Annotated in this window: 178 protein-coding genes, 1 pseudogene and 1 riboswitch (2 of these 180 running past the window's edge); of the genes and pseudogenes, 69 read left to right on the forward strand and 110 right to left on the reverse strand. The window is 71.1% G+C overall.

Translation table 11 applies throughout. From position 1 onward, the window contains the following. On the forward strand, positions 1-1,056 hold the 3' portion of the coding sequence (locus AB0H21_RS11100) for a methylmalonyl-CoA mutase family protein (RefSeq protein WP_358514542.1). 633 nt of this gene lie to the left of the window's left edge; only the last 1,056 of its 1,689 coding nucleotides appear in the window; the start codon falls outside the window, past its left edge; the stop codon is at positions 1,054-1,056. 662 nt (positions 1,057-1,718) lie between these two features. On the opposite strand, the gene AB0H21_RS11105 is transcribed toward AB0H21_RS11100, so the two are convergent. From AB0H21_RS11105 to AB0H21_RS11145, 9 genes are all read right to left on the reverse strand, one after another. Further along, positions 1,719-2,708 (reverse strand): GntR family transcriptional regulator, encoded by a 990-nt coding sequence (locus tag AB0H21_RS11105; RefSeq protein ID WP_358514544.1) that lies wholly within the window; start codon positions 2,706-2,708, stop codon positions 1,719-1,721. 313 nt (positions 2,709-3,021) lie between these two features. Continuing rightward, a complete protein-coding gene (locus AB0H21_RS11110; RefSeq protein ID WP_358514546.1) occupies positions 3,022-4,140 on the reverse strand; it encodes a serine hydrolase domain-containing protein in 1,119 nt (372 codons plus the stop codon). Between the two features lie 42 nt (positions 4,141-4,182). Beyond that, positions 4,183-6,069 carry a prolyl oligopeptidase family serine peptidase gene (locus AB0H21_RS11115; protein ID WP_358514548.1) on the reverse strand — a complete coding sequence of 629 codons (1,887 nt, stop codon included), beginning with the start codon at positions 6,067-6,069 and terminating at the stop codon, positions 4,183-4,185. After that, positions 6,066-7,976, reverse strand: a complete 1,911-nt coding sequence (locus AB0H21_RS11120; RefSeq protein WP_358514550.1) for a S9 family peptidase — start codon at positions 7,974-7,976, stop codon at positions 6,066-6,068. The genes AB0H21_RS11115 and AB0H21_RS11120 overlap by 4 nt, the downstream gene beginning before the upstream one ends. Before the next feature lie 12 nt (positions 7,977-7,988). Beyond that, on the reverse strand, positions 7,989-9,821 hold the full coding sequence (locus AB0H21_RS11125; protein WP_358514552.1) for a prolyl oligopeptidase family serine peptidase: 1,833 nt from the start codon (positions 9,819-9,821) through the stop codon (positions 7,989-7,991). Positions 9,822-9,971: 150 nt separating this feature from the next. After that, positions 9,972-11,960 carry a S9 family peptidase gene (locus tag AB0H21_RS11130; protein WP_358514554.1) on the reverse strand — a complete coding sequence of 663 codons (1,989 nt, stop codon included), beginning with the start codon at positions 11,958-11,960 and terminating at the stop codon, positions 9,972-9,974. Next, a complete protein-coding gene (locus AB0H21_RS11135) occupies positions 11,957-12,529 on the reverse strand; it encodes a cob(I)yrinic acid a,c-diamide adenosyltransferase (protein ID WP_358514556.1) in 573 nt (190 codons plus the stop codon). The genes AB0H21_RS11130 and AB0H21_RS11135 overlap by 4 nt, the downstream gene beginning before the upstream one ends. A gap of 55 nt (positions 12,530-12,584) precedes the next feature. Further along, positions 12,585-13,712 (reverse strand): P1 family peptidase, encoded by a 1,128-nt coding sequence (locus AB0H21_RS11140; protein ID WP_358514558.1) that lies wholly within the window; start codon positions 13,710-13,712, stop codon positions 12,585-12,587. Positions 13,713-13,776: 64 nt separating this feature from the next. Beyond that, positions 13,777-14,637, reverse strand: coding sequence for a 3-hydroxybutyryl-CoA dehydrogenase (locus tag AB0H21_RS11145; RefSeq protein ID WP_358514560.1), 861 nt, complete (start codon positions 14,635-14,637; stop codon positions 13,777-13,779). Positions 14,638-15,090: 453 nt separating this feature from the next. Between AB0H21_RS11145 and AB0H21_RS11150 the strand changes: the two genes are divergently transcribed. Beyond that, positions 15,091-16,389, forward strand: coding sequence for a hypothetical protein (locus AB0H21_RS11150; RefSeq protein WP_358514562.1), 1,299 nt, complete (start codon positions 15,091-15,093; stop codon positions 16,387-16,389). 75 nt (positions 16,390-16,464) lie between these two features. On the opposite strand, the gene AB0H21_RS11155 is transcribed toward AB0H21_RS11150, so the two are convergent. After that, a complete protein-coding gene (locus AB0H21_RS11155; RefSeq protein WP_358514564.1) occupies positions 16,465-17,388 on the reverse strand; it encodes an alpha/beta hydrolase in 924 nt (307 codons plus the stop codon). A gap of 30 nt (positions 17,389-17,418) precedes the next feature. Further along, positions 17,419-18,444: a membrane dipeptidase gene (locus AB0H21_RS11160; protein ID WP_358514566.1), complete on the reverse strand. Its 1,026-nt coding sequence runs from the start codon at positions 18,442-18,444 to the stop codon at positions 17,419-17,421. Positions 18,445-19,021: 577 nt separating this feature from the next. Between AB0H21_RS11160 and AB0H21_RS11165 the strand changes: the two genes are divergently transcribed. The 4 genes from AB0H21_RS11165 to AB0H21_RS11180 all read left to right on the forward strand — a co-directional run bounded on the left by AB0H21_RS11165 (position 19,022) and on the right by AB0H21_RS11180 (position 24,491). Continuing rightward, a complete protein-coding gene (locus AB0H21_RS11165; RefSeq protein ID WP_358514568.1) occupies positions 19,022-20,686 on the forward strand; it encodes an ABC transporter substrate-binding protein in 1,665 nt (554 codons plus the stop codon). Between the two features lie 117 nt (positions 20,687-20,803). Then, complete coding sequence (locus AB0H21_RS11170; RefSeq protein WP_358514570.1) at positions 20,804-21,769, forward strand: ABC transporter permease; 966 nt, start codon at positions 20,804-20,806, stop codon at positions 21,767-21,769. After that, complete coding sequence (locus AB0H21_RS11175; protein ID WP_358514571.1) at positions 21,766-22,656, forward strand: ABC transporter permease; 891 nt, start codon at positions 21,766-21,768, stop codon at positions 22,654-22,656. The genes AB0H21_RS11170 and AB0H21_RS11175 overlap by 4 nt, the downstream gene beginning before the upstream one ends. Beyond that, positions 22,653-24,491 carry an ABC transporter ATP-binding protein gene (locus AB0H21_RS11180; protein ID WP_358514573.1) on the forward strand — a complete coding sequence of 613 codons (1,839 nt, stop codon included), beginning with the start codon at positions 22,653-22,655 and terminating at the stop codon, positions 24,489-24,491. The genes AB0H21_RS11175 and AB0H21_RS11180 overlap by 4 nt, the downstream gene beginning before the upstream one ends. Positions 24,492-24,503: 12 nt before the next feature. On the opposite strand, the gene AB0H21_RS11185 is transcribed toward AB0H21_RS11180, so the two are convergent. Beyond that, complete coding sequence (locus tag AB0H21_RS11185) at positions 24,504-25,586, reverse strand: amidohydrolase family protein (RefSeq protein ID WP_358514575.1); 1,083 nt, start codon at positions 25,584-25,586, stop codon at positions 24,504-24,506. Between the two features lie 127 nt (positions 25,587-25,713). Here AB0H21_RS11185 and AB0H21_RS11190 point away from each other — a divergent pair, with 127 nt between their 5' ends. From AB0H21_RS11190 to AB0H21_RS11210, 5 genes are all read left to right on the forward strand, one after another. Continuing rightward, positions 25,714-26,145, forward strand: coding sequence for a hotdog fold domain-containing protein (locus AB0H21_RS11190; RefSeq protein WP_358514577.1), 432 nt, complete (start codon positions 25,714-25,716; stop codon positions 26,143-26,145). Positions 26,146-26,147: 2 nt separating this feature from the next. Further along, the gene (locus AB0H21_RS11195; RefSeq protein ID WP_358514579.1) at positions 26,148-27,629 is read left to right on the forward strand and encodes a class I adenylate-forming enzyme family protein; all 1,482 of its coding nucleotides are present in this window, start codon (positions 26,148-26,150) and stop codon (positions 27,627-27,629) included. Beyond that, positions 27,616-28,530 carry a GTP-binding protein gene (locus tag AB0H21_RS11200; protein WP_358514581.1) on the forward strand — a complete coding sequence of 305 codons (915 nt, stop codon included), beginning with the start codon at positions 27,616-27,618 and terminating at the stop codon, positions 28,528-28,530. Before AB0H21_RS11195 ends, AB0H21_RS11200 begins: the two co-directional genes overlap by 14 nt. Beyond that, positions 28,527-29,084, forward strand: a complete 558-nt coding sequence (locus AB0H21_RS11205) for a cobalamin B12-binding domain-containing protein (protein ID WP_358514583.1) — start codon at positions 28,527-28,529, stop codon at positions 29,082-29,084. The genes AB0H21_RS11200 and AB0H21_RS11205 overlap by 4 nt, the downstream gene beginning before the upstream one ends. Before the next feature lie 658 nt (positions 29,085-29,742). Continuing rightward, the gene (locus AB0H21_RS11210) at positions 29,743-30,141 is read left to right on the forward strand and encodes a thioredoxin domain-containing protein (protein ID WP_358514585.1); all 399 of its coding nucleotides are present in this window, start codon (positions 29,743-29,745) and stop codon (positions 30,139-30,141) included. A gap of 120 nt (positions 30,142-30,261) precedes the next feature. On the opposite strand, the gene AB0H21_RS11215 is transcribed toward AB0H21_RS11210, so the two are convergent. The 12 genes from AB0H21_RS11215 to AB0H21_RS11270 all read right to left on the reverse strand — a co-directional run bounded on the left by AB0H21_RS11215 (position 30,262) and on the right by AB0H21_RS11270 (position 45,045). Further along, complete coding sequence (locus AB0H21_RS11215; protein WP_358514587.1) at positions 30,262-31,602, reverse strand: class II 3-deoxy-7-phosphoheptulonate synthase; 1,341 nt, start codon at positions 31,600-31,602, stop codon at positions 30,262-30,264. 63 nt (positions 31,603-31,665) lie between these two features. Continuing rightward, positions 31,666-32,913 carry an FAD-dependent oxidoreductase gene (locus AB0H21_RS11220; RefSeq protein WP_358514589.1) on the reverse strand — a complete coding sequence of 416 codons (1,248 nt, stop codon included), beginning with the start codon at positions 32,911-32,913 and terminating at the stop codon, positions 31,666-31,668. Between the two features lie 230 nt (positions 32,914-33,143). Then, the gene (locus AB0H21_RS11225) at positions 33,144-34,142 is read right to left on the reverse strand and encodes a phosphotransferase (RefSeq protein WP_358514591.1); all 999 of its coding nucleotides are present in this window, start codon (positions 34,140-34,142) and stop codon (positions 33,144-33,146) included. Positions 34,143-34,298: 156 nt separating this feature from the next. Then, positions 34,299-35,195, reverse strand: coding sequence for an aldose 1-epimerase family protein (locus AB0H21_RS11230; protein WP_358514593.1), 897 nt, complete (start codon positions 35,193-35,195; stop codon positions 34,299-34,301). Positions 35,196-35,667: 472 nt separating this feature from the next. Beyond that, positions 35,668-36,864: a cytochrome P450 gene (locus AB0H21_RS11235; RefSeq protein WP_358514595.1), complete on the reverse strand. Its 1,197-nt coding sequence runs from the start codon at positions 36,862-36,864 to the stop codon at positions 35,668-35,670. A 168-nt stretch (positions 36,865-37,032) separates the two neighbouring features. Next, a complete protein-coding gene (locus AB0H21_RS11240; protein WP_358514597.1) occupies positions 37,033-38,829 on the reverse strand; it encodes a condensation domain-containing protein in 1,797 nt (598 codons plus the stop codon). Further along, positions 38,826-40,142 (reverse strand): 2-oxo acid dehydrogenase subunit E2, encoded by a 1,317-nt coding sequence (locus AB0H21_RS11245; RefSeq protein WP_358514599.1) that lies wholly within the window; start codon positions 40,140-40,142, stop codon positions 38,826-38,828. The genes AB0H21_RS11240 and AB0H21_RS11245 overlap by 4 nt, the downstream gene beginning before the upstream one ends. Further along, the gene (locus AB0H21_RS11250) at positions 40,139-41,152 is read right to left on the reverse strand and encodes a transketolase C-terminal domain-containing protein (RefSeq protein ID WP_358514601.1); all 1,014 of its coding nucleotides are present in this window, start codon (positions 41,150-41,152) and stop codon (positions 40,139-40,141) included. The genes AB0H21_RS11245 and AB0H21_RS11250 overlap by 4 nt, the downstream gene beginning before the upstream one ends. Then, on the reverse strand, positions 41,149-42,075 hold the full coding sequence (locus AB0H21_RS11255) for a thiamine pyrophosphate-dependent dehydrogenase E1 component subunit alpha (RefSeq protein ID WP_358514603.1): 927 nt from the start codon (positions 42,073-42,075) through the stop codon (positions 41,149-41,151). Before AB0H21_RS11255 ends, AB0H21_RS11250 begins: the two co-directional genes overlap by 4 nt. Next, a complete protein-coding gene (locus AB0H21_RS11260) occupies positions 42,072-43,412 on the reverse strand; it encodes a glycosyltransferase family 4 protein (protein ID WP_358514605.1) in 1,341 nt (446 codons plus the stop codon). The genes AB0H21_RS11255 and AB0H21_RS11260 overlap by 4 nt, the downstream gene beginning before the upstream one ends. Continuing rightward, positions 43,412-44,713 (reverse strand): glycosyltransferase, encoded by a 1,302-nt coding sequence (locus tag AB0H21_RS11265; RefSeq protein WP_358514607.1) that lies wholly within the window; start codon positions 44,711-44,713, stop codon positions 43,412-43,414. Before AB0H21_RS11265 ends, AB0H21_RS11260 begins: the two co-directional genes overlap by 1 nt. 8 nt (positions 44,714-44,721) lie before the next feature. After that, a complete protein-coding gene (locus AB0H21_RS11270; protein ID WP_358514609.1) occupies positions 44,722-45,045 on the reverse strand; it encodes a phosphopantetheine-binding protein in 324 nt (107 codons plus the stop codon). A gap of 388 nt (positions 45,046-45,433) precedes the next feature. Between AB0H21_RS11270 and AB0H21_RS11275 the strand changes: the two genes are divergently transcribed. After that, complete coding sequence (locus AB0H21_RS11275) at positions 45,434-51,817, forward strand: amino acid adenylation domain-containing protein (RefSeq protein WP_358514611.1); 6,384 nt, start codon at positions 45,434-45,436, stop codon at positions 51,815-51,817. Further along, a complete protein-coding gene (locus AB0H21_RS11280; RefSeq protein WP_358514613.1) occupies positions 51,814-57,528 on the forward strand; it encodes an amino acid adenylation domain-containing protein in 5,715 nt (1,904 codons plus the stop codon). The genes AB0H21_RS11275 and AB0H21_RS11280 overlap by 4 nt, the downstream gene beginning before the upstream one ends. 49 nt (positions 57,529-57,577) lie before the next feature. Here AB0H21_RS11280 and AB0H21_RS11285 read toward each other — a convergent pair whose 3' ends face one another. The 6 genes from AB0H21_RS11285 to AB0H21_RS11310 all read right to left on the reverse strand — a co-directional run bounded on the left by AB0H21_RS11285 (position 57,578) and on the right by AB0H21_RS11310 (position 64,612). Further along, complete coding sequence (locus tag AB0H21_RS11285; protein WP_358514615.1) at positions 57,578-58,597, reverse strand: LacI family DNA-binding transcriptional regulator; 1,020 nt, start codon at positions 58,595-58,597, stop codon at positions 57,578-57,580. Positions 58,598-58,625: 28 nt separating this feature from the next. Continuing rightward, complete coding sequence (locus AB0H21_RS11290) at positions 58,626-60,059, reverse strand: GH1 family beta-glucosidase (RefSeq protein WP_358514617.1); 1,434 nt, start codon at positions 60,057-60,059, stop codon at positions 58,626-58,628. After that, entirely contained in the window at positions 60,056-60,940 is an 885-nt protein-coding gene (locus tag AB0H21_RS11295) for a carbohydrate ABC transporter permease (protein WP_358514619.1), read from the reverse strand. Before AB0H21_RS11295 ends, AB0H21_RS11290 begins: the two co-directional genes overlap by 4 nt. Further along, positions 60,937-61,917 carry a sugar ABC transporter permease gene (locus AB0H21_RS11300; protein ID WP_358514621.1) on the reverse strand — a complete coding sequence of 327 codons (981 nt, stop codon included), beginning with the start codon at positions 61,915-61,917 and terminating at the stop codon, positions 60,937-60,939. Before AB0H21_RS11300 ends, AB0H21_RS11295 begins: the two co-directional genes overlap by 4 nt. Before the next feature lie 142 nt (positions 61,918-62,059). Beyond that, entirely contained in the window at positions 62,060-63,409 is a 1,350-nt protein-coding gene (locus tag AB0H21_RS11305) for an ABC transporter substrate-binding protein (RefSeq protein WP_358514623.1), read from the reverse strand. 510 nt (positions 63,410-63,919) lie between these two features. Further along, positions 63,920-64,612 carry a CHAP domain-containing protein gene (locus AB0H21_RS11310; RefSeq protein WP_358515404.1) on the reverse strand — a complete coding sequence of 231 codons (693 nt, stop codon included), beginning with the start codon at positions 64,610-64,612 and terminating at the stop codon, positions 63,920-63,922. Positions 64,613-64,626: 14 nt separating this feature from the next. After that, positions 64,627-64,779: riboswitch (cyclic di-AMP (ydaO/yuaA leader) on the reverse strand. A gap of 738 nt (positions 64,780-65,517) precedes the next feature. On the opposite strand from AB0H21_RS11310, the gene AB0H21_RS11315 reads away from it, so the two are divergent. Then, a complete protein-coding gene (locus tag AB0H21_RS11315) occupies positions 65,518-66,507 on the forward strand; it encodes a hypothetical protein (protein ID WP_358514625.1) in 990 nt (329 codons plus the stop codon). Positions 66,508-66,521: 14 nt separating this feature from the next. Continuing rightward, complete coding sequence (locus AB0H21_RS11320) at positions 66,522-67,757, forward strand: DUF6716 putative glycosyltransferase (protein WP_358514627.1); 1,236 nt, start codon at positions 66,522-66,524, stop codon at positions 67,755-67,757. Positions 67,758-67,830: 73 nt separating this feature from the next. Here AB0H21_RS11320 and AB0H21_RS11325 read toward each other — a convergent pair whose 3' ends face one another. From AB0H21_RS11325 to AB0H21_RS11340, 4 genes are all read right to left on the reverse strand, one after another. Then, positions 67,831-69,108 carry a polysialyltransferase family glycosyltransferase gene (locus tag AB0H21_RS11325; protein WP_358514629.1) on the reverse strand — a complete coding sequence of 426 codons (1,278 nt, stop codon included), beginning with the start codon at positions 69,106-69,108 and terminating at the stop codon, positions 67,831-67,833. Between the two features lie 17 nt (positions 69,109-69,125). Further along, complete coding sequence (locus tag AB0H21_RS11330) at positions 69,126-70,064, reverse strand: glycosyltransferase family 2 protein (protein WP_358514631.1); 939 nt, start codon at positions 70,062-70,064, stop codon at positions 69,126-69,128. 77 nt (positions 70,065-70,141) lie between these two features. Then, the gene (locus AB0H21_RS11335) at positions 70,142-72,274 is read right to left on the reverse strand and encodes an N-acetylneuraminate synthase family protein (protein WP_358514633.1); all 2,133 of its coding nucleotides are present in this window, start codon (positions 72,272-72,274) and stop codon (positions 70,142-70,144) included. A gap of 60 nt (positions 72,275-72,334) precedes the next feature. Then, the gene (locus AB0H21_RS11340) at positions 72,335-73,720 is read right to left on the reverse strand and encodes an ATP-binding protein (RefSeq protein ID WP_358514635.1); all 1,386 of its coding nucleotides are present in this window, start codon (positions 73,718-73,720) and stop codon (positions 72,335-72,337) included. Between the two features lie 156 nt (positions 73,721-73,876). Here AB0H21_RS11340 and AB0H21_RS11345 point away from each other — a divergent pair, with 156 nt between their 5' ends. Then, positions 73,877-75,172, forward strand: coding sequence for a right-handed parallel beta-helix repeat-containing protein (locus tag AB0H21_RS11345; protein ID WP_358514637.1), 1,296 nt, complete (start codon positions 73,877-73,879; stop codon positions 75,170-75,172). A gap of 151 nt (positions 75,173-75,323) precedes the next feature. Beyond that, positions 75,324-75,953 (forward strand): amino acid-binding protein, encoded by a 630-nt coding sequence (locus AB0H21_RS11350; RefSeq protein WP_358514639.1) that lies wholly within the window; start codon positions 75,324-75,326, stop codon positions 75,951-75,953. A gap of 8 nt (positions 75,954-75,961) precedes the next feature. Here AB0H21_RS11350 and AB0H21_RS11355 read toward each other — a convergent pair whose 3' ends face one another. Next, positions 75,962-77,251: an ATP-binding cassette domain-containing protein gene (locus tag AB0H21_RS11355; protein WP_358514641.1), complete on the reverse strand. Its 1,290-nt coding sequence runs from the start codon at positions 77,249-77,251 to the stop codon at positions 75,962-75,964. Positions 77,252-77,669: 418 nt separating this feature from the next. Between AB0H21_RS11355 and AB0H21_RS11360 the strand changes: the two genes are divergently transcribed. From AB0H21_RS11360 to AB0H21_RS11400, 9 genes are all read left to right on the forward strand, one after another. Further along, positions 77,670-78,965 carry an extracellular solute-binding protein gene (locus AB0H21_RS11360; protein ID WP_358514643.1) on the forward strand — a complete coding sequence of 432 codons (1,296 nt, stop codon included), beginning with the start codon at positions 77,670-77,672 and terminating at the stop codon, positions 78,963-78,965. 3 nt (positions 78,966-78,968) lie between these two features. Further along, on the forward strand, positions 78,969-79,964 hold the full coding sequence (locus AB0H21_RS11365) for a sugar ABC transporter permease (protein WP_358514645.1): 996 nt from the start codon (positions 78,969-78,971) through the stop codon (positions 79,962-79,964). Further along, entirely contained in the window at positions 79,961-80,839 is an 879-nt protein-coding gene (locus AB0H21_RS11370; protein ID WP_358514647.1) for a carbohydrate ABC transporter permease, read from the forward strand. The genes AB0H21_RS11365 and AB0H21_RS11370 overlap by 4 nt, the downstream gene beginning before the upstream one ends. Positions 80,840-80,887: 48 nt before the next feature. Further along, a complete protein-coding gene (locus tag AB0H21_RS11375) occupies positions 80,888-82,504 on the forward strand; it encodes a glycoside hydrolase family 13 protein (RefSeq protein ID WP_358514649.1) in 1,617 nt (538 codons plus the stop codon). A 10-nt stretch (positions 82,505-82,514) separates the two neighbouring features. Beyond that, positions 82,515-83,540: a LacI family DNA-binding transcriptional regulator gene (locus tag AB0H21_RS11380; RefSeq protein WP_358514651.1), complete on the forward strand. Its 1,026-nt coding sequence runs from the start codon at positions 82,515-82,517 to the stop codon at positions 83,538-83,540. Positions 83,541-83,672: 132 nt separating this feature from the next. Continuing rightward, complete coding sequence (locus AB0H21_RS11385; protein WP_358514653.1) at positions 83,673-85,772, forward strand: hypothetical protein; 2,100 nt, start codon at positions 83,673-83,675, stop codon at positions 85,770-85,772. Positions 85,773-85,941: 169 nt separating this feature from the next. After that, positions 85,942-86,880 (forward strand): PfkB family carbohydrate kinase, encoded by a 939-nt coding sequence (locus AB0H21_RS11390; protein ID WP_358514655.1) that lies wholly within the window; start codon positions 85,942-85,944, stop codon positions 86,878-86,880. A gap of 38 nt (positions 86,881-86,918) precedes the next feature. Further along, positions 86,919-87,263: a Fe-Mn family superoxide dismutase gene (locus AB0H21_RS11395; RefSeq protein ID WP_358515406.1), complete on the forward strand. Its 345-nt coding sequence runs from the start codon at positions 86,919-86,921 to the stop codon at positions 87,261-87,263. After that, positions 87,260-87,538 carry a hypothetical protein gene (locus AB0H21_RS11400; RefSeq protein WP_358514657.1) on the forward strand — a complete coding sequence of 93 codons (279 nt, stop codon included), beginning with the start codon at positions 87,260-87,262 and terminating at the stop codon, positions 87,536-87,538. Before AB0H21_RS11395 ends, AB0H21_RS11400 begins: the two co-directional genes overlap by 4 nt. 88 nt (positions 87,539-87,626) lie before the next feature. On the opposite strand, the gene AB0H21_RS11405 is transcribed toward AB0H21_RS11400, so the two are convergent. Beyond that, positions 87,627-88,217 (reverse strand): choice-of-anchor C family protein, encoded by a 591-nt coding sequence (locus AB0H21_RS11405; RefSeq protein ID WP_358514659.1) that lies wholly within the window; start codon positions 88,215-88,217, stop codon positions 87,627-87,629. 365 nt (positions 88,218-88,582) lie between these two features. On the opposite strand from AB0H21_RS11405, the gene AB0H21_RS11410 reads away from it, so the two are divergent. From AB0H21_RS11410 to AB0H21_RS11420, 3 genes are all read left to right on the forward strand, one after another. After that, positions 88,583-89,536, forward strand: a complete 954-nt coding sequence (locus AB0H21_RS11410; RefSeq protein WP_358514661.1) for a hypothetical protein — start codon at positions 88,583-88,585, stop codon at positions 89,534-89,536. A gap of 72 nt (positions 89,537-89,608) precedes the next feature. Continuing rightward, positions 89,609-95,299 carry a DNRLRE domain-containing protein gene (locus AB0H21_RS11415; protein WP_358514663.1) on the forward strand — a complete coding sequence of 1,897 codons (5,691 nt, stop codon included), beginning with the start codon at positions 89,609-89,611 and terminating at the stop codon, positions 95,297-95,299. A 155-nt stretch (positions 95,300-95,454) separates the two neighbouring features. Continuing rightward, on the forward strand, positions 95,455-96,897 hold the full coding sequence (locus AB0H21_RS11420) for an MFS transporter (protein ID WP_358514665.1): 1,443 nt from the start codon (positions 95,455-95,457) through the stop codon (positions 96,895-96,897). On the opposite strand, the gene AB0H21_RS11425 is transcribed toward AB0H21_RS11420, so the two are convergent. The 6 genes from AB0H21_RS11425 to zwf form a co-directional block, all read right to left on the reverse strand. Beyond that, the gene (locus tag AB0H21_RS11425) at positions 96,894-97,514 is read right to left on the reverse strand and encodes a TetR/AcrR family transcriptional regulator (RefSeq protein WP_358514667.1); all 621 of its coding nucleotides are present in this window, start codon (positions 97,512-97,514) and stop codon (positions 96,894-96,896) included. The two genes, AB0H21_RS11420 and AB0H21_RS11425, sit on opposite strands and share 4 nt — an antisense overlap. After that, entirely contained in the window at positions 97,511-98,392 is an 882-nt protein-coding gene (locus AB0H21_RS11430; RefSeq protein ID WP_358514669.1) for an SDR family NAD(P)-dependent oxidoreductase, read from the reverse strand. Before AB0H21_RS11430 ends, AB0H21_RS11425 begins: the two co-directional genes overlap by 4 nt. Positions 98,393-98,811: 419 nt before the next feature. Continuing rightward, positions 98,812-99,426, reverse strand: coding sequence for a bifunctional 4-hydroxy-2-oxoglutarate aldolase/2-dehydro-3-deoxy-phosphogluconate aldolase (gene eda, locus AB0H21_RS11435; protein ID WP_358514671.1), 615 nt, complete (start codon positions 99,424-99,426; stop codon positions 98,812-98,814). After that, positions 99,423-100,475, reverse strand: coding sequence for a glucokinase (locus AB0H21_RS11440; RefSeq protein WP_358514673.1), 1,053 nt, complete (start codon positions 100,473-100,475; stop codon positions 99,423-99,425). Before AB0H21_RS11440 ends, eda begins: the two co-directional genes overlap by 4 nt. Next, on the reverse strand, positions 100,472-102,388 hold the full coding sequence (edd, locus tag AB0H21_RS11445; protein WP_358514675.1) for a phosphogluconate dehydratase: 1,917 nt from the start codon (positions 102,386-102,388) through the stop codon (positions 100,472-100,474). Before edd ends, AB0H21_RS11440 begins: the two co-directional genes overlap by 4 nt. After that, on the reverse strand, positions 102,385-103,833 hold the full coding sequence (zwf, locus tag AB0H21_RS11450) for a glucose-6-phosphate dehydrogenase (RefSeq protein WP_358515409.1): 1,449 nt from the start codon (positions 103,831-103,833) through the stop codon (positions 102,385-102,387). Before zwf ends, edd begins: the two co-directional genes overlap by 4 nt. 237 nt (positions 103,834-104,070) lie before the next feature. On the opposite strand from zwf, the gene AB0H21_RS11455 reads away from it, so the two are divergent. Continuing rightward, positions 104,071-105,327, forward strand: coding sequence for an ROK family transcriptional regulator (locus AB0H21_RS11455; protein ID WP_358514677.1), 1,257 nt, complete (start codon positions 104,071-104,073; stop codon positions 105,325-105,327). Here AB0H21_RS11455 and AB0H21_RS11460 read toward each other — a convergent pair. After that, positions 105,242-105,967 carry a DUF2470 domain-containing protein gene (locus tag AB0H21_RS11460; RefSeq protein WP_358514679.1) on the reverse strand — a complete coding sequence of 242 codons (726 nt, stop codon included), beginning with the start codon at positions 105,965-105,967 and terminating at the stop codon, positions 105,242-105,244. The genes AB0H21_RS11455 and AB0H21_RS11460 overlap by 86 nt on opposite strands. Before the next feature lie 94 nt (positions 105,968-106,061). Here AB0H21_RS11460 and rpsD point away from each other — a divergent pair, with 94 nt between their 5' ends. Further along, on the forward strand, positions 106,062-106,676 hold the full coding sequence (rpsD, locus tag AB0H21_RS11465) for a 30S ribosomal protein S4 (protein ID WP_358514681.1): 615 nt from the start codon (positions 106,062-106,064) through the stop codon (positions 106,674-106,676). A gap of 41 nt (positions 106,677-106,717) precedes the next feature. Here the strand turns inward: rpsD and AB0H21_RS11470 are convergent, their stop codons facing one another. The 15 genes from AB0H21_RS11470 to AB0H21_RS11540 form a co-directional block, all read right to left on the reverse strand. After that, positions 106,718-107,143, reverse strand: coding sequence for a GtrA family protein (locus AB0H21_RS11470; RefSeq protein WP_358514683.1), 426 nt, complete (start codon positions 107,141-107,143; stop codon positions 106,718-106,720). Then, on the reverse strand, positions 107,140-108,459 hold the full coding sequence (locus AB0H21_RS11475) for a glycosyltransferase 87 family protein (protein ID WP_358514685.1): 1,320 nt from the start codon (positions 108,457-108,459) through the stop codon (positions 107,140-107,142). Before AB0H21_RS11475 ends, AB0H21_RS11470 begins: the two co-directional genes overlap by 4 nt. A 2-nt stretch (positions 108,460-108,461) precedes the next feature. Continuing rightward, a complete protein-coding gene (locus tag AB0H21_RS11480) occupies positions 108,462-109,442 on the reverse strand; it encodes a glycosyltransferase family 4 protein (protein ID WP_358514687.1) in 981 nt (326 codons plus the stop codon). An 8-nt stretch (positions 109,443-109,450) separates the two neighbouring features. Next, entirely contained in the window at positions 109,451-110,233 is a 783-nt protein-coding gene (locus AB0H21_RS11485) for a glycosyltransferase (RefSeq protein WP_358514689.1), read from the reverse strand. After that, positions 110,230-110,997: a transglutaminase-like domain-containing protein gene (locus AB0H21_RS11490; protein WP_358514691.1), complete on the reverse strand. Its 768-nt coding sequence runs from the start codon at positions 110,995-110,997 to the stop codon at positions 110,230-110,232. The genes AB0H21_RS11485 and AB0H21_RS11490 overlap by 4 nt, the downstream gene beginning before the upstream one ends. A 26-nt stretch (positions 110,998-111,023) precedes the next feature. Continuing rightward, on the reverse strand, positions 111,024-112,160 hold the full coding sequence (locus AB0H21_RS11495) for an acyl-CoA dehydrogenase family protein (RefSeq protein ID WP_358514693.1): 1,137 nt from the start codon (positions 112,158-112,160) through the stop codon (positions 111,024-111,026). Between the two features lie 40 nt (positions 112,161-112,200). Further along, positions 112,201-113,712 (reverse strand): AMP-binding protein, encoded by a 1,512-nt coding sequence (locus AB0H21_RS11500; protein WP_358514695.1) that lies wholly within the window; start codon positions 113,710-113,712, stop codon positions 112,201-112,203. A 110-nt stretch (positions 113,713-113,822) separates the two neighbouring features. Then, on the reverse strand, positions 113,823-114,653 hold the full coding sequence (locus AB0H21_RS11505; RefSeq protein ID WP_358514697.1) for a hypothetical protein: 831 nt from the start codon (positions 114,651-114,653) through the stop codon (positions 113,823-113,825). Beyond that, complete coding sequence (locus tag AB0H21_RS11510; RefSeq protein ID WP_358514699.1) at positions 114,650-116,074, reverse strand: MFS transporter; 1,425 nt, start codon at positions 116,072-116,074, stop codon at positions 114,650-114,652. Before AB0H21_RS11510 ends, AB0H21_RS11505 begins: the two co-directional genes overlap by 4 nt. Before the next feature lie 45 nt (positions 116,075-116,119). Next, a complete protein-coding gene (locus AB0H21_RS11515) occupies positions 116,120-116,863 on the reverse strand; it encodes an HAD family hydrolase (RefSeq protein WP_358514701.1) in 744 nt (247 codons plus the stop codon). Then, on the reverse strand, positions 116,860-117,810 hold the full coding sequence (locus tag AB0H21_RS11520; protein ID WP_358514703.1) for a pseudouridine-5'-phosphate glycosidase: 951 nt from the start codon (positions 117,808-117,810) through the stop codon (positions 116,860-116,862). Before AB0H21_RS11520 ends, AB0H21_RS11515 begins: the two co-directional genes overlap by 4 nt. 112 nt (positions 117,811-117,922) lie before the next feature. Further along, complete coding sequence (locus tag AB0H21_RS11525; RefSeq protein WP_358514705.1) at positions 117,923-118,297, reverse strand: ectoine synthase; 375 nt, start codon at positions 118,295-118,297, stop codon at positions 117,923-117,925. A gap of 46 nt (positions 118,298-118,343) precedes the next feature. Then, a complete protein-coding gene (locus AB0H21_RS11530; protein WP_358514707.1) occupies positions 118,344-118,595 on the reverse strand; it encodes an acyl carrier protein in 252 nt (83 codons plus the stop codon). 462 nt (positions 118,596-119,057) lie between these two features. After that, the gene (locus AB0H21_RS11535) at positions 119,058-119,240 is read right to left on the reverse strand and encodes a MerR family transcriptional regulator (RefSeq protein ID WP_358514708.1); all 183 of its coding nucleotides are present in this window, start codon (positions 119,238-119,240) and stop codon (positions 119,058-119,060) included. Beyond that, the gene (locus AB0H21_RS11540; RefSeq protein ID WP_358514710.1) at positions 119,237-119,911 is read right to left on the reverse strand and encodes a hypothetical protein; all 675 of its coding nucleotides are present in this window, start codon (positions 119,909-119,911) and stop codon (positions 119,237-119,239) included. Before AB0H21_RS11540 ends, AB0H21_RS11535 begins: the two co-directional genes overlap by 4 nt. Positions 119,912-120,413: 502 nt before the next feature. Between AB0H21_RS11540 and AB0H21_RS11545 the strand changes: the two genes are divergently transcribed. From AB0H21_RS11545 to AB0H21_RS11560, 4 genes are read left to right on the forward strand one after another with little or no spacing between them, the layout of a single operon-like run. Continuing rightward, positions 120,414-121,328, forward strand: a complete 915-nt coding sequence (locus AB0H21_RS11545; protein ID WP_358514712.1) for an ABC transporter ATP-binding protein — start codon at positions 120,414-120,416, stop codon at positions 121,326-121,328. Continuing rightward, on the forward strand, positions 121,325-122,128 hold the full coding sequence (locus AB0H21_RS11550) for an ABC transporter permease subunit (RefSeq protein WP_358514714.1): 804 nt from the start codon (positions 121,325-121,327) through the stop codon (positions 122,126-122,128). Before AB0H21_RS11545 ends, AB0H21_RS11550 begins: the two co-directional genes overlap by 4 nt. A 53-nt stretch (positions 122,129-122,181) precedes the next feature. After that, positions 122,182-122,889 (forward strand): response regulator transcription factor, encoded by a 708-nt coding sequence (locus tag AB0H21_RS11555; protein WP_358514716.1) that lies wholly within the window; start codon positions 122,182-122,184, stop codon positions 122,887-122,889. Between the two features lie 32 nt (positions 122,890-122,921). Then, a complete protein-coding gene (locus AB0H21_RS11560; protein WP_358514718.1) occupies positions 122,922-124,445 on the forward strand; it encodes a HAMP domain-containing sensor histidine kinase in 1,524 nt (507 codons plus the stop codon). 55 nt (positions 124,446-124,500) lie between these two features. Here AB0H21_RS11560 and AB0H21_RS11565 read toward each other — a convergent pair whose 3' ends face one another. Further along, positions 124,501-124,734 carry a hypothetical protein gene (locus tag AB0H21_RS11565; protein WP_358514719.1) on the reverse strand — a complete coding sequence of 78 codons (234 nt, stop codon included), beginning with the start codon at positions 124,732-124,734 and terminating at the stop codon, positions 124,501-124,503. Between the two features lie 86 nt (positions 124,735-124,820). Next, complete coding sequence (locus tag AB0H21_RS11570) at positions 124,821-126,188, reverse strand: S8 family serine peptidase (protein ID WP_358514721.1); 1,368 nt, start codon at positions 126,186-126,188, stop codon at positions 124,821-124,823. Between the two features lie 212 nt (positions 126,189-126,400). On the opposite strand from AB0H21_RS11570, the gene AB0H21_RS11575 reads away from it, so the two are divergent. Continuing rightward, positions 126,401-128,452: a spermidine synthase gene (locus tag AB0H21_RS11575; protein WP_358514723.1), complete on the forward strand. Its 2,052-nt coding sequence runs from the start codon at positions 126,401-126,403 to the stop codon at positions 128,450-128,452. A 428-nt stretch (positions 128,453-128,880) separates the two neighbouring features. Further along, positions 128,881-129,348, forward strand: a complete 468-nt coding sequence (locus tag AB0H21_RS11580; protein WP_358514725.1) for a hypothetical protein — start codon at positions 128,881-128,883, stop codon at positions 129,346-129,348. A gap of 417 nt (positions 129,349-129,765) precedes the next feature. On the opposite strand, the gene AB0H21_RS11585 is transcribed toward AB0H21_RS11580, so the two are convergent. Together AB0H21_RS11585 and AB0H21_RS11590 are read right to left on the reverse strand one after the other, a co-directional pair. After that, positions 129,766-131,370, reverse strand: coding sequence for an LCP family protein (locus tag AB0H21_RS11585; RefSeq protein ID WP_358514727.1), 1,605 nt, complete (start codon positions 131,368-131,370; stop codon positions 129,766-129,768). Between the two features lie 207 nt (positions 131,371-131,577). Further along, positions 131,578-133,029, reverse strand: a complete 1,452-nt coding sequence (locus tag AB0H21_RS11590) for a neutral zinc metallopeptidase (protein WP_358514729.1) — start codon at positions 133,027-133,029, stop codon at positions 131,578-131,580. Between the two features lie 339 nt (positions 133,030-133,368). Between AB0H21_RS11590 and AB0H21_RS11595 the strand changes: the two genes are divergently transcribed. Next, complete coding sequence (locus AB0H21_RS11595; protein WP_358514731.1) at positions 133,369-134,238, forward strand: LysR family transcriptional regulator; 870 nt, start codon at positions 133,369-133,371, stop codon at positions 134,236-134,238. A 206-nt stretch (positions 134,239-134,444) separates the two neighbouring features. After that, positions 134,445-135,284, forward strand: coding sequence for a dihydropteroate synthase (gene folP / locus AB0H21_RS11600; RefSeq protein WP_358514733.1), 840 nt, complete (start codon positions 134,445-134,447; stop codon positions 135,282-135,284). 41 nt (positions 135,285-135,325) lie between these two features. Here folP and AB0H21_RS11605 read toward each other — a convergent pair whose 3' ends face one another. The 3 genes from AB0H21_RS11605 to AB0H21_RS11615 form a co-directional block, all read right to left on the reverse strand. After that, complete coding sequence (locus tag AB0H21_RS11605; protein ID WP_358514735.1) at positions 135,326-136,789, reverse strand: aspartate aminotransferase family protein; 1,464 nt, start codon at positions 136,787-136,789, stop codon at positions 135,326-135,328. Between the two features lie 224 nt (positions 136,790-137,013). After that, positions 137,014-138,459 carry a HAMP domain-containing sensor histidine kinase gene (locus AB0H21_RS11610; protein WP_358514737.1) on the reverse strand — a complete coding sequence of 482 codons (1,446 nt, stop codon included), beginning with the start codon at positions 138,457-138,459 and terminating at the stop codon, positions 137,014-137,016. Then, complete coding sequence (locus tag AB0H21_RS11615) at positions 138,449-139,123, reverse strand: response regulator transcription factor (RefSeq protein ID WP_358514739.1); 675 nt, start codon at positions 139,121-139,123, stop codon at positions 138,449-138,451. The genes AB0H21_RS11610 and AB0H21_RS11615 overlap by 11 nt, the downstream gene beginning before the upstream one ends. Before the next feature lie 213 nt (positions 139,124-139,336). On the opposite strand from AB0H21_RS11615, the gene AB0H21_RS11620 reads away from it, so the two are divergent. Genes AB0H21_RS11620 through AB0H21_RS11630 form a run of 3 tightly spaced genes read left to right on the forward strand, consistent with a single transcriptional unit; the run spans position 139,337 to position 142,516 of the window. Beyond that, the gene (locus AB0H21_RS11620; RefSeq protein ID WP_358514741.1) at positions 139,337-140,533 is read left to right on the forward strand and encodes a DUF2092 domain-containing protein; all 1,197 of its coding nucleotides are present in this window, start codon (positions 139,337-139,339) and stop codon (positions 140,531-140,533) included. 44 nt (positions 140,534-140,577) lie between these two features. Further along, entirely contained in the window at positions 140,578-141,534 is a 957-nt protein-coding gene (locus AB0H21_RS11625) for an ABC transporter ATP-binding protein (RefSeq protein WP_358514742.1), read from the forward strand. Then, positions 141,521-142,516 carry an ABC transporter permease gene (locus AB0H21_RS11630; RefSeq protein WP_358514744.1) on the forward strand — a complete coding sequence of 332 codons (996 nt, stop codon included), beginning with the start codon at positions 141,521-141,523 and terminating at the stop codon, positions 142,514-142,516. Before AB0H21_RS11625 ends, AB0H21_RS11630 begins: the two co-directional genes overlap by 14 nt. Before the next feature lie 139 nt (positions 142,517-142,655). Here AB0H21_RS11630 and AB0H21_RS11635 read toward each other — a convergent pair whose 3' ends face one another. Next, positions 142,656-143,435 (reverse strand): YcnI family protein, encoded by a 780-nt coding sequence (locus AB0H21_RS11635; RefSeq protein ID WP_358514746.1) that lies wholly within the window; start codon positions 143,433-143,435, stop codon positions 142,656-142,658. Between the two features lie 294 nt (positions 143,436-143,729). Further along, the gene (locus AB0H21_RS11640; protein WP_358514748.1) at positions 143,730-144,302 is read right to left on the reverse strand and encodes an MFS transporter; all 573 of its coding nucleotides are present in this window, start codon (positions 144,300-144,302) and stop codon (positions 143,730-143,732) included. Positions 144,303-144,492: 190 nt separating this feature from the next. Between AB0H21_RS11640 and AB0H21_RS11645 the strand changes: the two genes are divergently transcribed. Further along, positions 144,493-144,993, forward strand: coding sequence for a hypothetical protein (locus AB0H21_RS11645; RefSeq protein WP_358514751.1), 501 nt, complete (start codon positions 144,493-144,495; stop codon positions 144,991-144,993). Here AB0H21_RS11645 and AB0H21_RS11650 read toward each other — a convergent pair. From AB0H21_RS11650 to AB0H21_RS11660, 3 genes are read right to left on the reverse strand one after another with little or no spacing between them, the layout of a single operon-like run. Then, positions 144,987-145,814: an ATP-binding cassette domain-containing protein gene (locus tag AB0H21_RS11650; protein ID WP_358514753.1), complete on the reverse strand. Its 828-nt coding sequence runs from the start codon at positions 145,812-145,814 to the stop codon at positions 144,987-144,989. The two genes, AB0H21_RS11645 and AB0H21_RS11650, sit on opposite strands and share 7 nt — an antisense overlap. Positions 145,815-145,819: 5 nt before the next feature. Next, a complete protein-coding gene (locus AB0H21_RS11655; protein ID WP_358514755.1) occupies positions 145,820-146,626 on the reverse strand; it encodes an ABC-2 family transporter protein in 807 nt (268 codons plus the stop codon). Beyond that, a complete protein-coding gene (locus AB0H21_RS11660) occupies positions 146,619-147,380 on the reverse strand; it encodes an ABC-2 family transporter protein (protein WP_358514757.1) in 762 nt (253 codons plus the stop codon). The genes AB0H21_RS11655 and AB0H21_RS11660 overlap by 8 nt, the downstream gene beginning before the upstream one ends. A gap of 504 nt (positions 147,381-147,884) precedes the next feature. On the opposite strand from AB0H21_RS11660, the gene AB0H21_RS11665 reads away from it, so the two are divergent. The 3 genes from AB0H21_RS11665 (at position 147,885) to AB0H21_RS11675 (ending at position 151,799) form a co-directional block, all read left to right on the forward strand. After that, positions 147,885-148,934: an alpha/beta hydrolase gene (locus AB0H21_RS11665; RefSeq protein ID WP_358514759.1), complete on the forward strand. Its 1,050-nt coding sequence runs from the start codon at positions 147,885-147,887 to the stop codon at positions 148,932-148,934. Between the two features lie 329 nt (positions 148,935-149,263). Continuing rightward, positions 149,264-150,841: a serine/threonine-protein kinase gene (locus tag AB0H21_RS11670; protein WP_358514761.1), complete on the forward strand. Its 1,578-nt coding sequence runs from the start codon at positions 149,264-149,266 to the stop codon at positions 150,839-150,841. A gap of 112 nt (positions 150,842-150,953) precedes the next feature. Next, positions 150,954-151,799, forward strand: a complete 846-nt coding sequence (locus AB0H21_RS11675; RefSeq protein ID WP_358514764.1) for an ATP-binding cassette domain-containing protein — start codon at positions 150,954-150,956, stop codon at positions 151,797-151,799. Positions 151,800-152,029: 230 nt separating this feature from the next. On the opposite strand, the gene AB0H21_RS11680 is transcribed toward AB0H21_RS11675, so the two are convergent. The 3 genes from AB0H21_RS11680 to dnaE form a co-directional block, all read right to left on the reverse strand. Next, the gene (locus AB0H21_RS11680) at positions 152,030-153,265 is read right to left on the reverse strand and encodes a glutamate--cysteine ligase (protein WP_358514767.1); all 1,236 of its coding nucleotides are present in this window, start codon (positions 153,263-153,265) and stop codon (positions 152,030-152,032) included. Positions 153,266-153,436: 171 nt separating this feature from the next. Continuing rightward, on the reverse strand, positions 153,437-153,799 hold the full coding sequence (locus AB0H21_RS11685) for a DUF6300 family protein (protein ID WP_358514770.1): 363 nt from the start codon (positions 153,797-153,799) through the stop codon (positions 153,437-153,439). Beyond that, positions 153,796-157,383: a DNA polymerase III subunit alpha gene (gene dnaE, locus AB0H21_RS11690; protein ID WP_358514773.1), complete on the reverse strand. Its 3,588-nt coding sequence runs from the start codon at positions 157,381-157,383 to the stop codon at positions 153,796-153,798. Before dnaE ends, AB0H21_RS11685 begins: the two co-directional genes overlap by 4 nt. Positions 157,384-157,797: 414 nt before the next feature. Here dnaE and AB0H21_RS11695 point away from each other — a divergent pair, with 414 nt between their 5' ends. The 3 genes from AB0H21_RS11695 to AB0H21_RS11705 all read left to right on the forward strand — a co-directional run bounded on the left by AB0H21_RS11695 (position 157,798) and on the right by AB0H21_RS11705 (position 160,014). Beyond that, entirely contained in the window at positions 157,798-158,433 is a 636-nt protein-coding gene (locus AB0H21_RS11695) for a TetR/AcrR family transcriptional regulator (protein WP_358514775.1), read from the forward strand. Next, entirely contained in the window at positions 158,426-159,220 is a 795-nt protein-coding gene (locus tag AB0H21_RS11700; protein ID WP_358514778.1) for a maleylpyruvate isomerase family mycothiol-dependent enzyme, read from the forward strand. Before AB0H21_RS11695 ends, AB0H21_RS11700 begins: the two co-directional genes overlap by 8 nt. 107 nt (positions 159,221-159,327) lie before the next feature. Then, positions 159,328-160,014 carry a hemerythrin domain-containing protein gene (locus tag AB0H21_RS11705; RefSeq protein WP_358514781.1) on the forward strand — a complete coding sequence of 229 codons (687 nt, stop codon included), beginning with the start codon at positions 159,328-159,330 and terminating at the stop codon, positions 160,012-160,014. 76 nt (positions 160,015-160,090) lie between these two features. On the opposite strand, the gene AB0H21_RS11710 is transcribed toward AB0H21_RS11705, so the two are convergent. Beyond that, positions 160,091-160,528 carry an ATP-binding protein gene (locus AB0H21_RS11710; RefSeq protein ID WP_358514784.1) on the reverse strand — a complete coding sequence of 146 codons (438 nt, stop codon included), beginning with the start codon at positions 160,526-160,528 and terminating at the stop codon, positions 160,091-160,093. A 682-nt stretch (positions 160,529-161,210) separates the two neighbouring features. Between AB0H21_RS11710 and AB0H21_RS11715 the strand changes: the two genes are divergently transcribed. Then, complete coding sequence (locus AB0H21_RS11715; protein ID WP_358514787.1) at positions 161,211-162,062, forward strand: helix-turn-helix transcriptional regulator; 852 nt, start codon at positions 161,211-161,213, stop codon at positions 162,060-162,062. Positions 162,063-162,082: 20 nt separating this feature from the next. Further along, positions 162,083-162,301 (forward strand): DUF397 domain-containing protein, encoded by a 219-nt coding sequence (locus AB0H21_RS11720; protein ID WP_358514790.1) that lies wholly within the window; start codon positions 162,083-162,085, stop codon positions 162,299-162,301. Between the two features lie 51 nt (positions 162,302-162,352). Here AB0H21_RS11720 and AB0H21_RS11725 read toward each other — a convergent pair whose 3' ends face one another. Then, complete coding sequence (locus AB0H21_RS11725; protein WP_358514793.1) at positions 162,353-163,678, reverse strand: alpha/beta hydrolase-fold protein; 1,326 nt, start codon at positions 163,676-163,678, stop codon at positions 162,353-162,355. Positions 163,679-163,827: 149 nt separating this feature from the next. Next, complete coding sequence (locus AB0H21_RS11730) at positions 163,828-165,501, reverse strand: DUF885 domain-containing protein (protein WP_358514796.1); 1,674 nt, start codon at positions 165,499-165,501, stop codon at positions 163,828-163,830. Between the two features lie 141 nt (positions 165,502-165,642). Between AB0H21_RS11730 and AB0H21_RS11735 the strand changes: the two genes are divergently transcribed. After that, the gene (locus tag AB0H21_RS11735) at positions 165,643-166,158 is read left to right on the forward strand and encodes a MarR family transcriptional regulator (protein ID WP_358514799.1); all 516 of its coding nucleotides are present in this window, start codon (positions 165,643-165,645) and stop codon (positions 166,156-166,158) included. 160 nt (positions 166,159-166,318) lie between these two features. Here the strand turns inward: AB0H21_RS11735 and AB0H21_RS11740 are convergent, their stop codons facing one another. From AB0H21_RS11740 to AB0H21_RS11770, 7 genes are read right to left on the reverse strand one after another with little or no spacing between them, the layout of a single operon-like run. Next, positions 166,319-168,103 carry a GAF domain-containing protein gene (locus AB0H21_RS11740; RefSeq protein WP_358514802.1) on the reverse strand — a complete coding sequence of 595 codons (1,785 nt, stop codon included), beginning with the start codon at positions 168,101-168,103 and terminating at the stop codon, positions 166,319-166,321. Beyond that, complete coding sequence (locus AB0H21_RS11745) at positions 168,100-169,272, reverse strand: NAD(P)/FAD-dependent oxidoreductase (RefSeq protein WP_358514805.1); 1,173 nt, start codon at positions 169,270-169,272, stop codon at positions 168,100-168,102. The genes AB0H21_RS11740 and AB0H21_RS11745 overlap by 4 nt, the downstream gene beginning before the upstream one ends. Beyond that, complete coding sequence (locus AB0H21_RS11750) at positions 169,269-169,475, reverse strand: ferredoxin (RefSeq protein ID WP_358514808.1); 207 nt, start codon at positions 169,473-169,475, stop codon at positions 169,269-169,271. The genes AB0H21_RS11745 and AB0H21_RS11750 overlap by 4 nt, the downstream gene beginning before the upstream one ends. A gap of 1 nt (position 169,476) precedes the next feature. After that, the gene (locus AB0H21_RS11755) at positions 169,477-170,646 is read right to left on the reverse strand and encodes a cytochrome P450 (protein WP_358514811.1); all 1,170 of its coding nucleotides are present in this window, start codon (positions 170,644-170,646) and stop codon (positions 169,477-169,479) included. 7 nt (positions 170,647-170,653) lie between these two features. Further along, a complete protein-coding gene (locus tag AB0H21_RS11760) occupies positions 170,654-171,406 on the reverse strand; it encodes a gamma-glutamyl-gamma-aminobutyrate hydrolase family protein (RefSeq protein WP_358514814.1) in 753 nt (250 codons plus the stop codon). Between the two features lie 10 nt (positions 171,407-171,416). Further along, complete coding sequence (locus AB0H21_RS11765) at positions 171,417-172,196, reverse strand: SDR family NAD(P)-dependent oxidoreductase (RefSeq protein WP_358514817.1); 780 nt, start codon at positions 172,194-172,196, stop codon at positions 171,417-171,419. Positions 172,197-172,235: 39 nt separating this feature from the next. Beyond that, the gene (locus tag AB0H21_RS11770; RefSeq protein WP_358514819.1) at positions 172,236-173,606 is read right to left on the reverse strand and encodes a glutamine synthetase family protein; all 1,371 of its coding nucleotides are present in this window, start codon (positions 173,604-173,606) and stop codon (positions 172,236-172,238) included. 187 nt (positions 173,607-173,793) lie between these two features. On the opposite strand from AB0H21_RS11770, the gene AB0H21_RS11775 reads away from it, so the two are divergent. The 3 genes and pseudogenes from AB0H21_RS11775 to AB0H21_RS11785 all read left to right on the forward strand — a co-directional run. After that, positions 173,794-174,009, forward strand: coding sequence for an aldehyde dehydrogenase family protein (locus tag AB0H21_RS11775; RefSeq protein WP_358514822.1), 216 nt, complete (start codon positions 173,794-173,796; stop codon positions 174,007-174,009). Between the two features lie 189 nt (positions 174,010-174,198). Then, a complete protein-coding gene (locus tag AB0H21_RS11780; RefSeq protein ID WP_358514825.1) occupies positions 174,199-175,713 on the forward strand; it encodes an APC family permease in 1,515 nt (504 codons plus the stop codon). Continuing rightward, positions 175,634-175,891: pseudogene (locus tag AB0H21_RS11785) on the forward strand (hypothetical protein); the annotation flags it as partial. The gene AB0H21_RS11780 and the pseudogene AB0H21_RS11785, both read left to right, overlap by 80 nt. A 51-nt stretch (positions 175,892-175,942) precedes the next feature. On the opposite strand, the gene AB0H21_RS11790 reads toward AB0H21_RS11785, so the two are convergent. After that, positions 175,943-177,547 carry an FAD-dependent oxidoreductase gene (locus AB0H21_RS11790; protein WP_358514828.1) on the reverse strand — a complete coding sequence of 535 codons (1,605 nt, stop codon included), beginning with the start codon at positions 177,545-177,547 and terminating at the stop codon, positions 175,943-175,945. A 223-nt stretch (positions 177,548-177,770) separates the two neighbouring features. Between AB0H21_RS11790 and AB0H21_RS11795 the strand changes: the two genes are divergently transcribed. From AB0H21_RS11795 to AB0H21_RS11810, 4 genes are read left to right on the forward strand one after another with little or no spacing between them, the layout of a single operon-like run. Beyond that, positions 177,771-178,886: a Zn-dependent alcohol dehydrogenase gene (locus tag AB0H21_RS11795; protein ID WP_358514831.1), complete on the forward strand. Its 1,116-nt coding sequence runs from the start codon at positions 177,771-177,773 to the stop codon at positions 178,884-178,886. Continuing rightward, the gene (locus tag AB0H21_RS11800) at positions 178,883-179,320 is read left to right on the forward strand and encodes a hotdog domain-containing protein (protein WP_358514834.1); all 438 of its coding nucleotides are present in this window, start codon (positions 178,883-178,885) and stop codon (positions 179,318-179,320) included. Before AB0H21_RS11795 ends, AB0H21_RS11800 begins: the two co-directional genes overlap by 4 nt. Before the next feature lie 7 nt (positions 179,321-179,327). Further along, complete coding sequence (locus tag AB0H21_RS11805; protein ID WP_358514837.1) at positions 179,328-180,962, forward strand: AMP-binding protein; 1,635 nt, start codon at positions 179,328-179,330, stop codon at positions 180,960-180,962. Then, the gene (locus AB0H21_RS11810; protein WP_358514840.1) at positions 180,959-182,449 is read left to right on the forward strand and encodes an aldehyde dehydrogenase; all 1,491 of its coding nucleotides are present in this window, start codon (positions 180,959-180,961) and stop codon (positions 182,447-182,449) included. Before AB0H21_RS11805 ends, AB0H21_RS11810 begins: the two co-directional genes overlap by 4 nt. A gap of 156 nt (positions 182,450-182,605) precedes the next feature. Here AB0H21_RS11810 and aceA read toward each other — a convergent pair whose 3' ends face one another. After that, the gene (gene aceA, locus AB0H21_RS11815; RefSeq protein ID WP_358514842.1) at positions 182,606-183,898 is read right to left on the reverse strand and encodes an isocitrate lyase; all 1,293 of its coding nucleotides are present in this window, start codon (positions 183,896-183,898) and stop codon (positions 182,606-182,608) included. Between the two features lie 368 nt (positions 183,899-184,266). Between aceA and AB0H21_RS11820 the strand changes: the two genes are divergently transcribed. After that, positions 184,267-185,736: a helix-turn-helix domain-containing protein gene (locus tag AB0H21_RS11820; RefSeq protein WP_358514845.1), complete on the forward strand. Its 1,470-nt coding sequence runs from the start codon at positions 184,267-184,269 to the stop codon at positions 185,734-185,736. Here AB0H21_RS11820 and AB0H21_RS11825 read toward each other — a convergent pair. Then, positions 185,721-186,473, reverse strand: coding sequence for a HAMP domain-containing sensor histidine kinase (locus AB0H21_RS11825; RefSeq protein ID WP_358514848.1), 753 nt, complete (start codon positions 186,471-186,473; stop codon positions 185,721-185,723). The genes AB0H21_RS11820 and AB0H21_RS11825 overlap by 16 nt on opposite strands. 249 nt (positions 186,474-186,722) lie before the next feature. Between AB0H21_RS11825 and AB0H21_RS11830 the strand changes: the two genes are divergently transcribed. Continuing rightward, entirely contained in the window at positions 186,723-187,133 is a 411-nt protein-coding gene (locus AB0H21_RS11830) for a response regulator (RefSeq protein WP_358514851.1), read from the forward strand. Here the strand turns inward: AB0H21_RS11830 and AB0H21_RS11835 are convergent. Then, positions 187,111-187,770 (reverse strand): response regulator transcription factor, encoded by a 660-nt coding sequence (locus tag AB0H21_RS11835; protein WP_358514854.1) that lies wholly within the window; start codon positions 187,768-187,770, stop codon positions 187,111-187,113. The genes AB0H21_RS11830 and AB0H21_RS11835 overlap by 23 nt on opposite strands. Before the next feature lie 173 nt (positions 187,771-187,943). On the opposite strand from AB0H21_RS11835, the gene AB0H21_RS11840 reads away from it, so the two are divergent. Then, on the forward strand, positions 187,944-189,785 hold the full coding sequence (locus tag AB0H21_RS11840) for a GAF domain-containing protein (protein WP_358514857.1): 1,842 nt from the start codon (positions 187,944-187,946) through the stop codon (positions 189,783-189,785). A gap of 21 nt (positions 189,786-189,806) precedes the next feature. Here the strand turns inward: AB0H21_RS11840 and AB0H21_RS11845 are convergent, their stop codons facing one another. Further along, positions 189,807-189,920: a VOC family protein gene (locus AB0H21_RS11845; RefSeq protein WP_358514860.1), complete on the reverse strand. Its 114-nt coding sequence runs from the start codon at positions 189,918-189,920 to the stop codon at positions 189,807-189,809. A 182-nt stretch (positions 189,921-190,102) separates the two neighbouring features. Here AB0H21_RS11845 and AB0H21_RS11850 point away from each other — a divergent pair, with 182 nt between their 5' ends. Next, positions 190,103-191,110, forward strand: coding sequence for a glucosyl-3-phosphoglycerate synthase (locus AB0H21_RS11850; protein WP_358514863.1), 1,008 nt, complete (start codon positions 190,103-190,105; stop codon positions 191,108-191,110). 97 nt (positions 191,111-191,207) lie between these two features. On the opposite strand, the gene AB0H21_RS11855 is transcribed toward AB0H21_RS11850, so the two are convergent. Then, positions 191,208-191,534: a hypothetical protein gene (locus AB0H21_RS11855; protein WP_358514866.1), complete on the reverse strand. Its 327-nt coding sequence runs from the start codon at positions 191,532-191,534 to the stop codon at positions 191,208-191,210. A gap of 436 nt (positions 191,535-191,970) precedes the next feature. On the opposite strand from AB0H21_RS11855, the gene AB0H21_RS11860 reads away from it, so the two are divergent. After that, a complete protein-coding gene (locus AB0H21_RS11860) occupies positions 191,971-193,020 on the forward strand; it encodes a DMT family transporter (RefSeq protein ID WP_358514869.1) in 1,050 nt (349 codons plus the stop codon). 192 nt (positions 193,021-193,212) lie between these two features. Further along, the gene (locus tag AB0H21_RS11865; RefSeq protein ID WP_358514872.1) at positions 193,213-193,488 is read left to right on the forward strand and encodes an isoamylase early set domain-containing protein; all 276 of its coding nucleotides are present in this window, start codon (positions 193,213-193,215) and stop codon (positions 193,486-193,488) included. Positions 193,489-193,563: 75 nt separating this feature from the next. Here AB0H21_RS11865 and AB0H21_RS11870 read toward each other — a convergent pair whose 3' ends face one another. From AB0H21_RS11870 to AB0H21_RS11885, 4 genes are read right to left on the reverse strand one after another with little or no spacing between them, the layout of a single operon-like run. Then, entirely contained in the window at positions 193,564-194,460 is an 897-nt protein-coding gene (locus tag AB0H21_RS11870) for a class I SAM-dependent methyltransferase (protein ID WP_358514875.1), read from the reverse strand. Next, positions 194,415-195,065: a cysteine hydrolase gene (locus AB0H21_RS11875; RefSeq protein WP_358514878.1), complete on the reverse strand. Its 651-nt coding sequence runs from the start codon at positions 195,063-195,065 to the stop codon at positions 194,415-194,417. Before AB0H21_RS11875 ends, AB0H21_RS11870 begins: the two co-directional genes overlap by 46 nt. Beyond that, positions 195,062-196,132: an isocitrate/isopropylmalate family dehydrogenase gene (locus AB0H21_RS11880; RefSeq protein ID WP_358514881.1), complete on the reverse strand. Its 1,071-nt coding sequence runs from the start codon at positions 196,130-196,132 to the stop codon at positions 195,062-195,064. The genes AB0H21_RS11875 and AB0H21_RS11880 overlap by 4 nt, the downstream gene beginning before the upstream one ends. A gap of 49 nt (positions 196,133-196,181) precedes the next feature. Continuing rightward, a complete protein-coding gene (locus AB0H21_RS11885) occupies positions 196,182-196,712 on the reverse strand; it encodes an EF-hand domain-containing protein (RefSeq protein ID WP_358514883.1) in 531 nt (176 codons plus the stop codon). Between the two features lie 359 nt (positions 196,713-197,071). On the opposite strand from AB0H21_RS11885, the gene AB0H21_RS11890 reads away from it, so the two are divergent. Then, complete coding sequence (locus tag AB0H21_RS11890; RefSeq protein ID WP_358514886.1) at positions 197,072-197,917, forward strand: sulfite exporter TauE/SafE family protein; 846 nt, start codon at positions 197,072-197,074, stop codon at positions 197,915-197,917. Positions 197,918-198,118: 201 nt separating this feature from the next. Here AB0H21_RS11890 and AB0H21_RS11895 read toward each other — a convergent pair whose 3' ends face one another. Together AB0H21_RS11895 and AB0H21_RS11900 are read right to left on the reverse strand one after the other, a co-directional pair. Continuing rightward, on the reverse strand, positions 198,119-199,165 hold the full coding sequence (locus AB0H21_RS11895) for a nitronate monooxygenase (RefSeq protein ID WP_358514888.1): 1,047 nt from the start codon (positions 199,163-199,165) through the stop codon (positions 198,119-198,121). A gap of 326 nt (positions 199,166-199,491) precedes the next feature. Then, a complete protein-coding gene (locus AB0H21_RS11900) occupies positions 199,492-200,124 on the reverse strand; it encodes a DUF305 domain-containing protein (RefSeq protein ID WP_358514891.1) in 633 nt (210 codons plus the stop codon). Positions 200,125-200,389: 265 nt separating this feature from the next. Between AB0H21_RS11900 and AB0H21_RS11905 the strand changes: the two genes are divergently transcribed. Next, the gene (locus AB0H21_RS11905; protein WP_358515412.1) at positions 200,390-201,724 is read left to right on the forward strand and encodes a hypothetical protein; all 1,335 of its coding nucleotides are present in this window, start codon (positions 200,390-200,392) and stop codon (positions 201,722-201,724) included. A gap of 183 nt (positions 201,725-201,907) precedes the next feature. On the opposite strand, the gene AB0H21_RS11910 is transcribed toward AB0H21_RS11905, so the two are convergent. Together AB0H21_RS11910 and AB0H21_RS11915 are read right to left on the reverse strand one after the other, a co-directional pair. Continuing rightward, positions 201,908-203,839 carry an ABC transporter ATP-binding protein gene (locus tag AB0H21_RS11910; RefSeq protein ID WP_358514893.1) on the reverse strand — a complete coding sequence of 644 codons (1,932 nt, stop codon included), beginning with the start codon at positions 203,837-203,839 and terminating at the stop codon, positions 201,908-201,910. Then, complete coding sequence (locus tag AB0H21_RS11915; protein WP_358514896.1) at positions 203,836-205,638, reverse strand: ABC transporter ATP-binding protein; 1,803 nt, start codon at positions 205,636-205,638, stop codon at positions 203,836-203,838. The genes AB0H21_RS11910 and AB0H21_RS11915 overlap by 4 nt, the downstream gene beginning before the upstream one ends. 393 nt (positions 205,639-206,031) lie before the next feature. On the opposite strand from AB0H21_RS11915, the gene AB0H21_RS11920 reads away from it, so the two are divergent. Next, positions 206,032-207,258 (forward strand): acyl-CoA dehydrogenase family protein, encoded by a 1,227-nt coding sequence (locus tag AB0H21_RS11920; RefSeq protein WP_358514899.1) that lies wholly within the window; start codon positions 206,032-206,034, stop codon positions 207,256-207,258. A gap of 151 nt (positions 207,259-207,409) precedes the next feature. Here the strand turns inward: AB0H21_RS11920 and AB0H21_RS11925 are convergent, their stop codons facing one another. Together AB0H21_RS11925 and AB0H21_RS11930 are read right to left on the reverse strand one after the other, a co-directional pair. After that, entirely contained in the window at positions 207,410-209,275 is a 1,866-nt protein-coding gene (locus tag AB0H21_RS11925) for a S8 family serine peptidase (RefSeq protein WP_358514902.1), read from the reverse strand. 192 nt (positions 209,276-209,467) lie between these two features. Then, a complete protein-coding gene (locus tag AB0H21_RS11930; RefSeq protein WP_358514904.1) occupies positions 209,468-209,962 on the reverse strand; it encodes a MarR family transcriptional regulator in 495 nt (164 codons plus the stop codon). A gap of 64 nt (positions 209,963-210,026) precedes the next feature. Between AB0H21_RS11930 and AB0H21_RS11935 the strand changes: the two genes are divergently transcribed. Further along, positions 210,027-210,968: an EamA family transporter gene (locus AB0H21_RS11935; protein WP_358514907.1), complete on the forward strand. Its 942-nt coding sequence runs from the start codon at positions 210,027-210,029 to the stop codon at positions 210,966-210,968. Positions 210,969-211,080: 112 nt separating this feature from the next. Here AB0H21_RS11935 and AB0H21_RS11940 read toward each other — a convergent pair whose 3' ends face one another. The 11 genes from AB0H21_RS11940 to AB0H21_RS11990 form a co-directional block, all read right to left on the reverse strand. Then, entirely contained in the window at positions 211,081-211,710 is a 630-nt protein-coding gene (locus AB0H21_RS11940; RefSeq protein WP_358514909.1) for a hypothetical protein, read from the reverse strand. Beyond that, a complete protein-coding gene (locus AB0H21_RS11945) occupies positions 211,697-213,310 on the reverse strand; it encodes a VWA domain-containing protein (RefSeq protein ID WP_358514912.1) in 1,614 nt (537 codons plus the stop codon). Before AB0H21_RS11945 ends, AB0H21_RS11940 begins: the two co-directional genes overlap by 14 nt. After that, entirely contained in the window at positions 213,307-214,473 is a 1,167-nt protein-coding gene (locus AB0H21_RS11950; protein WP_358514915.1) for a toxic anion resistance protein, read from the reverse strand. Before AB0H21_RS11950 ends, AB0H21_RS11945 begins: the two co-directional genes overlap by 4 nt. Before the next feature lie 36 nt (positions 214,474-214,509). Further along, entirely contained in the window at positions 214,510-215,625 is a 1,116-nt protein-coding gene (locus tag AB0H21_RS11955; RefSeq protein WP_358514917.1) for a hypothetical protein, read from the reverse strand. A 187-nt stretch (positions 215,626-215,812) separates the two neighbouring features. Then, entirely contained in the window at positions 215,813-216,511 is a 699-nt protein-coding gene (locus AB0H21_RS11960) for a helix-turn-helix domain-containing protein (RefSeq protein ID WP_358514920.1), read from the reverse strand. Between the two features lie 181 nt (positions 216,512-216,692). Continuing rightward, positions 216,693-222,392, reverse strand: a complete 5,700-nt coding sequence (locus AB0H21_RS11965) for a ThuA domain-containing protein (RefSeq protein ID WP_358514923.1) — start codon at positions 222,390-222,392, stop codon at positions 216,693-216,695. 649 nt (positions 222,393-223,041) lie between these two features. Further along, the gene (locus AB0H21_RS11970; protein WP_358514926.1) at positions 223,042-223,512 is read right to left on the reverse strand and encodes a hypothetical protein; all 471 of its coding nucleotides are present in this window, start codon (positions 223,510-223,512) and stop codon (positions 223,042-223,044) included. Positions 223,513-223,901: 389 nt separating this feature from the next. After that, the gene (locus AB0H21_RS11975; RefSeq protein WP_358514929.1) at positions 223,902-225,188 is read right to left on the reverse strand and encodes a M1 family metallopeptidase; all 1,287 of its coding nucleotides are present in this window, start codon (positions 225,186-225,188) and stop codon (positions 223,902-223,904) included. A gap of 20 nt (positions 225,189-225,208) precedes the next feature. Beyond that, positions 225,209-229,144 carry a Pls/PosA family non-ribosomal peptide synthetase gene (locus tag AB0H21_RS11980; RefSeq protein WP_358514932.1) on the reverse strand — a complete coding sequence of 1,312 codons (3,936 nt, stop codon included), beginning with the start codon at positions 229,142-229,144 and terminating at the stop codon, positions 225,209-225,211. A gap of 390 nt (positions 229,145-229,534) precedes the next feature. Then, positions 229,535-230,374 (reverse strand): carbohydrate ABC transporter permease, encoded by an 840-nt coding sequence (locus tag AB0H21_RS11985; protein ID WP_358514935.1) that lies wholly within the window; start codon positions 230,372-230,374, stop codon positions 229,535-229,537. Further along, on the reverse strand, positions 230,371-230,686 hold the 3' end of the coding sequence (locus AB0H21_RS11990) for a sugar ABC transporter permease (RefSeq protein ID WP_358514938.1). Its footprint extends 617 nt past the window's final position; only the last 316 of its 933 coding nucleotides appear in the window; its start codon lies beyond the right edge, outside the window; the stop codon is at positions 230,371-230,373. Before AB0H21_RS11990 ends, AB0H21_RS11985 begins: the two co-directional genes overlap by 4 nt.

Here is a 230,686-nt window from a genome sequence, read left to right on the forward strand (position 1 = left end):
ATCTTCCCTCCGCTACCTTCCGTGCAACTGGTGGTCGACACCATGGAGTACGGGGCGGATGTCATGCCCCGGTTCAATCCCCTCAACGTCTGCGGCTATCACATCCGTGATGCCGGTGCCACCGCGGTCGAAGAGGTCGGACTGACCCTGAGCAATGCGCTCTGCTATCTGGAGCACGCGATCGAGCGCGGCATTGATGTCGACCGGCTTGCCCCGCGGGTGTCCTTCTTCTGGGATGTGCACAACAACTTCTTCGAGGAGGCCGCCAAACTCCGAGCGGCCCGTCGCCTGTGGGCACGGCTCACGCGCGACCGGCTGGGCTGCAAGGACCCGAGGTCGTGGCTGATGCGGGCGCACTGCCAGACCTCCGGCGTCACGCTCACCGCGCAGCAGCCCTACAACAACGTGGCCCGGACTGCCATCCAAGCGATGGCCGCCGTGCTCGGCGGCACCCAGTCCCTGCACACCAACTCGCTCGACGAGGCGCTGTCCATCCCGTCGGAGAGCGCGATCAAGATCGCGGTCCGGACCCAGGCCATCATCCTGCACGAGACGGGGGTGGCCGACGTGGTCGACCCGCTCGCCGGCTCGTACTACGTCGAGTCCTTGACCAACCAGATCGAGGAAGACGCCCGGGCCCTGATCGAACGAATCGACGGCATGGGCGGCATGATCGAGGCGGTTCAGTCCGGCTACGCCGTCCAGTTGATCGCCGACTCGTCCTGGGAGCAGCAGATCAAGATCGAGAGCAACGACTCGATCATCGTAGGCGTGAACGACTACGTTGACGAGAACGAGACCCAGAACATCGAGATCGACCGCCCGGTGCCCGGCGTGATGGAGCGTCAGATGAAGCGGCTCGCCGACGTGAAGCGGTCGCGGGAGCAGAGCCAGGTGGCGGCGAGCCTCCGGGCGATCGAAAAGGCCGCACCGAACCTGCACGTCAACCTGATGCCGCTCATCGAGGATGCCGTGCGAGCGCGCGCCACGGTCGGTGAGATCTGCGACGTGTTGCGCGGCGTGTGGGGTTACCACCAGCCGTCGACCGTGTTCTAGGAAGGCGAGCGGATCGCGCCATGGTCGGGCGGCGACGCTGACCGGCTGGGCCGCTCATGGCCCGGTCGGGCAACCGACCGAACAGGTCATCGAGCGTTGCCGTGTGTCACCTCTGACCGCGTGGGGCAACGTCGCCTCCGCCGTGAACGGGGCATGCGGCCTACTCGCCCGGGCCAGGCCGGCCGGCGTCTCGGCGACCTACACGGCCGGCCGGCAGGTTGTCGCCCGACTGCCGGCGCGGCCTCGAAGGGGGAGCCGGCGGCGCCGATGCCGCGACCGGCCGGCGAGACGAACGCGGCCGACTCGTCTCGTACCGGCAGCCACAGATTGATGCCGTCGCCGTCCAGGACGTCGATTCCGTGCCGACGTAGCCCCGCGACGGCCGGCCGGCGACGGCGGGCGTACTCGCGGGGGAGCGCCATCGACGTGCGCAGCGAGGCGGCCTGGCTCATCGCCGAACTCGCTTCCGGTCCGCTGATACAGGTCTTCACCAGCGGCGGCGCCGAGGCGAAAGAGAACGCCATCCGGATGGCCCGGCCGCACACCCGCCGGCACAAGGTGCTTCCGCACCGCAGCTACCACGGCGCGCCCGCCGGCGCCATTGGCGTCACCGGCGACCCGCGCCGCTGCACGTTCAGAGGGTCATGCGGGCGCGACGCCCGCTATTCGCGGGTCGCCCGGTCGTGGTCGAGCAGCATGCGATCCTTGCGCTCGCGAATCTCATCGACGATCTCGGCGACCATCCGCAGCGACGCCGAGTCGAGCACGTTACCGAACTCGATGACCTTCGAGCCATCCCGCGCCTTCTCGGCCGCCTTCGCCGCCAGCGCAGGGTCCTCGCTGGGCACGACGACCACGTCGCAGTTCTTGAACTCGGCGTCGTTCGGACCGTGCAGGACCTTCACGTTCTTCAGACCGGTATCCGACAGCGACTGGCGGATCGCCTCGGCCTGGTCGTCGGTCGAGTAGAGGATCCCGATCCGCTTGTTCTTGGGGATCGCCGCCAACCGGGTGAGCGTCTTGATGTGCGGGGCAGCGACGATCGCGAGTATCTCGGGAGGACGGGACAGCGCCATGGCGTGGATCTGGCGCCTTAGCTCGGCGTGATGGAAGAAGGTCGTCACGACGAGGTCGCAATCGGCGACGTCGGCTTCCTCGATGTCGCTGAGCACCAGCCCCAGCACGTCGCTGCCCACCGTCTCGGACAGGTCGGTGGCGAATGACTTGGCCCGCTCCTCGTTGCACTCGACGAACGCGACCCGGATGGAGCTCTGCTGGGCGTGCAGGCTCTGGTGGTACGCGATCATCGCGATCTCGTCGGCGGACAGCCCCAATTCGAGGCATTCCCGGATCGGCCCGGCCAGTGCGGCAACTGCCGCCTCGTGCGCGGCGAGGTGCTCGCGGGCCCGATCAGGGCGCTTCACCACCATGCCGCCACGGCCCTGCGAGGCGAGATAGCCGAGCCGGCCGAGTTCGGCATATGCGCGCGCGGTCGTGTTGCGGTTCACGTCGAGATTCGCGGCGAGCAGCCGGCTGCTCGGCAGCCGATCACCGTCGCGGAGTTCGCCGGCCTCGATCATGAAGACGACCTGGTCGATCACCTGCCGGAACACCGGAACGCCCGACGCTCGATTCAACTCGATCCGCTGCACGATGATTGTCCTAGGTCTGCGGTCCAACTGCTGGTCGGAACCTGGTCGCTATACGGTGGTCGGTGTAGCATATTTCTGCTCTTGTGCCGCTGGCGTATCCGCGAGGTCCAGCAACCAGCGTACTCCTATTGCCCCATGCGTCGGGCTCGACCGACGACGCGTCATCGTGGCTATTGGTCCACCTCCTTTGCATACCAGTACGCCGCGTTGTCGAGCAGCGATGGTCGGCCGGATCGGCGAAGAACTCCTCGACGTCGATCAGCTCTGGTAGAGGCGGCGATCGCCGCCTTCCGTGAGGGTGAGTGTGGGGGGCCTACTGGCAGGCACGGCGGAACCAGTCCTGCTGAAGCGGATGCAGGACGGCTTGATCAAGGAGGCCCCTGCCGTACGACGAGACGATGGCGAAGCCGACCTGGGCGTGCTCATCGACGCCGGCGCCGGCGAGGTAGAACAGCGTCGTGCCGGGGTGCCACCAGGCGCGGCCGCTGGGGTGCGATAGGCCCCGCCACCCCAGGCCCTGGATGAAGTCGCGCGACTCCTCGGCGTCCGGCATCGGGTACGCCGCGGGCCCGTCGAAGTGCTCCTCGCGGGTTCGGCGCATCGCCCTGGACAGCACGGAGTCATCCCCGTCGATGCCGGCCTTGAGGTTCGCCTCGGTGAAGGTGAGCAGGTCATTCATCGTCGAACGCAGTCCGCCCTGCGGAAGCAATACGTCGTGGTACCAGTTCGGGTACGGCTGACCGGCTCGGTCATAGGCGTAGACGAGCCGGCCTTGCTGCTCCTCGGACAAGCTGTAGCAGGTGTCGGCGAGGCCCAGCGGCTCGCAGATCGTCTCCTTGAGCAGTCGCTCGTACGGCTGGCCGGTCACCAACTCCAGGATGTGGCCGAGCGTTCCCATGCCGATGACCGAGTACAGCCAGCCCTGTCCGGTCGGGTACTCCAATTCGGCGGTTTCGAGGTCGGCGTACAGGTGTTCTTTCCGGTACCGCAGATAGTGCGTGTAGACACCGAACGGCGGCTCGGTGCCGCGCATTTCCTCGTTGATGAACCGTTGGTGCTGCTTTCCGACCGAGCCGAGGCCGGAGCTGTGCGTGGCGAGCTGCCGGATGGTGATGGATCCGATCTCGTCGGGCAACCGCAGCTGCTTCGGCAGGTGCTTCCTGATCGGGTCGTCCAGCCCGATCAGTCCTTGGTCCTCCAGCACGGCCAGGATCGTCGTGGAAAAGACCTTCGAGACCGATCCGATCTCATAGACCGACTCCGCGTCGGGTAGCGGTGCGTGCTCGGCCCGGGCCGACCGCAGGCACCGGATGTGGCGCTCGCCCTTGACGGACAGCCCGATGACGAGCGTCCCGTCGTCCCGGGAAGCGAGGTACTCCTCGGCGTCCTTCTCGATGTCCGAGAGAACGCCATCAAGGTCGACCGTGCTCAACGTCGTGTCTCCTCGTGTTCTGATGGTGGAATGCCGCAGCGGTCAGGTCGACCGGCCGCCGAGATGTTCGGCGAAGTGCCGTTCGATCGTGCGGAACAGGGTGACGACGTTCTCCGGGTTCTGGAAGCCGTGCCCCTCGTCGTCGGCCACCAAGTACCCGACGGGGACCCCGCGCGCACGGAGCGCGTCGACGACGTTGTCGGACTCCTCCTTGACGACGCGAACGTCGTTGGCACCCTGCACCACCAACAGCGGCGTGCGGATGCGGTCGATCATCGTGATCGGCGACCGGGCAAGGAGATCGGCCTCCTGGTCCGGGTCGTCGGGATCGCCGCAGTACAGGAGGAAGCTGTTCTTCATGATCATCGAGTACCAGATCTCGGGTACGGTCCGCATGAAGTTCGGCAGGCTGGAGATGCCGCAGTAGTCGACCGCGGCGGCGAAGTAGTCCGGGGTCACCGTGACCCCGACCAGGGCCGAGTACCCGCCGTACGAGCCGCCGTAGATCCCGATGCGGGCCGGATCCGCGATGCCCTGCTTGACCGCCCAGTCCGCGGCGTCGATCAGGTCGTGGTGCATCGCGCCGGCGAATTCGCCGATCGCGGCCGTGGTATGCCGCTTGCCGTATCCCGACGAGCCACGGAAGTTCACCTGCAGCACCGCGTAACCGCGGTTGGCCATGAACTGCACCCTGAGTGCGGCGTAGTTGGCCCACGCGTCGTGCGCCCAGGGCCCGCCGTGTACGACCAGCACCAACGGCAGGCCGACGGGATCGACCCCGACCGGCAGGGTCAGGAACGCGGGCAACGGCAGCCCGTCGCGCGCCGTGAGGCTGACCGCTCGCGTCGGCGCCAGGTCGGCCGGATCCAGCTGCGGGTAGGGCCGGAACAACAGCCGGCTCTCCCTCGTGTCGTGATCATAGAGGTAGGTGAGGTCCGGCTCGCGGTCGTGGAAGAACGTCGCCACCCACCGCCGCTCCGACTCGTCCGAGGACACCGACGCCAGCACGCCGTCCGAGAGTTTCGACAGCTCCGCGTACACCTCGGCGAAGTGCGGGTCCACGACGTGGACGATCGGTCGATCCCCTACGAAACGCGCGGCCAGCACCTCACCGGTGCGGCGGCTCCGGAACAGTGTGGGGGGGCCGATCGCGGCGGTGCACAGGCTGTGTCCGGGCAGCGCCGCGACCACCGTCTCCGCACCGGTCTCGCCGTCGACCCGAACCAGGCTCAGATCGTCGGAATCGTGGTAGACACCCAGCAGCAGGCCCTTGCCGTCCGCCGTGACCTCCACGGGGAACACGCCCAGCGGGTGTTCCGGGCCGGGGCAGCGGCGGATCAACTTCTGCTGTCCGGTCGCGTCGTCGATCGCGAAGAATTCCCATGTCCCGTCATCGGCCATCGCCATGAAGAACACTTCGCCGTCCGGGCCGAAGAAGAAGCTGCTTGTCATGACGGGACTTTCCCGATGCAGCGTGGTCTCACCCGTGGCGATGTCGATCCGGAACGCGTCGACGAACCGGGGCCGGCGGTTCATCCTCACCAGCACCGTGCCCGGCCTTGACCGCATCGGCTCCACGCCGAGCACACCGGAACCGAGTGGCAGTGGAGTCAGGTCGACCGCCGGTGTCTCCGGCGCCTCCAGGTCGACCCGGTACAGGTGCCAGTCCTCGTTGCCGTCGGTGTCCTGCAGATACAGCAACCACCGCGGATCGTCGGTCCAGTAGTACATCTTGATGCCGCGCCGCGCGTCGCGCGTGACGCAGACGGCGTCCTCGTGCCCCTCGTCGAGGCCACGGACCCAGACGTTCAGCCGGCCGTGCGCCGGCGCCAGGTAGGCGATCCGCGTTCCGTCCGGCGAGATCGACGCTCCGGAGAACTCCGGATCGGCGAAGAACTCTTCGACGTCGATCAACTTGGCAAGGGTCATCGGACACCGGCCTCTCCGCAACGGCCGCCGAGGTGTTCGGCGAAGTGCCGTTCGATCGCGTGGAACATCGTGATGAGGTTCTCGGGGTTCTGGAAGCCATGGCCTTCGTCCTCGGCGACCAAGTACTCGACGGGAACCCCGCGGGCTCGCAGCGATTCGACGATGCCGTCCGACTCCGCCTGGACGACCCGGACGTCGTTGGCGCCCTGCACGACCAGCAAGGGCGTACGGATCTCGTCCACTTTGGTGATGGGTGAACGGGCCAGCATGTCCGTCGCCTGCGCGGGATCGTCCGGGTCGCCGGCGTAGGTCAACCAGCTGTTCTTGAGCAGGGGCCGGAGCCAGGGGGGCAGGCTGCCGATGAAGTTGACCAGACTCGATACACCGACGTAGTCGACGGCGGCGGCGAAGTGGTCCGGGGTGAACGTGACTCCGACCAACGTCGCGTAGCCGCCGTAGGAACCGCCGAAGATGCCGATGCGCTTCGGGTCGGCGTAACCCTGCTCCACCGCCCAGTCCGCGGCGTCGATCAGGTCGTCGTGCATCGCGCCGGCGAACTCGCCGATCGCGGCCGTGATATGCCGCTTGCCGTATCCCGATGAGCCACGGAAGTTCACCTGCAGCACCGCATAACCCCGATTGGCCAGGCACTGCACCTTGCGGTTGTAACCCCACATGTCGTGTGCCCACGGCCCGCCGTGCACCAATAGCACCAGCGGCAGGTGCTTCGGTTCGACGCCGACGGGCAAGGTCAGGAACGCGTGCAGCGGCAGCCCGTCACGTGCGGTCAGGCGCACCGCCCGCATCGGTGCGAGGTCGGCCGGGTCCAGATTCGGGTGTGACCGGAACAGCAGCCGGCTCTCCCCTGTGCCGTGGTCGTAGAAGAAGGTCTGCCCCGGCTCGCGATCGTGAATGAACGTCACGACCCACCGCTGCTCGGAGCTGTCCGAGGACACCCAGCCGAGTACGCCGTCCGAGAGCTTGGACAACTCCGCGTACACCTCGGCGAAGTGCGGGTCCAGCACCTCGATCCGCGGCCGGTCGCCGACGAAACGCGCCGCGATCACCTCGCCCGTGCGCCGGCTGATGAACACCGACGGGGGGTGGCCGAAGTCCTCGGCGACGCTCCCCATGTCGCACAGGCTGTGCCCCGGCACTGCGGCGACGACCGTCTGGTCACCGGTCTCGTGGTCGACGCGGATGAGCCGCAGGTCGTCGGAATCCTGATACACCCCGAGCAGCAACGCCTTACCGTCCGGCGTCGGCAACATTGGGTAGACGCCCACCGGGTGCTCGGGACCGGCCTCGCACGCGATGAGACGCTTGTCGCCGGTAGCCTCGTCGACGGCGTAGAACTCGTGCGTGCCGTCCTCGGCCTCGGCTACGTAGAAGCGGGCCTCCCCGTCGGGACCGGCGAAATTGCCCAGCGACTCGGATTGCTCCCGCACCAGAGTCGTCTCGCCGGTGGCGACATCGATCCGGAAAACGTCGAAGAACATCGGGCGCTTGTTCATGGCCACCAGCACGCTGCCCGGCATCGACCTCATGATCTCGCTGCCCACCACCCGCGATCCCGGCTCCAACGGGGTCAGGTCGACCGCCGGCTCGTCCGGTGCCTCGAGGTCGACCCGGTACAGGTGCCAGTCCTCGTTGCCGTCGGTGTCCTGCCGGTACAGCAACCACCGCGGATCGTCGGTCCAGTAGTACGTCTTGATGCCGCGCCGCGCGTCGTGGGTGACGCAGACGGCTTGTTCGTGCTGCTCGTCGATGCCGCGGACCCAGACGTTGGTCCGGCCGTGCGCCGGCGCCAGGTAGGCGATCCGCGTTCCGTCCGGCGAGATCGACGCTCCGGAGAACTCGGGATCGGCGAAGAACTCCTCGACGTCGATCAGCGTCGGCAGGGTCATCCCGCGCTCCAATCAGTGAGTCCGCGGGGCCACGACCCGCGCGTAGAAAGCGCATTCGGCGTCGAGGGCATGGGCGAGGTTCTCCGCCTTGGCGAACACGTGTCCTTCGCCCTCGTAGACGTGGTACTCGTGCTCGACGCCGCGCTCGCGCAGCACGGCCGCGATGGCGTCGGCCTGCCTCTTCGGGACGACGTCGTCGACCTCGCCCTGCAGCAGGATGAGTGGCGCGGTGATCTGCGCCGCGGCGGTGATCGGCGAGCGTTCGGCGTACCGCTCGCTCGCCTCCGGCAGCGGGCCGATGAGCGACTCGAGGTAGTGGGACTCGAACTTGTGCGTTTCCTCCGAGAAGTTGACGGCGTCGGCGACGCCGTTCATGCTGCCGCCCGCCGCGAACACGTCGCGGAAGGCCATCGCGCACAAGGTCAACCAGCCACCGCCACTGAGCCCGCGGACGATGAGCTTGTCGCCGTCGACCAGGCCCTTGTCCACGAGGTACTTGGCGCCCGCCACGGCGTCGTCGACGTCCACGACACCCCATTGCCCCTTGAGCGCGTCCCGGTAGGGCCGTCCACGGCCGCTGCTGCCCCGGAAGTTGAGCTCCAGATAGCCGTAGCCGCGACTGGTCCAGTACTGCTGCCGCAGGTCCAACGTCGGCACGACATGCGACGTGGGACCGCCATGACAGTTCACGATGAGGGCCGGCAACCCGTCGGTGGGCGCAGTAGGTGCGAGCCAGAACCCGTGGGCCACGGCGCCACCGGTCGTCGGAAACGAGATCGGTTCGGCCACCGAGATCGTCTCGGGCACGACGGCTCCGCAGTCGCGCAACACCACACCCGTGCCGCCGATGGCCGGGTCCAGTACGACGACGGCCTGGGCATGGCGTGGTCCGGCGGCGACGACTGCGATCTGGTCGCCGACCACGGTGGGCGATCGGAATTGCGTGTACGGGGTCAGGACCTCGTCGATGCGCCCGTCGGCGTGGCGCACGCCGAGGTGCTCGACGCCGTCGACCGTCCACTTGCAGACGATGCGCCCGTCGTCGAAGACGTCGAGGTTGCGCAGGCCGAGGAACCACAGCGGTTCGCCCATCTCCGCATCCATGGCCACGATGGGCTCGGGTGCCCCGGCCGCATAGAGGTTCCACGAACCGCTGCGGTCACTGAGAAAGAGCAGCTCGCCGTCCGGGGTCCAGGTCGGTTCCACAACGGACTCGTCCGCTGAGCCGGCGACCCGCGTCGCGTTGCGCAACCCCTCGTGGCCGACGTCGGCCAGCCACAGCTCGGTGCCGTCCCACGGCATCTGTGGGTGGTCCCAGGCGATCCAGGCCAAGCGCGAGCCGTCGGGCGACAGACGGGGTGCCCCGACGAAGTCGTGATCGCTGACCAGAACCACGCAGTCGTGCGGCGGCTCCAATGCGACGCGCACGATCTCGTTGGTGATTCGGCCGTCGTCGTGGTGCTCCTCGCGAACCGCGAAGAGGTGATCGGCGCCGGCCACGAAATCGCCCCAGCGCGTCGCCTTGTTCGACGACGGCGGCGTCAGCGGGATCCCGCGCCGGAGGCTGTGGACGCGTTGGTCCTCGCTGTCGCACGCGAGGATTTCGCCGTGTGGCGCGACGCAGTACGGGATGCCTCCGTAGCCGACGATGTTGCTGCAGGAGCGTCCCGAGGGCGTCAGGTCGAGCGGTTCGCGGCCCGGCTCCCACCGGACGAGGACCGATCTTCCTTCGGACGGCCGGACCTCGATCCAGAGCAGAGCGTCACCGTCGCGCCGTATCCAGGTGAACGACAGTCCCGGTGTGAACAAGTCGATTGCCGGTATCGGAGCGGTCTCGCGTTGCATGTGCCTCCCTCGAACGACGACGCGCGTCTCGGTCCCCGGCCGGTCATACGTGGCCGAGTCCGTACCAGGAGCCGGCCCGCCAGTGACCCGGCTCTTGGCAGCGCGGAAATAGAGCCAATATTGCGTCAATGCCCTAGGGCATTGTCTGTCTCAATAGTCTGCCAACTCTGGCCGCCTCAGACCCAGGTGTCGCGTGAACCAGGCCAGGATCCGATTGATGACGTCGATGACGTGCTCGCGCTCGGTCATTCCGTGCCCGGCGCCGCGGTAGGTCACGAACTCGGTCTCGCATCCCGCCCGGGCCAGGCCCTGGTAGAACTCCTGGGCTTGGCCCACGGGGCAGGCCAGGTCGATGTCACCGTGCAGGAGCAGCGTCGGGGTCCGGCAGCCGTTCACGTACATGATCGGCGAGCGAGGGAGGTAAGGACCGGCCGGATCGTACGGATCGCCGTCGAGATAGATCTCGTCGAACCGGCCCACGTTCGACGTGTTGTGGAAGCTCAGCCAGTTCATCAGTCCGCCTATGGGGATCGACGCGGCGAACACGTCGCTGCGCACCGCCGCCCAGGCCGCCATGAAGCCGCCGTAGGAAAAGCCGACGATCCCGACACGACCGGGATCCACCAGGCCCTCGGCCACCAGGGACCGCACCCCGGACTCGATGTCGGCGAGGTCGCCGCCACCCATGTCGCCGATGTTCGCCGACATGAACTCGACACCGCGGCCGATGGAACCACGCGGATTCGGCAGGAGCACGGCGCACCCGGCCTGGGTGAGCAGCAGCGCGTCCCCGCGGTGGCCACCGGATGCGAACACCGACGTGCTGGCATTGGTCGGCCCGCCGTGAACGACGACGACGAGCGGCAGTGGCCCCTCACCGGCCTCGTCGGGCAGCAGCAGCAACCCGTGAATCTCCAGGCCGTCCGGGGCCGTCCAGCGGTGTACGGTCTCGCGGGCCCGCGCGCGGCCGGCCAGGTCGGCGTTGAGGCTCGTCAGCGCCCGCCACCGGCGGCGGCCGTCGTCCGACGGCGAGAGGATGCCCAGCTCGACCGGTCGATCGTGCGACTGCACGGCGGCGACGATCGTGTCGGCGCGCCGGCTGCAGTCGGCGCTGACCCGGTGCAACTGCCCGAGCGTGCGACGGCCGCGCCACCACTCGTCCACCTGCCAAGCAGGACCACCCGGCTCGGGGTGGGGAACCAGGAAGCCGCATGCCGTCTCGACCGACGCGACCCCGACCCAGAACAGGCGGCCGTCGCTCGTCCAGCGCACGCGAGTGACGTCCGCCTCGTGCCGCGGCCGGACGACGGCTCCACTGTCCAGGTCCATGATCGCGATCTCGCCGGCCAGCAGCGCCCGATCGCTTTGCGGCGCCTCGACGAAGGCGAGACGTCGCAGGTCCTCGCTCAGCGCCGGTGACTGCAGCTGCCACTTGGGCGTGTACACGCACCGCGCGGTCCGCGCGACAACGTCGATCAGCGCCAACTGGGCGTCGTACCAACCGCTCTCGCTCGGGTCGGCCGACACCACCGCGGCGACCGGGCCGTGCCCGGCCCAGCCGATCTCCCACACCGTCAGGCCGTCCGGGCTCGCCGGCGACACCTCGCCCGACGGCAGGACGACCCGGTACAGGCGCCGCCACTCGGTGGCCGGGCGCCGGACGACGAACGCGGCGTCCTCCTCGCCGGGCCGCACGAACCGCTTGCCACCGCCGACGTTGCCGGTATCGGAACCCTCGTCGGCGGCCAGGACCAGCAGGCCCGAGTCATCGCTCGCCCACACGATGTCCTCGACGATTCCGGGCAGTTCGTCGATCAACCGCGGCGGCGTACCGGCCCCGTCGTCGAGGCGGAGCACGTAGAGCCGCCAGAGCCCGGCCCGCTCCCGGTCCGAGGCGAACGCCAGCCACCGTCCCGAGGGAGAGATGCGCGGCAGCGTGTCCTCGCCCGGACCCGATGTCACCGCGCGCAGAGGCTCGTCCCGGCGCGAGTACCAGATGTCCGATCGCGGCGGCTCACCGCGCGTCGGGGCGGCATCGTGCACGACGCACGCGTGCGCGGTCCCGTCCTCGGCGGTCTGAGGGTGCGTGACCCGCCGGATGGAGGCCAAGTCCTCGGGCGTCAGCTCGTGCGTCGTCATCGGTGACTCCCGGGAACCCACAGCACGTCGCCGGCGGCCCGGTTCGTGTACCGGGCGAGGATGAACAGCAGGTCCGACAGGCGATTGAGGTAAGTGATCGCGAGGACGTTCATCGTCTCACCGTGCCGGTCGTAGGCGGCCCAACCCGATCGCTCGGCCCGGCGCACGACGGTCCGGGCAACGTGCAGCAGCGCGGCTCCCGGAGTGCCGCCGTTGAGGATGAAGGACCGCAGCGCGGGCAGGTCCGCGTTGTACCGGTCGCACCAGGTCTCGAGCCGATCGACGTAGCCCTGCTCGACACGCAGCCGCGGAGACTCGTGGTCCTCGACCATCGGCGCGCACAGATCGGCTCCGACATCGAACAGGTCGTTCTGCACGACGGTCAGCACCTCGAGGATCTCGCCGTCGAGCTCACCCAGCGCGACGGCCAGGCCGATCTGCGCGTTGGCCTCGTCGACGTCGGCGTACGCGACGAGACGCGGGTCGGTCTTGCTCGTGTAACTCATGTCGCCGAGCCGCGTCCGCCCACCGTCACCGGTGCGGGTGTAGATGCGCGTCAGGTTGACCAATTCATTCGCCTACCTTCATGCTGCCGGGTCGGTTCGGGGGAGCCCTGCGGTCGGGTCACGAGCCGGCCAATGCCGCGCGGAGCAGATCGTGGGGCAGCGCGTGCGCGGTGATGCCGTCTCGGCCGACCGTCGTGGTAGCGGAGACCATCGCGTTGACGATGGCTTCCTCGGTCGCCTCGATCACTGCCTCGAAGAGCAGCTCGATCATCACGTCGCTGGCCGCGCGCACCTCGATGTCATCCAGGGAGGCCTCCTCCAGGCCGACCGCCGGCAGTGCGTCGTTGCCCGTGGAGAAGGCGAGCAACAGGTCACCACTGCTGTGCTCACCCATCCCTCCGGTCCGGCCGATCGCCAGAGCACCGCGCTGCGCCAGCCGCTGACACTGATGCGGCAGCAGCGGCGCGTCGGTGGCGATCAGGACGATGATCGAGCCACTGCCGGCCATCACCCGCCGAAGGTCCTCGTACGGCGACGACACGATGTCGTTCGATATCTGCTCGCCGACCGGGACGCCGTTGACGCGCAGGCGTCGGCGCTGACCGTGATTCGCCTGGACGAGCACGCCAACGGTGTACGCGGGGCTTGCGGATTTTCCTGTGGGGACCAGGCGCGACGAGGTACCGATGCCACCCTTGAACTCGTGGCAGATCATGCCGGTACCACTACCCACGCCGCCCTCGGCGACCGGCCCATCGTCGAGCGCGCGGAAGGCGGCCTCGACGTGCTCGGCGCGGACGTGCTGACCGTTGATGTCACTGAGAATGCCGTCATAGGTCTCGGCGACCACGGGAAGACAGAAGTACAGCTCATCGTCGCCTCGCTCACGGTGGATCTCCGCGACGATCGCGTCTCGCACAGTGCCCACGGAATGGGTGTTGGTGAGCCCGATCGGAGTGGTCAACTGACCGTTCTCGCGGACCCAGGCGAGTCCGGTCATCTCGCCGTTGCCGTTCAGTCGATGCGAACCGGCGTAGACCGGTGATCGCCATACCGTCGGGCGCGGCTCCACGATCGTCACGCCCGTCCGCACCGGACCTCGCCCAACGGCCAACGGTCCTTCGCCCTCGACGATCGTGCAATGTCCGACGCGGACGCCCGGGACATCGGTGATCGCGTTGTGCGACCCGGGAGGAAAGATGCCAATCTTGATCCCGAGGTCGCGACACCTTACCGTTCCGGCCACGTTGTGCTCCCTTCAACAGGCACCGGCTGTGACACGGCCCTTGCTTGGCCGATCACCAGGCGCGTCACTCGTAGGTGTAGAAACCGCGTCGCGTTTTGCGACCCAGCAATCCGGCGTCGACCATCCGCTGCAGCAATGGCGGCGGAGCGTAGAGCGGCTCCTTGAACTCCTCGTAGAGCGACTCGGCGATGGCCTTGGTCGTGTCGAGACCGATCAGATCCCCCAGTGAGAGCGGGCCCTGCGGGTGCGCCGCTCCCAGCACCAGGCCGCGGTCGATGTCCTCGGCGGAGGCGAAGCCGGACTCGTACATCCGGATCGCGGAGAGGATGAACGGAATCAGCAATGCGTTCACCACGAACCCCGCGCGGTCCTGGCAGTCGATGGTCCGCTTGCCCAGGCCGCCGTCCCCGACCGGCCCCTCCACCCAGGCGCGGGCGCGCTCGGTCGTATCCGGCGACGTGAGCAGGGACGGCACCAGCTCGACGAGCTGCAGCACCGGGACGGGATTGAAGAAGTGGATGCCGATCACCTGCTGCGGCCGTGAGGTGACGACGCCGAGCTTCATGATCGGGATCGAGGACGTGTTGGAGGCGAGGATCGCGTCCGGCGACGTCACGACGGTGTCGAGCCGCTTGAACAACTCGGCCTTGGCCGTCTCGTCCTCGACGATCGCCTCGATCACGACGTCGCGGTCGGCCACGGCATCGAGGTCGGTGGTGACCCGTATCCGATCGAGCACCACGGCGGCCGACGCGAGCTTGCCCTTCGCCTCGGCGCGGGCAAGCGACTTCTCCAACCGGCCGAGCGCGGCCCGGGCCGAGGCGCTTCCCGCTTCCGCCACGATCACGTCGTGGCCCGCCCGGGCGCTGACCTCGGCGATGCCGGCCCCCATCAGGCCGCCTCCGATAACTCCGACCCGTTGCACTCGCCGCCTCCGGTTGGCCTAGGCTACTAGGGCACAATAGCACGGTCATCGTCGCCGAGGTGCCCTTGACGCCCATTCTTTTGACCTATTACGGTGTATCATTATTGCACCACTGAGAGCCGCAATTCTGTTGCCGCTCCAGGTGCGGCTCGCCGCATTCCAGGCTCGTCTGGACGCTGGCCACTGACCCATCGCCCGTGCCGGACGGCCCGTGCGGCGTGCCGTCCACGCGGTTGGGCCAGGCCGAGCAAAGGAGCATGACGCGTGAGTGACGACGAGCAGCAGGCGAAGGTCGACCACGAGCCGCCGCGGGGTGCCTCGACGACCGGGACGTGGAACGGCATCGACTACACGGCAACGGCGAAGTGGTTCGTACTCCGCAAGAAGGAGCAGCCGATGGCGGAGATCTTCTCGATCTCCTACGTCGACGGCTCGCCCGGCCCCGACCGGCCGGTGACCTTCGTCTTCAACGGCGGCCCGGGGGCGGCCTCGGCCTACCTGCATATCGGTGCGGTCGGTCCGCAGCGCGTCGAGTTTCCTGCCGACGGTACGTTTCCGCCGTTGCCGCCGCGGCTCGTGCACAACGAGGAGTCCTGGCTGGCGTTCACTGACCTCGTCTTCATCGATCCGGTGGGTACCGGGTTCAGCCGTCTCATCGAGAGCGACGACGCGAAGAAGAACGGCAACGGTGCGGACGCCGATCCGAACGAGTACTTCAGCATCATCCGCGACCTGGAGTCGATGTGCGAGTTCATCGGTCGCTGGCTGTCGGACAACGGCCGCTGGGGTTCGGCCGTCTTCATCGCCGGTGAGAGTTACGGCGGTTACCGGGTGGGCCGCTTGACACGGATGCTGCAGGAGAAGGCGGGCGTCGCGCTGAACGGGGCGATCCTCATCTCGCCCGCGCTCGAGCCCGCGCACCTGTCCACCGTGTTCGGCTGGGGCGACTACGAGGTGGTGCCGTGGATCGACATCCTGCCGACCATGGCCCTGGCCGCCGTGCATCACGGTCGGTCGCGCGCGTTCGACCGCGGCGCGCCGGCCGAGGACGTCCAGCGGGAGGCGGAGTCGTTCGCGACGGGCGAATACGCCACGTTTCTCACGCGCGGAGCGTCGATGCCGGCCGAAGAGCGCGATCGCGTACTCACCCGCTTCGCCGATCTGACCGGACTGGACCGGGAACTCGTCGCTCGGGCCGAGGGCCGGGTCCGGGTCAGTCAGTTCGCCCGGGAGCTGCTCCGCGACGAGCAGAAGGTGATCGGCATGTACGATGCGACGATCACGGCAACGGACCCGTTCGCCGACCGTGACCTTTTCAATGGCGCCGACCCGACGCTCACCGGGACGAACGCCGTCTACACGACCGCGATCAACCGCCGATTGCGCTCCGAGCTCGGTGTCGAGACCGACCGCGAGTACTTGCTGCTCAGCACCGAGGTGACCCTGGCGTGGAAGAACGACGAAGCCATCCACTACGTCCAGCAGACGCAGGGCGCGGTCGACGACTTCCGGTACGGCATGGCGATGAACCCGCACATGAAGGCATTCATCACGCACGGCCGCTACGACCTGATGACGCCGTACTACGCGACGGACCGCATCCGGAACCTGATGCGTCTCGACCCGAGCGTCGCCGAACGGTTGACCGTGCGCCACTTCGGTGGAGGGCACATGTTCTACGCCTGGCAGGAGAGCCGTAAGGCGTTCACGGCGGCGATCGCCGAGTTCATGGCCGCCGCGACGCTCAGCTGAACGCCGCCTGCGCTGCCCGGGCGGCCCGGGCAGCGCAGGCGTTGTGGATGATCAGCTCGGTCAAGGCGAGGCCTTCTAGCTCCAGCCGGCCTTGGTCACGAGGTCGCCCAGCAGGTCGGGCAGCAGCGCCCGCATCAGGCTCAGGTGGCCGTGGGCCGACAGCAGATGCAGGTCCGAGCCGCTCACCTGTTGAGCCATCCAGAGCGTGTGCGCGTAGGAGATGAACGCGTCCTGCCGCCCAGACCAGAACGTCACGGGAGTGGTGACGGTGGTCAGGTCGAAGCCCCACGGCGTCGTCAGGGCGATGTCGTCCTCCAGCCAGCCCTCGATCCCGTTCTCCAGCGCCTTGCGGAGCCCGACGCCGATCCGCGTGGCCCCGTCGCGATCGACCACGGCCCGGTCGGGCGCGGGCAGCGCGTCACCGAACAGCTCCACGTACGTGTCGATCGGCCGTTCGCGCAGCTCGGCGGCCTGCTTCTCCAGCCACGGCCGGACGGCCGGCTCACCCTGATCGGCGAGCGCCCACTCCTCGAAGTTCGACGCGGCCATACCGGCGTAGTAGTCGAGACCGGCCGCGTCCCGGGGCGCGGGGCTGACGACGACCGCCGCCGCCCGGCACGCCGAGGCGAGCGCGGCCGTCGCCAGCGAGTGCGGCCCGCCTCCGGAGTAGCCGGCGCTGACGAACTCGCTTACGCCCAGATGGGCGAGCACCGCCTCGATGTCGCCGGGCACGTCGGCCATGCGCCGGCCCGGGTTCGGCGTGCTCCGTCCGTAGCCCGGCCGCAGCGGGATGACGACCCGCAGACCCAGGGAGTCGCTCACCTCGGCCAGCAGTGGGTCGGGTGCCGCCCCGCTGGGTGTACCGGGCTGGTGGACGAGCGTGCGGTCATGCCTGCCGTGTAGGAGCACCTCGCAGGTGCGCCCGTCGGGCAGCGGCACGAGCGTGTACGTCCAGCCGTCGCCGTTACCGGTAGCGGGCGCGGTCGGTTCGGTGGGCATAGCAGTGACCTCCCATTTCGATGAACGGCCTCAACGGCCGGGGATCCCCATGACCTGGTCGAGCACCCGCAGCGCGTTCTCGCCGAGCACCTTCCTGATGTCGGCGTCCGAGAAACCGCGTGCGGCCAGCTCGTGAGTGATCTTCGGCAGGTCCGAGGGCCGGCGGATGTCGCTGTCGAGCGACGGCTGATCGACCCCGGGGATGACCATCCAGCCGCCGAAGACCTCGTTGTAGTAGTCGTCGACGAAGTCAGGACCGAGCGCGACGGCGTCGATCGTTGCGATCGACGCGAGGTGCTCGATGTGGTCGACCACGCGGGCCGCCGTAGGTTGGTCCGGGTCGATGAACGGGGGAATGGCCGCCGCCACTCCGATCACCCCGCCGAGGTCGGCGATCGCCTTGATCTGCTGGTCGGCCAGGTTGCGATGGATGTCGGTGACCGCCCGGCAGGCCGAGTGGGTCGCGAGCAGCGGCCGGGTGGCCCGGGAGAGAACGTCGTCGACTCCGGCAACGCCCAGGTGGCTCAGGTCGAAGACGATTCCCGCGCGCTCCATCTCGGTCAGGACCTCTATCCCCTGGGGCGTGAGTCCGCCGCGGGACGAGTCGTCGAGGCCGCTTCCGTCGGCGAGGTGGGTCCGCCCCAGGTGGGCCAACGACGCTATCCGCACGCCCACCCGCTGCATCGTGCCGATCAGTTCCGGGTCCTGGCCGATCCCGTGCGCACCCTCGAGGGCGATGATCAGCGCGATCCGCCCGGCGGCCGTCGCCTGTGCGACCTCTGCGCCGGTGAGGCAGACGGCGACCTGGGGGTGCTGTTGCGCCAGCGCGTGGATGCGCTCGACGAGGAGCAGCGTCCGGCGCAGCGCGCCCTCGGATTGGAACTGCTCCTCGATGCAGATCGGGAGCACCTGGACGTCCACCCCGCCGGTGCGCAGTTCGGGCAGCCAGAAGTCCGCGAAATAGTCCGGTCGACCGCGATGGTCGAAGTGGTCGACCAGCAGTATCAGATCGTTGTGCAGGTCGACGACCGTCGCCTCGTCATGCAGTACCGACATGGATTCCGCCTATAGAGATGCCGTCTGCTCGCAGTAATTGTCATAGTGCGATGGGCCACGACTCTAGTTACCGAGAAACCCAAGGGCAAGATGGCCTAGCTCAGATCTTTCCCCCGTGGTTGCTGCCGTCGTGGTGGATGTGCGGCCACGGCGGCGGTTCGGCCGAGGCGGCGAACCAGGCCCGACAATCAACTACTGACCTAGGCACTTAGGCCTTGACAGTCATTATGGCCTGCGACAAACTACCGCCACATGATGAGCCTAGCTCGTGCGTCAGGTGCGTACAGCGTGCCCTAGGCCATCGGTCCAGAGGCAGCCTCGACACATCGGAGGTACGTCCCGATGGCATCCTCGCTCGGCAGGTGCGCCGATGAGAGTTCAGGTTAAGGCCCATCTATGACGCGGCGCCCGGCCCTTCCTCGGTCGCGCGCCTCGATGCGGACGACGCGGATCGGTCCCGTAGGACCTGGTCGGCCGATTGGCCGGCGATGTGGCCATGGCTTTGCCGAGCAAGCACTCGTGTCCAGAGAGATCTTGTAGGTCCTGCATGAGATATTCACCCGAACCGGAGGTTCTGATGTCTGGCATCGTCGGCCTGCGGGTCGGCCGGCCTCGCGCGCGGTGGACGCTTGCGATCAGCGCAGGCGTGGCAACCGTTTGTATGGTCGCGGCCGGCTGCGCGAGTAACCCGAGTAACCCGAGTCCGCGAAACGATGGATCCAAGTCCAGCGGCGAGGCCGTCGTCTCCATCGCTCCGGGAAAGGCGGCCGCGACCTCTCCCGTCCAGAAGCTGACGATCGGGTACTCGGGGCCGTTCACCTCGCTCGACCCGACCGGCGGCGCAGGCGGTTCCGGCTACTTCATCATGGGCCAGCTCAGCCTGGAAACGCTCCTGCGGGTCACGCCCGACGGCAAGTTGCAGCCGTGGCTGGCGACCTCGTGGACACAGAACAGCCCGACCGAGTACGTCTACACCCTGCGCCAAGGCGTCAAGTTCTGGGACGGCAACGAACTCACGGCCGACGACGTGGTTTTCTCGCTGACGCGTAACGCCGGAACGGCGTTGGGGAAAGCCGGATTCTACGGAAGCGTGAGCAAGATCCAGGCCCGCGATCCGCACACGGTCGTCGTCACCTTGAAGCATCCCAATGCGGCCTGGAAGAACACGCCGGGACTGGCCTATGCGCAAATCTACCAGAAGGCGTTCACCGAGGCGCACCAGGACACCTTCGGCAAGCCCGGCACGCTGGTGATGGGCACCGGGCCATGGAAGGTCAACAGCCTCGACCCGACGAAGGGGGCCGAGTACGCGGCCAACCCGACGTACTGGGGTGGTGAGCCGCCGATCAAGCACATCACCGTCAAGTTCTATCAAAGCGAAACCAGCCTCGCGCTCGCGATGCGGGCCGGCGAAGTCGATCTTGCGCCCACCGTCGGGGAGCCGGACTCGTTCAAGTCGGCATCGGGCGTGCAGGTGGTGACGAGAACGACGTGTGGTTCGTCGCTGTTCAGCATGCCGACCCAGACCGCGCCATGGAGTGACGTTCACGTCAGGCGCGCGGTCGCGTACGCGCTCGACAAGCAGGAGCTGCTCAAGGTGACCGGCGGTGCCAACATCGACACGCTGGACACCGTGCTCGCCCCGTCGCTGCTGCAGAACCTCGGCGACGCCGGCGCGGCGGACGCTGCTTTGAAGACGCTTCCGACGTACCCGCACGACATGGACAAGGCGAAGCAGGAGATCGCGCAGTCCAGCCGGCCGAACGGCTTCTCCGCCACGATGGCGTCCAGCAACGATCAGGCAACTCTGAAGATCAACCAGGCGATCGCCGCTCAGTTGAAGACGATCGGCATCAACCTCGAGATCAAGCCGATGCCGCTCACGGCGTACTACGCGGTTCTGCGCGGGCCGGCCGACAAGCGCCCCCCGCTGTTCATCTCGACGGGCGGCTGCGCGCCGGACCCGTCCTGGGACAACATTTTCCTCGGGAACGGCGGGCTCAACTTGGCGAACTACCACCCGGCGGAGGTCGACACGCTCATCGCGGACGGTCTGGCCACCACGGACCCGGCGAAGCGCCTGCAGATCTACACCCAGATCCTGGACAAGCTCGCCACGGATCTGCCCTACATCCCCTTGTTCCTCGAGGGAACCAGCTACGCATCCAACAACTTCGAGTGGGTGAACTTCGGGGACTTCTGGGCGCACACGTGCTGGCCGCTGAACATCAAGCCGCGTTAGCCATCGAGCCGGTGAGGACGACCCAGCCAACGTAGTGGATCACGGCTTTCGGTTGCGGACCGATGCCGCGATCACCAGTCACCAGGAGGACGCGATGACGGGACCGGCGGCACGCACATGACCAGATCAAGCCTGCTGATGTACATCGCGCGGCGGTTGGCCGCGATGGTGCTACTGCTCATTCTGCTCTCGTTCGTGATCTTCTCGCTGACCTACCTGACGCCGGGCAGCCCGGTGGACGTGCTGCTCGGCCCGAACATGCGGACACCCCAGGCCGTGGCGGCCCTGACCGCGAAGTACCACCTGAACGAGCCGTTCTTCACCCAGTACTGGTACTGGGTGAAGGGCGCCGCGCACCTGGACTTCGGCGACTCGATCCAGGCGACGCTGCCGGTCAGCGACCAGATCGCGTCTCGGCTCCCCACATCGCTGTACCTCGGTGTGTACGCGTACATCCTGGCGTTCGCGTTCGGGGTCATTCCGGGCGTGGTCTCCGCGATGCGCCGAGGTGGCGCCCTCGACCGTGTGACCGTGGCCGGGTCGATCATCGCGCTGAGTACGCCGGCTTTCGTGTCCGGCGTCTACGCCCTCTACCTGTTCGCGGTCGTCGTACCGATCTTCCCAGCCTCCGGATCAGGCGAAGGCTTCGTCGACGGGCTGTGGCACCTGACCCTGCCGGCGATCGCCTTGGCGTTGTCCGTGGTGGCCTTCCTGGTGCGGCACACCCGCGCCGCGATGATCGGCGTTCTCGACCAGGACTACGTCACCTTCGCGTGGGCGCGCGGTCTGGCGGCGCGCCGCGTCATGGTCAAGTACGCACTGCGGAATGCGTTGATGCCGGTCGTCACGATCAGCGGCACCCTGCTCGCGAGCCTCATCATCGGCGCGGTCATCGTCGAGCAGACGTTCTCACTCAACGGTGTCGGATCCCTGCTGATCCAGTCCGTCGAGTCGAAGGACGTGCCGATGATCCAGGGTGTCGCACTGGTCGTTGCCGCCGTCATCATCGTGATGAACCTGCTGGCGGATATCACCTACCTCGTCATCGACCCACGTATCCGCCTCGGGAGACACGAAGCATGACATCAATCGAGCTCGACCTCGCGGAGAGGCAAACCCCGGCCCGGACCGTTCGCCGCGGGCTGGTGCACGGGCTACGCCGCGTGCGCGGATCGGTCACGATCTCCTTCCTGATCATGGCGATGGTCGCGGTCACGGCGGTGTTCGGGGAGCTGATCGCGCCGCAGGATCCATCCGCCCAGGACCTGAGCCTCGTGCTGGCGCAGCCGAGCGGCGCGCACTGGCTCGGGACCGACGAGCTCGGACGCGACGTGTTCTCGAGGATGATCGTCGGCAGCCAAGCGGTGTTCCTCGGTCCGCTGATCGTCGCGGGCGGCGCGATGCTCATCGGCAACATTCTCGGACTCCTGGCCGGTTATCGCGGTGGCATCATCGACGCCTTCATCATGCGCCTCGCGGATCTGCTGATGGCCGTGCCGGGACTGCTGATCATCATCGTCGTGGCCGGCACGATCGGAGGTGGCTACTGGGTCGCGGTCGGCCTCTTGACGCTGCTCTTGATGCCTTTCGACGCGCGGGTCGTGCGGGGCGCGACCCTCGAGCAGGTGCCGCGCCCCTACGTGGAGGCGGCGCGGACGCTCGGCGTCTCGAACCGTCGAATCATTTTCCTGCACATCTGGCCGAACATCTCGGCGGTGGTGGTCGCGAATACCTGCTTGGCCTATTCCGGCGCGCTGGTCGGGTTGGCGAGCCTGTCGTTTCTAGGCGTCGGGGCAACCCCCGGCTCGCCGGATTGGGGTCAGATGCTGTCCGACGGGCAGAACTCGTTGTTCTTGAATCCGGTCGCGTCGCTGGCGCCGGGCGCGGCGATCGTGCTGGTCGCGGCCGCGGTGAACATCATCGGCGACTGGGGCTACGACCGGCTGTCGAGCCGAGGAGCGAGCCGATGACGGGCGTGGCCGAGGTCGTGCCGCAGGGCGTGGACACTCCGATAGCCGACCTGCGGAACCTGCGCATCGTGGCCAAGCGGTCGCGCGGCGGCGAGAGCACGATCGTGTCGTCGGTGTCGCTGTCGGTGCGGCGCGGCGAGTCGATCGGCATCGTCGGCGAGTCGGGAAGTGGCAAGTCGATGACGGCCAAGTCCTTGATCGGATTGCTGCCGGCCGGGGTGACGGCAACGGGGCAATTCTCGTACAAGGGCGAGAACCTGCTGACGGCGAACGAGCGCAAGTGGCAGACGATCCGCGGCCTGGAGATCGGGATGATCCTCCAGGACCCGTTCACGATGCTGAACCCTGTCATGCCGTGCGGCCGCATCCTCGAGGAATCGCTGCTGCCCGAGTACATCCACGGCGGCCGGAGTGCCCGCGAGGAGGCGATCCGTCGTCTTGCCGAGGTGGGCATCACCGACGAGTCGGTGATCGACCGCTACCCGTTCCAACTGTCCGGGGGCATGCGGCAACGGGTCGCCATCGCCGCCGCGCTGTGCCGCGACCCGCAGGTGCTCATCGCCGACGAGCCGTCCACGGCGTTGGATGTCGCGACGCAGCGCGAGGTCCTCGAGCTGATCAAGCAAATCCAACGGGCCCGCGGCATGGGCCTGATCCTGATAACGCACGATCTTCGGGTCGCGTTCGAGACGTGCAGCCGGATCTACGTGCTGTACGCCGGCTCGTTGGTCGAGGTGGGCGACTCGCAGCGCATGCAGGCCGAGCCGCTACATCCGTACACGCAGGGCCTCTTGCTCTCGGAGCCGCCCGTCGGCCGGCGGGTGCACAAGCTCGTCGCCATGCCGGGGGCCGTGCCGACCGCTGATGAGGTCCAGGGGGTGTGCACGTTCGAGCCTCGGTGCCGATGGGCCGGGCCGGCGTGCCGCGAGGGCGCGCCACCGCTGGTCGAGGTGACACCCGATCGGCTTTCCGCCTGCATCCGGCTGCCCGAGATCAGGGAGGAGATGCGCGGCCTGCAAACCTTCGCCGAGCAGGTCGCGGCCGCGCCGAGCACCGACCGGCCTTCGCCGATCTTGGAGGTCCGCAACGTCGGCAAGTCGTTCCAGGTCGGATCCCGCGCTGTCAGGGCACTCGACGACGTCTCTATTCAGGTCGGAGTGAACGAGAGCGTCGGCATCGTCGGGGAATCCGGGTCGGGCAAGACGACGCTGGCCCGGGTGCTGGTCGGGCTGGAGACGCCGACCGAAGGCGAGATCGTCATCGGGGATACGACGACGCGCCAGTGGGCGAAGGTGCGCGACGAGGAACGCCGGGAACTGCGCTCGAACGTGCAGACCGTCTTCCAGGATCCCTACTCGAGCCTGAACCCGATGCGCTCCGTGGGTTGGACTTTGCGCGAGGCGATCACCACGCACGACAAGGGTGTGACCAACCCGAAACAGCGGGTCGGTGAGCTGCTGGAAATGGTCGGCCTGCCGGCGACCTACGCCCGGCGCCTGCCCAGGGCACTGTCGGGTGGTGAACGTCAGCGGGTCGCCATCGCGCGGGCCCTCGCGGTCCGCCCGAAGGTGCTCATCTGCGACGAGCCGACGTCCGCGCTCGACATGTCGGTGCAAGCGCAGATCCTGAACCTGCTCACGACGCTTCGCGCCGAACAGGAGATCAGCTACCTGTTCATCTCCCACGACCTGTCGATCGTGCGGCACGTGTCGGAGTTCGTGTACGTCATGTATCGCGGCCGCGTGGTCGAATCCGGGCCCACCGACGCAGTACTCGACAATCCGCAGCACGAGTACACGCGCAAGCTGCTCGAGTCCCTCCCGGGCGGTGGCTGAACGTCGCCTGGTTCAGCCGACCACCACGCCGCGCAGCACCGTTCGCCGAGGGGAGTAGATCGTGTCGAGCGCGACGCGGGGATCCTCGTCGAAGACGACCAGGTCGGCGGGAGCGCCCTCGTCCAGGCCGGGCCAGCCGAGCCATCGCCGGGCGCGCCATGAGGCCTGCGCGATGACCTCCGGCAGCGGCAGCCCGGCGCCCACCAGCGCCTGTATCTCGCCGCGAATGGTGCCGTGCGGGACGTCGGATCCGGCGTCGGTGCCGGTGTAGATCGGCACGCCGGCCTCGTAGGCGTCGCGAACCCGCTCGCGCGAGGACGCGTAGAGAGCCCGCATGTGCCGCGCGTAGATCGGGAACTTGTGCTCGCCGGCCGCGGCGAACTTGTGGAAGTTGTCGACGTTGATCAGGGTGGGCACCAGGGCGATGCCCTTCGACACGGCATCTCCGAGCATCTGCCCGGTGAGTCCCGTACCGTGCTCGATCGAGTCGACGCCGACCGCGATGGCCGCGGCCACTGCATCCTCCCCGAAGGCGTGCACGGCCACGCGCACGTTCAGGGCATGGGCTCGCGCGACCGCGCGTTCGAGTGCGTCCTCGGGAAAGGCCGGTGCGAGATCGCCACTGGCCCGGTCGATCCAGTCCGCGACGATCTTCACCCACCCGTCGCCGGCCGCGGCCTGCCGCTCGACCTCGTCGGCCAACGCGTCGGGGTCGACCTCGACACCCTGATCACGGATGTAGCGGCGAGTACGGGCGATGTGCCGGCCGGCCCGGATGAGGCGTGGCAGATCGTCGCGTTGCCGTACCGAGCTCGTGTCCACCGGCGAACCGGCCTCGCGAAGCAGCAGGGCTCCCGCATCGCGGTCGAGCAGCGCCTGTCGCGCCTGGGCCCGCGGGTCGTGGACGTGCCCGGTCGAGGCGATGCCGATATGGCAATGCGCGTCGACGAATCCGGGGATGACCCAGCCCGACGAGGCGATCGTGTCGACGTCGGAGCAGCGAGCCGGCGGCGTGAAGCTCAGGCGGCCCTCGACGATCCAGGCGTCGCGCTGCGTCTCGTCGGGCAGGAAGATTCCGCGCAGATGTAGTACCACACGCGACATGCTATCGGTGCCGGGCCGGCTTCTGCCCCACCCCTGTGTCCGCTCTGCATACCTTCCCATGTCAACCTCACGGCCTCTTGTACCCGTAAGATCTTTGACCTATTCTACTAGGGCAAAGTTGCTGACGCTGATCAGCCATCGACGGGAGAACGACGTGTCTGCGCCCAGCCAGGATGAAGCCCGGATTCGCCTCCGCCTAGCGCCGAGTGATGCTCGTTACGCCGGCGGGTTGGTGCCTGGCTCGAAGGTGATGGAGATCTTCGCCGATCTCGAGACGGAGCTCGCGTTGCTGGAGGGCGGCGACGAAGGGCTGTGCGCCGCCTACGACTCGGTCGAGTTCCTCGCGCCGCTTCGGGTGGGCGACTACGTCGAAGGGGTCGCTCGGGTCACCTCCCGGGGGAACAGCAGCCGAAAGGTGGAGGCTCGCGTCTACCGGGTGCTGAGCGTGGACGAGAACGGTTGTCGGCTCGAGCAGGACGGCCCGGTGCTGGCCGCGACCGCGACCGCGACGATCGTCGTCGGGCGAAGCCGGCCGGCTCAGGCGTCCTAGCGATGGGAAGCAGAACCAACACGGTCGTCTCGTGGATCGGAGCGGTCGTCCGGGCACGCCCCAACGAGCCGGCGCTCGTATTCGACGGCGAGACGTGGACGTACCGGGAACTGTGGTCACGTTCGGCCGACCTGGCGCGGGATCTGCTCGCCGGCGGCCTTCAGCCCGGTGACCGCGTGGCGATCGTCGGCGAGAACGAATCCGCCTACGTCTCCACCTACTTGGCGATTCTGCGGGCCGGTGGCGTCGCCGTCCCGATTAACGCCCTGCTCGGCCCGACGGCGATCGGCCCGCAAATGGAGTTCGTCGGAGCCAAGACGATCTTCGTCGGCCGCGTCAAGCCCGAGATCCGAGAGGCGCTCGACGGCTCGTACGACGTGCGTGATCTACGGACGGCGCCGGGGGCCGCGCAGGGCCGGCTGCCCAGCATCGGGCCGAGTGCCGGCTGTTCGATCATGCTGACCAGTGGCTCGACGGGACAGCCGAAGGGCGTGGTCCACACACATGAGTCCATGCTGCACGGGAGCATGCAGGTCGCCTCGGCCTTCCCGTTCGGTCCCGGGGAGCGCGGGGTGGTGTTCCTGCCGCTGTATGCCTGCATCCCCGAGCAGGTCCTGCCGACGCTGTGCACGGGCGGAGCGCTCGAAATCCTGCCCGGATTCGACGTCGAGCGGGTCGCCGACGCGTGCACCAGGGCGACCACCTTCGATGCCGTCCCGACCGTCCTGAGGCGACTGATCGAATTCGCTCCGCTCGAGAAGCTGTCGAAGCTCAAGTGGGTGCTGTTCGCATCGGAAGTGATGCCCACCGATCTCCTGCGCCGCTGGTGGGCGGAATTGCCGGACCTGCAGATGCACCAGTTCTACGGGATGACCGAGGCGCTTCCGCTGGCGGCCGCACCGCATTGGCTGCTGAAGGCCGAGCCGACGACGGTCGGCCGGCCGTTTCCCACGACCGGGCTGCAGGTCCGCGACGGCGCGACTCCGGCGAGTGACGCCGGGGAACTCGTCGCGGTGACGCCGGCCCGGATGAAGGAGTACTTCAACGATCGGGAGACGACCACGGCGAGCCTCACCGACGACGGTGCCCTTCGAACCGGCGATCTGGGCCGTATCAGCGACGACGGACTCGTCTTCCTCACCGGCCGTCTCAAGGACGTCATCATCAGCGGCGGCATGAACGTCGTACCGGCCGAGATCGAGGCGGTCGCGGCGGCCCACCAGGACGTGCAGGAGGTGGTCGTCGTGGGGGTGCCGAGCGACCGGTGGGGCGAGACGCCCGTGGTGGTCGCGGTCGCCAAGCCTGGCTGTGGATTGCGGGCCGACGAGCTCCTGCAGTTCTGCCGCGGGAATCTCGTGAGCTTCAAACGGCCGTCGGGCGCGGCGCTGGTACCGCACCTGCCGATCGCGGGAATCGGGAAGGTGGACAAGGTGACCGTCAAACGGATGATCGAAAACGGGGAGCTGGAACTTGTTCACGCCTGACCGGCTGCGCCACGCCGTCACCAAGGCCCGGGCGGGGTACTGGGGTCCCTTCGCCCGCGCGGTGACCCTCATCGAGAATGCGCCGGCCTGGGACGTGGAGCTCCCGCAGTCCAGCTCGCGTACGCACATCGTCGGCATCACCGGGCCGCCCGGCGCGGGGAAGAGCACCCTGACCGGACGCTTGATCGACGCCTACGCGAATGCGGGATCGCGCGTCGCCGTGCTGGCGATCGACCCCTCCAGCGCCGCCACTGGTGGCGCGGTGCTGGGCGACCGGCTTCGAATGGAGACCCACCTGGCCGGTCGGCCCGAGGTCTTCGTCCGCAGCCTGGCCAGCCGGGGGTCACACGGCGCAGTGGCCGCCGCGACCAGGAACATCGCCCGGCTGCTCGAACTGTCCGAGCTGTTCGACGTCGTGTTGATCGAGACGGTCGGGGCCGGCCAGACCGAGATCGCGATCGTCGAGATCGCCGACACCGTCCTGCTCGTGACCGTGCCCGGGCTCGGCGACGCCGTTCAGACGATCAAGGCGGGCCTGATGGAGGTCGCCGACATGTTCGTCGTCAACATGGCCGATCGCCCCGGCGCCGCGGAGAGCGCGCGGCACCTGCGCCTGGCGGCCAGACGCGGCATGGAGGTGCTGCAAACCGTCGCCACCGACGGCAAGGGAGTGGCCGAGGTTTGCGCCGCGCTCGAGAAGCGGTGGCTCGACCTCGTCGAGAGCGACGCCATCGGCACCCTGCGCAGCCGGAAGTGGGCCTCTGACGCCGCCCTGGTCGCCGAGGGATGGGTCGCCGCATGCGCGGAGGCGGTGGCGGTGACCGACGGCGGCAACATGCACGACGCTGTCGGCCGAATCCTGGACAGTGCTGCGAAGAATTGGGAGCTACGAGCCCGATGAGCACTGAATTCGACTGGGACGACGCGGTCGAGTCGTGGCGTAAGGATCGGCGAGATCTCGGACGTGCTGCGGGGCGTGTGGGGACAGCATCAACCGTCAACGGTCTTCTAGGCGCAAAGGGAGAATCAGATATGCAGGCATTGCCGGAAAAGACCAAGCCGACCAAGGTCGTGGTCGCCAAGCCCGGACTCGACGGACACGATCGCGGAGCCAAGATCGTGGCTCGCGCGCTTCGCGATGCCGGGATGGAGGTCGTCTACACGGGGATCTACCAGACCCCGGAATCGATCCTGCGCGCGGTCGTCCAGGAAGACGCGGACGTACTCGGGTTGTCGAGTCTGTCCGGGGCGCACCTGGAATACGCGAAGGAACTCGGCGAACTGCTACGGGACAACGATCGGGCCGACGTCCTCTTCGTCGTGGGCGGGACGATTCCGCCGGAGGACGCCGACACCCTGAAGACCTACGGGGTGCACGAGGTGTTCGGTCCCGGTACTCCGACCACGGTGCTCGTCGACTACATCCGAGACAACGCGCGCAACCTCCTGGCCTGATCCGCGCCGTTCATCCGGCGCGGTTGTGCCGCGTCGACGTTGCCGAGGAGCATCGGTATCCGCGCTATGACATTGAGTCGCCAGCAGAGTATGACATGAGCAGTACGAGCGAGTAAGCGGCGCTGCTGATCCGGAGGCACCCTCCAGGTCGGCCCACTCGGGCTGCGTCTGCGACCACTGCCTCGCACACCACTACGACGGTGCCGAGGGGGGTCGGGAAGCGCCCACGTCGGTGACGGGGCGCCGCGCTCGGACGGATCGATATGGTGCTCATCGGTGACCGGCAACAAATCGGCCAACGTGCTGACGGGGAACGGGCGGCCATAGCGTCCTGGACACTCCCGGGTCGGGAGGTCTCCCGATGCCCGTAGCGGAACTCATCGACGTCGTGAGCTTCTTTCCGACCCCACGGTCGTCGTCTCGCCGAGGTCTGACCACCCGGGCACGTCAGGACGCCCGGGCCGAGGTACGCGTCTGTGTCGTCGAGGCCGAGCCCCTGGTGATCCTTATGGCCACACGCACCCTGTCGGCGATTGTGGCCCCGTCCGCACCCCTAAGACCGCCGGGCATACCCGTAGCGGCGGGGCGTGAGGAATGAGCGGAGGGGGTAGGTGGTTATGCCGATCAACACGACGAGAGACGAGACGAGGAAGCATCTGTGGCGACCATCGCGGTGACCGAGACCAACTTCAACGAGATCGCCGACGAGGGGATCGTCCTCCTTGACTTCTGGGCCGCCTGGTGCGGGCCCTGCCGGACCTTCGGGCCGATCTTCGAGAAGGCATCCCAGAAACACGAGGACATCACCTTCGGCAAGATTGACACCGACGTCGAGCGCGGCCTCGCGGAGGGGTTCGACATCAGCTCGATCCCGACCGTGATGGCGATCCGCGACGGCATCGTGGTCTTCGCCCAGCCGGGCGCCCTGCCCGCGCCCGCCCTGGAGGACCTGATCGGCCAGGTCCGCGCCCTGGACATGGACGCCATCCGCAAGGAGATCGCCGGCGACATCGACTCCGGGCGCGCTGAGGGCCCCGAGGACGGCCGCCGTCCGTGACCTCCGGGAGCCCAGGCCGCCCCGGTGGCTGAGCCGGGTGTGAGAGCCGGGTCACCCGGTGAGAAGAAGGGAGCCGGCCCCGTGGCGAGCGGGAGCCGGCTCTTGCGCGTCCTGTCGGGGTCAGCTGGAGCGGTAGAGCTCGGCCACCCGGAAGGCGAGGTCGAGCGACTGGCCGCGGTTGAGGCGCGGGTCGCAGGCCGTCTCGTACCGCAGCGCGAGGTCCTCCTCGACGATCGCGTGCCCGCCGCCGACGCACTCGGTGACGTCGTCGCCGGTGAACTCGATGTGGATGCCGCCCGGGTGGGTGCCGAGCGCGCGGTGCACCTCGAAGAAGCCCGCCACCTCGTCGAGCACGTCGTCGAGGTGGCGGGTCTTGTGGCCGCTCGGTGCCTCGAAGGTGTTGCCGTGCATCGGGTCGCAGATCCACACGACCTGGGCGCCGCTGGCCTGGACCTTCTCGACCAGCGGCGGCAGCGCGTCGCGCACCCGGGAGGCGCCCATGCGCGCGATGAAGGTGAGACGGCCGGGCTCGTCGGCCGGGTTGAGCCGCTCGATGAGCGCCAGGGCGTCCTCGGGGGTGGTGGACGGGCCGAGCTTGACGCCGATCGGGTTGCGGATGCGGCTGAAGAACTCGATGTGGGCGCCGTCGAGTTGACGCGTGCGCTCGCCGATCCAGACCATGTGCGCCGACACGTCGTACGGCAGGCCCGTGCGCGAGTCGACGCGGGTCAGGGCGCGGTCGTAGTCGAGGATCAGCGCCTCATGGGAGGAGTAGAACTCCACCGTGTGGAACTCTTCGGGATCGGCGCGGCAGGCGTGCATGAACGCCAGGGCTTGGTCGATCTCGCGCGCGAGCTGCTCGTAGCGGCGGCCTGCGGGGGACTCGGCGACGAAGTCCTGGTTCCAGGCGTGCACCTGGCGCAGGTCGGCGTACCCGCCCTTGGTGAAGGCGCGGGCGAGGTTGAGCGTCACCGCCGAGGAGTGGTACGCGCGCAGCAGCCGGCCGGGATCGGGCGTGCGGGCCTCGGGGGTGAAGTCGAAGCCGTTCACCATGTCGCCGCGGTAGGCCGGGAGGGCCAGCTCGCCGCGCGTCTCGGTCGGCTTGGAACGCGGCTTGGCGAACTGCCCGGCCACGCGGCCGATCTTGACGACCGGGACCCGGCCCGCGTAGGTGAGCACGATCGCCATCTGCAGCAGCGTCTTCAGCTTGTTGCGGACGTTGTCGGCGGTGGCGCCGGCGAAGGTCTCGGCGCAGTCGCCGCCCTGCAGGACGAACGCCTCACCGCGCGCGACGGCGGCGAGGCGGTCCTTGAGCTCGTCGCACTCTCCGGCGAACACCAGCGGCGGCATGCCTTGCAGCTCGGCGACGACGGCCTCCAGCGCGGAGCGGTCGGGCCAGTCGGGCTGCTGAGCGGCGGGGAGGTCCCGCCAGCTATCGAGGTTGATCGGATCGGCGTTCACGTTAGAAGGCTATTGCACCTTGCCGGGTTGAACCGAGGAGGTGTCCACAGGGTGAGAAAGTTCTCAGGCCCCCGGCCTGGTGGACGCCGGGCGGGCCGGGACTTTAGGGGGTGCTTCAGGGGTTCGCACGTGCTCGGGCAGGACGCCGAGGCCGATGAACCGGCGCATGAGAGGCCCCAGGATCGGCACGCTCGGGAGGTCGCGGGGGAGCCGCACCGGCCTCGGCACGCCCTTCAGCGCCGGACGCACCAGCCGGTCCTGGAAGATCTGCTGGGCGAACTGCGTGATCGCCGTCGGCGGCGTGCGGCGGCGCTGGAGTCTGTGGAGCAGCGACTCGGGCACGGGGCGCCCGGCGCGCAGGGGCCCGGCGAGCAGGTTGGCGGCGGCCACGGCGTCCTGGATGGCGAGGTTGATGCCGACGCCGAAGATCGGTGACATGGCGTGGGCGGCGTCGCCGATGAGGAGCAGCCCGGGACGGTGCCACCGGCGCAGGCGGTTGATCGCGACCCGAAGCTCGCTGACCTGGTCGAACGAGGCGAGCCGACCTGTGCGGCCGGCGAGGAAGGGGAGCAGTTCGCCGACCGAGGAGCGCAGCGCCTCGATTCCCCCGGCCCGCAGGTGGTCGAACCCGCCCTTGGGGATGAGGTAGGCGAGCTGCCAGTACTCCGAGCGGTTGATCGCCACCATCATGCGGCCCGTGGTGATACGGCCGAACGTCGTGACCGGGTCGCCTTCCTCGCGGGGCAGCCGGAACCACACCACGTCCATGGGGGCGCCCTGCTCGACCGGGACGAGCCCGGCGGCCCTGCGCACGTCGGAGTGCCGCCCGTCGGCCCCGACGGTCAGCGTGGCGCGCAGTTCGTGCTCGCCGTCGCGGTCGCGGTAGCGCACCCCGCGCACGGCGCCGCCCTCGCGGATCAGCCCCACGACCTCGGCCTCCATGAGCAGCCGGAACGTGGGGTAGCGGCGGGCCGCCTCGGTGATCATGTTGAGGAAGTCCCACTGCGGCACGAACGCGATGTACGGGTACCGCGAGCCGAGCCCCTTGAGGGAGACCAGCTCCACCACGCCGTCGTCCAGCCACATCTCCAGGCCGGTCATCGTGCGGGGGATCATGGTGTGGAACCGCTCCGACAGGCCGAGTTCGTCCAGGACCTCCATGGTGGAGGGGTGGATCGTGTCCCCGCGGAAGTCACGCAGGAAGTCGGCGTGCTTCTCCAGCAGTGTGACCTCGACGCCCGCGCGGGCGAGCAGTAGCGCCAGCACGGCCCCGGCGGGGCCGCCTCCGGCGATCGCACATGTCGTCGACATTTTCATCACCCGTTGAAATTATGTCATACCTCTCCATCATCGTGAAGGCGGGCCGGCCGTGCGCGGGCACGACGGAAACGCCGTGACGGCAGGGGAGCCCCCGCTGAGGTCGTGGTGGAGACGAGTACGTGCGGGAACCGGCCGTCCTGGAACCGGTGCGCCGCCGCCTGTCATGGCCGCGGTGCCCCGCTGCGGCGGCACACGCGCCCCCGCCGTCCGGAGTGCGGGTATCAGCGCTTCCCGAGGAAGTCCAGGACCTTGACCAGCCCGGCGGTGGCCAGGTCGCGGATGCGGGCGTAGGACTCCTCGGGGTACTGCCGGGGCCCGTGCTCGACCAGCAGGATCAGGTACAGGTACAGCCGGTACAGCGCCTCGCGCGTCCGCGCCGCCGGGGTGAGCTCCACCTTCCCGCCCGCCTCCCGGTAGCCCGCGAGCAGCGGATCGTCGTCGGACAGCTCGCCGAAGATCGTCGGGGTGACGAAGTCGGCCAGTGGATCGCCCCAGAACGCCCGCTCGTGATCGATGAGCGCCTGGATCCGCGGCGGCCCGCCCGCGGACGGCGTCAGGAAGACGTTGCCGGGCCACACGTCGAAGTGCACCAGCGCGGGCGCCGTGACCTCGTCCAGCGCGTGGGCGTTCGCGTAGACCGCGCCCGCGATCTCCACCAGCGTGCGGGGCAGCGGGGTCGCGTACCGCACGGCGTCGTCCAGCAGGGCGCCCTGCATGGTCAGGAACGCGTCGCGCCAGGTGGTCCCGGTCAGCCCGGCGTACGGATAGCCGTAGACGCCGTCGCCGGGGATCGTGTGCAGCGTGGCGAGGTGACGCCCGAGCTCGTGCCGCAGGGCCCGCTCGTCGGCCTCGCCCAGCGTGGGCGCCTGGTTCCACGGCACCCCGTCCAGCGCCGCCATGATCAGATAGTCGCCGCCAAGATCGGGATCGTCGAACCCCGAGTGCAGCAGGCGGGGCAGAGGAAGCCCCGTGGGTGTGGCCAGGTGGTACACCAGCGCCTCGGTGCGCAGCAGGTCGCGTTCGTAGCGCAGCATCTCCAGGCCGGGCGGCGGGCCGACCTTCAGCACGACCTGGCGGTCGTCCTGGAGGGTCAGGCGCCACACGGCGTTGGCGAACCCGTCCAGGAGCTCCTCGGACGACCGCACCCCCGTCCCCAGCGCCCTGGCGGCGAGGGCGTCCAGTTCGTCGGGTGACAGCCTGCGCTTGGTCCTGCTCTCCATTCGGTCACTTCACTTAGAGTCGTCGGGACGATGAGGGGACGGCCGTGGGGTCCGGTCCGCCGCCCGTTGCGGGCCATGCGGAAGCCGGCGGCCGGGCCGCCGCCCGGCCGGTGGAAGCCGGGCAGGGGTGTCTGGGGGAGAGAAGCCGGGAGACGATCAGAGGGCGGAGATCGTCCAGCCGGCTTCGTGCTTGGTCCCGGGATCGAGCACGACCAGGTCGCTGCCCGAGTTGAAGGCATCGGGCGGGCAGGTCATCGGCTCGACGGCGATGCCCCGGTGGCCGAATCCGGTGCCGGTGCAGACCTGCACCCACGGCATGGCCGCCGCCTCCCAGGCGATCTGCACGCCGCCGCCCGCGCCGCGCAGCCGCACCCGGGTGACGCCGTCGTGGTCCGCCTCCAGGCCGGTGAAGGCGTGGTCGGCGACGGTGGCGCCGATCGGGCGGGGGACGCGGAAGTCGAGCGTCGTGTCCTCGACCCGCTCCAGCGTGGTGGGCAGCATGGTCTCGTCGGTGAACAGCACGTGCCCGGCGGGCAGGTCGAACTCCCAGCCCGTCTCGGGGCCCTCGTCGGCGATCAGCCAGGGATGCGGGCCGCAGCCGTACGGGGCCGGGCGGTCGCCGACGTTCTCGGCGGTGAGCGTCGTCGTCAGGCCCTCGTGGCCGACGGTGTAGGTCACCTGCAGCGCCAGGCGGAAGGGGTAGCCGGGGGAGGGCTCGATCGTGTGCGCGAGCCGCACGGACGAGAGCCCGTCCCCGGCGGGTGGCGGCCCCGCGGGCTCCCAGTCGGCGAAGGCGACAAGGCCGTGCAGCGCGTGGCCGCGCTCCGGCTCGTTGACGGGCAGTTCGAGGCGCTCGCCCTGGAAGGTGTAGCGGCCGTGACCGAGGCGGTTGGGCCACGGCGCGAGCAGGGTGCCGCTGAAGAAGGGGACGGGCCCGCCTTCCGGCCAGCTCGCCACGAGATCGCGGCCGCCGTGCGTGAGCACCCGCAGGGCGGCGCCCATGGGGCTTATCTCGGCGTGGTAGCCACCACCCTGAAGAACGTACTGAGGCACGGGGAATCCTCTCGTCGACGGGCGAGCGCCCTGAATCGGGCGAAACCGAGGCGGGTACGTCCCATCATCCTCGTTGCCGGGCAGTGATCAAAATTTGCCCATGCTGTGAGCAGAGCGTTTGGGAGCGCTCCCATAGCGTCACAAGCTAAACGCTTTCGAGGGGGCGGTCAACCGATTCCGGTTCGACCTGGGGGTGTGACCCTATTTTGGGCATCTGGGGCCTGTCGGCGGGAAATCGCAGGTCGGCGGAACCGTGGTCTGCCGTGACACGCCGGTCGTCGGACGATGGACTCATCCCATTCCGGTTGGGGCGGCGGTTTTGGGCGCCGTGCCAGGGGGTTTGGAGCCTGTGTGGGCCGGGGTCATCCCGTCGGATCTCGTCAACTCGGGGGTGAAATCACGCCCAGTAATGGGAGCGCTCCCACCGAATTGGGCTCGGGCGCGGCGGCCGGCCGGCCACCGCGCCCGGGGACTACCAGGCGACGGGCAGCGTGTGCACCCCGTAGATCGCCATGTGCGTCCGCGTCGGCACCTGCTCGTCCGGGTCCGCGAGGCGCAGGCCGGGGAACCGCCGCAGCAGCGCCGGATAGGCGACGCGCATCTCCATGCGGGCGAGCTGCTGGCCGAGGCACTGGTGGACGCCGTGCCCGAACGACAGGTGCCCGGCGGCGTGCCGGGTGATGTCCAGAGCGTCGGGATCCTCGAAACGGGCCGGGTCGCGGTTGGCGGCGGGGAGCGAGAGCGTCACCGAGTCGCCCGCCCTGATGCGGTGACCGTCGATCTCGACGTCCTCGCGGGCCGCGCGCACCGGCCCCAGGTGGACGATCGTCAGGTAGCGCAGCAGCTCCTCCACCGCGCCGCCGGCCAGGGACGGGTCCTCGCGCAGGGCGGCGAGCTGCGCGGGGTTGCGCAGCAGCGTGAAGGTGCCGAGCGCGAGCATGTTGGCCGTCGTCTCGTGCCCGGCGACGAGCAGCAGCACGGCCACGCCGGTGACCTCGTCGATCGTGAGCCCGCGGTCGGTGGCCAGCTCGCTGATCAGGTCGTCGCCCGGGGCGGTCCGCTTGCGCGTCACGAGCCCGCGCAGGTAGTTCATCAGGTCGTCCAGCGCCCGGCGCACCTGCTCGTGCGAGGAGTCCAGGTCCAGTATCACCGCCGAGCGGCGCTGGAACATCTCGTGATCGCCGTACGGCACGCCGAGGAGTTCGCAGATGACCAGGGAGGGGATCGGCAGCGCGAACTCCCGCACCAGATCGGCGGGCGGGCCGGTGCGCTCCATGGCGTCCAGGTGGTCGGAGGTGATCGCCTCGACCCTGGGCTCCAGCGCCTGCATGCGGTGGACCGTGAAGTGGCCGGTGAGCCGGCGTCGCAGGCGGGTGTGCTCGGGCGGGTCCTCCTGAAGGAAGAACCCCGGGAGGTCCTCCAGGAGCCGCTGGGTCGCGCGCTGGCCTATCGGCGGGTGCAGCAGCGCGGGGTCGGTGGTGAAGCGCGGGTCGGCCAGCACCGCCCGCGCAATGGAGTATCCGGTCACCAGCCAGCCGACGTGCCCGTCGGCGTACAGCATCGGGCGGATCGGTCCTTCCTCGCGCCAGAGGCGCAGGTCGCCGGGCGGGTCGAAGGGGTCGGTACGGGTGAGGGGAAGGGTGACGGGGCTCGACATGGCATGAGTCACGAGGTGCTCCTTCCATTCCTGGTAAGACCGTACAAGCCAGGAAATATCGGTGAATGAAAGGAGTTATCGGAAGTTGTAAAGTTTGCGCACTTCATGGCCATGCCATCGCGCGAAAGCCGCATGTCCCCGCCGCCGGCCACGGGCGGCCGGACCCGCGGCCGGGAGACGTCAGCGCCGTCCGGGCGAGGATCTCCCGAACGTCGTCAGGGCCTCGACGAACCCGCCGATCGTGGGCGTCTCGAAGAACATCCACGCCGGGACCTCGACGCCGAGGCTCTCCTGCACGCGGGCCGCGATGCGGGTGATCGCCAGCGAGTCGCCGCCGAGGTCGAACAGGTCCGCGTCCGCGCCGATCTCGGGCACGCCGAGCACCTCCGACCAGATGCGCCTGACCTCCGCCGAGACCTCCTCGTCCACCGGCTCGTCCACGGGCTCTGCGGACCGCGCGGCTTTGGATCCCGGGCCGGGCTCGTCCGCGAGGCCGGCGGACCGCGCGGCGCCGGCGCGGGGATCGCCTGCCGGGGCCCCGGGCGCGGCGACGGTATCCGGGCGTGCGAGCGCGTCCAGGGACGGCAGCGCCAGGTCTCCGACCGGCACGTCCGGCGCGGACGGGAGCGCGCCGAGCAGCTCCGCGAACCCCGCGGCGAGCACCCCGGCGACCCGCTCGGGCACCCTGTCGCGCCGGTGGGTGAGGGCCAGCCGGTGCCCCGTCTCCGTGGGGGTCATGGCGAGGGTCAGGTCGTAGGCCGTCTCGTCCACCTCCGGGCTCCACGAGAAGGCCTGCAGCCCGTCCCATCCGCCCGGCGGCTCGGGGGCGTCCTGCGGGATGAGCGCCACCTGGAAGACCGGATGCACGCCCGGCCGCCGCCGACCGCCGACGGCCGACGTCAGCGTGTCGAACGGGACCTCGTGCGCGAGCGCCGCCCCGACCTCCGCGCGCGTCCGCGCCACGATCGCGTGGAAGCCCTCCGTCTCCTCGACGCGCAGGGGGATCGGCACCATGTTGATGAAGCACCCGACCAGGGGCTCCAGCTCCCGGCGCGCCCGCGTGCCGGTCACCGTGCCGACGGTCAGGCCGGACGCGCCCGTGGTCCGGTGCAGCAGGACGGAGAAGGCCGCCAGCACGGCCACGAACGGTGTCGCCGGGCCGCCGCGCAGCGCGTCCATCGTGCCGGTGCCGACGTGGAGGGTGGTCGTCGCGCTCAGGCGGCCGTCCGGATGCCGTGGCGTGTCACCGGCGAGTCCGGGCTCGCCGCCGAGCAGAGGCGGCGCGTCGGCGAGGCGCTCGCGCCAGTGGTCCAGCCGCCCGCCCGCGTGGGCCCGTACGCGCGCCCGCGCCCACGCGGCGTAGTCGGCGTACGTCACGGCCGGCGGCGGGGGAAGCTCCCGGCCGCTGTAGAGGGCGGCGAGGTCGCGGGCCACGACGCCGAGGGAACCGCCGTCGCACACGAGGTGGTTCACGGCGAGCAGCAGCCGGTGCTCGCCGGGCGCCGTCCGGTAGACGGTCAGGCGAAGCATCGGGCCGGACGCGAGGTCGAACCGCTCGCCCGCGGCGGCCGTCGCGAGCCGCAGCGCCGTCTCCTCCGCCTGCGGGTCGCCGGTGAGGTCGACCAGCGTGAGCGGCGCGTCCGGCGTGCCGAGGATCATCTGGCGGGGCTCGCCGCCGGAGTTCACGAACACCGTGCGCAGCGTCTCGTGCCGTTCGGCCAGGCCCGTCAGGGCCTTGGCCAGGGCGCCGAGGTCGAGCGGGCCGGACAGGCCGAGTCCGAGGGTGACGTTCGGCGCGGCGACCTGGCGGTCGGTCTGGGCGGCCAGCCAGAGCCGCCGCTGCTCGGGAGAGCACTCGAGCAGGCCCGCGTCGCGGGGGACGGCGGGGATGGCGTCGCCGCCCGGCTTCCTGCGGGCCGCGAGCAGCCGGGCGGCCAGTTCCCGCCGCTGGGACGGGACGGCCCGCTCACCGCTCACGCCGTCCCGCCGTCCTCGTCGAGCGCCGCCGGGGCGCGGGAGAGGGGGACCTCGGGAGAGGCGGCCTGGGGCGGTGCGGGGACCCCGGGCGGGGGGAGGGCTTCCGGCGGGGCCAGGGTCTCGGGGGAGGCCAGGGCCGCGCGCAGGGCGTCGAGGAACAGCACGGCGTCGCGGCCGTTGACGACCCGGTGGTCGAAGGCCACCCCCAGGTACACCACGTCCTTGACCGTGAAGCCGCCCGCGTCGTCCGGCACGACCTCCCGCTGCGGCGCGGCCAGCGACAGCGCGCAGGAGTGGCCGGGGAAGACGATCGGGACCGCCAGCACGACCCCGGGCTCGTTGTGCAGGGTCACGACGATGTTGGCCCCCTGGAGGTCCTGCTCGCGCAGGCCGCCGCGCATCGCGCTCAGCCGGAACCCCATGAGCGCGCGGGAGACGTCCGCCAGCGAACGCGTCGCCGCGTCCCTGACGACGGGGATGACCAGCCCCTTGCCGACGTCGAACGTCACCCCGACGTGCGGCGCCCGCGACCCGCGGACGGTACGGCCGTCGACGGGCGAGGCGAAGAACAGGGGGAACCGCTCGTGGACCGACCCGACCGCCTTGACGAGCAGCTCGGGAAGCCCGACGAGCGTGCGCAGGCTCTTGGTGAGTGCGCGGCCCGCCGCCAGCGCCGCGCCGACGTCGATCTTCATCACGGTGAAGGCGGGAGGTATGGTCCGGTGTGACAGCTCGACGACCGCGGAGGCGCGCTGCTGGGCACGGGACAGCGTGATGATCTCCCCGGCGTCGCCGGCCTCGCCCGCCTCGTATGGCTCGTGTGCTTCGTACGGCTCCGCCGGGGCGGGGGCCGGGCCGTCGGCGAGCGCCTCGACGTCGGACCGCCGGATGATCTTCTTGCCGAGGCCGCGCACCCGATCCGCGCCGATGCCCAGCCGATCCATCAGCGCCCGCGCGGGGGCCGTGATGACCGGCTCGTCCTGGTCGCCCGGCTCCGGGGCCGCCTCGGGCGGGGAGCCGGCGGCCGGGCCGGGCTCTGCCGGACCGTGATCGCGGCCGGCGAACAGGTCGCGTTCCCGCTCGCTGCCGAACAGCCGGGCGATCACCTGGCCGGGCTCGCACTCGGCGCCCACGAGGAGCCCGTGGCTGAGCAGGCCATCCCCCTCGGCGACGATCTCCTCGGTCGCCTTCGAGGTCTCCAGCACGGCCAGCGGGTCGCCGGCGCGCACGTGCGCGCCGTCCTCGGCGATCCACTCCACCAGCACGTACCGGGCGTCGTTGTTGTTCAGCTTGGGGACGTGTACGTCGATCATGCGAGGGCCTCCAGGACGGCCTGGCGGATGGCGGTGTCCTGGACCAGGACGTCGCGTTCGAGGTGGATCGCCGTGGGCACCACGTCCGGCGCGGAGCAGACCAGGCTCACCGGCCGGGAGAGCGAGCCCCACAGGTGGCGGTGCAGCTCGTGGGCCACCTCGCCTCCCCAGGTCCCCCCGGCGGTGCTCTCCTCGGCCACGCACACGTGCCGTGTCCCGGCGAGCAGGGGAAGCAGCGGCCCCGGGTCGAACGGGTACAGCCGGGCGGGCACGAGGAGCCGGCAGCTGATCTCGTCCTCCAGCAGCAGGGAGCGCATGGCGGACAGCGCCCGGTGCGCCACCCCGCCCGGCGCGATCAGGGTGCAGTCCGGCGGGGTCCCGTCGTCCAGCCGGACACAGGCCGTGTACGGCGGCGGGCCGACGAGGTCGAAGACGAACAGGTCGTCCACCTCACCGTTCCGGAACGCGCGCCGCGTGTAGAGCACCTTGTCCTCGAACAGCAGGCACGGCTCGCCCAGGGACAGCAGGTGGGGGAGCAGGTCGCGGGCGTCGTGGAACGGGCTCATCTCGAACACCGACAGCCCGGGGATGCCGATGAAGTGCTTCTGCAGGCTCTGGCTGTGCGTCGGCCCGTACCCCCGGCCGCCGCCCGTCGGGCAGCGCACCACCAAGGGGATCTCCACGCGCCTGCCGTACATCATCGTGGACTTGCCGGCGAAGTTGAGGAGCTGGTCGAACGCCAGGCCCGCGAAGTCGCCGAACATGATCTCGACGATGGCCTTGTCCCCGGCCAGGGCGAGGCCCGTGCCGACGCCGACGATGCCGCCCTCGCTCAGCGGGGTCGACATCACCCGCGTGCCGTACCGCGTGGAGAGGCCCTTGGTGATCTTGAAGGCCCCGCCGTACGGGTCGACGATGTCCTCGCCGAGCACGTGGACGCTCGGGTCGTCCTCCATCACCTGGTGCAGCGCCTGGTTCAGGTTGTCGGCGACCCGCTCCGGCCGGCTCACGCGCGCCCCCGGGCGACGGCGGGACGGGCCGCGACCTCGGCGGCGACGCGGGCGACCAGGTCGCGCTGGCGGGCGTCGATCCGGGCGAACCGCTCGGGGAACGCCTCGCCGTACACCCGGTGCCAGCCGGTCAGCTCGGCCTGGAGGCGCTCCTGCTCGGGGCGGGTGTCGTCCCCCTTGCTGTGCGGGCCGATCCGGCGCGTGACGAACTCGGCGACCAGCGGCGACGAGTTCTGGCGGACGGCGGCGATCAGCGGGCGCATCTCGTCGCGGATGTCCGCGATGTCGATGGTGGCGATCCGGTGGTGCCGTACGCCGAACGCCTCCGCGCGCGCGGCGATCGTGCCGGACATCTGCGCCGATGTCGGGGTGGACTGGGCGATGCCGTTGTTCTCCACGACGACGAGCAGCGGTACCCGCCAGAGCTGCGCCATGTTCAGCGCCTCGTACACGGCGCCCTCGCCGAAGGTGCCGTCGCCGATGTAGACGCAGGCGAGGGCCCCGGGGTCGGTCCGTTTCAGCCGCAGGGCGACCCCCACCGCCACGGGCAGGCTCTCCCCCTGCACCCCGGTGGACAGGAACCGCTCGTGGTAGACGTGCTGGCTGCCACCGACCCCGCCGCACAGCGCGCCCTCACGGCCCATGATCTCCGCGAGCAGCCCGTGCGGCTCGGCGTGCCGGGCCAGGAAGTGACCATGGCCCCGGTGGTTGCTGAAGACGAAGTCCTCCTCGCGCAGCAGCACGCTCAGCGCCACGGGGACGTGCTCCTGGCCGAGGCAGGTGTGCGTGGTCCCGTTGAGGGCGCCCTGCTCGAACAGTCTCAGCAGCGTCAGCTCGAAGTGGCGGATGAGCAGCAGCCGTTCGAGGTCCTCGTCGGCGACCTTGGCGACGGGCGGCCGGTACGCCCGCGCGGTTTCGATCACGGTGCTCCTTGGTCGGGGACGGTTCCGGGCGCACGTGCGGCGGCGGCGCGGGCCGCGAGCAGGGCGGCGAGCGCCGCCCGCCGCTCCGGGCTCGGCGCCTTGGCGCGGGACGCGGGCGGGGAAGGTGGCGCGACGGGCCGCAGGCCGCTCAGGTAGCGCTCGAACGCCCCCTCGTCCAGCGAGGCGGCGAACGCCGCGGCGGCGTCCCGGGACCGTTCGCCGAGCTCCCGGCGATGGGCGGGGTCGCCGAGCAGGCGGTCGAGCGCGGCCAGCCACGGCCCCGGGTCCTGCTCGGGGACGACCGGCACCGGGCGCGCGTGCGCCCCCGCCTCGTAGGCGGTGATGCGCCGCACCGGCAGCAGGTACGGCACGCCCAGCTTGGCCTCCGACAGCCCGCCGACGTCCGAGGCGAGCACGGGGATGCCGCGCAGCATCGCCTCCACGCAGGTGTAGCCGAACGTCTCGTCCCACAGGGACGGCATGAGCAGGACGCCGGTCCGGGCGAGGATCGTGCCGATGTCGTCGGAGGGCTCGACCAGCGTGACGTTGGGCCGGGCGCGCAGCGCGGCGAGGTCGTCCCCGGTGGCGCCCCAGGTGGGGACGGCGAGGAACGGGACTTCGGGACGGGCGTCGGCCAGGGCGAGGAAGACGGGCAGGCCCTTGTACGCGCAGGGGTTGACCATGCTGACCATGCTGACCGTGCTGGCCGTGCTGGCCGTGGGCACCGCGCCCCCGCCGGAGGGGAGGGCCGTGAACGGGCCCGGGCCGTAGACCGGCGGGTGGATCAGCTCCGACTCGATCGGCCCCCATGTGCGCAGGTACTCCCGCGCCGCGCGGCTGACGGAGACGACTCCCGCCGCGGCCCCGACGAGGCGGGTCCCGGCGGCGCTCGGGTAGAACGCGCCGGGGCCGAACGGAAGCTGCTGCAAGGTGTGCGCCAGGTAGACCACCCGGCCGGGCGTCGCCCGCGAGGCCGCCCCCAGCATGATCAGCCCGGGATCGTCGGACGGCACGAGCGTCCACGTCGGGTCGAGCGTCGCGGCGACCTCGCCGACCCGCCTGGCCAGCCGCGAGGGTTCCACGACGGCGTGCGCCACCACGCCCCGGTACTCGTACACCACCAGCTCGCCGGTCGCCGAGCGGATGTCGGCGCCGAGGTCCCGGAGGTAGGCCAGATGCCGTTCGGGTGAGGTGCGGCGGAGCGCGCCGGAGAGCGGGGCGACGACGTGACACTCGTGGCCCCGGGCGGCGAGCTGCTCCATCAGGATGCGGTTGGACTTGTTGGCCCCGCCGTGGGACGGCAGGTGGAACATGTTCTGGGCGAGCAGGATCCGCATCACGGCCCCTGCCGCGCGAGCCGCCCGCGCAGCCGGTCGGCGACGATCCGCCGCTGCTCGGCGGACAGGTGGTCGAGTCGGCGGCGTATCCCGTCGGCAGGGGACTCGGCGGCGGGCCCGTCCCGCAGCGCCGCGATGTGCGAGGCCGCCGCGGCGAGGCCGGTCGGCTCCCCTGCCGGGGTCGTGTCCGGCGGCGGGACGACCGGCCCTCGATCCAGCGCCGCGGCGAGCAGCGCGGCGACCTCCCCGGGCGTCCAGCGCGGCGCGGGGAGGCAGCAGGCCAGCCCGTGGCGTCCGAGACGCTCGGCGTTGTCCGGCCGGTCGACCCCGTGGGCGAGGATGACCTGCGGGGTTCCGGCCCGCAGCGCGCGGCTCAGGGTGCCGATCCCGCCGTGGTGCACGATGGCCGCGACCCGGGGCATGACGGCGCGGAACGGTAGGCGTGGATGCCAGCTCACTCCCGGGGGCAGCGGGTCGGGCACGAGGTCGCGGTGGCGGACGACGAGCAGCACGGGACGGCTGGACATCCGGGCGCCCTCGATGGCGGCGTCGTAGAACTCCCGGTGCAGCATCCGGCCGGTCCCGCCGGTCACCAGCACCGGCCGCACCGGCCCGTCCAGCTGGGCGGCCGCCTCCGGGGGGAGCGCCTCGTCCTCGTCGTCGGGGAGGGGGAAGCCGGTGAGCCGCACGCGCGCCGGGGAGCGCGCGCCCGCCCGGTCGAACCATCCCGGCCACAGGCCCAGTTCGAGCCGGGGCGAGGCGGACCGGGCGTCCCAGCCGGCGCCCAGGCCGAGCTCCCGCCGCACCCGGGCGACGCCGTCCGCGAGCAGGTGCCGGTAGGCGTGCATCGCGGCCTTGGCCGCCATGATCTGGATCGGAGCCACGGCCACCCACGCGGCGGGGGCCCCGAGCGCCTCGGCGGCGAAGAGCACCGACAGCGCCGAGGTATGCCGCCCGACGAGCACCGTCTCGCCCGGCCGGTGCCGCTCCGCCATCGCGCGGAACTCCAGGACCATCTGCTCGAACAGGCCGTTGCGCTCGTAGAACTCCGGCCAGCCGAGGCCGTCGAGCAGTTCGGGGGTGTCGCTCAGCGTCCGCTCGAACTCCGCCTGGGTGTCGATGGCGACGAAGTCCAGGCCGGCGCGCTCGGCGTGCGCGCGGTAGTGGGCGTGCGTGAGCAGCGTCACCGGGTGGCCGCAGGCGCGCAGCTCCCGTCCGAGCCGGACGAACGGCAGGACGTCGCCGTCGGTGCCGTGCGTCACCAGCAGCGCCGTCGGCGCCGTGGGGGAGGCGGTGGTCATGCGGGGTGTCACTCGTCCTCGGCGAACAGGGCGAGCACGTCCTCATCGGACAGGCTCTCCAGCTCCGCGACGAGCGCGGCGATCTCGTCGTCGCCGGCGGCCTCCAGACGGCCGTGGTCGATGGCCCTGGCGGCCTCGGCGACGGTGAAGTCTCCCGCGAACAGCCGGTCGATCGGGAGCTCGACCCCGTAGGTCTCCTGCACGCGCGCGATGAACCTCACCATGGTCAGCGACTGCCCGCCCAGCTCGAAGAAGTCGTCGTCCACCGAGCTCGGCGTGACGCCCAGCAGCTCGGCCCACATCGCGGCGACCGCCGTCTCCGTGAGTGTCACCCGGCCCTCCCCATGATGCTTCGGCTTGTCTCGGGCCTGCCCGGCAGGAGCCCATGCGTCACCGGCGCGTCCGGCACAGGGGGTTTGTCGGGGAGCGCTGGATGGAGCGCTCCCGAACCTTAGGGAGGTGGGCGAAACAGTGTCAAGAACTATTATCTTTACAGATATTACGGACATAAGGTTGACCGAGGAATATGGCGGTAGGAAACGCCGATACCCGCGAAACATTCATGACATCTTGACGCCGCCGCGCGGCGATCCCTAGCCTGACGATCCGTCGGAGCGTTCCCGTCGTGCCTTATCTCCTGCTTGTTTTGGACGCGCGCTTGTCAAAGTGGACAAGACGGACAAGAGCCCGTTTATCCGCCTAGTCCGGCAGAGGTAATGCATGCGTGAGCCGACCGAGAACATCCCCCTGTCGTTCGGCCAGGAACGCCTGTGGTTCCTCGACCAGTTCCACCCGGGGGACCCCTCGCATCACCTGTTCACGGCGGTACGCCTGAGCGGGCCCCTCGACGTGCGGACGCTCGAGAGGGCCCTCACCGAGGTCGTGGCGCGGCACGAGCCGCTGCGCGCGCGCTTCCCGGCGCGCGACGGCGGGCCCGTCCAGGAACTCGCCGCCCCCGCGCCGTTCACGCTGGAGTTCTCCGAGCTCGACGCCGCCCAGGTGCCCGCGTATCTGTCCGAGCGGACGAACCGCCCGTTCGACCTGGCGGCCGGGCCGCCGATCCGCGCGAGCCTCGCCCGCCTCGGCCCCGGCGAGCACGTCTTCTGCCTGGTCGTCCATCACATCGTCTGCGACGGCTGGTCGCTGAAGCTGCTCCTCGGCGAGGTCGCCCGGCTGTACGCGGCGTTCCGCGAGGGGAAGCCGTCGCCGCTGCCGCCCCTGCCCGCGCGCTTCGCCGACTTCGCCCGTGCCCAGCGTTCGCGCGACGACGACGGCGCGTCCCTGGCCTACTGGAAGGACCGGCTCGCGGGCGCGCCGCCGCTGGACCTGCCCACCGACCGTCCCCGCCCGGCGGTCGCCACCACCGCCGGCGCGACCCTGGTCGTCCCGCTCCCGCCGGGCCTGATGGACGGGGTGCGGCGGCTCGCCGCGGCCGAGCGCTGCACGACCTTCATGGTGCTCATGGCCGCCTACCAGGCGCTCCTCGCCCGGTACAGCGGGCAGGACGACCTGTGCGTCGGCTCGGCCATCGGCGGCCGCGACCGCGTGGAGTACGAGACCCTCGTCGGCTACTTCGCCGGAACCCTGGTGTTCCGCGGTGACGTGTCCGGCGACCCCCCGATCAGGGAACTGCTCCGGCGCACCCGCGCCGCCGCGGTCGGGGTCTACCGGCACCAGGACGTCCCGTTCGAGCTGCTGCTGAACGAGCTGGGCGTCGAACGCGACCTCAGCCGCGCGCCGCTGTTCCAGGCGATGCTCGTCCTGCACGACATGGGGGAGACGCGGCTCGACCTGCCCGGCGTGCGGGCCGAGGTCCTCGACGCCGGATACCACCAGGTCCACCACGACCTGGTGGTGGACGTCTTCGGCGAGGGCGACGAGCGGCGGCTGGTCTTCACCTACAACAGCGACCTGTTCGAGGCGGCCACCGTGGCCGGCTACGCCTCGTCCCTGCTGTCCCTGCTCGCCGCGGCGGTCGCCGACCCCGGCGCACGCCTGTCGTCGCTGTTCGGAGCCGAGGACGACGAGGAAGACGCGGACGACGCGGACGCCGGCGTTCCGCCCGGCCAGGAGGCCCCGGCCCGCGCGCTGCCCACTCTGGCCGAGGCGTTCGCGGCCACCGCCGCGCGCACGCCGGACGCCGTCGCCGTGACACAGGGGCCGGTCGAGGTGACCTACGCCGGGCTGCGGGCCGCCGCGTCCCGCGTGGCCGGGCGGCTGCGCGCGGAGGGCGCGGGACGCGGCACGCTGGTCGCGGTGTTCGCGGAGCGGTCCCTGGAGACGATCGCCGGCTTCCTCGGCACGCTGACGGCCGGAGCCGCCTACCTGCCGCTGGACCCGGGCTACCCCGCCGAGCGCGTCGCCATGGTGCTCCAGGACTCCGGCGCCGCGATCGTCCTGGCCCAGGCCGGCCTGCTGGACCGGCTTCCCGCCGTCGACGCGAAGATCCTCCCCCTGGAACCCCTCGATCCGTTCGACCACAGCGGCGCGCCGGAGCGCCTGGACCCGCTCGGCCATCCCGGCGGGGACGGCGCGCGGCCGGAGGACCCCGCGTACGTGCTCTACACCTCCGGCTCGACCGGCCGGCCCAAGGGCGTGGTGGTGTCGCACCGGGCGCTGTCGGGCTTCCTGGCGGCGATGTCGGAGCTGCTCGGCCCGCGCCCCTCGGACGTCTGGCTCGCCGTCACCTCGCCGTCCTTCGACATCAGCGGCCTGGAGATGTACCTGCCGCTGACCACCGGCGGCCGGGCGGTCGTCGCGCCCCCCGGCACCGCCCTGGACGGAGCGGCGCTCGCCGCGCTCATCGAGGCGAGCGGGGTGACCCACGCCCAGCTCACCCCCTCCGGCTGGCGCGTCCTGCTGGACGCGGGCTTCACCGGCCCGGACGTGACCGCCCTGGCCGGGGGAGAGGCCCTTCCCCTGCCGCTCGCCCAGGAGCTGCGGTCCCGGGTGCGGCGGCTGTGGAACATGTACGGCCCCACCGAGACCACCATCTGGTCCACCGCGTGGGAGGTGCCAGAACGGCCCGGCCACGTCTCGATCGGCCGCCCGATCGCCGGTACCCGGGTCCACGTGGTGGACGTGGTGGACGCGGACCTGCGGCGCCTCCCCACCGGCGTGCCGGGCGAGCTGGTCATCGGCGGTATCGGCGTGGCCGAGGGGTACCTGCGCCGCCCGGAGCTCACCGCGCGGAAGTTCGTCCCCGACCCCTACGGCCCGCCGGGCGCGCGCCTGTACCGCACCGGCGACACCGTCCGCCGCCGCCACGACGGCACGCTGGACTTCCTCGGGCGCTCCGACGACCAGGTCAAGCTGCGCGGCCACCGCATCGAGCTCGGCGAGATCGAGACGGCCCTCGCGGCACAGCCCGGCGTCCGCCAGGCCGTCGTCGCCGTCCGCGGGCAGGCCCTGGTCGCCTACGTGATCGGGCAGGCCGACCGCGCCGCGCTGGCCGACAGGCTCCCCGCGTACATGCTTCCCTCTGTCTACGTCCCGATGGACGCGTTCCCCCTCACCCCCAACGGCAAGCTGGACCGCAGGGCGCTGCCCGGCCCCGGGCCGTCCGCCCCCGCCGGGGGACGCCCGCCGGAGACCCCGGCCGAGCGCAGGGTGGCCGCCGTCTTCACCGAGGTCCTCGGCCTGGACCGCCCGGCCGGCGCGGACGACGACTTCTTCGCCCTCGGCGGCCACTCCCTGCTGGCCACCAAGGTCGTCGCCCGCCTCGCCGGCACGCTCGGTGTCCAGGTGCCCGTGCGCGAGCTGTTCACCCACCCCACCGTCGCCGGGCTCGCCGCCGTGGCGGGACGGGCGGACGCGAGCGCCGCGCCGTACGAGCCGAGGCCGGAGGGCGCGCCGGCGCCGCTCTCGGCCGCGCAGGAACGGCTGTGGTTCCTGCACCGGTACGACCCCGCCGACACCTCCTTCAACGTCTACCTGGTCCGCCGCGTCACCGGCCCCCTCGACGCCGGCGCGCTGGACACGGCCCTGACCGGGCTGGTCGCGCGGCACGAGGGCCTGCGGACCCGCTACCCGCACGACGAGGGCACGCCGCTCGCCGCCGTCGAGCCGGCCGCCACGGCGCGGTTCGAACGCCTCGCCGCCACCGGTGAGGAGGAGGCGCGGCGGGTGGTCGCCGGCCGCGTCAACGCCCCCTTCGACCTGGCCGCCGCGCCGCCGTTCCGGGCCGCGCTCATCGGCCTGTCGCCGTCGGACCACGTCATCTGCCTCGTCTCCCACCACATCGCCGCCGACGGCTGGTCGCTCACCGTCCTGCTCGACGACCTCGCGGCCCTGTACGGCGCGGCGCGGCGCGGACTGCCCCCGGACCTGCCGCCGCAGCCCCTCCAGCCGGGCGACGTGGCCTACCGGCGGCGTCTGCGCGACGACCACGACGACGCGCTCGCGTACTGGCGCGACCGCCTGCGCGCCCTGCCCCCGCTCGACCTGCCCGCCGACCGCTCCAGTTCGACGGGGACGCGCCCGGTGAGCGCCGCCCGGCGCGCCGGAACCCACCGCCTCACATTGCCCGGCGACCTCGCCGCCGCGCTGGAGCGCACCGGCAGGCGGCACGGCGCCACCCTGTTCATGGTGCTGCTGGCCGCCTACCAGGTGCTGCTGGCGCGCCACAGCGGCCAGGACGACTTCGCCGTCGGGTCCCCCACGGCCGGACGCGACCGCGTCGAACTGGAGCGGGTCGTCGGCTACCTCACCAACACCCTGGTCCTTCGGGCCGACCTGGCGGGGGACCCGTCCTTCGCCGGCCTGCTCGGCCGCGTGCGCGAGACCGTGCTGGACGCGCACACCCACCAGGAGATCCCGTTCGAGCGGCTCCTGGCGGACCTCGGAGTCGAGCGCGACACCGGAACGACCCCGCTCTTCCAGACCATGCTGATCCTGCACACCGAGGAGACCGGCGGCTCACAGCCGTTCGACGGACTGCCGTCCGATCCCTTCCACGCCGGAGCCGAGCACGCGAAGTACGACGTCATGCTGGAGGCGTGGCGCGGCGAGGACGACCTGACGCTGCTGTTCGGCTACGACGCCGACATGTTCGACGCCGCCACGATCGAGAACATGGCCGGACGCCTGGCCGTCCTGCTCGCCGGGGCCGTGGCCGAACCGGACGTCCCCGTCTCCGCGCTCCCGATGCGCACCACCGCCGACGACGCCCTGCTGGCCCGTCTCGGCTCCGGTTCCGGGCCCGGGGCCGTACCCGGCCTCGACGCCCTCACGCCCGCCGGTCGCGCGAGCGCGTCCCTTTCCGTCCCCGAGCTGGTCGCGGCCACCGTCCGCCGGACGCCCGGCGCCATCGCGGTGGAATGCGGCGGCGAGACCACCACCTATGCCGAGCTGGACGAACGCGCCCGCGCGCTGGCGGCGGAGCTGCGCGGACACGAGCTGGTCGGCGTCTGCCTGGGCCGCTCGCCCGGCGCCGTGGCCGCCCTGCTGGCCGCCTGGCACGCGGGCGCCGGGTACCTTCCCCTCGACCCCGAGCACCCCGCCGAGCGGCTGGCCGCCATGATCCGGGACGCGGGCGTCCGCCTGGTCGTCACCGACCCGGAGCGCGCGCCGCTGCTGCCCGCCACCGTCGCCACGGTCGTGGTGGACGCCACCGGACGGCCCACGGGCTCGGGCCCGGCGGTCCGGGACGGCGGCTCGGAGGGCACGGACGGCGTGGGCGGGACGGACCCGGGCGCGGCCGCGTACGTCATCTACACCTCCGGGTCGACCGGGACGCCGAAGGGCGTGGTGGTGGAGCACGGCGGGCTCGCGGCGCGGGTCCGGTGGATGCGGGACGCCTACGAGCTGGGCCCCGCCGACCGGGTCGTCCAGTTCGCCTCGCTCGGCTTCGACACCCACGCCGAGGAGATCTTCCCGGCCCTGGCCGCCGGGGCCGCCGTGGTCATGCTGCCCGACGGCGGCGCGTCCCTGCCCGACCACCTGGCCGCGCCATCCGCGCCATCCGCGCCATCAGGGTCGTCCGGGTCGTCCGGGTCGTCCGGTGTCACCGTGCTCGACCTGCCCACGGCCTACTGGCACCGGCTCGTGGACCTGATCGACGAGGTCCGGTGGCCGGAGTCGCTGCGCCTGGTGATCCTCGGCGGCGAGCAGGTCCACGCGGCCGCCGTGGCGCGGTGGCGCGCGCGGTTCGGGGACCGGGTCCGGCTGGTCAACACCTACGGCCCGACCGAGACCACGATCATCGCCACCGCCACGGACCTGGACGACGACGGCGGATCGCGGCCCCCGATCGGGTGGCCGATCGCCGAGACGACCGTCCACGTCATGGACGCCCGGGGTGCGGTCGTCCCGCCCGCCGTGCCCGGCGAGCTGTGCGTCGGCGGCGCGGGCGTCGCCCGGGGCTACCTCGGACGGCCCGCCCTCACGGCCGAGCGCTTCGTGCCGGACCCGTCCGGGCCGCCCGGATCGCGGCTGTACCGCACGGGCGACCGCGCCCGCGTGCGGGCCGACGGGCGCCTGGAGTTCCTCGGCCGCCTGGACGACCAGGTCAAGGTGCGCGGGTACCGGATCGAGCCCGGCGAGGTGGAGGCCCGGCTGCTGGCCCATCCCGGCGTGGGCGAGGCCGCCGTCGCGGTCCGCGACGACACGCTCGTGGCCTTCGTCGCCGGTTCCGCGTCGTTCGACGACCTGCGGCGGCACGCCGCCGAGACGCTGCCGCCGTACATGGTGCCCGGCCTGTGGACGCGGCTCGACCGGCTGCCGCTGACCCCGAGCGGCAAGGTCGACCGCGCGGCCCTGCCCGAGGTCGAACGCGAGCGCGAGACGCGGTTCGTGGAGCCGAGGACCGACGCCGAGCGCCTGGTGGCGGAGATCTGGGCCGAGGTGCTCGACCTGGAGCGGGTCGGCGCGCTGGACGACTTCTTCCACCTCGGCGGCCATTCGCTGCTCGCCGTACGGGTCACCGCCCGCCTGCGGGCCGACGTCGAGGTCGACATGCCGATCCGCACGATCTTCGCCCGCCGGACGGTGGCCGAACTGGCCGCCGCGCTGGAGGAACTCCTGCTGGAAGAGCTGGAGGGACTCTCCGACGAGGAGGCCCTCCGTCTGCTCGAAACCGCGCCCGACCCGTTGGAGGGGCAGTGACCGCGGACCTGTCGTCGGCCAAGCAGGCTCTGCTGGCCCAGCGGCTGCGCCGGCGTGCGGCGGTGACGACGATCGCCGCGCGCCCCAAGGGGACCGTCCCGCCGCTCTCGCACGCCCAGGAGCGGTTCTGGTTCCTGGAGCAGTACGTGCCCGGCACGGCCGCGTACGTTGTGCCGTTCTCGGTGCGGCTGACCGGCGAGCTGGACGAGGACTGCCTGCGCCGGGCCCTCGCCGACGTCACGGCCCGCCACGAGAGCCTGCGCACCCGGTTCGTCACCACCGGCGACGGGCGGCCCGAGGTGGTCGTGGACGCCGAACCCCGGATCTCCCTGCGCGTCGCGGCGGCCGATGGTGAGAAGGGCGCCCGCGTGCTGGTGCACGAGGAGATCGTCCGCCCGTTCGACCTCGCGGAAGGTCCGCTGCTGCGGGCGCTGCTGGTACGGCTCGGCCCGCGCGACCACGTGCTGCTGCTCACCATGGACCACGCCGTGACCGACGGCTGGTCCTGCGACATCCTCATCCGCGAGATCCTCACGCTGCACGACGACCACAGGGCCGGGCGCGCGCCCGCGCTTCCCCCGCTCGCGGTCCAGTACGGCGACTACGCGATCTGGCAGCGCGGGCGCATGGGCACCCCCGCCTACGAGCGCGACGTCGCCTACTGGAAGCGGCGGCTCGCGGGCCTGTCCCCGCTGGAGCTGCCCGCGGACCTGCCGCGACCGGCCACCCAGGTCTTCGACGGCGCCGCGCACGGCTTCCCGCTGGACGCCGCGCTGGCCTCGGCGATCGCCGGTCTCGGCGACGCGCACGGGGCCACGCCGTACATGACGCTGATGGCCGCCTTCCAGGTGCTGCTCGCGCGCCACTCGGGCGCGACGGACTTCGCGGTCGGCTCGCCGATCAGCGGGCGCGGGCTGCCCGAGCTGGAGCCGGTGGTGGGCGTGTTCGTGAACACGCTGCCGCTGCGCGCCGACCTGTCCGGCGACCCGACCTTCGCCGAGCTGCTCGGCCGCTGCCGCGAGACGGCGCTGGACGCCTACGCCCACCAGGAGCTGCCCTTCGACCAGCTCGTGAACGAGCTGGGGGTCGAGCGGGACGTCAGCCGCTCGCCGGTCTTCCAGGTGCTCTTCGCGCTGCAGAACTACCGGGGCAAGGACGGCAGGGCGCCCGAGCCGCCGGGCTTCACGATGACGGGGTTCCCGTTCGAGACGAACGTGACGCGCTTCGACCTGGCGCTGTACGTGAACGAGACCCCCGACGGCGGCTTATGGGTAAATTTCACCTTTAACACGGCCTTGTTCCTGCCGGAGACCGTGGCCCGGATGGCCGGCCACTTCGAGAGCATCCTCCGCTCGGTCGTCGCCGACCCCGGCGTCCGGATCTCCCGCGTCGAGCTCCCGTACGGCCCCGCCCTGGAGTTCGCCGCCTCCCCGGCCCCCGAGCCCCCGCCCTGCGAGCTCCTGCACCAGCTCGTCACCGCCCAGGCGGCGCGCACCCCGGCCGCCACCGCCGTCGTGCACGGCGAGACCTCGCTCACCTACGCCGAGCTGGACGCGCGCTCCAACCGCCTGGCCCGGCACCTGACGGGGCTCGGCGTGGGCCCGGGCGAGCGGGTCGCCATCCTCCTGGAGCAGTCCACCGAGCTGGCCGTCGCCGTCGTCGGCGTGCTCAAGGCGGGCGGGGCCTACGTCCCGCTCGATCCGGAGCACCCGGAGGAGCGGCTGGCGCACGCGCTGGCCGACGCGGGCGTCCGCGTCGTGATCACCACGACGCCCCTGGCCCGCCACCTGCCGGGAAACCCCGCCCCCACCGAAACCGTCCCTCCATCCCCGGCCACCGGCCCCGCCGGGTCTGTGTTCACGCCGTCCACCCCCTTCAGCCCGTCCACTGGGCCAACCGCCTCGGCCGCGCCGGCCGAGGGCCGGCTCACCACTGTGTGCCTGGACATATGCGTGCTGGACGGCGTGGACCCCGGGCCCGTCGCGAGCCCGGTGACCGGCCGCGACCTGGCCTACGTCATCTACACCTCTGGCACCACCGGCAAGCCCAAGGGCGTCGCCGTGCAGCACCGCGAGGTCCTGCTCTACCTGTCCGGCGTGCGCGAACGGTTCGCCGCCCACATGCGCGACGCGGCGTCCCCGGGGTCCGCCGCGTCCCCTGGGGCCGGGAACGGGGACGGGTTCGAGCCCGGCGGGACGTTCGCGCTGCTCCAGTCACTGGCCTTCGACTTCGGCGTGACCGTCTTCTACCTGTCGCTGATGACCGGCGGCACCCTGCACCTCATCCCGTCCCGCACGGCCGCGCCGGACCTCGTCCGCCACTTCGCCGCGACCGGCATCGACTACCTGAAGATCACGCCGTCGCACCTCGCCGCCCTGCTGGCCGAGGCCGCCCCGGACGCGCTGCTGCCCCGGCGGCTCCTGGTGCTCGGCGGCGAGGCGTCCCCGTGGGCGTGGGCCAGGGAACTGGCGGCGCTCGGCAGGTGCGCCGTCGTCAACCACTACGGCCCCACCGAGGCCACGGTCGGCGTCACCACCCTGCGCGTGGACCCGGCGGTCCCGGACACGGCGCCCACGCTGCCCATCGGCCGGCCGCTGCCCGGAGCCCGCGCCTACGTCCTGGACGAGAACCTGCGTCCCGCCCCGGTGGGCGTGCCGGGGGAGGTGTACCTCGGCGGCGAGCGGCTCGCGCGCGGGTACCTCGGCCGCCCCGGGCCGACCGCCGAGCGCTTCATGCCGGACCCGTACGGCGAGCCCGGCGCGCGCATGTACCGCACCGGGGACCTCGGCCGGTGGCTGCCGGACGGGAACCTCCAGTTCCTCGGCCGCCGCGACCTCCAGGTCAAGGTGCGCGGCTACCGGGTCGAGCTGGGCGAGATCGAGAACCTGCTCCAGGAGCACCCCGCCGTCGCCCAGGCCGTGGTGGACCTGCGCGACCGGGGCCTGGTCGGCTACCTGGTCGCCGCCGAGCCGTCCTCCGGCGCCCAGGAGGACGGGGACGCCCGGCCGGGCGCCGGTGAGCTGCGGGCGTGGATCCGCGAGCGGCTCCCGGACTACATGGTCCCGGCCAGGTACGTCTGGCTGGACGCGGTGCCGCTCAAGTCCCACGGCAAGGTCGACCGCGCCGCCCTCCCCGAGCCGGACGACGAGCGGCCCGACCAGCGGGCGGAGTACGTCCCACCGGAGACCCCGCTGGAGGAGGCGGTCGCGGAGGTCTGGGCGAAGGTGCTCGGGCTGGACCGCGTCGGCGCGCTGGACGACTTCTTCGACCTCGGCGGGCACTCGCTGCTCGCCATGCAGGTGATCGCCCGGCTGCGCTCCATGAACGGCACGGACGCCCACCCCGTCACGATCATGGACCTGTTCAAGCACTCCACGGTGCGCGCGCTGGCCCGCCTCATGGAGGCGGGCGACGACGGTCCCCGCACGCTGCTGCACCGGCTCACCCCGGCGCGGCGCACGACCGCGAGCCTGGTCTGCGCGCCGTACGGCGGGGGGAGCGCGGTGATCTACAAGGACCTCGCCGACGCCCTGCCGCAGGAGTGGGCACTGTACTCGATCGCCGTCCCCGGGCACGAGCTCGGGGAGTCGTCGCGCCCGATCGGCGAGGTCGCGTCCGGCTGCGTCGAGGAGATCCTCGCCGCGGTCCCCGGCGGCCCGCTGGTCGTGTACGGGCACTGCGGGCTCGGCGTGATGCTGGCGGTGGAGATCGTGCGCCGCCTGGAGGCCGCGGGGCGCACCGTCGACGCGGTCTACCTCGGCGGCATCTTCCCGTTCGCCCGGCCGAGGGGCATCGTGTCCAGGGTGTCGGACGCGCTGGAGCGCCTGCGCAGCGACCAGGTCATGGCCAATGCGCTCACGGCGGCGGGCATGGACGTCGACCGGATCGACCCCGAGCAGCTCAAGCTCATCATCCGCAACCGGCGGCAGGGCACGCGCGAGGCGGAGCGGTACTTCGGGCGGCTCTTCGAGGAGCGCACGCCGCCGTTCCGCGCTCCGGTGGTCGCCGTCGTGGGGGAGCGGGATCCCGCCACCGAGTTCTACCAGGAGCGTTTCCGCGAGTGGCACTGCGTGTCGGACTCGGCGGCCCTGGCGGTGCTGGACGAGGCGGGCCACTTCTTCATGAAATATCGGGCGCGGGAGCTGGCGAGGATCCTCACCGAGGTCCACCCGGCCATCGCGACCGGTCGCACCGAGCCGTACCTGCGCGGCGAGGACTCCACCTGGTGGCTCCACGACACCTCCCCGGCCGTCCCCCGTGCGCACGCCGCCGCGAAGGACGGTCCCGCGACCGCTCTCAACGGCTCCGGCCCGGCCGCTCAGGACGGCTCCGGCCCGGCCCGCACCGCGCCGGGCGCCCCGGAGACCCGCGGCGGGCCCCGGCCCAGCATGCGGCGGTTCGGGATCGTGGCCGCCGGGCAGCTCCTGTCGATCACCGGGTCGGCGCTCACCGAGTTCGCCATCCCGATCTGGATCTACATCACCACCGGTTCGCTGGTCGGCTTCGCGTTGTTCGCCGTGCTCGGCCTGGTGCCCGGCATGCTGGTGTCCCCGCTGGCCGGCGCCATCGTGGACCGGTCGGACCGCCGCCGCGTGATGCTCGCCGGAGACGTCGGCGCGGGCTGCACGCAACTGGTCCTCGGCGTGCTGCTGTGGACCGGCAACCTCCAGACCTGGCACATCTACCCGCTGCTGGTGCTGCTGTCGGTCTCCCTCACCTTCCAGCGCGTGGCCTACGGCTCGGCGATCCCGCAGCTCGTGCCCAAGCGGTACCTCGGCCACGCGAACGGCATCGTGCAGATGGCCGTCGGTACCTCCCAGCTCATCGTCCCCCTGGTCGCCGCCGGGCTGATGGCCACGATCGGCCTGTCCGGCATCCTGGTGATCGATGTGGCGAGCTACGCGGCCGCGATCCTCAGCGTGGCGCTCGTCAGGTTCCCGTCCTCGATGGCGTGGAAGCGGCGCGAGTCCGTGGTGGCCGAGATGGTGCACGGCTTCCGCCACTCCTGGGGCGACCGGTCGTTCCGCGCCATGCTGCTGTTCTTCGCCGTGCTGAACATCTTCCTGTCACCGCTGTTCCTGATGATCTCCCCGCTGGTGCTGTCGTTCGCCACGCTGGCCGACGTCGGGCGGGTGGCCTTCGCGGGCGGGCTCGGGGCGTTCCTCGGCGGTCTGGTCATGACCGTGTGGGGCGGGCCGCGACGCGGGCGCCTGCGCGGTGTGCTGCTCGCCACCCTCGCCCTCTCGGTGTTCTGCCTGGTCACGGGCCTTCGGAACGATCTGCTCGTGATCGGGATCGGGTCGTTCGGGATGTCGTTGTGGCTGACGCTCCTCAACGGCGTCTACGCCACGATCATCCAGGTCAAGGTCCCGCAGCGCTTCCACGGCCGGGTGATCGCCCTGAACACGCTGGTCGCCTGGTCCACGCTGCCCATCGGCTTCGGGCTCGTGGCCCCGTACGGCACGGCGGTGTTCGAGCCGCTGCTGGCCCACGACGGCCCACTCGCCGCCACCGCCGGCGCGCTGATCGGCACGGGGCCCGGGCGCGGCATCGGCTTCATGTACGTCTGCTTCGCCCTCGCCATGGCGGTGACGGCGCTGGTGGCGATGCGCGTGCGGACGCTGGCCCGCTTCGACGACACCGTCCCCGACGCGCTGCCCGACGACCTGGTCGGCGTGGAGGCCCTGCGCGACCGCGCCGGGGCACGCTGAAGGCCCGCCCATCGCCGGGCGGGCCTTCTTCGATGCGCGGGCGAGGGCCTCAGGCCGAGCCGCGCTCGACCAGGTGGGTGTCGAGGATCACGACGGGCTGCTCCAGGCGCTCGCCGTTGATGCGCGCGACCAGCAGCTGCGCCATCTGCCGCCCCATGTCATCGGTCGGCTGGTGCACGCTGGTCAGCGAGGGGACGGTCTGCGCCGCGACCGCCGAGTCCTCGAAGCCGATCACCGCGACGTCGTCCGGGATCGTCCTGCCGTGCTCTTTCAGCACCCGCATCGCGCCGATCGCCATGGCGTCGGAGGCGGCGAACACCGCGTCCAGCGTGGGGTGCTGTTCCAGCAGCCGCTCCATCGCGGCCACCCCGCTGGGCTCCAGGAAGTCACCGTAGGCGACCAGCTCGGGCATGCCTGTGGCCAGCAGCGCGTCGCGGTAGCCGGCGAGGCGGTCGACGCCCACGCCCATGTCTTGCGTGCCGGCGATGGTGGCGATGCGCCGCCGGCCCTTGCCGAGCAGGTACTTGACGGCCTGCCGGGCGCCCGCGCGGTTGTCCACGTCGACGTAGCTGTACGGGGTGAACCCGACCGGGCGGCCGCCGAGGACGGTGGGCACGCCCATCTCCTCCAGCCGCCCCGGCAGCGGGTCGGCCCCGTGGAGCGAGATCAGCAGCACGCCGTCGACGTGCTGGCCGGTCAGATACAGCTCCAGCCGGTCGTGCTCGTCGCGCGACTGGGCCATGGTGAGGATGAGCTGGAGCCCGGTCTCCGACAGCGCCGAGCCGATGCCGCGGATGATGCCCGCGAAGAACGGCTCGTCGAAGATGCGCTGCTCGGACTCGGACACGACCAGCGCGATCGTGTCGGTGCGCCTGGTGACCAGGGTGCGCGCCGCCCGGTTCGGCACGTAGCCGAGTTCGTCGATCGCCTGCTGGACGGCGTCGCGCGCCTTCTCGCTGACCTTCGGCGAGCCGTTGATGACACGCGAGACCGTGCCGCGGCCGACCCCGGCGCGAGCGGCGACGGCCTCGAGGGTCGGTCGCGCTCCCGAGCGGCGGTCCCCGTTCATGGAAAGTGCCCCCTCCTGACGTCAGGGCCTATTCTGCCGGACCGCGCAGACCGCCTCGGCGGATCGTGCCGGCATACCAGTGCGCGCTCGCCTTCGGAGTCCTGCGCTGGGTCGGGTAGTCGACGTACACGAGGCCGAAACGCTTGCCGTACCCCCAGGCCCACTCGAAATTGTCCATCAGCGACCAGGCGAAGTACCCCTGGAGCGGCACTCCCGCCTCGATCGCGGCGTGGCAGGCGCGCAGGTGGGAGTCGATGAAGGCCAGCCGATCCTGGTCGTCGATCTCACCCCCGTCGAGGACGTCGTCGAACGCCGCCCCGTTCTCGGCGACGATCAGCGGGATGCCCGGGTAGTCGGTGGCGACCCGCTGGAGCACCTCGTACAGGCCGAGATCGTCGATCTCCCAGCCCATCGAGGTGACCGGGCGGCCGCCGCTGACGAAGGAGACGTGCTCGCTGCCCGGCCACGGCGACCCGGTACCGGTCGGCGCGGCGGCGGCGGACGAGGAGCCGCCCGCGGCGCCCGACACGGTGAACCTGCTGTAGTAGTTCACCATCAGCGTGTCGAACGGGGTGGAGATGGTCTCCATGTCGCCGTCCCGGATGAAGTCGATCTCGGTGACGGCGGAGAGGTCGGCCAGGACGTCCTCGGGGTAGGCGCCCTTCAGCAGCGCGTCGAGGAAGAAGCGGTTCTGCAGGCCGTCGATGCGCCGGGCGGCCTCCAGGTCGGCGGGGGCGCCGGTGGCGGGGGTCACCGCGTACAGGTTGACCGAGCCGCCGATGCGCGAGCCCGGGTCCTGCGCGCGCAGGGCCTGCACCGACAGCCCGTGGGCCAGGTTGAGGTGGTGGGCGGCCCTGATGGACGCGGCCGGCTCGCGCCGCCCGGGGGCGTGCTCGCCGGAGGCGTAGCCCAGGAAGGCGGCGCACCACGGCTCGTTGACCGTGCTCCAGTCGCGCACGCGGTCGCCGAGGGCCTGGTGGACGCGGGCCGCGAAGTCGGCGAAGCGCTTGGCCGTGTCCCGGGCGGGCCAGCCCCCGGCGTCCTCCAGGGCCTGCGGCAGGTCCCAGTGGTACAGGGTCAGGTACGGGTCGACGCCGTGCGCGAGCAGCTCGTCGACGAGCCGCCGGTAGAAGTCGAGCCCGGCCTGGTTCACCGCGCCCGCGCCGTCGGGCATGATCCTCGGCCAGGACACCGAGAACCGGTAGGCGGTCAGGCCGAGCTCGGCCATCATCGCGACGTCGTCGCGGTAGCGGTGGTAGTGGTCGATGGCGACGTCGGCGTTCTCGCCGTTGAGCACGCGCCCGGGGCGGCGGACGAACGTGTCCCAGATGGAGGTGCCGCGCCCGTCGGCGGTCGTCGCCCCCTCGATCTGGTAGGCCGAGGTGGCCGCCCCCCAGACGAAGCCGGGGGGGAACGTCAGGGTGGGGGCGTCGGTGCCGGGTTGAGTCTCCTGCGTGGTCACGCTTTGACCGCACCTTCCATGAGTCCGCCGACGATCTGCCGGCCGAACGCGACGAAAACGACGATGAGCGGGAGTACCGACAGGGCCGTGCCGGTGAAGATGAGCACGTAGTCGGTGGTATGGGCCGCGGTGAGGAAGCTGATCGAGACCTGCACCGTGGGGTTCTCCGGAGTCAGGACGATCAGGGGCCACATGAACTCGTTCCAGTTGAGCATGAACGTCTGCAGCGCCAGGACCGCCATGCCCGGCCGTACGGCGGGCAGGATCACGTTCCACCAGATCCGCAGCGTGGAGGCGCCGTCCACCCGGGCCGCCTCGACCAGCTCCTCGGGCACGGCCTGGTCGGTGTACTGCGTCATCATGAACACGCCGAAGCCGTTGAGCAGGTACGGCAGGATCACCGCCTTGAGCGAGCCGACCCAGCCGAGGTCCACCATCAGCTGGTAGAGCGGCACGATGCCCATCTGCTGCAGCGGCACCATCATGGTGAGCAGGATCGACCCGAGCAGCAGGTTGCGGCCGCGGAAGTGCAGCCGCGCGAAGGCGAAGCCGGCGAACGTCGAGATGATCACGACGGAGAGCGTCACCGTGGAGGTGACGATCAGCGAGTTGAGCAGGCCGGTGAGGAAGTGCGCGTCCTCGGTGGCCAGCACGCGCTGGACGTTCTCGCCGAGGTTGCCGCCCGGCAGCAGGGGCGGCGGCACGTCCACGGCGTCGGAGTTCGTCCGCGAGGCGATGATGACCATCCAGTAGATCGGGAAGATCGACAGGATGAGCGTGAAGCCGAGCGCGACCTTGGTGAGGGGCGTGGCGCGGAAGGGATCCCGCTTGTCGCGCCCCTTCACCGCCTGCGCCGGCCGGGCCTGCGTGAGCGCGGTCACCTGGCGCCTCCGATCCGGCGGACGAACGTGTAGTTGATCGCGACGCCGAGGAGGATCAGGACGAACAGCAGCCAGGCGGCCGCCGCCGCGTAGCCGTAGTCGAAGTTCCTGAAGCCCTGTTCGACGATGTACATCGCGATGGTCTGGAACTGGCCGGTGGTGCCGCCGTCCATGCGGTTGCTGCCGAACATGACCGGTTCGGCGAACAGGGTGAGCCCGCCGATCGTGGACACGAAGACGGTGAACATGATCGTGGGCCGGATCATCGGGAGCGTGATGCTCCAGAACTGCCGGCGCGGGGAGGCCCCGTCGATCGACGCCGCCTCGTACAGCTCGCGGGGGATGGTCTGCATGCCGGCGAGGTAGATGATCGCGTTGTAGCCGGTCCACCGCCAGTCCACCATGGTGGCGATGGCGGTCCAGGACGACCACTTGGCGCTCTGCCAGTCGATGTGCTTGTCGACGCCGAGCAGGTCGAGCAGCCAGTTGAACAGGCCGAAGTCGCGGCCGTAGAGCTGGGTGAAGACGATGGCCACCGCCACCACCGAGGTGACCAGCGGCAGCAGGACGCCGAGGCGGACGAACAGCCGCCCGCGCAGCCGCTTGTTGAGCGCGTTGGCCAGCAGCAGGGCCAGGACGAGCTGCGGGACCGTGGCCAGGACGAAGATGCCGACCGTGTTGACCACGGCGTTCCAGAAGTCGCCGTCCGCCAGAAGCTTGGTGTAGTTGTCCAGCCCGGTGAAGGACGCCTCGCCGCCGGCGAGGCCGTAGTCCTGCATCGACACCCAGAGGGTGAACACCAGGGGGAACAGGCCGAAGACCGCGAACAGCAGGAAGTACGGGGAGATCAGGAAGTACGGGGTCGCCTTCAGGTCGAGCCGGGACCAGAAGGAGTTCGGGGGGCGGGTGTGGCGGCGGCCCGTCCGGGAAGGGGGTGGCGCCGGATCCGCCCGCTGGGTGTGGAGGTTGACGCTCATCGGTAGTGCGGGGCCCGGCCCGCGGCCGGGGGAGGCCGCGGGGAGGGGAGCCCTCTGCTCCTTCGCTCGTCGATAACGGTCGATGGGAGGGGCACCGGCCCGCCGGGGATCGTGCGGCGGGCCGGTGACGTTCAGGGGACGGTCAGCCCGCCGCCTTCTGGCCCGCCTCGACGAACTTCTGCCACGCCTCGGCGTAGGGCACCGAGCCCTGGTCCATGCCGGTGACGACCTGCTCCACCTCGCGCTTCACCTGGGCGTGCTTCTCGCCGAGGAAGGTCGGCTGGAGCGACTTGATGGACGGCCCGAAGATCTTGCCGATCGGCGCGTTGCCGAAGTACTCGTTGGTCGCGCTCTGCAGCTCGGGGTCGTCCTGCGCCGGGATCGTGCTCGGAAGGTTGCCGCCCTCCTTGAAGGCCATGAGCTGGGCCTCGGGGCCGGTCAGGTAGCTCGCCAGCTCGGCGGCCTCCTTCGGGTGCTTGGACTGCTTGGGCACCGCGAGCCAGGAGCCGCCCCAGTTGCCGCCGCCACCCGGCACGGTCGCGACGTCCCACTTGCCCTTGAACTCGTCGCCGGCCGTGCCCGACACGACGCCGAGCATCCAGCCCGGGCAGCCGAGCGTCGCGAACTGCGACTTCACGAAGCCGGTGTTCCACGGGTCGGTGAAGTTCTGCAGCTTGGCCGTCAGGCCCGCCTCGCTGATCTTCTGGGTGAAGTCGAACGCGGTCTTGACGGCCGGGTTCTTGTCGACGATGAGCTGCTGGTCCTTGTCGAAGTAGGTCACGTTGCCGTTCTTGGCGGCCTCCTGCGACAGCACCACGTTGTAGATGGTGTTGACGCTGTCGACGAACTTGGCGTCCTTGACCTTGGCCTGGAAGTCCTGCCCGGCCTTGATGAAGTCGTCCCAGCCGCCGCTCCACAGCTTGGAGACCTCGTCGCGGTCGGTGGGCAGGCCGGCCTTCTTGAACAGGTCCGTGCGATAGCAGATGCTCATGCCGCCGACGTCGGTGCCGAGGGCGAACAGCTTGCCCTCCGAGTTGATGCCGTTCTCCCACTTCCACGCGGGGAAGTCGGACTGGCGGCTCTGCAGGCCGTACTGGCCGAGGTCGGTGAAGAACTGCGGGCGCGCCTTGGCGAGGCCCATGCCGCCCTCGTCGATGCCCACGACGTCGCCGGCGCCCGTGCCCGACTGCAGCCACTGCAGCATCTGCGGCCAGTAGACGTTCTCGAAGCTGTCGGTCAGGTTGTTGTACTTCACCTGGACGTTCGGGTGCTCGGCGTTCCACTTCTCCACCGCGGCCTTGTAGCCGAAGTTGGTGCCGCCGCCGAAGGTCTGCAGCGTAAGGGTGATCTTCTCCGCGGCGGCGGAGGACGTGCCGGCGGACCCCGCGGTGTCGCCGCCGTCGCCGGACGAGCACGCTGCGGTGACGCCCAGCGCGGCCGTCATCACCGATGCGACCGCGAGCATCCTGCCGCGGCGCGCTTTGTTCGTCATCTCCGGACCCCTCTCAGGTGGTTGCCCGTATTCGGGAGGTGCATCGAGGGCCGGCCCCGACAGTCGGGCCCCACGATGTGCTGGATCCCTCGGTCGTGATCCCACGAGCGTCCTCGTGGGCGAGATTTGGGAGCGCTCCCACGAAGAGTCGCCGATAGGCAACGCCGACGTCAATATGCCGAAACCCAACTGTTACTCCTGGGGCTTCTGGACCCTTGGAATCGGACTTCAGGCCCTGATAAGGGCTGTTCGGTACGCTGGGAGCGCTCCCACTTGAACCAGGCACAGTCCGGCGAAAACCGTCGCCGCGGACGGCCGCGAAAGGCCCGTCCGGGACGTCAGGGAGGACGGAGACGAAGGGGGCCGTACGGCCGGGGAGGGGCGCCCGCGGGAAGGCGTGGGCGCCCGGGGACAGGGAGGCGGCCGCGGGACCGCCGGCCGCCCGGGAAAAGGGCGCCCCTCCGTGGGAGGGGCGCCCTGGGAAAGACCTGCCGCGTCAGGCGGCGTGGATCAGGCGGCGTAGGTCGGGTAGCCGTAGCCGACGACCTGGTCGGTCGAGCGGGTGCGGACTTGGACCTTGCCGTTGTCGGTGTTGCCCTCGACGGTCTTGATCGTGCCGTCGCCGTTGTCGTGGATCACGAAGCCCACGTGGTCGATGGCGTCCACGTCCTTGCTGCCGTTCCAGGCGAAGAAGACGACCGCGCCCGGCCTGGGGGTCTCGCCCCAGCGGCCCTGCTGCTCGAACCACTTGGCGTGGGCGACCGTCCAGGCGTCGATGCCGACGGCGTCCTCCATGCCGAGCCGGCTGCCGACCCAGGAGACGAACATGTCGCACCAGGCGGCGTTGGCGTAGTCGGAGATCTTGCCGCCGTCGCGGGCGACGGTCTCCTGCGCCCGCGGGCTCTCCATGTACCAGCGGTGGAACTTCGTGCCACCGCCCAAGCTGTTCTCGGAAACGCCGATCTGGCTCTCGGCCAGCTTCAGGAGCTGCTGCGCGGACACGTGCCGCGCGCCCTCCGGGAGGCCGAGCGCCTTCGACAGGCCGGCGGCCTCGGAGCCGGCGACCTTCACGACGCCGTCCCGGCCGCTGTCGGCGTGCGCGGCCATGGTGACGCCGGCGACGAGCTGTGCGGCCACCAGGCCGCCGAAGGCAAAGGCCTTCAAGTGGTTCTTCGGGGCATCCAGAAGCCGATGTATCAACATGGACAAGGGGAAACTCCTTCTTCCACGGCCGCCTACCGGGTTAGCTGACGGGTTCGGGCGTGGAAGTCGCCCTACGGGCGCGTCCGTCAGGTGACGGCGCCCCCGATTCACCCCGGGGAGAGGTGGGTCCCCGGCTCCGCGCGAAGCGGACTCGGCGGTTGCGCGCCCCGGGGGGAGAGGGATCTCCCAGAGGACCGGCCGCGCTATGCAATCTCCGTGGCATATAGGAGTCGCTCGGGTGAGCACTTCCCCCGCACGGAGTTCAATCAGAGTAATACATCGGACAAACAGCCGCAAACACGACAAATATCCGGTCTGCGGCAGGGTTTCCGGAGGGCAAGTGGGCCTGGGGTGTGATCGTCAACGGGTTCCAGGCCCCCTCTTTACCTGCGAGAACGTGCTCGCGCCGCGCTCGGGGGAATCGCCGGCCGGGGCTCGTGGGGCCGGTGTGACAGTCGGGACCGGACGGCCGGAAAGCATTATTTGGGCCGGATGGCACCGGCGGTGTCAAGCTCTCCGGCGGGCGTGGTCGTCCGTGGTCTCGGGTGGACGCGATCGGGGGTTGCCGGGAGAGGGGCGATCGCTTATCACGGAGGAGGAGGTGTGGATGCTCACTGCGATGTCCCAGGCATAGTGGTTCGGGGCCGTGGAGGGGGTTCAGGCCGTTTGTAGGGAGATCGGGGTGGTTCGGGTGGTGGTGGGCGTGCCGGGCGCCGAGGGCGCTTCCTGCCGCCGGAGGCGCGTGTGATGCCGGAAGGCCGTTCCATCAGCAGGTGAACGGCCTTCGCCGGGTGGTCGTAAGACTTTGTTCACCGGTTGTTACCTCACGTGTCGCGTCATGCGGCTACCTTGCTTTCGTCGTGAAAGGGTCAATCCCCGGCGTGGAGAGGAACGGTCGAAGCCGCGTGCGGGAGCAGGGGTCGGCCGTCGCCTGGGTGGAGTCGCCTCTCCAGTTGCTGTGTGCGGTCGAGGCACGGCACGCGGGGGTCGCGGGGCCCGAGATGCGCGTGGTCACCCGCGCGAAGCTGCCCGCGCTCAAGGTCACGCGCAGGGAGCTCGCCACGCTCGACCTGCCGCCGGGCCTGCGCATCGAGACCGCGACCGACGGCCACATGCCCCGTCCGGGACGCCGCGCCGCCTGGGTGCTCGGGGACGGCTTCTCCGGCCGCGTCCAGCTCACCTCGCTGACCGCCGCCCCCGCCCGCATCGTGCTGGTGGACGACGGCCTCGCCACGATCCGCCTGCTGGAGTTGCTCACCTCCCGCCCCGGCACCGCGCTGCTGCGCGCCCGCGCCAAGTCCACGCCCTCGCGGCGCGTCCTCGGCGTCGCCGCCGCGCTGCGCCTGCGCGCCGCCGCCCACGCCGGGCGCCTCACGGTGTTCACCGCGCTGCCCGTCCCCGACGAGCTGGCCGCCTCCGTACGGGCCCTCGGCGCCGAGCTGGTGACCCATGACTTCGCCTGGCTGCGCTCCCAGCCCGCCGCCGCGCACCCCCGCCCCCGCGAGAACACGGTCGTGCTCGGCACCTCGCTCGTGCGCAACGGGCTGATCCACCGCGACCGCTACCTGTCCTGGCTGTTCGCGCTGAAGGGGCCGCTGGCCTACTACCCGCACCGCCGCGAGGACCCGGGCGACCTCGCCGCCGTCCGCGATCATCCCGGCGTGACCGTGTACGATGGCGGCGTTCCGGTCGAGATGACCCTGCGGGACCTGCGCCCCGGGCAGCGCGTGCTCAGCCTGCCGTCCACAGCGGTCACCTCTCTGCGCGTCCTGCTGTCGGCGCGTGGCGTCCCCGTCGAGACGGTGGACGTTCCCGACGACTGGTGGACGCCCTCCGCGTCGGTCTCCCTCCGATCGCACCTCCAGATGTTCGCGCACGAAAGGGCTTCTCCTTGAGCCGGGTTCTCGCTGTGGCCGATTCCGACTCCTACCTCAAGTGGGCGGCGGGCCTGCTCGACCAGTTGCCGGCGGAGTGGAACTCGACGCTCGCCGTCGTGCGCACCCCCATCGCGCCCTCCCCGGCGCAGATCTCGGCGGCGGTCAGCGGCACCAGGGCGGCCCAGGGGGAGACCCCGGCGGTGATCTCCGCGCGGGCGCTGCGGCGGCTGGCCGAGCGCCTCAGGCCGGACGTCATTCTCGTCGCCTGCACGGGCCCCGTCGTGGACGTACTGGTCAGCGACGTGCTGGACGGTTTCAAGCCGCGCCCGGTCTTCGTGTCGGGCCTGCCCGGCATCTCGATCCCCGCCACCGAGAAGGCATGGCTGTACCGGGGCGGCTGCGACCTGTTCGTCCTGCACAGCGGCCGGGAGGTCGAGGAGTTCGGCCGCATCGGCAAGGAGCTCGGGGCCGCGGGCACGACCGCCCTGGCCCGCCTGCCCTACCTCGACGGGCTTCTGAGGTCCGCGGCCCCCGCGCACACCGTCTCGACCGAGGCCCCGGCGCACCCGGCCACCGGCCGGCGGGTCGTGTTCGCGACGCAGGCCAAGGTGCCGAAACGCCGCGAGGACCGCGAGAGCATCCTGTTCGCCCTGGACCGGCTGGCCGCCCAGCGCCCGGACCTGGACGTCGTGGTCAAACTGCGGGCGCTCACCACCGAGCGGCAGACCCACAACGAGCGCTACCACTACGAGAGCCTGTGGGCCTCGCTCGAGGCGGCCGGCACGGTGCGGCCCGGCGGCGTGCGGTTCGCGGTGGGCGCCATGCACGAGCACCTCGCCGACGCGGCCGGCTTCGTCACGGTCAGCTCGACGGCGGCCCTGGAGGCCATCGCGGGCGAGGTGCCGCTGCTGGTGCTCTCCGACTTCGGGGTCAGCGCTGAGATGATCAACCTCGTCTTCGAGGACAGCGGCTGCCTCGGCACCCTGGACGACCTGGCTCAGGGCGAGTTCCGGCGTCCGACGGCCGCGTGGTGCGACGCCAACTACTTCCACGACCGGGCGAGCAGCGACTGGATCGTCCGGCTGACGGCCCTGGTGGAGCAGGCGCGCACGACCGGCCTGCCTCCGGTCCGTCCCCTGCTGGACGGCCCGGCCCACGCCGCCGCCCGCCGCCGCGCCCGCCTGCGCGTCGAGCTGCCCCCGAACGTGCTGCGCGCCGGGTACCGCGCCAGCCGCCGCGTCCGCCGCTACCTCAAGGCCATCGGCTAGCCGGACGCCTTCGGACGCGAACAGGCCCGCGCGGTCCTCGATTCCCGGGGACCGCGCGGGCCTGAACGTGTGATCAGCGGGACAGGGCGCGGCGCAGGCGGCCGAGGGCGCTCGGCTTCTGGGCGCGGGCGGTGCCGCCGGGGGGAAGCAGCCCCACCGAACTGAGGCGGCGGTTCTTGAAGTACCGCGCCTCGGCGCCGTGTGTCTCGATGTACTTCGCGGCCGCCTCGCGCAGGTCGGGGTAGTGATCGCTCTGCATGCAGTAGCCGACCGCCTGGATCAGCGCGGGCAGGTCCACCGGTGGCGGGTCGGTGATCGACCCGTCCTCGGCCAGCCGCGGCACGATCGCGTCCACGATGGTGAGCGGGATCCGGTTGCTGTTCTCGTACGGAGCCAGCCGCTGGAGGACCAGCTCGCAGCCCATGCCGGCCACCGGGATGCCGTAGAACCGGTGCGCGGTCATCAGCGCGGTCGAGAAGCAGCCGACCACGAGCTCCGGCCGCAGCGCGCGGAAGCACAGCTCGGCGGGGACGGTCTCGCCGGCGACGCTCAGCTTCACGCCGAGCCCGTCGGCGACGTCGCGGAGCTGCTGGGCGTGGCGGCGGCCCGCGGCCGGGTGGGGCTTGAACAGCACGTCGGTGAAGCCGCGCGCGGCGAGGGCCCGCAGCATCGAGGCGTGCAGCTCGGCTTCCTCCTCCGCGGTGACGATGTCCAGGGCCGAGAGGTACTGGCCGAGGATGACCGCCCGGCCCGACAGGCCCTCGGGCGCGGGAAGCGTGTCGAGCACGCCGGTGAACGCGGCGTCCGGCAGCGGGTCGGGCTCGACGCCGACCTCGCGGAGCAGCAGCGGGGTCAGCTCGGGCACCAGCGCCAGGTGCAGCAGGCGGGTGACGCGGCCGGAGATCTCCAGCGGCAGCGGGTCGCGCGTGGGCCCGTAGCTCATCAGCCCGTCGGAGTAGACCGTGATCGGGCAATCGCGCATCAGCCCGGCGATCGTGCGCGCGGGCGGCACGGCGACCGACTCCACGACCAGCTCGGAGACGCCGTCCTCGAGGCCGAGCTGCGTGGCGATCATGCGCGACAGCATCGGCCCCTCGATGACGCGCGCCTTCCAGTCCGAGGGGTGCAGGGGCGCGATCAGCTCGTTCCAGGAGCGGATCTCGTCGAAGCGCGACCGCAGCGCGGCGAAGCCCGGCGCCTCGTCCAGGGATGGGGTGATCTCCGGGATGGCGGCGTTGTTGGACACCAGAAGAAGCCTGCGGCGGTCGTGGGCGCCGAACCTGCCGGCGTCCATCGCGGCGGCCAGCGTCATCGCCCCGAAGAGCGTGGAGCTGTAGAACACCTGGGTCACGGAGGCGCTCCTTCGGGTCATCCGCGGTGGGGGAGCAGCGGGCGCAGGAGGGCGGCGCGCTCGGGTTCGAGCCCCGCGTCGTCCACCATGCCCTGCGGCAGCGACGCGAGAACCTCGCGCGCGCGGGCGTGGAAGCGGGCCAGCAGCGGGGGCGAGAAGCGCTCGCTCAGCTCCAGGTGGTGCGCCAGCAGGGCGCAGAAGGTGCGCACCGCCTTCGGCAGCAGGTCGGGCTCGTTCGCCACCTGCTCGAAGACCAGCTCGAAGGCGTTGAAGAAGTGGAGCTGGCGCTCGTCGCCGACCTGGGTCAGCGACGAGGAGACCAGCCTGCGGTAGAACACCCCGGCCAGCGAGACCACCGCGAACGACCGCGCCTCGCGGTGCAGCCGCCAGATCCACGGCCGGTCCTCGGCGGTGTGCAGGTGGCCGGGGAAGGCCAGCAGGTCGCCGAGCTCGCGCCGGTAGATGCCGGCCCAGGCGTACGGGTAGTCGACCATGGTCTTGGACCCGGCCGGGAGGATGCGGTCCCTCGGCTTGAGTACCACCCCGCGCCGCGCCTCGGGCGCCCGGTGGATCGCCCGCTTGCGCCCCTCCACCTGGATGTGGTCCACGCGGACGAAGTCGCAGCCGAGGCCGTCGATCGCGGCCACCAGGTCGGCGAGGTACCCCCGCCCCAGCCAGTCGTCACCGTCGAGGAAGGTGACGTACCGGCCGGAGGCGAGGGACAGGCCCTTGTTGCGGGCGTCGGCGAGGCCCACGGCGGTGGCGTTGCGCAGGACCGTGAGGCCCGGCAGCTCGTCGCGGAAGTCGTCGATGATCCGCGGGGTCGTGTCCACCGAGCCGTCGTCGACGACGATGAACTCGAAGTCGGGCCGGGCGTTGAGCCGCAGCGACGTGAGCGCGTCGGCGATGAACGGTTCGGCGTCCCGTACGGGCACCACGACGGACAGCGTGATCACGGGCGATCCTCGGCGTGCGTCACTGCTGGGCTTCTCCTGGTCCTCAGGCGGGCGCGGGTGACCGGTGAACGCCCCGGTCAGGCGGTGACGCGGCGGAGCCGGGCCTTGGGGGCCTCCTCGCCGGGGAACACCCGCTTGACGCCGTCGCCGAGGGCGGACTCGATGATGCGGATGTCGCGGACGAGGTGCTCCAGGCCGCTCGGCTCCAGCGATGCGGCGTGGTCGGACCCCCACATCGTGCGGTCGAGCGTGATGTGACGCTCCACGGTCACCGCGCCGAGTGTAACGGCCGCGAGCGAGATCTGCAGACCGCGCTCGTGACCGGAATATCCGACCGGGACGCCGTACCTGTCCTGGAGCGTGATGATCGTGCGGAGGTTGGCCTCCTCCGGCGGCAGCGGGTAGGTGGAGGTGGCGTGCATCATCACGAGCTTGGACGTGCCGAGGATGTCCACGGCCGCGTCGATCTCCTCCAGCGTCGACATGCCGGTCGACAGGAAGATCGGCTTGTTCGTGGCGGCGAGGCGGCGCAGCAGCTCGTGGTCGGTCACGCTCGCCGAGGCCACCTTGTGCGTGACGACGTTCATCTCCTCCAGGAAGTCCACCGACGGGACGTCCCAGGGCGAGGCGAACCAGTCGAGGCCGCGCTCGGCGCAGTACTTGGCGATCTGCGTGTACTCGTCGAGTTCGAACTCCACCCGGTACTTGTACTCCAGGTAGGTCATCTCGCCCCACGGCGTCTGCCGGATCTGGTCGCGCTGGTGGACCGGCGTGGCGATATCGGGGGTGCGCTTCTGGAACTTCACGGCCTGGCAGCCGGCGTCGGCGGCGACGTCGATGAGGCGGCGCGCGATGTCCAGGTCGCCGTTGTGGTTGATGCCGATCTCGCCGATCACGTACACCGGCTGGCCGGGGCCGACCAGCGACTCGCCGACGCGCACCGGCGTGCCCTTGGCGCGCAGGGTGGCGCGCGGGCCGGAGACGGCGGGCTCCTCGGGGGCGGGCCGGGCGTCGAGCACGCGGTCGCACAGCTCGCGGACGGCGCCGGCGCCGCCCTCGCGGGCGAGCACGACGCGGGCGGCGGCCCGGATGCGCGGGTCGGCGTTCTCCACGGTCACCGGCCAGCCGACCAGGTCCATGCAGCCGAGGTCGTTGACGTCGTTGCCGATGTAGGCGACGCGGGAGGCGTCCAGACCCTCGACGCTCAGCCACTCGCTGAGCGCGGTCCGCTTGGAGGCCAGGCCCTGCAGGACGGGGACGCCGAGCTTGCGGGCCCGGGCGGCCACCACGGGGTTGCGCTCGGTGGACAGGATCAGCACCTTGACCCCGGCCCGCTTGAGCAGGGAGATCCCGAGGCCGTCGGAACGGCTGACGGTGACCATCTCACGGCCGTCCTGGTCGACGTGCACGCTGTCGTCGGTGTGCACGCCGTCGAAGTCGGTGACCACGGCGTCCACGTCGATCGGCCCGGGACGGTCCACGAGCGGCGCGAGCGCCCGCACGATCTGCAGGTCCTCGGGGGTGTCGATCTCGAGGGCGGTGCGGGAGGGGACGGGCTGGACGGCGACGGTGCCGAAGAACCGGTGGCCGTGCTCGCGCAGCCCCGCGGTGCGGATCGCGTAGAACGCCCCGGTCTCGCGGAAGTCGGGCTCGCGGTCCTGGCGGCGGGGGCGGTGGGCCGGGTCGTGGTTGACGCCCTGCGCGCCGCCGTCGCGGACCGCCCACACGAACTCGTGGGTCTCCAGGCCCGAGAAGACCACGTCGGCGGTGCCGTCCAGCACCTTGGCGACCGCGGCGTCCAGGTCGGCCGGGTCGATGAACGCGCTGGTGCACTGGACGAGGAGGACGACCTCGGGGTCGGCGTCGAGCTGGTCGAGGGTGTGCAGCAGGGCCGACTCGCTGGAGGCGGTGGCGCCGCTCAGCTCGTCGGGGCGGCGGACGACGCGGGCGCCGGCGGCCTCGGCCGCGGCGGCGATCCCCTCGTGGTCGGTGCTGACGATGACCTCGTCGATGAGCCCGGCTCCCGCGCAGGCGGCCACCGCGCGGGTGACCAGGGGCGTGCCGCCCACCTTGGCCAGGTTCTTGAGCGGGACGCCCGCAGAACCTCCACGGGCGGGGACGACGGCCAGGACTCGCAAGATGACTCCCTGATGGACGACGAGACGACGCCCGCCGGTCGGCGGGTCGCGCGCGGGGGGATGCTCAGGCACGCTAGCCACCACCACTGCCCCGAAAGGGGTGCGTGGGCTGAACGCATGACGACGCTCGTGTTAACACTTGGAAACCGGATCTGTTCGGATCTCTTCGGCCGCGGGGAGTTTGAGCACGAAGCGCGTGCCCTCGGGGACGTCCTCGACGTGCAGCGTCCCGCCGTGGGCGATGGCGACGTCGCGGGCGATGGACAGGCCGAGGCCCGTTCCTCCCCGGTCCCTGCTGCGGGACTCGTCGACCCGGGCGAACCGCTGGAAGACGCGCTCGCGGTCGGCCTCGGGGATGCGGTCGCCGTCGTTGGTGAGGGTGAGCACGGCGGTGCCGCGCGACGCGTGGACCTCCATCCTGATCAGGGTGGACGCGTGCCGCTGCGCATTGTCCAGCAGGTTCCCGATGAGGCGGAAGAGCTGCGTGCTGACGCCGAGCACGACCACCTCCCGCTGGACGGAGGTGTTCACCGGGACGCGGCCGGGGCGGCGCTCGATCTCCTCGGCGGCCAGGCGGCCGAGGTCGACGCGTTCCTGCGCCGCGGGGCCGCCGGAGCCCAGCCGGGCCATGAACAGCAGGTCGGTGATGATGGTCTGCAGCCGGTCGGTGTCGCGCAGGGCGCCGTTCACCAGCATGCCGAGGTCGGTGTGCTCGGGGTGCAGCCGCGCCTCCTCCAGCTGGGCGCGCAGGCCGGCGATGGGCGTGCGCAGCTCGTGGGAGGCGTCGGCGGCGAACCGGCGCTGCTGCTCCACCGAGTGCTCCAGGCGGGCCAGCGTGGCGTTGACGGTGCGGGCGAGGCCGGCGATCTCGTCCTCCCCGGGAGGCTCCCGCACCCGGCGCGACAGGTCGCTCACGGTGATGTGGGCGAGCTCGGCCTGGATGTTGTCGATCGTCCGCAGCCCCCGGTCCGCCCCCTTCCAGGTGATCCACCCGATCAGCGCCGCCAGGGCCGCCGTCTGCAGGGCGATCGCCGCCTCCAGGGCGTGGGTCGAGATGAGCACCGGCATCCGCTCGGCGGCGTACACGACGACGGCGCCGGGGTCCGTCCCGGTGGAGAAGGCCGTCACCTGGTGGCAGCGCACGGAGACGCCGCGGCAGGTGCTGAAGTCCGTCATGCGCTGCGGCGACGCGGGGCGCACGTCGCCGACCGGCGGCATGCCGCGGGCGTTCTCGGTGGAGGCCAGGACGTGCCCGCCCGGCCCGATCAGCTGGATCACGTCCTCGTCGCGGACGACGGGCGGGATCGGGTCGCGCAGTGTGCCCTCACGGTAGGCGACGGCGGTGTGGGAGGCGGCCTCCCTGGTCTCCCGCGTCAGGGACGCGGCGACGGCGTTCCTGATGACGGTGCCGGCCGCGACGGCGAGCGGGATGAGGAACACGGCCGCCAGCACGAGGGCGAGGAGGGTGACCCGCCCCCGGATGGATCGAGGCCATACGGCGGCCCGGCGGAGGGACATTGGCAAAGGCTATCCGCGTGGATCTCCGTCAAGATCCGCGAGCGGGGAAAGAGGTGGCCATGGGATGGCAAACTCGCGCGGCCACGGGTCCCCCGGCAGGGGATCGAGGCCGCTACGGTGTGCGGCAGCGATCAACCGATTACCGGGTGTGGATACATGACGCCGTTCTTCTGGCGGGCGGGCCTGTCGTCGCCGCTTGTCCTCGCGCTGCTCGCCACCCCCGCGGCGACGGCGTCCGGAGTGTCCCCCGTGGGGCCCCTCGGGGCTGGCAGGGTGTACTACGTGGACGCGCGCGAGGGCGACGACGACGCGTCCGGCGCCGCCCCGGGCAAGGCCTGGCGCTCGCTCGCGCGGGCGAGCCGCGCCCACCTCGGCCCCGGCGACGCGCTGCTGCTTCGGCGGGGCGGCAGGTGGAAGGGCACGCTGACGCTCAAGGGCGCGGGCACCGCCGCGCGTCCCATCACCGTCGGCGCCTACGGCGAGGGCGCCCGGCCGATGATCAGCGGGCGCGCGGGCGACTGCGTGGTCGTCGCGGGCTCCCGGACGCGCGTCTCGGACCTGCGGGCGCACGACTGCGGCTGGGCGGGCTTCCGTGTCGACGGCCGCCACAACGATCTGCGGGACGTGTACGCCGACGGCAACGTGGCGGGCGTGTGGGTGACCGAGCGCGGCGCGCACAACATGATCCGCAATAGCCGGATCACCGGCAACGACCGGATGAGCGTGAACGACGAGGTGGCCGACAACGACTCCGGCGCGTTCGGCGTGCTGCTGAACGGCGACGACAACCGCGTGATCGGCAACCTGATCGCCGGAAGTTACGCGCCGAGCCACGACTACGTCTACGACGGCGCGGCCGTGGAGGTGTACGACGGGGACCGCAACGTCGTCGCGCGCAACATGGCCCGCGACAACGAGACCTTCACCGAGCTCGGCCACGGGCCGGGCGGCACCGCCGAGGGCAACCTGTTCGCGACCAACGTGGTGATCTCCTCGCACCGGCGGGGATCGTTCCTCATCACCCGCGGCCCGGGGCACGGGGTGGGGCCGGTCGAGGGGACGGTGGCCGTCGGCAACTCGGTGTATCTCACCGGCCGGCACACGATCGGCGTCTCGTGCGCCGACGGTTGCTCGGGGGACATCCTGACGCTGCGCAACAACGTCATCAAGGTCGGAGGGCCGGTCGGCTTCGAGGACGGCAAGGGGATCGACGACGCGGGCGGCGTCTACGACGGCCGGCGGGGGCGGTTCTCGCCCGGGCGCGGGTCGGTTCGCGCGGATCCGAGGTTCAGGTCGCGCCACGACCTGCGGCTGCGTCCCGGCTCCCCGGCGATCGGCAGAGGGGTGCCGCTCGGGCCCTGGTGGTACGGCGGCACGGCGCCGGCGGTCGACGCGGCGGGGTGGCCCATCCCGCGATCGACGAACCCGGACGCGGGTGCGTATCAATACTGATTTGGAATTATTTCGGACATTACTTCGGAACATCCGTGAAACCTGCGTCGAGCAGGCTGTGTGGCGTGGTCTCGTAGATGAAAGAAATACCCGGTCGGCCCGCATTGGGGGATCGGCCGCAGATGTACGTGCGCGAACAGAGGTGGTGACGATGGTGCTGCGGGTTCGAGTCTCGCTGCCCGACCGTCCGGGCGTCCTCGGGCAGGTGGCCCGGGCCTTCGGTGTCCTCGGGGCGGACATTCTCCAGGTCACGGTGCTCGAACGCGAGGGCGGCCGGGCGATCGACGACTTCACGCTCTCCTGGCCGGGCGGGTTCGCCGCCGACGAACTGCGCGAGCGCCTGTCGATCGTGCCCGGCGTGCGCATCGACGGCGTGTGGCCCACCCGCGAGGTCCCGGGCGTCAGCCCCGACTACGACCTGCTCGGCCACGTCGCCTCCGACGCCGAGCGCGCGTACGTGACCCTGGTCGACGCGGTCCCCGACCTGGTCAGCGCCGAGTGGGCGGTCGCGGTCGACTCCCGGACCGGCGCCGTCGTCCACGGAAGCTGGCAGGCGCCCGGCGTGGACGAGATGCCCGACCTCACGCCGCTGCGGCCGGCCGCGTTCAGCGAGGGCCCGCTGCACCTGCTGAGCCTGCCCTTGAAGGAGGCGGGCCTGCACCTGGTCGTCGCGCGCTCGGAGGGTCCCGCGTTCCACCAGGTGGAGCTGGACAAGATCGTGCGGCTGGTGGAGGTCGTCTCCCAGCTCGCCGCCTCGACGGTGGACCGCACCGTGGCGTGAGTCCCGTGTCAGCGGCGGGGCGGGTCGATGCGGTTGCCCTCCAGGGTGAACAGCAAGAGCCGGCTGAGGTCCACGGCGACGCGGCCGTGCTCCCCGGCCCGCCAGACCGGGCGCGCGCCGAGCCGCACGACCAGGTCGGCCCGGCGGTGGTGACCGCTGCCGGACGGAGGCTCCTGCCGCTCGGACGGTTCGTCGCCCGTGGACATCAGGCGGCGCATCATCGAGCGGATCAGGCCGCCCGCGCCGCCGCCCCCGCCGCCCGCGGTGGCGTGTCCGTGGGCCCTGGCCACGTCGGGCTCGGGGGCGGGCACCGCGGGGATGCCGACCTCCAGGTAGGCGAGCCACTCGTGGCCGTGGTACTCCAGCGTCCGCACCCGGCCGCTGAAGAACGGCCCGTCGGTGCCCTCGCCGACCGGGGTCAGCCCGTCCGGGCGGATGCCGACGATGATCTGGCTCCCGGTATGCTGGGACAGCGCGTACGCGCGCGGGTCGGTCCACGGCATCGTGATCTGGTGGAGCCCGAAGTCCAGCAGGATGTACTGGTTCTGCGGGGTCCGCACCGTCGCCGACAGCAGGTTGAGCTGCTGCGAGCTGAGGAACGCCGCCACGAACGCCGTCGCGGGGTCGTTGTAGATCTGGCCGGGGGTGCCGACGTCCTGCAGGACGCCGCGGTTCATGATGGCGATGCGGTCGGCCAGCGTCAGGGCCTCGACCTGGTCGTGCGTCACGTAGATCGTCGTGACGCCCAGGGCGCGCACCAGGGACGAGATCTCCATGCGTAACTCCGTGCGCATGCCCGCGTCCAGGTTGGACAGCGGCTCGTCCATCAGGAACAGCGACGGCTGGCGGACGATGGCCCGTCCCATCGCGACCCGTTGCCGCTGACCACCCGAGAGCGTTCCCGGACGGCGGTCGAGCGTCTCGTCGATGTGCAGGGCCCGGGAGAGTTCCACCACCCGCTCCCTGACCATGGCCGGGTCGGCCTTGGCGATCTCCAGCGGGAAGGACAGGTTGCCACGGACGGTGCGGTGGGGGTACAGGGCGCCGTTCTGGAACACCATCGCGACGTCGCGGTCGCGCGGGGCGAGGTCGTTGGCGATGTGCCCGTCGAGGTAGAGGTCACCGGAGGTGATCTCCTCCAGGCCGGCGATCATGCGCAGCAGCGTGGACTTGCCACAGCCGGAGGGCCCGAGCAGGACGAGAAGTTCTCCCTCTTCGGCGCGCAGACTCATGCGATCGACCGCGAGATGTCCCCCGGGGTACACCTTTGTCACGCTGTCGAGAACGACGGTGCTCATCGTCACTCGTTCCTCCCGGGCATTGAAACCCGGATCCAGCCGTCATTGTGATTGATGAGGTAGTACATCGCGTCGCGGGGCGCCGTGTCCATACATTGTCGATACATGGGTAAGAAATCGCTCATCTGCTGGTTACTTGACCGTTGGCTGTTCTTTGAGGTCAGGACAGGCGCAAACGCAAAGTGTCGCGGCTCGCGGGCCGCCGTGCGCGAAACGGGTCGCGCGGCGCGTGCCCGGTGCCGTTAACGGCGTTGCCGTGACGGTCGTGTCACAAATTGCAGAAAGTTTCCGAAAGGTCTTTCATCTCGGTTCATCTGACTGTTACGTTCCGCGTACCCCGGTGATGCCGCTCGCCTTCGGGGACGCGGGCGGCCTCCGCCGTTCCTCTGGCAACGAAGCTGAGCAAGGAGTGCACAACATGCGGCGAGGCATCTCGGTCGCGGCGGCAGCCGCGGCGCTGGCGCTGGCGGTATCCGCCTGCGGTGGCGAGGACACCCCCCAACAGTCGGCCGCCCCCGCCCCGTCCGACTCCGCCGCCGTCTCCGGAGAGGTGACGTGGTGGGACACCTCTGACGCGACCAACGAGGGTCCCGTCTTCAAGGAGGTCATCGCCGACTTCGAGGCCAAGTACCCGAAGATCAAGGTCAACTACGTCAACGTCCCCTTCGCCGACGCGCAGAACAAGTTCAAGACCGCCGCGCAGAGCGGGTCGGGCGCACCGGACGTGCTGCGCGCCGACGTCGGCTGGGTCGCCGAGTTCGCCTCCCTCGGCTACCTCGCGCCCCTCGACGGCACCCCGGCTCTGGACAAGCCCGAGGACTTCCTGCCGAGCCCCGCCGGCAGCGGCAGGTACAACGACAAGACGTACGGCGTCCCGCAGGTCACCGACACCCTCGGCCTGCTGTACAACAAGGAGCTGCTGAACAAGGCCGGCCACGACGCCCCGCCGAAGACCTTCCAGGAGCTCAAGACGTTCGCCCAGGACGTGAAGTCCAAGGCGGGAGCCGAAGGCCTCGCCCTCAACGTCGACGCCTACTTCCTGCTGCCGTTCATCTACGGCGAGGGCGGCGACCTCCTCGACGTCACCACGAAGAAGATCACCGTCGCCTCGCCGCAGTCGGTGGCCGGCCTCAAGGTCGTCGAGGACCTCATCAAGTCGGGCGCCGCGGCCAAGCCCGCGATCCAGGACAGCTACACCAACGCGGAGACCGCCTTCAAGGAAGGCAAGGTCGCGATGATCTTCAACGGCCCGTGGTCGAACACCGACAACCTCGGCGGCAAGGTCTTCAAGGACAACCCCGACAACTTCGGCATCGCCCCGGTGCCCTCCGGCTCGGTCAAGGCGGGCGCCCCGACCGGCGGCCACGACTACACCGTCTACGCCGGCTCCAAGAACCTGGACGCCTCGTACCTGTTCGTGCAGTTCATGGACTCCGCGGAGAGCCAGGCCAAGATCGCCGGCAAGCTCGGCCTGCTGCCCACCCGCAAGTCCGCCTACGACATGCCCGAGGCCCAGGGCAACGCGATGATCGGCCGTTGGAAGGAGCCCATGGGCGCGGCCGTCGAGCGTCCCTGGATCCCCGAGGCCGGCCAGCTCTTCCAGCCGCTCGTCGAGGGCTACCAGAAGCTCGCCACCGGGGGCACCACCAGCGACGCCATGGCCCAAGACGTGGCCAAGGCGTACCAGGGCCTGCTCAAGGGCTGGAGCCTGTGACCGATGACGACGCAGGTCGTTGACGGGACGGCCGCGGGCGCAACCGCCCGCGGCCGTGCCCGCGGCCCGAGATCCCGGGGGAAGGCCGGCGGGTTGCTCTCCCGGCACTGGTACGCGTGGGCCATGTGCGCGCCGGTGGTCATCGTGACCCTCGTGCTGATCGGCTACCCACTGGTGCGCGGCGTCTACCTGTCGCTCACCGACGCGACCGAGGCCAACATGGGCCGGACGATCGGGATGAACACCATCCCCTCGACGTACGAGTTCGTCGGGCTCTCCAACTACACCGCGATCGTCACCTCCGGCGAGTTCCTGTCCCGGCTCGCCTGGACGATCACCTGGACGGTCGTCTGCGTCGCGCTGCACTACGGCATCGGGCTCGGCCTCGCGCTGCTGCTCAACCGGCCGCTGCGCCTGCGCTCGCTGTACCGCATGCTGCTCGTGCTGCCCTGGGCCGTGCCCGCGTTCGTCTCGGCCTTCATCTGGCGGTACCTGCTCAACGGCGAGTTCGGCGTCGTCAACGCGATGCTGCGCGCCGCGGGGCTCGGCGGACTGGACTGGCTGGACGACCCCTTCTGGGCGAAGGTGTCGGTCATCGCGGTGAACGTCTGGCTCGGCGTGCCGTTCATGATGCTCGCGCTGCTCGGCGGCCTCCAGGCCATCCCGCGCGAGCTCCACGAGGCGGCCGAGGTCGACGGCGCGACGCCCTGGCAGCGCTTCAGGCACATCACCCTGCCCGGACTGAGGCCGGTCTCCAGCACGGTGGTGCTGCTCGGCACGATCTGGACCTTCAACCAGTTCCCGGTGATCTTCCTGGTCACCCGGGGCGGGCCGGGCGGGTCCAGCGAGATCCTCGTGACCTACGCCTACCGGCAGGCGTTCGAGGGCATCCGCAACTATTCGGGCTCGGCGGCGTGGGGCGTGCTGATCCTCGTGCTGCTCATCGTCATGGCCGTCGTCTACCGGCGGGTGCTGCGCAGGCAGGGGGAGGCGTGGTGAGTACGACCGACACGGCGGGCGCCGTGATCCCGGCGACCCGCGGGCGGGGCTCCCGGAGCGCGGGCGCGTCCCTGGCCCTGCACGCGACGCTGGTCGTGGCCAGTCTGGTCGCGGTCTTCCCGGTGGCCTGGCTCGTGCTGACCTCCCTCAAGCCGAGGGACGCCTGGCAGTCCACCACCGTGCGGTTGTTCGACGACCCGAGCCTCGCCAACTACGCGCAGGTGCTGGGGGACACGGCGTTCCCGCGCTGGCTGTTCAACTCGCTGCTCGTCGCGGCCATGACCACCGTCCTCGGCGTGGTGCTGTCGGCGACCACCGGGTACGCGGTCAGCCGCTTCCGGTTCCCCGGCTTCCGCTCGATCATGTGGATGCTGCTGGTCACGCAGATGTTCCCGGTGGCGATCCTCATCGTCCCCATATACAACCTGCTCGCCGGCCTCGGGCTGATCAACCAGTTCCCGGGCCTGGTGATCGCCTACCTCACCTCCACGGTGCCGTTCTGCGCCTGGATGATGAAGGGCTACTTCGACACCGTGCCCGTCGAGATCGACGAGGCGGGGCGGGTGGACGGACTGACGCCGTTCGGCACGTTCTGGCGGCTCATCCTCCCGCTGTCCAGGCCGGGGCTCGCGGTCGCGGCGTTCTACTCCTTCATCACCGCGTGGGCGGAGGTCGCGTACGCGACGGCGTTCATGACCGGCGACGACAAGTACACGCTGGCCGTGGGCCTCGGGCAGTTCGTCGGCCAGCACAAGGCCGAGTGGGGCCTGCTCACCGCGTCCTCGGTGCTGATCGCGGTGCCCGCGGCGGCCGTCTTCCTGCTCGTCCAGCGCCATCTCGTCACCGGGCTGACCGCCGGTGCCACGAAGTCGTGACACGTCCGTGGTATCTGTCCTGACATTTCAGAGAATCGGGGATTTGTAATGACCGACGCCGTTCGCGAAGTCCATGAAGCGCGCGCGGCCACCCGCTGGTGGCGAGACGCGGTGATCTACCAGGTCTACGTCCGCTCGTTCGCCGACGGCAACGGCGACGGCGTCGGCGACCTGCTCGGCGCCCGCAGCCGGCTCGGCTACCTGGCCGAGCTCGGCGTGGACGCCATCTGGCTCACGCCCTTCTACACCTCTCCCATGGCCGACTTCGGGTACGACGTCGCCGACTACCGCGACGTCGACCCGATCTTCGGCACTCTCGCCGACGCCAAGGCCCTCATCGAGGACGCGCACCGCCACGGGCTGAAGGTCATCACCGACGTCGTGCCCAACCACACCTCCGACCGGCACGCCTGGTTCCAGGCCGCCGTCCAGGCCGGCCCCGGCAGCCCTGAGCGCGAGCGGTACATCTTCCGCCCCGGCCGCGGCGAGGATGGGGAACTGCCCCCCAACGACTGGGAGTCGGTCTTCGGGGGACCGGCGTGGACGCGGCTGCCCGGCGACGAGTGGTACCTCCACCTGTTCGCCCCCGCCCAGCCCGACCTCAACTGGGACGACCCCGAGGTCCACGCCGAGTTCGAGGCGATCATGCGCTTCTGGCTCGACCTCGGCGTCGACGGCTTCCGCGTCGACGTCGCCCACGGCATGGTCAAGGAGGCGGGGCTCCCCGACATCGGCTCCGCCGGCCAGGCCGAGATGCTCGGCACCGCCGTCCTGCCCTACTTCGACCAGGACGGCGTGCACGAGATCCACCGCGCCTGGCGCCGCGTCCTCGACTCCTACCCCGGCGAGCGCATCGGCGTCGCCGAGGCCTGGGCGCCGTCCCAGGAGCGCCTCGCCCGCTACGTACGGCCCGACGAGCTGCATCAGGCCTTCAACTTCCACTTCCTGAAGACCCCGTGGGACGCGGAGATGCTGCGCGCCGTCATCGACGAGTCCCTGGCCACCGTCGCCCCCGTCGGCGCGCCCACCACCTGGGTGCTGTCCAACCACGACGTCCGGCGGCACGTCACCCGCTACGGCGGCGGCGACCTCGGCCTGCGCAGGGCCCGCGCCGCCGCGCTGCTGATGTTCTCCCTGCCCGGGTCCGCGTACATCTACCAGGGCGAGGAGCTCGGCCTCCCCGAGGTGCTCGACCTGCCCGAGGAGGTCTGCCAGGACCCGCAGCGGCTGCGCGACCCCGAGGCGGGGCGCGACGGCTGCCGCGTCCCCATCCCGTGGGCGCACTCCGAGCCGCCGTTCGGGTTCAGCCCGCCCGGCATCGAGGACACCTGGCTGCCCGTCCCGGCCGCCTGGGGGCCGCTCAGCGTGGAGTCACAGCTCGCCGACCCCGCCTCCACCCTGACGCTGTACCGCGAGGCCCTGCGGCTGCGCCGCGAGCACCCGTCCCTCGGCGACGGCGCGCTCACCTGGGAGGAATCCCCCTCGGGCACGCTGGTCTTCTCCCGGGGCGGGCGGTTCGTCTGCACCGTCAACACCTCGGCGGACCCTGTCGAGCTGCCCTCGCCCGGCCGCCTGCTCCTGTCCAGCGCACCCGTGGCCGAACAGGACGGCGTCGTCCGGCTCGCCGCCGATTCCTGCGCGTGGTGGGCATCCGGTGATGCGTAAAGTAGCGGCCATGAACGGTAACGCCCGGCTCTCCGACATCGCGGCCCAGGCCGGCGTGAGCGAGGCCACGGTCAGCCGCGTGCTGAACGGCAAGTCGGGCGTGTCCGCCGGCACACGCCAACTCGTCCTCACCGCGCTCGACCTGATGGGGTACGAACGCCCGCAGCGCCTGCGCCAGCGCAGCAACGGGCTCATCGGGCTCGTCACCCCCGAGCTCGACAACCCCATCTTTCCGGCCTTCGCCCAGGCCATCGAGAGGTCGCTCACCCAGCACGGGTACACACCCGTGCTGTGCACCCAGAGCCCCGGCGGCGCCCCCGAGGACGAGTTCACCGAGCTGCTGCTCGAACGCGACGTCAGCGGCATCATCTTCGTCTCCGGCCTGCACGCCGACACCACCGCGAGAATGGACCGCTACACCCGGCTCACCGACCGGGGCCTGCCCATCGTGCTGGTCGACGGCTACAGCGAGCACATCCAGGCGCCCTTCATCTCTCCCGACGACCGGCTGGCGGCGCGCCTCGCCGTCCAGCACCTGGCCGACCTCGGTCACGAACGCATCGGCCTCGCGCTCGGCCAGCGGCGGTTCGTCCCGGTCATCAGGAAGATCGAGGGCTTCACGCAGGCCATGTCGCAGCTCCTCGGCGTCACCGACTGCGAGCCGCTGATCCAGCATTCGCTGTTCTCCGTCGAGGGCGGCCAGGCCGCGGCGAGCGCGCTCATCGGGCGCGGCTGCACGGGCATCGTCTGCGCGAGCGACCTGATGGCGCTCGGCGCGATCCGCGCGGCCCGCGAGCGCGACCTGTCGGTGCCCGGCGAGGTCTCGGTGGTCGGCTTCGACGACTCCCCGCTCATCGCCTTCACCGACCCGCCCCTCACCACGGTCCGCAAGCCGATCGGCGCCATGGCCACCGCCGCCGTCCAGACCCTCCTCGAAGAGATCAACGGCGCCGCCCCCAAGAACATGGAACTCGTCTTCCAGCCCGAACTGGTGGTAAGAGGCAGCACCGGCTCCGGCCCCCGCCTGACCCGCTGAGGTTGCGGGTGGCTTGCCGGTCGGCCGGCGAAGGAATGTCGCGTTTCGCAAGCGCACGGTAACGCAGAGCTTCGACAGTGATGAGGACAGCCCTTTCGTGTCCTTTCCCTGGCGAAGATTCGGAGATCACACGTGCGCGCAAGCAGATCGCTCATGGTCGCCGCGCTGGCCCTGTTCTTCAGCGGCCCGCTCGTCGTGCCCCAGGAGGCTGCCCTGGCGACCGACCCACCGCAAAGCCGTACCGTCACCGCGCCGCTGCACCGGGTGGGCGGCGTCGACTGCGCCGGCCACCCGCAGCAGCAGGAGGCCGGGACCGTGACGGTGGTCCTGACCGAGCAGAGCATGGAGGTCACCGTGAACGTCACGGACGACCTCCACCCCTCCCAGGCGTTCAGCGTCGAAGGCTGGGAGGAGGCTCCCGGCTGTTACTCCGACAACGCGCTCAAGATCGACGGGGTCGTCCTCACCACCGACGGCAGCGGATCCGGCTCCACCACCTTCACGTTGCCCCTGCCGTGGACGCGGAACATGCCCGGCGGCGGCACGGTCGTCCTCGGCGACGGCGCGGGCACCGAACGCCTGGTCCTGGTCCTCGACCGATCCGGCTCCACCACAGGGGAGGACACCTACTCCGCCGGCCCCATCGACCTCGGTTTTCCGTCCACCATCGTCGAGGCGCGCTACACGGCCGAGCCGCACGAGTTCGCGCGGAAGATCCACTTCGACGCCTCCGGCAGCGTGGTCCCCGCCGGAGCCGAGGCGGAGTACCGATGGATCTTCGCCCGAGGTGAGGAACGGCGGTCCGGGCTGGGGCCGGTCATCGACTACGACTACGGGGACAGCACCGCGCCGATCGAGGTGACCCTGACCGTCAGCGCGCGGGGAGTCTCCGACACCGCGTCCGGGTCGGCCGGCGTGCCGGCGGACACCGTGGTGATCTTCCTCAAGGGTATCGGCCCGTATGGCCTCACCGGGGGAGAGGACTCCTCGCCGACCAAGGACAGCGCTTGGAAGCAGGTCGCCGGACAGAACTCCTTCGGCGGCGTGCTGACCGCGCTCGGCTGCGCCGACCTGTCGCCCGGGCGGACGCTGACCAAGCAGTGCAACACCACCGACCGCTCCCGGCTGTTCTGGTCGCCCTTCTCCTACCGGGGACTGAACGAGCAAGGCATGCCCAATCCCTACGGTGGCCGCGACACCTGGGTGCCGCTGAGCGTGAGCTCCGGCCACCTCGACACCCAGATCGGCAAGATCCACGAAGAGCGTCCGGAGGCGGACATCGTGCTGGTCGGCTACAGCGAGGGCGGGACGGTGGCCACCCGCTGGGCCGCCGACAGGACCGTCGGCCACCGAAGCCCCGGCCGGCGCACCCCCGTCATCACCCTGGACTCCATGCCCTACGGTTTCTGGCCGGACGACAGGAACACGCCCCAGGCCGAGGACAAAGCCAACTACTGCGGACCCACCAGCGAGAAGAACCAGGTCGCCACGCCACGGCTGGAGGGGTTGCCGTGGGACGAGTTCCTCCTGCTGTGCACCGCCGGATGGCCGCACCGGGGTTTTCGCAGTGACGTCTCCTACGACTGGCGGGGGCAGCGGTCATTCGGCCAGGACGGCGCCGTGCCCAGGGCGACCTCGCTGCAACTGTTCAGCGCCACCAACCGGGAGGATCTCGTCGCGCCTCCGTGGTGGAACGTCAGCCCGTACGCCGCCCGTAACACGATCGTGAGCTGCGGCTCCGCGCTCTTCGGGCACAAGTGCGTCCTGAGCGACGCCGGGGTACACGAGCGGATCCTCAACGTGGTGACCGCCACCATGGCGGCGGCCGAGGAGCGTAGACCGCCTGAGATCAACGAGACCGCCCCGGCGTGGGGTGAGTCCACTCCCGCGGAGAAGCTCGCCGGCTTCACCACCGAGATCAGCGTCCCCGCGAACGGACGCGTCGCGGCGGTCGGCGAGTGGGGACGCGGGGACGGCGCCGGCGCGCGCACTCTGACCTGCGTGGACTTCACCGCGCGGGCCCCGGGCACGGTGGTGGTGACCAGTGACGACTGGCGTGCCCGTTCCTACGTGGTCTTCTGGTACAGGAAACCGGCGTCTCCGGCCAAGCCGGAGGTCCTCATGCGCAGCCAGGTGCGCGTACTCCCGTATCTGGACACCAAGGCCTTCCAGGCCCAGGTCGGCAAGAACCTCGGCCGCCTGAATGCGGTCGAGAACCCCTGCCTCGCCTGACTCCGGGCGCGGGCGGCCATGCTTCCCGGCCGCCCGCGCCCATCTCCCGGGACTCCGCCCAGGCGTGGGCGCGTGCGTCGTCGTGCGCGCGTCCGGGTCGGTGCCGGAGGCCGTACCGTGGGCACGAGCCCGTCGCGTGCCGGGCGGCAGCTCGAGACGGGGGGAATCGATGACGACGGAACCCACCGCAGACCATCCGGCCGGTGCGCCCGCCTCTTGGGACGTGGTCGTGGTGGGCGGGGCGGGGGTCGACACGACCGTCTACGTGCCTGAACTGCCCCTGCCGTACGCCGACACCTACGCCGTGCCGCCGGTGATCGACCGAATCGGTAACACCGGCAGCGGCGTCGTCCTCGGCTGTCACGCGCTCGGCATGCGGGCGCTGCTGATCGACCTCATCGGCGACGACCCCCAGGGCGCGCTGATCCGAGACCACTTCGCGGCCCGGGGCGTCGGCTTCGCGTGGTCCGTGGTGCCCGAGGGGACGCGGCGCAGCGTCCTGCTCGTCGGCCCCGACGGTCGGCGCACCTCCCTGTTCGATCCCCGCTTCGCGCCCGGCCAGAGGCTGCCCCGCGACCTCTACCTCCCCGCGATCCGCAGGGCCCGGCACGTCCACCTGTCGATCACCGACTTCTCCCGCCACCTGTACCCGGACCTGCGGAACCTCGGCGTCCCCGTCTCGACCGACCTGCACGACTGGAACGGCCGCGACGACCACCACAAGGACTTCGCCTACGGCTCCGACCTGGTCTTCCTGTCCGCGGCCAAGCTGGACGACCCGGCCGCCGTCATGCGCGACATCCTCACCCGGGGCCGCGCGTCCCTCGTCGTCTGCACGGCGGGCGCCTCCGGCTCGTACCTCCTCGCCGACTCGTCAGGCGCCCCCGCCCACGTCCCCGCCGTCGCACCCCCGGCCCCGGTGATCGACACCAACGGCGCCGGCGACGCCTACGTCTCCGGGTTCCTCTACGGCCACCTCCAATCCCTCCCCCTAGAGGACTGCGCCCGCCTGGGAGGCGCGGCCGGCGCCCACGCCTGCACCACCAAAGGCACCCACGAAAACCCCATAACCGAAAAGACCCTCCTGGCCCGCGCGGCCCAGCCCTGACGCCTCCAGGAACAGGTCCTCGCGGGCCCGAGGGGGAACTGGCCGCCGCCATCGACGAGCACTTCGGCACGTTCGACGCGTTCGCGGCGCAGCTATCCACGGCGACCAAGACCGTGCAGGGCTCGGGGTGGGGAGTGCTCGCCTGGGAGCCGCTGGGTCGGCGGCTGATCGTGGAGCAGGTGTACGACCACCACGGCAACGTCGGGCAGGGCTCGACGCCGCTGCTGGTGTTCGACGCCTGGGAGCACGCCTACTACCTGCAGTACCGCAACGTGCGCCCGGACTATGTGGACCGTCTGTGGGGGTTGGTCGACTGGGCCGACGTCGCCGCCCGGTTCGAGGCCGCCCGCGCCGCCGGCTCGGCGATCCCCAGGCTGGGATGAACCGGACACACGCCGAGCAGCTCTTCGGGCACGCCCAGCGCGCGGCGGGGGTCATCGCGGCCAAACACCGCGGTGACCTGGCCGGCGCCGAGGCGCTGCTGGGCGCCTTTCCCGACGACGCGGCCCGCGTCCGCGGATTCTGCCTGCTCGCCGAGCTGGCCCTGTCGCTGGTACGGGCGCAGACCGGCCAGAACATGGACGAGTTAGTGCAGGAGCTGACGCTGCGCATGGCCGCCGTCGTGCTGGAGCCGCCCCCGGAGGCAGCGAGTCCCTGAGATGCCCGCCCTCCCGTGCCCAGGGCGCCGGCGCGCGGCCTTGGGCGCGGGCCGGCCGGGGCCTCACGCTCGGTAATCGCCGGTGCCGTCACAGGTGGCAGATGATGACCAGGCAGCTTTTCACGGTGATGTCGTCGATCACCGGGCCGTAGGCGCCGGGGGCGGTGCTGAGGAATTCCACGGTCGTGGACAGGCCGGTGGCGATGAAGGTCACCTTCTTGTGCACGTATCCCATGGCGGCCGAACTCCTGCCGGTGACGTCGAAGGAGAAGTCCTGCGCGGGCTCGCCGCCTATTCGGACCTCCCCGCTTTTCACCGCGGGCGCGCCGCCGGGATTTCCCGCGAGCCGGTAACCGATCTCGTACTTGACGAGCGGCAGCGTGCCGAAGGTCTGCGTTATCGCGCCGGGGCCCGAGCCGTTCAGGTCGAGAGCCTGGACGCCCTCGGCCGCCTGCCACAGGCCGCGTCCCATCAGGTCGACGCTGCCGCGGCGAACCGTCCACGCGCCGATCGTCCGCCCGGTGGCGAAGGTGCGGTAGGCGCCGGGCCGAATCGCCGGGGACTCGAAGCCGCCGTTGAAGCGTCCGGTCGTCGCGTCCGCGGGCGCGCCCGTGACCATGGCCAGGGCCGCGAGCGCCCCGGCCATTCCGGTCCCCGTCCGCGCTCGGCGCGCGAGCACGCGAAAAGACCTTCTCCTGGAATCATTGGAATCGCTAGAATCAACCGGTCCCGTCACGAACAGGGAGATTAGCGTCCGGCCCGCGCCGGTTCCGGCGTCACGTCTTCGGGCCGCGTCAATAATTCTCCGAGTAATGTCAATGGACGGCCGGTCCTGATGAAAAGGACACGGCCCGCTTACGGCGGTGGTGGCCTCCCGGGCGGGAGCCTGCAAGGGGCGAAGAGGCGCAACCTGTAAGGACGGCGTCGCCGCCCATCCACTTCATGATCATCATGTGTTTACTGCACGGTAGTCGACCGTACAGTCAAGATCATTACGGTTTGCGGCGTTTGCGTTCCTCCCCTTTCGCACGTGGAAGGATACCCATGCGCATCGGCAAACGGGTGGTCGTCGCCCTACTGGTCGCCACCCTCTCGGTGGGCACGGCGAGCGTGTACGGCACGCCCGCCGTCGCGGCCGACGACCCCGCTCTCCCGGCACTCACCCGGGTCGTGCCCGACCTGGTCGCGGAGGCCGGGACGACTCCTCCGACCGAGATCCCCGAGGGCAACACGCAGCGGGCTTTCTCCATTGCGCCCGACCGTACGCTCCGTCTCAACGTCAGCGACGTGGAGATCGGCATTGGAGCGCCCGATGCCGCGGGGACCGGCAACCACCCGCTGCCGGGTCTGGTGACCTACAGCGCCACCAAGCCGGGCGTCGCCTTCGCCCACCAGCGCACCGGCGAGATCGGCCGGGTGCTCACCGTCATCAAGGACGCCTCCGCGCCCACCGAGTACCGCTTCCCGATCAGCGCTCCGGAGAACAGCACACTCGAGGTCGAAGAGGACGACCAAACGGTCCTCATCTACACCGACGACATGTACGTGGCCGAGATCGACACGCCCTGGGCCAAGGACGCGAACGGCAACCCCGTACCGACCTCCTATCGCGTCGAGGGCATGACGCTGATCCAGACCGTCCACCACGCGGGCGCCGCCTACCCGGTGGTCGCCGACCCGGCGCTCAAGCTGGAGTGTGAGTGGTGGAAGGCCATGTGCCGGGTCATCTTCTCCCGCACCCTCACCAAGAAGATCTACAGCACCTGGCTCTACGCCGGTGCCGCCGCGGCCGTCGAGGTGCTGAAGGCGGCCTGCGACAAGGTCAAGAACGGCAAGGTCAAGTTGATCTGCAAGGTGGGGGTCGCCGCCGGCATCGTCACGTTCGTCCGCACGATCAGAGATGCGGCGAACCAGAATCAGTGCTTCGCGATCCGGGCGCAGTGGCCCGGCCCGATCGTCTGGGGTGAGGTCCGCAAGAAGAGCTGCTCGACCAAGTAAGCACGCCCGACGCCCCCGCCTGCGGGCGGGGGCGTCGCTGTCGCATGCCCTTCCTTCTTCGACCGGAGCACAATGAGCACCATCACGTCACGGGCGATCGCCGGCAGCCTGGCCGTCGTGCTCGCCCTGACAGCCGTGAACATCTCTCAGGCGGAGGCGGCGCATGCGGCCGAGCCCGCCCCTTCCCCTGCTGCCCCAGCCTCAGCCGCCTCCGCTGATCCGTCGGCCTCGGCAGGGGCCGATCCCGTCGCCCCCGACGAGGCCTCGGCACGGCTCACCGCCAGGCTGACGGGCAAGCGGGTGGAGGCGGAGTCCGCGCGGACCGAGACCGCCACGACCTACGCCAACCCTGATGGCTCGTTCACCATGGAGGCGTTCGCCGGACCGATCCGGTTCCGCCAGGGCGACACCTGGGCGCCGGTGGACATCTCCCTCAAGACGACCCCGAGCGGCGAGGTCGCGGCCCGGGGGCATCGCCGTGGGCTGCGGTTCGGCGGCCGTTCCGACCTGCGCCGGGGCGCGGCGGGCGTGGACCTCATCACGCTGGGGGAGGGGGCGGAGAAGGCGACCCTGCAGTGGAAGGGGAGTCTGCCCGCGCCCCGGCTCGCCGGTGAGAGCGCCACCTACCCGGAAGTGCTGCCCGGCGCCGACCTCATCGTCTCGGCCACGCGGACCGGAGCCGAGCAGTTCCTGCGCCTCAACCGCGTTCCTGACCGGGCTCTGTCCTACTCCCTGAGGATCGTGGCGCCCGGCATGAAGCCGCGCCAGACGGCCGAGGGCGGGGTGGAGCTGACCGACCGCAACGGCAGGCAGGTCATCACCATTCCCGCGCCGGAGATGTGGGACGCTCAGGTGGACCCGGGCTCCGGCGAGCACCGGCACCGCGCCCGGGTGGGCATGAAGCTGTCCGGTGACGAGCTGGTGCTCACTCCGGACCCCGCCTTCCTCAATGACCCGGCGACGGTCTATCCGGTCACCGTCGACCCGGCGCTCAACCTCGGCCAGGTCTTCGACACCTTTGTCCAGGAGGGGTACGGCACCGACCAGTCCGGCGCGACCGAGCTGAAGATCGGCAACAACGGGAGCGGACAGGTGGCCCGGTCCTTCATCACCTGGAAGACGCCGGGCATCGCGGGCAAGAAGATCGTGTCGGCCACGCTCAGCCTGTGGAACTACCACTCCTGGTCGTGTAACGCCCGGGGCTGGGAGGTCTGGTCGGCGAACAGGGCCTCGACCTCCTCCCGCTGGCCGGGCCCCGCGCTGGCCACCCGCTACGCCACCTCGACGCAGACCAAGGGGTATGGGACCGGGTGCGCCGATGGCTGGGTGAGCGCCAACGTGACGTCACTGGCGCAGTACTGGGCCGACAACGGCTGGACGGAGTCCGGCATGGGCCTGCGAGCCGAAAGTGAAACCGACGAGTTCGGGTGGAAGCGGTTCAACTCCGGTAACGCCTCGTCTCACCTGCCGTACATCGCGGTGACCTACAACTCCTACCCGACCAAGCCCGTGAGCACGTGGGTCACGCCGGCCAGTGCCTACGACTCGGTCAACTGGACCACCACCGCGACTCCGCAGCTCCGCGCCCACGTCGGCGACGCCGACGGCGGCAACGTACGCGGCCTCTTCGACGTCTACGACGGTGGCACGCTGGTCATCGACAACCTGTACGGCGGCTACGTGCCCAGCGGCGGCTTCTCGTCGGCGGTCGTGCCCGCGGGCAAGCTCGTCTCGGGTAAGACCTACGCCATCCGCGCCTGGTCCAACGACGGCTCGCTGAACTCCAAGTCCTACGGGACTTACACCTTCACCGTCGACACCGTCAAGCCGCCCGCGCCCACGGTCACCTCGGCCGACTACCCCGCCGACGGTTCCTGGCGCGGCGCCGCGGGCAAGGCGGGCACCTTCACGATCACGCCCGCGTCCGCCGACACCGGCTCGGTCGCCTACCGCCTCGACAGCGGCGCCACGGTCACGGTGCCCACCACAGGCGCCGCCATCTCGGTCAGCGTGACGCCCGCCACGACCGGTGCCCACACGCTGTACGCGTACACGATCGACAAGGCAGGCAACACCTCGCCGACCGTCACCCACACGTTCAACGTCGGTTCGGGCCCGGGGGCGGTCGCGCTGGTCTCGCCCGTGGACGGCCGGCGGACCGTCCGCGAGATCGGATTGGCCGCGACCGGCAGCGGGTTCGACGGCGCCACGTTCCAGTGGCGGCGGGCCGAGACCGACGCCTGGGCCGACATCCCGGTGGCGTACGTGCTGGGTGCGGGCGGCAAGCCATTGGCCGCGTGGCCGGTTGCGGTCACCGTCACCGGCCGCACGAGTACGGTCTCCGGGCTCACCTGGAACCTCGCCGACCAGCTCGGCGGTGACGGCGCGGTTCAGGTACGCGCCGTCTTCTCGGCGCCGGGGACCACGGGCGCCTCGGATCCCGTGGACGTGGTCGTCGACAGGCGGGGCACCGGCGCGGCGACGGTGGAGACGACAGAAGAGACGGCAGAACAGACGGCAGAACAGATCGGTCCCGGTACGGTGAACCTGCTGACCGGTGATCACGTCGTGCGGGCGAGTGAGGCGGCGGAGTTCGGTCTGTCGCTGTCTCGTGCGGCGGGCTCGCGCGACCCGAAGCTCGGTGCCAGGGTCGCCGGTCTGGTCGCGCCCTTCGGGCCCGAGTGGTCGGTGGGCGGCGTCTCGCCGTACGCCTCTCTGCGGGAGACCTCGCCGAGTTCGGTGGAGTTGCTGCTCGCCGACGGCACGCCGATCCAGTTCACCAGGACCGCGAGCGGCTGGAAGCCGGAGAGGGGCGCCGAGGAGCTGACCCTCGCCGGCAGCTACACGCTCAAGGACGGCCGGGGTTCGGTCACGACCTTCACCAAGCAGGGGGAGGTCTATGTGCCCGGCGGTAACCTCTACGAGGTCGTGAACGGCCAGACCAGACTGAAGGCCGTCATCTCGGGCAGTTCGGCGGCGGGGTGCACGCTGCCGTCGCCCGCGGTGGGCTGCCGCGTGCTGGAACTGGTCTACGCGACCACGACCACCGCGAGCGGTACGAGCCTCGGCGACCAGGCGGGCCGGGTCGGCAAGGTGCTCTTCCACGGAGCAACGCCCGGGGACGGCGCCGGGCAGGCCGTGATGGAGGCCCCGGTCGCGATCGCCCAGTACGCCTATGACGCCACCGGCCGGCTGCGCGAGGCCTGGGACCCCAGGATCACTCCCGCGCTGAAGACCGCCTACGGCTACGACACGGCGGGCCGCGTCATCTCGCTCACCCCGCCGGGTGAGCTGGCCTGGACCTACGGGTACGACACCGATGGCCGACTGCTGACGGTCTCCCGGCCCACCCTCAAGCCGGGCACGGCGGATCAGGTCGCGGGTGAGGCGGCCACCGGCCTGGTGTACGGGGTGCCGCTGGACAAGGCGGCCAGGGGGCCGGCCGATCTGCTGGCGAAGCACACCGCGGTCTGGGGCCAGCAGGACAACCCCGTGACCGCCACCGCGATCTTCCCGAACGACCAGCGGCCCGCGTCGCACACCGGTGCTCAGGCCTCGTGGGCCCGCGCCACGGTGACCTACCTCGACGCCGACGGCCGGGCGGTCAACACCCTGAGCCCTGGCGGCCATCTGGCCGTCGCCGAGTACGACAAGTACGGTCACACGGTCCGGCGGCTCAGCGCGCACAACCGGGCGCTGGCACTGGATGAGGACAACTATCGTCTGGCCGAGCTCGCCATCACCCAGTTCGACGCGCCCGAGCGCGCTGAGCTGTTGTCCACCCGCGTGGTCTACGACGCCACCGGACGCCGCAAGCTGGAGGAGCTCGGCCCGGTCCACATTGTCACGCTGGAGACGGCCGTGCCCGGCGCGGAGCTGGAACTGCCCGCCGGATACGCGATCGGCGCCAGGATGCGCACCGTGAACACCTATGACGAGGGGCGGCCATCCGACGCCGGCACCCGGGACCTGGTCACCACGGTCAAGGTCGGCGCCAGGATCGTCGGCAGGGAGAGCTCACCCGACGCCGACGTGCGCACCACAACCACCATCTACGACTGGAACGCGGGGCTGCCCACCAAGATCGTCCGGGACCCGGGTGGGCTGGCGATCACCACGACCTCGGCCTACACGGCGGGCCGGGTCGTCAAGACCACCCAGCCGAAGGGGGGCGCGGTCGAGACCACCTACTACGAGGCCGGCGGCTCGGGGACGTGTGGCGGACGCCCGGAATGGGCTGGGCTGGTGTGCCAGGAGACGCCGGTCGGCAGCGGCGCGGCCCCGGTGAAGACCTTCACCTACACGCGGTTCGGCGGCAGGAAGACCGCGGCGGAGTCCGCCGGTGCCGTCACCGGTACCACTCACACCAACTACGACACCGCCGGGCGGCCTGTCACGACGTGGGTCACCGGAGGGGCAGGCCGGGCTGTGGCGCCGGCCAACCTCTACTACGACCCGGGCACCGGCAGGGTGCGGGAGGACCAGCGCCTGGACGCCGCGGGCAAGGTGGTGGAACGGGTCGTGACTGTCTACGACCGGCTGGGCCGGGTGATCTCGGTCACCGACGCCGACGGCGGGGTCACCCGCACCGAGTACGACGACCTCGGCCGCCGGGTCAAGGTCAGCGACTCGGCGCCTTCGGTCTCCACATACGCCTACGACCATGCCGCCGAGCCGCGCGGGCTGGTGACCTCGGTCACCGATTCGGTGGCGGGCACGTTCACCGCCCGCTACGACGAGCAGGGGGCGATGATCGGTGGTGATCTGCCCGGCGGGCTGCACCTGGCGATCCCGCGCGACGAACTCGGAGCCGAGTTCGCCCGGGTCTACACCAAGGACGGCCTGGACGGACCGGTGATGATCGACCAGGCGGCCGCGTCGGTGCACGGGCAGTGGCTGCTGAACCTGCGCACCGACGCGATCATCGACCGCGAGCTCGGCTACGACAAGGCGGGGCGGCTGACCTCCGTCCTGGAGTTCACCCTGCTGTCCTGCTCCCTACGCCGCTACTCCTTCGACGTGAACACCACCAACCGCAGCCGCCTGGCCACCCAGAGCCTGGAATTCGACTGCCCGAAGGCGGACGACGCCGCGGCGGCCGTCACCTCCTACACCTATGACGCGGCGGACCGGCTCTCCGGCGGCGGATACGGCTACGACGCGCTGGGTCGTACCACCTCGCTGCCCGGTGGCCGGACGGTGGAGTATCACGTCAACGGCACCCCCTACCGGCAGACGGCCGGCTTGCGGACGATGACCTGGGCGCTGGACGCCAGGGACCGGGTCCGGTCGCTGACCTTGGACACGGGTGTGACCAAGGTCCACCACTACGGCTCCGAGGGCGACTCGCCCTCCTGGACCCTGGAGAACGCCTCAACCGGTGAGATCACCAGGAACGTCACCGGCCCGGACGGGCGCCTGGCGGCGCTCACCGGGAATACCGGGTCGGTGCGCGTGCAGCTCACCACCCTCCACGGCGACGTGGGCACCGAGCTGGATCTCGGCACAAGTGCCGCGACCGTTCTCGACTACGACGAGTACGGCGTCGCTCGGTCGCAGGCGCGGCGGTACGGCTGGAGTGGTGGCGCCCAGCGGTCGGCGGAAACCCCGGACGGGACCGTCTGGATGGGCGGCCGACTTTATGATCCGGCGCTCGGCCGGTTCCTTCAACCCGGTCAAGAACCTGGAACCACGCCTTACGCCGCCTTCGCCGGCGACCCGCTGAGCCGTCCGGCTCCACTGGGCGGCCCGGGTCGCGGGTAACGAAGATCAAACCCATGTGAGCAGCTCTTGGGCCGGGATGGCCGGGGTCCAAGGACCGGGTCATCCCGGCCCTCGGACCCCGGCCGCGGTACAGAAGAGCGCGGCGACCTTCACCTGCGCCTACGATCCGTCGTGCGCCACTACGCTGGGTCACCATGTCTCGGGTGGTGCGCAGTCTGGTGCCGGCGCGGTTGGATCGGCTGCCGTGGTCGGGGTTCCACACGCGGCTGGTGCTCGCGCTCGGCGTGGCGTGGGTGCTGGACGGCATGGAGATCACGATCGCCGGGGCGGTCGGGTCGGTGCTCCAGGACCGGCGGACGCTCGGGCTGTCCGCCGTCGAGGTGGGTTTCACCGCGACGGTGTACCTGATCGGCGAGGTGGCGGGGGCGCTGGTGTTCGGGCGGCTGTCGGACCGGTTCGGGCGGCGCAAGCTGTTCATCCTCACGCTCGGCCTGTACCTGGCGGCGAACGGCATCACGGCGCTGTCGCCGAATCTGGCGTTCCTGCTGTTCTTCCGGTTCTTCGCCGGGGCGGGCATCGGCGGCGAATACGCGGCGATCCACTCGGCGATCGACGAGCTGATCCCCGCGCGTTACCGGGGCCGGGTGGACCTGGCGGTGAGCGGGACGTACTGGCTCGGCGCGATGATCGGCACAGCGAGCACATATGTCCTACTAAATCCGGACGCATTGCCCGTCAATGTCGGCTGGCGCATCGGCCTGCTGATCGGTCCCGTGCTGGGCGCGGTGATCTGGGTGCTGCGCCGCACCCTTCCCGAGAGCCCGCGCTGGCTGCTCATGCACGGCCGTCACGAGGAGGCCGAGGAGGCCGCGCGCACGGTCGAGGCGGCCGTCGCCGAGGCCGGGCGCCCGCTGCCGCCGGTGGACGCGGGCAAGGTTCTGGAGATCCGCCCGTACGGCGCCCCGTCCTACCGCGAGATCGCGCGGGTGCTGCTGCGGGACTACCCGGGGCGCACGGCGCTCGGCGCGACGCTGATGATCAGCCAGTCGTTCCTCTACAACGCGATCTTCTTCACCTACGTGCTCGTTCTCGGCGCGTACTACGGGGTCTCGCCGCACGACGCCTCGAAGTACCTGTTCGCCTTCGCGCTGGGCAACCTCGCGGGGCCGCTGGTGCTCGGGCACCTGTTCGACACGCTCGGCCGCAGGGCGATGATCTCCGGCACGTACATCGTCTCGGGGGTGCTGCTCGCGATCACCGGCTGGCTGTTCAGGGAGGGGGCGCTGGACGCGACCACCCAGACCCTGCTCTGGTCGGTGATCTTCTTCATCGCCTCGGCCGCGGCCAGCTCCGGCTACCTGACGGTCAGCGAGCTGTTCCCGCTGGAGATCCGCGCGCTGGTCATCGCGCTGTTCTTCTCGGTCGCGCAGGCCTTCGGGGCGGTCGGCCCGGCCGTCTTCGGTGCGCTGATCGGCGAACGCGGCCACACCGACCCGTCCCGCCTGTTCTACGGCTACCTGTTCGCAGCGGCCATGATGATCGCCGCGGGCCTGGTCGCTCTCGTCCTCGCGGTGGACGCCGAACGCAGATCCCTGGAGGACGTCAGCAGCCCATTGTCAGCGCGCGACCTCGCCTAGCCGCCACCGGAACCGGCATCGTCGCCGCGGATCGACCGCCAGATGCGTTCGGGGAGCAGGCGGGTCGCCGCCGTGAGGTCGGCGCCGGGCGCCCCGGCGAGCCACCGGCGGGAGATCTCGGCGACCGGGCCGATCACGAGCATCTCGGTGAGCGGGTCGGGAAGGTCGGCGAGCCGGCCGGATTCGACGTGCGGACGGAGCCATTCGCCGATGCGCCGCATGTGGGGGGCCTTCGCCGCCGCGAGCGCCTCGGCGTGGGCAGGCAGGAAGTCCGCGTATGAGGAGGCGTGGACGAAGTGCGCCGCCGCCCGGTTCTCCTGGACGAACCGCAGGTACGCCTCGACGAGCGCGCGCACCCCGTCCCGCGCCGTCGCGGAGCCCTCGAGCGCGGCGACGAGCGCCTCCATCAGGGCGGACACGCAGCGGGCGTAGAGGGCCGCCGCGAGCCCGTCGACGCCGCCGAAGTGGTGGTAGAGGCTGCCGCTGCTGATGCCGGTCTCGATGATCAGCGCGGTCATCGTCAGGCCGGCGTGCCCCTTGGCGGCGTAGAGATCGAGCGCGGCGCGCAGGGCCTTCTCGGCCGTCGCCTCGCCCCTGGACTGCTTGGGGGACATCATCGCGGTTCGGGGGATGGCGATGGGGCGGCCGCGATGCCGGTCAGGTCCAGCGCCTGCGCCCACAGCGCCTCCGCGCGCGCCGTGTCCGCGGCGACCGAGGCGAGGGGCGTCTCGTCCTCCAGGTGGAAATAGCGGCCGGTCCACCCGGCGGCCTCGGGCAACAGCGCCAGCCGGACGACGGGCCGCGCCCCCGCCTCCGGGCTCTTCCACAGCAGCTTCACCACTCTGAGCGCGTGCCCGGCGAGCCCGCGGCGGTCGCCCAGGCCGGTGCGGATCACTCCGGGGTGCACGGCGTTGACGGTCACCCCCCGATCCTTCCAGCGCCCGGCGAACAGTGGCACCAGGAGCAGGTTGCACAGCTTGGTGTCGGCGTAGGTGCGCATCGGGTGGAAGTCCATGCCGGTCGGCGTCCGCTCCGGATCCGCACGCCCCTTGACGTACAGACCGGCGCTGACCTGCACCACTCTGGCCCGGGAGGCGATCAGCAGGGGTTCCAGTTCGAGGTTGAGCAGGAACGGGGCCAGGTGGTTGGTGGCGAACGCCTGTTCCAGCCCATCCTCGTTGAGCGCGCGCCGGCTCGGCCACAGCCCGGCGTTGTGCACCAGGACGTCGATGCGCGGGCACGCCTGGCGAAGCGCCTCCGCGGTCTCTCGGGTGGTCCGCACGCAGGACAGATCGCCGGTGACGACCTGTACCCGCGCTCCGCCGAGGCCCGCGAGGGACGCCCGCGCGGCCTCCCCGCGCGCCCTGTCCCGCGCCACCAGGACCACGTCACACCCGCGCCGCACCAACGCGGCGGCCACGGCATGCCCGATGCCCCGATTGCCCCCGGTCACCACAGCCGTCCCGGCTGTTCCCGGCCGATCGCCTTCGTCCATGCCTCGGAGTTTAGGATAATTCAGAGACAGTCTCTAGAGGATCTCTCTAAAAATGGCGGTAAAGAGGGGCCCGCGGGCGCCGGGTGAGGCGGCCGCGGGCCCGGGATCCATGAACGTCGCATCGGGTCGCGGCGACCTCCATGGTCGTTCGCCCGGCGCCCGAGGGAGGAGTGGGCGCGGACGAGGTCGTGGCCGGCTTGGCAGGGATGGCCCCGGCGATGTCGGCCACCGGCGGGTCGGCCCGGCCAAGCGGCGGTCACGGACACGATCATCAGGTGGCCACCGTACCGGCTACGGGCGGTTATCCCCGCATACCAGGGCATGGCGTAAATATCGCGCTACGGGTGAACCTGCCGTTGATTGTCCCATGCGCGGAGGGGCGGCGGCCTCGCGTCAGAGGCTGGGGTTCGGGACCCTGGTCAGGCGCGGAGGGCGGCGGCCTCGGCGGCGAGCTTCTCGACACGGGCCCAGTCGCCGGAGGCGAGCGCGTCCGGGGGCGTGAGCCAGGTGCCGCCGACGCAGCCGACGTTGGGCAGCGCCAGGTATTCCCGCGCGTTGTCCGGGCGGACGCCGCCCGTGGGGCAGAACCGCACCTCGGGGATCGGCCCGGCCAGCGCCTTGAGGTACGCGACCCCTCCCGCCGGACCGGCCGGGAAGAACTTCAGCTCGGTCAGGCCCCGCTCGGCGAGCGCGAGCACCTCGGAGGCGGTCGCCGCGCCCGGCAGGAACGGCAGCCCGCCGCCCTGCATCGCGTCGGCCAGTGCGGGGGTGGTGCCGGGGCTGACCAGGAACTTCGCGCCCGCGTCCACCGAGGCCCGCACGTCGGCGGGGGTCCGTACGGTGCCCGCGCCGATCATCGCCTTGGGGACCTCGGCCGCGATCCGCTCGATGGCGCCGAGGGCGGCCGGGGTGCGGAGCGTCACCTCGATGACCGGCAGGCCGCCCGCCACCAGCGCCCGTGCCAGCGGGACGGCCGTCTCCGCGTCGTCGATGACGACCACGGGGATCACGGGGGCGAGGTCGAGGATGCTCACGTGGTCGTGCTCCTTGCTTGCTGTGCGTGGAATGGGTGGGCCTCCGGGGATCCGGGGCGGGCGCGGTGCGGCGTGGCGGCGGGGGACGGGTCCGTCCGCTGGGCGAGCCAGGCCGCCGCGCCGATGAGCGCGGGCTGTTCGGCGACGATCGCCGAGGTCGCGATGCCCGTCAGGTAGCCGGACAGGACGAGGTTGGCCTCGAACCGGCGGCGGAAGTCGCTCGCGCGGATCCGGTCGACGATCCTCGGCACGATCCCCCCTCCGAGATAGATACCGCCTCGCGCACCCAGCGTAAGGGCGACGTTCGCCGCGAAGCTTCCCAGAAGCCCGCAGAATACGTCCACCGTAAGCGCGCACAGCGAATCATCCACACGGGCCACGATCTCGGACGCGGGAAGCGGCGCGACCGGCGTGCCGTTCACCAGCGCGAGCCCGTGACGCAGGCGCGTCAGCCCGGGGCCGGACAGCAGGTGCTCGGCGTCCACGAACGCCATCCCGTCCGCCCGCAGCGCCCGCACGATCTCGTACTCCAGGTCGGTGACGGCGGGCGCCGTGACGTGGCCGCCCTCCCCGGGCACCGGGACCCAGCCGTAGCGGGCGGGGACGAGCCCGGCCACGCCGAGGCCGGTGCCCGGCCCGAGCACGGCCTTCACCATGTCCGGGGCGGGGGCGGGGCCGCCCAGGGACGCCAGGTCGCCGCCCTCCAGATGCGGCAGGGCCAGGGCCAGCGCCTCGAAGTCGTTCAGCAACTCCACGTGCGGGATGCCGAGGGCGGACACCGAGCCGGACCAGCCCGCGTTGGTGAGGCGGTAGCGGTCGCCGGCGACCGGCCCGGCGATGGCCAGGCTCGCCGCGGCGGGCCGCACCCCTCCGGCGTGGTCGCCGAGGTAGGCGTCCACGGCCTGCGGCAGCCCGTCGAACTCGGCCACCGCGAGCACGACGATCTTCTCGGGCCGCCCGCCGGGCCGGGTGACCAGGCCGAACCGGGCGTTGGTGCCGCCGACGTCGGCGACCAGCCAGGGGGCCTCCGGCGTGGGCGGGCCGCTCACGCCCGTCCCTCTCCGCCGGCCGTCACGAGCGCCGCGGCCCGCGCCGCCTCCGCGTCGAGGCCGTTCGCGCCGCCCTCCGCGCCGCTCACGGCGAAGATCCCGGCGCCCCGCTCGGCCGGTCCCGCCGCGCGTCGGAACGCGGCGAACAGCTCGCGCCCGGTGCCCACCCACTCGTCGTCGCGCAGCGGCCGGCCTTCGGGGGTGCGTGAGGCCAGCTCGCCCTCGGGGAGCAGGACGTTGAGCGTGCCCGCGCCGGAGTCCAGCCGGACCCGGTCGCCCTCGCGCACCAGCGCGATCGGCCCGCCGTCCGCCGCCTCGGGGGACAGGTGGATGGCGGCCGGGACCTTGCCCGACGCGCCCGACATGCGCCCGTCGGTGACGATCGCCACGCGCTGGCCCCGGTCCAGCAGCACGGCCAGTGGCGGGGTGAGCTTGTGCAGCTCGGGCATGCCGTTGGCGCTCGGCCCCTGGTAGCGGATCACCGCGACGAAGTCCTGGCCGTCCAGCTCCCCGGCCTCGAACGCGGCGAGCAGCTCGGACTGGTCGTCGAACACCTTGGCCGGGGCCTCGATCACCAGGTGCTCGGGCCTGACGGCCGACACCTTGCTCACCGCGCGGCCGAGGTTGCCGCTGAGCATGTGGATGCCGCCGTCGGCCGAGAACGGGTCGGCGACCGGCCGCAGGACGTCCGGGTCGGCGCTGACGGGCGCCCGCTCCTCCCAGGCGACGCCGGCGCCGGTGAGCGCGGGCGCGCTTCGGTAGTGGCCGAGCCCGCGCCCGGCGACGGTGAGCACGTCCTCGTGCAGCAGGCCGGAGTCCAGCAGGTCGCCCATCAGCGCCTGCATGCCGCCCGCCGCGTGGAAGTGGTTCACGTCGGCCTGGCCGTTGGGGTACATGCGGGTGAGCAGGGGGACGGCCTTGGACAGCGCGGCCAGGTCGTCCCACATCAGCTCGACGCCCGCCGCGGCGGCGATGGCGACCAGGTGCATGGTGTGGTTGGTCGACCCGCCGGTGGCCAGCAGTGCCACAGCGGCGTTGACCAGCGCCTTCTCGTCGACCACCTCGGCCACGGGGGTGTACTCGGGCCCGTGCGCGGTGATCTCGACGGCGCGCCGGGCCGCGGCCCGCGTGAGCCCGTCGCGCAGCTCGGTGCCCGGGTTGACGAAGGTGGAGCCCGGCAGGTGAAGGCCCATGACCTCCATGAGCACCTGGTTGGAGTTCGCGGTGCCGTAGAACGTGCAGGTGCCGGGGGAGTGGTAGGACTTGGCCTCCGCGTCCAGCATCTCGCCGCGCCCGATCTTGCCCTCGGCGAAGAGTTGGCGGGTGCGCGCCTTGACCTTGTTGGGCAGTCCGGACGGCATGGGCCCCGCGGGCACGAAGACGGCGGGCAGGTGGCCGAAGTGCAGCGCGCCGATGAGCAGCCCCGGCACGATCTTGTCGCAGACGCCGAGCAGCAGCGAGGCGTCGAACATGTCGTGCGACAGCGCGATCGCCGTGGCCATCGCGATGACCTCGCGGCTGTAGAGCGACAGCTCCATCCCGGCGCGGCCCTGGGTGACGCCGTCGCACATCGCGGGCACCCCGCCCGCGACGTGCGCCACGCCGCCCGCCTCGCGCACGGCCTCCTTGAGGATGGCCGGGTAGGTCTCGTACGGCTGGTGCGCCGACAGCATGTCGTTGTACGCCGTCACGATCGCCACGCCCGGACGCTCGGCGCCACGCAGGACCAGCTTGTCGGCGGGGGAGCAGGCGGCGAACCCGTGGGCGAGGTTGGCGCAGCCGAGCGCCGTGCGGGCCGGGCCGCGCCGCTTCGCCTCGCGGGCGGCCTCGCCGACCCGGGCGAGGTAGACGTCGCGGGTGCGGGCGCTGCGCTCGGCGAGGCGCTCGGTGACCTCCTGGACGGTGCGGTTCACGGCAGGTCCTCCTCGTGCCAGGTACGGCCGCTGCGGCCGAGCAGTTCATGGGCCGCCGCGGGGCCGCTGGTGCCGGCGGTGTAGGGCTCGGGGAGGGCGTCGCGCGACTCCCACGTGGCGATGATCGGGTCGATCCAGCTCCAGGCGGCCTCGACCTCGTCGCGGCGCATGAACAGCGTGGGGTTGCCGGCGAGCACGTCCATCAGCAGCCGTTCGTACGCCTCGGGCACGCGGGCGCGGAAGGTGTCGGCGAAGCTGAGGCTGAGCGGGACCGGGCGCGGGATGACGTCCCCGGCGCCGGGCTCCTTGGCCATGATGTGCAGGTGGATGCCTTCGCTGGGCTGCAGGCGCAGCACCAGCCGGTTGGGGCTGCCACCGGGGAAGATCGAGTGCGGGACGTCCTTGAACTGGACGACGATCTCCGAGCGGCGGTAGGGCATGCGCTTGCCGGTGCGCAGGTAGAACGGCACGCCGGCCCAGCGCCAGTTCTTCACCTCGGCGCGGATCGCGGTGAACGTCTCCACGTGCCGCGAGGCGTCGGTCGGCGGGGTCTTGTCCGGCTCATCCAGGTAGCCGGGGACGGCGCGCCCGTCCACCTCGCCGGCCGCGTACTGGCCGCGGACGGTGAACCGGTCGGCCTCGGTGCCGCTGATCGGCCGCAGCGACTGGAGCACCTTGACCTTCTCGTCGCGGATCGACTCACGGTCGCCCCGCGAGGGCGGTTCCATCGCGACCAGGCACAGCAGCTGCAGCAGGTGGTTCTGCACCATGTCGCGCAGCGCGCCCGCGTGGTCGTAGTAGCCGCGCCGCCCGGGCGTGCCCACCGACTCGGCGGCGGTGATCTGCACGTGGTCGATCCACAGGGAGTTCCAGATCGGCTCCAGGAACGCGTTCGCGAACCGCAGCACGAGCAGGTTCTGGACCGTCTCCTTGCCCAGGTAGTGGTCGATGCGGAAGATCTGGCGCTCCTCGAAGATGGCGCCGACCTCGTCGTTGATGCGCCGCGCGCCCTCGAGGTCGCGGCCGAGGGGCTTCTCGAGCACCACGCGGGAGCGGGGGGTCACCAGGCCCGCGGCGTGCACGGCGCGGCAGAACGGGCCGAACGTCATCGGCGGGCTGGCCAGGTAGAAGATCCTGTCGGAGCCCTCGCGCCCGGCGAGCATGCGGGTGAGCCGGCCCCATCCGGGGTGGGTCTGGGTGTCGGCGGCGACGTCGGCCGTGACGTGGTGCAGGCGGCCGAGGAAACGATCCCATCCCTCGGCGTCGTCGGCGTGCAGGCCGGGCCGCACCTCGGCCTCGACCTTGCCGCGGAAGTCGGCGTCGTCGAGCCCGGCGCGGGACAGGGCGATGATGCGGGTCTCCGGCGCGAGCCGCCCGTCGCGGTCGCTGTGATAGAGGGCCGGGAGCAGCTTCCGCATGGAGAGGTCGCCGGTGCCGCCGAACACGACGAGGTCGGCGGCGTGCGCCGTGGGGCGCTCGGGGGCCGCTCCGGCCGCGGCGGTGGCGGCGGGCGGCGGGGGCGCTGTCGATGGCTCAGGCACGGGGGTGCTCCGTCGTTCCGTCAACTAGGACAGATCGGACAGTAACCGGAACTTTGGCCGTGCACAAGCACGGTTTTGCATTATCAGGTGAGGAACTTAGGAACGTTGAGTTACAAAAGAGGGTGTGATTAGACTTGGTCGATGGTTCGACGATCAGGCCCCGCGCTCGCCACGAGCGGTGAGGTGCTCCACCTCATCCGCAGCGGCGAGGCGGTGACGCGTGCCGACATCGGCAGGGTGACCGGCCTCTCGCGTCCCGCGGTGGCGCTGCGCGTCGGTGAGCTGCTGGAACGCGGCCTGGTCGTCGAGGACACCGAGGGCCCCTCCACCGGCGGCCGCCCGCCCGCGCGTCTCGCGTTCAACGCCGCCGGGGGCGTCGTGCTGGTCGCCTCGCTCGGCGCCAGCCGCACCCAGGTCGCGCTGTGCGACCTCGCCGGGGCCGAGCTGGCCCGCACCGACCTGGAGATCGACGTCGAGCGCGGCCCCGGCGTGGTGCTGCCCATGCTGATGGACATCTGGGAGGATCTGCTGGACGGCAGGCCGATGTCCTCGGTGCGCGGCGCCGGCCTCGGCGTGCCCGCCACCGTCGAGTTCGCCGCGGGCCGCACCGAGAGCGCCCGGGTGATGGCGAGCTGGACGGGCGTGGTGATCCCGCCGCTGATCTCCGCGCGCTACCCCGTGCCGGTGTTCGTGGACAACGACGTCAACGTCGTCGCGATGGGCGAGTACCGCGCGGCGTACGCGCCCGAGGTGGCCGACCTGCTGTTCGTGAAGGTCTCGACGCGCATCGGCGCCGGGGTGATCGCCGGGGGCGAGATCCTGCGCGGCGCGCTCGGCGCGGCCGGCGAGATCGGCCACATCCCCGTCCGCGACGGCGGCGGGGTGCTGTGCCGGTGCGGCAACATCGACTGCGTCGACTCGGTGGCGAGCGGCACGGCCATCCTGCGCGACCTGCGGGCGCGGGGCCGCGAGGTCGGCTCGCTGGCGGACGTCGTGACGCTGGTCCGCGCGGGCGACGCCGAGACGATGACGATCGTGCGCCGGGCCGGCCGCCTGCTCGGCGAAGTGATCGCCAGCGCCGTCAACCTGCTCAACCCGTCGGTCGTGGTGCTCGGCGGCGACGTCGCCGAGAAGTTCCAGCCGCTGGTCTCCGGCGTGCACGAGGTGGTCTACCGGCGCTCGACGGCGCTGTCCACGCGCAGCCTGCGCATCGAGCGCAGCCGGCTCGGGCCCGGCGCGGGCATCACCGGCTGCGCGCTGATGGTGATCGACCACATCCTGGCGCCCGAGGCGGTCGACGCCTCGCTCGGGGTCAGCGGCACGAGCCCATCAGGTGGCCCAGGGCCCGTTCCAGGTCACGCGGCCCGGCGGCCGGTACCGGCCAGGGGATTCGGATGAGCGTGGGCGACTCGCCGCCCGCGCGCACGGTCGCGCCGTAGCGGTCCAGCTCCCACAGCCACGCGTCCGGGGCGGGCTCGCCGGTCAGCGCCTCGACGGCCCGGCGGAGCGCCTCGCGGTGGGCCTCGTTCACGTGCCGCAGCATGCCCTCGGCGGCGTCCATGATCGGGTCGGGCTCGGTACCGAGGTAGTCGTCGGCGTCCAGCATGCCGGACTCGTCCCCTGTCAGGTAGATGACGAACCCGACGTCGACGCGGAACAGGCGCGGACCGCCGGGGCGGCCCTCCACGGCGGCGAACAGCGCCTCGTCCGGGCAGCGCCCGGCCACGGTGACGGCCGCCTCCCGGACGTCCGCGGCGGGCACCGCCTGCGCCCAGCCCTGCATCTTGAGCAGGCCGCGCGGGTGGTCCACCCCGCCGAGGCTGCGGGTCGCGGCGAGGTCGACGGTCACGACGACGTCCTCGGACGCCGGGACGGCGTGCAGGGGCTCACCGGGCTTGACCAGCAGCAACGGGCGCCCGGCGCGGTCCACCCCGCCGCGCGCCACGTGGGCCGAACCGGCGAGTGAGACGTGGGTCGGGGCGGCGGCCGACGCCAGGCTGCGGATACGTTCGGAGGTGGGGGGGACCGTCACAGGCATGGCGTGGCTCCTGGTGTCGTTCGAGTTCGCGTCGCGCATGTAATTAAGGTTAGGCTTCCCTTACTTAGGCTTACCTAATCACAGCGAGGTCATCGTGCGCTACACAGGACCCAAGGTGCGGCTATCCCGGCGGGCGGGGACGCCGCTGACGCGAAAGGCCGTCCGCTACTTCGAGAGGCGGCCGTACCCGCCCGGCGTGCACGGCCGCTCCACCAGCCGGCGCACCGCGGGCGACTACGGCGTCCGCCGGCTGGAGAAGCAGAAGCTCCGCTGGTACTACGACGTCTCAGAGAAGCAGATGCGCAGGTACTGGGACCTGGCGCTACGCCGTCCCGGCCGCTCCGGGGCCGAGCTGCTCACCATCCTGGAGAGCCGCCTGGCGTCCCTGGTGATGCGCGCCGGGCTGGCCCCGTCCATCTACGCGGCGCGCCAGTACGTCAACCACGGCCACATCACCGTCGACGGCCGCAAGGTCGACATCCCCAGCTATCTGGTGAGCCCCGGGCAGACCGTCGCCGTCCGGCAGAGGTCACGGGCCATGCAGCCCTTCGTCGCGGCGGCCGAGGGCATCTACGCCGACGAGATCACCGCGCCCTACCTCGACGTCGACCTCCGTGACCTGCGGTTCACGCTGGTCGGCAGGCCGGAGCGGACGCAGATCCCCGTCCTGGTGGACGAGCAGCTCGTCGTCGAGCATTACTCGCGCTGAGCGCGGCGGCCACGCCGGGGCGCGCACCCCGGCGGGCCGCGTCAGGCCGGCGCCAGGAAGACCCACCTGCGGTACGACCAGAACCGGAAGAGGGTCCCGAGGACGTATCCGGCCAGGTTGGCCAGGTTGAGGCTCACCGGGTCGCGCAGCCCGAGGACGTGCTCGGCGAACGCGATGCACGCGAGCCCGGCCAGCAGCGCCAGGCCGTTCAGCAGGAAGAACAGCACGTACTCCCGGCCCATGCCGCCACGCGCGCGGTCGTGCCAGGTCCAGTGCCGGTTGGCGAGGTAGGCGAACGTCGTCGCGGCCACCGTGCCCGCCACCTTGGCCGCCGGCGGTCCCCAGCCGAGGGCGTAGTGCAGGAGGTTGAAGCCGCCGGTGTCGACCAGGGTGGCGACGACACCGACGGCCCCGAACTTCGCGACCTCGCCCGCCAGGGCGGCCCGCCGTTCGCGCGGCCCGCTCACCGGGTCTCGGGCTCGGGCGCGAACCGCCTCGCGGGCAGCGCCTCGCGTCCCGTGGGCGCCGGCTCCGGGACCTGCGGCGCGGCGGCGGCGACGGGCGCGCCGCGGAAGTGCCGCCGCACCCACAGCGGGCCCAGCAGCAACAGCGCCAGGCCGGTCAGCGGGAACATGTTCGCGACCACCTGCTGCCACAGCGCCAGGTCCATGGGCGCGGGCGGCGCCTCCTGGATGCCGACGATCATGAAAACCCGCACGGTGAAGATCGCCGCCAGCAGCGCCGTGCCGATCGCCACCCCCACGGCCCGCTTGGTGTACGCCCAGATCGCCAGCCAGATCAGAAGCGGGATCACGTACACCCAGTGGTGCTCCCAGCTCACCGGGGAGATCAGCAGCCCGGTGATCGCGGTCGCCGAGAAGCCGAGGAAGTCGGCGCCCCTGCGGAACGCGTACGCGGCGACCGCCAGGCCGTACGCCCCGACGGCCACCATCACGACCAGCCACCACTGCGAGAACGCGTCGCTGGCCAGCACCCGCGCCAGCATGCCCGCGAGCGACTGGTTCGGCGTGTCGAACACCCCGCCCGCGCGGGAGGAGTGGAACACCAGGCCGCCCCAGTACGTCAGCGAGTCGGCCGGACGCACCAGGAAACCGATGGCCGCCGTGCCGAGGAACGCCAGGGTCGCGTTGCGCGCCGCGCCCCACCGGCGGGTGAGCAGCAGGTAGAGGATGAAGATCAGCGGGGTGACCTTGAGCCCGGCGGCGATGCCGATGCCGATGCCCTTCCAGCGGCCCTCCGGCCTGCGGAAGTCCAAGAGCACGAGCAGCAGCAGGAACATGTTGATCTGTCCGGCGACGAGTTGCACCCGCACCGGCAGCAGCCAGGCCGTCAGGATCAGCCCGGCGATCGTCAGCACGGCCCTGACCCGGCCGTCGCGGACGCCGGCGATGCCCAGCGTCATCCAGACCACGGCGCCGAGCGCCATCAGCGAGACGGCGTTCCACACCAGGCTCGCCGTCGCGGCGGGCAGGAACGACAGCGGGACGAAGAACAGGATCGCCGTGAGCGGCGGGTACAGGTACGGCATCGGGCCGTACAGCGGGCTCATCACCACCAGGTCGTACAGCGACTGGCCGTCGCGCACGGTGTGGCCGCTGGCCAGGTAGACGGTCAGGTCGACCGTCCACCGCTGGCTCCAGTACGAGTCGTGCCGGTAGACGTACGCGGCGATCAGCGCGAGCACCACCGAGGTGACCGCGACCGCGGACCAGGTGATCACCCGGAGCGGGAGGCGCGTGGCGGATTTCTGGGGGGTGGACATGGTCATCCTCTCGATGTGCCGGTGAACGGCCGGCCGGAGTCCGGGCCGGATGGTGCGGCGGCGGAGGGGCCCTGGGGGCCCGCGAGCAGGTCCTCCCAGGTGGCGACCCGGATCAGCGCGTCCTCGACGCCGAGCCGGTCGAGCACGCCGAGCGCGTCGTACTCGTCGCAGCCGTTGAGCAGCAGGCTCACCGTCCCGCCGCAGACGCCGACCTCGTCGGACGCGCGCAGCTCGGCGCCGGGCGCCGGGACGGGACCGGCGGTGTAGCGGACCAGCGTCGCCAGGTCGGACCGCGCGTACCGGCGGTCGGGCGTGCCGCGCCGCCGGGACCGGTCGCAGCCGAGCTGGTGGGCCACCACGCCCGCCAGCAGCCGGGCGCTGCGCTCCCACCGCTCGCCCGGCTCGGGGGATCCCTGGTCGGCGCCGGCCGGGACCACGAAGATCGGCCCGCGGAAGCCGCGCCGGCGCCGCAGCTCGTGCCGGAAGGACGCCGACGGCGCGGCGACGGCCCGGCCGCGGCGGCTCCACCGGGCGAGCGGCCCGGCCAGGAAGCCCTCCAGCGCCGCCGCCGGCCAGAACCGCCCAGCGGGGGCCGGCGGGCGGCTGTCGTCGTGGACGACCTGCACGACCGGCACCCGCCGCCCGCTGATCATCGCCACGGCGAACGCCATGCGGCTCGTGCAGTCGACGACGGCGTCGAAGCGCTCGCCCCGGCGCAGCAGGCGCAGCACCGTGCGCGGGTACATGCCGAGCGCCTCGCCGGAGCGCAGCACCTCGATGCCGTCGATGACCTCGTGGGCCGCCGCCCCCGGTGGGCGGGTGGCGGCCCAGGTGACGTGTGTGCCCCACATCACCCAGAGCCGGGCGATCCGGTGCAGGTAGCGTTCCGCCGCCCCGGCCTGCGGGTGCCCGACGTCGCGCCGGCTCACGATCAGCACATGACGCCCGCCGAGGGGCCGGTCCGCGCTCATCTCCGTGCTCATCTCCGTGCTCATCGCGCGTCCGCCCGGTACAGGCGCAGCAGGTCGGTGAACGCGGGCACGCCGTCGTGCAGCGGCCGGAACGTCGAGCGCGCGTCGTCGGTCCACTCCACCGGGACCTCCACGATGCGGCCCCCGGCCTGGCGGATCCGCCGGAGCAGCTCGACGTCGAACGCGAACCCGCTCACGCGGCACCGGGCCAGCGCGTCCTGCACCGCGCGCCGCTCGAATATCTTGAACCCGCACTGGGTGTCGTGGACGCCCGGCAGCAGAGGACGGGCGAGCATGCGGAACACCGCGCCGCCGGCCCTGCGCCGCAGCGGCTGCGGGTGGACGAACCGGGCGCCGGGCGCGTGCCGGGAGGCGATGGCGGCGGCGGCCCCGTCCCGTAGCTCGGCCATCGCCCGGGTCAGCGTCCGCACCGGGGTGGACAGGTCGGCGTCCACGAAGCCCGCGAACCGCGCGCCGCTGCCCGCGAGGCCCCGGCGCACCGCCGCGCCCTTGCCGGGACGCGAACAGCCGATGGCCACCGTTTCCACCCGGGACTCCACCAGGCCCCCGTCCGCGGCCCCCACCACGGCGGTCGTGTCGTCGGTGCTGCCGTTGTCGACCACCACGACCCGCGACCGCCACGGCTGCTCACCGAGGAACGAGGTCAGCGCGCGCAGCGTCTCCGGGAGGCGGCCCGCCTCGTTGAAGGCGGGCACGATCAGCTCCAGGTCCACGACGGTCCTGGTGGGGGGCCTGCGCCCGGCGCGCGGGCCCGCCGTGGCGCCGGCCGGCCCGCCCGTCACGACGCACCGGTCCGTAACGCCGCGTCCGAGGTGCCGGGCCCGGTCGCGTCGGCGACCAGCGAGCCGGCCGCCGTCCTGTCGCCGCTCTCGAACAACCGCGGGTGCGCCCGGCGGATCCCGCCGACCACCATGTCGTACGGGACGTCGTCGAAGTCGCCGTGCGCGCGCAGGAACTCCATGTGCCGCCGGCCGTCCTCGTCGTACGGGTGGTACATGCTGTCGGCGCGGCCGTCGAACTCCAGCGGCTTGATCTTGTAGAGGGTGCACAGCATCTTGTTGAACACCGGCGTCGCCTTCACCCACCTGCCCTCCAGGAACACCGTGGTGAGGCTGTGGAAGCAGAACACGTTGCCGCCCATCAGCGCCTCCAGCCGAGGGGAGGCCAGGTGGTTGCGGACGTCGCCGTAGTAGATCCTGCTCGGTATGCCGACCGACCGGACGGCCGCCGCGTACACGATCGACTTGTGCACGCAGAAGCCCATCCCGCGCCGGATGGTCGAACTGGCCCTCAGCCCGTCGCGCGACAGGTCGGCGCCGTACACCTCGTAGTGGATGCCGTCCCGGACCGCGTAGTACAGCGCGCACGCCCGCTCGACGTCGGTCATGCCCGCGCCGCCGTCCGGCAGGGCCTTGGCGACGAAGTCCTGGACGATCTCGCTGTCGTGGTCGAGGAACTCGGTGACGCGCAGGAGGTCGTCACCGGGGGCGCCGGCGGTCCCGGCCGGGCCGATGGGGGTGACGGGGTGCGTCGATGGCATGGTCATCGTTGGCTCTCTTCCTCGCGTCTGTGTCAAAGGCCGATCATGCTGGCGATGCGCTGGCGCTGGATGTCGGAGGTGCCGGAGTAGATGGTCCCGCCGACCGCGTTGCGCAGGTCTTTCTCCAGGCCGTACTCGGCCGTGTAGCCGTAGCCGCCGAACACCTGGACGGCGGCCAGCGCGGAGGTCACGTTCCCCTCGCTGGCGAGCAGCTTGCTGATGGCGATGTCCACGGTGACGTTCTCGCCGTCGCGCAGCTTGGCGGCGGTGTCGTACAGCCACTTGCGCGCGGTCTCCGTCGCGATCTTCATCTCGACGATCTTGTTCGCGATCGACTGGTAGGCGCCGATCGGCCTGCCGAACTGCGTGCGCGTCCGCGCGTACCCGGCGCAGCGCTCCAGGCGGTGCTGCATCTCGCCGACGTTGACGATGAAGGAGCAGAGGATCTCCCACTTCATCACGTGGTCCATGATCAGGAACCCGGCGCCGGGGGATCCGATGACGTTCGCCGCCGGCACCCGGCAGTCGTCGAAGAACAGTTCGCACAGCGGCGAGGTGCGCAGGCCCATCTTCGCGACGGGCCTGCCCACGGTCAGCCCCGGCGTGTCCCGGTCCACCAGCAGCGCCGTGATCGCGGCGGGGCTGCCGCGCCTGCCGGTGCGCGCGTAGACGACGAAGACGCCGGCCACCGGGCCGTTGCTGACGAACGACTTGGCCCCGTTGAGCACGTACGCGTCGCCGTCCAGGACGGCCGACGTGCGCATCGCCATGACATCGGAGCCGCCTTCCGGCTCGGTGATGGCGTGCGCGCCGATCACCGAGCCGTCGCAGACGCGCCGCAGGTAGCGGTCCTTGATCGCGGGCGACCCGAACCGCTGCAACGGGACGCCCGTGCTCACCATGTGCGTCGACACCGAGAAGCTCAGCCCGCCGTCCCGGCAGGCGTACCCCAGCCCCTCCAGCACGTACATCGTGGTCAGCAGGTCCTGGCCGAGCCCTCCCCACGCGGGGTCGAACGGCAACCCGAACAGGCCGGTCTCGCGCAGGCGCGCCCAGCCGTCGCCGGGGAATCCGGCGACGGCGTCGCGCTCGACATGCTCCTTGCTGAGCACGTCGCCGAGACCCTCGATGGCCGCGCGCAGCGCGCGCTGATCCTCATTCCACACCATGATCCTCGAACCTTCGTCAGGGGTGGCCGACCGCGGGCGGTCAGGCCGTCACAGGGGTGAACGCCATCCGGCGCCGCCGCACCGAGGTGCGGTCGATCTTCCCGGTGGACGTGCGGGGGAGCGCCTGGTCGACGATCTCGATCACACCCGGGATCGCCGTCCTCGGCAGGCCGGCCGCGCAGTGCACGCGCAGCCGCAGGCCGTTCATGCCGGAGCCGGGCCGGCGGCGGACGACCGCGTGCAGGACATTGCCCGCCGCCTCGTCCGGGACCGCGACGACCGCGGCCTCCAGCACCTCGGGGTGGGCGAGGACGACCCGCTCGACCTCCTGCAGGTTCGTCCGCACGCCGCGCACCTTCACCTGGTGGTCGTTGCGCCCGGTCAGGAACACCAGCCCGCGCTCGTCGCGGCGGACGAGGTCGCCGGTGCGGAAGTGGCCGTCGCGCCACCGCTCGCGGTCCAGCCTCGGCTCGGAGTACCCGCGCGACTGGAACGGCGTGGCGACCACCAGCTCGCCCGCGCCCGCGCCGGTCACCACCTGGCCCGACTCGTCGACGATCGTGGCGTGCACGCCCTCGATCGGCCGTCCGATCGGCACGACGCCGAGCTCCCGGGACTCCTCCAGCGTCACCTCGTGCAGGAAGCTGTCGTTGGTCTCGGTGCAGCCGTAGATGTTCCACATGCGGGCGTTCGGGAAGGTCGCCGCGGCGCGCTCCAGCAGCGTGAGCGGCATGACGTCCCCGGTGAACATCACCTCCCGCACGCCGGGGAACACCCGGCCGGCGCGGCTCGCGGCCTCGGTGGCCAGGCGGAAGAACATGGGGACGGCCTGGATCACGTCCGGCTCGCGCTCCCCGCACAGCCCGGCGAGGTAGGAGCCGTCGGCGGCGCGGCCGGGGTCGACCAGCTCCACGCACGCCCCCGCCGACAGCGACGCCCACACGTCCAGCAGGCACAGGTCGAAGTTCAGCGGCGCGTAGTTGAGCACCCGGGCGCCGGGCCCGATGCCGAACCGGCCCGCCGCCCACTCCATGAACCGGTCGACGCCGCCGGCGGACAGCACGACGATCTTGGGCAGGCCCGTCGACCCGGAGGTGGTGAGCAACAGTCCCGGCTCGGATAGGGCACCGGTCGCCGGTGAGCCCGCCGGCGCGGCGGGGTCGGACGCGCCGCCGAGCTCGGACGCCGCGCGCGCCGTGACCCGGAATGCGAGCGGGTCGTCGCCCCCGGCCTCCAGCACGTGCGTGCACCCGACCCGCACACACAACTCGGCCAGCGCCATCGGCCCGAGCCCCTCCGAGGGCAGCAGCACCCGCCTGCCGGCGCGGACGCAGGCGATGAGCAGGGCGATCGTCTCCGGCGACTTGCGCGCCGGCACGCAGACGGGCGCTCCTTCGGGGACGCCCGCCGCGCCGAGCGCCGCGTACGCGCGCTCGGACATGCCGGCGAGTTCCCCGTATCCGACGACGCGCTCCCCCCACGAGAGCGCGGGCGCGTCCGGCCGTTCTCTCGTCCGCCGGGCGAACGCGGCCACGAACGAACTGGATGGCATGAGGACTCCTTGCAAGCGAAAGGCCGCCATGGGGCGGCATGACGAAGCCCGCCGGCAGGCGCCGCTCACGGCGGGCGCCCGGGCGGGCCGGAACGTGCGGGACGGGGGCGTCAGGCGGCCCGCGTCCGGGGGGCCAGCAGCCGTCCCGCCCCCGGGACGGGCGTCCGGACGCCCGTCAGGTCGAGCAGGCGCCACAGGCACGCCTGGTTCGAGGTGACCACCGGGACGGACAGGTGCCGCTCCAGGCTCTCGATGGCCTCCCAGGAGCGGAAGCCGCTGCCCGGGATCAGCACGCCGTCCGCGTCCGGCGGGAACGCGGCCGCCACCTGGCGGTGCACCTCCTCGGGGTCCACCTCGAAGCGGCCTCCCCGGTCGAAGAGCCGGTGCCTGCGGACGCCCTGCCAGCGGGCGCCGAGCTCGAACTGCAGCAGGCCCGCCACCTCGAACCCCGTCGCCGCCAGATAGCCGCGCGTGGCGGCGAACGTCGGCGCGGTGAACCACGGCGGCACGACCACGAGCGGCCTGCGCACGCCGGTCGCCGCCAGGGCCAGGCGGATCGCCTGCCCGGCGGTGTAGACCGGGGTGCCGCCCGCGAGGGCGGTCGCCGCCGCCGAGAACCCGTCGTCGAACGCCGGCCCGCCGAAGAAGCTGGCCGAGCCGAAGCAGAAGCAGATCGCCGACAGGTCCATCTGGCCGAGCTGCGCCAGCCCGCGCCGCACGTCCGGCGACTCGATCACCTCGTGCCACGGCGTGCCGGTGTACTCGGCGCCCCCGGAGGTCGGGCTCTCGAACCGCGCCGCGTGGACGGTGGTGCCCGGCGGGGCCATGCCCCACAGCTCCGCCTCGACCACCGGGTCGTTGTGGATGACCAGCACCCCGAGCCGCGCCACCCACGACCACGCGTTCGGCGCGCCCTCGTGCCCCTTCATGTCCGCGTTCATGACGGCGCCTCGGCGAGGTCCGCGGCCGGGGCCGTCCGGCGGGACCGTCCCCGGGTCAGGCCTGTCCAGCTCAGGACGGCGCCGATGCCCGCGGCCGCCGCCGTGGTGGCGAAGGCCCAGCCGAAGTCGCCCGCCCCCGGGTTCGGGCCGAGCACCAGGACCAGGATCGCCACGCCGAGCGCGCCGCTCATGTACTGGGCGGTCGTCATCATCGCGCTGCCGACGCCCTGGTTGCGGTCGGCGATGTCGGCGGTCCCCGCGATGAACATCGACACGTAGGTGACGCCGTGCCCGAAGCCGGTCAGCAGCAGGCCCGGCAGCAGGTTGAGCACGTACCCGTCCCCGTGCACCTGCGCGGCGAGCAGCAGCAGCCCCGCCGCGTCGGCGGCGAACGCCAGCGTGAGCGCGAGCCGCACGCCGACCGCGGCGACGATGCGCGCCGACACCGCGTTGGCCACCGCGATCGCCACCGCCATCGGCAGGAACGCCAGCCCCGCCGCGAGCGGGCCGTACCCGCGCAGTTGCTGGACCAGCAGCGTCACGACGAAGAACTGGTTGCCGACGCTGGCCATGTAGAACGCGGTGGAACCGCACCCGACCAGCAGCGACCGTGTACGCCGCAGCAGCGGGTCGACCAGCGGCTGCGGGCTGCGCCTCTCCTGCAGGACGAACGCCACCAGCAGGACGGCGGCCGCGCCGAATGCGGCGAGCGTGCCCGCGTGCGTCCAGCCCTGCGTCGAGGCCTGGGTCAGCGCCAGCGCGGCGGACAGGACGGTGCCGGTGCACAGCACCCCGCTCGGGACGTTCAGCGGCGAACGCCGGCGCGTGGCCCGGTCGCCCTCCGGCAGCAGCTTCGGCGCGGCCAGCGCGCAGACGACGGCGAGCGGCAGGTTGATGAGGAAGACCCAGCGCCACGACATCGTGGTGAGGAGCCCTCCGATGATGACGCCGGCCGCCAGTCCCGACGCGCCGACCGTGCCCCACACCGACAGCGCCCGGTTGCGGGCCGGTCCCGTGGCGAAGGAGGTGTTGATCAGCGCGATCACCGCCGGTTGCAGGACGGCGGCGGCGACGCCCTGCACGGCACGGGCCACCAGCAGCGGCGCGGCGCCCGGGGCCAGGCCGCCCGCCAGCGAGGCGACGCCGAACAACAGCATCGCGATGACGAACAGCGTGCGCGGCCCGAACCGGTCCGACGCCCGCCCCCCGACGATGAGGAAGCCGGCGAAGAACACGGCGTACCCGCTGACCACCCACTGCACGGAGCTCTGGCTCAGCGCGAGGTCGTGGCCGATGCTCGGCAGCGCGATGTAGACGATGGAGTAGTCGAGTGCGATCAGGAACTGCGCCACGGCGAGGACGGCGAGGGCGCCGCCCGCCGACCGGCGCCGCGCGGCGGTACCGGTGGCCGATGGGGTCATGAAGATCACCTGTGTGAGATCGAGGGGGATGGTCGTCGGGATGGGTCAGGTGAGGGACGGGTGGAGCGGCAGGGAACCCGGGACGCCGGGAACGCCGAGGACGCCGGCCAGCTCGGCCGTGGAGCCGAGCACGGCGCGCGCCCCCGCGTGCCGGAGCTGCTCGGCGGTGGCGACGCCGCAGCCGACCCCGTAGCCGTCCATTCCCGCGGCGCGGGCCATGCGCATGTCGTCCACCGCGTCGCCGGCCACGACGCACCGCCCGGGCGGCACGCCGAGCGCGCCGGCCGCGAGCAGGGCGAGGTCGGGGTACGGCTTGCCCCGCTCGGTCATGCCGTGGCAGGACAGCGTGTCGAAGGCGCCGAGCAGCCCGGCCGCCGCGAGCAACTCCTCGGTGCTGGGCCTGACCTTGCTGGTGACGACGGCCAGCGCCCGTCCTCCCGCCCGCAGCGCGGTCAGGAGCTCCGGGACGCCCGGGTACACCAGGCCGGCGGCGTGGGGGATGACCAGCTCGGTGAACAGCTCGCGGGCGCGGGCGACGGCGCGGGTCACCTCCGGGTGGTCCTCGGGCAGGCCCAGCAGGACGGCGAACGAGGGCGCCAGCGGCCTGCCGATGGTGACGCGCAGCCGCTCGCCGTCCGCCTCGCGCCCGGCCTCCGCGAGGACCGCGCGCAGCACCGTCAGCATGCCGCCCGGCGTGTCGACCAGGGTGCCGTCCAGGTCGAACAGGACCGCGTCCACAGCGTCCACACCGTCCGCAGGGTCCACGGAGTCCCCAGGGCCGCCGTTCACGCGGCGCTCTCCCCCGGCGTCCAGCGCCCGGCCATGGCGGCGGCGACCTCGGCGGCGAGCGCGCTGGTGGACAGCAGCACCGACCGGTTGGCCTCCCCGGTGCGCCCGTCGGTGGCCGCGGACACCGCCTTGAGGATGTGCGGCGTCATCGACGGCCCGCTGACCCCGGCGCGCTCGGCCTCGGCCTGCTTCTCGTGGATCAGCGCGTAGATCTCCTCCGACGGCAGCGCGTCGTGCGCGGCGATCGGATGGGTGACCACGAAGGCGCCGCGGTTGCCGACCTGCCAGTGCGTGCGGATCGCCGTGGACAGCTCTCGCATGTCGTCGATGCGCCGCGGGTTGCGCCGCCCGCTGGAGACGCTGTAGTAGGCGGGAAAGTCGTCGCAGCGGTAGCCCACCACCGGGACGCCCTGGGTCTCCAGATATTCGAGCGTCAGCGCCGGGTCCAGCAGCGACTTGGCCCCCGCGCAGACCACCGCCACGCGGTGCCGCGTGAACTCCACGAGGTCGGCCGAGATGTCGAAGGTCCGCTGCGCGTCGAAGTGGACGCCGCCGATGCCCGCGACCGCGAAGACGCCGATCCCGGCGTACCCGGCGGCGACCAGCGCGGCCGAGACCGTCGTGCCTCCGTGGCCGCCGGCGGCGAGGACGGGGCCGAGGTCGCGGGAGCCGACCTTGGGGATCGTGGGCGTGGTCGCGAACAGCTCGATGTCCCGCTCGGACATGCCGATCACGAACCGGCCGTCCACGATGCCGGTGCGCGCGGGGACGGCGCCGTTCGCCCGGATCGTCTTCTCCATGCCAAGGGCGGTCTCGAGGTTCATGGGGTACTTCAGGCCCTGCACGATGCCCGAGGACTCCAGGGCCACCACGGGCAGTCCCGAGGCGAGGGTGTCGGCGACCTCCTCGGAGATCGAGTACAGGCTCGTCCGGTCGTGAAAGGACATGGGCAGTTCCTCCGTTGACGTGGTCAAGGTCGTGGATCGGATCGTCAAGGGCCCGGGGGGTCGTCGCGCCCCCGAATGCGGCACGGCCCGCCGCCCCCCGGGAACGGCCCCGTCAGTAGTGCGAGAACTCGTCGCTGTCGAAGCTGTGCCGCTCGTCGCCCTGCAACGGCGGGTTGAAGACGCTGATGAGCTCCATGTCGCCGCCCGGGTCGGCGATGAGGAAGTGCTCGTCATGCCGGTCCAGCGCGTAGATCACGCCCGGGCGGATCTCGTGGACGGTCCCGTCGGAGGCGATCACCTGGCCGCTGCCGGCAATGCAGTAGCAGGCCTCAAGGTGCCTGCGGTAGTGCAGCGGGGACTTCGACCCGGCCCGGACCACCGTGTGGGCGACCGTGAACCCCATGTTGTCCGTCTCGAGGAGAAACCGGTAGCTGAGGCCGTTTCCCCATTCGACGCACTTCACCTCGGACCTGTCGCGAACGATCATTTCACTGCACCTTTCCTCAGTAGCTATGACGTGGATATGAAGCGGTTCAGACGAGACTGCGGGTTTCCCGGACGAATCCCTCGATGGATTCCACCGAGCTGAACTGCGCAGGGGAGATGTTCGCCTCCCCGAGGGGAATGTCGAACCTGTCGCCCACCCACGCGATGAGGCGCAGCAGGCCGAGGCTGTCGACCACCCCCTTGTCCAGAAGGTCCAGATCGGCCGGCAGTTCGTCGGCGGGCACGTCGGGGGCGAAGTTCGTCACGATGAACTGCTTGATCTCGGCTTCCATGGACATGGGCCACTCCTTCCAGGGGTTCTGACGGGGTTCCGGCACCGCTGTGCCCGCGCGTCCTCGCCGAGGCGCGGCAGCGCCGGGAACGGCCGCGCGCGGGGGCGCGGCCGTTCCCTGAAATGGCTGGAAAACGCGATTCTCGCGGGTCATTCGGATACCGCGTGCGCGCGGCCGGGTGAATGCCTCCGGTATGACGGGAGGAGGCCGGCCTTAAGTGCGGGTATTCGCGCGGGAGGCCCTAGAAAGGGGCCGGGCGGTGATCCGGCGCCGGGCACAGCGGTGCCGTGGGAAAAGCGTGACATCCCGTACGGCCGCGAGTCAACCTCTGCGGGAAATCTCGCTTACCAGTTTCATGAGCGTGCTCGCCGGATGTTTGGCGACATGCGAATGAGGCCCTTCGCCGTTGAAGGACCTCGGTTCACGGGGGGAACGCGGCGGGTGCGCGGAAAGGACCTGATAGCGGGATCAGGGGTTGACACTCGCCACGAGAAGGCGTAGTTCATCCAGGTCGTATTCGGCGCGCCCCGGACTGCCGTAGCGGGTCAGCTTCCCCCGGCTCGCCCATTTGCGGATCGTCGCCTGCGACACCCCGGCCGCCAGGGCGGCGAGGTCGGTCGGCACGGTCCGCCGCCTCGGCGCGGGGCTCACAGCGCGTCCCCGGCGGGCACCGGGTCGGCGCCGGCGGGCCCGTCGAGCAGGGCCCGGTCCAGCGGCCTGCCCAGCAGCAGCCACTCCCGCGGGTGCCACACGTGACCCGCCTCGCAGCTCACCTCGGACGCCCGCCCCGGGCCGCTCTCGGCGTACAGGGACAGCGAGCATCCGGGGTTCGCGCACGATCCGATCTCACGCCGGGACCCGTCCCGGGGCTCAAGCACGGCCCGCGCGGCGGCGGCGACCTCCGCGATCTCCTCGGTCAGCGAGCGTGCCGCCGGGTGTCCGAGCAGCCAGTCTAGGTGCTCGCCCAGGAAAACGGCCAGCCGCGTGACCTGCGAGGATCGAGGCCCCGGCGTCCCGCGCTCGTCGGCGACGAGCGCCGTCCAGCACGCCAGGAAGGCGACCACGTCTCCGCGCGCGGACACCGCGTCCTCGTTCAGGCTGATCCCCGAGGGCCGCCTGCCGCTCACCCGTTCGGTGAAGGACCGCGGGCCGGAGGTCAGCGCCTCGGCGCACGCCTCGTGCAGGTCCGGCAGCGCCAGCAGCCCACGGCGCGCGGACGCGCGGCACGCGGCGCAGACCCGCAGGCCCGGCAGCGCGGGTGGACGCGCGTCGCCGGAGGCGGGCCGGTGGCACAGGGGTGCCTCACACGGGTGGTTCGTCATGCTGTTCTCCTCTTGGCGGGCCGGCGCGCTCGTGGGGCGCCGGATTGAGGGAGGGGCCGTTATCACAGGCTCTATTCGCGTGACTTACTCGTGGACAAATCTGGGGTACACCCCTGTCAAACCGCTTTCGAACCATTATTCGCGGCCGATAAAAGTTATTCGGACGGCCCGCGGGCGGGCTTTCCGCGTGCGCGCGGCGTCACGGTCCGTCGTCTCCCGTGGTCGGCGCCCGCCGCCGGCCCCGGACGGGACTTCGAATGCTCTGGGAAACCCGGCCCCTCCCGTCCGGTACGCGCGACGGCCGCCGTGCCCTGTCCGCTGGTCGGGCCGGGAGCGGCGCTGCCGTGACGGCCGCGGGCTCACAGACTTCTCCCAGAACCGCCCGCCCCCGTCCCAGAAACCCCGCAGGCGGACGGCCGAGGCTCTGCGGCATGACACGAAACAGACCGCGCACACGGCGCACACAGTGCGGACCGCCCCGGCCGGAACCCGGGGAGGGCCGATGATCGAGGTGAGGGGCCTCGCCAGGCGCTACGGCGACGTCACGGCGGTCGACGACCTGACCTTCGACGTCACACCCGGGTCGGTGACCGGCTTCCTCGGCCCCAACGGCGCGGGAAAGACAACCACGATGCGTATGATCCTCGGGCTCGACGCGCCCAGCGCGGGCCAGGCCCGGGTGCTCGGATCCCGGTTCGCCGACCTGCCCGCGCCGATGCGCGCGGTCGGCGCGCTGCTCGACGCGGGCGCCGTCCACCCGCGCCGCACGGCCCGTGACCACCTGCGGTGCCTCGCGCTGGCCGGCCGGCTGTCCCCGCGCCGCGTGGACGAGGTGCTCGACCTGGTCGGGCTGACCGACGTCGCGCACCGGCGGGCCGGAGGCTTCTCGCTCGGCATGAGCCAGCGGCTCGGCCTCGCCGCCGCCCTGCTCGGAGACCCCGAGGTGCTGCTCCTGGACGAGCCGGTCAACGGGCTCGACCCGGAGGGCATCGTGTGGATCCGCACGCTGATGCGCCGGCTCGCCGCCGAAGGCCGGACACTGCTGGTGTCCAGCCACCTGATGGCCGAGATGGCGCTCACCGCCGACCGGCTGATCGTGGTGGCGCGCGGCCGGCTGGTCGCCGACACCACCGTCGAGGCGTTCGCCCGCCCCGAGGGCGTGCTGGTGCGCACCCCGGACGCCCGCGCGTTCGCCCGCACGCTGGTGGCCTACGGCGCCTCGGCCGTGCGGCACGACGGCGGAGCGGGAGAGGAACTGATCGTGAGCGGGGTCTCCGCGCGGGAGATCGGACGGCTGGCCGCCGCCGAGGGCGTCGTCCTGCACGAGTTGACGCCCCGCCGGGCCTCGCTGGAGGAGGCGTTCATGGAACTGACCCGGGAGGTCACCGCGTACGAGTCCGCCGGAGCGGCACGGTGACCGCCCTCGCGGCGGCGCGCCGGCGGCCGGGTCTCGCCGACGCGATCCGCGCGGAGTGGCTCAGGACGCGGACGATCCGGTCGACCTGGTTCACCGTGTTGGCCCTGGTCGCGCTCGGAGCCTTCTTCGCGCTGCTGTTCGGCTTCCAGGGAGCCGCCGCGTACGCCAAGCTCACGGCGGCCGAACGCGCCGCCTTCCACCCCGAACCCGACTTCCGCCCCCTGATCTTCGCGCAGATCGTCGCCGGGTACCTGGGGCTGCGGGCGTTCACCGTCGAGTACGCCACCCGCACGATGCCGGTGACGCTGACCACGACGCCCCGCCGGGGCCGCGTCCTCGCCGCCAAGGCCCTGGTCTGCTCGGCCGTGACGCTGGCTGCCGGGACGGCCGCCGGGCTCGTGATCGTCTTCATCGGCCGCGCGGTGCTGACCGCCAAGGGCGTGCCCGTCAACGCCCTGGGCGAGCCGGGCATGTCGCGCGTCCTCGCGGGAACCGGGATCCTGCTCACACTGGAGACCCTGATCGGCCTGGCCGTCGGGTGCCTGCTCCGCGGCACGGCCGGGGCGCTGACCGTCGTGAGCGTCATCGGCATCTTCGTGCCGGCGATGGCGTCGCTGTACCCGGACTGGCTCGCGCGGCTCGTCCTGAGCTACTGGCCGATCACGGCGGGCCTGCGGCTGCTCAGCATGGACGGCGACCCCGCCCTCCCCGGGCCCTGGGCCGGGGTCGCCGTGATGGGCGGCTGGGCCGCCGTCCTGCTGGCCGCCGCCTTTGCGGCCTTCCGCGGACGGGACGCATGATGCTTTGACGCCCGCCGGGGACCGGGAGGGCGTGGACGATCGAGGAGGTGACGATGGAACCGGAGGCACGGGCGGCGCGCCCAGGCGAGCGGCTGCTGGTCGTGGACGACGAGCCCACCGTGCGGGAACTGCTGTCGGCCACGCTGCGCTTCGCCGGATTCGCCGTGGACTCCGCGGCCACCGGCGCCGAGGCCGTCGACGCCGTCCGCGACCGGCGGCCCGACCTGATCCTGCTCGACGTGATGCTGCCCGACCTGGACGGCTTCCAGGTGGTGCGCAGGCTGCGCGAGCTGGCCCGCCCCCCGGTCCCCGTGCTGTTCCTCACCGCGCGCGACTCCCCGGCGGACAAGGTCACCGGCCTGACCCTCGGCGGCGACGACTACGTCACCAAGCCGTTCGACCTGGCCGAACTGCTCGCCCGCATCAGGGCGATCCTGCGCCGCACCGGCTTCCCGCACGCGCATGCCCTGGTCGTCGGCGACCTGCAGGTCGACGTGGAGGGCCACCACGTCCTGCGGGGCGGCGTCCCGGTCCGGCTCTCGCCGACCGAGTTCCGCCTGCTGTGCTATCTCGCGGACAACGCGGGGCGGGTCGTCTCCAAGGCCCGGATCATCGAGGACGTCTGGCAGTACGACTTCGCCGGGGACACGAGCATCGTCGACACCTACGTCAGCTATCTGCGCCGCAAGCTGGAGGCCGCCGGGCCCCGGCTGATCCACACGGTGCACGGCGTGGGCTACGTGCTCCGCGAGCCCCGGTGACGGCCGTGGCGGACCCTCGCCCGGGAGCCTCGGTGACGGCCGTGGCGGGCCCTCGGCCGGTGCCCGTGCGCCGCCCGCGGCGGATGTCGCTGCGCGCCCGGCTGCTGCTGATCACGTGCGTGCTGCTGGCGGCCGGGCTCGTGCTCAGCGGGTCCATCGTGGTCGGCCTGCTGCGGGCGAGCCTGGTGGACCGGGTGGACACCCAGCTCCGCGCCCTCGGCGGGATCGCCGCCGTGCTGCCGCCCGCCTCCGCGGCGCCGGGCACGTCCGACCGGCTCGCCGGCAGCGCCCTCACGGCCAAGCTCGACCTGATCAACCGGCTCTACCTGGGAAGCCTCACCCCCGAGGGCGCGGCCGGTTCCGAGGTGACCATCCCGGCGGGAGCCGGGGGCCCGGTGCTGCCCCGGCTCGGCACCGCGGCGGTCGCCCGCCTGGACGGGCGTCCGTTCGAGGCCGCCGACCGAGACGGCACGGGGTCCTGGCGGGTGCTCGTCCTGCCGCGCGGCCGCGCGCCGCTGCCCGCCGGCCTGGCCGGGCGGACGCCGGGGAGCGGTGTGGTCGTGGCCGCCTCGCTCGACGCGGTCACCTCCACCGTCGGACGGCTCCGCACGACCTTCGTCGTCACCGGGGCCGCCCTACTGGCCCTGCTCACCCTGGCCGGATGGTTCGCGATCCGCGCCGGGCTGCGCCCGCTGCGGCGCATCGAGGAGACCGCCGCCGCCATCGCCACCGGCGACCTCGGCCGCAGGGTGCCCGGCCCCGAGGACCCCGGCACCGAGGTCGGGCGCCTGTCGGCCTCGCTCAACGGCATGCTCGTCCAGATCGAGCGGGCCTTCGCCGCGCGCACCGAGTCGGAGGCGCGGCTGCGGCGGTTCGTCGCCGACGTCGGCCACGAGCTGCGCACCCCGCTCGTCGGCATCAAGGGCTTCTCCGAGCTGTACCGCATGGGCGGCCTGCCGGACGCGGGCCCGGCGATGGCCCGCATCGAGAGCGAGTCGGCCCGGCTCGCCCGCCTGGTCGACGACCTGCTGCTGCTCGCCCGCCTCGACGAGGGCGGCGACGCGCTGCCCATGGACCTCGCGCCGATGGACCTGCGCACGCTCGCCGCCGACGCGCGCCTCGACCTGCGGGCCCTCGCGCCCGGGCGCCCGGTCGAGCTGACCGGCCCCGAGGACGGGCCGCCCGCCTCGGCGCCGGTGCTCGGGGACGAGGCCCGGCTGCGCCAGGTGGTGAGCAACCTCGTCGGGAACGTGGTGGCGCACACCCCCGAGGGCGCCCCCGTGCGGATCGGCGTCGGGACGGTGGGCGGCGAGGCCGTCCTGGTGGTCCAGGACCATGGGCCCGGCCTCACCGCCGAGCAGGCGGGCCGGGCGTTCGACCGCTTCTACCGCGCGGACGCCTCCCGCAGCAGGACCGGGCCGGGAGGAGCGGGGCTCGGGCTCGCGATCGCGCGCTCGCTGGCCGCGGCGCACGGCGGCCGCATCGACCTGCGCACCTCACCCGGCCACGGCGCGACCTTCACGCTGGCCCTCCCCGTTCACCCCGGCGGGCCGTAGCCCCCCGTGCCGGCGGGTGCCGTCGCAGGTAAGTGGCTCGTCCGGTGGGTCCCGGTCAGCTCGGCGGGCCGTAGGGCTCGATCGGCGGGTCGGCGAACGGGCCCCCGCCCCCCGCCTGGCCGACCCGGCGACCGGCGTCCTCGGTGACGCGCAGGGCGTACAGGCCCTGTTCGGGGTCGAGCGGCACCAGCCCGTAGGTCGTGTCGGCGTCGTCCTCGGTCAGGCCGAGCCGCCGCAGGGCTTCTTCCAGCGTCGCCCCCGCCGGGAGCCGCACCGTGACCAGGACCATGGCCCCCACGTTACGCGTCCCGGCGCGGCCGATGGGGCACCGTGCTGGTCGTCAGGCCGGTCAATGGGCCGGTCAACGGGGGCGCCTCACACCATGGCGGTTCTGGCGGTCCGCCGCTTCAACGACGCCAGCAGGCCCGCCGTGTCCGCGATGCCGTACCCGTAGTCGTAGTCGAACCCGACGTCGCTGCGGTCGTCGGCGGTGCGGTGGAGCAGCGTGCGAAGCTGGGCGGGGGAGATCACCGAGGCGGGCCAGCGGGTCCGGATGGCGGCCACCAGCCCCGCGGCGACCGGGCAGGCCGCCGAGGTGCCCGAATCGGGGGTGCCCGCCCCGAACGCGCCGGACCCGGCGAAGTGGGTGTAGGAGCAGACGTCGGGCTTGCGGTCGCTCAGCCGCCCCGGCCCCTGCGAGGAGTAGCCGACGCGCACGCCGTTGGTGTCCACCCCGCCGATCGACAGCACCTGCGGGTGGGAGTTGGCCCCGACGATCGGCCGGGAGGGGAACGCGCACCGGCGGTCCTTGCACTCGGTCCCGCAGTTGCCCGCCGCGAACAGGATGTCGGCCCCGGCACGTTCCAGGCTGCCCACGATGATGTTGAACGGGTGGGCGGCGTTGTCGGAGTAGTTGCCCGGCTGGCCGGGCGCCAGGTCCCATGACGGGGAGAACGAGCCCCAGCTGTTGCTCACCACCAGCGAACGGGTGGCCGCGGGCTGGTCGTCGAGCACCGTGCGCAGGTGGGCGAACGCGGCGATCGCGTCCGACAGCAGGCCGTCCATGACCGTGTCGCCCTGCCGCCGGGACAGCAGCACCGGGACGTCGAGGATCGACGCCTTGGGAGCCGCGATGAGCGCGTCGAAGGCGCACATCGTGCCGTGGTCGACGGGGAACCGCCCGGCGGTCCCGGAGACGCCCGAGGGATTCCAACTGCGGCTCGCGTCGATCGTGAAGCTCCGGCCGAGGGCGCGGGTGACGTGCGCGGAGTTGATCCCGGTGTCGCAGATCGCGAGCGCGACGTCCTGGCCGTCGTACCCCTCGGCCTGGAGCTCCGCCACGGCCAGCAGCCGCTCGACGTCCTGCCAGGTGCCGACGGGCGGGGTGCCGCCGCAGGTGAGGCTCGTCTCGATCATCGGGTCGGCGTAGACCGCCACCACGCCGCTGTGCCGACCGGGCAGCAGGGCCATGCGCGTGGAGGTCTCGTCGTCCGAGATCTCGCCCCTGACCAGCACCGACGCCTCCTCGGGCGCCATGGAGAAGTTCAGCGGCTGGTTGAGGGACAGCGGGTCGCCGCCGCCGGACGCGGGGTGGGCGCGGGGGAGGGCGACCGGTGTGTAGGAGTGGTCGAGCGCGACGCCGGGGAGTTCGCCGGTGACGTCCGCGGTGGTCGCGGTGAGGCCGGGGGCCGCGACGGCCGCGACGACGTCGGGGGAGGGACGGAGCTGGATCAGGACCCGCATGAGGACACCACCTTGAGAAGCGCGAGGAAGGAACGCGTCAAACGTTGCTCCATCGCGTTCAGCGCGTCCACCAGCAGAAATGTGGCGTCGGCCGCCAAATCGCCGCGAGATACCGCGAAAGAACGCGCCAAATTTTTTCGGGACGTTCCAGTGCCGAGCCGGTCTCGTGCGAAGGCTTCCGTCGGCGGCATCGTTTGGCTACGTTGTGACACATGATCGCCGAGGTCGACATGCCGTCACGTCCAGAGTCCGGAACGGGAGTCGAGCAATGGCTCCCGGTGCGCCCCAGGCTGGTGGCCGCCAGCGCCTTCATGCTCTTCCTCGAGCTGGCGCTGATCCGCTGGACGGGTTCGAACATCGTCCACCTCAGCTACTTCACGAACTTCGTGCTGCTCGGCTCGTTCCTCGGCATCGGCCTGGGCTTCCTGCGGGTCGGCCGCAGCAAGGCCCAGCCGTACTACTCGCCGATCGTCCTCGCCCTGCTGGTCCTGGTCGTCCTGTACTTCCCGGTGACGGTCAACCGCGAGACCGAGGGCGTGCTGTACTTCACCAGCCTGAGCACCAGCGGGCCGCCCGCGTGGGCGATCCTGCCCGTGGTGTTCCTCGCGGCGGCACTCGTCCTCATGGGCCCCGCCGAGCTGGTCGGCCGGTGCTTCCCCGAGCTGCCGCGCCTGGAGGCCTACCGCTACGACCTGATCGGCAGCCTCGCCGGCATCGCCGCGTTCTCGCTGCTGTCGTTCGCCGGCGCCCCGCCCATTGTCTGGGGCGTCATCGCCGCCGTCGCCTACGGAGTGCTGCTCCAGCCGCGCAAGCTCAGCAACTACCTGCTGCTGGTCACCCTGCCCTCGCTGGTGGTGGTCGCGGCCCTCGGCTCCGAGACCCTCACCGCGGGCGCGCTGTGGTCGCCGTACTACAAGGTCACCTACAAGCATGAGAGTTACGGCCCCGCCCCCGCCCTGACCATTTCGGTCAACGGCATCCCGCACCAGCAGGCCGTCCCGGCCGCCGCCCGCCTCCAGTACGAACGCCAGTACGCCGTGCCGTACGAGCGGGCCGTGACCGCCGCCGGACGGCTCGACGACGTGCTCATCGTCGGCGCGGGCAGCGGCACCGACGTCGCCATCGCGCTGTCCAAGGGCGCCAAGCACGTCGACGCCGTCGAGATCGACCCCAAGCTGCGCGAGCTCGGCGGCCTCTACCACCCCGACCAGCCCTACCGCGACCCGCGCGTCACCACGCACATCACCGACGGCCGCGCCTACCTGGAGCGCACCGACAAGAAGTACGACCTCATCCTGTTCGCGCTGCCCGACTCGCTCACCCTGGTCTCGGGAGCCAGCTCGCTGCGGCTGGAGAGCTACCTGTTCACCGAGCAGGCCATGCAGGCCGCCCACGACCACCTCAAGCCGGGCGGCGCCTTCTCGATGTACAACTACTACCGCGAGCAGTGGCTGGTCGACCGGCTCGCCTCCACCGCCCAGGCCGCCTTCGGGCACAAGCCCTGCGTGGACGAGGTCGGCGGCGGGCAGCAGGCCGTGATCACGGCCGGGGTCACCGCCGACGCGCAGCGCTGCGTGTCCGAGTGGGCGGGCGCCAAGGCCGACACGCCGCCCCCGGCCGTGGACGACCGCCCGTTCCTCTACCTGCACGGGCGCGACATCCCGTCCATCTACCTCATCACGCTCGGGCTCGTGCTGCTGGTCAGCATCGTCGCGGTGCGCGCCGTGGCCGGGCCGTTCCGGCGCATGCGCCCCTACGCCGACCTGTTCCTGCTCGGCGTCTCGTTCCTGCTGCTGGAGACCAAGAACGTCACCGGCTTCGCGCTGCTGTTCGGCACGACGTGGGTGGTCAACGCGGTCGTGTTCGCCGGAGTGCTGGTCGCCGTGCTGGCCGCGGTGGAGGTGACACGGCGCTTCCGCACGCCGTCCCTGCCGGTGATGTACGCCATCCTGCTGGGCGGGCTCGTGCTCGCTGCCGTCGTGCCCAACTCGTGGCTGCTCTCGCTACCACTGCCACTGCGGCTGGTGTGCGCGGTGGTGATCGCCTTCCTGCCGATCTTCGCGGCGAACGTCGTGTTCGCCAAACGCTTCGCCGACACCGCCGACGCCACGGTCTCCTTCGGCGCGAACCTGCTGGGCGCGATCCTCGGCGGCTGCCTGGAGTACCTCAGCCTGATCATCGGCTACGAGGGCCTCCTGGTCGTCGCCGGCCTCCTGTACCTGGGCGCCTTCGTCCTCCTACCCCGCACGGCAAGGGCTCTATAAGAAGCACCCGGCCATTGGGCCGGACCGAGGCTGGATCGACGTGGTCACGACGGGATGGCCGTTCGGCACCGGGTCCCTGTACTGGCTGATCGAGGCGTGTGGCGGCATGGACCCCCATCACCGATGACGCCCGACACCGAGCTTCGGGACGTCGGTGACCAACCGCGTGCGGATGCGCCGCCTGTTCAGCACGCCCGGTACGCCGGGGCGTTCCGTCGATGAAGCGCACGCAACTGAGAATCTAGAGATCGACAAGTGGGGACTTATAGTTTCTCACCATGAGAAAGCGATCTTCTGTCCTTATCGTCCCAGCCGCGCTCGCCGTACTCGCCGCTCCCGGCGCGGCCTCGGCCGCATCGGGACTTCCGGCGGCAGGGGTTTCCTCGGCCTCGTCGGCTTCGCGTACCGCGATCTTCTCCTTCCGGGGCATGAACCTGAAGCTCCCCGCCGGCTGGAAGGTGCACCGCAACGGAGACGAGGTCGTGGTGACGACCGGAAAGTGCAAGAAGCCGGAACCCTTCGCTCCGAACTGCCAGGCCTTCTGGGTGTTCGGTCCGACGGCGTACACCAATCTCCCGGTCGGGGGCGGTTCCATCACCTACACGGGCAAGTACCAGTTCCACCCCTTCAGCGGCGTGATTCCCTGCCCGTTCAATGCCAAGAACAGCTGGTACCCCGCCGAGAAGGCCGCCTCGACAGGTCTGCGTCAGGTCGGACGGGGCCACAAGGCGAAGTACACCGCCTGGCCCAACCAGTGCGTGACGAACAACGGTGGCAGGCGGACGGCGAGCTTCACCCAGCAGGAGTGGTTCCTGCCCAAGTCGCAGATCCTGGTGGTGGACGTCTGGAACACCCCGGGGCTGTCGAAGGTACTCAAGCGCGCCACCTGGAGCTGACCGTGAGTCGTGTGCCGGACCCCGGGGTCCGGCACACCCCATGCGCTGGGCCGTTCCCCAGGTGACCGCCCTGTCGTGACGGCCCAGTGGTCCGGATGCCGGGGCGGTCACGAAATCCCTTGGTCGAATGTCGGTGACCGCAGTGAGCAGGCCGGTCTCGTACGCTGCCGCGACCGCGGCCGCCCGGTCGTTCACCTCGAGTTCGGCGAAGATGTGCAGCAGGCGCGTCTTCACCGTCGCCTCGGTGATGAACGGTTTCGCGGCGACCTCTCGACTGGTCGCCACGGGCGATGAGCCCGAGCACCTCGAGTTCCCGGCGGCTCAGCGTCCGCTGTTCCGGCGTGCGCACCTTCTGCGTCAGCACGCGGGCCACGGAGGAGGGACAGCGATCAGCGGACCGGCGATGCGGTGTCGCGGTCAGAAGCCGCAGGCGTCGGCGAGGGTTTTGGCGGTCTGGTCGTTCGGGGTGGGGGTCTTCGAGGGGGTGGGACGGGCCGCCAGGTGGGAACGCGTCGGGGTCGGCGTGGCCGCGGGGGTGCCGGCGGACGGGCTCGCGGTGGCGCCCTGCGCGAGGCCGGACGGCGTGCCGCCGGGAGAGGCCGAGGCGGTGGGGGAGGCACTGGCGCCGGCGGCCACGGTGCGGGCGGCCGCGTTCTCCGACTGCTTGATCGCACGGGCGGTCAGGCGGCGGATCTTCACCCAGTCGGCCGCGCCCGGCCAGATCGTGGGCGGGACGAACTGCAGGCTGGTGGTCCTGGCGTCCTTGACCTTCAGCGCCAGCGGCACCAGGTGCTCCAGCAGGTCGCGCGGGATGTCGGTGCGGAACATGTGCCGCGTCGCGCTGGCGATCTTCCCGAAGTTGGCCAGGACGACGCTGGGCGTGGCCTGGTCCAGCAGGGCGCCCATGACGCAGCGCTGGCGTGACATGCGCGAGAAGTCGTCGCTGTCGACGCGCGAGCGGCCGTACCAGAGCACGTGCTCGCCGTCGAGCCTCTGGACGCCGGCCTTGATCGTGCCCGCCGTCCCGAAGTGGCCGCCCCACTTGATGTCCTGCTCGACGCGGATCCTCAGCCCGCCGATCGCGTCGATCAGCGCGGCGAACCCGTACATGTCGACGATCGCGTAGTAGTCGATCTTGAGTCCGAGGGTGTGGCCGATGGCGCTCTTGAGCTCCTGGGGGCCCCTGCCCTTGCCGATGTGGTCCTCGGCGTACTGCCAGACCTCGTTCAGCAGGCCCTGCCCGGAGTCGCCGGTGAAGCCGTTCGGGAACCGCGCGGCCAGCGGGTCGCCCTTGGGGAAGCGGATGTACTGCAGGTTGCGCGGCAGGCTGAACATGACCGCGTTGCCCGTCCTGACGTCGACGCTGGCGACGGTCATGCTGTCGGTCCGCACGCCCGTCCTGTTGCCGGCGGCGTCGCCGCCCACGAGCAGGAAGTTGACGCGGCGGCGGCCGTTCCAGGGGTCCTCCTGCTTGACCGGCGCGACCGTGGTCGAGGGGTCGGGATCGGAGGGGAAGACGGCGTTGACGGTGACCCGCGCGGTGACCACGCTGCTCGCCGTCAGGGCGAAGGGCGCCATCACGGTCACGCACAGCACGCCGACCACGATGCCCGAGACCACCTGGCCGCTCTGGGGCAGCCGCTGGGGGCCGAGCGCGACGTAGGAGGTGGCGACCAGCGCGAACCACGCCAGCGCGCCGACGCCGGCGACGACGGTCACCGCGACCAGCGTGCTGTCCTTCACGGCCAGGCCGACGTTCTCCCGCAGGACGAGGGCCAGGACGGCCGCGGTCACCAGGATCAGGCCGAACCCCCCGAGCAGGATGAACCCGGCCCGGCGGCGTCCCGCGCGCAGGTGGGCCGCGCCCGGGACGATCGCCGACAGGCCCGTCCAGCCGATGACGGACGCGGTGCTCGGCGGCTTGGCGAAACGGGGAGGAGTCGTGGCCGCCCGCTTGGGAGCCGGTTCCTCGGGGCCGTCGGCGTCCGCCTCCTCCGAATTGTCGCCAAGCGGCGTCGTCACAAGCGCTCCCCTGACTGGTTCAGATCCGGCCGCCAATCAGGCGAGACGCCATGCCGGCCCCGCGCGTACCCGGATTCCAGGATTGTAGCTCCCATACCTGGACATCGCAGACGTAAGACGAATATGAGGGAATCAGTCGGTAACCAGCACCTTAAGTGGTGATGTCACCCGACGGCGGCGGACCGCCGCCGGGTCGCTGATGGGTCGCTACGAGGTGGTGGAGGCGGGGGCCAGCCAGGTATTGCACTGGTACGTCTTGAGACGCTCGTAGCCCTGGCGGAACCAGCGACCGCTGTTGGGCGGCGAGCCGTGGTCGCGCGGGTACCCGGGCCAGTCGCCGACGTTGGAGAAGAAGTAGTACAGGTTGTTCCGGCGCGCGGGCGTGATCGGGTAGCTCGCGGCGACCGACCGCATCCACAGGCCGCTGAAGCAGTTGGCCTGCAGCTCGTACCTGCGGCTGAGCGCCAGCCTGCCGCTCGTCGTGCGCGAGTCGAGCGTCTTGCGCCACCAGGAGTCCTCCAGCCCGGTCAGGTGCTGGACGTGGTGGCCGTACTCGTGGGCGAACATGCCGGTGAAGGCCCCGTGCCAGCTCGACAGCGCGCCGTACCCCCGCTGGTTCCCCTGTCCCCGCGCCATCGCGGACGTGGAGCCGTAGATCGTGCTGTTGCGGGGGCAGTAGTACGGCACGATGCCGCCCTTGTGCGGGAAGTCCCCGCACGCGCCGCGCCCGCCCCGGGCCGTGATCGCGTAGTTCGGCGGCGAGAACGGGATGCCGACCCTGCCCAGCGCGGCGGCCCACGTCCTGTTCATGCACTTCGACGTCGCCAGGATCAGCGCCTTCAGCTGGGCGTTGTCGAAGACGTCGGTGGCCCTCGCGCGGCAGTTCGACTTCGGCAGCGAGCCCACCTTGTAGACCGTGTTGGCGGTCAGCGTGGTGTTGAGGACGGGCCTGGCCGGCGGCGGCGTCCTGTCAGGCCGGGAGCCGGTGCTGCGCGTCGGAAGCGGCTCCACGGGGGCGTTCGTGAAGCGCGGGTCCGGCGTGTACGGCTCGTATGTCGGGATCGCCACGGGGGAGGTCGTGGTGCCGCCGTTCTTGGAGCCCGCGAGCAGCGCCGCGCCGATCACCAGCAGGACGAACACGGTCGCGATCGCGCCCAGCACGCCGCCGACGATCGCCGCGCCGCTCGATCTGCGCTTCGGCGGGCGCCATCCGGGCGTGCCCCAGCCCGGCGGGCCGTACGGCCCCCGCGCCGGACCGGGCGGGACCTGCCGTCCGGGCGGCGGGGGCTGCGGGAACGCCTGGCCGCCCTGGGGCGGGGGAGCCTGGTGCCCCCCGTGGCCGGGCTGCGGCGGGTACGGCTGCCGGTACGGCCGCGCCGGGCCCTGCGGGGGAGGCGGTTGCGCGGGGCCCGGGTACGGCGGACGCCCGGGCGCCTGGCCCGGGTACGGCTGCCGCCCCGGGATCGGCGCGCCGGGTCCCTGCCCGGGATATTGCCCCGGTCCCTGTCCGGGATATTGCCCGGGATACTGGCCCGGGAACGGCGCGGCGGGACCCTGGCCGGGGTGGCGCCCCGGCGGGTTCTGGCCCGGCTGCGCGGGGCCCGGGTACGGTGAGCGGCCGGGCGGGGCCTGAGGCGGGTAGCCGGGCGGGGGCCGCATCGGCTCCTGCGGCGCGTATGGCTGCCCGGGCGGGGGCGCCGGCGGTGCGCCGCCCTGGGGTGGTCCGTAGGGGTGGCGCCCCCCGTGCGATGGCGGTAATGGCTGCCGTCCGTCGCCGCCCCCGTTGGTGGCCATTCCGTGCGCCCCCTTCCCGGTCCTCGATGGACCGAGACGTTCTCCCCTGCCACCAGTTCCGCAATTCACACCATTTAGGGCAGAACTCTACTCATTTCTCAGCAGTCACGGATGTAGCCGTATATGGTTACATTCTGAAATCATCCAAGGTGATCTCTGCGATGTTCCGGAATCGCCGCGCCCCTCTGCCCTAGCTTCGATTCCATGAATCTGCAGCAGCTCCGTTATGTGGTCGCCACTGCGGAGCACCGCACCATGACCGACGCGGCCAGGTCGTTGTACATCGCCCAGCCCGCCCTTTCCCGCGCCATTCGTGACTTGGAACGCGAACTGGGCATGACCCTTTTCGCGCGTTCGGGCCGGGGAGTGGTGGTGACCGCGCAGGGCCGCCGCGTCGTGAAACTCGCCAAGGAAGCGCTCGAGGCCGTGTCCGAAATCGAGGCGCTGGCCACGCACACGCATTCGGGGGGTGGCGAGCTGCGCATAGCCTCGCCGCCGACCCTGGAGCCCGGCCTCGCGGGACGCCTCCTGCCCGCCTACGTCGCCGACCATCCGGGCGTGCGCGTGCAAATCGTTCGCTCGGACGGCCGGGACGGCGTCGTGCACGCCATCCGCGAGCAGCGCGCCGACCTCGGGCTGACCGACCTGCCGGTTCCGGCCGACCTGGTCAGCCATCCGCTGGAGCGCCAGGAGATCGTGCTGATATCCCCGCCTGGGCTCGACCTGCCGGACACGGTGCCGATGATCCGCCTCAACGGCATGCGCCTCATCCTGCCCCCGCCGGGCAGCGCGCGGCGCCGGGAGTTCGACCAGCTATTCGCCACCTACGGCGTACGGCCGGTCGTCGCCGCCGAGACCGACGAGCGCGGCGCCTGGCCCTCGCTGGTGCGCACCGCCTCGGCGTCCTTGCTGTGGTACCGGGGGACCGCCGAGCAGGCCGTCAAGGCGGGGCTGGTGGTCCGCTCCCTCGACCCGCCGCTGCGCAGGATCGTCGCGCTCGTGCACGCGCGCAGGCGCCTCCCCGTCGTGGCCCAGGATTTCCTCACGCTGGCCGAGAAGGGGCGTGCGATCTGAGTGGTTTTGGAGCGTTCCCAGCAAGTGGGAGCGCTTTCCGGCGGAGCCGTTCTTCCCCACGGCGATCCCGGCACACAGACCCGCACACAGACCCGCACACAGACCCGCACACAGACCCGCACACAGACCCGCACACAGAGCCTCACACGGACCCGGCACACAGGCCCGGCACACGCGTCCGGCACGGCGGGCGTACGCTGGCGGCGATGCATACTTTGCGCCTGCGTGACCGCGAGTTCCGCCCAGGCGACTTCGCCGTCATGGCCGTCGTCAACCGCACCCCCGACTCCTTCTACGACCGGGGCAGGACGTATGGCTTCGACGCCGCACTCGCCGCCGTGGACGCCGCCGTCCGCGCCGGAGCCGACATCGTCGACATCGGCGGCGTCAAGGCGGGTCCCGGCGACGCGGTGGACGCCGCCGAGGAGATCCGCAGGGTCGCCGACCTGGTGGCCGCCGTGCGCGAGGCCCATCCGCGTCTGGTGATCAGCGTGGACACCTTCCGCGCCGAGGTCGCCGAAATCGTGGCTCAGGCGGGAGCCGACCTGCTGAACGACACCTGGGGCGGGCCCGACCCCGGTCTCGCCGGCGTCGCCGCCAAGCACGGCATCGGCCTGGTGTGCGCGCACGCCGGGGGCGTCACCCCGAGGACGCGACCGCACCGCATCGCCTACGACGACGTGGTGGCCGACGTCCTCTCCCACACCGTCGGACTGGCCGAGCGGGCCGTGCGCGCCGGGGTGCGCGAGGACGCGATCCTCATCGACCCGGCCCATGACTTCGGCAAGAACACCCGCCAGTCCCTGGAGGTCGGCCGCAGGCTCGGCGAACTGGTCGCCACAGGATGGCCCGTGCTGGTCGCCGTCTCCAACAAGGACTTCGTGGGGGAGACCCTCGGCGGCCTACCCGTCGAGGAGCGCCACGCCGGCACGCTGGCCACGCTCGCCGTCCACGCGTGGCAGGGGGCGCGGGTCTTCCGCGTCCACGACCCCGCCGCGGCCGTGACGGCCCTCGCCGAGGTCGAACGCCTCCGGGCCGGTCGTTAGCCGCGCCCTGTTAGTCACGATGGGCGCGGCCCCGCCGGGGCTCAGCCATACAGGACCGACAGGAACCTGATCAGGATCGCCTCGCGGGTCGCGGCGGGCAGCGCGTCGAGCACCGTGTTGACCACCGCCATGTCCGGCCCGCCCGATCCGCCGAGGTCCACGCCGACCGACGCTGCCAGCTCGGCGAACGTCGCGTCGTCCAGCGCGTCCAGGTCCAGCGAGGCCAGGATCTCCGCCAGCCCGTCCGGCACCTTCGCCGGCCCTCTGCGCCGGGCGGCGGCGGCCGACTCGGCGATCACTTCCAGCATCGCCTCCACGCCCTTGAGCGTGACCCCGGTGACCGTGACGTGCAGATTCGCCGGAATGCCCGCGTAGGAGAGCTGCGGCTGCAGGAACCAGCCCCGCGCGCGGGCCTCGTCCGACAGCACGAAGACGTCGACGCCGTCCGTGCCGTCCGTGCCGTCCGTGCCGGTCGCACCGGTCGAGCCGGTGAACGCCACCAGCGACGCCTCCGGCTCGCCCAGCACGCGCAGGCCTGGGATCTCGCCGATGCCCTCGGCCAGCCTGCGCGTCGCCGCCAGCGTGTCGCGGGCGAGGCCGAGGTAGCCGTCCCGGCCGAGCGCGTTCAGCGTGGCCCAGGCGCCCGCGAGCGGGCCCGCCGACTTCGAGCTCTGCACGGTGGTGTTGATCACCGTGTACCCGGGCCAGGCGGCCGAGGCGAAGTACGCGGCGCGGCGCAGCGCCGGGTCGGCGAAGAGCACCACCGAGGCGCCCTTGGGGGCGTACCCGAACTTGTGCAGGTCGCAGGAGATGGACGTCACGCCCGGCACCGACAGGTCGAACGGCGGGACGGCGGCGCCCGCCCGGGCCAGCCATGGCAGCAGCCAGCCGCCCACGCAGGCGTCGACGTGGCACAGCACCCCGCGCTCCGCGGCCAGCGCGGCGATCTCGGCCACCGGGTCGACGACCCCCTGCGGGTACGACGGGGCCGAGGCCACCACCAGCACCGTCTCGGGCGTGATCGCGGCGGCGACGGCGGCCGGGTCGGCGCGGAAGGTGACCGGGTCCACCTCCACCGGCGCGACCTCGGCGCCGAGGTAGTGGGCCGCCTTGTGGAAGGCCGGGTGGGCGGTGACCGGGACCACGATCCTGGGTCTGCCGGCGACCGGGCGCGCGTCCCGGGCCGCCTTCACCGCCAGCATGATCGACTCGGTGCCGCCGCTGGTGAAGATGCCCGGCGTGTGCGGCCCGCCGCCCAGGAGCTCCGCGACGGCCCTGACGACCTGCTTCTCCATGGCGACGACGCTCGGGAACGCCGTGGGGTCGAGGGTGTTGACCTCCAGCATCTCGAAGTACGCCCGGGCGGCCGCGTCGTGCACCTCCGGCCGGCCGGTGTCGTAGACGTAGGCGGTGACCTTGCCCCCGCGCACCTGCAGGTCGTCCCGCTTCAGCAGGGCGAGCTCGGCGAGGATGTCCTCGGCTGAACGGCCGTTCTCGGGAAGCACGTGGTTCTCCCTCGCTGCGTGAATGGCGCCACGGCACGCGGCTCCTCGCCGGACGGCCCCCAGAGCACGGGTGCGCCGCGTTGATCGGCGAGGGACATTATCCCGCCCATCACCGTATGCGGGGCATGCGGGACATGGGCGGTGAGCGCGTCCCGGTCTATGAGGCGGCCGGGCACGCGGGGGTGCCGGTCGGGCGAGCCGTTGGCGGCCTACCCGCCCGGGGGCTACGAGGGGTTCGGGCTGAGGGGCAGGCGGACCACGGCGCGCAGGCCGGGAGAGGCGTCCTCCAGGTGCACGGAGCCGCGATGGGCGCGGACGGTCTCGCGGACGATCGCCAGCCCCAGGCCCGCGCCGCCGTCGTCGCGGCTGCGCGCCCCGTCGAGCCGGGTGAACCTGTTGAACACGCGCTCCCGGTCGGCCTCCGGGATGCCCGGCCCGTCGTCGGCCACAGTGATCACGGCCTGCGCCCGCGTCGCCCGCAGCTCGACGGAGACCTTGGCGCTCGCGTGCCGCACCGCGTTGTCGATCAGGTTGACCAGCACCCGGCCGAGGTCCAAGGCGTCGCCGTCCACGACCGCGGGCTCGGCCGCCGCCACGGTGACCACCTCGTCGTCGTAGCGGGCCGTCGTCACCCCCACCAACTCGCCCAGGTCCACCGGCTGCCACCGGGCCGGACGACGGCGCTCGTCCAGGCGGGCCAGCGTCAGCAGCCCCTCGGCCAGGCGGCTGAGGCGCAGCGTGTCCTCCAGGACGCCCTCGGCGGTCTCGTGCCAGTCCTGGCCGTCCGGATGGCCGAGCGCGACCTCCAGCTGCAGGCGGATGCTGGCGAGCGGGCTGCGCAGCTCGTGGGCGGCGTCGGAGATCAGCGCGCGCTGGGACGCGTCGGCGGCCTCCAGCCGGGCCAGCATGTCGTTCAGCGTCGTGGCCAGCTCGTGCACCTCGTCGTGCGCCTCCGGCACCGGCAGGCGGCGTGCGCGCGCGGCCGCGCTGACCTCGGCCGCGCCCCGGCGCAGCGCCGTGATAGGCCGGAGCGTCCTGCCGATGATCAGCCAGCTCGCGGCGCCGAGCAGCACGAGCAGTATCGGCGTGCCGATGACGAGCATGTGGATGGTCGTGGTGAGGCTGTCGGCGACGTCCTTGAACGGCCGGGCGGCGATCACCGTGCGGCCGTGGTCGGCGCGCAGGACCACCACGCGCAGCGGGCCGGGGATGCCGTACGCGTCGCCGTCGACCACGCGGCCCTGGTCGCCGGACGACTCGCGGCCGGGTGTGCGGGGGTCGGCGAGCGGCACCAGCCGGTCGGCGCCCGGGGTGACGTGCGTGATGCGGCCCTGGGCGTCCACGACCTGGACGATCGTGCCGTCGGTGACCGCGATCGGGTCCGACAGCCGCTCGTCGTCGGCCAGCGCGACGACCTCCCTGGCCCGCTGGTAGGCGACCGCGTCCGTGGACTGTATGAGCGCCCGCCCGAGCACGCCGACCAGCAGCGTGGCCGCCAGCGCGAGCGCCACCCCCAGCGCGGCCGAGGCCGTCACGGTCAGCCTGAACCGCAGGCTCTTCCGCCGCCACCACGTCAGAGGCGACCGTGCGGCGCCCGGCGGCGTCCGCCCCGCCTGGGCCGCCGCGCCATCGTCCCCGTCATTGAGGGACGGAGACGGGTCAGCCGCCATCGCCCACCAGCCTGTAGCCGGCGCCGCGCACCGTCTGCAGGGCGTTGCGCCCGAACGGGGCGTCGATCTTCCTGCGCAGGTAGCCGACGTAGACCTCCACCACGTTGGGGTCGGTGTCGTAGGTGTCCCAGACGTGTTCGAGGATCTCGGTCTTGGACACGACCTCGCCGGGCCGGCGCAGGAGGAACTCCAGCAGCCCGAACTCGCGCGGCGTCAGCTCGATCGGGGTGTCGCCCCGCGCCACCGTGCGGCCCGCCGGGTCGAGGGTGAGATCGCCCGACCGCAGCACCGCCGGGCGGCGGCGGGCGCCGCGCCGCATGAGCGCGCGCAGCCGCGCGACCAGGACCACGTAGGAGAACGGCTTGGTGAGGTAGTCGTCGGCGCCGAGGTCGAGGCCGTCGGCCAGGTCGTACTCGCCGTCCTTGGCCGAGAGCATCAGGACGGGCACCCAGTTCTCTTCGGCCCGCAGCCGCTTGCACACGTTGTAGCCCGACAGCCTGGGCAGCATGATGTCGAGCACGACGACGTCGTAGTCGCCCTCTCGGGCCAGGTGAAGCCCTTCCTCGCCGTCGTGGGCGAGGTCGACGGCGAAACCCTCGGCCGTCAGCCCGCGCCTGAGCGCCGCGGCCATCCGCCTCTCGTCCTCGACGACGAGCACGCGCATTCGTACCCCCTGTGTGGTTGTCCCCCTATCTTGGCCTGTCCTTCCTGAGACCCGCCTGAGAGCCCCGGCGGTGGCCTCGTCCCCCGCCACCAGCGCGAACGGTCCCGGCGGGCCGAAGTCTGAGAGCCTTCTCAGCCTGTCTCAGCTTCAGCTCAGGACCCGGGCGGCAGTCTGCGTGGTGTCGGATCGAAGGACTTACCGTTGAGGAGTGACATGCAGTCCACGTGGAGAAGGGCGCGCGCCGTGAGGTGGGCCGTCCCCGTCGCGGCGTTCGTCGTCGTGGGGGCCGCCGTCGGCGCCGGCCCCGTCATCGCCGCCGTCCAGGGCGACCCCACCCTTCCCGACCGCACCGCCGAGCGGTTGCTGGCCGAGGTCGTGAAGACCGCGCAGCACGAGCGGCCGCCCGCCATGTCGGGCACCGTCGTCGAGACCGCGTCGCTCGGCCTGCCCTCGCTGCCGCTGCCGTCGGGGACGAGCAGCTCGCCGCTGTCCCTGCTGTCCGGCTCGCACACGCTGAAGGTCTGGTACGGCGGCGACGGGCGGCTGCGGCTGGCCCTGCCGGGCCAGATGAGCGAGACCGACGTCATCTCCGACGGCAAGGGCTCGACCTGGCTGTGGGAGAGCGACACCAACACGGCCACCCGCTTCAGCCTCCCCGAGGACGTCAAGGGCGGCAAGGGCGAGGCCGCCGAGCCCCGGCACACGGCGCTGCCCACGGCCACGACCCCGCAAGATATCGCGAACCAGCTCCTGAAGGCCGCGGACCAGAACACCGCCGTCACCGTCGAGAACGGCCAGCACATCGCGGGCCGCGCCGCCTACCAGCTCGTGCTCACCCCCAAGGACTCCACGTCCCTGGTCGACCACGTCACCCTGGCGCTCGACGGCGAGACCTACATCCCGCTGCGCGTCCAGATCTTCGCCAAGGGCGCGGCCGAGCCCGCGTTCGAGATCGGCTTCACCCAGGTGTCGTTCTCGACGCCCGCGCCGGAGAACTTCGCGTTCACCCCGCCCGCCGGGGCCAAGGTCAACGAGCAGAAGCCCGAGGCCGGGAAGCCCGGCGAGTCCTTGTCCGAGGGTGCCGAGCTCGGCCACGACCTCGCCGGTGGCGAGGCCGCCCGCGCGGGCGCGCGCAGCCACGGCAGCGGCTGGGGAACCGTCGCCGAGGTGCCGTTCTCGCTCGCCGACCTGTCCAAGCAGCAGAACGGCCGCGGCGGCAACGGCCGCGGCGGCGACCCGGCTCAGTTGATCGAGTCGGTGCTCAAGTCCGCCCAGCGGGTCAGCGGGCCGTGGGGCAGCGGCAGGGTCATCAAGACCAAGCTGGTCTCCGTCCTGCTGACCGACGACGGCAGGCTGTTCGCGGGCGCGGTCACGCCCGAGGCTCTGGTCCAGGCGGCCGGCCGCAAGTGACGGTGATCACGGGGGAGGGGGCGCACGAGGCGGCGCCCCCTCGGGTGACCTACACCGAAGCCTCTCCCGGCGACTGCTCGATCGTCGCGCGCGGGCTCACCAAGCGCTTCCGCGGCGGCCAGGTCGCCGTGGACGATCTGCATCTGTCCGTGCCGTGCGGCTCGGTGTTCGGGTTCCTCGGCCCCAACGGGTCGGGCAAGACCACGACCATCCGCATGCTGCTCGGCCTCATCAGCCCCACCAGCGGCGCCTGCGAGGTGCTCGGCCGGCCGATGCCCGCCGGGCTGGCCTCCGCCCTGCCCAAGGTCGGCGCCGTCGTCGAGGGGCCGGCCTTCTACCCCTACCTTTCGGGTGAGGCCAACCTCCTGCGGTACGACGCGGCCGACCCCAAGGCCGACCCGCGGACGGCCAGGCGGCGGGTGGGCGCCGCGCTGGACCGCGTCGGCCTCGGCGCGGCCGCAGGCAAGCGGTACCGCGCCTATTCGCTGGGCATGCGGCAGCGCCTGGCCATCGCCGGTGCGCTGCTCGGGCCGCGCGAGCTGCTGGTGCTGGACGAGCCGACCAACGGCCTCGACCCGCAGGGCACCCGCGAGGTCCGCTCGCTGATCAAAGAGATCGCCGCCGACGGCACCACCGTCTTCGTCTCCTCCCACCTGCTGGCCGAGGTCGAGCAGATGTGCACGGACATCGGCGTGATGCGGACCGGCCGCCTGGTGGCACAGGGGACGATCGCCGATCTGCGGGCCGGGCACGCGCCCCGCGTCCGCGTCGAGACCCCGCACCCGGCGCAGGCCGCGTCCGTGCTGCACCGGCTCGGGCTCGCGCGGGTGCACACCGGCGAGGACGCGGTCGAGGCAGAGCTCGGCGACCACGCGCCGGAGGTCGTGAACGCCGAGCTGGTCGGGGACGGCGTCGCCGTGCGCGGCTTCACGGTGGTCCGGCCCAGTCTTGAAGAGCTGTTCGTCGGCCTGACGGGAGAAGGTTTCGATGTCGACGGTTGAGACCGAGAACACCGCCTCCTCCACACCGGGGCCCGCGAACGCGGCCCCCGAGCGGGCAGGCGCGCCGGCGCCGGGCGCCGCATCCCCATCCCCGCCCGCTCCCGCACAGACCACCTCCTCCCCCGCCGGGGGAGGGAGCCGGGATCGGCTCGCCGCGTCACCAGGTGCGGTGCGGGCGGTGCTGCGGTTGATCAGGTCCGAGCTGGGGCTCACCTTCCGCCGGCCGCGCAACATCGCGATGTTGATCATGCTCGCCTGCGTGCCCGTGGTGATCGGCATCGCGCTGAAGGCGTTCGGCTCCGACGACGAGACGCCCGCGCTCGTCACGCAGGTCGCGGGCAACGGGCTGATGCTGACCTTCCTGGCGATGTCGCTGCTGGTCCAGCTTCTGCTGCCGCTGGCCGTCGGCGTGGTCGCGGGCGACTCGATCGCCGGTGAGGCGAATGCCGGCACTCTGCGCTACCTGCTCACCGCGCCCGCGGGGCGCACCCGCCTGCTGGCGGTGAAGGCCGTCAACATCGCGGTCTTCGGGCTGGCCGCCTGCGCGGTGGTCGCCGCCTCCGCCCTGATCGCCGGCCTGGTCATGTTCCCCGTGGGCCGGGTCACCCTGCTCTCGGGCACGACGGTGCCGATCATGGACGCGATGCTGCGCGTCCTGATCGTCACGGCGTACAGCGCCGTGGGCATGGCGGCGCTCGGCTTCGTGGGCCTGGCGGTGTCGACGCTCACCGAGGTGCCGATCGGCGCGGTCGCGGCGACGGTCGTCACCGTGGTGTTCTCGCAGGTCATCGGGGCGATCCCGCAGCTCGCGCCCGTGCGTCCCTATCTGCTGACCACCTGGTGGTCGTCCTTCGACGGGGCCCTGCGCGACCCGATCGCGACCGACGTGATGGGCCAGGGATTACTCGTCTTCGCCGCGTACGCGCTGGTCTTCGGCGCGATCGCCTGGGGCCGCTTCTCCGGCCGCGACATCACGAGCTGACCACCACACCCGGCACTCGGCCCCCAGCCGTCGGCGGAGAACTCGGCCCCGGCGGCGGGTGCCTGGTCCGGTGCGCCGTAACACGCCGGACCATGGCACCTCTCGCCTGCCTGCTCGGCTCTCCGGCGGCGGAGTGGGGTCAGCCTTGGGAGGTGGAGCGGCCGCGGCGGAATCCGGCGACGCCGATCGCCGCGCCGACCACGCCGACCACGATGCCGATGCCGGCCAGCAGGCGGGCGGTCCCGTCCGAGGCCGCGTCCTCGGTGCCGGAGGCCGCGTGGGCCTGCATGGTGCCGGCGGGGTCGGCCGAGGACGACGCGGAGGCCGCGGCGGAGGCGCCGGGCGCGGCCATGCCGCCGTGCTCGTCGGTGGCGCCGGGGGCCGGGTCGACCAGCTTCAGGGTGGGAACGGGGTGCTCGGCCTCGGAGCCGTCGGCCTTCGGCTCGTCCGCCCACTTCACGACCTCGCCGCTGGAGTACGTCTGGGCGGTCGGGAACAGAAGCTGGTCGGTGTCCGTGGGCAGGCCGCCCAGCGACACCTCGAACTCCTGGAACTGGCCCGGCTCGATCTTCCCACCCGTCCAGGTGATCTTGGTCACGGCTTCGGTGATGTCGCCGTACTTGGACGGGACCGGCTTGGGCAGCTTGCTCTGGGTGACGTCGGCCTTCCAGCCGGGAACCGGCCGCACCGAGACGAACGGCAGCGGGTGGTCGGTGGGGAACTCGATCTCCAGCTTGGTGGTCGAGGCGTCGTCCCGCTCGTTCGGCACGCGGAAGGCGACCTTGGAGAAGCTTCCCTTCTCGACGGATCCGGGCTGGATGGTGACGTGGGCCAGCGCGGGCAGGGCCAGGCCCAGGGTGAGGGCGAGCGCGCCGGCGGTGACGGCGACTGCGCGGCGTGCGACGGTGGTGAATGACATGGGGATCTCCACTTTGTTATGAGAAAAGCCGGGACGAGCGCGAGCGCCGCCGGACCGTCCGTCACCATGGCCGGGATCGGCCCGCGATCCCTCGAAGGGACGCGAGGACGGATCCCCTGCCGGATGTGCGTACCTCCGAGGCTGCGGGACGGGCCGTCCGCCATGGTCCGCGGCCATGCGCGGCCACGCCCTCTCGCACGCGTCCGTGGCGTGTGCGGCGGGGGAGGACGTGCGTGCGCGCCGGCGTGGGCGTGCGAGGACTGCCGCCGGTGGACGTGGGGGACGACGGACGGGTCAGGAGGCGGCGGGAAGTGGAGGGCCGCGCCTTCGGACACTGTGACGCAGCTCCCGCCGGACAGGGGCGGGCGTGAGGTGACAGGCGGCTCCGCGACGGGACCACCGGCGGACGGGCGTGGCCCGCAGTATGGTCAGCAGGCGGCGCGCCCGGCGCACGGCGAGCGTGCCGAGGCGGCGCAGCATCGACCAGAGCGCTGCCTCCCCCCGGGCCAGCCACCAGCCGGTGATCAGCGTGGCGGTCAGGTGGGCGATCACCATGCCGAGGTCGGCGCCGAGGCTCTGCCCGTGCCCGAGGTGGACCTGCAGCTCCGACCCGTCGCCGCTGGCGGCGCCGAACAGCAGGTGCAGGAACACCTGGGTGCCGACCAGGAAGCCGATGACCGTCTGCGGAGAGCGCTCGCGCCCGGCGATGATCGTCGCCAGGGCGGTCACGGCGGCCGCTCCACCCGCCACCGCCCACGACGCGGGACCCGACCCGCCGGCGGCACGGTGGCCGAGCACGGCGAGCGAGACGCAGACGACCGTGAAGGCGGCCGACCGCGCGAGGCGCAGGGGCAGGCGGGCACGCATGACGCCCACATCGTGCCATGGCCCGGGGCCGCCTGTCCCGTCGGACCTCGTCCTATATTCCAGGCGATGGCGGGATCTGGTCTGTCTTGTGGGGATGTTTTAGTGGACCTGAACCAACGCCTGCCGTTATAGGAGTTTTGTCGCTACTGTTGCCCGCGTTCGCAGATTGAGTGATTGCGAGGTGGAGACCATGCGGCACTTTCTCGGACTGTTGCTCGGTGTCGTCGTCACGGCGGTCATCCTCGCGGGCGCCGGGTGGGCCTCGCAGGACGCGGTCCGCGGCATGCTGAGCGTGACGGGTGGTGCCGTGGTCGACCCGGTGCGCGACACCAAGGCGCTCGTCGGCATCGGCGCCATGCTCGTGGTCGGTCTCCTGTTCGGCCTGGTCGTCGCGGGCCGGGTCTCGCCCCTGGCGACCTTCGTGCCGTCCATGGCGCTGCTGGCGTGGACCGTCATCTACGCGCTGGACGTGAACCGGGCGCTGGGCCTGGCCCCCACCGACCCCTCGCTGGACCCGATGATCGTCCAGGCGGGCAAGGGCATGCAGGACCTGCTGTCCCGGGGCGTCTTCGCGCTGCTCGGCATCGCGTTGTTCGTCCCGGTGCTCATGCCCACCCGGTGGACGGGCCGGCGCGACGACGCGGACGACGATTACGAGGAGGGCACCGAGACCTCCGAGGCGTACTACTGACCCCGGACCCCGTCGGCCTCGGTGAGGTCCGGGGGCGCCGTCAACGCCGTGCCCGCGGTGCGGGTGTAAAGCCGGGTGACCACGTCCTCGATCGACGTCTCCTCCGGGACGAGGGCCCGGAGGTCGTCCAGGGTGCCGTCGAAGGCGAGCCGACCGTGGTCGATCAGCATCACCCGGCGGCAGAGCCGTTCGATGTCGCCGAGGTCGTGGGTCGTGAGCAGGACGGTCGTGCCGCGCTCGGCGTTGAGCCCGCGCAGGAACTCGCGCACCGCCGCCTTGCTGACCACGTCGAGCCCGATGGTCGGTTCGTCCAGGATCAGCACCGGGGGATCGTGCAGCAGCGCCGCCGCGATGTCGCCGCGCATCCGCTGCCCCAGGCTGAGCTGCCGGACGGGTTTGTCCAGGAACGACCCCAGCTCCAGGACGTCGGCCAGCTCGGCGAGCCGTTCCCGGTGCTGTGCCTGATCTACTTTGTAAAGGTGCCGGATCAGGGTGAAGCTGTCCTTGAGCGGCAGATCCCACCACAGCGTCGTCCGCTGCCCGAACACCACCCCCACGCGCCGCGCCAGCGCCGTACGGCGCCGCGAGGGGTCCAGGCCCGCCACCCGGACGCGCCCCGCGCTCGGCGCGAGGATGCCCGTCAGCATCTTGATCGTCGTGGACTTGCCCGCGCCGTTCGGCCCGAGGTAGCCGACGAACTCCCCGGCGGCCACCTGGAAGGACAGGTCGCTGACGGCGTGCACGACCTGCCGTTCCCTGCGGAGCAGGCCCTTCCTGCGGGTCACCGTGAAGGTGCGGGCGGCCCCGTCTACTTCGATCATGTGGTTCAACTCCCCGTGGAGCGGTAGCGGCGCAGGCCGGCCCGCCATGCCCATGCCGCGGCGCACGCGAGCGTGAGCGCGGCGACCGGGCCGGCGAAGCGCAGCCAGTACGGCAGGCCGAGCGGGTCGGGCCGGTCCAGGACGTACAGGCCCGGCTGCCAGTTGACGAAGGCCAGCGGCACGATGAACGTCACGGCCCGCACCAGCTCGCCCCCGTACACGCTGAGCGGGTACTGCGTGAGCTGGCCGCCGCCGTACGTGAAGGCGTTGGCGATCTCGGGCGCCTCCGTGAGCAGGAACTGCAACGCGCCGCCGAACGTCCAGAGCGCCGTGAACAGGACGATGCCGCACAGCACCATGAGCGGGATCATCCACGCGCGCTGCCACGGCACGTGCAGCTGTGCCAGGGCGATGGCGAGGACGGTCGCCGCCTGGAGCACGCGCCCGACGCGCTGGAAGGCGAACCGGTCGACGGCCATCTGGACGAACGGGCTGACCGGCCGGATCAGCATCGTGTCGAAGGTGCCGGCCCTGACGTGCTGGCCCAGCTTGTCGACGTTGCCGAACAGCATGTCGGCGAGCGCGAACGAGACCCCGGCCGTCCCGTACAGGAACATCACCTCGGGCAGGGTGAACCCGCCGAGGGAGCCGGTGTGCACGAAGATCACCGCGATGGCGGCCAGGTCGAGCCCGGTGACCACGAACGAGCCGGCCGTTATCATGATCATCGATGCGGGGTACTGCGCGGCGGCGCGGATCCAGGTGGCGGCCAGCAGGACGTAACTCCTGGCCATGCCGAGCACCTCACCCACCCTGGATCACCACCTTGCGGCGCGCGGAGCGGGTGACCAGGGCTCCCGCGGCGAGCAGGACGGCGGCCCACGTCGCCTGGAACGCCAGGGCGCCGGCGACGTCCGTCTTGCCGAGGTAGACGTCCGCGGGCACCTGGACCATCGCGGACCAGGGGAGCGCCCGTGTGAACGTGCCGAACCAGCCGGGCATCAGGTTCAGCGGCAGCACCATGCCGCTGAAGAAGGTCGTCATGACCAGGGACAGTTGCAGCAGGCCCCGGTCGTCGACGATCCAGCACGTGGCCATGGCCAGCAGGTAGCGCAGGCCGAAGCTGACGACGACGCCGAGGATCATCGAGACGAGGAACCAGGCCCAGCCGGACGCGTGGGCGGGGAGCGTGACGCCGAACAGCGCCGCGCCGATCAGCACGGGCGGGACACTCCTGACGATGAACAGATAGGCGGCGCGGCCGAGGTCGTCGGCGAGGGTCCAGAGCTGGAGCGAGGCGGGGCGCAGCAGGTCGAGGGCGACGTCGCCGGTGCGCACCCGCCCGGCGAGGTCGAGGGCGCCGCCGAACACCTGCATGGGCCCGATGAACGCCTGGGTCAGGAAGCAGAAGGTGACCGCGTCGGCGACGTCGTACCCGGCGAGGCCGGGCCTGGCGTGCCACAGGGCGATCAGCACGTAGGCGCGCAGAACTCCGAAGATCGTGTTGGTCAACGCTCCGGCGAAGGCGGCGGCCCGGTAGACGGCGTGCCGGCGGAAGCCGAACATGAAGATCGTCGCGTAGAGGGGGAAGGTCGGGCACCTCCTGGTAGCGGGCCGGCAGCGGGTCGCAACGGATTCTAGAGGCGCCCCCACCGGGTCGGCCTTCCATTTGTGGCCAGGTGTTTCCTCCCGGCGTCCCGGTGCGTTCGGCCCAGGCCTCACCTTGGAGCGGACGGCTGGGACGGCGGCGGGCTCTCAGGGGGGCCGGTCTGGGCCAGGACGGGCTCGATGAGTTGTACGGCGGGACCGGCTGGGGGAACGGTGCGCGCAGGTCGAGGGCGATGTGGGTGACGCCGACGCCGATCAGTTCGAGCCGGTCCCAGAGCCGCGCGTGCTCGATCAGGGTTCGGGGGAGGTGGGTCGGTGGTCAAGGGCGAGTGTCGGGGTGGTGGTTTACGTAACGGCAGGTAGATCTCTTGGGAAACGCTCGACAAAGGATGTAACGCCCATGTAAACCGGGTTATATCGCCTGGTAGATAGGCTGCCGCGCGGATCGGGCAGGAGGTACACGTGCAGCAGGAGATCGACGTGGACGTCCACCCCGTGTACCCCCTCAGTTGGCGCGCCAGCGCGTTCAACGGCCTGCTACGCGGCACGACCAAGCCTATGTCGGCCATCCTGCTGCGGCACACCGTCGGCATGACCGTCCTCGCGCGTATCGCCGCGCTGGGGGAGCGGCTGCCGCGGCTCGCGCCGTCCGAGGTCGAGATCGTCAGGGACGGAGACGACGCCTGCGGCTCGGAGTGGATCCGAGCCGGGCAGGGGCTGGACGAGCGCAAGGTGCTGCTCTACTTCCACGGCGGCGCCTACTTCTTCTGCTCCCCGGCCACGCACCGGCCGATCACCTGGCGCCTGTCCACCGTGGCCCGGCGCCCGGTGTTCGCCTATGACTACCGTCAAGGCCCCGCGCACACGCTCCGGGAGTCGCTCTCCGACGCCCTCGGCGCGTACCAGGGCCTGCTCGACCAGGGGTACGACGCCCAGGACATCGTGATCGCGGGCGACTCGGCGGGCGGGCACCTGACCCTCGCCACCCTGCTGGCCCTTCGCGACCAGGGGACGCCGCTTCCCGCGGCCGCGATCTGCCTGTCGCCATGGGCCGATCTGTCGGAGTCGCGGCGCAACTCCAACCGCTGGGTGGACCCGATCGTGCCGGCCGGCCGCGTGGACTGGCTCGCCCGCCGGTGGACGGCCGGCCTCGACCGCCGCGACCCGCTGGTATCGCCGGTGTTCGGCGACTACACGGGGCTGCCGCCGCTCATGGTGGTCACCGGCTCCACCGAGGTCCTGCGGGACGAGGGCCGCCGCGTGGCCCTCCAGGCGCGCAGGGCCGGGGTGAAGGTGACCTACGAGGAGTGGCACCGGATGCCGCACGCGTTCCCGATCCTCGCCGACGTGGTCCCCGAGGCCCGGCTGGTCTTCCGCCACATCGAGCGCTTCCTCCACGCCGTGACCGGCACCTCCGGCGCGACCCACGCCGCACTGGATCCAGCCGCACTGGATCCAGCCGCACTGGATCCCGCCGCGCCGGATCCGTCCTCGGGCTCGGCCGCCGCGTGAGGCGTTCCCCGGCGGACTGAGCCGTTCCCCGGCGTACGCCTGCGAATGGTCAGGACCGCCGCCGGGGCGCGTACCGGGCACCTCAGCAGTCACACCGATCTCAGCGGGCACTGGAATTCCTTACCTTCAGGGATCATTCGCCTTACCTCCCATGCCGCTTCGAACTAGTTGACGCCGAACGCGCTTCGGGAGAGCCACAGTGGCCTGTGCCGTACTGCTCGACTGCTCGGAACGTTTCGTAGAGAGGTCTCCTGCGGATGGCACGTGGCGAAGCGGGGGTCCCGGGCGGGATGCCTCCAGGGGTTCGGCCGCTGACGGTGGGCGATCCGGTGATCATCGGACGCTACCTTCTGCTCGGCCGCCTCGGTGCGGGCGGTATGGGGGTGGTGTACCTCGCCGAGCGGCCGGAAGGCGGCCTGGTCGCGCTCAAGACCCCGCACGGCGTCCATCTCGGCGACCCGGTGCTGCGGGCCCGGTTCACCGAGGAGGTCGAGTTCTCGCGGCGCGTCGTGCCCTTCTGCACCGCCGCGGTGCTGGAGCACGGCGTCGACCGCGACCGCCCCTACCTCGTCACCGAGTACATCCCGGGGCCGTCCCTGTCGCAGGTCGTCGCGGCGCGCGGGCCGCTGACCCCCGACCTGGCCTACGGCGTGGCACTGGGCGCGGCGGCGGCGCTGGCGGCCATCCACGAGGCCGGTTTCGTCCACCGCGACCTGAAGCCGGGCAATGTCCTGCTCTCGCCCAAGGGCCCGCGCGTCATCGACTTCGGCATCGCCAGGGACGTGGACGCCGCGGTCGCGCACACGCAGGCGGGCCAGATCATGGGCAGCCCCGGCTGGGTGGCCCCCGAGCGGCTGACGGGCGGCCCCGCGATCCCCGCCTCCGACGTCTTCGCCTGGGGCTGCCTGGTGGCCTACGCCGCCACGGGTCACCACCCGTTCGGCACCGGAGAGGCGGACGTGCTGACGCGGCGCATCCTGGTGGAGCGGCCGCGGCTGGCCTCGGTGCCCAAGCTGCTGTGGGATCCGGTCTCGGCCGCGCTGGCCAAGGAGCCGGGGGCGCGTCCCGGCGCGGCGGCGCTGCTGGCGTGGCTGCTGGAGGCCGGGGGAGTGGACCGGTCGTGGGACCGCCGGGACGCGGTGGACGCGGTCATGGAGGAGATCTGGGCGCCCGTGGCCCATCCTCCGGCCCGCCCCGAGGGCCCGCCGGGCGAGCCGCGCGGTGACGCGGCGGCCACCACGGGCGCGCGGGCGGCACGCCGCGCGGCCGCGCGGCGCGGCCACGCCTCGCACGCGGGCTTCGCCGCCCTCGCCACCGTGTCGATCGCTGCGGTGACCGTCGTTGCGGCGGGGACGGGCGGCACGACGGTGGAGCGTCAGGCGGGCGATCCCGGCACCGTCCCGGTGGTCGTGCCGATCCAGGGCACCCGCGTGCCCGTGGAGGTGCTGGACACCTCCACCCCCGTGGCCGGCCGCGGGACGGCGCGGACGCAGGGCACGGAGGGCCCCGGGAGCCTGCCGCCGGGCGCCGGCGGCGTGCGGACCCCGGTCGTGACGGGGCCGGTCGGCCCCACCGGCGGCCCTGTGGGCGGCGACGAGTGGGAGACACCGGTGCGATCTCCCGTGCCCGAGCGCACCACGCCGCCCCCGCCTCCTCCTCCCCCGCAGAAGGACGGCGACCCGCCGTGCACGCGCGGTGGGGAACGGCCCTGCGAGCCCACGAAGGACCCCGACCCGACCAGGTCGCCGACGAGGCGGCCCACGCTCACCAATACACCCACCAAGACGCCCACGAAGCCACCCAGGCCGACGGGCGGCATCAGCCAGATCCCGGAGTGGGGCGACGGCGAGTCCGGGGAGCCGACCCCCCTCCCGAGCCCGACGGTCAGCGAGTCCTCCTCCGCCTGACTCCCAGACGAGCGAGCCTGCCCGACGGCCCGTGCCGTCCTGGCGCGTGGACCATGCGGCTCAGGCGGTCGCGCGGGCTCCCCTATTCTGCTTCGGAGGGAAAGGGGGGCCGATGGGTCCGGAGATCAGCCATGACCATGCCGCGCCGGCCGCGGTGGAGCTCGCGGGGGTGACCGTCAAGGTCGTGGGCCGTATGCTTCTCGCCGACGTCGACTGGCGGGTGGAGTTCGGCGAGCACTGGGTGATCCTCGGGCCGAACGGCGCGGGAAAGACCACGATGCTGTCGGTCGCGGCGGCCGTGCGGCACCCGAGCTCGGGCACGGCGTCCGTTCTCGGCCACCGGCTGGGGCGGGTGGACCTGCGCGAGCTGCGCCGGCACATCGGCCTGGTCGCGGCGAGTCAGCGCCTCGTGGACGAGGCGCTGATGGAGGAGGAAGGCCTCACCGCGCACACGGTCGTGCTCACCGGCTACACCGGCAGCAGCGCCCCGCTGTGGGACCGCTACGGGCCGGCGGAGCACGAGAAGGCGCACGCCCTGCTCGCCGATCTCGGCTGCAAGGACCTGGCCGACCGGCCGTTCGCGGTGTGTTCGCAGGGCGAGCGGGGGCGGGTGCGCGTCGCCCGCGCGCTCATGGCGGACCCGGCGGTCCTGATGCTGGACGAGCCGTTCGCCGGTCTGGACCTGCCCGCCCGCGAGGATCTGATCACGGCCATCGAGGATCTCGCCCACGGTCGCCCGGCCCTGACGACGGTCCTGGTCACCCATCACCTCGAGGAGGTGCCCGCGACCACGACGCACGCGCTGCTGGTGGGGGACGCCCGCGTCCTTGCGGCAGGGCCGGTGCACGACGTCCTGACGAGCGAGAACCTCTCGCGCTGCTTCGGCCGCCCGCTCAGCCTGGACCACGTGGACGGCCGCTGGTACGTCCGGGCGGCGCGCCGGGCCGCCGGCGTGTAGGACATCGGCCGCCCGTGTTCGCGCGGGCGGACCGGGCTTGCCCGGCGGGGGCCGGGTGCCGTACGCCTGGCCACCGTCGGGGGTGGCCGCCTTTCGCTGGGATGGCGCGGTGTTTCCGGACAAATTCTCCGCCGCGGCGTCGATCACATCGGCGCGGACGCGGGCGGGCCCCGGTAGAAGCGCCGGCGGAACAGGACGTGGAACGCGGCGCCCGAAGGACGCCCCTCGTGTCAGACGGCCCCCGACTCCAGGGCGAAGGCGTCGGCCAGCCGAGCCGCCCCCGCGGCGACGTCGCCGGTCCCGATCAGGGCCCGCTGGCGCTCGGCGCCGGTGCCCGTGCGGTCCAGGTCCGCGAGCAGCCGGTCCACCTCGGGCTCGTCGCCCAGTTCGCACAGGGCCGGGCGGACGCGGGCCAGCATCTCGTCCAGGATCGCGCGGGCGGGCACCTGCTCGCCCGTCCTCGGATGCACGCCGGGGCCGTTCAGGCCGTAGCGGGCGGCGGACCACAGGGCGGCCCTGAGGATCTGGTCCTCGTCCTCGGCGGGCGGCGCGTCGCCGCCCGCGGCGATCTCGGCGCAGGCGGTGCGGACCAGCGCGCGGCTCAGCGCCGCCTGCAGGACCGCCTCGTCCACGGTCGCCGCGACGTCCGCCGCGCGGACCTCGACGGTGGGGAAGCGGGCGGAGGGCCGGGCCAGCCAGTACGGATGCGCGGTGCCGACCAGCGCGCCGCTGCGGTGCAGCATGCCGGTGACCTGGTCGTAGTGCGCGGCGGAGGAGAAACGCGGGGGGATGTCGGTGGCGGGCCAGCGCGAGAGGGCGACGGTGCGCCAACTCGCGTACCCGGTGTCGGCGCCCTCGCAGAAGGGGGAGTTGGCCGACAGCGCCAGCAGCGTGGGCAGCCAGGGCCGCAGGCGGTTGACGACCTCCACGGCGACCTCGCGGTCGGCCACTCCGACGTGGACGTGACAGCCGCACGTCTCCTGCTGGGTGACCAGCAGGCCGTAGAGATCGCGCATCTCGCGGTAGCGCTTCTTGTCCGACACGTCGCGGGGCGCGCGCGGGCGGCCCACCGGCGTGCCCGTCGCGACCACCCGCACCCCGGCCCGCGCCGCCGCGTGCGCCAGCCGGGCCCTGGCCGACGTCAGCAGCGCGCGCAGCTCGGCGAGGGTGGTGCAGACGGGGGAGACGGACTCCATCATGGAGGCCAGCAGCTCGATCTTGAAATCGGCCCCGGGAGCCCGTAGGTCGTCCGGGCCGGCGAGGTTGCCCATCACCCGCGCGTTCGCGAGGACCGGGCAGCCGTCCCCCGGCTCGGCGAGCAGGAATTCCTCCTCGACGCCGAGCGTCCGCCCGTCGCGCCCGGCGGGCCGGGCGGATTCCCCGGGTTCCGCCCGGACAGGGGGAGCAGGGCCGGTCGAGGCGGCGGGAAAGCACTGGACTGGCGGGTCTTCCGACTCTTCATCCATCGAACGTCAGTCTAGACCGGCGCCGACCGGCCGCCGATGGCCATTCCAGGCCGCCGGCCGGGTTTCTCCCGAGCTTCCGGGGCCCGGACGTGCCGTGGGGGCTCGTCCGGGCACCCGGCATGCCACGCGGGCCCATGAGTGCCCGCTACGTCGATCAAGGACTGACAGACGTCAAAGGCCACCTTCTCGCCATGCTTTGAACTCGGCTTCGAGAGCGGCTTCGTTGAGGACAGGGACTCTGGCGGCCGACGCCCAGGCATGAATGAGTTCAGCGGCCTCCATCAGGTTCTCGTCGGTGATCTTCGCGTTCACGGTGAACCAAGTGATCGGGGCACCCGCTTCGGGTCGGCCGATATCGCAGCGCGGACAGAGGACTACGGTGGTGTCGCCCTTGACGGTTTCGTTGCGCGCATTGACGAGGTTGTGCGGGACGCGGGCGGACAGGATGGCTTCCCGGCCGCATCGTCCGCATTCGGGCGGGTCACTTGACTGGACCACCTCGACGGAGCGGAGGGGAATCGGATCTCCTGTCACGGTGCGACCAGCGCGTTCGCACCCAGCAGGACCTTGATGTCCCCGGCGAAGGCTCCATTGTTGATGTTCACCGTGTAGTCGGGTAGCGCGACGAGGCTGATCTTGCGGTTGAGGCGTTCCACACGGAGGCGGACCGGCGTGTCGCCGGGGTGTGACGTCAGGATTCGTTTGAGTTCGTTGACCAGGTCCAGGTTCACGCGTTCTTCGCGGAGCGAGATCACGATGGGTTCGGGCCCGTCATCCTGGACTCCGGAGATGTCAAGGAACGTGATGTCGGTGGCGTTGAACGAGATGGTGGCGTCTTCGCCGTCGCCGCGTGCGCGGATCCGGCCTGTGACGGAGACGACCAGGTCGGGTGCGAGGTTGCTCCCGTACAACTGGTAGGTCTGGGGGAAGCAGGGGACCTCGATGGACGCGTCGTGGTCCTCGATTTTGAGGATGGCCCACACGTCGCCTTTTTTGGTGACCTTCTTGTCGACACCGGAGATGATTCCGGCGATGGAAACGTTGCCGAACCCTGCCTGGCCATCGAGTACTTGGGCGATGGTCAGGTCGCGGTTGCGCTCCAGGATGCGTTCCGCACCGTTCAGCGGGTGGTCGGAGACGTAGAGCCCGAGCATCTCTCGCTCGAAGGACAGTTTAGTCTTCTTGTCCCACTCGCCCTCGGGAACCGCGACGTGAAAGACATTTCCCATTTCACTGTCATCATCGTCGTCGAACGCGCCGAACAGCGAGTCTTGGCCCAAGGCCTCTTTGCGCTTGACGTCGATGACCGCGTCGATGGCCTGCTCGTGGATATGGACCAGGGCCCGGCGGGGGTGGCCGAGCCCGTCGAACGCGCCGGCTTTGATGAGCGATTCGATGGTGCGCTTGTTGCAGACGACCTGTGGCACCTTCGTGAGGAAATCATTGAAGTCGGTGTAGGCGCTCTTTGATCTGCGGGTGGTGATGACGCCGTTGATGGCGTTCTCCCCGACGTTCTGAATCGCGCCGAGGCCGAACCTGACGTCATCGCCGACGGCGCTGAAACGCAGCCCGGACTCGTTGACGTCGGGCGGCAGGACCTTCACCTTCATGCGGCGGCATTCAGCGAGGTAGAGCGCCATCCGGTCCTTGTTGGTGCCGACCGAGGTGAGCAGCGCCGCCATGTACTCGGCCGGGTAGTTGGCCTTGAGGTAGGCGGTCCAGTAGGAGACGAGCCCGTAACCGGCGGTGTGGGACTTGTTGAACCCGTAGGAGCTGAACGGCTCCAGGACGTCCCATACCGCCTTGGCGGCTTCCTCGGTGTAGCCCTTGGCGGTCATCCCGGAGGAGAAGGTGGCCCATTGCTTGTCCATCTCCTCCTTCTTCTTCTTGCCCATGGCGCGGCGCAGGATGTCGGCGCCGCCGAGGGTGTATCCGGCCAGTTGCTGGGCGATGGCCATGACCTGCTCCTGGTAGACGACCAGGTGGTAGGTGGTGCCCAGGATCGGCTCAAGGGCTTCCTTGAGCGAGGGATGGATCGGTGTGATCTCCTGCTGGCCGGCCTTGCGCAGCGCGTAATTGGTGTGGGCGTTGGCGCCCATCGGACCGGGACGGCCCAGTGCCAGGACCGACGAGATGTCTTCGAATCGGGCCGGGGCGATGAGTTTGGTGAGGTCGCGCATCATCGAACTGTCGAGCTGGAACACCCCCAGGGTGTCACCGCGCGCGAGCAGCTCGTATGTCTTTTTGTCGTCCAGCGACAGGGAGAGCATGTCCAGGTCGATGCCGCGGTTGTCCTTGACGTTCTGGACGGCGTCACCGATGACGGTCAGGTTGCGCAGGCCGAGGAAGTCCATCTTCAGCGCGCCCATGTTCTCGCTGCTGGGCCCGTCGAAGCCGGTGATGCGGGCGCCGTCGTCGGGCCGCATGAAGATCGGCATCACATCGATCAGGGGCTGGGAGGACAAGATGACGCCGGCGGCGTGCACGCCGGTGCCTCGGGTCAGTCCTTCCAGGCCGAGCGCGGTATCGATGACCCGCTTGACGTCCTGGTCTTCCTCGTACAGCTTGCGAAGCTCGGTCGCCTCGGGGTATCGGGGATGCTTTTCGTCGAAGATTCCAGTGAGCGGGATCTCCTTGCCCATGACCGCGGGCGGGAACGCCTTGGTGATCTTCTCGCCGACCATGAAGGGGTACCCGAGGACGCGAGCCGCGTCCTTGACCGCCGCCTTCGATTTGATCGTCATGTAGGTGATGATCAGCGAGACGTTGTCCTCACCGTATTTCTCGGTGACGTAGCGGATCATGTCACCGCGCCTACGCTCGTCGAAGTCCAGGTCGACGTCGGGCATGGAGATACGTTCGGGGTTCAGGAACCGCTCGAACAGCAAGGAATGCTCGATGGGGTCGAGCTCGGTGATACCCGTGACGTAGGCCACCATGGACCCGGTGGCGGATCCTCGGCCTGGGCCGATCCAGATACCGTTGTCGCGCGCGTACTGACAGATGTCGGCGACGACGAGGAAGTAGCCGGGGAACCCCATCCCCTCGATGACGCCGAGTTCGTAGTCGATCCGTTCCATGACATCAGCGGGTACGGGGTCGCCATACCGGCGTACCGCGCCACGGTAGGCCTCCTTGCGGAGCCAGCTCATCTCGGTCTCACCCTCGGGAACCGGGAACTTGGCGGCAAGGTCGCGGTGGGCGAACACCTCGTCATAGGGTTCGACACGCTCGGCGATCAGCAGCGTGTTCTTGCAGCCCTGAGCCCATAGCTCCGAGCTGTCGAGCGCCCACATCTCCTCGGCGGAGCGCACGTAGTAGCCGTTTCCGGAGAAGCGGAAGCGGCTCGGGTCGCTGATCTGGGAGTTGGTGCCGACGCAGAGCAATGCGTCGTGCGCGGTGGACTGGTCTTCGGTGACGTAGTGGGAGTCGTTGGTGACAAGCGGCGGGATTCCGAGGGCCTCGCCGATCCGCAGCAGATCCTTGCGGACCCCCGTCTCGATCGGAATCCCGCCATGATCCATGATCTCCAGGAAGTAGTTGTCCCGTCCGAAGATTTCCTGGTACTTGGCGGCGTGTTCCAGCGCCTTGTCGTACTGGCCGAGCCGGAGCCGGGTCTGTACCGCGCCGGACGGGCAGCCTGTGGTGGCGACGATCCCTTCGTGGTACTCCGCGAACAGCTCATCGTCCATGCGCGGGTACTTCTTCATGTGGCCATGAAGGGAGGCCAGCGAAGAGATCCGGAACAGGTTGCGCAGGCCTTGGGCGTTGACCGCCCACATCGTCTTGTGAAGATAGGTGCCGCTGGCGGACACGTCGCCGCCCAGCCCGGTCCGCTCGTCGGACTTGCGTTGGTGGGGCTCACCCCAGAACACCGGCTGCTTGAAGAAGCGCGACTCGGGACTGACATAGCCCTCGATCCCGATGATCGGCTTCACACCGGCGGCCTTCATCTTCGCCTGGAACTCGTAGGCACCGAACATGTTGCCGTGATCACTCATCGCGATCGCGGGCATCCCCAGCTCAGCCGCTCTCGACGCCAATTTGCCGATCTTCGCCGCCCCGTCCAGCATCGAGTATTCCGTGTGAACATGCAGGTGAACGAACGAATCAGCCACGGGAGATTTGACCTTTCCGAGTGGGACCGATGGGGCGCCTGAGGCAAGGTAACTCTATCGACCGCACCGCCTGCGACCGGCCGCACTCGCGCGGAAAGGAAGGTCGATGCCCCAGCCGAACCCGGCGGAGGACGGCCCGGGACGCGGGTGTCGGTCAGGTGGCGGAGCGCGCCAGGGTCACAGTGGGTGGTGGCACGCAGGGCGAAGTCGTCCTGCGTTCCCCCGCATGGCCGGCCGCTGCCGGACACCCGCCTGCCCGTCAACGTCCTCTCAATCTCTGGGAGGAGTCACCGACGATCCGACGGCCGTGGACGGTCGCCGGGTCGTCGGCCAAGAGGTGTTCCCCTGGCCGGGGGGACATACGCGGCCTAATCGCCGTTGCATTGCCTAATGGGATTAGGTTAACTTAATGGCGTGAGGGAAGATCGGAGGCTCCGGCGGCGCAGCGAGACCGTTCAGGAGATCCTCGACACCGCGATCGAGGTCATGGCGGAGGAGGGCGCGGCGGCGCTCAGCCTCGCGGAGGTCGCGCGGCGGGTCGGCATGCGCCCGCCCTCGCTGTATCAGTACTTCCCGTCGAAGATGGCCATCTACGACGCGCTGTTCGAGCGCGGGATGCGCCAAGCGGTCGAAGTCCTGGACCCGCATGTGACGAGGCTCGCCGAGGATCCGTGGGGCGCCATCGTCGCAGGTCAGGAGGCCACCCTCGCCTGGATGACGGACAACCCGGTGCTCGCCCAGCTCCTCTACTGGCGGCCGGTGCCCGGTTTCGAGCCGTCCCCGCAGGCGTTCGAGCCCGCAGTGCGGCAGTTGGAGATCCTGCGCCGCGCACTACAGGCGGCCGTGGACGCCGGACAGCTGGCACCCGCCGCCGCGAGCGAGGACGGCCTCGCCCTCTACACGGTGCTGGTCTCCGGCGTGATCAGCCAGCAGCTCTCCAACGAACCGTCCGCGCCGGTCGGAAAGGGACGCTTCACCCGGCTCGCGCGGACGGCGCTGGACATGTTCTTCCGCTATTACGCTCCCGAGAAGGGCGAGAGAGATGGTTGATTCCTTCGTACCCGCCGCACGCCTGCCGCACAATGATCGCGGCCAGGTGGCGGCGATCGCCGAAGCCGAGGGGCACGCGGCCATCGCCCTGCTCGGGGAGCTTCACGACGATGACTGGCAGCGCCCCACCGACTGCGTCGAATGGGACGTTCGCACCCTGGTCTCCCACCTGGTCGCCCAGTGCGAGGACAACATCCACCTCCGCACGATGCTGCGGCGGCAGTTCCTGGGACGGCGACGCCACCCGGGCAAGATCGCCCTTGACGGCCACATGGCGGTGCAGGTCGAGGACCACGCCGGGGAGACCGGACCGGCGCTGGTCGACAGCTTCGCGCTGCTGTGGCCCCGCGCCGTACGCGCCCGCCTGCGGACACCGAACCCGATGCGCCGCTTCACGATCGACACCGGAATGCCCGGCGCGCCACGGCTGCTCATCGGCCACCTGCTCGACGTGATCTACACCCGTGACCTGTGGATGCATCGCGTCGACCTGGCCCGGGCGATGGGGCGGCCGATCACCATCGGGGACCACGATCGGCGGATCGTCGAACAGGTCATCCGCGACATGGCCCTGGCCTGGACGGCCGCTCCCATCGCGCTGGAGCTCACCGGCCCGGCGGGAGGCTCGTGGGTGATCGGCTCCGGCGCCCCGACGGCGGTGATCCGCACGGACGCCGTCGCGTACATGCGCGCCTTGGCGGGCCGGGACGACGACGTGACGCTGGAACTCGTATCCGGCCCGGAGGTCGCCCTGACATTCGCCCGCCAGGCCAGAGTCATCTTCTAGCGACCGAGGTCCTGCGCCGCCGCCTGGTGGTCCGCACAGGGAGCAGCCCGGTGTGACGTCATGGGCGGCATCTACCCGCGATGACCCTCAGGAAAAGGTGTACAACGATGAAGCGTCAGACGGTGGCGCCCGCCGACACGCGCATGATGGGAATCATCCACGACGCGCTGCGCCGGGACCTGGAACGCACGCGCCGCGCGCTGACCGAGCGGCCGTGTCCGGAGGACGGCCGGCGGGTGGCGATCGCCGGCCACGTCCGGTGGATGATGCGTTTCCTGCACGACCACCACAGCGGCGAAGACCAAGGCCTGTGGCCCATGCTGCGACGGAAGGCACCGGACGCCGCACCACTCCTCGACAGCATGGAGGAAGACCACGCGGGAATCGCCGGCGCCATGGCCGTCGTCGAGGCGGCGGCCCAGCGGTACGCCGGCAGCGGGTCCGACGAGGTGAGGATCGATCTCCTTGAGGCGCTGACCACCCTCGACGACGTATTGCTCCCGCATCTGCGACGGGAGGAGCAGGAGGCGATGCCGGTCGCCGCGGCCGCCCTGACCACCGCCGAGTGGCGCAGGTGGGAGCAGGAGTACAACGTCAAGCGGAAGTCGTTCACCGAGCTGGGCGACGTGGGCCACTGGCTGCTCGACGGGCTCGACGACACTCGCTACCAGATCGTCGTCCAGCAGGTGCCGACGATCCCGCGGTTCATCCTGGTTCATGGCTTCGCCAGGCGTTACCGGCGCCGGTCCGCGCGGCGCTGGAGCCCGCCGGCCCCGCGGGCGGTTCAGGGCTGATCGGCCCCGCCGCTCGGACAGGCGCAACTCCCAGCCGGGGGCATGAGCGCGAGATCGGCCTGGCAGAACCGAGAACCTACGGCCGCTGGTCGGGGGAGGGCTGGGCGAGTTCGAACCAGACCAGGGTGCCGGAGGGGCGCCGTTCGAAGCCCCACCGTGACGAGAGGTCGTCGACGATCGCGAGGCCCCGGCCGTCGGTCTCGTCGTCAGAGGGCCTGCGCATGTGGGGGATCTTGGACGAGCCACCGTCCTCGACCGCGACCATCACGCCGGTGTCCGGGAAGGCCACCGACACCAGGAAGTCACGCTGGGCGGCGTGCCGCACCACGTTGGCCGCGAGTTCGCTGGTCAGGAGCATTGCGTCGTCCCGGCAGGGGTGCTCGTCCCCGAGCAGGCCGGCGACGAAGGCGCGGGCGGGCCTGACCTGCGACGCGGACGGAGTGAACCGGTGGGAGATCACCGGGAGGCTCGTGAACGCGTCAGGACCGGTGGGGCGCGGCCGGGCACTTGTCACGGCCGAGTCCTTCGATTCCGGGGCCGGGCGGAAGAACGCGGTGATGCCGCCCAAGGCCGAAGCCAGAGCGCGAGGACGCATCGCGATCATCGGGATACTTCCCTTCCTGTGCTGAGAACGTTCCAGAACGGTGCGAGGTGATCAGTGCTGTGAGCCCTGCTCATCGGAGCGGTCCACAGGGAGTAGGGGGTTCAGGCCGCTGGGGCGGGTCGGAGGGCGGATCGCACGTGGCGTAGGGGTAGGACTGCTCGATCCGGTTCATCCGCAGGACGAGTTCCTCCGGCGACCCCGCCTCCACCAAACCCACCAGGCCATGGCCCCACCGCGGCGCAAGCGCCCACCACCGCCCAGTCGCGCTGCCGTGCCAGACGCTCCACCCGGTGAACCGGCGGTTGAGAACACGAACGGTCCCGGCCAAGCCGTCCACCGCGGTCCATCCAGCAGATCCGTTCTTTGCCGCTACTCGGCGGACGTCCGTGGCACTCACCTCCAACGACAGGGGCTCACTGCTGGCACTTGTCCAGACAGGCATCACGCCCGGCAACTCTGTGTGTACGATCCATCACTGAACGATGGCATGTCTCAGACGGTCTTGCAGGGCCAACTGCAGAGAAAGACAAATTTGTATGGGCCAGAAGCGGCCTCTCGGACATCAAAACGGGACAAGAGGTGACTGAAAACTATGAATGCCAAGCGGGCAATGACTTTGCGGGCCCAGTGGCTCGGACGAGAACTGCGCGAGTTGCGCGAAATGAGTGGGCTCACGCTCAAGGAGGCCGGCGGCTTCGTTCAGCGTGATGGCGGCACCGTGAGCCGTATCGAGGCCGGAATCTATCCCGCCAGGACTCCGGACGTGCTCGCGATGCTGGACCTGTACGGCGTTACCGACTCCCGCCGTCGCGAAGGACTTCTCAAGCTGGCGGGAGAGGTATGGCAGAGTGGATGGTGGGACAGCTACTCCGAAGACCTGTCAAAGGTCATGGTCGACTACGCCTGGGTCGAATCCCGCGCTCGCCGCATCTGCTCCTTCGACGCCCTGGTGATCCCGGGGTTGCTCCAGACCCGCCCTTACATGGAGGCGGTGCAGGCGGCCGTCGTCGACTCTTCCCCGATCCAGATAACATCTGGGATCCGCTTCCGCCTCACGCGTCAACAGATCCTCACGGAACGTGAACCGCCGTGCGTCGAAGCGATCTTGGACGAGAGTGTCCTGCATCGCCGTCATGGAGGGCCGGGGGTTCTGAAAGAGCAGCTTGAGCATCTCCTCACGCTCGCTGAGCGCCCCAACATCGAGATCCGAGTCCTGGCCTTCCTGTCCGGCGCGCACGCTAGTCCAGAAGGTGCATTCATGATCTTCGAGATGCCCGAGCCGTACCCGGAGGTGGCCTATATGGACACCCCGGGAGGAGGGATTTATGTAGAGGCAAGCGAGGTGCAGCGCTTTAGACTGAAGTTAAACCACATGCGGCGGGATTCGCTGGATTCGCCGGAATCGATCAAACTGATCCGGGAGACCGCCAACCGACTGGGCTAGTGAAGACAGGAAGCAGGATCATGTCGACATCGGAACAGCCTCTTGCTGAGTGGCACATCAGCAGTTTCAGTCCCAACGGAGGACCGAACTGCGTGGAGGCCGGTCCGTTGCTTGATGGGAGTGGGCGGATTGCCGTGCGGCATAGTCGTCAGCCCGACGGTCCGACGATCATCTACACCAGGGCTGAGTGGGATGCCTTTCTGGCCGGTGTCCGCGCGAACGAGTTCGACTTCCAGTAGGGTCGCGCGGGTGCCGTGAGACTCTGGTGCTGCCGGGACGAGGACGGCCCGTCAGGCTCCTTCCTGGTCCTTGCCCAGCAGGTGCAGCATTCCCCGCGCGAACGTACGCCGCCAGCCCGCCTGGTCATGGGCACCGGCGAACTCGTCGTAGCGGACGTCGTAGCCCTTGGCCACGAGGACGTCGCGCAGATGCCGGTTGGCGGTCAGCAGCGTGGTGCCGCCGGGCAGGGGCTGGGTCTCGAGAGTGCCCGCGGCGATCCAGAATCGGGTCGGCCGGACCGGCGTGGCGGCCAACTGCCGGGTGAGCCACTCCGGCTCTCCGTCCCGTCCCATGGCGTAGGGGCCGTCCGCGCCGCCGAACTGCTCCGTCAGACCCCACCAGTGGGAACCCGACAGGGAAAGCACGCCGCCGAAGAGGTCCGGCCGCTGGTGCGCCAGCCAGACGGATCCAAGACCGCCGTAACTGGCCCCGCAGACCACGGTGGTGGCGGGGTCCTCGCCCGCCGCGTACTCCGCGCGCAGCCAGGGCAGCAGCTCGTCCCCGTACTGCCGGGCCAGGTCGGGGTTGCAGGACATCTCCACCATCCGGGACATCGAATCCTTGTTGTGGACGTACGCCACCACAGTCGGGGGGATGGCCCCGGCCTCGATGAGGTTGTCCATGATCACCGGATAGTGGTCGATGTGGTACTGGCCGTCCAGCAGGAGCAGCAGCGGATGCCCGCTTCCCTTCTGGAGCCCGGCGGGGAGCTGCACACTCACCTCGCGCTCGTCGCCGAAGACAGCGGAGCGCACCCGGTGACGCACGATCGTGCCGCGCGCCCGGCCGGGGGTGAGCCATGGCGCGGATTCCGCGCCGGGCAGGGTCAGCACGGTGTCGTGGGTGCGGTCCGCGTCCGGGAACATCGAGGAGTACACGGAGACGATCCGCTCCGGATTGAAGGGGTCGGGTCGGGTCGAGCGGGCGTGCGAGTCCGCGACGGTCTGGAAGGCGCCCGCCTGCATCAGCTCCATCAGCTCGCTCAGCGACTTCTCCGCGTAGGGGTCGTCCACGGTGTAGCCGTAGACCACCGAGAGCCGGTCGTCGGCGACGGGGACGGACAGATGCCACACGTCCGTGCCGGGGAGCCGCTCCATGGCGGTGGCCCGGCCCTCGGCGTCCATGGTGAGCTGGGAGCCCACCTCGATGTGCGTGGCGGGGCCGATGTGGACGAAGGTGACCAGGTGCCCGCCGCTCTCCAGGGGTTCGAGCAGGGGCCCGCCCGCGTCGCGCAGGGCGGCGGAGAGACGGTCGAGGGCTCCGGGTTCGCCCCGGGTGACTGCGTCGAGCAGGCGGGCCGCGGTGGTCGTGCCGGAGGCCGGGGTGTCCATGGTCATTGGAGCTCCTTGGGTTGGCTGAGGTGTGAGATCGGCCGATGCGTGGACGGGTCGTCACCGGGGCCGGGGGCAGCACCCACGGGGCGCCGATCCCCCGGGTCCTGGACGCCGGGCCGGGCGCCGGCCGTCCGCTGCCGCCGGGAGCCGCTCTAGGCCGACTTGATCCACTCGGAGATCAGTTCCTCCAGGACGCCGAGCGGCAAAGCCCCGTGTCCGATCACCTCGTGGTGGAAGTCCCTGACGTCGAAGCGGTCTCCGAGCTCGGCGCGGGCGCGCTCGCGCTGACGCAGGATCTCCCGGCGGCCGATCAGATAAGCGGTGGCCTGACCGGGCCAGGCGAGATACCGGTCGATCTCGTTGCGGATGTTGGCCTCGGTGGTGGCGGTGTTGTCGCGCATGTAGGCGATCGCCCGCTCCCGTTCCCAGCCGAGGTGGTGCATCCCGGTGTCGACGACCAGCCGGCAGGCGCGGATCGCGTCGAGCGAGAGCATCCCGAACCGGGCGATGTCGGAGCTGTACAGGCCCATCTCGTCGGCGAGGCGCTCGGTGTACAGCCCCCAGCCTTCCATGTGCGCGGTGAGCTGGCCGACGACCGTCATGCGCCGGAACAGCGGCAGGTCGGTGAGGGTCTGGGCGAGGGCGAGCTGGAGGTGATGGCCCGGCACGCTCTCGTGGAAGGCGAGCGCCTCGTACTCGTAGCGGAACCGGGTCTCGGGACGGAACGTGTTGATCCAGTGGGTGCCCGGGAGGCCGTCCGGGCCGGGCGGCTGGTAGTAGGCGAGCGGCGCGGTCTTCGCCTCCAGAGGGTCGATCTCGCGGGTGACGCAGTCGGCGATCGCGTAACTGCGGAAGTATCCGGGCATGGCGGCCTGGGCGCGCTGCAGGGCCTCCTCCACCAGGGCGACGATCTCGGCCGACCACGAGAACCGCAGCGCCGGGTCCTCGCGCAGCGCCGCCAGCACGCCGTCGGGGGTGCCGACCCCGAGCACCCGCCCGCCGAGCCGCGCGAGCTCCTCGCGCAGCTCGGCCACCGACTCCAGCCCGATGCGGTGGATGTCCTCCGCGCTCAGCCCCGGCCGGGTGTGCCGGGCGAGGGCGTCCGCGTAACCCTCCGTGCCGCCGGGGACATGGCAGACCCCGGCCTCTGCGTCGGGACGGGTACGCTCGGCGAGACCGGCCAGCCCGTCGCGGAAGCGGGCCAGCGCCGGGCGGACGTTGTCGCGCACCAGCTCCTGGGCGCGCCCGGCCTCGGGCCTGCCGAGCAGGGGCCGGACGAGCGGATCGGCATCGAGGTCGCCCGAGAGCATCCCGTCGAGCTGGGCGACGGCCGCGGTCACCCCGCTGCGCAGGGGGTGGCGCCCGGCCGCTGCGGCGACCCGGTACCGGGCGAGCCATGCGTCGAAGTAGCCGGGCAGGGCGGCGAGCCGCTCCAGGCACGCGGCCGGTCCCTCCTGGTCGACCGGCGTCATCGCCAGCGACTGGACGGCCCGGGGCGGGGGCGCGACGACGCTGGCCGAGACGGCGAAGTCGGTCAGCCCATGGGCGAGTTCGCCGGCGGAGCTGTGGATGAGCCGGTCCAGCACTCGATGAGTGACCCGGTCCTCACCGGTCAGCGCCTCCAGCGGAACCCGGTCGAGGCGCCGGCCGAGGTCGAGCAGCGTCCGCCGCCGGCTCTCGGCCGCCTCGGGGGAGGGGTCGGGCACCCGGTGGGCATGTCCGGCGACGCCGAGCAAGGTCGCCATGAAAGGGTCGTAGGTCATCTCCGCGGCGAAGTACGCCTCGGCGAGCTTGGCAAGGTCCGCTTGGTGGTGTTGCTGAGCCACGATCGCTCCAGGTGTCCGACGGCGTCTCGCCGCGTCTGCAGTGCGCTGATTATTGGAGGCTGCATAGCGTCCAGTCAACACCTGAAAGCATTCACTATTTACTAAACGACCTTCGTGAATCGCTACTGCTAAGGTCGCACCATGCCGCAGGAGGACGAGAAGTCGAGGTCACAGCTCGCATTCGCCGACGGACTGGCCGAGGTGTTCGCCCGGCAGGTGCCCCGGATGGCAGGGCGGATGCTGGGGCTGCTGCTGATCACGGACGAACCCCGGCTCTCCAGCAAGGACCTGGTGGACCAACTCGGTGCGAGCGCGGCCACGGTCTCCAACATGGGCCGCCTGCTGATCGGCTTGGGCTTGGTGGAACGCACGGTCTCCCCGGAGACCCGGCGCGACCTGTTCGCCATCGCCCCCAACGCCTGGGTCGGCACCTACCGTGACGGCGAGCGCTACATCACCGAGGTTCTGGCCCTCGCCGACCGGGTCCTGGCCGACCCGGACCTCACCGACATCCCCCGGGCCAGACTCCGCGAGCTGCGCAACCTCTACACGTTCGTCTGGGCGGAGATCCCGGACCTTGTGTCCCGTTACGAGCAGTGGCGCGAGGCGAACGGCCCGGAGGCGCTGTATCAGCCACCGGGCCGTTCATCCACCTGACGCCGTCGGCATGAAGCCGTCCGTCGGCCGCCGCCTCCGCCTGGTCGGCGGTGAGCGTGTCGGCGCCGCTGTGGGCCAGACGAGCCCGCACGGTGAGCTCCAACCCGCTGAACCCGTACCGGCACGACCACGGGCACCACGGGACCCGAAATGATGATCTTTACTCACGCTCGCGGATCAGCAATGCGAGGCGTGTGATGAACCATGCGCTCGCCGAGTCCAAAGGATTGCTGAGCAGCTTCTCCAGCCGGTCCAGCCGCTGCCGAAGGGTATTGCGGTGGATGTAGAGGCGCGCGGCGGCGTCAGTGGTCGAGCCCTGGGTCTCGACGTGGGCCCGAAGCGTCTCCAGCAGCGCCGATCCCGTCTCGCGGTCGTACTGTTCAATGCGTGCGATGTCGGACTGCGCGCGTATGAGCTCGGCCCGTAGGTCAGCGGCAATCGCGGTCGCGCTGCGCAGCAGAGGTGTGTACTTGTGGGAGAGGACGTCGGGAGGGGATCGTAGGACGGCCGCCCAGGCAGCGGCCTCCCGCGCGGCGCGGAGTCCCTCGACGACGCCGGCCGGGGCCGCGGATGGTCCACCCCATCCGATGACCAGGTGGGTCTGTTGACCGCTGTCGGCCAGGGCATGCTCGAACTCGGTTCGCAGTTCCTCCTGCGCTTCGGCGTCGACGATCGCGCCCAGGACGAGTCCCGCGACGCAGCCGGGCGCGTCTGGAATCAGGCGCCGGGTTCGCGATTTGGCCGCCCCTTCCACGATACGGGTCGAGATCGCCATCGCTTGATGCTGTGCCAGTTTCTGGAAGGGATCCACGAGCACCACGAATGGGGTGACCAGGCTCTTGGCTGCCCACCCGAACTCGATCAGGAGCTTTTCGGTCACGGCGGCGTCACGGCTGCGGATCAGTTCGTCGAGAGGAGACGGACCGGTCGTCGTCACCGTGCCGGTGAGGACCAGTGCTGCGTAGTTCGCGACGGCTTCGAGCAGCAGGCGGTCGTCGCCGGCGAAACGGCTCGGCCGATGGCACGAGATGGTGCCCATCAAACGCCCTCCGACGCGGATGGGCTGCGAGATCGACTCCATGCGCGGCTCCCACCCGCGCAGCAGGGCGCGGACGGTGGCGCTGTCGGCCGTGCCCTTGTCGAGGACCCTCTGCGGCAGCCGGTGCTGGTCCGACCTGGCGATGCTGACGCCCACCGTGTCATCGCCGTCTGCGTGCGGATCGGCGAGTTCGACGACGCACAAGCTGGAGGGAATGATGGCCAAACAGCGTTCCGCGATGGCGGCCAGAGCCGCATTCCTCGTCCGGGGAGGCGACTCGGCGAGCCGGACGAGCGTGCGGAGCGCATTGGATTGCCGGGTGCGGACCTCGAACTGCGCCGCTCGGTCGATCCCGTTGGCGAGCAGTTTCGCGACCTCGCCGATCGACTCCGCCATGCCCTCGTCGAATGCGTGCGAGCGGGTTGAGTAAATGGAGAAGACACCGACGGCGTCGCCGCCGGGTATGAGGATCGGTACCACGAGCGCGGAACGGAAGTCCGCCTCCATCGCCGAGGGGATGTGGAAGAACCGCGGGTCGTCCAGCAACTTGTCGTGGATGAGGGCCGAACGTCGCATGAGGGCGGCCCAGCCGGTGATGCCCTCCCCGAGCCGGAGGGTGAGGCGATTGACGAAGGCCTGCTGGCGTCCCTCCGTTGCTGCGCGCAGCACGAGCACGTCGCGGTCAGGCTCCCAAAGGTAGACGAAGCCGCCGGTGGCGTCGCATGCGCGTGCGACCAACTCCACTGCGCGCTGGGCCAGGATCGTGGCGTCGGACGAGAGGCTCAGCGCTTCGATGACGTCGGTCAGCATGGCATTTCGCCGCTCGGCTTCACGCAGCGACGCGTGGAGGAGGCGCACGTCGTCGGGGTCGAACCCCGGGCCACCTGCGCCATCGGAGTCGCTCACGTCACAACGGCCTGCTGTTCTTGCATGATGGCTGCGAAGTCACGGGGTGCGTTGACAGCCACCCAGGCAGCCTGTCTCCCCTCGTCGTCGAACCGATACACGGCACCCTTACGTTCAGGATACAAGGCCAGTACCTCAGGCGGTGAAGGGTCCACGGGCACCGTGCCCAGGATCTGGACCCGCCTGCCGAAGACCTCGGTCCAGAAGTACGGCAGCCGTCTCGACGTCGCCGGCTCACCGAGGATCTCCGCCGCGACGGCCGCCCCCTGCTCCGCGGCGTTGGTCCAGGATTCGTGGTGCACGAGCGCATCGGTGACCGGGTCGGTGTACGCCGCCGCGTCGCCGACCGCGTACACATGGGGATAAGCCTCTCCGTCCATCGAGAGGACGTGACCTTGAGGATCGCAGTGGACCCCTCGCCCGTCGGCCGCCGCCCACCCCGCGACGAGTTCCGTGGCGGGGGTCATCCCGATGGCGCTGAGCGCGATGTCCGCGTGCAGGTGTGATCCGTCGGAAAGGGTGACGTCGAAGGCGTCACCCGGTAGCCGGGAGGAGGATGTGATGTGTCGTTCGAGGCGCAGGTCGACGCCTGCGTCCGCAGCCCACCGGGCGACCTGCTTGCCGAGCTCCGGCCCCAGCAACCGGCGCATTGGCAGCCGGTCGACCTCCACCAGCGTGACGCGGACATCCTCCCGGGACAGCGTTGTGGCCATCTCAGAGCCGAGTGGGCCGGCTCCCTCGATCAGCACGGACGCGGACCGCACTGCGGCGACCCGCTCCCGGAGCCAGAGGGCGTCGGCGGCCGTCCGCACGAGAGAGAATCCCCACAGGTCCGCTGACTGTGACCGGGGCCGCCCACCGGTGGCCAGCACGATCACGTCTGCCGCCAGTCGTCGTCCGGACTCGAGAACCACGATCCGCTCCCGGATGTTCATGGCGACGGCACGGTCCCGCAGCCACGTCGCGCCCTGAACGGCCCAGCCGGGCTCGGCGACGGCGTCGAAGTCGTCGTCCAGAAACCTCTTGGTCAGAGGTGGGCGGTCGTAGGGGCTGTCGGGGTCGTCATCGACGACGGTGACATGAACCTTGCGACCCGATGCCATCAGCTCGTGCGCGACGCTGCTGCCGGCCAGCCCGCCGCCGATGACGCAGACCGAGAGGCGATTCATCCCTCCTCCTCGCTCACGAGGATCGCGCGCTCGGGGCAGTTGCGGGCGGCGGCGAGGACCGCCTCGCGGCGGTCCTCGGTCACCTCCTGCCTGTCCTCGGGGACGAAGGCGTAACCGAACTCATCGACCTCGAAGGCCGCGGGTGCGAGGATCATGCATCGGTTGTGCCCCTGGCACCTGGAGCCGTTCACGGTGACCTTCACGTCAGCCGTCCTTCCGGGAGAACTTGAGGTTGAGCGGTCCGACGCCGTGCCAGGGTTGTTCCGGGTCTGCGAGGGTGAACGGGGGGAGCAGGCGCAGGAACTCCTGCAGTGCCACGAGGACCTCACGCCGCCCCAGGTTGGAACCGAGGCACCGGTGGATGCCGACGCCGAAGGCGAAGTGGCGGTTCTGCTGCCGGTCAAGAATGATCTCGTCGGCACGCTCGTACTGCTCCTCGTCGCGGTTGCCCGATCCGAACGCCAGGACGACGCGCTCGCCGGCCTTGATCCGCTGTCCCTTGATCTCCACGTCACGGGTCGCGGTGCGCGCCATGGCCTGGACCGGCGAGAGCGTGCGCAGGAACTCCTCGACCGCTGCGGGTACCGCGTCAAGGTCGTCGCGGAGCTGCTTCTGGGCCTCGGCGTTGCGGGCGAGGTACCAGAGGCCGGATCGGATGGCCCAGGCCGTGGTGTCGAGCCCTGCCAGGAAGAGCAGGTAGCAGTACGACAGCAGTTCGTCGTTCGTCAGCGGTCTCCCGTCGACCTCAGCGCTCAGCAGGTGGCCGATGATGTCATCGCGCGGCTCCTCCGAGCGCCGCCGGGTCAGGAGATCGTCGAAGTAGGCGAACACCTCGTCGGCGGCGGCGGACGCGATGTCCGGTGAGACCGTGCGCTCGTAGATGATCTCGTCCACCCACCGGTCGAACCGTGGCCAGTCCTCCTCCGGGAATCCTGCGAGGGCGCTGAAGATGATCGTCGGGAGTGGCCGGGCGTAGGCCGCGGAGGCGTCTACGACGGAGTCGACGTCGATGCCTTTCGCCAGTTCCTGCGCGACGTCCACGACACGGGGCGTGAGGGCGTCGATGGCTGCGGGGGTGAACAACGGCAACAGGATCCGGCGGTACTTGCTGTGTGCCGGAGGGTCGATGTCGATGGGGATGAGCGGGACGTCGGTGCCGAAGTTGGGCAGCAGCATCGACGGCGCCACCGAGAAGGTCGTGTGATCCTGCTCGGCGGCGAAGATGTCGTCGTTCTTGGTGAGGAACCAGAACCCGCCATGCTTCTCGCTGTAGCCGACGGGGCAGGTGGCCCTCAGCTCCCTGTAGGTGTCGAAGATGTCGTCGAGCTCAGGGCCGTGGTAATCGAAGTCGAGGGGGCACTTCTTGTCAGACATGCGGTACCTACCGTAGGGCGTGAGTGGTGATGGCCAGGGAGCGATCGCGGGCCAGGTCGACGAACGCCCGGAAGATCGCCAGTTGACGTTCGTGGTCGTCGGCCATCTGCTCGGGGTGCCACTGCACCCCCAGCACGAGGCCGTCGTCGGTCTCACAGGCCTCGGGGAGTCCGCCGGCATGTGCCACCACCCGCAGCCCCTCCCCCAGACGGTTGATCGCCTGGTGGTGATAGCTGTTGACCAGCAGGTCCTCGGGGCCCACCATCGCGGCCAGCCGGGACCCGGGCGTCACCACGACGCGGTGGGCGCCCTCATGTGAAGGCCCGGTCTGCCAGTGGCCCAGGGACTCCTCGACGTGCTGGAGCAGGTCGCCGCCACGGCTGATGTTGATCAGCTGCAGACCGCGGCAGATGCCGAGGACCGGGATCCGGCGCGCCTCGGCGGCGGCGAGCAGGGCGAGCTCGAACCTGTCGCGCTCGCGATTCACCCCGTAGACCTCCGCCTGCGGCTCCTGGCCGTAGCAGGCCGGGTCCAGGTCGCCGCCGCCGGTGAGCACCAGGCCGTCCAACGTCCTGACGACGGCTGCCGGGTCCGCCTGGGTGGGTGGCAGGACGAGTGGCAGCCCCCCGGCGCGGGCGACGGCGTGCGGATAGCGCATGTTGAGGGAGACGGTGGGAGCCGGGCCGAAGGAGGTTTCCTGCACCTGGGTACCGCAGCTGACGCCGATGCGGACCGGCGGAGCGCAGGGGGTGAGAGCCATCGATGCCGCCTCAGTGGACAAGCCAGCCGCCGTCGACGAAGAGGGTGGTCCCGGTCACGAAGCCGGCCGCTTCGGAGGAGAGGAAGCTCACCGCGTTCGCGACATCCTCGGGACGGCCGATGCGTCCCATCGGCGTGCGATCGAGCAGCCACTGTCGCACCTCGGGCTTGGCCAGCACCGTGCGGGTGAACGGCGTCTCGATGAATCCGGGTGCCACTGCGTTGACGCGGATGCCGGAGGCGGCCGCTTCCACGGCGAGCCCCTTGGTGAACATCAGCAGCGCACCCTTGGACGCGTTGTAGTGGATCTGCGGGTGACCGCTGCTGGAGATGACGATGTGCGCCTCGACGGAGGTGATGTTGACGATCGCGCCGGTGGCGCCGGGTTTCCCGGCGAGTGTGCGCCGGATCGCGGGGACCGCGGCCTTGCTGGCGAGGAAGGGACCGGTGGAATTGACCCGGAACACCTCCTCCCACTCGGCGGGTTCGAGGTCGTCGAACGCGCTGCCGCGGACGATGCCGGCGTTGTTCACCAGGATGTCCAGCCCACCCCAGGCGTTCTCGGTCCGGCGGACCGCCTCGGCCATGCTGTCGGGATCCGTGACATCGGCGACGATCGGGAATGCGTTCTCGTGCGGGCCGCAGACCTTGTCAAGCGCGTCGGCGTTGACGTCGATCAGCGCGACCTGGGCGCCTTCGGCAAGCAGCTTCTCGGCGATGGCCAGGCCGTTGCCGGAGGCGGCTCCGGTCACCATCGCGATGCGGCCCTCGTGGGTGTTCACGACGTACATGCCCTTTCGGGTGGTAGCGGATGCGGGGGAGGGGGAGGCTCAGATGACCTCGAGGTAACGACGCAGCTCCCAGTCGGTGACGGCTTTGCCGAACTGGCTGATCTCCCAGCGACGGGTGGTCGCGAAGTGCTCGACGAACTCCTTCCCGAACAGTTCGCGCGTCAGGGGAGAGGCCGCGTACGCTTCGACCGCCGCGTCCAGTGACGCGGGCAGGGCGAGCTCGGCGGCGTTGGGGAGTTCGTAGGCGTTGCCGGTGACCTCGGCGGGTGGGGTGAGCCGATGCCGGATCCCGTGCAGGCCCGAGGCCACGTTGGCCGCGATGACCAGGTACGGGTTGGCATCGGCCCCGGGGATGCGGTTCTCGACCCGGGCTGCCGCCCCCGGGGCGGGGATCGACCGGACCGCCACGGTCCGGTTGTCCCTGCCCCAGGTGGCGCTCGCCCCCGCCCACGAGCCGCCCTCGGTGCGCTTGTAGGAGTTGACCGTCGGCAGGTAGATCGCGGTCATCTCGCGGGCCAGGGTGAGGAGCCCGGCCACGTACTGCGCGCCCGTCTCGGACAGCCGGCACGGGTTGGCACAGGCGAACGCGGGCGTGCCGTCGGCGCACCAGAGGCTCTGGTGGACATGTCCCGACGATCCAGCCCAAGCCGCGTCAAGCTTGGCGATGAACGTCGCGGTGTGGCCGTGCTGCGCCGCGATCTCCTTGACCGCGTTCTTCAGCAGCAGGGCGTGATCGGCCGCACGAAGTGCCCCGTCGTGGTGGATGTTGACCTCGAACTGTCCCGGTCCGTGCTCGCTGTTGCAGGCCTCGATGTAGACGCCGGCCGTCTGGAGCCGCTCGCGGATCTCGCCGAGGACGTATTCAGTGGCCGTCCCGCGCTGCAGGCTGTATGTGCGGCTGCCGTGGGTCAGCGGCTCCAGGTCACGGAACCCGGAGCGGTGCAGGTCGCCCGGCGACTGACGCAGCAGGTAGAACTCGAACTCGTAGGCCGCGGTGGCGGAGAAGCCGAGATCGGCCGCGTCTTCGAGCACCTTGCGCAGCAGCCGGCGGGGGGACAGCGCCAGCGGGGTCCCGTCGAGCTCCTCGATGTCGCAGATGACCGAGGCCGTGTGCGGCTCCCAGGGGACGAGCGTCAGCGTGGAAAGGTCAGGCTTCAGGGTGACGTCGGGGTAGCCGGTGTGCCAGCCCGTGTACTCCACTCCGGTGAGCAGCTCGTCCACCATGTCCCAGCCGAACAGGATGTTGGAGATCTGCGTCCCCTTCTCCCATACGGAGTCGGTGAAGTACTGCACCGGGATTCGCTTGCCGCGCCAGACCCCGTCGATGTCGACGGCACCGACCCGGACCGTGCGGATCCCGTGCTCCTCGACAAAGCCGAGTAGTTCGGCTCGCGTCGTAATCTCGCTCATCAGGCCTCCATCGCCGCGCCGACCGACAACGTCATCCAAGGGGGAGGGCAGGCGGCTTTCCAAGTGGTCGGCCGCCCTGTGAACAGCCAATCTCTGTGCGAGCTGCACATTGAGGCCGGGCCGGGGCGCGCACAAGGCTGAGCGGCCTGCACGACAACCCTGACCCGTTCCGCGAAAAGGACCACCGTTGAGCACCACCATTACCCCGGCCACACAACAGGCGATCGCGGATGTCGCAGAAGCAGACGAGGTGGAGGTCGATCGGGCCGTGCGCCGGGCGCGTGTGGCTCGGGAGCGCTGGGCCGCCCAGCCGATCCGCCATCGGGCGGCGGCCCTGCGCCGGATCGCGGACGCGGTGCGCGCCGACCTCGAAAATCTGGCGGGCTTCTTCGCCACGGCATGAGCATCACGTCACAGGCCCGGGGTCCACCGGTCGCGACCCGATCCGACGTCCCACCGTGCCGGGTGCACCCGGGCGGCCGGCGTGTAACACCACTCCGATCCTCTCAGCCGGTCAGGACCGCAAGGTCCCCGCAATCCTCAGGGGCAACACCGCCCGACCACCCGCAGCCTCCCCGAGAAGGCGTACGACATGACGGACATCAATGACACAGCGAATATCAGCAGCCGAGCGGTGAAGAAGAGCGTCGGGTACGCCTCGACCGACCTTCTCCGAAGCTCCATCAACTTCCTCCACATCGTCCTCATGGTGACCGCGGCGGCAGCGCCCCTCGTGGTCGTCTCGGCCTACATCCCCATCTCCCTCGCCTACGGCAGCGGCATGGCGGTACCGATCACCTACGTCGCCGTCACCGCCATCCTCCTCGTCTTCTCGGTCGGGTTCGTGGAGATGGCCAAGCGCATCACCTCGGCCGGCGCCTTCTACACGTTCACGACCCATGGCCTGGGCAAACCCCTCGGGCTCGCTTCGGGCTTCACGATCACGGCCGCGTACAGCATGATCACAGCGGCCATCCAAGGCGGCTTCGGCCTGTACGCCTCGGCACTGCTCAAGCACTACTTCGGCCTGTCCGTACCGTGGTACTGGTGCAGTCTGGCCGCCCTGGCGCTGATGTTCGTGATCTCCTACTTCCGCGTGACATTCACGGCCCGGGTGCTGGGCGTGGCCTTGACGCTCGAGGTCCTCGTGGTCTTGGTGACGTGCCTCGTCGTCGTGGCACGAGGCGGTGCCGAAGGCCAGGTTCCCTCGGCCCTCAACCCGGCGACCTGGGCCGGCTCTCCCGCCGTCGGAGTCGGCTTCTTTCTCGCCTTCTGGTCCTGGATCGGCTTCGAGACCACGGCGATTTACGGCGAGGAGACCGTCGATCCGAAGCAGAGCGTGCCGCGCGCCACCTACATCGCGGTGATCACGCTCGGAGTCTTCTACAGCTTCGCGGCCTATGCGGGGGTCGTCGGCTTCGGCTCGAACGCGCCGTCCCAGGCGGCCAAGCTCTATGACCAGTACTTCTTCCAGCTCGCGGACAGTTACGTCTTCGGTTTCGTGCGCACCGCGATGGACTTCCTCGTCGTCACCGGGTTCTTCGCCTGCTCATTCGCCTTCCACAACAATGCCTCGCGGTACTTCTACTCCCTGGGCCGCGACCGCATCCTGCCGAGCGTGCTGGGGAGGACGCACCCGGTTCACAAGTCCCCGCACATCGCGGCGGGAGTTCAGGCGCTCATCGCCGCGATCACCGTGCTCGCGTTCGCCGTCGGTGGTGCCGACCCGCTGCTGCACCTCGGTACCTGGCTCCCGATCTTCTGCACGCTCGCGGTCATCGTGGTTCAGTTCCTGGTGTGCCTCGCGGTGATCAGGTACTTCAACCGTGAGGGCCGCAACGGGAGGGCCGCCATCTGGAAGACGCTGGTGGCGCCCGCCGTCGGCGCGCTCGCCCAGATCGTCGTGGTCGTCCTGCTGCTTCGCAACCTGACCTTCCTCGCCGGTGCCGACAACCTCGTCGTCAATCTGATCCCGGTGTACGTCGCCGCCGTCGCGATCGCCGGGTTCGGCTACGCGCTCATCCTGCGTGCCCGCAGCCCCGAGCGGTACCGGACCATCGGACAACTCCGCGACGAGGAGCTTCTCGAAGTCTTCCCGGACGAGTAACCCGAACGCCGAGCCGGGATCAGCGGGCGGACCCGGCTCGGCACCAGCTCCTGTCTCTGACAACTCCTGCCTACCTGGGAAGAGACAACGACCATGCGCCAGGGCGAGACCCGGTCTTCTACTTGGCCGATCGCCCGGCGTCGCCCCGGCACGCGTCGTGGTCATCGGCGGAGGCACGGCCGGCAGCACGAAGGCCGTCGACCCACTCCCGCGCCGGCGGGCAGGCCCATCAGGACACCGGACGCGAGGCCGCCAGCAGATCGGACACGCGAACGAACTTCCTCCGAGGGCGCCCCGCCTCGCGGCCCCTGAGCTGCTCGGACTGGTCGATACGAGCCCACGCGTGCTTGTCGACGACGTCCGGCTGCCGTTCCTTGACGAGCTTCCCGAGGTGCTCCAGGCCGTGGTGAGGATCAGGTAGGCGCCCAGCACCGAAATCATGAAGGATCGCGTCCACCGTTTCGGCGGAGTCGCTTCTGTTCGTGCCGATCACCCCTGTGGCACCCCGCTTGATCCATCCGGAGCAGTAGACACCCACTACCGACTCTCCGGTCGCCGGGTCGCACACGCTGCCTGAGTAATGGGAGAGCGTGCCGGTCACATCGTCGAACGGCAGTCCCGCGACGGCCGTACCGCGATAGCCGATCGCTCGCACGACCAGGGAGGCTTCGATCCGCTCCACAGTGCCGTCGGCGCGGCAAAACGTGATCGACTCCACCGAGCCCGTCCCATTGATCGCCTCAGGGCGCAGGCCGTACCGGAGCGTGATCCTCCGGTCTCCATCTGCCCGGCCCCGCTTGGCCGCCGCGGCGATGATCCGAGACCTGCGGTCGGCGGCGTCACAGACGTGGGCGACTTCATCGGCCATCGCGAGAAGCGTCACCCCTGGGGTGTGCTCAAGCGCGGAGAGCTCGCCAGTGGTGTACGCCGCGTATTCGGGGCCGCGACGTCCCGTGACGACGACGTCGACGATCGTGCTGTGGCCGAGGGCCTCGATGGCGTGGTCGGCCATATCCGTGGCCGTCAGGGCGGCGGCCGGCTGCGCCAGAACCCGAGCCACGTCGAGCGCGACGTTACCGTTGCCGATCACTACAACGCGTTCTCCGTGGAAATCGAATCGGCGGTCCGCGAAATCCGGATGCCCGTTGTACCAGGCGACGAACTCCCGGGCGGAGACGCACCCGGGCAGATCCTCGCCGGGAATGCCGAGGCGGCGGTCGTCGCCGGCCCCACCGGCCCATACGACCGCGTGGTGGTGCTCCAGCAGTTCCTGTACGGAGATGTGCCGGCCGACTTCCACGTTGAAGAAGCAGTGCACGTTGGACCGGGCCAGTACGGAGCCGAACTGTCTTGCGATCAGCTTGGTGCTGGAATGGTCCGGCGCGACGCCCGCCCGGACAAGCCCGAAAGGCGTGGGCAGGCGCTCGAAGACGGAGATGCTCACACCCGGGATCTCGCTCAGCTCCGCTGCCGCGTAACACCCGGCCGGCCCTGCCCCTACGACCGCGACCGAAAGCCTCGAACGTCCTACAGGGAGCCGCCGGTGGATCGGATCCGGCGGCGACGACTCGTTGATCGGGTTGGTCTCGAAGTAGGCCGCGTTGATCTCCAAGGAGTCGCTGAGCCGCTCGGGAAGGTCCCACTCGGAGTAGATGGCGTTGACGGGACACTCATCCATGCAGGCGCCGCAGTCAATACACGTCCCGGGATCAATGTACAGCTGTTCCGTCGTGGAGAAGTCCGGGTCACCCGGGCGCGGCCGAATGCATTGGACCGGGCACACCGGGATGCACGAACCGTCGTTGCAGCACCCGTGGGTGATAACGAACGTCATTTCTGGTCCAGCCCTTCACAGCGAGCGACCCCGCGATGCTAGGCGCGCGCTTCCGTGACGTCTGTGGCTGCGCCGCACACCATCCGTCGCGGGTCAGTGCGCCGTGCACGTTGTCGCCGACGGCAGGGCCGCCAAGCATATGAGGGCCGCGGGACGTCGCCGATGCGAACGTCTGACTCGACGAATGGTCGTGGGACGTCGCTCACGCCAGCAAGGAGGACAGGTGCGCACACCGATCAAGGCAGCGGTGCTGGGCAAGGCCGGTGAGCCCCTCGAACTGGCCGAGGTCCTGCTCGACGAGCCCGCCGACCATGAAGTGCTGGTGCGCACCGAGCGTGTCGGGCTGTGCCACAGCGACCTCCACTACATCACCGGCTCGCTTCCCATCCCGACGCCGGCGATCCTCGGCCACGAGGTCGCCGGACTCGTGGAGCGCGTCGGCGCTGCCGTCACGCGGGTCGCACCAGGTGATCGCGTGGTCGCGACCGTCACCCCGGCGTGCGGCCTGTGCCGTTCCTGCCTTCGGGGGCGTCCGACGCAGTGCATGCGGGTGGACCAGGTTCGCGCCAGGCCCCGACCGAAGGTGGTCACGCGCGATGGAGAAGAGGTGCAGGTGCTCGGTGGCATCGGCGCCTTCGCCGAGGCGTTCCTCGCTGGAGAGGCGTCGCTCGCGGTCGTGCCGTCCAACGTCCCGCCGCACGTGGCCTGCCTGCTCGGTTGCTGCGTATCCACGGGGGTGGGGGCGGTGGTGCACGGCGCACACGTCACTCCAGACGATACCGTCGCGGTCATCGGCTGCGGCGGCGTGGGCATCGCGGCCATCCAGGGTGCTCGCCTCGCGGGCGCACGGAGGATCGTGGCCGTCGACGCGGTGGCCGGCAAACTTGAGATCGCCCGGCGATTCGGGGCGACTGACGCGGTGCTGGCCGGTCCCGACACGGTCGCGGTGAGGACTCTGCTGCAGGACCTGATGCCCGACGGGTTCACGCATACGGTCGAGGCCGTAGGGCGAAGGCAGACCGCCGAACTCGCCTTCGATGTGCTCGCGCCGACCGGCACCGCCACCATCCTCGGACTCATGCCCCCAGGGGAGCGGCTCAGCATCCCCGCGGATGCGCTCGTTTACGGCGATCGGGTTCTGCGGGGCGCCTACATGGGGGCCAACCGCTTTCTCACCGACGTTGAGATGTTCACCGACCACTACGTCGCAGGCCGCCTGGACCTGGACGCCATGGTCACGGGCGAGGTGCCGTTCGAGCACGTCAACGAAGGTTTCGCCGCCATGTCGGACCCCGCGACGATCAGGATCGTCGTCGATGTCACCCGGGAGAGCGCATGACCCACGCGTCCACTCAGAGCCAGGCGGACACATCCGTCGGGTTCGGGCTGAAGCACCGGCGGTACGTCGACTTCAGTCACGCCCACTACTCCGGGAATCTCGTGGACGGCGCGTACGTCCTGGGGATGTTCGGCGACGTCGCCACCGACCTTTGCCTGCACATGGACGGGGACGAGGGGCTGTTCGCCTCCTACTCGGGGGTCACCTTCCACGCCCCGGTGCAGGCCGGCGACGTGCTGGAGGTCAGCGCGACGGTCAGCCGCGTGGGGAACCGCAGCCGCACCGTCTCCTTCCAGGCGCATGTCCTTGCCAGGTCGTCTCCCCAAGACGGCCCGTCCGCCGGGAGGGTTCTCACCAGCCCACTCCTGGTGGTGTCGGCGATCGGCACCGTCGTGGTGCCGGCCGTCGCGGCAGGCCGCGAGCCCGCGCTGTAGGTCTGAGATGGATCTCCTCACTGACGTCCCGACCCAAGGGCTGACCCTCCCGGCGATTCTCGCCCACCAGGCGCGCGTCCGCAGCGGGCATGCCTTCCTGCGCACTCCGGAGTCGGCCATCGGTTACGCCTCGGCCCACCAGCGGGTCGAGGCGTATGCCGCAGGCCTGCAGGCGATCGGGATCGGGCCACGTGACCGGGTCGTGCTCTTCATGGCGAACAGCGTCGAGCATGTTCTCATCTGGCTGGCTGTGAACCGCATAGGCGCCGTCAACGTCCCGCTCAACACAGCCCTCTCCGGCGAGCTGCTGGCACGCTCGGTGCGCATGGTGCGTCCCCAGGCTCTCATCGTGGACGCCGACCTCGCCCCCGTCCTGGCCCAGGTGCTCAAGCTCGCCGGCTGCGCGGACCGTCCCGTCTTCGTGCACACGCCCGACGACCCCCACTCGCGGGGCCGTGCACTCTCCGGAGCCGGCAGCCTCGCCGAACTCGCGATGTCCTCGCCGGTGACGCCGGTTGAAGTTGATGAGCCGGCACCCGCGACCATGCTGTTCACCTCGGGCTCGACCGGCGTCCCCAAAGCCTGTGTGCTCTCCCACCGTTACCTCGTGCGGCAGAGCCAGATCCACGGGAAGTACCTGGAGTTCCGCCCGGACGACGTTCTGTACACGCCGTTCCCGCTCTTCCATATCGATGCGGCCACGCTGACCGTGGGGGCGGCACTGGTCACCGGTGCGACCGCGGCGCTGGGCAAGACGTTCTCCGCGTCCCGCTTCTGGCACGAGGTGCGCGCCTGCGACGCCACCGTCTTCAACTTCATGGGGGCGACCGCCAACATCCTGTGGAAGCAGCCTCGGAGCTCCGGCGATCGTGACCACCGGGTCAGGATGGCCTGGGGTGTGCCCATGCCGGCGTGCGAACGCGGATGGCAGGAGCGGTTCGGCTTCCCGCTGGTTGAGGTCTACGGGCTGACTGACGCCGGCGTTCCCGCGTATCAGCCGCTGGACGAGCCCCGACGTCCCGGCTCATGTGGCCGGGTGATCCCCGAGTACCAGGTCCGCATCGCCGACCAGGCCGGTGATCCGGTTCCGGCCGGCACCGAGGGCGAGATCCTCATCCGCTCAGACGACCCTTGCCTGCTGATGAACGGGTATTTCGACATGCCCGAGGCGACCGGCAAGGCCTTTCGCGGGGGATGGTTCCACACCGGTGACATCGGCCGCCTCGACACCGACGACCACCTGTACTTCGTAACGCGCGGCAAAGAGGTCATCCGACGGCGGGGGGAGAACATCGCCGCCACAGACGTTGAGGAGGCGATCAACGCCCACCCGGCCGTGCGCGAGTCGGCCGCGGTCGGCGTACCGAGCGAGCTCTCCGAGGAGGACGTCAAAGTCTTCGTCGTCACGCAGCCGGGGGCCATGCTGCGCCCCGAAGACGTCGTCGAACACTGCAGCCGCGTACTTCCCCGCCACATGGTCCCGCGCTACGTCGAGCTGATCCGGGAACTACCCAAGACCCCCACAGAGAAGATCGAGCGCTACAGGCTGGCCGCCCTGCCCCTCACCGCGAGCACCTGGGACGCCGTACGGCCCGAAGGCGGGCCGGCCGCCGCGAGCACAGAACAGGGAGAGACAGCGTGACCGCAACCGAGCAGCACCCGCGCACCCGTCCACCGAAGGCCCAACTCGACTTGATCGAGGGCAGTTGGTCGGAGCCGAGCGAGTCCCTTCCGGGCTCGCTGGACGACCCCAACACCGGTACACCAAGGCAGGCGCAGGCCGCCACCGCGGAGAAGGAGGTCGATCACGCGCTTTCGGCGGCAGCCGGCCTCAATGCCGCTGGAACCTGGGCATCGGTCCCGCTGGATGTCCGGGTTCGCCTTCTCGACGAGGTTGCCCACGGTCTGGCCGGTCGAGTCGACGAGCTGGCCTACGAGGACGCCATGGCGACGGGGAACCCCCTGCGGGTCACCACCCGGCTCGCGTCATACCTCGCCCCGCGGGTAACCGCGGCAAGGGACCAGCTTCTCCAGGTCGGCGAGTCGACGCGGCTCCCGGCAGGTGAAAGGGAGGTCCGGCTGCTCCGCCGCCCGCTGGGACCCGCCGTCATCCTCGCGCCCTGGAACGCCCCCACCTTTGTCGCGGTCGCCAAGGTGGCCAGCGCTCTCGCGGCCGGGTGTCCCGTGATCCTCAAGCCGTCGGAGTGGGCGCCAGGGGGATGCCAGATCCTCGCGGAGGTCATCAGCGAGGCCGCCAACGCCTTGGAGCTCCCCCCGGCGGTCTTCCAACTGGTCCACGGTGGAGCCGCCGTCGGTGCGTATCTGGCGTCGGACCCCCGCGTGAGGGCGATCTCCTTCACCGGCGGCGCCGCCGGCGGCCGCGCGGTGGCCACGGCCGCTGCGCCCCACTTCGCCGTGCTCCAGCTTGAGCTTGGCGGTCACAACCCGGTCGTGATCCACCCCGACGCCGACATCGCGGCTACAGCGTCCGCTCTGGCGGAGGGGATGACCAAACTCAACGGACAGTGGTGCGAGGCCCCCGGCAAGATCCTCGTGCCCGAGAGCCTGCACGACGAGCTCGTCGACGCGCTGCTCGATCAGCTCGGCGCGCTCCACGTCGGACACTGCCTCGACGACACCACCGACGTCGGCCCGCTCGCCTACTCCGCGCACCGTGCCAGGCTGCAGCACCAGGTGGCTGAACTTGTCGATCGCGGCGGCAAGGCCCTCACCAACTCGCAGCTACCGGAGCTTGGCGGCTGGTTCTTCGCCCCCACCGTGATCGTGGGGCTGCCTGCTGAGCAGTCCGAGCATGAGCTGTTCGGACCGGCGGTGTCCGTGCATCGGATCAGCTCGGTAGAGAAGGCCATCCGCGCCGCCGACGGGCCTGAGACAGGCTTGGCCGGTTTCGTGTTCGGTCGCGACCTTCAAGCCGCCCTGGACACCGCGGCCCGGCTGCCCGCAGGGGAGATCCGGGTCAACGGCTGCAAGCTCGCCGACCTCGCAGAGGGGTCGGAGCAATCCTTCTGGAACAACGCGGGCATCGGCGGCCACGGGCCGACCGACATGGTGCGCTTCTTCCAGGGCCGCCGGACGATCGGGGTGGACGACCAGGCTCTCCCGATCTGACACACGCCGCCTGCCTGGCACCGCGCTACGCGTGGGGCGCGGGCTCGTCCGGAGGGGGCCGCCGCCCAAAGCGGATCTTTACCGGACGAGCCCGCGGGCTCTGAGGGTCGTCGGCGCCGTGGGACCAAGGGGAGCCAGAGGCGCCGACGAGCTTTGTCAGTGCGAGTGGGCGAACTGCTCGGCCTCGGTGGAGTCCTTCAGCGCCACGGTCGAGGAGTCCGGCGCGATGGCCGTGCTGACCAGGTCGAAGTAGCCGGTGCCCACCTCGCGCTGGTGGCGGGTGGCGGTGTAGCCGCGCTTCTCTGCGGCGAATTCCGCCTCCTGAAGCTCGACGTAGGCCGTCATGCCCTCGTCCGCGTAGCCGCGGGCCAGGTCGAACATCGAGTAGTTCAGCGAGTGGAAGCCCGCCAGGGTGATGAACTGGAACCGGTACCCCATCTCGCCGAGCTCGCGCTGGAACTTGGCGATGGCGGAGTCGTCGAGGTGCTGCTTCCAGTTGAACGACGGCGAGCAGTTGTAGGCGAGCATCTGGTCGGGGTACTCGGCCTTGATCGCCTCGGCGAAGCGCCGGGCCACGTCCAGGTCGGGCGTGGAGGTCTCCATCCACAGCAGGTCGGAGTACGGCGCGTAGGCCAGCCCGCGGGCGACGCAGGCGTCGACGCCGTTGCGCACGCGGTAGAAGCCCTCGGCCGTGCGCTCGCCGGTGGCGAACGCCTGGTCGCGGGGATCGACGTCGCTGGTCAGAAGCGTCGCGGCCTGGGCGTCGGTCCGCGCGATGATCAGGGTCGGCACGTCGCACACGTCCGCGGCGAGGCGGGCGGCGTTGAGGGTCTTGATGTGCTGGCCGGTCGGGATCAGCACCTTGCCGCCGAGGTGGCCGCACTTCTTCTCCGAGGCGAGCTGGTCCTCCCAGTGCACGCCCGCGGCGCCGGCGCCGATCATGCCCTTCATCAGCTCGAAGGCGTTGAGCACACCGCCGAAGCCGGCCTCGGCGTCGGCCACGATGGGCGCGAGCCAGTGCGGCGCCCGCGTGTCGCCCTCCGACCAGGTGATCTGGTCGGCGCGCAGCAGCGCGTTGTTGATGCGGCGCACCACGGCCGGCACGGAGTTGGCCGGGTAGAGGCTCTGGTCGGGGTAGGTCTGGCCGCCCAGGTTGGCGTCCGCGGCGACCTGCCAGCCCGACAGGTAGATGGCCTTCAGTCCCGCCTTCACCTGCTGCACCGCCTGGTTGCCGGTCAGGGCGCCCAGCGCGTGCACGTAATCCTCGGTCTGGAGCAGCGACCACAACCGTTCTGCGCCGAGCCTGGCGAGGGTGTGCTCCTCCTGCACGGAGCCGCGCAGTCGAACGACGTCTTCGGCCGTATAGGTCCGCTCGACGTTCTTCCAGCGCGGGTCGCTCTCCCACTCTCGCCGCAGCTCGTCTGCAGCTCCCTTGAGGCGATCACTCATTTTGACTCCTTTGACGTCCTCTGGGCGCTTGGTTCGAGTCTGCGACTGACGTCCGATCGTTCTCAAGACAGGTCGCGAGAAACATGCCAGAAGTTTCGGATTTGCGGAATACTAGCCGGTATTTCCTTGGCAAGAAATGCAAACTTTTCCCTATGGACTAGACCAATCCTTGTGATCCACGTCACCCATGATCCGCCCGCTATGTCATGACTTATCCCGATATGTAGGGAGGTTTCGGTCGGCGACGATGATCCGCCGGAGTACCAAGAAGCCCATGACCCGGGCCGTACGGCCCCCGCGCCGCCCGGGCCGCGGCGTCCCGGTGCGTCGTGTGGAAGATCGGTGGAAATTGCGCCTAGGATCGTGCTATGGCGTCTTTGGTGGGAGAAGAACCGCTGTCTTTGACGCAGGAGCTCGACCTCCTGGCGTTCGGCCAGCGTTTGAGACACCTTCGCAAGCAGCGCGGCCTCACCCTGTCGGAGCTCGGCGACCGCGTCGGCCGCGCCCCGAGCCAGCTCTCCCTGCTGGAGAACGGCAAGCGCGAGCCCAAGCTGTCGCTGCTGAAGTCGCTGGCCGCGGCGCTGGCCGTCCCCGTCGAGGAGCTTCTGCGCCGTCAGGCCCCGAACCGCAGGGCCCAGCTGGAGATCGCCCTGGAGGAGGCCCAGCGTGACCCGATCTACGCCTCGCTCGGCCTGCCCCGGCTGAAGGTCTCCGCCCGGGTCCCCAACGACGTGCTGGAACACATCCTGGGCCTGTACGAGGAGCTGCGCGCCCGCGAGGCCAGGGGCACGGCCACGCCCGAGGAGGCCAGGGCCGCCAACGCCGAGTTGCGCCGCAAGCAGCGCGAGCAGGACAACTACTTCGCCGAGATCGAGAACGCCGCCGCCGAGGCCCTGGCCGCCGTCGGCTACCGCACCGGCGCGCTGTCCCAGGGCACCGTGCAGGCGCTGGTCACCCACTACGGCTACGCCGTGCAGACCGCCCAGGACCTGCCCCGCTCGGTCCGGTCGATCACCGACCTGCGCAACCGGCGCATCTACGTCAAGAACGAGCAGCTCGGCATGCACACGCCGCGCACGATCCTGCTCCAGACGCTCGGCCACCTGGCACTCCGCCACCACAAGCCGCGCGACTTCGCCGACTTCCTGCGACAGCGCACCGAGGCCAACTACTTCGCCGGGGCCCTGCTGGTGCCCGAGGCCGCGGCCGTCCCCTACCTCAAGGAGGCCAAGCAGGACCGGGCGCTGTCGGTGGAGGACCTGCGCGACGTGTTCGCGGTCTCCTACGAGATGGCCGCGCACCGCTTCACCAACCTGGCCACCCACCACCTCGACCTGACCTGCCACTTCGTCCGCAACGACGCGGGCGGGATCATCTACAAGGCGTACGAGAACGACGGGATCGTCTTCCCCGCCGACGCCAGGGGCGCGATCGAGGGGCAGCGCATGTGCCTGCGCTGGGCGGGCCGCCAGGTGTTCGTCTCGCCGGACCGGTTCTCCGTCCACTACCAGTACTCCGACACGCCTACCGGCACGTACTTCTGCGTCGCCCACGTCGACCCTTCACGGGAGCGCGACTTCGCGATCACGCTGGGCGTGCCCTACCGTGAGTCCCGCTGGTTCCGCGGCCGGGAGACCACGACCAGGACCCGGTCCAACTGCCCGTCGGGCGAGTGCTGCCGCCGTCCCCCCGCCGAGCTGACCCAGCGCTGGGAGGGCTACGCCTGGCCGTCGGCCCGCGCGAACTCCCACGTTCTCGCGGTCCTGCCGCCCGGCTCGTTCCCGGGCGTGGACGAGGCCGACGTCTACACCTTCCTGGAGCATCACGCCGGCGGCTGATCCTCGTGGAAGGCCGGAAGCCGGAGCACGAAGCAGGCGCCGCCTTCGGAGTCCTCGACGTCGAGCGTTCCCTGGTGGGCGTGGGCGATGTCACGGGCGATGGCCAGGCCGAGGCCGGTGCCCCCGAGGTCGCGGCTGCGCGCGGAGTCCAGGCGCGCGAACGGCTCGAACACCCGCTCGCGGTCGGTGGGGGTGATGCCCGCGCCGTCGTCGGCCACGATCAGCTCGGCGGACGTGCCGTTGCCGCGCACCTCGATCCACACCGTGTCGGCGGCGTGCCGATGGGCGTTGTCGAGCAGCGCGTTGACCAGGCGGGCGATCTGGTGGGGCACGCAGGACACGGTCACGCCGGGGGCGGCGGTCAGCCGTGCGATGTGCCTCTCGTCGCAGGTGGAGAGCTGCCAGCGGACCAGCTCGGCCAGGTCCACGCTCTCCCGCTCGGCGACCTGGCCCTTGAGGCGGGCGAGCAGGAGCAGGTCGGTGACGATCGCCTGCAGCCGGTCGACGTCCCGCAGGGCGCTGGCCAGCAGGGTCGGCAGGTCGGTCTCGTCCGGGTGCATCTGCGCCTCTTCGAGTTGGGCGCGCAGCCCGGCCACCGGGGTGCACAGCTCATGGGAGGCGTCCGCGATGAACTGCCGCTGCTGCTGCAACAGCTCGGGCCGCGGAGTGTGCACGGCGACGTCGCGGGCCTGGTGACGGATGTCCCGGGCCCGTTCGTCTCGCCGGTGGTGGGTCATGGCAGAATCGCGATCCTGGCCGCCCGATCCTGGGATCGCGCACGGCGGACCGCCACCCCTTTCCCTCGAGTCGTCTACTGTATACGCCTGCTTTATGCGTCGTATAGGGTGGCCGTACCTCAACGATCTCGCCTCCGCCGTCCGCTGTCATCGCGGGCAGCACCAACCCTGGCCCCCATGCCACCGTCACCGGCGATATGGCGGCCAGCCGCAATGCCCCGCCCGGCCGGCTGCTGGAATCCTTGAGGGGTGGCTGTGCAGTGCCTGATCGTCGACGACAACGACCAGTTCCTCGCCGCCGCCTGCGAGCTGCTCGAACGCGAGGAGATCACGGTCGTGGGCGTCGCATCGACGTCCGCCGAGGCCCTGCGGCGGTTCGACGAGCTCCGCCCGGACGTGACCCTCGTCGACATCAAACTGGGGGAGGAACTGGGGTTCGAGCTGGCGCGCCGGCTCGCGGCCGCCGGGTCCGCCGAGCCGCCCGTCGTCATCCTCATCTCGACCTACGCGGAGCGGGACTTCTCCGACATGATCGCCTCCTGCCCGGCCGCCGCGTTCCTTCCGAAGTCCGGTCTTTCGGGCAGCGCGATCCGCGCCATCCTCGGCGCGCGGAACGCCGACGGCGAACGAGGCGGGGCTAGCGCCGCTCAAGAAAAGTGATCACCGCGAGCACGCGCCGGTGGTCCTCCTCGGTCTCCGGCAGTCGCAGCCGCGCGAGGATGCTCCGCACGTGCTTCTCCACCGTCCCCTCGGCGATCCACAGGCGATGGGCGATCCCGGCGTTGGAGCGGCCCTCGGCCATCAGGGCGAGCACCTCGCGCTCGCGGGGGGTGAGCTGCTCCAGAGGGTCCTCGCGGTGGCGCGCGGCGAACAGCTCGCGCACCAGCACCGGGTCGACGACGGAGTCGCCGGCGAGAATGCGCTCGATCGTCTCGATGAAGTCCGAGACGCTGGCAACCCGGTGTTTCAGCAGGTAGCCGACCCGCTGTCCGGTGGCGAGCAACTCCATCGCGTGGTCGACCTCGACATGTGCCGACAACAGGAGGATGCCGGCCTTCGGGTGGTCCTCGCGGATCACGCGTGCCGCGTTCAGGCCCTCGATGGTGCACGTCGGCGGCATCCGGATGTCGATGATCACGAGATCGGGCGCCGCGTCGCGGACGAAGGCCAGCAGCTCGGCGGCGTCGCCCGCCCGGCAGACGACGTCGTATCCCGCCTCCTCCAGCAGGTTGGCAATCCCCTCGCGAAGCAGGACATCGTCCTCCGCGAGCGCTATCCGAGTACCTGGTCCGCCCATCACCATCGCCCTGGAGTCGCCCCTTTTAATCGGGTTTGAACAGATGCCTTACCCAGCGTAACGGGAAGGCATCTCCGGCTATGGCAATGTTCTCCCCGAAACGGGCATTGACCAGGGCAAATGTGTGTGAGGGGGATGCCCGTACCTCCAAGGCGCGGGCGTAGACTCGCAGCGTGCCTGAGGGCATCATCACCTCGCTCCTGCGCACGACACGCCCTTCCTACGCCCTGGGCGTCGGAGTCAGCGTGGCCTGCGTGGTGATCGAGAGCGCCCTGATCTATTTGATCAAGGACTACGTGCCCCCGTCGGCGTTCGGCGTCATCTATCTGCTCGGCGTCCTGCTCGTCTCGACCATCTGGGGGCTCGGGCTGGCGATGGCCACCGCGGCGCTCAGCGCGGTCGTGTACCACATCCTCTACCTGTATCCCGTGAACGACGCCACCGAGCTGATCATCCTGCCCATCTTCTTCATCGTCGGGGTGCTGGCCAGCTCGATCACGGGCGTCGCCCGGACGTCGGCCGCCGAGGCCCGTGCGCGCCGGGAGGAGGCCGACCTCGCCGCCGAGCAGGCCCGCCTGCTGCTGAGGGCGGGGGACCTGCGCTCGGCGCTGCCCGAGGTCTCCGAGCGCCTGGCCCGCGCCCTCGAACTGCCGTACGCCACCGTCACCCAGCAGAAGGTCGCCCCCGGGGAGGGCCGCACGCTGTTCCGGCTGTGCGAGGGCTCCGACGTCCTCGGGACGCTGGTCCTGCCGAGCCGGGTGCCCCCGGCCACGCTGCGCCGCCTGCGCCGGCGGATCGTCCCTTCCCTGGAATCCCTGCTGGCGGCGGCCCACGAGCGCGAGGCCATCGTGAACGCCCTGGAGGCGAGCCGCGACGATCTGGGCCGCATCGCCGAGGAACAGGGAGCCCTGCGCCGGGTGGCGACGCTCGTCGCGCAGGGGATCTCCCCGGAGGAGATCTTCCAGGCGGTCGCCGGCGAGATCGGGCGGATCGTCGGCGCCGACTACATCGCCGTCACCCGTTTCGAGCCGGACGCCCAGATCACCCTGGTCGGCTCCTGGAGCTGCGGGTGGGAACCGTCCGCGCCCCCCATCGGCGCGCGCTGGCCGATCGCCACGGGCGCCGTGCCGGACCTGGTGCGGCGGACCGGCCGGCCCGCGCGGGTCTCGCTCGGGGAGGCCGGAGTCGCGGGCGGGATCAGCCGCTGGGCGCGGAGCCACGGCCTCAGGTGGGCGATGGGCTGCCCGGTCGTGGTCCAGGGACATCTGTGGGGCACGGTGATCGCCTACTCCACCTCGGCCCAGCCTCGGCCCGGAGAGGCCGAGGACCGCATGCTGGACTTCACCGAACTGGTCGCCACCGCCGTCGCGAACGCCGACAGCCTCGCCGCGCTCGCCGCCTCCCGGGCCCGCGTCGTCGCCGCCACCGACGAGACCCGCCGCCGCATCGAGCGGGACCTGCACGACGGCACCCAGCAGCACCTGGTCTCGCTGGCGCTGGAGCTGCGCACGGCGGCGCTCGCCGTTCCGCCCGGCTGCGGCGACCTGCGCAAGCGGCTCGACCACGCCGTGAACGGCATCGGGGACGTCGTGGAGAACCTGCGGGAGATGTCGCGGGGCCTGCACCCGGCGATCTTGTCCATGGGGGGCATCGAGCCGGCGCTCAGGACGCTCGCGCGCCGCTCGCCCGTGCCCGTCGAGCTGAGTCTGAACGGCGTGCGGCGCCTGCCCGAGCGGGTCGAGGTCGCGATCTACTTCATCGTCTCGGAGGCGCTCACGAACGTCGCCAAGCACGCCCACGCGTCGGTGGCCGACGTCCGGCTGCGGGTCGGCGACGGCGTGGCCGAGCTCGCGATCGACGACGACGGGGCCGGGGGCGGCGACCCGCGCCACGGCTCGGGGCTGATCGGGCTCAAGGACCGCGTCGAGGCCCTCGGCGGCACACTGCAGATCGTCAGCCCCATCGGCGGCGGCACGTCCCTGCGCGCCCGCATCCCGGCGGCCCCGGACGGATGACCGCCCGCGGGCCGGGCCCGCCTACTGGACGTCGCACTCGTTGCCCTCGGGGTCGGCCATCGTGACGTGGTAGGAGCCGTGGTCCTGGACCGTGGCGAGGACGGTCGCGCCGAGGCCCTTCAGCCGCGTGGCCATGAATCCTCCGCGTCGCTGTGGCCGGTACCGCCGATGGTGTAACTACCAATACTGGTTACCCCCTGGTTCCACCACAAACGCCGCGCACCCGCATGAACCTGGTCGGGCTCCGCATAGAGTGATCGGGCCGGTGGAAATCCGGTGGAAATCCGGTGCGTCCGGAGGCGACGGAGGGATCGCGCGTGCTGCCTGAGGTGGAGGTCTGGCTGCGCGAGCGTACGTCCGCCGCCGTGGACTGGCCGGTCGCCGGCCTGCTCGCGGCCAAGCGGCGCGGCGGGGCGAGGACGACGATCAGCGTGGTGCTGCCCGCCAGGAACGAGGCGGAGACGGTCGGCGAGATCGTCGCGGCCATCCGGCGCGACCTGCAGGAGTCCGTGCCGCTGGTGGACGAGCTGATCGTGATCGACTCCCGCTCCACCGACGACACCGCCGCGAGCGCCGTCCGCGCGGGGGCGAAGGTCTTCGCCCAGGACGAGATCCTGCCCGCGCTCGGCCCCATGGACGGCAAGGGCGACGTGCTGTGGAAGTCGCTCGCGGTGACCTCGGGCGACCTGCTGGTCTTCGTCGACGCAGACCTGCGCGAGTTCCGCACCTCCTTCGTCACCGGGCTCCTCGGCCCGCTACTCGCCGACCCCGCGGTCGTCTACGTCAAGGGCTGCTACGACCGGCCGCTGCGGGAGGCGCAGGGCGCGGGCGGGCGCGTCACCGAACTGGTCGCCCGGCCGATGCTCAACCTGCACTGGCCGCTGCTCGCCGGGTTCGTCCAGCCCCTCGCCGGGGAGTACGCCGGGCGCCGCGAGGCCCTCGAACGCGTGCCGTTCACCACCGGGTACGGCGTCGAGCTGGGCCTGCTCATCGACCTGCTGGAGCGGGAGGGGCTCGGCGCGCTCGCGCAGGTGGACCTCGGGCGGCGCGTCCACTCCCACCAGCCGACCGATGCCCTCGGCGTCATGGCGGGCCAGATCATGCACACCGCCTGGTCGCGCCTGGAGCGCCAGGCGAAGATCATCCCGCTGCACGACCCCGCCACCGCGCTCACCCAGTTCCGCCGGGGCGACGCCGGGCACGTCCCGGCCGTCAGGGACGTGTCGGTGGGGGAGCGCCCGCCCATGCTGACCGTCCCCGAGTACGCCGCGTCCCGGCCGCCCCTCAGCGGGCGGGTGCCTCGCCAGGGACGGGGGCCCCGCTAGGGACGAGGTCCCGCTGAAGGACGGGCTCGCCGGGGGACGCCCCTGGCTCTCAGGCGCCGCGCCGGATCGCCCGGGTTGGGCCGGCCTGCGGGGAGGGTCAGTTCCACTCGGCTCGCTGGAGCGGGCGGCCCGGCTCGGCGGCGGGCGGCGGGTCCGCGTCGCGGGGGCCGAGGGTGAGGGTCTCGCAGGAGAGCAGTTCCCAGGGGCCGAGCTCGGGGTTGGCGAGGATCGCCGTCACCTGCGCCCGGATCTGCGCCGCCGTCACGTCCTCGTCGGTCTGGATCCGGATGGCGATGTACCCGGCCGCCTGAGTGAGGTCCTTACGCCACTGCCTCGGCAGCAACGCGAGGATCCGGATGCCGTCGACGGCGGAAACCTCCGACGGCCGTCCCGCGGCGCGGCGCATCGTCAACACGACCAACATGGCTGCGTCCTCTGGTTCGGCCCCTGATGGTCCCCGCGTCTTCAACTGTGCGGAAAACCGGTGCCGCCTGCCAGAGAGAGGTAAGGCAGCAAGTCACCGGCCCTTGACCGCTTCCTGTCACCGCCCGGCCGCCGTGTGAGACGGACGTCAGGCGGTGGTGCGGCGCCCGGCGGCGGGGGCGCCCGCCGCTTCAGGGACGAGCGCCTCCGGTGACCCCATTTGCCACGCTGAACGCCGATGTGTTTGAGTTGCGGCTCAGGAGACGCGTGAAGGGGTGACCGATGGAGATCGCGCCGCGCGCGTCCCGCGGACGCCGAGGTGCGTGCCGGCCGAACGGACGGTGCGCGTCGAGGGCAGCGGGTCACCGCGATCCGTCCCGGCACCGCGCCAGGAAAAACGGTTGCGTTTTGAAGAATGAGCTGAATAACAAGCCTTCATGAGACCCGCCGACACGCCGTACACCACCGGAGACGGCGCTCCCGCCCCGGCCATCCCATCCCCGGTATCACCGGACGACCCCACGCCGCCCCCGCACCGCGACGCGCCGAGGCCGGACGCGCGACGATCTGTCAGAACGCGGCACCTGGCCGGGGTGGCCGCGCTGCTCGGCGTGACCGCCGTCTGGGGCAGCACCTTCCCCTTGACGAAGGACATGGTCACCCGGCTGCCCGTGTTCGATATGCTCGCCGCCCGGTACCTCATCTCCGTCGCCATCCTGCTGGCGCTGCGGCCTCGCGCGCTGCGCGGCATCGGCCCGGGCGCGTGGCGGGCGGGTGTCGCCCTCGGCCTCGTCTACGGGGCCGCGCTGGTCACCCAGACCTACGGCCTCAAGGCGCTGCCGTCCTCGGTGTCCGGATTCGTCACCGGCTCCTACGTGGTCATGACGCCGCTGCTCGCGCTCCTGTGGTTCCGCACCCCCATCACCGCCCGGACCTGGACGGCGGTCGGCCTCGCCGTCGCCGGGCTCGGCGCCATCACCCTCATGTCCGGCGACGCCGGCGGCGGCTCGGTCTCCGGCGCAGGGCTCGCCCTGACGCTGGGATCGGCCGCGCTGTACGCGGTGCACGTGGTCGCGCTCGGCCGGTGGAGCCGGCCCGAGCACGCGTACGCGCTGGCGGTGCTGCAGGTCGGCACCATGGCGCTGGTCTGCACGGCCGTCGCCGCGCCCGGCGGGATCGTCCTGCCCGCCACCCCCGGAGACTGGGCGGGCCTCGTCTACCTGGCCACCGCCGCCGGCGCCTTGTCCTTCCTGGCCCAGACCTGGGCGCAGGCGCACGTCCCGGCCACGCCCGCAGCCGTCGTCATGTCGATCGAGCCGCTGTGGGCCACCGCCTTCGCCACGCTCCTGTACGGCGAGGCGGCGGGCTGGTCGCTGCTCGTGGGCGGCACGTGCCTGCTGACCGCGATGGTCCTGGTCGCGGTGCCCGCACGCGCGCGGCGCGCCGTCGTCCCCACTGCGATCACCGTCGAGGAGCGCGGCCGCTGAGCGCACCGCCACAGCTTTTCCTCCAGCGCTTCCGTACCGCCCTCTGGGAGGAGCGATGGGCCTGCTCGTGTCGAGCCTGCCGGGAGGGGGCAAAAATTAAAGTGAACACCATGTTACGGATCGCGTGTCCGCATACGTGACAAAGCGGGCGAACGCAAGGCTTAGAGGGTCACGATCTCGGGAGGCCCCCTCATGCTCAAGCGCAACCATCTGTTCGGCCGTAAGACCCGCGTCACCTTCCTGCTGCCCCTGGACCAGCCGTACGACGCGGTGAGCGTCGTGGGCGACTTCAACGACTGGAGCCCTGGCCGCCACGAGCTCCGGCGTCGCAGGAACGGCACCCGCACCGTCTCGGTGATCCTTCCGCAGGGCGTCCACCGGTTCCGCTACCTGGCCACCGGCGGCGTCTGGTTCGACGACGAGACCGCGGACGCCATCGACCACCACGGCAGCCTGATCAAGCTGTGATCCGGCGCTGATCCGGCTCCCCGTTCGTTCAGGATCCACCTCTCCGGCCCCGGCCGCGCCTTCGTGCCCGAGCCGTCAGACGTCGTTGCCGGGCTTGTGCGCGAACACCCAGCGGTTGCTCGCCAGGGCGTCGTCCGGCTCCGGGCGTGGTCCGCGGCCGTGGTGGCGGGTGAAATGGAAGGGCGTACGGATCACGGCCGACCAGCCCCGCTCCCTCAGCCGACCGGCGGAGTCGGGGCGCGGCTCCTTGTCGAACAGGGCGAGCAGGTCGACGCCGATCTGCCGTCTGGTCGCCGCGTAGACGGGACTGGCCCGGACCTGCGGAGACTCCGCCCCGAGCTTCACCTCGAAGGCCAGGCTGCTCCCACCGGCGCTCAGGCGGTTCACGGTGTCGACGAGACGCCGCTCGGCGGCGGGCGGCAGATAGAGCAGCAGGCCCTCGGCCAGCCACGCGGTCGGCGCGGCCGGGTCGAAGCCCGCGCTCAGCAGCGATCCGGCCCAGTCGCCGCGCAGATCGGCCGCGATCGGGCGGCGCGTGGCCGTGGGGACGGCGGCGAGGCCGTCGAGCACGCGGTGCTTGAACGCCAGGACGTCCTCGCGGTCGATCTCGTAGACGACCTGGCCGCGCGGCCAGTCGAGCCGGAAGGCCCGGGTGTCGAGGCCCGCCCCAAGCAGGACGACCTGCCGGGCGCCCGCCCGGGCCGAGCCGAGCAGGTGGTCGTCGAGGACCCGGGTGCGCAGGCCGAAGTAGCGTCCCAGCCTGCCCCATAAGGGGTTCGCGTCCCCGCCCGGCACGTCCCCTGGGCGGACCGGCCACGCCGCGGACACTCCGGCGGCGCGCACGAAGTGCTCGGCGTAGGCGTCGCCGGCCAGGGCGTCGGGCCGATGGGTCTCGATCGCCCGCGCGGCGGCGACCATGAGGGCGGTCAGCCCGACGCCGCCTTCGACGCCGGTGTGCCGGGCGTCTGGCACGCGTCCTCCTCTCCGGCGGGGGGCGTCCATGATCGGTCCTGGGTGGTGATGTGGGCGCCGTAGACCTTGGCCATGAAGCGCAGGATGTCCGCTTCCGGCAGGTGCAGGCCGGTGGTGCAGTCGCTCAGCACGGTGACGTGGAAGCCCTTCTGGAACGCGGTCCGGGCGGTCGAGTCCACGCAGACGTCGGTGAACAGGCCCGCGAACACCAGCCGCCCGACGCCGCGATGGACCAGATGCCGCTCGAACCCGGCGCTGAGGAAGGCGTCGAAGCACGCCCGCTTGGTGAATACCTGTTCGCCTGGCATGGGAGACACCCGGTAGAAGTCCGCCCCCCACGATCCCTCCCTGCACTTGGGACGCTTGCCCTGCGCGCGATCCCGGCGCCGCCAGCTCGGGCCCTGGTACCGGACGTCGCCGGCGAACCGGACGAAGATCACCTCCGTCTCGCGGGACCGCGCGCGGTCGACGGCCAGCGCGGTGTTCGCCGCGACGGCGTCCAGTCTCGCCGGGTCGCCGGCGTACCGGGCGAGGGCGACCGGCCCGGCGCAGAAGTCGTTCTGCAGGTCCACGACGACCAGCGCGGTGGCCGGCGTCGAGGTCACGAGTCCGCCATCATGACCGGTCGGCCCTCGCGATCCAGCGTGCCGAGCAGCGCGTCCACCACGGCGGTGGTCGAATGGCGTCCGCCCAGGTCAGGCGTGCCGATGCCCCGGCGGCCGAGAGATTCCAGGCCGCGCTCGACCATCCGCACCGCCCCCGCGCAGCCCGCGTGCCGCTCGGCGACCACCGCCGCGGCGCGCACGGTCGCCACCGGGTTGACCGCGTCCTTCCCCGCCAGGTCGTCGGCGGAGCCGTGCACCGTCTGGTACTCGACCAGCCCGGCCGCGTGGGGGTGCAGGTAGACGTTCTCGGTGCAGCGGTTCTCCTGGCGTTCGGCCGCGAAGCGGTCCAGCAGGACGACGTGCATGATGTCGGCCCATTCGTTGCCCGCGATGATCAGCGTGCGAGGGCGCGGGCCGCGCTCGATGAGATCGCGGTTCACCGTGTCCGGCTGGCACAGGCGGATCTCGACGCCGTGCCGCGCGGCGCTCTCGGCCACCCACGCGTCGAGGGCGCCGTCGAGCAGGTGGAACTTGTAGGCCATGACGATCTCGTCGGCCCCGCCGTCCGGCCACTCCCGCCGCGCACGACGCACGGCGAAGGCGATGACCTTGTCGGTGATCTCCTGGCTGAACGCCATGGTGCGGATCAGCGCGCCCGGGACGTGCGTGTTGTCCCCGGTGTAGAAACCCTGGGCCTGGTCCCGGACCAGGAGCAGGGATGTGTCGGCCGTGGCGATGACGTCGACCTTCACCGCCCGCAGGCGCTGGCGGACCAGGTAGAGCGACTGGGCGTTGATCGCCGTGCGGAAGACGGCGGGGACGCCGAGGGCGGCCTGGGTGCGGCAGAACTCCGCGTAGTGGTCGGCGTCCTCCCGCGTGAGTTCGCGGACCCGATCGATCCCGGCGGTGGGCTTCATGGAGGCATACGAGTGGTAAATCCTCTCCGACCGCGTGACGCTGATTTCGGTCGAATACACGTCGGCGATCCCGGCCAGCACCCGTTCGAAGACGGCCGCGAGTTCGGGACCCGTTCCCCGGCCGACGGCAAGTCCGATGGCTGGTTCCACTTTTACCCCTTTGTCATGGGCCGGAGGTGTCAGGTTGCTGTGATCCCGATCAGACCGGCCCGCCGACCAGATGATCGCCCGGAATTCCCGCCTTCTCCGGGCTGTAGTAGTCCTTGATGCCGGCGGCCCAGACCGAGACCGTGATCTGGTCGTCCTCCGACGGGCCGAACGCGTCGAAGAGGGCGTCGATGTTCGCGCGCTCGAAGCCGATGGCCGTCATCAGCGCCACGAAGACGTGCCGCTCGATGAGCCCGTCGCCGTCCGGGTCGCCGAGCGCGGCCAGTGCCTCGGCGAAGTCGGTGAGCGCTCCGTCGAAACGCTCAGGGGAGAGGACGCACGCGGCGTACTCCTCGAAACTGATGCGGCCGTCGTCGTTGGCGTCCAGTTCGGCGGCGAGAGTCGTCCAGTAGCGCCGGAAGGCGGCGAGCATGGTGGCCTTGGCGGCGTCGTCGGAATCGGGCGACGCCGCGACGACGTGGGCCGCCATGAGTTCGAAGTCGTCGGCCTCGAGAAGGCCGGTGCCGTCGGCGTCGAGCAGGGCGAAGATGAGCTTTACTCGATCGATGGCCGCGTTCTGCATCGTCTGTCACCTTTCTTTGATTTTCGCTCGGAACAGAAACAAGGGGCGGAAACCGGGCCCGGCCGTACGCGATTATGCCTGACCATGACCGCACACTTACGAGGCGATCGGCAATGGAACGACCGGATGCGGCCACGAGAACCATCGGAATTGACAACCTCAAACATGAAATATCCCGACTAGTCGGACTATTCCGATAATCGCGAAATGTAGCCGTTCGTCACAATGGCAGAGAACAGGTCGTACCTCCAGATATCCACCGGGAACCCGAGGCTCTGACACCTCGCCGTACGACGTCGCCGGCCGGCGGTGCAGCCCTCGGCGCCGTCGCATCCCGCGGGCCGTGGTTGGGTTGGGGGGTGACATTTGGGGATGTTCTCGGCCTGGTGGGGACGGGCGTGCTGGCCGGGGTCGTCAGCACATTGGTGAGCCTGGCGTCGATCGTGTCGTTCCCGATCCTGCTGGCCTTCGGCTTGCCGCCGCTCGCCGCGAACGTCACCAACACCGTCGCGCTGGTGTTCACCGGGCTGGGGGCGGTGGCGGGGTCGCGTCCCGAACTGGCCGGACGGGGGCGGCAGGTGCTGGCGCTCGGGTGGCTCGCGGTGCTCGGCGGTGCCACGGGGGCGGGAGTGCTCCTACTCACACCGGCGGGCGCGTTCAAGGCCGTCGCGCCGTGGCTGGTCGGCATCGCGTCCCTGGTCCTGCTCCGCCCGCCGAGGCCCCGGACCGCCCGTCCGGCACACGACGCTCCGCCGGACGGAGACCCGCTTCCGGATCGGCAAGCCCTTCCGAGCTCCGTCGCGGACGATGTCCATCCCGGGCGGGACGCCGGTCAAGGGTGGCGTGCCGGGCGGGCGCTCAAGGCCGGAGTGTTCGCCGTCGCCATCTACCTCGGGTACTTCGGGGCGGCGGGCGGGATCATGATGTTCTCGGTGCTCACGGCGGCGCTCCAGGACACCCCGGCCCGGGTGAACGCGGTCAAGAACGCCCTGTCGGCGCTGGCCAACGCGGTGGCGGCCATCGGGTTCGCCCTGTTCGGGCCGGTCCAGTGGGGGGCGGCCATCCCGCTGGCGGCGGGGTTCCTCATCGGTGGACGTCTCGGCCCGTCGCTCGCCCGCCGGATGCCGGGCCAGACCCTGCGCGTCGTCTCGGCGGTCGCGGGGCTGCTCGTGGCGGTCAAGCTGGGGTACGACGCCTATGTTTGACGTCCTCCCTGAAGACGTCGAAACCCTGCGAGCCGTTCACGGCCCTACGTCCGCGGCCGGGGCGCCGTAAAAGGACTTCGTCCCGGCCCGCGGCGGTTCGTCACCGAGCGCGCCCGCCGCGTCCTTTCCGCCGAGTGGCACGCACGGGGATGGCCAACGGGCCGAGCTGTTCGTCCATCGCCATCAGATGGACCATCCGAGTCAGTGGGTGGGCCCGCGGCGGGCGGCGCGGTCGAGGGCCTCGCGGGCCTCGGTGCCGAGACGGTGGACCAGTTCGGCCGCAGGGACCTCCTCCGTGAGCGGGTACGCCTGACCCGCCCACAGGTTGATCATCTCCGGGTCGCCCGCCTTCCTGGCCGCCGCGCGCAGGGGAGCGGTCAACTGGTGGACCTGCGGGTACGCCATGGGAGCCTCGTCGGTGTGGTCGCGCAGGAAGCGGTTGGCCAGCCCCCGGGCGCGCCGCCCGGTGAACGCGCGGGTGACCGCCGTCCGGTCGTATATCCCCAGGGCCTCGCGGTGCACGGGGTTCGTCCCAGCCTCCGGGGTGCGCAGGAACGCGGTGCCGAGCTGGGCGGCGACCGCGCCCGCCGCGAGCACCGCCGCGACGCCCGCGCCGTCCGCGATGCCCCCGGCCGCGACCACGGGCAGGGGAGTGCGGCGCAGCGTCAGCCGCAGCAGCGTCAGCAGCCCGAAGTCGCCCGCGTCGTCGGTGAACCCGCCCCGGTGCCCGCCCGCCTCGATGCCCTGCGCGACCAGCGCGTCCGCCCCGGCCTCGTGCGCGGCTTCCGCCTCGTCCGGCGTTGTCACCGTGACCAGCACGTACGAGCCCCCGCCGCGCACCCGCTCGATGACCTCCGGCGACGGCAGCCCGAACGTGAACGACACCACCGGCACCCGCTCGGCGACGACGAGGTCCAGCTTCTCGCCCCATTCGTCGTCATCGTCGGCGGGGACGCCGAGCTCGACCCCCGACCGCTCCGCCTCGCCGCGCAGCCGCGCCGCGTACGTCTCGACGGCGGTCAGGTCGGGCGGCTCCGGCGAGGGCACGAAGAGGTTGACGCCGAACGGAGCATCGGTCCGCGCGCGTACGGCCGCGATGTCCGCCTCGACGTCGCGGGTGGCGCGGTAGCCGCCGGCCAGGCACCCCAGCCCCCCGGCGCCCGAAACGGCGGCCGTCAGTGCGGCGGTGGACGGTCCGCCCGCCATGGGCGCCTGGATGATCGGGTACGGCAACGCGGCTAGATCCACACGGCCAGCCTAACCCGGGCCCTCCCACGGGCCCGGGGCGGCATACCCACGTCCGACCAGAAAACAGACGCCATGTCCGGCTGGGAGAGAAGGCCCGCGCCCGGCCAGGAGGGCGAAGCCGTGGCCTATTCCTCCGGCGCGTGTTGCGCACCACGGCCTGCCCGGGACCGGCGGTGGGGACCGGTCCCGTGACCAGGGCGAAGTCCGCCGGGGACGGACGGACGACCGGCCGGGAGACGAGATGACCTCGCGGTTCAGCGTCATGGCGCCGTCAGTAGGCCTTGCCCCTTGGGTGAAGGTCAACCCCGGTCCGAGGCGAACGCGGCTCAGCCGGAGGTCTGGAGGCGGTGCATGCGGTTGACCTCCGCCGCCTGGGAGACCGAGATGTCCTGCGCCAGTTCCTCGACGTATATATGCGAGCCCTTCTCCAGCTCGTCGGCCGCCATTGTGATGGCCCCCATGTGGTGGGCGATCATCAGCTGGAGGTAGAGGCGGTCGAACTCGGCGCCGCTGGCCGCGCGCAACTGCGCGAGCTGCTCGGGCGTCGCCATCCCGGGCATCGTGTGGTGCTGGGCGTGGTGGTCGGGGACGCGCTGGCCCTGTTCGCGCAGCCAGCGGATCATGGCGTTGATCTCCGGTCCCTGCGCGGCGCTGATCCTGGCGGCCAGGCGCTTCACCGTGTCGGACGCGGCGCGCGTGGCCGCTCCCGTGCTCATGTCGAGGGCCTGGCGGTGGTGCACGATCATGTCCTGCATGAAGAGCACGTCGGCGGCGTTGGCCGTGGGGGAGGGGACGGCGGTCGCGGCCTCCGACGGGTTCAGCGTCCTGGCGGTCTCACCCGGCCGGCCCGGGGCGATGACCGGGGCCGTGGACGTGGCGGTCGGGGTGGCGGGGCCGCCCGAGCATGCCGCCATGGCGAATGCGGCCGTAGCGATGACGATGAGGGACGCGGCGCGCACCCGGCCTCCTTGAAGATCTCTTGTTGTGCGGCTGCACCCTAACCGGTCCCCGTCATTCGCGTAAGGCTTCAGGTCGGCACCTTTTCCTGACAACGTGCACTATGGTCAACTGATCCTGTTTGGGAGAAAATCTGCCCATCTATGAGCTCCTGCGGCAAAAGTTATCAAGGAGGGTCCCTGCGTGTCGTCCATTCCCCCCAGAGGCGGCCGTTTAGGCCGGTTCCTCGTCCTGGCGGGCGCCGCCACGGCCCTTGTGCTGTCGGCCATGCCCGCGCAGGCAGCGGACATCCCGGGCACCGATCAGATCGTCATGAGCCCGAACGTCCAGCACGTCACCAACGTGCCGAAGCCGGCGAGCATCGCGGCGACCATCAACACCGACATCGCCTTCCAGGGCGACTACGCCTACGTGGGAAACTACGGCGGCTTCTCCATCTATGACATCAAGAACCCCAAGAAGGCGAGCGTCGTCAGCTCGGTCGTCTGCCCGGGGTCGCAGATGGACGTGTCGGTGTACGGCAACCTGCTGTTCGCGTCCGTCGACAGCTCCCGGAACAACGACTCCTGCTCCAGCACCCCGCAACCCGCGTCGGTGAAGGAGTCCTGGGAGGGCATCCGGATCTTCGACGTGAGCGACAAGGCGAACCCGAAGTACATCAAGTCGGTCGAGACCGACTGTGGTTCGCACACGCACACGCTCGTCCCGGACAAGAGGCACGGAAACGTCTACCTGTACGTCTCCTCGTACAGCCCCTCGGCGGCGTTCCCGGACTGCCAGCCGCCGCACGACAAGATCTCCATCGTGAAGGTGCCGCTGTGGAACCCCACCGCGGCGTCCGTGGTCGCCACCCCGGTGGTGTTCCCCGACGGCGGCAACGAGACGCAGCCGAACCTTCTGCTGAAGACCTCCGGCTGCCACGACATCACGGTGTACGCCGAGAAGGGCATCGCGGCCGGCGCCTGCATGGGTGACGGTGTGCTGTTCGACATCCGGAACCCCGAGGCCCCGCGCGTCACGGCCCGGGTGACCGACCCGAACTTCGCGTTCTGGCACTCGGCGACGTTCAACAACGAGGGCACCAAGGTCGTCTTCACCGACGAGCTCGGTGGCGGCGGCGAGGCGACGTGCAACGAGGCCACCGGCCCGACGCACGGCGCGGACGCGATCTTCGACATCGTCCGTGGCCAGCTCGTCTTCAAGAACTACTACAAGATCCCGCGCTACCAGGCGGACTCGGAGAACTGCGTCGCCCACAACGGCTCGCTCATCCCGGTGAAGGGCCGCGACATCATGGTCCAGGCCTGGTACCAGGGCGGCGCGTCGATCTGGGACTTCACCGACTCGGCGCACCCGAGGGAGATCGGGTATTTCGAGCGCGGCCCGGCCTCGGAGGGCTTCGGCGGATTCTGGTCGGCGTACTACTACAACGGCTACATCTACGCGAGTGACTTCAACAAGGGCCTCGACGTCATCAAGATCAACGACAGGCTCACCGACTCGGCCAAGAAGGTCAAGGTCGACCGCCTGAACACCCAGACACAGGCCTCCTACCGCGAGCGCTGGGGCGGCGGCTGGTTCTGGGGCGACGAAGACGAGTGACCCGGCCCGGCGGGTGTCCACCGGCCTCCGCCCGCGGGGGCCGTGGACACCCGCCTGAGCGGGCTACGCGTCCGGCTTTACGCGAGGGCGGTCCGATTCCGATCGGACCGCCCTTCTCGTGGCGTCACGACGGAGCTCTCCGGGGCGGCCGGTCATCGCCGTCGACCCGGCCGTCGACCTTCCTTACGACAGACTGTCGAGCCAGGCGCGGTGGAGGCCGGCGAAGCGGCCGGCCTCGGCGATGAGGCGGTCCGGGGAACCGTCCTCGACGACGCGGCCGGCGTCCATGACGAGCACCCGTTCGGCGATCTCGACCGTGGACAGGCGGTGGGCGATGATCAGTGCGGTACGGTCGGCGAGCACGGTGCGCAGGGCGCGCTGGACGAGCCGTTCGCTGGGGACGTCGAGGCTGGACGTGGCCTCGTCGAGGATCACCACGGCCGGGTCGGCGAGGAAGACCCGCGCGAACGCCACGAGCTGCCGCTGCCCCGCCGACATGCGGCCGCCGCGCTTGCCGACCTCGGTCCGGTACCCGTCGGGCAGGGCCGCGATGAACTCGTGGGCGCCGATCGCCCGGGCCGCCTCCTCGACCTCGGCCGGGGTGGCGGACGGGCGGCCGAACCTGATGTTGTCCGCCACCGTGCCGGTGAACAGGAAGTTCTCCTGAGTCACCGCCACCACGGCCCGGCGCAGCGTGGCCTCGTCGAGGTCGCGCAGGTCGACGCCGTCGAGCAGGACGCGGCCCGCCGTCGGGTCGTAGAAGCGCGCGATCAGCTTCGCCACCGTCGTCTTGCCCGCGCCGGTCGCGCCGACCAGCGCGACGACCTGCCCGGCGGGTATCTCCAGGTCCAGCCAGGGCAGGACCGGCACGCCGTCGATGTAGGAGAACTCGGCCCCCTCGAAGCCCACCGCGCCGCGCGGGCGGGCGAGCGGGACGGGATGCTCGGGCTCGGCCACCTCGGGCCGCTCCTCCAGCACGCCGGAGAGGTTCGAGAGCGCCGCGCCGGCCGACTGCAGCGTGTTGTAGAACTGGGAGATCTCCTGCATCGGCTCGTAGAACTGACGCAGGTACAGCACGAACGCGGCGAGCACGCCCACCGTGACCGCGTCGTGGAGCGCCAGCCACCCGCCGTACAGCAGGACGACCGCGACCGTGAGGTTGCCGATCAGCTTGATGCCCGGCATGAACACCGCGACGAGATGCATGCCGCGCGCGTTGGCGTCACGGTAGCCGACGTTGAGCTCCTGGAAGATCTCCTGGTTACGCGGCTCCCTGCGGAACGCCTGGACCGCCCGGATCCCGGTCATCGACTCCACGAAGTGGACGATGACCAGCGCCACCGCCTCGCGGGTCCGGCGGTAGACGATGCTCGACTCGCGCCGGAACCACCGGGTGAACAGCAACAGGATCGGCAGCGGCACCAGCGCGACCGCGCCGAGCGGAAGGTCGAGCACGAGGAGCAGGACCGCGGTGCCGAACATGGTGAGAACGGCGGTGACGATGCTGTCGAACCCCGACTGCAGCATCTCGGCGATCGCGTCGATGTCGGAGGTGAGCCGGGCGATGACCCGCCCCGAGGTGTACCGCTCGTGGAACGCCAGGGACAGCCGCTGGAAGTGGTCGAAGAGGCGGCGGCGCAGCTCCAGCAGGATTTCCTGGCCGATCCGCCCGGATATCTGGAGGAACGCCCGGCGGGTGGCCGCCTGGGTCAGCGCCGCGGCCAGGATCGCCGCCACCGACGCGAGCAGCGTCCCCGCGCCCTCGTGCCGCAGCATCGGCGGGATCCCGGCGTCGATGCCGACCTTCACCAGGTACGGGATCGCGAGGCCGGCCGCGTTCGAGACCACGATGACCGCGACCAGCACGGCGATGGCCCGGCGGTGCGGGCGCAGCAGGTCGCCGAGCAGGCGCCGGGACCGCGCACGCAGCAGCACCGACACCTTGTCCGGCAGTTCGTCCTGTTTCTCGGCGGCGACGCCACGCCAGCGTCCCGGCTCGGTGGCGGTGTTCTTCGTGTTCGCCGTGTTCTCTGTGTTCTCCGTGTCCTCCGGGTTCACTGGGTTCGCCGGGTTCGCGCGCGCGCCGTCCTTCGGGTCGGTGGTCGTGTGACTCAACGCAGCGCCTCCTCGGGGTCGAAGTCGGCGTCCTGTGCCAGAAGCTCGCGGTACTCGGGGACCCGCGACAGCAGCTCCTGGTGCGCGCCGAGATGCGTGATGGTGCCGTCGCGCAGCAGCGCGACCCTGTCGGCGAGCAGCACGGTGGACGCGCGGTGGGCCACGATGAGGCCGGTCGCGTCGGCGAGCACCCCGCGCAGCGCCTGCTCGACCAGGGCCTCGGTCTCGACGTCGAGGGCCGACAGCGTGTCGTCCAGCACGAGGATCCTGGGCTTGCTGAGCACCGCACGGGCCAGGGCGAGCCGCTGCCGCTGGCCGCCCGACAGTGACATGCCCTGCTCGCCGATCCGGGTGTCGAGCCCCCACGGAAGGTCATAGGCGAAGGTGGCCTGGGCTGTTTCGAGCGCCTCGCGAAGTTCCTCCTCGGTCGCCTCGCCCCGGCCGAGGGCGAGATTCTCCCGCACGCTCATCGAGAACAGCGTCGGCTCCTCGAAGGCGGTGGCCACCATCGAGCGCAGCTCCGGCAACGCCAGGTCGCGGATGTCCCGCCCGTCGATCGTGACCCGGCCCGCGGTGACGTCGGCGAGCCTCGGCACCAGCGAGGTCAGCGTCGTCTTGCCCGAGCCGGTGGCCCCGACGATCGCGACCGTCTCGCCCGGCCGCACGTCCAGACGGACGTCCCGCAGCACCGGCCGGTCGGCGCCGGGGAACCGGAAGCCGACGCCCTCGAACCGCAGATGCCCCCGCGGCCGCTCGATCACCTCGGTGCCGCCGACGATCTCCGGCTCGGTGTCGAGCACCTCCATCACCCGGTCGGCGGAGGTCATCGCCTCCTGCGCCATTCCCAGGATGTAGCCGAGCGCCGCGATCGGCCACACGAGCTGGAGCATCAGCGTGACGAAGGCCACCAGGGTGCCGAGCGTCAGCGTGCCCGCGCCGACGGCCAGCGCGCCGAGCAGGAGCACCAGGGCCAGGGTGACGTTCGGGATCACCTCCAGGAAGGTGTAGAAGCGGGACGCCAGCCGCACCTTGTCCATCGCGGCCGCGCGGACCTTGCGCGCTGCGGCGTCGAACTCGGCGAACACGTGCGGCCTGCGGCCGAACGCCTTGATCGTGCGGATCCCCAGCGCCGCCTCCTCGACGTAGGTGGCGATGTCGCCCTGCATGTCCTGAACTTGGCGGGAGACGCGGCGGTACTCGTTCTCGAAGCGCAGCGACACGGCGAAGATGGGCACCGCGGCGGCCACGACGAGCAGGCCGAGCGGCCAGTACATCCGCAGCAGCAGCACGGTCACGGTCACCAGCTGCACGATGTTCATGACGAGGAACAGCAGGCCGAACCCCAGGAACCGCCGGATGGTGGACAGGTCGGTCGTCGCGCGGGACAGCAGCTGGCCCGACTGCCAATCGCCGTGGAAGCTCATCGGCAGCCGCTGCAGGTGCCGGTAGAGATCGTCGCGGATCGCCGTCTCCAGCCCGAGCACCGCCTTGGTCTGCGTCCACCGGCGCACGAAGGTCAGGAACGCCTCGGTGGCGCCGAGGGCCAGCGCGAGTAGTCCGAGGGGGAGGAGGGCGTCGCCGCGGCCGTGGCCGACCGGACCGTCGATGATCTCCTTGCTCACCAGTGGGATCGCGACGCTGGTGGCGAGGCCCGCCATGGTGACGAGCCAGATGAGGATCAGGCGCGGGACGTACGGGCGGAGGTAGGGAGTGAGTCGCCGCAGCGACTGAGTTCTCCTGGTACGGGGCTTTTCTGGGGAGTCGGAGGCAGGGGCGTCGTCATTTCCGTCGGAAGGCATGAACGAGGGCACTCCTTACGGGTCGGCGCGGATCCGAGCGGATCGGCGCGACGGACGGGGCGGAGGGCGCTGCGGGGTCGTTCGGAACGGGAGCACGCGAGAAGCCACAACCGCAGGCGTTACGTTCCAAGCCTGATGTTCCCCGCTCAACTGATTTTGCGGCGCACGGGATGCCGACATAAGAGAAGCCGCCCGGCGTCTTCCGGCGCGCCGGGCGACATGACCGCCGTGGTGGTCACATCCACCCGGGCTCTACGATCAAGAGCCCGGCCGCGCCGGGCCGGGTGGCGGGTGGTTGAGCGGGTAGGGTCGGACGCGGTCCGGTGTCAGCGCCGGGAACCACGACCGCGCCGGGCCGTGCCCGGCCGTGCCCCGTGTGAGGAGCAACCGCGAATGTCCGAGGCCGCTGCCGGTTTCAGTCCCGAGCCCGGCGACGACGTACGCGAAGTACGCGACTGGGTGCACGACTTCGCCGCCCGCGTGATCCGCCCGGCCGGCGCGGAGTGGGACGAGCGCGAGGAGACCCCCTGGCCGATCGTCCAGGAGGCGGCCAAGATCGGGCTATACTCGCTGGACTTCTTCACCCAGCAGTGGTTCGAGCCGAGCGGCATCGCCATCCCCGTCACGTTCGAGGAGCTGTTCTGGGGGGACGCCGGCATCGGCCTGTCCATCGTGGGCACCTGCCTCGCCGCCGCCGCGGTCGTCTCCGGCGGCACCGACGAGCAGATGGGGGAGTGGCTGCCCGAGATGTTCGGGAGCCCGGACGCGGTCAGGCTGGGCGCGTTCTGCGCCTCCGAGCCCGACGCGGGCTCCGATGTCGGCGCCATCCGCACGCGGGCCGTGTACGACCAGGCCACCGACGAATGGGTGCTGAACGGCGCCAAGACCTGGGTGACCAACGGCGGCATCGCCGGCGTCCACATCGTCGTCGCCTCGGTCGACCCCGAACTGCGCAGCCGCGGCCAGGCGTCGTTCGTCGTCCCCCCGGGCACGCGGGGCCTCTCCCAGGGCCAGAAGTTCAAGAAGCACGGCATCCGCGCCTCCCACACCGCCGAGGTCGTCCTGGACGACGTCCGCGTCCCTGGCCGCTGCCTGCTCGGAGGCAAAGAGAAGCTGGACGCCCGTCTTGCCCGCGTCCGCGAAGGCGGCAAGAGCGGCGAGCAGGCCGCGATGCGGACGTTCGAGACGACCCGCCCGTCGGTCGCCGCGATGGCGGTGGGCATCGCCCGTGCCGCCTTCGAGTACGCCCGGGACTACGCCCGCGAGCGCGAGCAGTTCGGCCGTAAGATCGGCGAGAACCAGGCTGTCGCCTTCCTGCTGGCCGACATGGCGACCCGCGTCGACATGGCCCGCTTGATGACGTGGCGCGCCGCCTGGCTGGCCCGCAACGGCCGTCCCTTCACCCAGGCGGAGGGCTCGATGTCCAAACTGGTGGCGGGCGAGACCGCCGTCTGGGTCACCGAGCAGGCGATCCAGGTCCTCGGCGGCGCCGGCTACACCCGCGACCACCCCGTGGAACGCTTCCACCGCGACGCCAAGATCTTCACCATCTTCGAGGGCACCAGCGAGATCCAAAGGCTCCTCATCGGCCGCGCCGTCACCGGGTTGCCCGTTCGCTGACGTTCACGCGCGGGGACGGCCTCCTGGCTGGGGCGGGCGTGGTCGCGCCGGATGCGAACGGCCTGTGCCGGGTGTGAGCCGGGCACAGGCCGGGTGTGCTCACCGGGGATCACCGGTCTCTATGACCGGTGATCCCGTAGGTGTTGTTCGCTCACGGACGGGAGTAGGCGCCCGTGTAGGCGCCGGAGCCGCTGTAGGCGTAGACGCGCCAGCGGTAGGTGCCCGCGGTTCCGTTGTAGGTGATGGTCTCGTCGGGGCCGGTGCCGACCGAGCTGGCCACCGACGACCAGATGCCGAGCGTGCTGTTGTACTTCTGCAGGTACAGGTCGAAGTCGACGCCGGTCGGCCCGTCGAGGCAGCCGCGGTGGGTGCCGGAGACGGTCGTCGTGTAGCCCGAGGTGCTCGGCTGGTAGACCTGCTGGCCGCTGGTCAGGCTGCCGGAGAAGGTCTGCTGGTAGCCGGTGCAGATGCTGGGCGGCGTGCCCACGGTGATGTACCTGCTGGTCGGGGCGGTGGCGCCGTTGTTGTCGGTCACGGTCAGCGTGACGGTGTAGGTGCCGGTCGCCGCGTAGGTGTGCGAGGTCGTGACCCCGGTGCCGGTGGCGCCGTCACCGAAGTTCCACGCGTAGGACGTGACCGTCCCGTCCAGGTCGGTGGACGCCGAGGCGTCGAACGAGCAGGCCAGAGTGGTGTTGTCGCAGGTGTTGGTGAAGCTCGCGATCGGCGGCTGGTTGCCGCCGCCACCGCCCGGCGGGTACTGCGTGGCGTCGTGCACGTCGAGCAGCGGTTCCGTGACGCCGTCGTTGGAGTCGTCGGTCCAGTTGAGGTTGCCCGTGCTGATCAGCCGGGACCGTACGGCCAGCGCGCCGGTCCGGTTGGTCGGCTTGTTCGTTCCGCTGGTGATGACGGCCGCCGCGCCCGCCACGTGCGGGCTGGCCATCGAGGTGCCGCTGATCGTGTTGTAGCCGCCGTTCATCCACGTCGAGTAGATGCACGTGCCCGGGGCCGCGACCTCGATGGTCGTGCCGAAGTTGGAGAACCAGGCGAGCGTGTCGTCGACGTCGGTCGCGCCGTCCGTCCGGCACGGCACGGTGACCGTCCCGGCGAGGCCGCCGGGCTTGCCGTCGAAGTCCGAGACGGCGGAGACGGTGACGACGTCGGGGTGGTTGGCGGGGAAGAAGCCCGAGGCGTTGGCCGAGCTGTTGCCCGCGGCCACGACCACGACGATGCCGGCGTTGGTGGCGTTGGTGATCGCCGTGCTGATCGCGCTGCTGGTGCATCCCTGGCAGCCGAGGCTCATGTTGATGACCTCGATCGTGCTCGCCCGGGCCACGACCCAGTCGATGCCGGCCGCGATCGCGGACAGCGTGCCGGAGCCCGTGCTGTCGAGCACCTTGACCGCGTGGATGCGGGCGCCGGGGGCCACGCCCACCGCTCCGATGGAGTTGTCGATCGCGCCGATGGTCCCGGCGACGTGGCTGCCGTGGCCGTTGTCGTCGTCGCCGCCCGCCACGCACACGCCGCTGGTGCAGTCGGTGCTCGCCACCACGTTCAGGTCGGGGTGGTCGAGGTCGACGCCGGTGTCGACGACCGCCGCGTCCACGTCGACGCGCACGTCGTCCACGCCGTCGATGTCGAGGTTGGGGTTCTGGTCGGCGAAGATGCGCTGGATCCCGGTGGGCACGGTCTGGGCGAAGGTGGTCACCTTCGCGTCGGGCTCGACGGCCGCGACGCCGGCGTCCTTGCTGAGCCGCGCCGCCTGGTCGGGGGTCAGCAGGGCGGTGTAGCCCTGGAAGGCGTAGCGGTACGTGCCGACGAGCACGCCGGCGTGCTCCTCGACCTGGCGCGTGGCCAGGGTGGGTACCTGGCTCTTCGCCGTGGGCTTGAGGGTGACGATGTACCGGGTCGGCTCCGCCGATGCCGTGGTGGGGGTGCTGGAGGCGTTCGCCGCGACTCCGCCGGATAAGGCGAGGGTGGCGGCGCACGCCAGGGCTGCGAACAGGGATGGACGTCGCACGGGTAGCCCTTCCTGAAGGTGAGCTGTACATGAGCCGAACTCATGCTGAAGGGAACATCGCACGCAACGCGGAGTCAGGCAATAGGTAAAATGCGGACGAATCTGTTAAATCGGAATGCGGCCTTTCCAGGGGGCGCGGCGCTCACATGCTCACGCGAAGGCCCTTGAGGAAGCGCGGACGGGCTGGACGGCTCAGGATTCGTAGCGGGCCAGCCAGGTCTTCAGGATGGCTTCGAGGTGCGCGGCCTGGTCGGCGGTGAGGGCGTCGAGGAGGCGGTGCTCGTTGCGCATGTGCGCGGTGAACGCCTCGTCGATGAGCGCGCGGCCGGCCGGGGTGAGGGCGACGACGCGGCAGCGCCCGTCGTCGCCGGAGCGGCGCCGCGTGACGAGGCCGGTGCGTTCGAGCCGGTCGATGCGCTTGGTCATCGCGCCGGTGGTGACCATGGTGTGGCGGGCGAGCTCGCCGGGGGCGCGCTCGAAGGGCTCGCCCGCGCGCCGCAGCGCCGCGAGCACGTCGAACTCGCCCTCGTCGAGGCCGTGTTCGCGGAAGACGGCGACGAGTTCGCCGGTCAGGTGCGCGGCGAGGCGGTGCAGGCGCCCGATGACGCCCTGAGGGGTGACGTCCACGTCGGGACGCTCGGCGGCCCATTCGGCCTGGATGCGCGCCACGTGGTCCATGCCCGTCATGCCGTCACTATAACTTCCCGGGAAGTTATCGGCGATGTCTTCCACGGAAGCTACAGTAGCTTCCGTGGAAGACAACTTGCGGTGGACGCTGATCACGGCGATCGCGCCGGTGGCATGGGGGACCAACTACTACGTCATCCACGAGTACCTGCCGGCCGGGCACCCTCTGTGGGGCGCGCTGCTGCGCGCGCTGCCCGCCGGGCTGCTGCTCCTGGCGGTATGCCGGCGGCTGCCCCGGGGGCCGTGGTGGTGGCGCTCGCTGGTGCTCGGTGCGCTGAACATGGGGGCGTTCTTCGCCCTGATCTACACCTCGGCGCAGCTCCTGCCGACGAGCGTGGCCTCGACGATCATGGCGTCGTCCCCCGTGGTGATGATGCTCATCGCCTGGGCGCTGCTCGGCGAACGTCCGCGCCTGCTCGCCTCGGCCGGAGCGGTGCTGGGCGTCACGGGAGTGTGCCTGATGTTGTTCAGCGGGGTCTCCGCCGTGAACTGGTGGGGAGTGGCGGCATCGGTCACGGCGATGTTGATGTCCTCGCTCGGGTTCGTGCTGACCAAGAGATGGGGGAGCGACACGAGCGTGCTCGCGTCCACGTCCTGGCAGCTCGTGGCCGGGGGGCTCGTGCTCGCGCCGTTCGCGGTGCTCGTCGAGGGCGCGCCGCCCGCGATGGACTGGGCTGCGGTCGCGGGGTTCGCCTACGTCGCGGTCGTGGCCACCGCCGTCGCGTTCGCGGCCTGGTTCGCGGGCCTGAAGTACCTGCGCGCCGGGACGGTCGGGCTGATCGGCCTGCTCAACCCCGCCACGGGGGTGCTGCTCGGAACCCTGCTCGCCGCCGAGGTCCTCACGCTCCGGCAGGCCGCGGGGCTGGGCCTCGTCCTGGCGGGCATCCTGCTCGGCCAGCCCGTCGCCGAACGGCTCCGCGCCCGCCTGCGCCCCCGACCGGCGGCGCCCGCCACGCCTCGCCGCGAGGCCCATGCCGAGGCGGGCGGCGGACGCCCCTCGCGGTGAAGCGCGTGCGCGTCTCCAGTGCTCGGTCTGTGCTCGGTCTGTGCAAAGGGGGCACGCCCGCCCCGCGCCGTTCAGATCGGCGGACCGCGGGAACCCGGCGGCGCCCGGGCGGTCAGAGATCGAGGCCGGAGCCGCCGAACCGGTCCTGGAGGAACCTTCCCTGGTCGCGCAGGGCCTGCTCGTCCCCCCGGTAGACGGACTCGGCCACCTTGCGCAGCTGGGTGTCCAGCAGGTCGAGCTGGGCGAGCAGCTCCTCGTGGGCGCTGCGCGCCCGCTCGCCGCGCCGCGTCAGCGCGTACGAGCGGGGCAGGTTCGCGTACGCCTCCAGGCTGGACGGCAGGTAGTCCCTGATCGTCTGCGACACGATGTGCAGATGGTCGGGCGAGGAGGTGAGCGCGTCCGCCCGGCGAAGGATGTCGCGCAGCACCTCGGCCAGTGCGCCGACCCTGGCCACCACGTCGCCGGGGAACCGGTTCCCGTCGACCTTGGCCAGCAGCGTCTCCAGGTCGGCGTGGAGTTGCCGGCTCTCCACCTCCGCGTGCGAGATCGTGAGTCTCACCCGGTCCGCCGGGGCCAGCAGCGCCCCGACGCCGTACAGCCCGGCGACCACGACCGGCCAGAACGATCCGGCGACGCCGAAGAAGACCAGGATGACTCCGGCCAGCGCCAGGGCGCACCCGGTGATGTTCTTCGTCGACCCGGCGTAGGCCAGGATCCGCTCGCGCGGACTACTGGTAGCCACGGATCTCCTTGAAGGCCGCGGCCAGTGAACCCGACCGTGCGTCGAAGGTGGCACCACCGGTGAGCTGGGCGATCTGCTTCATCTCGTTGACGTCGCTGTCGCCGAAAAGCACGACGAACGCCGGGAGCTTCACGGGCAGCGACCTGTAGTACGAGGCGAAGTCGTCGTAGGAGCTGCCGTCGGTGTTGTCGCCGTCCGTCATCAGCACGATCGAGGTGAAGTCCCCCGACTTCGCCGACGACCCGGCCTGCGCGTAGGCGGCCCGAAGGCTGTCGAAGATCGCCGTGCCGCCACCGGGCCGCAGCTCCTCGCCGTACGAGCGGATCTGCCGGAGTACGGGTTCGGGGTCGTGTTCGGGCAGCGTGAAGGTCCGCGGTGTGCCGGGGGCCGAGTTGAAGGGGATCATCGTGACGGTTTCGCGGTTACGGAAGCGCGAGAAGGTCCCGCTGACCGAGGTGTCGGCGCCGGACAGGGCGGTCAGCGCCTGCTTGAGCGCGTCGATCCGGTCGCCCTCCATCGATCCGGAGGTGTCCAGCACGAACAGCGTCCGCGATGGCCTGCGAACCTGGTTGAGGTACACGCCGATCAGCTCGTCGGCGGCGCTTCGCCGGTTCGGGAACGGCAACTCCACCAGCGACGCGGATCCGAAACGCCGGTCGGGCCTGACCTCGGGGACGATCGGCCGCCGGAACGTCGTGGTCATGATCTCCCGCTGGATCTCCGGCTTGCGCAGCCACGCCGCCAGCTTGCCGTACAGCTCCTTCTTGCCCGGCGCCGCGGAGCTCAGGAGAGTGAGCGGGTAGTCGGCCGTCACCACCCCGTCGGTGGGGTAGATCAGCGTGAGCGGTTCCTTGAGCGTGCCGGAGGCGTTGAGGCCGAGCAGCACGGACTCGTAGTTCACGAGCCCGTCCACCGCGCCCTGCTTGGCGTACGCGTCCGCGAGCCATCCCGAGGAGCCGGCGGTGAGCGTCTGCGCCGAGAAGAACTCCTTCAGCTTGGGCGTCGCCGCGTCGATCTGGGCCTTGTCCACGGCCTCCGCGGCGTCGGAGAGGGCGGCGGTCACGCCGACCAGCGCCGAGAATCCGGAGTTGGAGGCCGCGGGGCTGGTCATGCCGAAGGTGAACTTACGGGCCCGCGCGGCCGCGGCGATGTCGTTCCAGGTGACGGGCTTGACGTCCCAACCGAGCTCGTGCGCCTTGGACGCCTTCAGCCCGAGCAGCACCGGCGAGACCATCACCTTGGTCTGGGTCGACAGACGCGCGGTCGCCCCGTCGATCAGCGACAGGTACCGGTTGGAGGAGAACCACGTCGCGTCGTACTTCCCGTCGGCGCCGCCCCTCGCGACCTGGTCCGCTCCGTCGAGTGTCCCGGCGTACGACAGCGTGACGCGCACGCCGACGGCGTCCTGGGCGCGCTTCAGCAGCGGTTCGAGGTCCTTGATCTCGCTTCCCGCGAGGACGCGGAGCACCTCGGGGCCGTCCACGGGGCCGGGGGTGTCCGCCCCTCCGCACGCGGCCGTCGCCACCAGCAGGGTCAGCACGCCGAGCGCCCGCGTGAGCGCCGGAAGACCCGCCCGTACGGCCGGCACTCGCCGTCTCATCGAGGGAGCGCCTGTTCGCCGCCGCGCTGCGACCGATCCAGGTACGTGCGCGCGTGGTCGAGCTCGACGGTCAGGTTGTCCACGGTGATCGCCATGTTCTGCACGGCCTGCGCCTTGAAGGTGTCGATCATGTCCATGGTCGTGTAGATGTTGTCGAACGCCTTGCGCAGCGCGTCCATGTTGACCGTGGTCGAGGCCGCCTGGGTCTGGATGTCGCCCGCCTGCGTGCGCAGCATCTCGCTGGTCGCCACGATCAGGTCCGAGGTGGTGGCGTTGAGCGCCGTGATCTGGTCGAGCACCAGCTTCTGGTTCGCCAGCGCCTGGGCCACGGTCACGGCCGTGCGCAGCGCGGCGATCGTCGTCGTGGTCGCCCGGTCCACGCCCTTGATCAGTTCGAGGTTGTTCTTGCGGATCAGGTCCAGCGCGAGGTACCCCTGGGCGGACACCGCGAGCTGGGTCAGCAGGTCCTGGTGCTTCTGCCGGACGCCGAACAACGCGTCCGAGCGGAGGGCGGTGGCCTTCTCCGGGTCGGCCGTCTCGACCTGCGTGATCTTCTCTTCCAGCGCGGCGTCGAGGGCGGCGGCGAGCAGGGCGTACTCCTGCAGGCGCTGCATCGACTCCCACAGGTTGACCTTCTCGCCCTCGATGGCCGCGTTGTCCTTGAGCAGCTCGTCCTGCCCGGACTTCAGGGCCCGGATGATGTCGTCGATGTGCTTCTGCGCCGACTGGTACTTCGCGAAATAGTCGCGCAGCTTGTCGCCGAACGGGATCAGTCCCAGCAGCTTCTTCGCCGGGTTGGACGCCTGCTTGGGGTCGAGGTCGACGATCGTCCGGCGCAGCGCGACGAGCTCCCCCGCCACCGCCGCCTGGGCGTCCTTGCCTTCGCCCTTGGCGGACGCCAGTGCGGCCACCGGACGCTTCAGCATGCGGTTGGCGACCTGGGACGACGCCCGGATCTCTGAATCGCCCATCGAGGTGATGTCGTGCACCTTGCGGGTGAACTCGGGCGACCGCGGGTCCAGGCCGCCGAGTTCCTCGGCGAAGCCCTTGGCCTTCTCGGCCAGTTCGCTGCTCCGTTCCTCCTGGACGGGCAGCATGGTGGCCGCCTTCTCCGTGGGCACCTTGGCCACGGGTTCGGGCGGGCTGAGCACGAGATCGCTCACGGTGGTCTCTCTCCTTGAAGCGGTAGGAAGGCGAGGTCAGGGCGTGGGGGTGGGCACCGCACCCGACCGGTAGAGCTGCTCGATCGTGGTGATCATGGCCTCCAGCCGCTCGTGGTCGGGCGGTTCCACCACGTCGATGAGGCTGGCCGGCAAGGGGGCCTTGGCCTTCGCCACCAGGTCGTCGAACGCCTTGGCGTGCGCGGTACGGAAGCCGTACTGGGCGGCCAGGCGTCCGAGCTCCGGATCCTCCTGCAGCAGACGGCCGACCTCGGTGCCCTGCGCGCTGAACGGGACGAGCGTGTGCTTGCTGAGGACCGTGGGCGAGGGATAGAGCAGCCGCATGTCCGGGCGGATCGAGCCGTCGCCGGAGAACAGGCGCGAGGCGTACTGCGCCTCGTAGACCATGACCATGGGCGTCTTGCCGATTCCGAGGGACAGGTAGTCCTCGAACGGCGCCTCGGTGGAGGTCTCCGAGTAGCCCTGGTCGAGGAAGAGGGGAGCGACGGTCTTGGCGACCTTGGAGGCCTGCGCGTCCGAGGTGACCACGTCGTCGCCGTTGGCCACGTAGCCGGCGATCGCGAGGTACATCGCCGCGGAGTTCGAGGTGCGGATGTCGGTGGTGGTGAGCAGGACCCGCTTGCGCGCCGGATAGGCGGTGTTGCCGGGAAGCCTGTCCCAGCGGGTGCCTTTCGCCACCAGTTCCAGATATTTCTGGACATCGAACACCTGATAGCCCTGGCCGGAGTCCCGCACGACGCCCGCCTTGGTGAGCACGCCCACGATCGGCTCGAAGGTGGCGATCGCCATGGGGGACGAGAACGGCGCGAACGTGCGGGTGGCGCCCTGGTCGCGCCTGATCTTCTCGGCGGCCGGCGCGCTGGACGGGAAGGCGAAGCCGTACTTCTTCAGGTCGACCGAGTCCGCGATCTGGCGGGAGCCGGCGGTGTCGACCTCCACCCGGAGGCCGTGCCGCGCGAAGACCTCCCGCACCCTCTGATCGTCGAAGAAGGGCTTCTTCTCCGAGCCGATCACCCCTCGGACCACGGTGAGCTCCCGCGGCTCCGTGCCGCCGCCGCGGTTGCCCACCACGATCGCCACCACCACGGCCGCACCGAGGAGCAGCGCCAGCCCGATGCCGATCCAACGCTTCATCTGGTTCCTCGTACCTCGCCCCGTATTCGCTGCGAATCAGCGTTCACCACCGAATTATGTGAGCTATGACGACATGGCGGGCCGAGGCATCCCCGGCGCGTCCACATTTCAGCTTCCGTTCACCATTTGGCCATAATCGCCCTCGGGCCCGATGGCGTGTCCGGGACGCCCCTTAGGCGGCCCGCGCTCAGCGGTCGTCGGTGAGGCGGCGGGCGAGCCAGACCAGCGACTCGGTGATGCGTTCCTTCGGCAGGCCGAGGGTGTGGCGCTGGAAGTGGTACAGCTCGGGGGCCAGGGGAGCCAGGACGGCGTCCACCGCGCCGTCGGGGACGGGGGCCCCGGCCTGCGCCAGCAGCATGCGCACGTGCGTGCGCCAGAAGCCGTAGGCGCCGGTGGCGAACCTGGCCTTGCCGACCTCGGCGCCGAGGGCCAGGTGGAGGTGGTCTTCCAGCAGGTCGACCGACGCCTCGTAGAACGCGGCGAGGCGCTCGGTGGGTGAGGCGCCGGGGCCGAGGGGCGGGTCGCCGCGCAGGACGTGCTCCTGAAGGCGGCGCTCGTGCTCGTCGAGCAGGGCGATGGCGATGGACGCGGGGTCGGGGTAGCGGCGGTACAGGGTGGCCCGGCCCACGCCGGCGGCGCGCGCGATCTCCTCCATGGTGACCTGCCGGGCGTCCATGGTGGCGAACAGCCGTTCGGCCGCGGCGAGGACGCGGGCGCGGTTGCGTGCGGCGTCGGAGCGCTCGCGCACCGGCTGCCGGGTCACCTCGATGATCGCGGACTGCAGTAGGGGGAGGTCGCGGCCCGATATGCCGACCGTCATGGTCCGGCGTGTCGGAATCTGGCCGTTCACCTTGGTCCCGTTGGCGCCGGCAAGCCTGTCGCTCATGGGTCCATGGTAGGGCCTACAACGTTATGTGAGACATGAAGTCCACTTCTGTGGTACCGGCGGCTCGCGCTGAATGGACGAATTCTTCCCTCCCTGTCACACCCGAAAGGCGGAACGCGGACCCGGGGAGGAGGGTCCGCGTTCCGTTGGGAGTGGGCTGGCTTGTCAGGTCCTCAGGCGATCACGAGAGCCGTGCGATCACGGCGTCGATGTCGCGGGTGAGGACGGCGCGGATCTCGGCGTCCGGGACCGTCGTGCCGTCGTTGACGAGGGTCCTGAACTTCTGCAGCTCCTTGACGGTCTTGCCGTCGTTGCCCGTCGCCTCGGCCTTCTTGACCTTGGTGAGCTCGGCCTGGAGCTTGTTGCCGTTCTTCTGGCTGAGCCGGCTCGTCGCCACGAACCGGTCGATCAGCAGGCCGATGTCCCGGGTCGAGGTGGTGATCCCGAAGGTCACCTGCTCCTTGGTGACGTTGCCCGCGTTGTCGGTCGCGGTGACCGCCAGCGCGTGCGTGCCGAGCTTGAGCTCGTACAGGGCCTGGAGCCTGCCCGAGGCGTACGGAGCGGCGTCCAGCGTGCCGGTGACCGTCTTGACCCCCGAGGTGCCGTCCACGGCCTGCCAGGTGATGCGCAGGTCCTGGCTGTCGCCGTAGATCTGGGAGTCGGAGATGCCGGACACCAGGACCGTCGGCCTGGTGCCGTCGATCTTGACGGCCGCGGCCTTCTCGGTCTCGATGTTCCCGGCCTTGTCCTTCGCCCGGTAGCGCAGCTCATGGCTGCCGTCGCCGGTGATGTTCACCGGCTCGGTGTACGACTTCCACGCGCCGCCGTCGAGCGAGTACTCGACGCCGGCGAGGCCCGAGGCGCCGTCGGACGCGGTGAGCGTCACCGGCACGGTGGATCCGTGCCAGCCGTCGTCGTTGCCCGGGGCGAACTGCGCGGTGGTCAGCGGCGCCGTGGTGTCCTTCTTCACCTCGATCGTGCCGTCGGCGGTGTTGCCCGCCTTGTCGGCGGCACGGTAGGCGACGGTGTGGAGGCCGTCGGACGCGACCGTCACCGGGTCGGTGTAGGGCGCCCACGGGCCGCCGTCCACGCTGACCTCGGTGGAGGCCAGGCCCGAGCCGCTGTCGGACGCGTTCACCGCGACCGTGACGGGGGAGACGAACCAGCCGTTGCCGCCGTCGGGCTTGGCCGGGGCGGTCGTCGCCGAGACCGTCGGCGGCGTGGTGTCGGCCGGCCGTCCCCACGAGGCGTGGAAGAAGTCGAACTTCGCCGTCTTGGACGCGGCCTGGTTCACACCGAAGGCGAACAGGCCCACCTTGGCGTCGCCGATCGCCGTGTTGGCCACACCGGTGCCGATCTCGGTCCAGGTGGTGCCGTTGGAAGAGGCGAAGCCGCGGTACGTCGTGCCGGTCTTGGTCAGTCGCAGCCACCACACGCCCTGGGTGAGGTCGGTGAGCTGCGGTTGCGGATTCTGCACGGCGTTGCCGACCTCGGAGCGGAGCTCCAGCCTGCGCGCCGTCGCCCCGTCCGCGACGTAGTCGAGCTTCACGTAGTCGCCGTCGCCGGTGTAGGCCATCAACCCGGCCTGCTGGTAGGCCTCGTTGAAGGCCGACGCGTCGACCTTGGTCTCCACGGTCCAGTCCCCGGAGGGCGGGGTCTGGAGGATGAAGTTCTTCGGCCCCGAGTTGTCGTTGCCGTAGATGTCACCCTTGCTCGTGTCGATCTCCAGGTTGCCACCGGCCACCCGGGTCGCCGAGGCGTCCGGGCGGACGATGGTGTTCCACCGGCAGGCGTCCAGCGAGTCGCCGGTGAACTCGTCGTCCGGCGTCGACGGGCCCGCGGTGGCGTCCGGCAGAAGCTGGAACCAGTCGAAGGCGGCGTCGACGACCGGCCTGTTGCCGCTGCTGGCGAAGGACGTCAGGCCGATGCGCGGGTCGGTGATGCCGGCGATCGCCTTGTCGGTCTGCGGCATCGTCGTCCAGTTCACCCCGTCGGGCGAGTAGGCCGCCGTGAGGGTGGTGCCGTTGCCGGCGAGCCGGATGTAGACGGTGGTCGGGTAGTTCGCGCCGAGGTTGGCCGTGTTGGACGCGGCGACCTCGTGCGGGCTGCCCGCCTCTTCCCGGATGAACTGGAAGATACGTGCCGCCGGGTCGTTGGTGCCACGCGCCGAGATGACCATCTTGGCGTAGTTGTCATCGTCGCCGTACAGGATCAGGCCCGCCTGCTGGTAGGCGTCCCTGGCGTCGAGCGTCACCTTGGTCGTGGCCTGCCAGGCCCCGGTGGGCATGGGCTGCAGCACCAGGTTGGGCACCGGGTTGCTGTTGTTGGTGCCGTAGATCTCGGTGAGCGAGGTGGGGATGTGCAGCGCCCCGCCGGCCACCCGCAGGTCCTGGTTCTCCCGCAGCACGCTCCACCGCGAGCGGTCGAGCGCGACGCCGTCGAAGCCGTCCGACTTGCCGGTCAGGCAGGTCGTCCCCGGGGTGTCCACGATGATCGGAATGTGCTCGGTGCGGGCGGCGCCCTTGGCGTCCGTCACGGTCACCGACGCGTCGTACGTCCCCGGCGTCTGGTAGGTGTAGCTCGCGTCCGGGGTCGTGGGCGTGGGCGCGCCGGCCACGCCGAGGTTCCACTTGTAGGTCAGCGGGGTGTCGCCGTCGGGGTCGCCGGCCTCGGCGTGCAGGCTGACCGTCAGCGGAGCCGGGCCCCGGTCCGGGGTCGCGGTGAGGGTGACCGCCGGCCGCTGGTTCTCGGTGACGCCCTTGCCGATGAAGTCGGTCCAGTTGACGTTCAGCAGACCACCGGTGTTCGTGCTGCCCGCCGGTTTGCGCACGACGAAGTACAGCGGGCCGCTGGTGGCCGGCGGGTCGGTCAGCGTCACCGGGAAGTCCTGGAAGGTCTGCCAGCCGCCGGTGTTGGCGACGTCGGCCTTGCCGACCAGGGTGCCGTCCACGGCGCCCGCGCGGATCTCGATCGTGCCGCCGGTAGAGGCGGAGGCCGCCCGGAAAATCAGCTTCTCGATCCCCGACAGGTTGACGGGGTCGTGGCTCCAGTAGTCGCCGTCCTCGATGAAGCCGATGTTGCTGAAGCCGCCCTGCGTGTCGGAGGTCGTCTCCACCTTGACGCCGGGGTCGCCGGTGCCCGTGCCGTCCGGCGCGCGGCCGGTCGACGAGTAGAACTCGGCCTGCTTGTGCTTGGGCTGCAGCAGCGCCTGCGCGCGTCCGGTCAACGGGTTCGAGGAGCCCGCGCCGCCCTTGTCAGTGTAGGACGCCTCGAGGACGTAGAAGACGTTGTCGCCCTCGCTGTGCCCGCCGGACAGCGTCGTCTGGACGACACCCGAACAGCCGGTGTACTGGTCGAGCGGGTGCCCGTGCGTGTCGTGGCCCAGGATCGCCTGAATCTTCACGGCCGCGCAGTCGACCGTGCCGTCCTCGGGGTCGGTGACCGTGACGGTGAACTTCACCTGGTCGCCGAACTCGAACAGGCCGCCGTCCGGCGGGAGGTTGATCTTGACCGTCGGCGCCGTGTTGCCGACCACGATCGGCACGTTGGCGGTGGCGGTCTTGCCGTCCTCGTCCTTCACGGTCAGCACGGCGGTGAAGTTGCCGGCCGTGTTGTAGGTGAAGGTCGGGTCGGCCTCGGTGGAGTCGGTCTGGCCGTCGCCGTCGAAGTCCCAGGCGAAGGTGATCGCCGACCCGTCGGGGTCGGCCGAGCCGGCGCTGGAGAACTTCACGGTCAGCGGCGCCGGGCCGGAGGTCTTGTCGGCCTTGGCCTGCGCGATCGGCGACCTGCTGCCCTGGACGTAGTCGATCCGGTAGACGCCGGAGTCGGTGTTGTCGCCGCCGAAGCCCGAGCCCCACTCGATGAGGTAGAGGGCGCCGTCGGGGCCGAACTTCATGTCCATCGGCTTCTTGAAGCTCATCGTGCCGAGCATCGTGTTGATGTCGACGAGCTGCGAGCCGTCCTCGCTGAGCTGGAAGGAGTACAGGCGGTTCTGGTTCCACTCGCCGAAGACGGCCTTGCCGTCCCAGTAGGCGGGCCACTTGCGGTCCGACTTCAGCGCCGGGTCGAAGCGGTAGGCCGACCCGGCCATCGGCGCGCCGCCGCCGCCCAGCTCGGGGAAGGCGGGGTCCGCGGCGTAGTGGTAGTACACGATGGCCGGCAGCGCCTTGGGCAGGTCGGTGATGCCGGTGTTGTTGGGCGAGTCGTTCTTCGGCGCCGCGCAGTCGAACGCCTGCTTGGAGGTGTTCGTGGCGAAGTCGAAGTCGATGTAGGGCTTGTTGTCGCCGATGCAGTACGGCCAGCCGTAGAAGCCCGGCCCGTTGAGGATGTCCCACTCGACGGTGTTCTCCGGGCCGCGGGTCGCGCTCGGCTGCCCCGCGTCCGGGCCGTAGTTGGCGACCAGCAGCTTGTGCGTCTTCGGGTCGATGCCGATCCGGAACGGGTTGCGGAAGCCCATGCCGTAGATCTCGGGGCGGGTCTTCGGCGTGCCCGGCGGGAACATGTTGCCCGCGGGGACGGTGTAGGTGCCGTCCGGTTCGGGGTGGATGCGCAGCACCTTGCCGCGCAGGTCGTTGGAGTTGGCGGAGGTGCCCTGGGCGTCCCAGGCCGACCGGCCCGCGCGCTCGTCGATCGGGGTGTAGCCGTCGGAGGCGAACGGGTTGGTGTTGTCGCCGTTGGCCAGCCACAGGTCGCCGGTCGCCTTGTCGAACACCATGCCGCCGCCATGGTGGCAGCACTCCGCCCGCTGGACGGGAACCTCGAGCACGACCTTCTCACTGGCGAGGTCCAACGTCAGGTCCTCGCGGATCGTGAAGCGCGAGAGCCGGTCCACGACCTTGGACTGGGGCGAGTAGTACAGGTACGCCCAGCGGTTGGTCGTGAAGTCCGGGTCGAGCGCCAGGCCGAGCAGGCCGCTCTCGTTGGCGGTGAAGACGTTCAGGTGGCCGGAGGTGACCACACCGCCCGCGGGCTCGACGGCCTTCACGTCGCCGAGCCGGTCGATGTAGAAGACGGTGCCGTCGGGGGCGACGTCCAGCATCATCGGGTTGGACGTGTTGTCGTCCAGGGTGACCTTGGCGAACGCCGAGTCCAGACTGGCCGAGCAGTCGGCCGGGACGACACCGGCGGCGGTCTGCAGGCCGCCGAGCAGCATCTTCAGGAAGTTCGGCTCGGCGTAGGACTCGTTGGTGTGGCCCAGCGCCGTGTACCAGGAGCGGCCGCCGTCGTAGTTCTGGCACCAGCTGTTGGGGTGGTCGGCCCCCATCGTGCCGCCGCTGTAGCTCTTCTCGTCCAGGGAGGTCAGGACGTGAACATTGCCACGCGGGTTGGCGCGGAAGTCGTACCACTCGTCGTTGCGGGTCCAGCGGGCGGGCAGGCCGGCGGTGGAGGGGTGCGCGGGGTCCTCGACCTTGACGACGGCCTGCTGCGGCGCGGGGTGCTGCTTGAAGTACGCGCCGACGAGCTTGCCGTACCAGGCCCAGTCGTACTCGGTGTCAGAGGCCGCGTGGATGCCGGCGTAACCGCCGCCGGACTCGATGTAGTGCTCGAAGGCGGTCTGCTGGGCGGCGTTCAGGACGTCGCCCGTGGTGGACAGGAACACCACCACCTGGTACTTGGCCAGGTTCTCCTCGGTGAAGGCCGCGGAGTCCTCGGTGGCGTCCACGGTGAAGCCGTGGTCCTGGCCGAGCTTCTTGATCGCGGCGATGCCCGCCGGGATGGAGTCGTGCCGGAACCCGGCGGTCTTGGAGAAGACCAGCGCGGAGAACGGCGGTTCTGCGGCGGCCGTCGTGGCGGCGGCCGTGGCCGGGGAGGGGAGCAGGAGCTGCGAAGGGATGACGAGCGTGGAGAGGAGCAGAACCAGGGAGGTGAGCACTCGTTTCATGCCACACCTCGCATGCCTCTGCGCAGGCGAATTCCGATATGCATCTGCATGTCGTTCCTGACCTCAGGATCCAGTCAGGCAAGGCGCGCGCCGCCGCGCTTGTTGCCGGGGGGTGATGCGGGGCCGGAGGGGTGCCGCCGCCTCCGTCGTGCTGTCGGTGTCTCGGTGTCGGATGGGAACGTGCCGACTAGGTTTTTATGTCTAGGAGATTAATTAATCGGGTTTTAACACGGTCGAGACAGGGATGTATAGACACAAAACGATCACGACATGACAGTGCCCCGGAGGAGGCGGCCCGCACCTCCTCCGGAGCCCCAGGCCGGTCGGAAACTGTAGGCCTCGAATTCCGAGAGCCGGTCGGCCGATGGCGGCCGGTTCGCCATGCTTCAGGGCGGCGAGCCGACGATCAGGGGATCCGGTGAGAAAGCCCCGCCGCCCTGGCGTGGAAAGGCCGGGGCGGGCGGGGCGTCATCCTTGGGACCGCGCGGTCGTTCCGGCTGTTCGATCGCGTCGCGGTCCATGAGCCCGGGGCGCCCGCCGGACCCGCGGGTCCGGCAGGTCCCCGGGCGCCGGGGTCACCCCTGAGCTCTGGGGTCCCGGCGGGACTTACCGTCCTCTCCGGCCGGAATCCCGGAGAGCGCCGGGTGCTTCACGAACGATGCGTGTCGTGGTGCTTGACGCGATGCTTCATCGGTCGTTGGTTGAGCCAGCGGTCCGCCTCTCGGAGGGCCGCCTGGTAGGCCTCCTGATGGCTGTGGTGCCTGCGCAGGTGCCGCGCGCGGTAGAGGTCGTCGATGAAATGACCGTTGTGGCGGTGGCCGTGATGCCTGTGGTGGTTCCTGAAGCCGCCGCCTCCGCCGTGCTCGGGGGTGACCGAGACGTCGACGTACTCTTCCGGTCGTGGTTTGTGGAAATGCTCGTAGTGTTTTTGCGGTCGGTAGGCGATGTGGCGTATCGGGCGGTGCTTCCGGATTTCCTTTCTGGGCTTCTTCACGGCGGGAACCTCTTCCTCGCCCCCGCTCGGCCCTCCTCCGTCGGGTGTCGACCGGAACATGAGGCCGGTGTGGGCGCCGTTCGTGTCGGCGTGGGCGTTGGCCTGCGCGGGAAGCGCCGGCGCCATCAGCACCCCGGCGGTGACGGCCGCGCCGATGTAAGCGAGCAGGGATCGGTCGTTGATCGTTCGCGTCAGAGACTTCCTGCCTCTAGGTGGATGACTCACCTAAATACCCCCAGTTAGTAAATGCAGAGAATCGAGCGCTGAATCACCATAATGGTGACGCATGGGTGACCTACCCCGTATTGCGGTGGCAACACAGATGATTAATCAGGCAAGTGTGTCGACTGCCGGTTAATGCCGCAAATGGGATACGCCTCCGACGGGCCACTTGTGCGGTATATCGGATAAAGCGTTTTATGTCCGGGAGTCGCCGTGCCGCCTCTGGCCCGTTGGGGGAGAGGGAGGGCGAACGCCCGGCCGTCCGGCGCCGGACGGCGGTCCGCTGACGCGGCTCAGAGCGGGGGCAGCGTCTCGGTGTAGAGCCAGGAGGCGAAGAACGCGTCCAGGGGCTCGGGGGTGTAGCGGGCGGCCAGCTCGGTGAACATGCCGGTGGTCACGACGCCGTGCCGGTAGGCGTCGGTCCAGACGCGCAGCAGCGAGGTGAACGCCGGGCCGCCGAGCACCCGGCGCAGCGCGTGCAGGGTGAGCGCGCCACGCTTGTAGACGCGGTCGTCGAACAGCCGCCTGGCCCCCGGGTCGGCGAGGACGAAGCCGCCGGGGCGGGCGGCGAGCCGGGCGTGCCAGCGCCGCGCGTGCGCCTCGGCGGGCTCGCCGCCCGAGGCCTCCGACCACAGCCACTCCGCGTACGTCGCGAAGCCCTCGTGCAGCCAGATGTCGCGCCAGTGGCGCAGCGTCAGGCTGTTGCCGAACCACTGATGGGCGAGCTCGTGCGCGACCAGCCGCTCGCAGCCGCGCCGTCCGTCCATGTGGTTGGCCCCGAAGATCGACATGGCCTGGGCCTCGACGGGGATCTCCAGCTCGTCCTCGGTGACGACCACGGTGTACGACGCGAACGGGTACGGCCCGAACAGCTCGCCGAACACCCGCATCATCGCGTCCTGGCGGCCGAGGTCGTGCCGCGCCCGGGAGAGCAGCGCGGCGGGAGCGGCCAGCCGCTGCGGCACCTCCCCGGGCAGGCCGGTGAGCTGGTAGCGGCCGATCTGCACGCTCGCCAGGTAGGCGGCCGTCGGCTCCGCCTGGTGGTACACCCAGGTCGTCCGCGAGCCGCCGCGCCGCGTCGACACCGGCGTGCCGTTGCAGACGACTGTGTACGGCGAGGCCGTCGTCACCGCGATGTCGTAGCTCGCCTTGTCGGAGGGCCGGTCGTTGCACGGGAACCACGACGACGCGCCGATCGGCTGGCTCGCGACGATCACCCCGTCGTCGAGCAGGTCCCAGCCGAGCCCGCCCCAGTGGCTGGGCACGGGCCGGGGGTTGCCCGCGTACCGGACCTCGACCGTGAACGTCCTGCCCTCCGGCAGCCAGCGGGGCGGCGTGACGCGCAGCTTCTCGCCGCGGTGGACGAACCGGGCGCGCTCGCCGTCGACGAGCACCTGGCCGACGCGGAACGGGCCGAGGTCGAGCACCACCCGGTCGAGGGGCTCGGCCGCGACCGCGGTCAGCCGGGCGGTGCCGCTCAGCCGGTTCGGCCCGAGGCGGTGCTCGAGCGCCAGGTCGTAGTGCCGGACGTGGTAGCCAGGATCGCCGCGCTCGGGGAAGTAGCGGGTGGCCGCTGCCACTGTCCTCCCCTCGATGCCGGTCACGCGGCGCTGTGCCAGGCCGCGACCGGGTTGCCGTACCAGCGGGTCCGCGCGGGCAGCGACTCGCCGCGCATCACCAGGGACGCGGGGCCGATCGTGGTGTTGCTCCCGACCGTGGCCGCGGGCAGCACCACCCCGTGCGGGCCCAGCGTGGAGCCCTCCGCCAGCTCGACTGTATCGATGCTCATGACGCGGTCGTGGAACAGGTGGGTCTGGAGTACGCAGCCCCGGTTCACCGAGGTCCCGTCGCCCAGGCTGACCAGGTCGATCTCGGGCAGCCAGTACGTCTCGCACCACACGCCGCGGCCGACCCGGGCGCCGAGCGCGCGCAGCCACGCGTTGAACGGCGCGGTGCCGAGCCACGGTGTCGCGAACCACGGCGCGGCCAGCACCTCGACGAAGTTGTCCGCCAGTTCGTTGCGCCACACGAACGAGCTCCACAGCGGCCGGTCGCCCGGGCTGATCCGGCCCAGAAGCGCCCACTTGGCCGCGACCGCGACGGCGCCCGCCACGACCCCGGCCCCCGCCAGCACGAACCCACCGAGTAGCGCGGCGACCGCGAAGCCGGCCGTCGCCGCCAGCCACAGGAACGCCGCCAGGACCGCGACGCCGAGCGCGACCGTCGCCATCGCCGGGACCGCCCGGCACAGCTCCACCAGCGCGCGGGCCACCCGCAGCCGGGCCGGCGGGTCGTAGGTGCGGCTCGTGTCCGCCCGCTGCGCGGTCCTGCGCAGCTTCACCGGGGGCATCCCCAGGTACGACGAACCCGCCTTGGCCTTCTTCGGCGCGGCCGACAGCACCCCGACGAGGCCGTCCTTGGGCACCTTGCGTCCCGGCGCGGTCATGCCCGAGTTGCCGACGAACGCCCGCTTGCCGATGCGCACGTGGTCGACGCGCATCCACCCGCCCGCCAGCTCGTACGGCGCGATCATGGTGTCGTCGGCCAGGAACGCGCCGTCGCCGACCGCGGTCATCTTCGGCAGCGCCAGCACCGTGGACAGCTCGGTCCGGCGTCCCACCCTCATGCCCAGCGCCCGCAGCCACAGCGGCGTGAACATGCTCGCGTACAACGGGAACAGCCACACCCGCGCCATCGCCATCAGCCGCTCGGTGGCCCACGCCTGCCAGGCCGTGCGGCTGTGCACGGGGTGGTCGCCCGCGCGCAGGCCGATGCCGAGCAGCCGGACGAGCACCAGCAGGAGCAGCGCCATGGCCGCCATCGACACGACGGTGGCGACCGGAACGGCGAGCAGGGCCGGGCCGAGCGCCGCGACCGGACCGGGGGAGTCCTGGACGGCGGCGCCGAGCACGGCCAGCCCCGGGACCGCGGCGACCGGCGGCACCAGGCCGAGCAGCGACGCCGACACGCCGTAGATCGCGGTCCAGCGGCGCAGGCGCGGTGGACGGGCCGTGCGCGGGGCGGCCTTGCCCTGCCGCGTCGCGGGGGCGCCCGCCCAGCGCTCCCCGGCCGGGACGGGCCCGCTCACCGACGAGCCGGGGGCGATGTGGGCGTTCTTGCCGATCCTGGTCCCCGGCAGCAGCGTGGAGCGGGCGCCGACCCCGGCCCCCGCGCCGACCCGGATCTCGCCGACGTGCAGCACGTCCCCGTCCAGCCAGTGGCCGGTCAGGTCGACCTCGGGTTCGATCGCCGCGCCCCTGCCGAGGCGCAGCATGCCGGTGACCGGGGGAAGCGTGTGCAGGTCGGCGTCCTGGCCGACCTGCGCGCCGAGCGCCCGCGCGTAGTAGGCGATCCACGGCGCCGAGGAGATCCCCGCGACGCCGAGCATCTCGGTGAGCTTCTCGGTGAACCAGATGCGCAGGTGGACGGCCCCGCCGCGCGGGTAGTGGCCGGGCCGCAGGCCGCGCAGCAGCAGCCGGGCGGTCGCCGCGGCCAGGCCGAGGCGTCCGAACGGCGTCATGAACAGCAGGACCCCGGCGAGCACCCACCACCACGAGATCGCCGGCGTCCAGGGCGAGTCGAGCAGGTTGCCGGCCGCGGCCGCGCCGATCAGCCACGGCATCGCGCGGACCGTCAGCAGCGGCAGCGTCAGCGCCGTCTGGGTCAGCGACGCGCGCAGCGGCACCGGCGCCACCGTGCGGCCGTCGTCCGCGTTCTCGTGGTCGTGGGCCGCTGCCAGCTCGTCCAGCCGGGCGGCCAGGCCCCGCAGCGTCGGACGGTCGTACAGGTCCGCGACCGCGACGGACGGGTGGCGGGCGCGCAGCGCGGACACCAGGCGGGCCGCCGCCAGGCTGGTGCCCCCGGCGGTGAAGAAGTCGGCCCCCGGTCCGGTGACCCGATCGCCGAGCACCTCCTGCCACCGCTCGGCCAGCCACCGCTCCGTCTCGGTCATCTCGCCCGGGTCGCCGGTGGACGTGCCCGCGTCCAGGGCCGCGACCGGCCAGGGCAGCGCGGCCCTGTCGATCTTCCCCGAGGTCCGCGTGGGCAGGGCGTCCACGACGGCCAGGCGCGGCACGAGCGCCGCGGGCAGCGCGCCCGCCAGCCGCTCACGTGCCGCCGCCGCGTCGAACGCGCCCGGGTCACCGGGCACGACGTACCCGACCAGGAGCCGGTGGCCGCCCGCCGTGGCGCGGACGGCGGCCGCCGCGCCGGCGACGCCGGGCAGGGCGCTCAGCGCGGCGTCGATCTCGCCGAGCTCGACGCGGCGCCCGCCCAGCTTGACCTGGTCGTCGGCGCGCCCCACGAAGATCAGCCCTTCGGGGTCGGCGACGACCAGGTCGCCGCTGCGGTAGGCCCGCTGCCAGCCGAGGGACGGCAGCGGCGCGTACTTCTCGGCGTCCCTGACCGGGTCGAGGTAGCGTGCCAGGCCGACGCCGCCGATGACCAGCTCGCCCGTCTCACCGGAGGCGACGGGCCGGCCGTCCGGGCCGACCACCGCGAGGTCCCAGCCGTGCAGCGGCAGGCCGATGCGCACCGGACCCGGCCCGCCCAGCGGCGCCGCGCAGGCGACGACGGTGGCCTCGGTCGGGCCGTAGGTGTTCCAGACCTCGCGCCCGGGGACGCTGAGGCGCTCGGCCAGTTCGGGTGGGCACGCCTCGCCGCCGAAGATGAGCAGCCGGACCTCGTCCAGGGTCTCCACCGGCCATAACGCCGCCAGCGTGGGGACCGTCGACACGATCGTGACGCCGCGTTCGACCAGCCAGGGGCCGAGGTCCATGCCCGTGCGCACCAGCGCGCGCGGCGCCGGGACCAGGCACGCGCCGTGCCGCCACGCCAGCCACATCTCCTCGCAGGAGGCGTCGAACGCGACCGAGAGCCCGGCCAGCACCCGGTCCCCGGGCCCGAGGGGAGCGTCCTGGAGGAACAACCGGGCCTCGGCGTCCACGAACGCGGCGGCGCTGCGATGGCTGACCGCGACCCCCTTGGGCTTCCCGGTGGACCCGGACGTGAAGATGACCCACGCGTCGTCCTCCGGCCGCGGCGCCCGCCCGGATCCCGCCGTGGACGGTCCGGCGGGCTCGCCGCCGCGGAACGTCAGCGCGCGGCCCTCGCCGATCACCAGGCGGACGCCCGCCTCGCCGAAGACCACCTCGGCGCGCTCGTCCGGGTCGTCGGCGTCCACCGGCACGTACGCCGCGCCCGCGGTGAGCACCGCGAGGATCGCGACGTACAGGTCGGCGGTTCCGGACGGGACGCGCACGCCCACCCGCGCGCCCGGCCCCGCCCCGGCGGAGCGGAGCCACCCGGCAAGGCTCTCGACCTGCTCACGGAGCTCGGCGTAGGAGAGCACCGCACGACCGTCGTCCAGGGCCGGCTCGCCGGGGTGCGCCCGGGTCGTCTCCTCCAGGACCTCCACGAGCGTGCGCGCGGGCGGCGTTTCCCCCTCGGACAGGTACACGGCCTCGGCGGGCGGAGGGAGGGCCTCGCCGGAAGGAATCAGGGCCTCATCGAGAGACGGGACGGCGTCAGGCAGCACGGATCCACCGTTCGGCGGCAAGAAATCACCCCAAGCGTCGACGACGCGACCCCCGGGTCACCGTGACCTGCGCGTTTCCCTTCGAAGACCGGGAACCTCGGACGCGCATCGGGGCCGCCGTGACGCTCCGCGCCACGCGTACATGAACATTTCCCGAACAATCATATATTTCGCTTTGCCGGTGATCGCCGGAGACCCCGCGAACGATAGCCTGAAGAGTCGTACCGGAAGCCCTGGCGCTCGCCGGGATCACCACCCTGACCCCCACTCGCTGGTCGCGGAGGGGCTATCGGTCCCTGTGGCAGGAACGCCTCGGCCAGGTCGCGCTGCCGGTCGGCCGTCGTGACAAAGGGTGGGCGGGGCTCGCTCTGCGTGATGGCCGCCCCGCGCCTACCCCTTGAGGCCGGACCGGGAGATGCCTTCGATGACCCAGCGCTGCGCCACCAGGTACAGCAGGATCACCGGCAGGCTCGCGATCACCGCGCCGGCCATGAGCAGGTCGTAGCGGATGCTGTTGGCGCTCTGGAAGTTGCCGAGGCCGGCGGGCAGCGTGAGCGAGTCCGGGTTGAGCAGCACGTAGATGGGCCACAGGAAGTCGTTCCAGTTGGTCAGGAACGACAGCAGGAACAGCGTGACCAGCGCGGGCCTGGCCAGCGGGAGCGCGATCGAGGTGAAGATCTGCCAGCGGTTGCACCCGTCCAGCTCGGCCGCCTCCTCCAGCTCGCCGGGCAGCGTGAGGAAGAACTGCCGCAGGAAGAACACCCCGAAGGCGCCCGCCGCCGCGGGCACGATGACCGCGGGCAGGCTGTCCACCCAGGACAGCTCGTTGACGATGAGGAAGTTCGGGATGAGCAGCACCACCGGGGGCACGAACAGCGTCGCGACGATCACCGTGAAGATCGCCGACCGGCCGCGGAAGCGCAGCCGCGCGAGCGCGTACGCGGCCGGGGCCGCGGTGAGCAGCACCAGGACGGCGTGACCGGTCGCCGCGATCAGGCTGTTGGCGAACCAGGTGAGGATCGGGCTGTCGGAGCCGCTCAGGATCTCCCGGTAGGCGCCGAGCGTGGCGGGGCTCGGGATCCACTGCGGCTCGGTCGACCCGGCGCCCTCGCGGGTCTTGAACGAGGTGAGCAGCATGTACACCAGCGGGCTGATGTAGAGCGCGGCGACGACGGCCAGCACCAGGTGGAGCAGTGCGCGCCGCACCCGCCGCGGGGCCGTGGACGTCATGGCTTCCTCCTGTCGCGGAAGGCGCCGAAGACCAGGGCCGAGGCGCACATCAGGAACCCGGCGAGGATGAAGCTCATCGCCGACGCGGTGCCCATGTCGAACCGCCGCAGGCCGGTCTCGGCGATGAGGTAGATCGCCGTCTTGGTCTCGTCCGCGGGCGCCCCTGCGGTGATCAGGTAGGACTGGCCGAACATGTTGGCCGAGGCGAGGATCGTGGCGTTGACCACGAAGACCATGACCGGCCGCAGCCCGGGGACGGTCACCGCGCGGAACCGGGACAGCGGGCCGGCGCCGTCCACCATGGCCGCCTCG

The sequence above is a fragment of the Sphaerisporangium sp. NPDC051011 genome (assembly GCF_040653595.1).
In the GTDB taxonomy this organism is placed as follows: domain Bacteria; phylum Actinomycetota; class Actinomycetes; order Streptosporangiales; family Streptosporangiaceae; genus Sphaerisporangium.

Excerpts from the sequence above, each read along its gene's own strand:
- AB0H21_RS11115 (WP_358514548.1), bottom strand. The coding sequence starts at position 6,069 with ATGACCCTTGCCAAGTTGATCGACGTCGAAGAGTTCTTCGCCGATCCG.
- AB0H21_RS11120 (WP_358514550.1), bottom strand. The coding sequence starts at position 7,976 with ATGACCCTGCCGACGCTGATCGACGTCGAGGAGTTCTTCGCCGATCCC.
- AB0H21_RS11125 (WP_358514552.1), bottom strand. The coding sequence starts at position 9,821 with ATGCAACGCGAGACCGCTCCGATACCGGCAATCGACTTGTTCACACCG.
- AB0H21_RS11130 (WP_358514554.1), bottom strand. The coding sequence starts at position 11,960 with ATGACGACGCACGAGCTGACGCCCGAGGACTTGGCCTCCATCCGGCGG.
- AB0H21_RS11155 (WP_358514564.1), bottom strand. The coding sequence starts at position 17,388 with ATGCCCACCGAACCGACCGCGCCCGCTACCGGTAACGGCGACGGCTGG.
- AB0H21_RS11160 (WP_358514566.1), bottom strand. The coding sequence starts at position 18,444 with ATGTCGGTACTGCATGACGAGGCGACGGTCGTCGACCTGCACAACGAT.
- AB0H21_RS11165 (WP_358514568.1), top strand. The coding sequence starts at position 19,022 with ATGTCTGGCATCGTCGGCCTGCGGGTCGGCCGGCCTCGCGCGCGGTGG.
- AB0H21_RS11170 (WP_358514570.1), top strand. The coding sequence starts at position 20,804 with ATGACCAGATCAAGCCTGCTGATGTACATCGCGCGGCGGTTGGCCGCG.
- AB0H21_RS11175 (WP_358514571.1), top strand. The coding sequence starts at position 21,766 with ATGACATCAATCGAGCTCGACCTCGCGGAGAGGCAAACCCCGGCCCGG.
- AB0H21_RS11180 (WP_358514573.1), top strand. The coding sequence starts at position 22,653 with ATGACGGGCGTGGCCGAGGTCGTGCCGCAGGGCGTGGACACTCCGATA.
- AB0H21_RS11195 (WP_358514579.1), top strand. The coding sequence starts at position 26,148 with ATGGGAAGCAGAACCAACACGGTCGTCTCGTGGATCGGAGCGGTCGTC.
- AB0H21_RS11205 (WP_358514583.1), top strand. The coding sequence starts at position 28,527 with ATGAGCACTGAATTCGACTGGGACGACGCGGTCGAGTCGTGGCGTAAG.
- AB0H21_RS11220 (WP_358514589.1), bottom strand. The coding sequence starts at position 32,913 with ATGTCGACGACATGTGCGATCGCCGGAGGCGGCCCCGCCGGGGCCGTG.
- AB0H21_RS11225 (WP_358514591.1), bottom strand. The coding sequence starts at position 34,142 with ATGGAGAGCAGGACCAAGCGCAGGCTGTCACCCGACGAACTGGACGCC.
- AB0H21_RS11245 (WP_358514599.1), bottom strand. The coding sequence starts at position 40,142 with ATGATCGACGTACACGTCCCCAAGCTGAACAACAACGACGCCCGGTAC.
- AB0H21_RS11260 (WP_358514605.1), bottom strand. The coding sequence starts at position 43,412 with ATGCGGATCCTGCTCGCCCAGAACATGTTCCACCTGCCGTCCCACGGC.
- AB0H21_RS11265 (WP_358514607.1), bottom strand. The coding sequence starts at position 44,713 with ATGACCACCGCCTCCCCCACGGCGCCGACGGCGCTGCTGGTGACGCAC.
- AB0H21_RS11275 (WP_358514611.1), top strand. The coding sequence starts at position 45,434 with ATGCGTGAGCCGACCGAGAACATCCCCCTGTCGTTCGGCCAGGAACGC.
- AB0H21_RS11285 (WP_358514615.1), bottom strand. The coding sequence starts at position 58,597 with ATGAACGGGGACCGCCGCTCGGGAGCGCGACCGACCCTCGAGGCCGTC.
- AB0H21_RS11300 (WP_358514621.1), bottom strand. The coding sequence starts at position 61,917 with ATGAGCGTCAACCTCCACACCCAGCGGGCGGATCCGGCGCCACCCCCT.
- AB0H21_RS11305 (WP_358514623.1), bottom strand. The coding sequence starts at position 63,409 with ATGACGAACAAAGCGCGCCGCGGCAGGATGCTCGCGGTCGCATCGGTG.
- AB0H21_RS11310 (WP_358515404.1), bottom strand. The coding sequence starts at position 64,612 with ATGTTGATACATCGGCTTCTGGATGCCCCGAAGAACCACTTGAAGGCC.
- AB0H21_RS11340 (WP_358514635.1), bottom strand. The coding sequence starts at position 73,720 with ATGTCCCTCCGCCGGGCCGCCGTATGGCCTCGATCCATCCGGGGGCGG.
- AB0H21_RS11345 (WP_358514637.1), top strand. The coding sequence starts at position 73,877 with ATGACGCCGTTCTTCTGGCGGGCGGGCCTGTCGTCGCCGCTTGTCCTC.
- AB0H21_RS11350 (WP_358514639.1), top strand. The coding sequence starts at position 75,324 with ATGGTGCTGCGGGTTCGAGTCTCGCTGCCCGACCGTCCGGGCGTCCTC.
- AB0H21_RS11355 (WP_358514641.1), bottom strand. The coding sequence starts at position 77,251 with ATGAGCACCGTCGTTCTCGACAGCGTGACAAAGGTGTACCCCGGGGGA.
- AB0H21_RS11360 (WP_358514643.1), top strand. The coding sequence starts at position 77,670 with ATGCGGCGAGGCATCTCGGTCGCGGCGGCAGCCGCGGCGCTGGCGCTG.
- AB0H21_RS11365 (WP_358514645.1), top strand. The coding sequence starts at position 78,969 with ATGACGACGCAGGTCGTTGACGGGACGGCCGCGGGCGCAACCGCCCGC.
- AB0H21_RS11375 (WP_358514649.1), top strand. The coding sequence starts at position 80,888 with ATGACCGACGCCGTTCGCGAAGTCCATGAAGCGCGCGCGGCCACCCGC.
- AB0H21_RS11380 (WP_358514651.1), top strand. The coding sequence starts at position 82,515 with ATGAACGGTAACGCCCGGCTCTCCGACATCGCGGCCCAGGCCGGCGTG.
- AB0H21_RS11390 (WP_358514655.1), top strand. The coding sequence starts at position 85,942 with ATGACGACGGAACCCACCGCAGACCATCCGGCCGGTGCGCCCGCCTCT.
- AB0H21_RS11400 (WP_358514657.1), top strand. The coding sequence starts at position 87,260 with ATGAACCGGACACACGCCGAGCAGCTCTTCGGGCACGCCCAGCGCGCG.
- AB0H21_RS11410 (WP_358514661.1), top strand. The coding sequence starts at position 88,583 with ATGCGCATCGGCAAACGGGTGGTCGTCGCCCTACTGGTCGCCACCCTC.
- AB0H21_RS11415 (WP_358514663.1), top strand. The coding sequence starts at position 89,609 with ATGAGCACCATCACGTCACGGGCGATCGCCGGCAGCCTGGCCGTCGTG.
- AB0H21_RS11420 (WP_358514665.1), top strand. The coding sequence starts at position 95,455 with ATGTCTCGGGTGGTGCGCAGTCTGGTGCCGGCGCGGTTGGATCGGCTG.
- AB0H21_RS11425 (WP_358514667.1), bottom strand. The coding sequence starts at position 97,514 with ATGATGTCCCCCAAGCAGTCCAGGGGCGAGGCGACGGCCGAGAAGGCC.
- AB0H21_RS11430 (WP_358514669.1), bottom strand. The coding sequence starts at position 98,392 with ATGGACGAAGGCGATCGGCCGGGAACAGCCGGGACGGCTGTGGTGACC.
- AB0H21_RS11455 (WP_358514677.1), top strand. The coding sequence starts at position 104,071 with ATGGTTCGACGATCAGGCCCCGCGCTCGCCACGAGCGGTGAGGTGCTC.
- AB0H21_RS11460 (WP_358514679.1), bottom strand. The coding sequence starts at position 105,967 with ATGCCTGTGACGGTCCCCCCCACCTCCGAACGTATCCGCAGCCTGGCG.
- AB0H21_RS11475 (WP_358514685.1), bottom strand. The coding sequence starts at position 108,459 with ATGTCCACCCCCCAGAAATCCGCCACGCGCCTCCCGCTCCGGGTGATC.
- AB0H21_RS11480 (WP_358514687.1), bottom strand. The coding sequence starts at position 109,442 with ATGAGCACGGAGATGAGCGCGGACCGGCCCCTCGGCGGGCGTCATGTG.
- AB0H21_RS11490 (WP_358514691.1), bottom strand. The coding sequence starts at position 110,997 with ATGACCATGCCATCGACGCACCCCGTCACCCCCATCGGCCCGGCCGGG.
- AB0H21_RS11495 (WP_358514693.1), bottom strand. The coding sequence starts at position 112,160 with ATGGTGTGGAATGAGGATCAGCGCGCGCTGCGCGCGGCCATCGAGGGT.
- AB0H21_RS11500 (WP_358514695.1), bottom strand. The coding sequence starts at position 113,712 with ATGCCATCCAGTTCGTTCGTGGCCGCGTTCGCCCGGCGGACGAGAGAA.
- AB0H21_RS11505 (WP_358514697.1), bottom strand. The coding sequence starts at position 114,653 with ATGAACGCGGACATGAAGGGGCACGAGGGCGCGCCGAACGCGTGGTCG.
- AB0H21_RS11510 (WP_358514699.1), bottom strand. The coding sequence starts at position 116,074 with ATGACCCCATCGGCCACCGGTACCGCCGCGCGGCGCCGGTCGGCGGGC.
- AB0H21_RS11520 (WP_358514703.1), bottom strand. The coding sequence starts at position 117,810 with ATGTCCTTTCACGACCGGACGAGCCTGTACTCGATCTCCGAGGAGGTC.
- AB0H21_RS11525 (WP_358514705.1), bottom strand. The coding sequence starts at position 118,297 with ATGATCGTTCGCGACAGGTCCGAGGTGAAGTGCGTCGAATGGGGAAAC.
- AB0H21_RS11530 (WP_358514707.1), bottom strand. The coding sequence starts at position 118,595 with ATGTCCATGGAAGCCGAGATCAAGCAGTTCATCGTGACGAACTTCGCC.
- AB0H21_RS11540 (WP_358514710.1), bottom strand. The coding sequence starts at position 119,911 with ATGACGAACCACCCGTGTGAGGCACCCCTGTGCCACCGGCCCGCCTCC.
- AB0H21_RS11545 (WP_358514712.1), top strand. The coding sequence starts at position 120,414 with ATGATCGAGGTGAGGGGCCTCGCCAGGCGCTACGGCGACGTCACGGCG.
- AB0H21_RS11555 (WP_358514716.1), top strand. The coding sequence starts at position 122,182 with ATGGAACCGGAGGCACGGGCGGCGCGCCCAGGCGAGCGGCTGCTGGTC.
- AB0H21_RS11565 (WP_358514719.1), bottom strand. The coding sequence starts at position 124,734 with ATGGTCCTGGTCACGGTGCGGCTCCCGGCGGGGGCGACGCTGGAAGAA.
- AB0H21_RS11570 (WP_358514721.1), bottom strand. The coding sequence starts at position 126,188 with ATGCGGGTCCTGATCCAGCTCCGTCCCTCCCCCGACGTCGTCGCGGCC.
- AB0H21_RS11575 (WP_358514723.1), top strand. The coding sequence starts at position 126,401 with ATGATCGCCGAGGTCGACATGCCGTCACGTCCAGAGTCCGGAACGGGA.
- AB0H21_RS11580 (WP_358514725.1), top strand. The coding sequence starts at position 128,881 with ATGAACCTGAAGCTCCCCGCCGGCTGGAAGGTGCACCGCAACGGAGAC.
- AB0H21_RS11590 (WP_358514729.1), bottom strand. The coding sequence starts at position 133,029 with ATGCGGCCCCCGCCCGGCTACCCGCCTCAGGCCCCGCCCGGCCGCTCA.
- AB0H21_RS11595 (WP_358514731.1), top strand. The coding sequence starts at position 133,369 with ATGAATCTGCAGCAGCTCCGTTATGTGGTCGCCACTGCGGAGCACCGC.
- folP (WP_358514733.1), top strand. The coding sequence starts at position 134,445 with ATGCATACTTTGCGCCTGCGTGACCGCGAGTTCCGCCCAGGCGACTTC.
- AB0H21_RS11610 (WP_358514737.1), bottom strand. The coding sequence starts at position 138,459 with ATGGCGGCTGACCCGTCTCCGTCCCTCAATGACGGGGACGATGGCGCG.
- AB0H21_RS11615 (WP_358514739.1), bottom strand. The coding sequence starts at position 139,123 with ATGCGCGTGCTCGTCGTCGAGGACGAGAGGCGGATGGCCGCGGCGCTC.
- AB0H21_RS11620 (WP_358514741.1), top strand. The coding sequence starts at position 139,337 with ATGCAGTCCACGTGGAGAAGGGCGCGCGCCGTGAGGTGGGCCGTCCCC.
- AB0H21_RS11630 (WP_358514744.1), top strand. The coding sequence starts at position 141,521 with ATGTCGACGGTTGAGACCGAGAACACCGCCTCCTCCACACCGGGGCCC.
- AB0H21_RS11635 (WP_358514746.1), bottom strand. The coding sequence starts at position 143,435 with ATGTCATTCACCACCGTCGCACGCCGCGCAGTCGCCGTCACCGCCGGC.
- AB0H21_RS11640 (WP_358514748.1), bottom strand. The coding sequence starts at position 144,302 with ATGCGTGCCCGCCTGCCCCTGCGCCTCGCGCGGTCGGCCGCCTTCACG.
- AB0H21_RS11645 (WP_358514751.1), top strand. The coding sequence starts at position 144,493 with ATGCGGCACTTTCTCGGACTGTTGCTCGGTGTCGTCGTCACGGCGGTC.
- AB0H21_RS11650 (WP_358514753.1), bottom strand. The coding sequence starts at position 145,814 with ATGATCGAAGTAGACGGGGCCGCCCGCACCTTCACGGTGACCCGCAGG.
- AB0H21_RS11660 (WP_358514757.1), bottom strand. The coding sequence starts at position 147,380 with ATGTTCGGCTTCCGCCGGCACGCCGTCTACCGGGCCGCCGCCTTCGCC.
- AB0H21_RS11675 (WP_358514764.1), top strand. The coding sequence starts at position 150,954 with ATGGGTCCGGAGATCAGCCATGACCATGCCGCGCCGGCCGCGGTGGAG.
- AB0H21_RS11680 (WP_358514767.1), bottom strand. The coding sequence starts at position 153,265 with ATGGATGAAGAGTCGGAAGACCCGCCAGTCCAGTGCTTTCCCGCCGCC.
- AB0H21_RS11700 (WP_358514778.1), top strand. The coding sequence starts at position 158,426 with ATGGTTGATTCCTTCGTACCCGCCGCACGCCTGCCGCACAATGATCGC.
- AB0H21_RS11705 (WP_358514781.1), top strand. The coding sequence starts at position 159,328 with ATGAAGCGTCAGACGGTGGCGCCCGCCGACACGCGCATGATGGGAATC.
- AB0H21_RS11715 (WP_358514787.1), top strand. The coding sequence starts at position 161,211 with ATGAATGCCAAGCGGGCAATGACTTTGCGGGCCCAGTGGCTCGGACGA.
- AB0H21_RS11720 (WP_358514790.1), top strand. The coding sequence starts at position 162,083 with ATGTCGACATCGGAACAGCCTCTTGCTGAGTGGCACATCAGCAGTTTC.
- AB0H21_RS11725 (WP_358514793.1), bottom strand. The coding sequence starts at position 163,678 with ATGACCATGGACACCCCGGCCTCCGGCACGACCACCGCGGCCCGCCTG.
- AB0H21_RS11735 (WP_358514799.1), top strand. The coding sequence starts at position 165,643 with ATGCCGCAGGAGGACGAGAAGTCGAGGTCACAGCTCGCATTCGCCGAC.
- AB0H21_RS11745 (WP_358514805.1), bottom strand. The coding sequence starts at position 169,272 with ATGAATCGCCTCTCGGTCTGCGTCATCGGCGGCGGGCTGGCCGGCAGC.
- AB0H21_RS11755 (WP_358514811.1), bottom strand. The coding sequence starts at position 170,646 with ATGTCTGACAAGAAGTGCCCCCTCGACTTCGATTACCACGGCCCTGAG.
- AB0H21_RS11760 (WP_358514814.1), bottom strand. The coding sequence starts at position 171,406 with ATGGCTCTCACCCCCTGCGCTCCGCCGGTCCGCATCGGCGTCAGCTGC.
- AB0H21_RS11765 (WP_358514817.1), bottom strand. The coding sequence starts at position 172,196 with ATGTACGTCGTGAACACCCACGAGGGCCGCATCGCGATGGTGACCGGA.
- AB0H21_RS11770 (WP_358514819.1), bottom strand. The coding sequence starts at position 173,606 with ATGAGCGAGATTACGACGCGAGCCGAACTACTCGGCTTTGTCGAGGAG.
- AB0H21_RS11780 (WP_358514825.1), top strand. The coding sequence starts at position 174,199 with ATGACGGACATCAATGACACAGCGAATATCAGCAGCCGAGCGGTGAAG.
- AB0H21_RS11790 (WP_358514828.1), bottom strand. The coding sequence starts at position 177,547 with ATGACGTTCGTTATCACCCACGGGTGCTGCAACGACGGTTCGTGCATC.
- AB0H21_RS11800 (WP_358514834.1), top strand. The coding sequence starts at position 178,883 with ATGACCCACGCGTCCACTCAGAGCCAGGCGGACACATCCGTCGGGTTC.
- AB0H21_RS11805 (WP_358514837.1), top strand. The coding sequence starts at position 179,328 with ATGGATCTCCTCACTGACGTCCCGACCCAAGGGCTGACCCTCCCGGCG.
- aceA (WP_358514842.1), bottom strand. The coding sequence starts at position 183,898 with ATGAGTGATCGCCTCAAGGGAGCTGCAGACGAGCTGCGGCGAGAGTGG.
- AB0H21_RS11820 (WP_358514845.1), top strand. The coding sequence starts at position 184,267 with ATGGCGTCTTTGGTGGGAGAAGAACCGCTGTCTTTGACGCAGGAGCTC.
- AB0H21_RS11825 (WP_358514848.1), bottom strand. The coding sequence starts at position 186,473 with ATGACCCACCACCGGCGAGACGAACGGGCCCGGGACATCCGTCACCAG.
- AB0H21_RS11835 (WP_358514854.1), bottom strand. The coding sequence starts at position 187,770 with ATGGGCGGACCAGGTACTCGGATAGCGCTCGCGGAGGACGATGTCCTG.
- AB0H21_RS11845 (WP_358514860.1), bottom strand. The coding sequence starts at position 189,920 with ATGGCCACGCGGCTGAAGGGCCTCGGCGCGACCGTCCTCGCCACGGTC.
- AB0H21_RS11855 (WP_358514866.1), bottom strand. The coding sequence starts at position 191,534 with ATGTTGGTCGTGTTGACGATGCGCCGCGCCGCGGGACGGCCGTCGGAG.
- AB0H21_RS11860 (WP_358514869.1), top strand. The coding sequence starts at position 191,971 with ATGAGACCCGCCGACACGCCGTACACCACCGGAGACGGCGCTCCCGCC.
- AB0H21_RS11865 (WP_358514872.1), top strand. The coding sequence starts at position 193,213 with ATGCTCAAGCGCAACCATCTGTTCGGCCGTAAGACCCGCGTCACCTTC.
- AB0H21_RS11885 (WP_358514883.1), bottom strand. The coding sequence starts at position 196,712 with ATGCAGAACGCGGCCATCGATCGAGTAAAGCTCATCTTCGCCCTGCTC.
- AB0H21_RS11905 (WP_358515412.1), top strand. The coding sequence starts at position 200,390 with ATGCCCGCGCAGGCAGCGGACATCCCGGGCACCGATCAGATCGTCATG.
- AB0H21_RS11915 (WP_358514896.1), bottom strand. The coding sequence starts at position 205,638 with ATGCCTTCCGACGGAAATGACGACGCCCCTGCCTCCGACTCCCCAGAA.
- AB0H21_RS11920 (WP_358514899.1), top strand. The coding sequence starts at position 206,032 with ATGTCCGAGGCCGCTGCCGGTTTCAGTCCCGAGCCCGGCGACGACGTA.
- AB0H21_RS11930 (WP_358514904.1), bottom strand. The coding sequence starts at position 209,962 with ATGACGGGCATGGACCACGTGGCGCGCATCCAGGCCGAATGGGCCGCC.
- AB0H21_RS11945 (WP_358514912.1), bottom strand. The coding sequence starts at position 213,310 with ATGAGACGGCGAGTGCCGGCCGTACGGGCGGGTCTTCCGGCGCTCACG.
- AB0H21_RS11955 (WP_358514917.1), bottom strand. The coding sequence starts at position 215,625 with ATGAAGCGTTGGATCGGCATCGGGCTGGCGCTGCTCCTCGGTGCGGCC.
- AB0H21_RS11960 (WP_358514920.1), bottom strand. The coding sequence starts at position 216,511 with ATGAGCGACAGGCTTGCCGGCGCCAACGGGACCAAGGTGAACGGCCAG.
- AB0H21_RS11965 (WP_358514923.1), bottom strand. The coding sequence starts at position 222,392 with ATGAAACGAGTGCTCACCTCCCTGGTTCTGCTCCTCTCCACGCTCGTC.
- AB0H21_RS11970 (WP_358514926.1), bottom strand. The coding sequence starts at position 223,512 with ATGGCGCCGGCGCTTCCCGCGCAGGCCAACGCCCACGCCGACACGAAC.
- AB0H21_RS11985 (WP_358514935.1), bottom strand. The coding sequence starts at position 230,374 with ATGACGTCCACGGCCCCGCGGCGGGTGCGGCGCGCACTGCTCCACCTG.